The organism is Ferrovibrio sp. GW821-FHT12E11, from assembly GCF_058806975.1.
Genome location: NZ_JBXAQG010000001.1, coordinates 1,114,108 through 1,334,025, shown reverse-complemented (window position 1 = coordinate 1,334,025; position 219,918 = coordinate 1,114,108). Strand labels below are relative to the sequence as shown.

General features: G+C 65.2%; 215 protein-coding genes, 1 tRNA gene and 1 other RNA gene (2 of these 217 cut by a window edge). 117 read left to right on the top strand and 100 right to left on the bottom strand.

Going from position 1 to position 219,918, the window contains the following annotated elements:
* Both AC1ROT_RS06600 and AC1ROT_RS06595 read left to right on the top strand, forming a co-directional pair.
* Positions 1 to 518: the 3' portion of a dienelactone hydrolase family protein gene (locus tag AC1ROT_RS06600; protein ID WP_492997892.1), read on the top strand. The gene continues 472 nt to the left of window position 1, outside the view; 518 of the gene's 990 nt are visible here — the last part of the coding sequence; the start codon falls outside the window, past its left edge; it ends in the stop codon at positions 516 to 518.
* 192 nt (positions 519 to 710) lie between these two features.
* A complete protein-coding gene (locus AC1ROT_RS06595; protein ID WP_492997890.1) occupies positions 711 to 1,574 on the top strand; it encodes a flagellin in 864 nt (287 codons plus the stop codon).
* A 139-nt stretch (positions 1,575 to 1,713) separates the two neighbouring features.
* Here the strand turns inward: AC1ROT_RS06595 and AC1ROT_RS06590 are convergent, their stop codons facing one another.
* Positions 1,714 to 2,139: a hypothetical protein gene (locus AC1ROT_RS06590; RefSeq protein WP_492997888.1), complete on the bottom strand. Its 426-nt coding sequence runs from the start codon at positions 2,137 to 2,139 to the stop codon at positions 1,714 to 1,716.
* A gap of 145 nt (positions 2,140 to 2,284) precedes the next feature.
* Between AC1ROT_RS06590 and AC1ROT_RS06585 the strand changes: the two genes are divergently transcribed.
* From AC1ROT_RS06585 to AC1ROT_RS06555, 7 genes are all read left to right on the top strand, one after another.
* A complete protein-coding gene (locus AC1ROT_RS06585; RefSeq protein ID WP_492997886.1) occupies positions 2,285 to 2,797 on the top strand; it encodes a hypothetical protein in 513 nt (170 codons plus the stop codon).
* Between the two features lie 431 nt (positions 2,798 to 3,228).
* Positions 3,229 to 3,786, top strand: coding sequence for a F0F1 ATP synthase subunit delta (locus AC1ROT_RS06580; RefSeq protein WP_492997884.1), 558 nt, complete (start codon positions 3,229 to 3,231; stop codon positions 3,784 to 3,786).
* On the top strand, positions 3,786 to 5,315 hold the full coding sequence (gene atpA, locus AC1ROT_RS06575; protein WP_492969464.1) for a F0F1 ATP synthase subunit alpha: 1,530 nt from the start codon (positions 3,786 to 3,788) through the stop codon (positions 5,313 to 5,315). Before AC1ROT_RS06580 ends, atpA begins: the two co-directional genes overlap by 1 nt.
* 24 nt (positions 5,316 to 5,339) lie before the next feature.
* The gene (locus tag AC1ROT_RS06570; protein WP_492969465.1) at positions 5,340 to 6,227 is read left to right on the top strand and encodes a F0F1 ATP synthase subunit gamma; all 888 of its coding nucleotides are present in this window, start codon (positions 5,340 to 5,342) and stop codon (positions 6,225 to 6,227) included.
* A gap of 45 nt (positions 6,228 to 6,272) precedes the next feature.
* On the top strand, positions 6,273 to 7,697 hold the full coding sequence (gene atpD / locus AC1ROT_RS06565) for a F0F1 ATP synthase subunit beta (protein ID WP_492969466.1): 1,425 nt from the start codon (positions 6,273 to 6,275) through the stop codon (positions 7,695 to 7,697).
* 27 nt (positions 7,698 to 7,724) lie between these two features.
* The gene (locus tag AC1ROT_RS06560) at positions 7,725 to 8,126 is read left to right on the top strand and encodes a F0F1 ATP synthase subunit epsilon (protein WP_492969467.1); all 402 of its coding nucleotides are present in this window, start codon (positions 7,725 to 7,727) and stop codon (positions 8,124 to 8,126) included.
* Between the two features lie 249 nt (positions 8,127 to 8,375).
* Positions 8,376 to 8,612 (top strand): hypothetical protein, encoded by a 237-nt coding sequence (locus AC1ROT_RS06555; RefSeq protein WP_492997882.1) that lies wholly within the window; start codon positions 8,376 to 8,378, stop codon positions 8,610 to 8,612.
* Positions 8,613 to 8,684: 72 nt separating this feature from the next.
* Here the strand turns inward: AC1ROT_RS06555 and bluB are convergent, their stop codons facing one another.
* From bluB to thiC, 3 genes are all read right to left on the bottom strand, one after another.
* The gene (gene bluB / locus AC1ROT_RS06550) at positions 8,685 to 9,329 is read right to left on the bottom strand and encodes a 5,6-dimethylbenzimidazole synthase (RefSeq protein ID WP_492997880.1); all 645 of its coding nucleotides are present in this window, start codon (positions 9,327 to 9,329) and stop codon (positions 8,685 to 8,687) included.
* Positions 9,330 to 9,336: 7 nt separating this feature from the next.
* The gene (locus AC1ROT_RS06545) at positions 9,337 to 10,362 is read right to left on the bottom strand and encodes a TIM44-like domain-containing protein (RefSeq protein WP_492997878.1); all 1,026 of its coding nucleotides are present in this window, start codon (positions 10,360 to 10,362) and stop codon (positions 9,337 to 9,339) included.
* A 102-nt stretch (positions 10,363 to 10,464) separates the two neighbouring features.
* The gene (gene thiC / locus AC1ROT_RS06540; RefSeq protein ID WP_492997876.1) at positions 10,465 to 12,273 is read right to left on the bottom strand and encodes a phosphomethylpyrimidine synthase ThiC; all 1,809 of its coding nucleotides are present in this window, start codon (positions 12,271 to 12,273) and stop codon (positions 10,465 to 10,467) included.
* Positions 12,274 to 12,710: 437 nt separating this feature from the next.
* On the opposite strand from thiC, the gene AC1ROT_RS06535 reads away from it, so the two are divergent.
* From AC1ROT_RS06535 to AC1ROT_RS06505, 7 genes are all read left to right on the top strand, one after another.
* On the top strand, positions 12,711 to 14,312 hold the full coding sequence (locus tag AC1ROT_RS06535; protein WP_492969471.1) for a sensor histidine kinase: 1,602 nt from the start codon (positions 12,711 to 12,713) through the stop codon (positions 14,310 to 14,312).
* A 54-nt stretch (positions 14,313 to 14,366) separates the two neighbouring features.
* The gene (locus AC1ROT_RS06530) at positions 14,367 to 14,825 is read left to right on the top strand and encodes an ArsR/SmtB family transcription factor (protein ID WP_492997874.1); all 459 of its coding nucleotides are present in this window, start codon (positions 14,367 to 14,369) and stop codon (positions 14,823 to 14,825) included.
* Positions 14,822 to 15,175, top strand: coding sequence for an SRPBCC family protein (locus tag AC1ROT_RS06525; protein WP_493001132.1), 354 nt, complete (start codon positions 14,822 to 14,824; stop codon positions 15,173 to 15,175). The genes AC1ROT_RS06530 and AC1ROT_RS06525 overlap by 4 nt, the downstream gene beginning before the upstream one ends.
* 11 nt (positions 15,176 to 15,186) lie before the next feature.
* On the top strand, positions 15,187 to 15,588 hold the full coding sequence (locus tag AC1ROT_RS06520; protein WP_492997873.1) for a GFA family protein: 402 nt from the start codon (positions 15,187 to 15,189) through the stop codon (positions 15,586 to 15,588).
* Between the two features lie 14 nt (positions 15,589 to 15,602).
* Positions 15,603 to 16,337, top strand: a complete 735-nt coding sequence (locus tag AC1ROT_RS06515; RefSeq protein WP_492997871.1) for a DUF899 domain-containing protein — start codon at positions 15,603 to 15,605, stop codon at positions 16,335 to 16,337.
* Positions 16,338 to 16,448: 111 nt separating this feature from the next.
* Positions 16,449 to 17,993 carry an MFS transporter gene (locus AC1ROT_RS06510; RefSeq protein ID WP_492970754.1) on the top strand — a complete coding sequence of 515 codons (1,545 nt, stop codon included), beginning with the start codon at positions 16,449 to 16,451 and terminating at the stop codon, positions 17,991 to 17,993.
* Positions 17,994 to 18,003: 10 nt separating this feature from the next.
* Positions 18,004 to 18,645: a glutathione S-transferase family protein gene (locus AC1ROT_RS06505; RefSeq protein ID WP_492997869.1), complete on the top strand. Its 642-nt coding sequence runs from the start codon at positions 18,004 to 18,006 to the stop codon at positions 18,643 to 18,645.
* Here AC1ROT_RS06505 and radC read toward each other — a convergent pair.
* From radC to sfsA, 3 genes are all read right to left on the bottom strand, one after another.
* Positions 18,642 to 19,340 carry a RadC family protein gene (gene radC, locus AC1ROT_RS06500; protein WP_492997868.1) on the bottom strand — a complete coding sequence of 233 codons (699 nt, stop codon included), beginning with the start codon at positions 19,338 to 19,340 and terminating at the stop codon, positions 18,642 to 18,644. The genes AC1ROT_RS06505 and radC overlap by 4 nt on opposite strands.
* A 10-nt stretch (positions 19,341 to 19,350) precedes the next feature.
* A complete protein-coding gene (gene map, locus AC1ROT_RS06495) occupies positions 19,351 to 20,157 on the bottom strand; it encodes a type I methionyl aminopeptidase (RefSeq protein ID WP_493001131.1) in 807 nt (268 codons plus the stop codon).
* 68 nt (positions 20,158 to 20,225) lie between these two features.
* Entirely contained in the window at positions 20,226 to 20,918 is a 693-nt protein-coding gene (sfsA, locus tag AC1ROT_RS06490; RefSeq protein ID WP_492997867.1) for a DNA/RNA nuclease SfsA, read from the bottom strand.
* Positions 20,919 to 20,974: 56 nt separating this feature from the next.
* On the opposite strand from sfsA, the gene AC1ROT_RS06485 reads away from it, so the two are divergent.
* From AC1ROT_RS06485 to AC1ROT_RS06465, 5 genes are all read left to right on the top strand, one after another.
* On the top strand, positions 20,975 to 21,748 hold the full coding sequence (locus AC1ROT_RS06485; protein WP_492969478.1) for a competence/damage-inducible protein A: 774 nt from the start codon (positions 20,975 to 20,977) through the stop codon (positions 21,746 to 21,748).
* On the top strand, positions 21,748 to 22,128 hold the full coding sequence (locus AC1ROT_RS06480) for a Rap1a/Tai family immunity protein (RefSeq protein ID WP_492997866.1): 381 nt from the start codon (positions 21,748 to 21,750) through the stop codon (positions 22,126 to 22,128). Before AC1ROT_RS06485 ends, AC1ROT_RS06480 begins: the two co-directional genes overlap by 1 nt.
* A 120-nt stretch (positions 22,129 to 22,248) precedes the next feature.
* Entirely contained in the window at positions 22,249 to 22,608 is a 360-nt protein-coding gene (locus tag AC1ROT_RS06475; RefSeq protein ID WP_492969480.1) for a hypothetical protein, read from the top strand.
* A 10-nt stretch (positions 22,609 to 22,618) separates the two neighbouring features.
* On the top strand, positions 22,619 to 22,966 hold the full coding sequence (locus tag AC1ROT_RS06470) for a hypothetical protein (protein ID WP_492969481.1): 348 nt from the start codon (positions 22,619 to 22,621) through the stop codon (positions 22,964 to 22,966).
* Positions 22,963 to 23,307: a hypothetical protein gene (locus tag AC1ROT_RS06465; protein WP_492997864.1), complete on the top strand. Its 345-nt coding sequence runs from the start codon at positions 22,963 to 22,965 to the stop codon at positions 23,305 to 23,307. The genes AC1ROT_RS06470 and AC1ROT_RS06465 overlap by 4 nt, the downstream gene beginning before the upstream one ends.
* Here AC1ROT_RS06465 and AC1ROT_RS06460 read toward each other — a convergent pair.
* Genes AC1ROT_RS06460 through AC1ROT_RS06435 form a run of 6 tightly spaced genes read right to left on the bottom strand, consistent with a single transcriptional unit; the run spans position 23,288 to position 27,963 of the window.
* Positions 23,288 to 24,286 carry an ABC transporter ATP-binding protein gene (locus tag AC1ROT_RS06460; RefSeq protein ID WP_492997862.1) on the bottom strand — a complete coding sequence of 333 codons (999 nt, stop codon included), beginning with the start codon at positions 24,284 to 24,286 and terminating at the stop codon, positions 23,288 to 23,290. The two genes, AC1ROT_RS06465 and AC1ROT_RS06460, sit on opposite strands and share 20 nt — an antisense overlap.
* On the bottom strand, positions 24,283 to 25,293 hold the full coding sequence (locus AC1ROT_RS06455) for an ABC transporter ATP-binding protein (protein ID WP_492997860.1): 1,011 nt from the start codon (positions 25,291 to 25,293) through the stop codon (positions 24,283 to 24,285). The genes AC1ROT_RS06460 and AC1ROT_RS06455 overlap by 4 nt, the downstream gene beginning before the upstream one ends.
* Before the next feature lie 5 nt (positions 25,294 to 25,298).
* On the bottom strand, positions 25,299 to 26,135 hold the full coding sequence (locus AC1ROT_RS06450; protein WP_492969485.1) for an ABC transporter permease: 837 nt from the start codon (positions 26,133 to 26,135) through the stop codon (positions 25,299 to 25,301).
* A complete protein-coding gene (locus tag AC1ROT_RS06445) occupies positions 26,128 to 27,078 on the bottom strand; it encodes an ABC transporter permease (RefSeq protein WP_492997858.1) in 951 nt (316 codons plus the stop codon). Before AC1ROT_RS06445 ends, AC1ROT_RS06450 begins: the two co-directional genes overlap by 8 nt.
* A 22-nt stretch (positions 27,079 to 27,100) precedes the next feature.
* Positions 27,101 to 27,760, bottom strand: coding sequence for a class I SAM-dependent methyltransferase (locus AC1ROT_RS06440; RefSeq protein ID WP_492997857.1), 660 nt, complete (start codon positions 27,758 to 27,760; stop codon positions 27,101 to 27,103).
* Complete coding sequence (locus tag AC1ROT_RS06435) at positions 27,760 to 27,963, bottom strand: DUF1289 domain-containing protein (RefSeq protein ID WP_492969488.1); 204 nt, start codon at positions 27,961 to 27,963, stop codon at positions 27,760 to 27,762. Before AC1ROT_RS06435 ends, AC1ROT_RS06440 begins: the two co-directional genes overlap by 1 nt.
* Positions 27,964 to 28,097: 134 nt before the next feature.
* Between AC1ROT_RS06435 and AC1ROT_RS06430 the strand changes: the two genes are divergently transcribed.
* Genes AC1ROT_RS06430 through AC1ROT_RS06415 form a run of 4 tightly spaced genes read left to right on the top strand, consistent with a single transcriptional unit; the run spans position 28,098 to position 32,682 of the window.
* A complete protein-coding gene (locus AC1ROT_RS06430) occupies positions 28,098 to 28,838 on the top strand; it encodes an ABC transporter ATP-binding protein (protein ID WP_492969489.1) in 741 nt (246 codons plus the stop codon).
* A gap of 14 nt (positions 28,839 to 28,852) precedes the next feature.
* On the top strand, positions 28,853 to 29,587 hold the full coding sequence (locus AC1ROT_RS06425) for an ABC transporter permease subunit (RefSeq protein ID WP_492969490.1): 735 nt from the start codon (positions 28,853 to 28,855) through the stop codon (positions 29,585 to 29,587).
* A gap of 3 nt (positions 29,588 to 29,590) precedes the next feature.
* Positions 29,591 to 31,513, top strand: a complete 1,923-nt coding sequence (locus AC1ROT_RS06420; RefSeq protein WP_492997855.1) for a GldG family protein — start codon at positions 29,591 to 29,593, stop codon at positions 31,511 to 31,513.
* Positions 31,514 to 31,530: 17 nt separating this feature from the next.
* On the top strand, positions 31,531 to 32,682 hold the full coding sequence (locus AC1ROT_RS06415) for a DUF4340 domain-containing protein (protein WP_492997853.1): 1,152 nt from the start codon (positions 31,531 to 31,533) through the stop codon (positions 32,680 to 32,682).
* Positions 32,683 to 32,700: 18 nt separating this feature from the next.
* Here the strand turns inward: AC1ROT_RS06415 and AC1ROT_RS06410 are convergent, their stop codons facing one another.
* The 16 genes from AC1ROT_RS06410 to AC1ROT_RS06335 form a co-directional block, all read right to left on the bottom strand.
* Positions 32,701 to 33,498 (bottom strand): NUDIX hydrolase, encoded by a 798-nt coding sequence (locus AC1ROT_RS06410; RefSeq protein WP_492997851.1) that lies wholly within the window; start codon positions 33,496 to 33,498, stop codon positions 32,701 to 32,703.
* Positions 33,499 to 33,527: 29 nt separating this feature from the next.
* Complete coding sequence (locus AC1ROT_RS06405) at positions 33,528 to 33,953, bottom strand: GNAT family N-acetyltransferase (protein ID WP_492969494.1); 426 nt, start codon at positions 33,951 to 33,953, stop codon at positions 33,528 to 33,530.
* 68 nt (positions 33,954 to 34,021) lie between these two features.
* Positions 34,022 to 34,798 (bottom strand): DUF1223 domain-containing protein, encoded by a 777-nt coding sequence (locus tag AC1ROT_RS06400; RefSeq protein ID WP_492969495.1) that lies wholly within the window; start codon positions 34,796 to 34,798, stop codon positions 34,022 to 34,024.
* 36 nt (positions 34,799 to 34,834) lie between these two features.
* On the bottom strand, positions 34,835 to 38,314 hold the full coding sequence (gene addA / locus AC1ROT_RS06395; RefSeq protein ID WP_492997850.1) for a double-strand break repair helicase AddA: 3,480 nt from the start codon (positions 38,312 to 38,314) through the stop codon (positions 34,835 to 34,837).
* The gene (gene addB, locus AC1ROT_RS06390) at positions 38,311 to 41,289 is read right to left on the bottom strand and encodes a double-strand break repair protein AddB (protein ID WP_492997848.1); all 2,979 of its coding nucleotides are present in this window, start codon (positions 41,287 to 41,289) and stop codon (positions 38,311 to 38,313) included. The genes addA and addB overlap by 4 nt, the downstream gene beginning before the upstream one ends.
* Positions 41,286 to 41,996 carry a nucleotidyltransferase family protein gene (locus AC1ROT_RS06385; RefSeq protein ID WP_492997846.1) on the bottom strand — a complete coding sequence of 237 codons (711 nt, stop codon included), beginning with the start codon at positions 41,994 to 41,996 and terminating at the stop codon, positions 41,286 to 41,288. The genes addB and AC1ROT_RS06385 overlap by 4 nt, the downstream gene beginning before the upstream one ends.
* A complete protein-coding gene (locus tag AC1ROT_RS06380; RefSeq protein WP_492997844.1) occupies positions 41,996 to 42,988 on the bottom strand; it encodes an aminoglycoside phosphotransferase family protein in 993 nt (330 codons plus the stop codon). Before AC1ROT_RS06380 ends, AC1ROT_RS06385 begins: the two co-directional genes overlap by 1 nt.
* Positions 42,981 to 43,463 carry a tRNA (adenosine(37)-N6)-threonylcarbamoyltransferase complex ATPase subunit type 1 TsaE gene (tsaE, locus tag AC1ROT_RS06375; RefSeq protein ID WP_492997841.1) on the bottom strand — a complete coding sequence of 161 codons (483 nt, stop codon included), beginning with the start codon at positions 43,461 to 43,463 and terminating at the stop codon, positions 42,981 to 42,983. Before tsaE ends, AC1ROT_RS06380 begins: the two co-directional genes overlap by 8 nt.
* 12 nt (positions 43,464 to 43,475) lie before the next feature.
* Positions 43,476 to 45,569, bottom strand: a complete 2,094-nt coding sequence (locus tag AC1ROT_RS06370; protein ID WP_492997839.1) for a PAS domain-containing sensor histidine kinase — start codon at positions 45,567 to 45,569, stop codon at positions 43,476 to 43,478.
* A gap of 110 nt (positions 45,570 to 45,679) precedes the next feature.
* Positions 45,680 to 47,074 carry an adenosylhomocysteinase gene (gene ahcY, locus AC1ROT_RS06365; protein WP_492969503.1) on the bottom strand — a complete coding sequence of 465 codons (1,395 nt, stop codon included), beginning with the start codon at positions 47,072 to 47,074 and terminating at the stop codon, positions 45,680 to 45,682.
* A 117-nt stretch (positions 47,075 to 47,191) separates the two neighbouring features.
* Positions 47,192 to 47,488, bottom strand: a complete 297-nt coding sequence (locus AC1ROT_RS06360) for an HPr family phosphocarrier protein (RefSeq protein ID WP_492969504.1) — start codon at positions 47,486 to 47,488, stop codon at positions 47,192 to 47,194.
* Positions 47,488 to 47,895 (bottom strand): PTS sugar transporter subunit IIA, encoded by a 408-nt coding sequence (locus AC1ROT_RS06355; RefSeq protein ID WP_492969505.1) that lies wholly within the window; start codon positions 47,893 to 47,895, stop codon positions 47,488 to 47,490. Before AC1ROT_RS06355 ends, AC1ROT_RS06360 begins: the two co-directional genes overlap by 1 nt.
* Positions 47,896 to 47,963: 68 nt before the next feature.
* Positions 47,964 to 48,869, bottom strand: a complete 906-nt coding sequence (rapZ, locus tag AC1ROT_RS06350; protein ID WP_492997838.1) for an RNase adapter RapZ — start codon at positions 48,867 to 48,869, stop codon at positions 47,964 to 47,966.
* Between the two features lie 5 nt (positions 48,870 to 48,874).
* On the bottom strand, positions 48,875 to 49,369 hold the full coding sequence (locus AC1ROT_RS06345; protein ID WP_492997836.1) for an HPr kinase/phosphorylase: 495 nt from the start codon (positions 49,367 to 49,369) through the stop codon (positions 48,875 to 48,877).
* 82 nt (positions 49,370 to 49,451) lie between these two features.
* Positions 49,452 to 51,047 carry a stimulus-sensing domain-containing protein gene (locus tag AC1ROT_RS06340; RefSeq protein WP_492997834.1) on the bottom strand — a complete coding sequence of 532 codons (1,596 nt, stop codon included), beginning with the start codon at positions 51,045 to 51,047 and terminating at the stop codon, positions 49,452 to 49,454.
* A 39-nt stretch (positions 51,048 to 51,086) separates the two neighbouring features.
* Positions 51,087 to 51,794 (bottom strand): response regulator transcription factor, encoded by a 708-nt coding sequence (locus tag AC1ROT_RS06335; RefSeq protein ID WP_492969509.1) that lies wholly within the window; start codon positions 51,792 to 51,794, stop codon positions 51,087 to 51,089.
* Between the two features lie 109 nt (positions 51,795 to 51,903).
* Here AC1ROT_RS06335 and AC1ROT_RS06330 point away from each other — a divergent pair, with 109 nt between their 5' ends.
* A complete protein-coding gene (locus AC1ROT_RS06330) occupies positions 51,904 to 52,320 on the top strand; it encodes a DUF2306 domain-containing protein (RefSeq protein ID WP_492997832.1) in 417 nt (138 codons plus the stop codon).
* Here the strand turns inward: AC1ROT_RS06330 and AC1ROT_RS06325 are convergent.
* The 3 genes from AC1ROT_RS06325 to AC1ROT_RS06315 all read right to left on the bottom strand — a co-directional run bounded on the left by AC1ROT_RS06325 (position 52,300) and on the right by AC1ROT_RS06315 (position 55,739).
* The gene (locus AC1ROT_RS06325; RefSeq protein ID WP_492969511.1) at positions 52,300 to 53,112 is read right to left on the bottom strand and encodes an ABC transporter permease; all 813 of its coding nucleotides are present in this window, start codon (positions 53,110 to 53,112) and stop codon (positions 52,300 to 52,302) included. The genes AC1ROT_RS06330 and AC1ROT_RS06325 overlap by 21 nt on opposite strands.
* A complete protein-coding gene (locus AC1ROT_RS06320) occupies positions 53,109 to 53,879 on the bottom strand; it encodes an ABC transporter ATP-binding protein (RefSeq protein WP_492969512.1) in 771 nt (256 codons plus the stop codon). The genes AC1ROT_RS06325 and AC1ROT_RS06320 overlap by 4 nt, the downstream gene beginning before the upstream one ends.
* Positions 53,880 to 53,975: 96 nt before the next feature.
* Positions 53,976 to 55,739: an adenylate/guanylate cyclase domain-containing protein gene (locus tag AC1ROT_RS06315; RefSeq protein ID WP_492997830.1), complete on the bottom strand. Its 1,764-nt coding sequence runs from the start codon at positions 55,737 to 55,739 to the stop codon at positions 53,976 to 53,978.
* A 158-nt stretch (positions 55,740 to 55,897) separates the two neighbouring features.
* Here AC1ROT_RS06315 and AC1ROT_RS06310 point away from each other — a divergent pair, with 158 nt between their 5' ends.
* From AC1ROT_RS06310 to AC1ROT_RS06295, 4 genes are all read left to right on the top strand, one after another.
* Entirely contained in the window at positions 55,898 to 56,830 is a 933-nt protein-coding gene (locus AC1ROT_RS06310; RefSeq protein ID WP_492997827.1) for a mechanosensitive ion channel family protein, read from the top strand.
* 24 nt (positions 56,831 to 56,854) lie between these two features.
* Positions 56,855 to 57,871, top strand: a complete 1,017-nt coding sequence (locus AC1ROT_RS06305) for a patatin-like phospholipase family protein (RefSeq protein ID WP_492997825.1) — start codon at positions 56,855 to 56,857, stop codon at positions 57,869 to 57,871.
* 101 nt (positions 57,872 to 57,972) lie between these two features.
* A tRNA-Phe gene (locus AC1ROT_RS06300) sits at positions 57,973 to 58,048 on the top strand.
* A gap of 79 nt (positions 58,049 to 58,127) precedes the next feature.
* Entirely contained in the window at positions 58,128 to 60,503 is a 2,376-nt protein-coding gene (locus AC1ROT_RS06295; protein WP_492997823.1) for a mechanosensitive ion channel domain-containing protein, read from the top strand.
* Here the strand turns inward: AC1ROT_RS06295 and AC1ROT_RS06290 are convergent.
* Positions 60,487 to 61,071, bottom strand: coding sequence for an NAD(P)H-dependent oxidoreductase (locus AC1ROT_RS06290; RefSeq protein WP_492997820.1), 585 nt, complete (start codon positions 61,069 to 61,071; stop codon positions 60,487 to 60,489). The genes AC1ROT_RS06295 and AC1ROT_RS06290 overlap by 17 nt on opposite strands.
* 156 nt (positions 61,072 to 61,227) lie before the next feature.
* Here AC1ROT_RS06290 and AC1ROT_RS06285 point away from each other — a divergent pair, with 156 nt between their 5' ends.
* Positions 61,228 to 62,607 carry an esterase-like activity of phytase family protein gene (locus AC1ROT_RS06285; protein WP_492997819.1) on the top strand — a complete coding sequence of 460 codons (1,380 nt, stop codon included), beginning with the start codon at positions 61,228 to 61,230 and terminating at the stop codon, positions 62,605 to 62,607.
* A gap of 40 nt (positions 62,608 to 62,647) precedes the next feature.
* On the opposite strand, the gene AC1ROT_RS06280 is transcribed toward AC1ROT_RS06285, so the two are convergent.
* The 3 genes from AC1ROT_RS06280 to AC1ROT_RS06270 are packed head-to-tail and all read right to left on the bottom strand — an operon-like array spanning position 62,648 to position 65,307.
* The gene (locus tag AC1ROT_RS06280; protein WP_492997818.1) at positions 62,648 to 63,085 is read right to left on the bottom strand and encodes a hypothetical protein; all 438 of its coding nucleotides are present in this window, start codon (positions 63,083 to 63,085) and stop codon (positions 62,648 to 62,650) included.
* A 48-nt stretch (positions 63,086 to 63,133) separates the two neighbouring features.
* The gene (locus AC1ROT_RS06275; protein WP_492997817.1) at positions 63,134 to 64,498 is read right to left on the bottom strand and encodes a cytochrome P450; all 1,365 of its coding nucleotides are present in this window, start codon (positions 64,496 to 64,498) and stop codon (positions 63,134 to 63,136) included.
* Positions 64,495 to 65,307: a 2-oxo acid dehydrogenase subunit E2 gene (locus AC1ROT_RS06270; RefSeq protein WP_492997815.1), complete on the bottom strand. Its 813-nt coding sequence runs from the start codon at positions 65,305 to 65,307 to the stop codon at positions 64,495 to 64,497. The genes AC1ROT_RS06275 and AC1ROT_RS06270 overlap by 4 nt, the downstream gene beginning before the upstream one ends.
* 258 nt (positions 65,308 to 65,565) lie before the next feature.
* On the opposite strand from AC1ROT_RS06270, the gene dapC reads away from it, so the two are divergent.
* The 4 genes from dapC (at position 65,566) to AC1ROT_RS06250 (ending at position 72,905) form a co-directional block, all read left to right on the top strand.
* A complete protein-coding gene (gene dapC / locus AC1ROT_RS06265; RefSeq protein ID WP_492997813.1) occupies positions 65,566 to 66,786 on the top strand; it encodes a succinyldiaminopimelate transaminase in 1,221 nt (406 codons plus the stop codon).
* Between the two features lie 70 nt (positions 66,787 to 66,856).
* A complete protein-coding gene (locus tag AC1ROT_RS06260; protein ID WP_492997810.1) occupies positions 66,857 to 69,355 on the top strand; it encodes a DNA translocase FtsK in 2,499 nt (832 codons plus the stop codon).
* A 129-nt stretch (positions 69,356 to 69,484) separates the two neighbouring features.
* A complete protein-coding gene (locus tag AC1ROT_RS06255; protein WP_492997807.1) occupies positions 69,485 to 70,696 on the top strand; it encodes a DUF3142 domain-containing protein in 1,212 nt (403 codons plus the stop codon).
* Between the two features lie 10 nt (positions 70,697 to 70,706).
* Positions 70,707 to 72,905, top strand: a complete 2,199-nt coding sequence (locus AC1ROT_RS06250) for a hypothetical protein (RefSeq protein WP_492997805.1) — start codon at positions 70,707 to 70,709, stop codon at positions 72,903 to 72,905.
* Here AC1ROT_RS06250 and AC1ROT_RS06245 read toward each other — a convergent pair.
* Positions 72,902 to 73,489, bottom strand: a complete 588-nt coding sequence (locus AC1ROT_RS06245) for a TetR/AcrR family transcriptional regulator (RefSeq protein ID WP_492997804.1) — start codon at positions 73,487 to 73,489, stop codon at positions 72,902 to 72,904. The two genes, AC1ROT_RS06250 and AC1ROT_RS06245, sit on opposite strands and share 4 nt — an antisense overlap.
* A gap of 92 nt (positions 73,490 to 73,581) precedes the next feature.
* Between AC1ROT_RS06245 and AC1ROT_RS06240 the strand changes: the two genes are divergently transcribed.
* The 4 genes from AC1ROT_RS06240 to fghA all read left to right on the top strand — a co-directional run bounded on the left by AC1ROT_RS06240 (position 73,582) and on the right by fghA (position 78,005).
* Complete coding sequence (locus AC1ROT_RS06240) at positions 73,582 to 74,781, top strand: thiolase family protein (protein WP_492997802.1); 1,200 nt, start codon at positions 73,582 to 73,584, stop codon at positions 74,779 to 74,781.
* Positions 74,778 to 75,968: a multidrug effflux MFS transporter gene (locus AC1ROT_RS06235; RefSeq protein ID WP_492997801.1), complete on the top strand. Its 1,191-nt coding sequence runs from the start codon at positions 74,778 to 74,780 to the stop codon at positions 75,966 to 75,968. Before AC1ROT_RS06240 ends, AC1ROT_RS06235 begins: the two co-directional genes overlap by 4 nt.
* An 82-nt stretch (positions 75,969 to 76,050) precedes the next feature.
* Entirely contained in the window at positions 76,051 to 77,163 is a 1,113-nt protein-coding gene (locus AC1ROT_RS06230; RefSeq protein ID WP_492997799.1) for an S-(hydroxymethyl)glutathione dehydrogenase/class III alcohol dehydrogenase, read from the top strand.
* Complete coding sequence (fghA, locus tag AC1ROT_RS06225; RefSeq protein ID WP_492997797.1) at positions 77,163 to 78,005, top strand: S-formylglutathione hydrolase; 843 nt, start codon at positions 77,163 to 77,165, stop codon at positions 78,003 to 78,005. The genes AC1ROT_RS06230 and fghA overlap by 1 nt, the downstream gene beginning before the upstream one ends.
* Here the strand turns inward: fghA and AC1ROT_RS06220 are convergent.
* From AC1ROT_RS06220 to AC1ROT_RS06210, 3 genes are all read right to left on the bottom strand, one after another.
* Positions 78,002 to 78,955, bottom strand: coding sequence for an alpha/beta hydrolase (locus AC1ROT_RS06220; protein WP_492997796.1), 954 nt, complete (start codon positions 78,953 to 78,955; stop codon positions 78,002 to 78,004). The two genes, fghA and AC1ROT_RS06220, sit on opposite strands and share 4 nt — an antisense overlap.
* 64 nt (positions 78,956 to 79,019) lie before the next feature.
* The gene (locus tag AC1ROT_RS06215) at positions 79,020 to 79,571 is read right to left on the bottom strand and encodes a chlorite dismutase family protein (protein WP_492997795.1); all 552 of its coding nucleotides are present in this window, start codon (positions 79,569 to 79,571) and stop codon (positions 79,020 to 79,022) included.
* A 42-nt stretch (positions 79,572 to 79,613) separates the two neighbouring features.
* The gene (locus AC1ROT_RS06210; protein ID WP_492969534.1) at positions 79,614 to 79,937 is read right to left on the bottom strand and encodes a YbjQ family protein; all 324 of its coding nucleotides are present in this window, start codon (positions 79,935 to 79,937) and stop codon (positions 79,614 to 79,616) included.
* 83 nt (positions 79,938 to 80,020) lie between these two features.
* On the opposite strand from AC1ROT_RS06210, the gene AC1ROT_RS06205 reads away from it, so the two are divergent.
* The 8 genes from AC1ROT_RS06205 to AC1ROT_RS06170 all read left to right on the top strand — a co-directional run bounded on the left by AC1ROT_RS06205 (position 80,021) and on the right by AC1ROT_RS06170 (position 89,976).
* Complete coding sequence (locus AC1ROT_RS06205) at positions 80,021 to 80,686, top strand: LolA family protein (RefSeq protein WP_492969535.1); 666 nt, start codon at positions 80,021 to 80,023, stop codon at positions 80,684 to 80,686.
* A 257-nt stretch (positions 80,687 to 80,943) separates the two neighbouring features.
* Entirely contained in the window at positions 80,944 to 82,113 is a 1,170-nt protein-coding gene (gene sucC, locus AC1ROT_RS06200) for an ADP-forming succinate--CoA ligase subunit beta (RefSeq protein ID WP_492969536.1), read from the top strand.
* Between the two features lies 1 nt (position 82,114).
* On the top strand, positions 82,115 to 82,993 hold the full coding sequence (sucD, locus tag AC1ROT_RS06195) for a succinate--CoA ligase subunit alpha (RefSeq protein WP_492969537.1): 879 nt from the start codon (positions 82,115 to 82,117) through the stop codon (positions 82,991 to 82,993).
* A gap of 49 nt (positions 82,994 to 83,042) precedes the next feature.
* Positions 83,043 to 85,925: a 2-oxoglutarate dehydrogenase E1 component gene (locus AC1ROT_RS06190; protein ID WP_492969538.1), complete on the top strand. Its 2,883-nt coding sequence runs from the start codon at positions 83,043 to 83,045 to the stop codon at positions 85,923 to 85,925.
* Positions 85,926 to 85,981: 56 nt separating this feature from the next.
* The gene (gene odhB / locus AC1ROT_RS06185; protein ID WP_492969539.1) at positions 85,982 to 87,208 is read left to right on the top strand and encodes a 2-oxoglutarate dehydrogenase complex dihydrolipoyllysine-residue succinyltransferase; all 1,227 of its coding nucleotides are present in this window, start codon (positions 85,982 to 85,984) and stop codon (positions 87,206 to 87,208) included.
* A gap of 18 nt (positions 87,209 to 87,226) precedes the next feature.
* Positions 87,227 to 87,541, top strand: coding sequence for an antibiotic biosynthesis monooxygenase (locus AC1ROT_RS06180; protein WP_492969540.1), 315 nt, complete (start codon positions 87,227 to 87,229; stop codon positions 87,539 to 87,541).
* Positions 87,542 to 87,576: 35 nt separating this feature from the next.
* A complete protein-coding gene (gene lpdA, locus AC1ROT_RS06175) occupies positions 87,577 to 88,980 on the top strand; it encodes a dihydrolipoyl dehydrogenase (protein ID WP_492997794.1) in 1,404 nt (467 codons plus the stop codon).
* Positions 88,981 to 89,091: 111 nt separating this feature from the next.
* Positions 89,092 to 89,976: a DMT family transporter gene (locus tag AC1ROT_RS06170; protein ID WP_492969542.1), complete on the top strand. Its 885-nt coding sequence runs from the start codon at positions 89,092 to 89,094 to the stop codon at positions 89,974 to 89,976.
* Positions 89,977 to 89,982: 6 nt separating this feature from the next.
* Here the strand turns inward: AC1ROT_RS06170 and AC1ROT_RS06165 are convergent, their stop codons facing one another.
* A complete protein-coding gene (locus tag AC1ROT_RS06165; RefSeq protein WP_492997793.1) occupies positions 89,983 to 91,371 on the bottom strand; it encodes an alpha/beta fold hydrolase in 1,389 nt (462 codons plus the stop codon).
* A gap of 188 nt (positions 91,372 to 91,559) precedes the next feature.
* On the opposite strand from AC1ROT_RS06165, the gene AC1ROT_RS06160 reads away from it, so the two are divergent.
* From AC1ROT_RS06160 to AC1ROT_RS06150, 3 genes are all read left to right on the top strand, one after another.
* On the top strand, positions 91,560 to 92,771 hold the full coding sequence (locus AC1ROT_RS06160) for an MFS transporter (protein ID WP_492997792.1): 1,212 nt from the start codon (positions 91,560 to 91,562) through the stop codon (positions 92,769 to 92,771).
* 98 nt (positions 92,772 to 92,869) lie between these two features.
* The gene (locus AC1ROT_RS06155; RefSeq protein WP_492969545.1) at positions 92,870 to 93,148 is read left to right on the top strand and encodes a hypothetical protein; all 279 of its coding nucleotides are present in this window, start codon (positions 92,870 to 92,872) and stop codon (positions 93,146 to 93,148) included.
* A gap of 20 nt (positions 93,149 to 93,168) precedes the next feature.
* Positions 93,169 to 94,446 carry a M20 family metallopeptidase gene (locus AC1ROT_RS06150; protein WP_492969546.1) on the top strand — a complete coding sequence of 426 codons (1,278 nt, stop codon included), beginning with the start codon at positions 93,169 to 93,171 and terminating at the stop codon, positions 94,444 to 94,446.
* Here the strand turns inward: AC1ROT_RS06150 and AC1ROT_RS06145 are convergent.
* The 6 genes from AC1ROT_RS06145 to fsa form a co-directional block, all read right to left on the bottom strand.
* On the bottom strand, positions 94,443 to 95,201 hold the full coding sequence (locus AC1ROT_RS06145; RefSeq protein ID WP_492969547.1) for an HvfC/BufC family peptide modification chaperone: 759 nt from the start codon (positions 95,199 to 95,201) through the stop codon (positions 94,443 to 94,445). The two genes, AC1ROT_RS06150 and AC1ROT_RS06145, sit on opposite strands and share 4 nt — an antisense overlap.
* On the bottom strand, positions 95,185 to 96,126 hold the full coding sequence (gene bufB, locus AC1ROT_RS06140) for an MNIO family bufferin maturase (protein WP_492969548.1): 942 nt from the start codon (positions 96,124 to 96,126) through the stop codon (positions 95,185 to 95,187). The genes AC1ROT_RS06145 and bufB overlap by 17 nt, the downstream gene beginning before the upstream one ends.
* Before the next feature lie 148 nt (positions 96,127 to 96,274).
* Positions 96,275 to 97,054, bottom strand: coding sequence for a DUF3750 domain-containing protein (locus AC1ROT_RS06135; protein WP_492969549.1), 780 nt, complete (start codon positions 97,052 to 97,054; stop codon positions 96,275 to 96,277).
* Between the two features lie 102 nt (positions 97,055 to 97,156).
* Positions 97,157 to 98,134, bottom strand: a complete 978-nt coding sequence (locus AC1ROT_RS06130) for a tyrosine recombinase XerC (protein WP_492997791.1) — start codon at positions 98,132 to 98,134, stop codon at positions 97,157 to 97,159.
* Positions 98,110 to 98,829 (bottom strand): DUF484 family protein, encoded by a 720-nt coding sequence (locus tag AC1ROT_RS06125; protein WP_492997790.1) that lies wholly within the window; start codon positions 98,827 to 98,829, stop codon positions 98,110 to 98,112. Before AC1ROT_RS06125 ends, AC1ROT_RS06130 begins: the two co-directional genes overlap by 25 nt.
* 16 nt (positions 98,830 to 98,845) lie before the next feature.
* Entirely contained in the window at positions 98,846 to 99,511 is a 666-nt protein-coding gene (gene fsa, locus AC1ROT_RS06120) for a fructose-6-phosphate aldolase (protein ID WP_492997789.1), read from the bottom strand.
* A gap of 108 nt (positions 99,512 to 99,619) precedes the next feature.
* Between fsa and AC1ROT_RS06115 the strand changes: the two genes are divergently transcribed.
* Positions 99,620 to 101,797, top strand: coding sequence for a primosomal protein N' (locus tag AC1ROT_RS06115; protein ID WP_492997788.1), 2,178 nt, complete (start codon positions 99,620 to 99,622; stop codon positions 101,795 to 101,797).
* Between the two features lie 74 nt (positions 101,798 to 101,871).
* Positions 101,872 to 102,273 (top strand): hypothetical protein, encoded by a 402-nt coding sequence (locus AC1ROT_RS06110; protein ID WP_492997787.1) that lies wholly within the window; start codon positions 101,872 to 101,874, stop codon positions 102,271 to 102,273.
* A gap of 7 nt (positions 102,274 to 102,280) precedes the next feature.
* On the opposite strand, the gene AC1ROT_RS06105 is transcribed toward AC1ROT_RS06110, so the two are convergent.
* From AC1ROT_RS06105 to AC1ROT_RS06065, 9 genes are read right to left on the bottom strand one after another with little or no spacing between them, the layout of a single operon-like run.
* A complete protein-coding gene (locus AC1ROT_RS06105; RefSeq protein WP_492997786.1) occupies positions 102,281 to 103,210 on the bottom strand; it encodes a 2-hydroxyacid dehydrogenase in 930 nt (309 codons plus the stop codon).
* Position 103,211: 1 nt separating this feature from the next.
* Positions 103,212 to 104,840, bottom strand: coding sequence for an ABC transporter ATP-binding protein (locus AC1ROT_RS06100; protein ID WP_492997784.1), 1,629 nt, complete (start codon positions 104,838 to 104,840; stop codon positions 103,212 to 103,214).
* Positions 104,837 to 105,865 carry an ABC transporter permease gene (locus AC1ROT_RS06095; protein ID WP_492969557.1) on the bottom strand — a complete coding sequence of 343 codons (1,029 nt, stop codon included), beginning with the start codon at positions 105,863 to 105,865 and terminating at the stop codon, positions 104,837 to 104,839. The genes AC1ROT_RS06100 and AC1ROT_RS06095 overlap by 4 nt, the downstream gene beginning before the upstream one ends.
* Before the next feature lie 10 nt (positions 105,866 to 105,875).
* Positions 105,876 to 106,985 carry a microcin C ABC transporter permease YejB gene (locus tag AC1ROT_RS06090; protein ID WP_492997783.1) on the bottom strand — a complete coding sequence of 370 codons (1,110 nt, stop codon included), beginning with the start codon at positions 106,983 to 106,985 and terminating at the stop codon, positions 105,876 to 105,878.
* 15 nt (positions 106,986 to 107,000) lie between these two features.
* Positions 107,001 to 108,818 carry an extracellular solute-binding protein gene (locus AC1ROT_RS06085; protein WP_492969560.1) on the bottom strand — a complete coding sequence of 606 codons (1,818 nt, stop codon included), beginning with the start codon at positions 108,816 to 108,818 and terminating at the stop codon, positions 107,001 to 107,003.
* Positions 108,815 to 109,420, bottom strand: a complete 606-nt coding sequence (locus AC1ROT_RS06080) for a GNAT family N-acetyltransferase (protein WP_492997781.1) — start codon at positions 109,418 to 109,420, stop codon at positions 108,815 to 108,817. The genes AC1ROT_RS06085 and AC1ROT_RS06080 overlap by 4 nt, the downstream gene beginning before the upstream one ends.
* A 17-nt stretch (positions 109,421 to 109,437) precedes the next feature.
* Positions 109,438 to 111,261 carry an extracellular solute-binding protein gene (locus AC1ROT_RS06075; RefSeq protein WP_492997780.1) on the bottom strand — a complete coding sequence of 608 codons (1,824 nt, stop codon included), beginning with the start codon at positions 111,259 to 111,261 and terminating at the stop codon, positions 109,438 to 109,440.
* Between the two features lie 21 nt (positions 111,262 to 111,282).
* A complete protein-coding gene (gene hisN / locus AC1ROT_RS06070; protein ID WP_492997778.1) occupies positions 111,283 to 112,080 on the bottom strand; it encodes a histidinol-phosphatase in 798 nt (265 codons plus the stop codon).
* 41 nt (positions 112,081 to 112,121) lie between these two features.
* Positions 112,122 to 112,661, bottom strand: coding sequence for a c-type cytochrome (locus AC1ROT_RS06065; RefSeq protein WP_492969564.1), 540 nt, complete (start codon positions 112,659 to 112,661; stop codon positions 112,122 to 112,124).
* 200 nt (positions 112,662 to 112,861) lie between these two features.
* Here AC1ROT_RS06065 and AC1ROT_RS06060 point away from each other — a divergent pair, with 200 nt between their 5' ends.
* From AC1ROT_RS06060 to AC1ROT_RS06040, 5 genes are all read left to right on the top strand, one after another.
* Positions 112,862 to 113,626, top strand: coding sequence for a 3-deoxy-manno-octulosonate cytidylyltransferase (locus AC1ROT_RS06060; RefSeq protein ID WP_492997777.1), 765 nt, complete (start codon positions 112,862 to 112,864; stop codon positions 113,624 to 113,626).
* A gap of 31 nt (positions 113,627 to 113,657) precedes the next feature.
* The gene (locus AC1ROT_RS06055; RefSeq protein ID WP_492969566.1) at positions 113,658 to 114,530 is read left to right on the top strand and encodes a prephenate dehydratase; all 873 of its coding nucleotides are present in this window, start codon (positions 113,658 to 113,660) and stop codon (positions 114,528 to 114,530) included.
* A gap of 70 nt (positions 114,531 to 114,600) precedes the next feature.
* Positions 114,601 to 115,203 (top strand): LysE family translocator, encoded by a 603-nt coding sequence (locus AC1ROT_RS06050; RefSeq protein ID WP_492997776.1) that lies wholly within the window; start codon positions 114,601 to 114,603, stop codon positions 115,201 to 115,203.
* Between the two features lie 125 nt (positions 115,204 to 115,328).
* Positions 115,329 to 116,672, top strand: a complete 1,344-nt coding sequence (locus tag AC1ROT_RS06045; RefSeq protein WP_492997775.1) for a flavin monoamine oxidase family protein — start codon at positions 115,329 to 115,331, stop codon at positions 116,670 to 116,672.
* A 97-nt stretch (positions 116,673 to 116,769) separates the two neighbouring features.
* Positions 116,770 to 117,708, top strand: coding sequence for an aldo/keto reductase (locus tag AC1ROT_RS06040; RefSeq protein WP_492997774.1), 939 nt, complete (start codon positions 116,770 to 116,772; stop codon positions 117,706 to 117,708).
* 72 nt (positions 117,709 to 117,780) lie between these two features.
* Here the strand turns inward: AC1ROT_RS06040 and AC1ROT_RS06035 are convergent, their stop codons facing one another.
* Genes AC1ROT_RS06035 through AC1ROT_RS06025 form a run of 3 tightly spaced genes read right to left on the bottom strand, consistent with a single transcriptional unit; the run spans position 117,781 to position 120,499 of the window.
* Positions 117,781 to 118,737, bottom strand: a complete 957-nt coding sequence (locus AC1ROT_RS06035) for a Bug family tripartite tricarboxylate transporter substrate binding protein (protein ID WP_492997773.1) — start codon at positions 118,735 to 118,737, stop codon at positions 117,781 to 117,783.
* A gap of 26 nt (positions 118,738 to 118,763) precedes the next feature.
* Positions 118,764 to 119,120: an AtuA-related protein gene (locus AC1ROT_RS06030; protein ID WP_492997772.1), complete on the bottom strand. Its 357-nt coding sequence runs from the start codon at positions 119,118 to 119,120 to the stop codon at positions 118,764 to 118,766.
* Positions 119,117 to 120,499, bottom strand: coding sequence for an acyclic terpene utilization AtuA family protein (locus AC1ROT_RS06025; RefSeq protein ID WP_492997771.1), 1,383 nt, complete (start codon positions 120,497 to 120,499; stop codon positions 119,117 to 119,119). The genes AC1ROT_RS06030 and AC1ROT_RS06025 overlap by 4 nt, the downstream gene beginning before the upstream one ends.
* A 93-nt stretch (positions 120,500 to 120,592) precedes the next feature.
* On the opposite strand from AC1ROT_RS06025, the gene AC1ROT_RS06020 reads away from it, so the two are divergent.
* The gene (locus AC1ROT_RS06020; RefSeq protein WP_492997769.1) at positions 120,593 to 121,501 is read left to right on the top strand and encodes a LysR family transcriptional regulator; all 909 of its coding nucleotides are present in this window, start codon (positions 120,593 to 120,595) and stop codon (positions 121,499 to 121,501) included.
* A gap of 15 nt (positions 121,502 to 121,516) precedes the next feature.
* Here the strand turns inward: AC1ROT_RS06020 and AC1ROT_RS06015 are convergent, their stop codons facing one another.
* Positions 121,517 to 121,732, bottom strand: a complete 216-nt coding sequence (locus AC1ROT_RS06015; RefSeq protein ID WP_492969570.1) for a YdcH family protein — start codon at positions 121,730 to 121,732, stop codon at positions 121,517 to 121,519.
* Positions 121,733 to 121,785: 53 nt separating this feature from the next.
* Here AC1ROT_RS06015 and AC1ROT_RS06010 point away from each other — a divergent pair, with 53 nt between their 5' ends.
* Positions 121,786 to 122,355 (top strand): TIGR02444 family protein, encoded by a 570-nt coding sequence (locus AC1ROT_RS06010; protein ID WP_492997767.1) that lies wholly within the window; start codon positions 121,786 to 121,788, stop codon positions 122,353 to 122,355.
* On the opposite strand, the gene AC1ROT_RS06005 is transcribed toward AC1ROT_RS06010, so the two are convergent.
* Entirely contained in the window at positions 122,352 to 122,936 is a 585-nt protein-coding gene (locus tag AC1ROT_RS06005) for a UbiX family flavin prenyltransferase (protein WP_492970756.1), read from the bottom strand. The genes AC1ROT_RS06010 and AC1ROT_RS06005 overlap by 4 nt on opposite strands.
* Positions 122,937 to 123,228: 292 nt before the next feature.
* Here AC1ROT_RS06005 and AC1ROT_RS06000 point away from each other — a divergent pair, with 292 nt between their 5' ends.
* Positions 123,229 to 123,393: a YdcH family protein gene (locus tag AC1ROT_RS06000; protein ID WP_492969572.1), complete on the top strand. Its 165-nt coding sequence runs from the start codon at positions 123,229 to 123,231 to the stop codon at positions 123,391 to 123,393.
* 21 nt (positions 123,394 to 123,414) lie between these two features.
* Here AC1ROT_RS06000 and AC1ROT_RS05995 read toward each other — a convergent pair whose 3' ends face one another.
* The gene (locus AC1ROT_RS05995; protein WP_492997765.1) at positions 123,415 to 125,055 is read right to left on the bottom strand and encodes an acyl-CoA synthetase; all 1,641 of its coding nucleotides are present in this window, start codon (positions 125,053 to 125,055) and stop codon (positions 123,415 to 123,417) included.
* A gap of 109 nt (positions 125,056 to 125,164) precedes the next feature.
* Positions 125,165 to 125,920, bottom strand: coding sequence for a sulfite exporter TauE/SafE family protein (locus AC1ROT_RS05990; protein WP_492997763.1), 756 nt, complete (start codon positions 125,918 to 125,920; stop codon positions 125,165 to 125,167).
* Positions 125,921 to 126,075: 155 nt separating this feature from the next.
* Between AC1ROT_RS05990 and AC1ROT_RS05985 the strand changes: the two genes are divergently transcribed.
* The 6 genes from AC1ROT_RS05985 (at position 126,076) to AC1ROT_RS05960 (ending at position 129,235) form a co-directional block, all read left to right on the top strand.
* Complete coding sequence (locus AC1ROT_RS05985) at positions 126,076 to 126,663, top strand: hypothetical protein (RefSeq protein ID WP_492997761.1); 588 nt, start codon at positions 126,076 to 126,078, stop codon at positions 126,661 to 126,663.
* 11 nt (positions 126,664 to 126,674) lie between these two features.
* Positions 126,675 to 127,010: a cell division protein ZapA gene (locus AC1ROT_RS05980; protein WP_492969576.1), complete on the top strand. Its 336-nt coding sequence runs from the start codon at positions 126,675 to 126,677 to the stop codon at positions 127,008 to 127,010.
* 13 nt (positions 127,011 to 127,023) lie between these two features.
* A non-coding RNA gene (gene ssrS / locus AC1ROT_RS05975) (6S RNA) lies at positions 127,024 to 127,181 on the top strand.
* A 33-nt stretch (positions 127,182 to 127,214) separates the two neighbouring features.
* Positions 127,215 to 127,820, top strand: a complete 606-nt coding sequence (locus AC1ROT_RS05970; protein ID WP_492997759.1) for a 5-formyltetrahydrofolate cyclo-ligase — start codon at positions 127,215 to 127,217, stop codon at positions 127,818 to 127,820.
* A 7-nt stretch (positions 127,821 to 127,827) separates the two neighbouring features.
* On the top strand, positions 127,828 to 128,637 hold the full coding sequence (locus AC1ROT_RS05965) for a TIGR00282 family metallophosphoesterase (protein ID WP_492969578.1): 810 nt from the start codon (positions 127,828 to 127,830) through the stop codon (positions 128,635 to 128,637).
* Positions 128,638 to 128,641: 4 nt separating this feature from the next.
* On the top strand, positions 128,642 to 129,235 hold the full coding sequence (locus tag AC1ROT_RS05960; protein WP_492997757.1) for a uracil-DNA glycosylase family protein: 594 nt from the start codon (positions 128,642 to 128,644) through the stop codon (positions 129,233 to 129,235).
* Here AC1ROT_RS05960 and AC1ROT_RS05955 read toward each other — a convergent pair.
* The 3 genes from AC1ROT_RS05955 to AC1ROT_RS05945 form a co-directional block, all read right to left on the bottom strand.
* Positions 129,229 to 129,705 (bottom strand): PAS domain-containing protein, encoded by a 477-nt coding sequence (locus AC1ROT_RS05955; protein WP_492997755.1) that lies wholly within the window; start codon positions 129,703 to 129,705, stop codon positions 129,229 to 129,231. The genes AC1ROT_RS05960 and AC1ROT_RS05955 overlap by 7 nt on opposite strands.
* Positions 129,706 to 130,188, bottom strand: coding sequence for a PAS domain-containing protein (locus tag AC1ROT_RS05950; protein WP_492997753.1), 483 nt, complete (start codon positions 130,186 to 130,188; stop codon positions 129,706 to 129,708).
* A 113-nt stretch (positions 130,189 to 130,301) separates the two neighbouring features.
* Positions 130,302 to 130,847, bottom strand: coding sequence for a PAS domain-containing protein (locus AC1ROT_RS05945; protein WP_492969582.1), 546 nt, complete (start codon positions 130,845 to 130,847; stop codon positions 130,302 to 130,304).
* 273 nt (positions 130,848 to 131,120) lie between these two features.
* Here AC1ROT_RS05945 and AC1ROT_RS05940 point away from each other — a divergent pair, with 273 nt between their 5' ends.
* The 15 genes from AC1ROT_RS05940 to ftsH all read left to right on the top strand — a co-directional run bounded on the left by AC1ROT_RS05940 (position 131,121) and on the right by ftsH (position 144,712).
* Positions 131,121 to 131,870 carry a YebC/PmpR family DNA-binding transcriptional regulator gene (locus AC1ROT_RS05940; protein WP_492969583.1) on the top strand — a complete coding sequence of 250 codons (750 nt, stop codon included), beginning with the start codon at positions 131,121 to 131,123 and terminating at the stop codon, positions 131,868 to 131,870.
* Between the two features lie 30 nt (positions 131,871 to 131,900).
* The gene (gene ruvC / locus AC1ROT_RS05935; protein WP_492969584.1) at positions 131,901 to 132,410 is read left to right on the top strand and encodes a crossover junction endodeoxyribonuclease RuvC; all 510 of its coding nucleotides are present in this window, start codon (positions 131,901 to 131,903) and stop codon (positions 132,408 to 132,410) included.
* A complete protein-coding gene (ruvA, locus tag AC1ROT_RS05930) occupies positions 132,407 to 133,027 on the top strand; it encodes a Holliday junction branch migration protein RuvA (RefSeq protein ID WP_492997751.1) in 621 nt (206 codons plus the stop codon). Before ruvC ends, ruvA begins: the two co-directional genes overlap by 4 nt.
* Positions 133,024 to 134,073, top strand: coding sequence for a Holliday junction branch migration DNA helicase RuvB (gene ruvB / locus AC1ROT_RS05925; RefSeq protein ID WP_492969586.1), 1,050 nt, complete (start codon positions 133,024 to 133,026; stop codon positions 134,071 to 134,073). The genes ruvA and ruvB overlap by 4 nt, the downstream gene beginning before the upstream one ends.
* Positions 134,066 to 134,509, top strand: coding sequence for a YbgC/FadM family acyl-CoA thioesterase (locus AC1ROT_RS05920; protein WP_492997749.1), 444 nt, complete (start codon positions 134,066 to 134,068; stop codon positions 134,507 to 134,509). Before ruvB ends, AC1ROT_RS05920 begins: the two co-directional genes overlap by 8 nt.
* 32 nt (positions 134,510 to 134,541) lie before the next feature.
* On the top strand, positions 134,542 to 135,276 hold the full coding sequence (gene tolQ / locus AC1ROT_RS05915; RefSeq protein ID WP_492969588.1) for a protein TolQ: 735 nt from the start codon (positions 134,542 to 134,544) through the stop codon (positions 135,274 to 135,276).
* Between the two features lie 7 nt (positions 135,277 to 135,283).
* Positions 135,284 to 135,727 carry a protein TolR gene (gene tolR / locus AC1ROT_RS05910; RefSeq protein WP_492969589.1) on the top strand — a complete coding sequence of 148 codons (444 nt, stop codon included), beginning with the start codon at positions 135,284 to 135,286 and terminating at the stop codon, positions 135,725 to 135,727.
* Between the two features lie 26 nt (positions 135,728 to 135,753).
* On the top strand, positions 135,754 to 136,119 hold the full coding sequence (locus tag AC1ROT_RS05905) for an ExbD/TolR family protein (RefSeq protein WP_492997747.1): 366 nt from the start codon (positions 135,754 to 135,756) through the stop codon (positions 136,117 to 136,119).
* A 13-nt stretch (positions 136,120 to 136,132) separates the two neighbouring features.
* A complete protein-coding gene (locus AC1ROT_RS05900) occupies positions 136,133 to 137,092 on the top strand; it encodes a TonB C-terminal domain-containing protein (RefSeq protein ID WP_492997745.1) in 960 nt (319 codons plus the stop codon).
* 19 nt (positions 137,093 to 137,111) lie between these two features.
* Positions 137,112 to 138,461, top strand: a complete 1,350-nt coding sequence (gene tolB / locus AC1ROT_RS05895) for a Tol-Pal system beta propeller repeat protein TolB (protein WP_492997743.1) — start codon at positions 137,112 to 137,114, stop codon at positions 138,459 to 138,461.
* A 388-nt stretch (positions 138,462 to 138,849) separates the two neighbouring features.
* Complete coding sequence (gene pal / locus AC1ROT_RS05890) at positions 138,850 to 139,359, top strand: peptidoglycan-associated lipoprotein Pal (protein ID WP_492997741.1); 510 nt, start codon at positions 138,850 to 138,852, stop codon at positions 139,357 to 139,359.
* Between the two features lie 180 nt (positions 139,360 to 139,539).
* The gene (pal, locus tag AC1ROT_RS05885) at positions 139,540 to 140,091 is read left to right on the top strand and encodes a peptidoglycan-associated lipoprotein Pal (RefSeq protein ID WP_492997739.1); all 552 of its coding nucleotides are present in this window, start codon (positions 139,540 to 139,542) and stop codon (positions 140,089 to 140,091) included.
* Between the two features lie 170 nt (positions 140,092 to 140,261).
* Complete coding sequence (ybgF, locus tag AC1ROT_RS05880) at positions 140,262 to 141,320, top strand: tol-pal system protein YbgF (protein ID WP_492997737.1); 1,059 nt, start codon at positions 140,262 to 140,264, stop codon at positions 141,318 to 141,320.
* A gap of 10 nt (positions 141,321 to 141,330) precedes the next feature.
* A complete protein-coding gene (tilS, locus tag AC1ROT_RS05875) occupies positions 141,331 to 142,638 on the top strand; it encodes a tRNA lysidine(34) synthetase TilS (protein ID WP_492997735.1) in 1,308 nt (435 codons plus the stop codon).
* Positions 142,639 to 142,783: 145 nt separating this feature from the next.
* A complete protein-coding gene (gene ftsH, locus AC1ROT_RS05870) occupies positions 142,784 to 144,712 on the top strand; it encodes an ATP-dependent zinc metalloprotease FtsH (RefSeq protein ID WP_492969596.1) in 1,929 nt (642 codons plus the stop codon).
* Between the two features lie 287 nt (positions 144,713 to 144,999).
* On the opposite strand, the gene AC1ROT_RS05865 is transcribed toward ftsH, so the two are convergent.
* From AC1ROT_RS05865 to AC1ROT_RS05850, 4 genes are all read right to left on the bottom strand, one after another.
* Positions 145,000 to 145,707, bottom strand: coding sequence for a type 1 glutamine amidotransferase (locus tag AC1ROT_RS05865; protein WP_493001130.1), 708 nt, complete (start codon positions 145,705 to 145,707; stop codon positions 145,000 to 145,002).
* 49 nt (positions 145,708 to 145,756) lie between these two features.
* Positions 145,757 to 147,670, bottom strand: a complete 1,914-nt coding sequence (locus tag AC1ROT_RS05860) for a UvrD-helicase domain-containing protein (protein WP_492997734.1) — start codon at positions 147,668 to 147,670, stop codon at positions 145,757 to 145,759.
* A 132-nt stretch (positions 147,671 to 147,802) separates the two neighbouring features.
* On the bottom strand, positions 147,803 to 148,438 hold the full coding sequence (locus AC1ROT_RS05855; RefSeq protein WP_492997733.1) for a LysE family translocator: 636 nt from the start codon (positions 148,436 to 148,438) through the stop codon (positions 147,803 to 147,805).
* 141 nt (positions 148,439 to 148,579) lie between these two features.
* A complete protein-coding gene (locus AC1ROT_RS05850) occupies positions 148,580 to 149,131 on the bottom strand; it encodes a PAS domain-containing protein (RefSeq protein ID WP_492969600.1) in 552 nt (183 codons plus the stop codon).
* A gap of 323 nt (positions 149,132 to 149,454) precedes the next feature.
* On the opposite strand from AC1ROT_RS05850, the gene folP reads away from it, so the two are divergent.
* From folP to thiD, 3 genes are all read left to right on the top strand, one after another.
* Positions 149,455 to 150,297, top strand: a complete 843-nt coding sequence (gene folP / locus AC1ROT_RS05845) for a dihydropteroate synthase (protein ID WP_492997731.1) — start codon at positions 149,455 to 149,457, stop codon at positions 150,295 to 150,297.
* 106 nt (positions 150,298 to 150,403) lie between these two features.
* Positions 150,404 to 151,747: a phosphoglucosamine mutase gene (gene glmM / locus AC1ROT_RS05840; RefSeq protein ID WP_492969602.1), complete on the top strand. Its 1,344-nt coding sequence runs from the start codon at positions 150,404 to 150,406 to the stop codon at positions 151,745 to 151,747.
* Positions 151,744 to 152,571, top strand: coding sequence for a bifunctional hydroxymethylpyrimidine kinase/phosphomethylpyrimidine kinase (thiD, locus tag AC1ROT_RS05835; RefSeq protein ID WP_492997729.1), 828 nt, complete (start codon positions 151,744 to 151,746; stop codon positions 152,569 to 152,571). The genes glmM and thiD overlap by 4 nt, the downstream gene beginning before the upstream one ends.
* Here the strand turns inward: thiD and AC1ROT_RS05830 are convergent.
* The gene (locus tag AC1ROT_RS05830; RefSeq protein ID WP_492997728.1) at positions 152,568 to 154,010 is read right to left on the bottom strand and encodes an L-lactate permease; all 1,443 of its coding nucleotides are present in this window, start codon (positions 154,008 to 154,010) and stop codon (positions 152,568 to 152,570) included. The two genes, thiD and AC1ROT_RS05830, sit on opposite strands and share 4 nt — an antisense overlap.
* A 12-nt stretch (positions 154,011 to 154,022) precedes the next feature.
* Entirely contained in the window at positions 154,023 to 155,471 is a 1,449-nt protein-coding gene (locus tag AC1ROT_RS05825; protein WP_492997726.1) for an aminotransferase-like domain-containing protein, read from the bottom strand.
* A gap of 106 nt (positions 155,472 to 155,577) precedes the next feature.
* Between AC1ROT_RS05825 and AC1ROT_RS05820 the strand changes: the two genes are divergently transcribed.
* From AC1ROT_RS05820 to AC1ROT_RS05785, 8 genes are all read left to right on the top strand, one after another.
* Positions 155,578 to 155,844 carry a DUF1127 domain-containing protein gene (locus AC1ROT_RS05820; RefSeq protein WP_492969606.1) on the top strand — a complete coding sequence of 89 codons (267 nt, stop codon included), beginning with the start codon at positions 155,578 to 155,580 and terminating at the stop codon, positions 155,842 to 155,844.
* Positions 155,845 to 155,933: 89 nt separating this feature from the next.
* On the top strand, positions 155,934 to 156,545 hold the full coding sequence (locus tag AC1ROT_RS05815) for a LysE family translocator (protein ID WP_492969607.1): 612 nt from the start codon (positions 155,934 to 155,936) through the stop codon (positions 156,543 to 156,545).
* Positions 156,546 to 156,556: 11 nt separating this feature from the next.
* Complete coding sequence (locus AC1ROT_RS05810) at positions 156,557 to 157,348, top strand: PhzF family phenazine biosynthesis protein (RefSeq protein ID WP_492997724.1); 792 nt, start codon at positions 156,557 to 156,559, stop codon at positions 157,346 to 157,348.
* A 123-nt stretch (positions 157,349 to 157,471) separates the two neighbouring features.
* Positions 157,472 to 157,954: a GNAT family N-acetyltransferase gene (locus tag AC1ROT_RS05805; protein WP_492997722.1), complete on the top strand. Its 483-nt coding sequence runs from the start codon at positions 157,472 to 157,474 to the stop codon at positions 157,952 to 157,954.
* A gap of 55 nt (positions 157,955 to 158,009) precedes the next feature.
* On the top strand, positions 158,010 to 158,876 hold the full coding sequence (locus AC1ROT_RS05800) for a crotonase/enoyl-CoA hydratase family protein (protein WP_492969610.1): 867 nt from the start codon (positions 158,010 to 158,012) through the stop codon (positions 158,874 to 158,876).
* On the top strand, positions 158,866 to 159,513 hold the full coding sequence (locus AC1ROT_RS05795) for a TetR/AcrR family transcriptional regulator (protein ID WP_492997720.1): 648 nt from the start codon (positions 158,866 to 158,868) through the stop codon (positions 159,511 to 159,513). The genes AC1ROT_RS05800 and AC1ROT_RS05795 overlap by 11 nt, the downstream gene beginning before the upstream one ends.
* 57 nt (positions 159,514 to 159,570) lie before the next feature.
* Positions 159,571 to 160,935, top strand: coding sequence for an acyl-CoA thioesterase (locus tag AC1ROT_RS05790; RefSeq protein ID WP_492997718.1), 1,365 nt, complete (start codon positions 159,571 to 159,573; stop codon positions 160,933 to 160,935).
* An 18-nt stretch (positions 160,936 to 160,953) separates the two neighbouring features.
* Positions 160,954 to 161,892: an AEC family transporter gene (locus AC1ROT_RS05785; RefSeq protein WP_492969613.1), complete on the top strand. Its 939-nt coding sequence runs from the start codon at positions 160,954 to 160,956 to the stop codon at positions 161,890 to 161,892.
* Here the strand turns inward: AC1ROT_RS05785 and kynA are convergent.
* Entirely contained in the window at positions 161,889 to 162,707 is an 819-nt protein-coding gene (gene kynA / locus AC1ROT_RS05780; protein WP_492997716.1) for a tryptophan 2,3-dioxygenase, read from the bottom strand. The genes AC1ROT_RS05785 and kynA overlap by 4 nt on opposite strands.
* 66 nt (positions 162,708 to 162,773) lie before the next feature.
* Here kynA and AC1ROT_RS05775 point away from each other — a divergent pair, with 66 nt between their 5' ends.
* A complete protein-coding gene (locus tag AC1ROT_RS05775) occupies positions 162,774 to 163,922 on the top strand; it encodes an aminotransferase class V-fold PLP-dependent enzyme (RefSeq protein ID WP_492997714.1) in 1,149 nt (382 codons plus the stop codon).
* Here the strand turns inward: AC1ROT_RS05775 and AC1ROT_RS05770 are convergent.
* Positions 163,910 to 164,692: a class II aldolase/adducin family protein gene (locus tag AC1ROT_RS05770; protein WP_492997713.1), complete on the bottom strand. Its 783-nt coding sequence runs from the start codon at positions 164,690 to 164,692 to the stop codon at positions 163,910 to 163,912. The genes AC1ROT_RS05775 and AC1ROT_RS05770 overlap by 13 nt on opposite strands.
* A 219-nt stretch (positions 164,693 to 164,911) precedes the next feature.
* On the opposite strand from AC1ROT_RS05770, the gene AC1ROT_RS05765 reads away from it, so the two are divergent.
* The 3 genes from AC1ROT_RS05765 (at position 164,912) to AC1ROT_RS05755 (ending at position 168,210) form a co-directional block, all read left to right on the top strand.
* Positions 164,912 to 166,072 carry a TRAP transporter substrate-binding protein gene (locus AC1ROT_RS05765; protein WP_492969617.1) on the top strand — a complete coding sequence of 387 codons (1,161 nt, stop codon included), beginning with the start codon at positions 164,912 to 164,914 and terminating at the stop codon, positions 166,070 to 166,072.
* A gap of 117 nt (positions 166,073 to 166,189) precedes the next feature.
* Positions 166,190 to 166,780, top strand: a complete 591-nt coding sequence (locus AC1ROT_RS05760) for a TRAP transporter small permease subunit (protein WP_492997712.1) — start codon at positions 166,190 to 166,192, stop codon at positions 166,778 to 166,780.
* Positions 166,780 to 168,210, top strand: a complete 1,431-nt coding sequence (locus AC1ROT_RS05755; RefSeq protein WP_492969619.1) for a TRAP transporter large permease — start codon at positions 166,780 to 166,782, stop codon at positions 168,208 to 168,210. Before AC1ROT_RS05760 ends, AC1ROT_RS05755 begins: the two co-directional genes overlap by 1 nt.
* 68 nt (positions 168,211 to 168,278) lie before the next feature.
* On the opposite strand, the gene AC1ROT_RS05750 is transcribed toward AC1ROT_RS05755, so the two are convergent.
* The 7 genes from AC1ROT_RS05750 to AC1ROT_RS05720 form a co-directional block, all read right to left on the bottom strand.
* Entirely contained in the window at positions 168,279 to 170,408 is a 2,130-nt protein-coding gene (locus AC1ROT_RS05750; protein ID WP_492997710.1) for a 3-hydroxyacyl-CoA dehydrogenase NAD-binding domain-containing protein, read from the bottom strand.
* A gap of 26 nt (positions 170,409 to 170,434) precedes the next feature.
* Complete coding sequence (locus tag AC1ROT_RS05745; RefSeq protein ID WP_492969621.1) at positions 170,435 to 171,643, bottom strand: acetyl-CoA C-acetyltransferase; 1,209 nt, start codon at positions 171,641 to 171,643, stop codon at positions 170,435 to 170,437.
* 41 nt (positions 171,644 to 171,684) lie between these two features.
* The gene (locus tag AC1ROT_RS05740; RefSeq protein WP_492997708.1) at positions 171,685 to 172,833 is read right to left on the bottom strand and encodes an acyl-CoA dehydrogenase family protein; all 1,149 of its coding nucleotides are present in this window, start codon (positions 172,831 to 172,833) and stop codon (positions 171,685 to 171,687) included.
* 54 nt (positions 172,834 to 172,887) lie between these two features.
* A complete protein-coding gene (locus AC1ROT_RS05735; protein ID WP_492997706.1) occupies positions 172,888 to 174,681 on the bottom strand; it encodes an acyl-CoA dehydrogenase C-terminal domain-containing protein in 1,794 nt (597 codons plus the stop codon).
* 23 nt (positions 174,682 to 174,704) lie between these two features.
* Positions 174,705 to 177,023, bottom strand: coding sequence for a 3-hydroxyacyl-CoA dehydrogenase/enoyl-CoA hydratase family protein (locus tag AC1ROT_RS05730; RefSeq protein WP_492997703.1), 2,319 nt, complete (start codon positions 177,021 to 177,023; stop codon positions 174,705 to 174,707).
* Between the two features lie 22 nt (positions 177,024 to 177,045).
* A complete protein-coding gene (locus AC1ROT_RS05725; RefSeq protein ID WP_492970757.1) occupies positions 177,046 to 178,182 on the bottom strand; it encodes a thiolase family protein in 1,137 nt (378 codons plus the stop codon).
* 96 nt (positions 178,183 to 178,278) lie between these two features.
* Positions 178,279 to 178,731: a MerR family transcriptional regulator gene (locus AC1ROT_RS05720; RefSeq protein WP_492969625.1), complete on the bottom strand. Its 453-nt coding sequence runs from the start codon at positions 178,729 to 178,731 to the stop codon at positions 178,279 to 178,281.
* Between the two features lie 164 nt (positions 178,732 to 178,895).
* Here AC1ROT_RS05720 and AC1ROT_RS05715 point away from each other — a divergent pair, with 164 nt between their 5' ends.
* The 6 genes from AC1ROT_RS05715 to AC1ROT_RS05690 all read left to right on the top strand — a co-directional run bounded on the left by AC1ROT_RS05715 (position 178,896) and on the right by AC1ROT_RS05690 (position 186,039).
* Complete coding sequence (locus AC1ROT_RS05715; protein WP_492997702.1) at positions 178,896 to 179,261, top strand: Mpo1-like protein; 366 nt, start codon at positions 178,896 to 178,898, stop codon at positions 179,259 to 179,261.
* A 102-nt stretch (positions 179,262 to 179,363) separates the two neighbouring features.
* Positions 179,364 to 180,287, top strand: a complete 924-nt coding sequence (locus tag AC1ROT_RS05710) for a sulfite exporter TauE/SafE family protein (protein ID WP_492969627.1) — start codon at positions 179,364 to 179,366, stop codon at positions 180,285 to 180,287.
* Positions 180,284 to 181,057 (top strand): TIGR02186 family protein, encoded by a 774-nt coding sequence (locus AC1ROT_RS05705; RefSeq protein WP_492969628.1) that lies wholly within the window; start codon positions 180,284 to 180,286, stop codon positions 181,055 to 181,057. Before AC1ROT_RS05710 ends, AC1ROT_RS05705 begins: the two co-directional genes overlap by 4 nt.
* 82 nt (positions 181,058 to 181,139) lie before the next feature.
* Entirely contained in the window at positions 181,140 to 182,300 is a 1,161-nt protein-coding gene (locus tag AC1ROT_RS05700) for an acyl-CoA dehydrogenase family protein (RefSeq protein WP_492997701.1), read from the top strand.
* Positions 182,301 to 182,304: 4 nt separating this feature from the next.
* Positions 182,305 to 183,567 carry an MFS transporter gene (locus AC1ROT_RS05695; protein ID WP_492969630.1) on the top strand — a complete coding sequence of 421 codons (1,263 nt, stop codon included), beginning with the start codon at positions 182,305 to 182,307 and terminating at the stop codon, positions 183,565 to 183,567.
* Between the two features lie 138 nt (positions 183,568 to 183,705).
* Positions 183,706 to 186,039 carry a xanthine dehydrogenase family protein molybdopterin-binding subunit gene (locus AC1ROT_RS05690; RefSeq protein WP_492997699.1) on the top strand — a complete coding sequence of 778 codons (2,334 nt, stop codon included), beginning with the start codon at positions 183,706 to 183,708 and terminating at the stop codon, positions 186,037 to 186,039.
* 68 nt (positions 186,040 to 186,107) lie between these two features.
* Here AC1ROT_RS05690 and AC1ROT_RS05685 read toward each other — a convergent pair whose 3' ends face one another.
* Together AC1ROT_RS05685 and AC1ROT_RS05680 are read right to left on the bottom strand one after the other, a co-directional pair.
* Entirely contained in the window at positions 186,108 to 186,557 is a 450-nt protein-coding gene (locus AC1ROT_RS05685) for a response regulator (RefSeq protein ID WP_492969632.1), read from the bottom strand.
* A gap of 24 nt (positions 186,558 to 186,581) precedes the next feature.
* Positions 186,582 to 188,057 (bottom strand): sensor histidine kinase, encoded by a 1,476-nt coding sequence (locus AC1ROT_RS05680; RefSeq protein ID WP_492997697.1) that lies wholly within the window; start codon positions 188,055 to 188,057, stop codon positions 186,582 to 186,584.
* A gap of 192 nt (positions 188,058 to 188,249) precedes the next feature.
* Between AC1ROT_RS05680 and AC1ROT_RS05675 the strand changes: the two genes are divergently transcribed.
* The 4 genes from AC1ROT_RS05675 to AC1ROT_RS05660 all read left to right on the top strand — a co-directional run bounded on the left by AC1ROT_RS05675 (position 188,250) and on the right by AC1ROT_RS05660 (position 192,604).
* Positions 188,250 to 188,681: an NUDIX hydrolase gene (locus AC1ROT_RS05675; protein ID WP_492969634.1), complete on the top strand. Its 432-nt coding sequence runs from the start codon at positions 188,250 to 188,252 to the stop codon at positions 188,679 to 188,681.
* Positions 188,682 to 188,759: 78 nt separating this feature from the next.
* Positions 188,760 to 189,869, top strand: coding sequence for a hypothetical protein (locus tag AC1ROT_RS05670; RefSeq protein ID WP_492969635.1), 1,110 nt, complete (start codon positions 188,760 to 188,762; stop codon positions 189,867 to 189,869).
* Positions 189,866 to 191,281, top strand: coding sequence for a hypothetical protein (locus tag AC1ROT_RS05665; RefSeq protein ID WP_492997695.1), 1,416 nt, complete (start codon positions 189,866 to 189,868; stop codon positions 191,279 to 191,281). The genes AC1ROT_RS05670 and AC1ROT_RS05665 overlap by 4 nt, the downstream gene beginning before the upstream one ends.
* A 42-nt stretch (positions 191,282 to 191,323) precedes the next feature.
* Positions 191,324 to 192,604 (top strand): pentapeptide repeat-containing protein, encoded by a 1,281-nt coding sequence (locus AC1ROT_RS05660; RefSeq protein WP_492997693.1) that lies wholly within the window; start codon positions 191,324 to 191,326, stop codon positions 192,602 to 192,604.
* On the opposite strand, the gene pgi is transcribed toward AC1ROT_RS05660, so the two are convergent.
* The 4 genes from pgi to AC1ROT_RS05640 form a co-directional block, all read right to left on the bottom strand.
* Complete coding sequence (gene pgi / locus AC1ROT_RS05655) at positions 192,605 to 194,257, bottom strand: glucose-6-phosphate isomerase (protein WP_493001128.1); 1,653 nt, start codon at positions 194,255 to 194,257, stop codon at positions 192,605 to 192,607. It abuts the gene before it with no gap.
* Between the two features lie 32 nt (positions 194,258 to 194,289).
* The gene (locus tag AC1ROT_RS05650) at positions 194,290 to 195,927 is read right to left on the bottom strand and encodes an alpha-D-glucose phosphate-specific phosphoglucomutase (RefSeq protein WP_492997692.1); all 1,638 of its coding nucleotides are present in this window, start codon (positions 195,925 to 195,927) and stop codon (positions 194,290 to 194,292) included.
* A 14-nt stretch (positions 195,928 to 195,941) separates the two neighbouring features.
* The gene (gene glpX, locus AC1ROT_RS05645; protein ID WP_492997690.1) at positions 195,942 to 196,904 is read right to left on the bottom strand and encodes a class II fructose-bisphosphatase; all 963 of its coding nucleotides are present in this window, start codon (positions 196,902 to 196,904) and stop codon (positions 195,942 to 195,944) included.
* 129 nt (positions 196,905 to 197,033) lie between these two features.
* Positions 197,034 to 197,876, bottom strand: a complete 843-nt coding sequence (locus AC1ROT_RS05640; protein ID WP_492969640.1) for a DUF1194 domain-containing protein — start codon at positions 197,874 to 197,876, stop codon at positions 197,034 to 197,036.
* 91 nt (positions 197,877 to 197,967) lie between these two features.
* On the opposite strand from AC1ROT_RS05640, the gene AC1ROT_RS05635 reads away from it, so the two are divergent.
* The 5 genes from AC1ROT_RS05635 (at position 197,968) to AC1ROT_RS05615 (ending at position 203,470) form a co-directional block, all read left to right on the top strand.
* Entirely contained in the window at positions 197,968 to 199,224 is a 1,257-nt protein-coding gene (locus tag AC1ROT_RS05635; protein WP_492997688.1) for a UbiH/UbiF/VisC/COQ6 family ubiquinone biosynthesis hydroxylase, read from the top strand.
* Positions 199,225 to 199,306: 82 nt separating this feature from the next.
* On the top strand, positions 199,307 to 200,221 hold the full coding sequence (locus tag AC1ROT_RS05630) for a LysR substrate-binding domain-containing protein (protein ID WP_492997687.1): 915 nt from the start codon (positions 199,307 to 199,309) through the stop codon (positions 200,219 to 200,221).
* A 167-nt stretch (positions 200,222 to 200,388) separates the two neighbouring features.
* Positions 200,389 to 201,315 carry a Bug family tripartite tricarboxylate transporter substrate binding protein gene (locus AC1ROT_RS05625; RefSeq protein ID WP_492997685.1) on the top strand — a complete coding sequence of 309 codons (927 nt, stop codon included), beginning with the start codon at positions 200,389 to 200,391 and terminating at the stop codon, positions 201,313 to 201,315.
* Between the two features lie 8 nt (positions 201,316 to 201,323).
* Positions 201,324 to 202,484: an acetylornithine deacetylase gene (gene argE, locus AC1ROT_RS05620; protein WP_492997683.1), complete on the top strand. Its 1,161-nt coding sequence runs from the start codon at positions 201,324 to 201,326 to the stop codon at positions 202,482 to 202,484.
* Between the two features lie 20 nt (positions 202,485 to 202,504).
* On the top strand, positions 202,505 to 203,470 hold the full coding sequence (locus AC1ROT_RS05615) for a TAXI family TRAP transporter solute-binding subunit (protein WP_492997681.1): 966 nt from the start codon (positions 202,505 to 202,507) through the stop codon (positions 203,468 to 203,470).
* A gap of 12 nt (positions 203,471 to 203,482) precedes the next feature.
* Here AC1ROT_RS05615 and AC1ROT_RS05610 read toward each other — a convergent pair whose 3' ends face one another.
* From AC1ROT_RS05610 to AC1ROT_RS05595, 4 genes are read right to left on the bottom strand one after another with little or no spacing between them, the layout of a single operon-like run.
* Positions 203,483 to 203,878 carry a gamma-butyrobetaine hydroxylase family protein gene (locus tag AC1ROT_RS05610; RefSeq protein ID WP_492997680.1) on the bottom strand — a complete coding sequence of 132 codons (396 nt, stop codon included), beginning with the start codon at positions 203,876 to 203,878 and terminating at the stop codon, positions 203,483 to 203,485.
* 7 nt (positions 203,879 to 203,885) lie between these two features.
* A complete protein-coding gene (locus AC1ROT_RS05605; RefSeq protein ID WP_492969648.1) occupies positions 203,886 to 204,137 on the bottom strand; it encodes a Trm112 family protein in 252 nt (83 codons plus the stop codon).
* Between the two features lie 13 nt (positions 204,138 to 204,150).
* The gene (locus AC1ROT_RS05600) at positions 204,151 to 204,849 is read right to left on the bottom strand and encodes an LON peptidase substrate-binding domain-containing protein (protein WP_492969649.1); all 699 of its coding nucleotides are present in this window, start codon (positions 204,847 to 204,849) and stop codon (positions 204,151 to 204,153) included.
* Positions 204,850 to 204,856: 7 nt separating this feature from the next.
* Positions 204,857 to 205,828 carry a tetratricopeptide repeat protein gene (locus AC1ROT_RS05595; protein ID WP_492969650.1) on the bottom strand — a complete coding sequence of 324 codons (972 nt, stop codon included), beginning with the start codon at positions 205,826 to 205,828 and terminating at the stop codon, positions 204,857 to 204,859.
* Positions 205,829 to 206,058: 230 nt separating this feature from the next.
* Here AC1ROT_RS05595 and amt point away from each other — a divergent pair, with 230 nt between their 5' ends.
* On the top strand, positions 206,059 to 208,200 hold the full coding sequence (gene amt, locus AC1ROT_RS05590) for an ammonium transporter (protein WP_492997679.1): 2,142 nt from the start codon (positions 206,059 to 206,061) through the stop codon (positions 208,198 to 208,200).
* Positions 208,201 to 208,261: 61 nt separating this feature from the next.
* Here amt and AC1ROT_RS05585 read toward each other — a convergent pair whose 3' ends face one another.
* Entirely contained in the window at positions 208,262 to 209,209 is a 948-nt protein-coding gene (locus tag AC1ROT_RS05585) for a LysR family transcriptional regulator (protein WP_492997678.1), read from the bottom strand.
* Positions 209,210 to 209,283: 74 nt separating this feature from the next.
* Here AC1ROT_RS05585 and AC1ROT_RS05580 point away from each other — a divergent pair, with 74 nt between their 5' ends.
* Together AC1ROT_RS05580 and AC1ROT_RS05575 are read left to right on the top strand one after the other, a co-directional pair.
* Positions 209,284 to 209,865: a carboxymuconolactone decarboxylase family protein gene (locus tag AC1ROT_RS05580; protein ID WP_492997676.1), complete on the top strand. Its 582-nt coding sequence runs from the start codon at positions 209,284 to 209,286 to the stop codon at positions 209,863 to 209,865.
* Positions 209,866 to 209,875: 10 nt separating this feature from the next.
* Positions 209,876 to 210,277, top strand: a complete 402-nt coding sequence (locus AC1ROT_RS05575; protein WP_492997675.1) for a nuclear transport factor 2 family protein — start codon at positions 209,876 to 209,878, stop codon at positions 210,275 to 210,277.
* Here the strand turns inward: AC1ROT_RS05575 and AC1ROT_RS05570 are convergent.
* From AC1ROT_RS05570 to AC1ROT_RS05545, 6 genes are all read right to left on the bottom strand, one after another.
* Positions 210,265 to 210,756, bottom strand: coding sequence for a hypothetical protein (locus tag AC1ROT_RS05570; protein ID WP_492997674.1), 492 nt, complete (start codon positions 210,754 to 210,756; stop codon positions 210,265 to 210,267). The two genes, AC1ROT_RS05575 and AC1ROT_RS05570, sit on opposite strands and share 13 nt — an antisense overlap.
* 97 nt (positions 210,757 to 210,853) lie before the next feature.
* Complete coding sequence (locus AC1ROT_RS05565) at positions 210,854 to 211,462, bottom strand: DUF3291 domain-containing protein (protein WP_492997672.1); 609 nt, start codon at positions 211,460 to 211,462, stop codon at positions 210,854 to 210,856.
* A gap of 23 nt (positions 211,463 to 211,485) precedes the next feature.
* Positions 211,486 to 212,505, bottom strand: coding sequence for a zinc-dependent alcohol dehydrogenase family protein (locus tag AC1ROT_RS05560; RefSeq protein ID WP_492997671.1), 1,020 nt, complete (start codon positions 212,503 to 212,505; stop codon positions 211,486 to 211,488).
* A gap of 21 nt (positions 212,506 to 212,526) precedes the next feature.
* Entirely contained in the window at positions 212,527 to 213,090 is a 564-nt protein-coding gene (locus AC1ROT_RS05555; RefSeq protein WP_492997669.1) for a hypothetical protein, read from the bottom strand.
* Between the two features lie 3 nt (positions 213,091 to 213,093).
* Positions 213,094 to 213,882: a 2-keto-4-pentenoate hydratase gene (locus AC1ROT_RS05550; protein ID WP_492997667.1), complete on the bottom strand. Its 789-nt coding sequence runs from the start codon at positions 213,880 to 213,882 to the stop codon at positions 213,094 to 213,096.
* A gap of 13 nt (positions 213,883 to 213,895) precedes the next feature.
* The gene (locus tag AC1ROT_RS05545; protein WP_492997665.1) at positions 213,896 to 214,984 is read right to left on the bottom strand and encodes a malate/lactate/ureidoglycolate dehydrogenase; all 1,089 of its coding nucleotides are present in this window, start codon (positions 214,982 to 214,984) and stop codon (positions 213,896 to 213,898) included.
* Between the two features lie 105 nt (positions 214,985 to 215,089).
* Between AC1ROT_RS05545 and AC1ROT_RS05540 the strand changes: the two genes are divergently transcribed.
* Positions 215,090 to 215,500, top strand: coding sequence for a hypothetical protein (locus AC1ROT_RS05540; RefSeq protein ID WP_492997663.1), 411 nt, complete (start codon positions 215,090 to 215,092; stop codon positions 215,498 to 215,500).
* Between the two features lie 52 nt (positions 215,501 to 215,552).
* Here the strand turns inward: AC1ROT_RS05540 and polA are convergent, their stop codons facing one another.
* Both polA and AC1ROT_RS05530 read right to left on the bottom strand, forming a co-directional pair.
* On the bottom strand, positions 215,553 to 218,414 hold the full coding sequence (gene polA / locus AC1ROT_RS05535) for a DNA polymerase I (protein WP_492997661.1): 2,862 nt from the start codon (positions 218,412 to 218,414) through the stop codon (positions 215,553 to 215,555).
* Between the two features lie 6 nt (positions 218,415 to 218,420).
* Positions 218,421 to 218,615 carry a zinc-finger domain-containing protein gene (locus tag AC1ROT_RS05530; RefSeq protein ID WP_492969663.1) on the bottom strand — a complete coding sequence of 65 codons (195 nt, stop codon included), beginning with the start codon at positions 218,613 to 218,615 and terminating at the stop codon, positions 218,421 to 218,423.
* 107 nt (positions 218,616 to 218,722) lie between these two features.
* Between AC1ROT_RS05530 and AC1ROT_RS05525 the strand changes: the two genes are divergently transcribed.
* Positions 218,723 to 219,685, top strand: a complete 963-nt coding sequence (locus AC1ROT_RS05525) for an ABC transporter ATP-binding protein (protein ID WP_492997659.1) — start codon at positions 218,723 to 218,725, stop codon at positions 219,683 to 219,685.
* 115 nt (positions 219,686 to 219,800) lie between these two features.
* Positions 219,801 to 219,918: the 5' portion of a hypothetical protein gene (locus tag AC1ROT_RS05520; protein WP_492969665.1), read on the top strand. 770 nt of this gene lie beyond the right edge of the window; the window shows 118 of its 888 coding nt (coding positions 1-118); the start codon lies at positions 219,801 to 219,803; the stop codon falls past the right edge of the window.

The window sequence follows — 219,918 nt, the reverse complement described above, 5'->3', positions numbered from 1 at the left end:
CGCTGGTGCAGAAATGGGCGCATGAGATCGTCGACCGCAATGTCACGCGGCTCTATGGCCGGCCGTTCCGGGTGCAGCCGCTCGAGGCGGTCGTCGGGCTCTACGGCTATTGCGGCATCCGCAACGTGACGCGCGATGCTTACGTCGCGTCGCCCTTCCTGTTCGTCACCGGCGCCGAGGATGACGAGACGCCGAGCCGCTACTGCGAGCGCTACGTGCCGTGGATGAACGGGCGCGGCGGCCGTGCCGACATCGTCGTGCTGCCCGGCGTCGGCCACAGTTTCGACGCGCCCTACCGGCGCATGCGCAACACCACCGGGCCGCATTATGCGAAATGCGACCTGCTGGTCGAGGCCGACCGCGTCACCGAACTGAACAGCGGCGCCAGCATGCCGGGCCAGGATACGCGGGCGCTGATGGCGCGCTGCGTCAGCACCGGCTACCACAGCGGCTATCACGGCGACCGCTTCATTGCCGTGCCGCACTGGAGCGGCTTCTTCCGCCAGCATCTGCTGTGAGTGTGGTTAACAAAACCGCGCCGTATTAACCTTAACAGCGCGGCGGTTTCGCGCCGTCTGCTGAAGATTCAGATTGCGGGCGGCATAACCCTCAGGTACAAAAATTGTCATACGCCGCGAGAAACGCGGTGTCGCAGGCTCCGGCCTGTCGTGAACCTGCATACGAAGGGCCCGCAGAAGGGGGCGCCGACGATGGGCAATACGGTTAACACAAACGCGGGTGCATTAACTGCACTTTCGGCGCTGCGCGGCGGCAATATCGCGCTCGACGTTACCTCCAAGCGGGTGATGACGGGTCTGCGCGTCGCCGATGCCAGCGACGATGCCGCCATTTTCGCCGCCGCCCAGGATACCCGCAGCAAGATCAAGGCCTATGCCTCGGTGCAGTCCTCGCTGTCGTCGGGCTTCGCGCTCGGCGAAGTGACGATGGCGGCGATCGAAAGCATCTACAAGGTGGTGGGCTCGATCCGCGCCAAGATCGCCAATCTGGCGGATGGTTCGCTGGCGCCGGCGCAGCAGGATGTCTACCGCAACGACGTGGCCAAGCTGATCGAGCAGATCAACACCTATATCGGCCAGGCCACCTACAACTCGAAGAACATCCTGCGCGGCGACGGCGTGGCCGCGCCGATCACCTTCGTCGCCGATGTGTCGGGCTCGCTGCTCAGCTATTCCACCACGCATGCGCTCGACGACGATGTGGAAGAACTGCTCGGTCCCTCGGTGGTGACGGTATCGGCCACCGATGTGACCGAAGCGCTGAGCGGCCTGCCGCCCGATACCGCGACAGCGCTGACCAGCCTGCGCGCGTTTGAGAACCGCCTGCTCGATGTCACCCAGACGGTCTCGGCGCAGAAGCGCGCCATCGACCAGCAGCGCAGCTTTGTCTACAACCTGTCGGAAGCGATGACCGGCGCGCTCGGCGCCCTGGTCGAAAGCGATCTGGCGGCGGAGAGCGTGAACCTGCAGTCGCGCCAGGCGGCCAAGCAGCTCAATCTCGAAGCCCTTGCCATCGCCAACCAGCAGCCCAGCGTGCTGCTGCGTCTGCTGGGGTAAGGGCGCTCCATCACCTCCCATCGTCATGCCACGCTGGCGTGGCATCCACGACTTTCTTTTTTGGCGCGTCTGGCAAGGACGTGGATGCCACCGCTGACGCGTTGGCATGACGGTGCGGGCGGGGGACGGCCGCGCGCCCTCAGCTCGCCACGTAGATCAGCAGCACGCTGCTGCCGAAGCCGAGCAGGATGCAGGCGACGGCATACAGCGCATACCAGCTGCGCCGCGGCGGCAGCAACCGCGTGGTCAGGCTGAACAGGATCACGGCGGCCACCAGCACCGTGCCGGGCAGCGCTTTCGCCGGGCGCACCAGATAGCGGCCGTACTGCTCCAGCAGGCCGGGCGAGAGCTGTTCGCCCAGGCCCAGCAGCAGCGTGGCGATCAGCGGCAGCAGCGCCAGCAGGCCGGCGGCGCGCGCCGTCCAGATCTTCCATGGGTCGCGCGGATCGGCCACGCGATGCCGGCGCGTGGCGACCAGGCCGATCCCGGCGAGCAGGATCAGCGCCAGACCGCCGATCAGGCTCGGCCGGCCGATATAGACCAGGATGGGCCACAGCTCATTCATCCTCTTCGCTCCCGGAACAGCAAACGCCTCACCGGCCTTTCGGCTCCGACCGTGATTTAGGTTTATAATCACATTATATACTATAAATGTTCTTATTTTCGTGCTATGGTCAGGCCTGATCCTCCTCCCCGGAAAGGCACAGGCCATGGAGCACGATGATAATACATTGAAAACCCTGGACGATTACCGCAGCCGACCGCGCCGCCGGGTGAACTGGCGGTTGGCCGCCGAGCTGCTGGCGCGCGGCCTGACCCTGGAGGCGGCGGCCAAACGGCTGGGCTGCGGCGTCGCGGTGCTCCGGCGCAACCTGCGTCGCTCGCCGGAATTCCGCCGTCGCATCGAGCAGGCGGCCGAACAGCGCCGCCTGCGCATCCAGCTCCGTTTCATGGCGCTCGGTGAGGAAGCGGCCGAGCTGTTGCGGCCGGCCGAGAAGCAGGATGCCCGCCTGCTGCAATGGCTCGGCACGCAGGCCGGACTGGCGGGGCAGCCCGGCGCTGTCCAGGATGGCGATTTCGCCGTTCGCTGGGCGCTGGCGCTCGGCGTCACCACCCGCCAGCGCCTGAAGAAGGCGGCGGAAGACGTGGCGATGGCCGAAGATGCGGCCGCCGTGCAGGCGCTGCTGGACGAAGTGCGGGCGGCGCGGCAGGAGCGGGGATGAGCCAAAGCGGTGGGCTCAGGATGGCGCAGGATGGCTGGAGATGGTCTGGAATGGCGTGGCGCTGGCCGGATTTGGCAAAGTTTGGTCCGGTTTGGCGCGAGATGGCGCGACATGGCAGGATTGCCGGCTGTGGCCGCCTGTTTCCGACGTGTTTTTCGTGCGCAGATCGCCCATCCGGCGAGCATTCGGGCGGCCTGCGACGCACTGCGACAAAAGGCTTGTATGCTGCGGCGGGCCGGGCTGTTGCGCCCCCCATACCCGTATGCTAGTTAAACGCGGCTTTCGCGCCGGGGGGGCCGTAAAAAAGCTATAGCCACCCCGAAAATTCCTTAAGTCGTGCAAAGTCTTAAGCGGTGCGTCGTGCGGCAGGTCGGTCTCCCCCGGCCGAGTCCGGACGGCAGCGCCGGTCCATGTAAGAAGAAGGGTCGTTCGTGGCTGAAACTACGCTCGTCTCCGGCATTGCCGGCCGCTATGCGACTGCGCTGTTCGAACTGGCGCGCGACGCCGGTCAGCTCGATGCCGTCGCCAAGGATCTCGCCTCGCTGTCCACCATGCTGGCCGAGTCGACCGATCTGGTCCGTCTGGTCCGTTCGCCGGTGTTCAGCCGCGACGAGCAGGCCAAGGCCATCGCCGCCGTCGCCGCCAAGGCCGGTTTCAGCGAGCTGGTCGGCCGCTTCCTCGGTGTGCTGGCGGGCAACCGCCGCCTGTTCGTGGTCGCCGATATCATCGCCTCTTTCCGCACGCTGCTCAGCCATCATCGCGGCGAAGCCATTGCCGATGTCGTCTCGGCGGTGCCGCTGAATGATGCGCAGCTCGCGCAGATCAAGTCTTCGTTGTCGTCCACTGCTGCCGGCAATGTCGTGATCAACGCCAAGGTCGATCCCTCGCTGATCGGCGGCCTGATCGTCAAATTCGGTTCGCGCATGATTGATGCGTCGATCCAGACCAAGCTCAACAATCTCAAGACCGCCATGAAAGGTGTTGCGTGATGGATATCCGCGCCGCAGAGATTTCTGAAATCCTGAAGAGCCAGATCAAGAATTTCGGTGCCGAAGCCGAAGTCTCCGAAGTCGGTCAGGTTCTTTCCATCGGTGACGGCATCGCCCGCGTCCATGGCCTCGACAAGGTGCAGGCCGGTGAAATGGTCGAGTTCCCCGGTGGCGTGAAGGGCATGGCGCTGAATCTCGAAACCGACAATGTCGGCGTCGTGATCTTCGGCGACGACCGCGGCATCAAGGAAGGCGACACCGTCAAGCGCACCGGCGCCATCGTGGACGTTCCCGTCGGCAAGGGCCTGCTCGGCCGCGTCGTCGACGCGCTGGGCAACCCGATCGACGGCAAGGGTCCGCTGGTCGACGTCAAGCGCGCCCGCGTGGAAGTGAAGGCCCCAGGCATCATCCCGCGCAAGGGCGTGCATGAGCCGATGCAGACTGGCCTCAAGGCGCTCGATGCGCTGGTGCCGGTCGGCCGCGGCCAGCGCGAGCTGATCATCGGCGATCGCCAGACCGGCAAGACCGCCGTGGCCATCGACGCCATCCTGAACCAGAAGGCCACCAACGCCGGCGCCGCCGACGACAAGAAGATGTACTGCATCTATGTCGCCGTCGGTCAGAAGCGTTCGACGGTCGCCCAGGTGGTGAAGACGCTCGAAGAAGCCGGCGCCATGGAATATTCCATCGTCGTCGCCTCCACCGCGTCGGAGCCGGCCCCGCTGCAGTTTCTGGCGCCCTACACCGGCTGCGCCATGGGCGAGTTCTTCCGCGACAACGGCATGCATGCCGTGATCGTGTATGACGATCTGTCCAAGCAGGCCGTCGCCTACCGCCAGATGTCGCTGCTGCTGCGTCGCCCGCCGGGCCGCGAAGCCTATCCGGGCGACGTGTTCTACGTGCATTCGCGCCTGCTGGAACGCGCCGCCAAGATGTCGGACAAGAACGGCGCCGGCTCGCTCACCGCGCTGCCGGTCATCGAGACCCAGGCCGGCGACGTCTCGGCCTACATCCCGACCAACGTCATCTCGATCACCGACGGCCAGATCTTCCTGGAAACCGAACTCTTCTATCGCGGCATCCGTCCGGCCATCAACGTCGGCCTCTCGGTCAGCCGCGTCGGTTCGGCCGCGCAGATCAAGGCGATGAAGCAGGTTGCCGGCTCGATCAAGCTGGAACTCGCGCAGTATCGTGAAATGGCCGCCTTCGCCCAGTTCGGCTCGGATCTCGATCCGGCGACCCAGCGCCTGCTTAATCGCGGCGCCCGCCTGACCGAACTGCTGAAGCAGGCCCAGTACCAGCCGCTGCCGGTCGAAGAGCAGGTCGTCTCGATCTATTCGGGCGTGAAGGGCTATCTCGACAAGATTGCGGTCGGCGATGTCGGCCGCTTCGAGCAGGCTCTGCTGAGCACCGTCAAGTCCAAGCATGCGGACCTGCTGAAGGGCATCCGCGAGGCGCAGGCCCTGACGCCGGACCTGGAAGCCAAGCTGAAGGCCGTGCTCGAAGAGCTGGCCAAGACCTTCGCCTGAGCCGCAAACCAAGGGTAGCGCATAATGCCTAGCCTCAAGTCACTGCGCGTTCGGATCAACTCGGTCAAATCGACCCAGAAGATCACGAAGGCCATGAAGATGGTGGCAGCCAGCAAGCTGCGCCGCGCCCAGGAGGCCGCCGAAGCCGCGCGTCCTTATGCTGAGCGCATGGCGCAGATCATGGCGTCGCTGTCGGCCGCCCAGACGGGGTCCGATACCGCACCGAAGCTGATGATCGGCACCGGCAAGGATCAGGTGCATCTCCTGATCGTCGCCACCGCCGAACGCGGCCTGTGCGGTGCGTTCAACTCCTCCATCGTCAAGCTCGCCCGCCGCAAGATCGAAGAGCTGGTCGGCCAGGGCAAGACGGTGAAGATCCTCTGCGTCGGCAAGAAGGGCCGCGACCAGCTGCGTCGCGACCATGCCTCCAAGATTGCCGATACGGTCGATCTGTCGAAGTCGAAGAAGATCGGTTTCACCGACGCCCAGGACATCGCCGATCGTGTGCTGGCGATGTTCGAGGCCGGCGAATTCGACGTCGCCCATGTCTTCTACAACAACTTCAAGTCGGTGATCAGCCAGATCCCGACCGTGCAGCAGCTCATTCCGGCCATGGTTGCCGGCAATGCGGCCGCCACCGGTCCGGACCTGCATGGCGCCATCTACGAGTTCGAGCCGGACGAGGAAACCATTCTCGATCAGCTGCTGCCGCGGAACCTGTCGATGCAGGTTTACCGGGCGCTGCTCGAGAACGCGGCCTCCGAACAGGGCGCCCGCATGTCCGCGATGGACAACGCGACGCGCAATGCCGGCGAGATGATCAAGAAACTGACCACCGTCTACAACCGGTCGCGTCAGGCCCAGATCACCAAAGAGCTTATTGAAATCATCTCCGGCGCCGAGGCGGTCTAAGACCGCGCGCTGGGAGTACGGAAAAGAAGAGAGCGGAGCAGCATCATGGCTACGAACAAGACGGGTCGCATTACCCAGGTCATCGGCGCGGTTGTCGACGTGCAGTTCGACGGTTACCTGCCGGCGATCCTGAACGCCCTGCATTGCACCAACCAGGGCAACCATCTGGTGCTCGAAGTGGCGCAGCATCTGGGCGAACAGACCGTCCGCACCATCGCGATGGACTCGACCGACGGTCTGGTCCGCGGCATGGAAGTCACCGACACCGGCAGCCCGATCTCGGTGCCGGTCGGTCAGGAGACGCTCGGCCGCATCATCAACGTGATCGGCCAGCCGATCGACGAGCGCGGCCCGATCAACGCCAAGCATGCCGCCCCGATCCATGCGCCGGCCCCGGCCTATATCGACCAGTCGACCGAACAGAAGGTGCTGGTCACTGGCATCAAGGTCGTCGACCTGCTCGCGCCCTACTCGAAGGGCGGCAAGATCGGCCTGTTCGGCGGCGCCGGCGTCGGCAAGACCGTGCTGATCATGGAGCTGATCAACAACATCGCGAAGACCCATGGCGGCTACTCGGTGTTCGCCGGTGTCGGCGAGCGTACCCGCGAAGGCAACGATCTCTATCACGAGATGATGGAGTCGGGCGTTATCAAGACCGACGGCCCGGGCTCGAAGGTCGCCCTGGTGTACGGCCAGATGAACGAGCCGCCGGGCGCCCGCGCCCGCGTCGCGCTGACCGGCCTGACGCTCGCGGAATACTTCCGCGACCAGGAAGGCCAGGACGTGCTGTTCTTCGTCGACAACATCTTCCGCTTCACCCAGGCGGGTTCGGAAATGTCGGCGCTGCTCGGCCGTATTCCGTCGGCGGTGGGTTACCAGCCGACGCTGGCCACCGACATGGGCGGTCTGCAGGAGCGCATCACCTCGACCCATAAGGGCTCGATCACCTCGGTGCAGGCGATTTACGTGCCCGCCGACGATTTGACCGATCCGGCGCCGGCCACCTCGTTTGCCCACTTGGACGCCACCACCGTGCTGTCGCGCCAGATTGCCGAACTCGGCATCTATCCGGCCGTCGATCCGCTCGACTCGACCTCGCGCATTCTCGATCCGCGCATCGTCGGCGAAGAGCATTACGACATCGCCCGCCGCGTGCAGTCGATCCTGCAGAGCTACAAGTCGCTGCAGGACATCATCGCCATCCTGGGCATGGACGAACTGTCGGAAGAAGACAAGCTGACCGTCGCCCGCGCCCGCAAGATCCAGCGCTTCCTGTCGCAGCCCTTCGACGTGGCCCAGGTGTTCACCGGCTCGCCGGGCGTGCAGGTGCCGCTGGCCGAGACGATCCGCGGCTTCAAGGAAATCGTCGAAGGCAAGCACGACCATCTGCCGGAGTCGGCCTTCTACATGGTCGGCACCATCGACGAGGCGATTGCCAAGGCGAAGAAGCTGGCGGCCGAAGCGGCCTGATTTAGGCTCGCGTAAAGGAGCAAGACCATGGCGGAGACCGTCAGGTTCGAACTGGTATCGCCCGAGAAGCTGCTTCTCGCGCTCGATGCCGAGATGGTGGTGGTGCCCGGTGAGGCCGGCGACTTCGGCGTTCTGCCGGGTCACAGCCCGCTGATCTCCACCATCCGCAACGGCATCATCGAGGTGACGGTGAACGGCAGCGTCGCCGAGCGCATCTTCGTCGCTGGCGGTTTTGCCGAGGTGGCGAATGACAAGCTGACCGTGCTGGCCGAAGAGGCCGTGCCGGTGTCGAAGCTGGATCGTGCGAAGGTCGAGGCGGCGCTGAAAGATGCCCGCGAGGACTTCGAGGACGCCAAGGACGACCACGCCAAGGCCCGCGCCAATGCCCGCGTCGAGAAATACACCGCCATGCTGGAAGCGGCGGCGTAACAGCACCGATCGTCACCCCGGCCTTGAGCCGGGGTCCCATTTCAGGGGCCGCCTCAAAAACGGCCCTTGATTTTCGGCTTCTGTGTTCTATCTATGTTCTTATCCTGATATTGGCCATCGTGAATATGTCGACCGCCGCAAACGGGACCCCGGGTCAAGCCCGGGGTGACGGCTTGATCAATTGCGTACCTGTCCCATGTCATCCTTGCCGCCCTGCGTGGGCGCGTACACACATACAAGGAGAAAGCCATGGAATACGAATCGACGTATCGTCTCGTCTCGTTATCTGATCCTACGATTGTAGGCCGCACTGCGGCCACTCCTGATCTGGCAATGCTTGCGCCCGGGGACGTCGCGAATTATCGAAGCGGACGTCTTGGTCTTGAGTTGACTGATTGGGTGGAAGAGTACGGAAAACCGAAAATTAGGCGCACCATCCTGATCAGGGCCGAAGCCGAACCTGGTGAATGGGTGTTCGATACTTAAAATATTCTCTAGTGGGGCGGTTTTTGTTGCCGCCCCACTAGCACATGTATGTAGGCCGCATTTTCCAGCAGTTCACCGCTTGATGATCTGCTCATCCACGCTGCGCCGATGCTCCCAGCCGGCGCGCTCCAGCTCGGGCGTCGCGGCCTCGTCCTCGGGCCAGCCGACGCAAAGATACGCCACCAGCTTCCATTCCGGTTCGACCTCGAGATCGCGGGTGAGCGCCTCGGGCTCGAAGATCGAGACCCAGCCGGCGCCGAGCCCCACGGCGCGCGCTGCCAGCCAGAAGCCGTAGACCGCCATCACGGCCGAGTAATCCAGCATCTCCGGCATGGTGCGGCGGCCGAGGCCATGGCCCTGCGCCGTGGCCTCGTCGGCAAAGACCGCCAGATGCACTGGCGCTTCTTTCAGGCCGGCGAGCTTCAGCCCGGCATAGAGCCTGGCTTTCTCGCCGCTGTAATCCGACAGCGCCTCTTTATTCGCCCGTTCAAAGTTGGCGATCACCTTCTGCCGGCGCTCAGGGTCTTCCACCAGCACGAAACGCCAGGGCTGGCTGTTGCCGACGCTGGGCGCCAGCGCCGCCGTCTCCAGAAGTTGGGCAACCAACGCCATCGGGACCGGATCGGTACGGAAGCGGCGCACGTCGCGCCGCCACACCATCAGCTCGGTCAGCTTTTTGCGAAAAGCTTCATCGAAGACGGGCGGTGACGCGGGCACGGGTTGGTTAGTGGCCAGGCTGCTGGATGGCGCTGAGCAGCCAGCGGCCGTCCGGCGTATCGCTGGCGCGCAGGAAGGTCCAGACCTCGGTGCTGCTGCCACGCTCGGTCTTGCTGCCCTCGGCCACGCTGCCGTCGGTGCGCAGCGTGTAGTCGAGCGCGCTCCAGCGCATCGCCACCGTGGCATAGTCGAAGCCGTCCTCGCTCCAGCTCTCGGCCAGGTCGCCCTGTTCGAGCGTCACCGCCTCGACATGGTTGGCGAGGCCTTTGCTGGCCAGCAGCGACAGTTCGCGGCTGAAATAGCCGACCATTTCCGGCGTGGCAAATTTACGCAGCGCGTCCAGGTCGGCCTGGCTCCAGGCGGCCTGGATATCGGTCAGCGCCTGCTGGAAGGCTTCGAAGTCGCGTTCGCCGATCTGCAGGCCGGCGCCCATGTTCGAGCTGCCGGTCGGGGCGATATCGTCGGTGCGCGCCGTGCTGGTCGCGGGCGGAATATCCGAGACGCGGAAGTCGTTCGGCGCGCCGCCACCGCCGGCCATCTGGGTGGCAAGCTGCGGCTGCGGCTGTTGGCCGCGCATGCTGCGGAAGATGCGCAGGCCGAGCCAGACCAGGCCGCCGATCAGCGCGACCTGCAGCAGCAGGCCGAAGATGCCGGCAAAGCCCATACCGGCGCCGCCGAAGAGGCCGCCGCCGAACAGCATGCCGACGAGGCCGGCGCCGACCAGGCCGCCCATCATGCCGGCCATGAAGGGATTGCGCTGGAAAAAGCCGGGCTGCTGCGCCGGAGCGCCCGGCGCGGGCGTCGCCTGCTGGGCCGGACGGGGGGCGGCCTGGGTCGGCGGCGTGGCGCTGCGCTCGACCGGGGCGGCCTGCGGCGCGGTGGGGGTGGCGGGGGCCGACTGCGTGGTGCGGCTGCCGCGGCTGCCGGCGCTGGTGCTGCCGCCGGCCTTGGCGGCGGCCAGAGCCGGCGCCAGAGCGATAACGAGACTGGCGGCCAGCGCGGTCGCCTGCATGATTTTGCGAATATGTGACATCTGCCTACCCCTGTTTTGCCCGCTCTGCCGACGGGCTCCCTCCATGTAAGCAGCGTCAGCCGGCCGCGCAAGACGCCGGCTGACGCTTTGGCCGCAAAAGCGCTATTCCGCGCTGCGGTAAATCTCGCCGCCTTCTTTTCTGAAGCGCTCCGCCATCTCGGCCATGCCCGTCCGGGCGACGTCATTCTGCATCCGGGCGGCGTCGCGCACCTCCTGGCTGATTTTCATCGAGCAGAATTTCGGTCCGCACATCGAGCAGAAATGCGCCGTCTTATGCGCGTCCTTGGGCAGGGTCTGGTCATGGAACTGCGCTGCCGTTTCCGGATCGAGGCCCAGGTTGAACTGGTCCTCCCAGCGGAATTCGAAACGCGCCCGGCTCAAGGCATCGTCGCGCCTAGCGGCGCCCGGATGGCCCTTGGCGAGGTCTGCCGCATGCGCCGCGATCTTGTATGTCACCACGCCGACCTTCACATCGTTGCGGTCGGGCAGGCCGAGATGCTCCTTCGGCGTCACGTAGCAGAGCATGGCGCAGCCATACCAGCCGATCATGGCGGCGCCGATGCCGCTGGTGATGTGGTCGTAGCCCGGCGCTATGTCTGTCGTGAGAGGCCCGAGCGTATAGAACGGCGCCTCGCCGCAGGTTTTCAGCTGCTTGTCCATGTTGGCCTTGATCTTGTGCATGGCGACATGGCCCGGCCCCTCGATCATCACCTGCACGCCCTTGGCCCAGGCGATCTTGGTCAGCTCGCCGAGTGTTTCGAGTTCGGCAAACTGCGCGGCATCGTTGGCATCGGCGGTCGAGCCCGGCCGCAGGCCGTCGCCCAGCGAGAAGCTGATGTCATAGGCCCGCATGATGTCGCAGATCTCGGCAAAATGCGTGTAGAGGAAATTCTCCCGATGATGCGCCAGGCACCATTTCGCCATGATCGAGCCGCCGCGCGAAACGATGCCGGTCACGCGCTGCGCGGTCAGCGGGATGTAGCTCAGCCGCACGCCGGCATGGATGGTGAAGTAATCGACGCCCTGTTCGGCCTGCTCGATCAGGGTGTCGCGATAGATTTCCCAGGTCAGGTCCTCGGCGCGGCCGTTCACCTTCTCCAGCGCCTGGTAGATCGGCACGGTACCGATGGGCACGGGCGAATTGCGGATGATCCAGTCGCGGATATTGTGGATATTGCGCCCGGTCGAAAGGTCCATCACCGTATCGGCGCCCCAGCGGATCGCCCAGACCATCTTGTCGACCTCATCGGCCACCGAGGAGGTGACGGCCGAGTTGCCGATATTGGCGTTGATCTTCACCAGGAAATTGCGGCCGATGATCATCGGCTCGAGTTCCGGATGGTTGATGTTGCAGGGGATGATGGCGCGGCCGCGGGCGATCTCGTCGCGCACGAAGGCGGGTGTGACCAAGTCGGGGATTTCGGCACCGAAATCCTCGCCGTCGCGTTTCGTCAGCTCTTTGCGGGCTTCGTTCTCGCGGATGGCGACGTATTCCATCTCGGGCGTGATGATGCCGCGCCGAGCATACTCATACTGCGTCACCGCAACGCCGCCTTTCGCCCGCAGCGGGCGCGGATGCAGCGGGAAGGCGGGTACCGAACTGGCGCCGCCATTGTCGGCCGGCTGCACCAGCCGGCCGTCGTAAGCCTCGACATCGCCGCGCGCCATGATCGAAGCGCTGCGCCAGCGCGGCAGGCCTTTGTTGATGTCGATCTCGGCGTCGGGGTCCGTGTAAGGCCCCGAGGTGTCGTAAACCGGCAGCGGCAGCTCACCGGCCGATGGATGCGTGGCGATCTCGCGATGCGGCACGCGGATAGCGGGATGCAGGCTGCCCGGCTGGTACCGCTTCACCGAAGCGGGCAGGGGTCCTGTGGTGATCTTGAAGTTGGGGGCGGTGGTAAGCGTGTCCATAAGGATCTCCGTTGCAACAGGCGACAGGAGATCCGGGGTGTGGTGGATGTTCGCGGAATGCGGCGCAGGAAGATTCAGGCTGTGCCGTACGACCGTTCCCTCCGCCGGCATGACCCGGATCAGGTTCTCAAACCCGCCGGATTCAGCGGCGGGTTTCAGGGTCACGGCGTTGCAGAGGATGAACCACTGCCGGCCGACTCTCAGCGCCCTAGCGGCGCCCCCCTCGGTAAGGCCGATGGTGGCGCAGATGTCGGGCGCGGTCAACATGCGCAACCTGCAACTGTATGCGGATCGTATTACGCGATTTACAGACGGGATTTTTCCGCGCCATGCTGCAGTCGGATTTGGGGAAGGAAACGAGTATGCGCTGGCTCCAGGACTTTCTGGAAACTGACGGGTTTCTGCCGCATGGCATGTGTTTGATCTGGAAGCCGGAGGTGTTCTGGCTCCATCTCGTGTCGGATACCACCATCGCGCTCAGTTACTTCGCCATCCCCGCTGCCCTGCTCTATGTCGCCGTACAGCGCGCCGATCTGGTGCCGCGCTGGCTGCTGGCGCTGTTCATGGCCTTCATCGTGCTCTGCGGCCTGACGCATCTGCTGGGCGTGTGGGTGCTGTGGAATCCCGATTATGGCGTCGAGGGGCTGGTCAAGGCGGCGACGGCGATGGTGTCGCTGGCGACGGCGGCATCGCTGGTGCCGGCGGCGCGCTGGGCCGGCACAATGCCGAGCGCCGGACAGTGGATCGAGACCAATCGTCACCTGAACAGCGAGATCGCCGACCGGCGCGCCGCCGAGGACCAGGTGCGCGCGCTCAATGCGGATCTGGAAAACCGCATCCGCCTGCGTACGGCCGAGCTGGAAGCGGCCAATGCCCGCCTGCAGCATGAAGTGGACGAGCGCCGCGCCGCCGAGCAGCGTTTCCGCAACGTGGCCGAGCTGAGCGTCGACTGGGTCTGGGAGACCGATGCCGATCTCGTCTACACCTATATGTCGGATCGTGTCGAACAGGTGACCGGTTCCAGGGTCGCCGACTATATCGGCCATTCGCGCATCGCGATGTTCGGCGACGTTTCGGCCGACCCGTTCCTGCAGCAGCATATCGAGGACTGCAAGGCGCACCGGCCATTCTCCGATGTGGTGCAGTGGATCCACCGGCCGCGCGGGCTGGTCTGCATCAGCGTCAGCGGCCGGCCGCATTTCGATAGCGAGGGGAACTTCATCGGCTATACCGGCGTCGGCCGTGACGTGACCCAGGAGCAGCTGCAGCGTCGCCGTCTGGAAGACATGAATGTGGCGCTGTCGGAAGCGCGCGACCAGGCGCTGCGGGCCTCGAAAAGCAAATCCTCCTTCCTCGCCCATATGAGCCATGAGCTGCGCACGCCGATGAATGCCATCCTCGGCTTTGCCGAGGTGATGAAGGAGCAGGTGATCGGGCCGATGGAAGAGCGTTACCGGGCTTACGCCGGCCATATCCATGACAGCGCCCAGCATCTGCTCAGCCTCATCAACGATGTGCTCGATCTCTCCAAGATCGAGGCCGGGGCCTATGAGCTGCAGGAAACCAGCGTCGATCTGCCGGCCCTGGGCGCGCGCGCCCTGCGCCAGGTGGATGGCGCCGCGCAGGATCGCGGCGTGCTGCTGGCCATGGATATGCCGCGCGACCTGCCAGCGGTGTGGGCCGACCAGCGGGCGATTTTCCAGATCACGCTCAACCTGCTGACCAATGCGGTCAAGTTCACGCCACGCGATGGCCGCGTTACGCTGTTTGCCCGGCGCGAGGATGGCGGCGGCCTGGCCTTCGGCGTACGCGATACCGGCATCGGCATGAATGAGACTGAGATCGGCAAGGCGCTGCAGCGTTTCGGCCAGGTCGACAATGTGATGACCAAGCAGCATCAGGGCTCCGGCCTCGGCCTGCCGCTGGTGCAGGAACTCACCCTGCTGCATGGCGGCGCGGTGAGCCTGCAGTCTTCTCCCGGTGCCGGCACCGTGGTCACGGTGCGCTTCGGTGCCGACCGCATGGAACAGCCCGACTGAGCGTTCAGAATATAGGGGTTGACTTTGCGGTCTCTCGGCCCAATACTAAACCACATGGTTAAGTATTCAGATGCCGCTCTCGACCGCACCTTTGCAGCCCTTGCCGACCCCACCAGGCGGGCGCTGCTGGCGCAGCTCGAGGGTCAGGACAGCCTTTCGATCAGCGATCTGGCGCGGCCGTTTCCGGTGTCGCTGCCGGCGATCATGAAGCATCTCGACGTTCTGTCGGATGCCGGCCTGATCTCCCGCAGCAAAACCGGCCGCACCGTCACCTGCCGGCTGAATGCCCAACCGATGGAGCAGGCCATGGACTGGTTGCACCGTTACCAGCGCTTCTGGACCGCCTCGCTCGATCGTCTTGCCGCCTTTGTCGAGGAACAGTCATGTCCGCCCAAGCTCTCCCTGGTGCCCCCGTCTCCCGCGATGCCGTCCGCCCCAGCCTCACGCTCAAGCGCCGGCTCAAAGCCCGGCCGGAAAAAGTCTGGCGCGCCTGGACGGACCCCACGCAAATAGTCGCGTGGTTCGGGCCGGGGAACTGCGAATACCTGGCCAATGAAATCGACCTGCGGGTCGGCGGCCGTTTCCGCGTCGCCTTCCGCAGCGATATCGACGGCAAGCCGCATGAGCGCCATGAGGTCGGCGGCACCTACCGCGAGATCGTGGAAAACCAGCGGCTGGTGTTCAGCTGGAACTGGATCAGCACGCCCGAACGCGTGTCGCAGGTGACGGTGACGCTGAAAGCCGATGGCGACGGCACGCTGCTGACGCTGCATCACGAGCAGCTCTGGGACGAGGCCTCGAAGACCGGCCATACCCGAGGCTGGACCGCATCGATGAACAAGCTGGAAGCCCTGTTTTATTGAAGGAAGCCGTCATGAAGCGCGTTTACAAGGGCAGCTGCCATTGCAGCGCCGTACGGTTCGAGGCTGACCTCGACCTCGATCAGCCGACCAGCAAATGCAACTGCTCGGTCTGCACCAAGGCGCGGTTCTGGAAATCCGTCGTGCCGGAAGACGCCCTGCGGATTCTGCAGGGCGCGGACGGGCTGACCGAATACCGCTTCGGCAGCGGCAATATCCGTCACCTGTTCTGCAGCCATTGCGGCATCAAGCCGTTCGGCCGCGGCGAGGTGGAGGGCTTCGGCCGCTTCGTCGCCGTCAACGTCGCTTGCCTGGATGATGCCAGCGATGCCGAACTGGCTGCGGCGCCCGTGATTGTCGAGGACGGGCGCAACAACGACTGGACCAAACCGCCGGCGGAAAGCCGCTATCTGTGATGGAGGACTAGCCCATGACCGATCACCGGATCGTATCCCCCGAAGACTGGATCGCTGCTCGCCGTGCCCATCTGGCGCGCGAGAAGGAGATCACCCATGCGATGGACCGGCTGTATGAAGAACGCCGGGCGCTGCCCTGGGTGAAGGTCGACAAGACCTATATGTTCGACACCCTGCAGGGACCGAAGTCGCTCGGCGACCTGTTCGGCCGCAACAGCCAGCTCATCGTCTACCACTTCATGTTCGGGCCGGACTGGGAGCAGGGCTGCATGGGCTGTTCCTTCCTGGCCGATCATATCGATGGCGCCAACCAGCATCTGAAGCATCATGATGTCTCGGTGGTGGCGGTGTCGCGCGGGCCGCTGGCCAAGCTGCAGGCCTATCGCAAGCGCATGGGCTGGCAGTTCGACTGGGTGTCGTCGCAGGGCAGCGATTTCAATTTCGACTACCATGTCTCCTTCACCCCGGAGGAGCTGGCCGGCGACAGCCTGTCCTACAATTTCGAGATGATCCCGAGAGAGCAGGGGCATGACGAATTGCCGGGCACCAGCGTGTTTTTCCGCGATGACAACGGCGACATCTTCCACACCTATTCGTCCTATGCCCGCGGCGGCGACATTCTGATCGGGGCCCATCATTTCCTCGACCTGACGCCGAAGGGCCGCAACGAAAACAGCACCATGGGCTGGATGCGCCGCCACGACGAATACGAAGACGCGCCGAAAGCCGCGTCCTGCTGCAACGACTGAGCCTGGGCTGCCGGATACCTGACGCTTATTGTCAGGTATCCGGCAGTATCATGGACGATCCGATAACCGTCTCGCAGAAAGAGTGCGACCATGACTGCTGCTGATCCGGCAATGGCAACATTGCCCCCGGATGCCGACGCGCCGCCGCCGAAAGCCGGCCGCCGCGAATGGATCGGACTGGCGGTGCTGGCACTGCCCTGCCTGCTCTATTCCATGGACCTGACGGTGCTGAATCTCGCCGTGCCGCAGCTCAGTGCTGACCTGCAGCCCAGCAGTATTCAATTGCTGTGGATCGTCGATATCTACGGCTTCATGGTCGCCGGCTCGCTGGTCACCATGGGCACGCTGGGCGATCGCATCGGCCGCCGCCGCGTGCTGCTGATCGGCGCGGTGGCCTTCGGCATCACCTCCGTCTTCGCCGCCTTTGTCACCAGTGCCGAGATGCTGATCCTGGCGCGCGCCCTGCTGGGCATTGCGGCGGCGACGCTGGCGCCCAGCACGCTGTCCCTGATCCGCAACATGTTCCTCGATCCGCATGAACGCACAGTGGCCATCGGCATCTGGATCGCCAGCTTCTCAGCCGGCGGTGCGCTCGGCCCGGTGATCGGCGGCGTGCTGCTGACCTATTTCTGGTGGGGCTCGGTCTTCCTGGTGGCCCTGCCGGTGATGGCGCTGCTGCTGATCCTGGGCCCGATCCTGCTGCCGGAATACAAGGACCCCAAGGCCGGCCGGCTGGATATCCTCAGCGCCGCACTGTCACTGGCCGCCGTGCTGCCGATGATCTACGGCATCAAGCGCCTGGCCGAATACGGGCCGAACTGGGCTTCTGCTGCGATCATTCTGCTTGGCCTGGCGCTGGGCACGATCTTCGTGCGCCGGCAGATGCGGCTGTCCGATCCGCTGATCGACATGCAGCTGTTCCGCTCGCCGGCCTTCAGCACCTCGCTGGCCATCAACATCATCGGCGTCTTCGTCGCCTTCGGCATGTTCCTCTTCCTGGCGCAGTATTTCCAGCTGGTGCTGGAGATGAGCCCGCTGGAAGCCGGCCTGTGGATGGCGCCGATGGGCGCCACCTTCATCGTCGGGTCGATGATCGCGCCGATCATCATCCGCCGCCTGCGGCCGGGCTATGTGCTGGCGCTCGGCCTCGCTTTTGCCGCCATCGGCTATGTCATGCTGGGGCGCGCCGAAGCGCCGGGCGGCTTTGTCATGCTGATTGCCGGGTCGATCGTGTTCTGCCTCGGCCTGTCGCAGGTCTTCACGCTGACCACCGATCTGATCGTCAGCACCGCGCCACCCGAACGCGCCGGCGCGGCGGCGGCTTTGGCCGAGACCAGTTCGGAATTCGGCGGCGCGCTTGGCATCGCGATTCTCGGCACGCTGGCGACGGCGGCCTATCGCAGCAGCATGACCAAGGTCATTCCGGCCGATCTGCCGGCGGCGACGGCAGAGGCGGCGCGCAGCACGCTCGGCGGCGCGATGACCGCGGCGGCGCAGCTGCCGGTCGCCACCGGGGAAGCATTGCTGGATGCGGCGCGCCTGGCGTTTTCGCAAGGGTTCTTCCTCAGCGTCTTCACCTGCGCGGTGATCGCCGCCATCGGCGCGGTGATGGCCGCCGTGGTGCTGCGCCGGGTGCAGATCGGCGGCGCACATTGAGAGTCTGCGCATGACCATCGTCATTACCGCCTTTGAGCGATCGCCCGATGGCGGCAAGGGGCTGGCGCGCGATACGCGCGTGCGCTGGGCGCTTGAAGAAGCCGGGCAGCCTTACGCGGTGCGGCTTGTCTCGTTTCAGGCGATGAAGGAGTCGGCGCATCTGGCGCTGCATCCCTTCGGCCAGATCCCGACCTATGAAGACGGCGATCTCGCCCTGTTCGAGACCGGCGCGATCGTCTTCCACATCGCCGAACGCCATGCGGGCCTGCTGCCGGACGATGCCGCTGCACGGGCGCGGGCGATCACATGGATGTTTGCCGCGCTCAACACGGTGGAGCCGCCGATCCTGGACCTCGCAACTGCAAAGATCGTGGAGGGCGGCAAGCCCTGGGCCAAAGAGCGCCTGCCGCTGGTCCAGGATCGCGTGCGCGAGCGGCTGACGCAGCTTTCCGCCTGTCTGGGCGATGCCGACTGGCTTGATGGCGGATTCAGTGCCGGCGACCTGCTGATGGTGTCGGTGCTGCTCCGGTTGAAGCCTTCGGGCCTTCTGGACGAATACCCGAATCTCGCGGCCTATGTCGCGCGCGGTGAAGCGCGGCCGGCCTACAGGCGGGCGTTCGATGCCCAGGCAGCAATCAACGCGCGACCTTAACCCATCAGGCCCTTCTCGCGCAGCGAGACATGGCCCTTGCGGCCGATGATCAGGTGGTCATGCACGCTGATCCCCAGCGCATCGGCGGCCTTCATCACCTCGCGCGTCATCTCGACATCGGCGCGTGATGGTGTGGGATCGCCGGAGGGATGGTTGTGCACCAGGATCAGGGCGGCGGCGTTCAGTTCCAGCGCACGTTTGATGACTTCGCGCGGATAGACCGGCGTATGATCCACGGTGCCGCGCTGCTGCTGCTCGTCGGCGATCACCTGGTTTTTCCGGTCGAGATACAGCACGCGGAACTGCTCGATGCCCTCGTGCTGCAGCACGGCGCGGCAGTAATCCAGCAGCGCCTGCCAGTTTGACACCGCCGGCCGCTGCATCGCATCGGCCTTCAGCAGGCGCAGGCCGGCCTCGCGGGTGACCTTCAGCGCGGCAATCGCCGCTTCGCCGCAGCCCGGCACTTTCGAGAGGCGCTCGGGCGGCGCGGCGAGCGCTGCCGCCAGCGAACCGAATTCAGCAATCAGCGCTTTCGCCAGCGGCTTGACGTCGCCGTTGCGGAACACGCCAAACAGGATCAGTTCGAGGATTTCATAATCCGGTATGCCGGCGCCGCCGCTTTCGAGGAAGCGGGCCCGCAATCTGCTGCGATGGCCGTGGAAGTGGGGTTTTTCTGGATCGCCCGCTTCTGCCACTCAGGTCCGTTTATACGTATGGCGGCTTGTGCCAGCCCTTGGGTGACTGGGTGAAGATCTCGTAGCCGGTCTCGGTGACGCCGATCGAATGTTCGAACTGCGCCGAGAGCGAGCGGTCCTTGGTCACCGCGGTCCAGCCATCCGACAGCAGCTTCACCTGCCACTTGCCGGCATTGATCATCGGCTCGACGGTGAAGAACATGCCGGCCTTCAGCGGTACGCCGGTGCCGGGCTCGCCGTAATGCAGGATGTTCGGCGGTTCGTGGAAAATGCGCCCCAGGCCATGGCCGCAGAAATCGCGCACCACCGAGAAGCGTTCTTTTTCGGCGAAGCGCTGGATCGCATAGCCGATATCGCCGGTGGTGGCGCCGGGCTTCACCACTTCGATGCCGCGCATCATGGCTTCATAGGTGATCTCGCAGAGCCGCTTGCCCTTCACGCCGACATCGCCGAGCAGGAACATGCGGCTGGTATCGCCATGCCAGCCATCGAGGATGACGGTGACGTCGATATTCAGGATGTCGCCGTCTTCCATCACCTTGTCGCCCGGGATGCCGTGACAGACGACATGGTTGACCGAGGTGCAGATCGATTTCGGGAAGCCGCGATAGCCCAGCGGCGCCGGCACGGCGCCATGCTGCAGGATATAGTCGTGGCAGAGTGTGTTGAGCTGGTCCGTGGTAATGCCGGGGACCACATGGGGGGTGATGAAATCCAGGGTCTCGGCGGCCAGGCGCCCGGCCTTGCGCATGCCCTCAAAGTCGGCGGCGCTGTGCAGGCGGATGGCGCCGGGACGGAAATCCTCGTCCTCGTCCATGTCGTCAGCGATGCGGGCCTGGCTCTGGTTCACAGCGAAAATCCAGTTATCTGTTGCATTTCAGTGCGTTACGGGTCTATCGGCAGCCGGTCTGTCATCACGATCCCGGCCTCGGTAACGCGACAGGCATAACATAGCGCCTCGACCCCGGCATTCCTAGCCTCGATGAAGGCGGCGGCATAGCCCGGATCGCAGTCGGCGGCGATGCGGAAATGGCGGCAATCCCCGCGCTGGACCACGAACAGCATGACGGCGCGATGGCCGGCCGCCACCATGGCTGTCAGCTCGCGCAGATGTTTGGCGCCACGCTCCGTCACGCAATCGGGAAATTCCGCCAGCGGCGGGTGGCGGCTCAGATGCACATTCTTGATTTCCAGATAGCAGTCGGGTTTTCCGGGTGTCGTCAGCAGGAAATCGACCCGGCTGTTGGCGCCGTATTTCACCTCGGGCCGGTGCAGGGCATAGCCGGCCAGTTCTGGAATCCGATCCTGCTGCAGCGCTTCGGCCACCAGCCGGTTGGGCAGGCCGGTATCGATGCCCACCAGGGTGCCATCGGCCTCGGCGATCACCCAGCCCCAGTTCAGCTTGCCCTTGCCGGGCTTGAGCCAGGCGCGGCTGCCCGGCTTGTCCAGCCCCAGCATGGCACCGGGATTGGGGCAGTGCACGGTTTCCTCATGGCCGTCGGCAAAGCGCATGTCGGCGAGGAAACGCTTGTAGCGGCGCAGCAGGATGGCGGGGGTGAGGGGCGTGGGAAAGTCCATATCCCGGCTATAGCGATGGCTGGCCTGCCCGTCCAGCGCGTGCTATGTCCTGCGACATGACGGAAACGCCCGAGATCGCGCCCAAGATTGTGACCGCCGCCATGCTGGTGATCGGCAACGAGATCCTCTCGGGCCGCACCCGCGACGCCAACATGCATCACCTGGCCGGCAGGCTGACCGAACTGGGCATCCGCCTGCGCGAGGCGCGCGTGGTGCCCGATATCGAAGCGACGATCATCGCCGCCGTGCGCGAGCTGAGCAGCGCCTATGACTATGTCTTCACCTCAGGCGGCATCGGCCCGACCCATGACGACATCACCGCCGACTGCATCGCCAAGGCCTTCAATGTCGGCATCGACGTGCATCCGGAAGCGCGCCGCCGGCTGGAAGCGCATTACGAGGCCGGCATGCTGAACGCCGCGCGCCTGCGCATGGCGCGCATCCCCGACACCGCCACGCTGATCGACAATCCGGTCTCCGCCGCGCCGGGATTCCGCATCGGCAATGTCATGGTGATGGCCGGCGTGCCGATGATTTTCCAGGCCATGGTGGCCAGTGTCGCCCCGTCGCTGACCGGTGGCGACAGGCTGCTGTCGCGCACTGTGCTGGCCTTCGTGCCCGAGGGTGCCGTGGCGGAAGACCTTGGTGCCCTGCAGAAGCAATATGCCGATGTCGACATGGGCTCCTACCCGGCCTTCCGCGCCGGCAAGGCCTCGACCGCCATTGTGCTGCGCTGCACCGACAAAAACCGTCTGGATCAGGCCGCCGATGCCATGTATGCCATCTTCCGCCGCATGGGCGGCGAGCCTTTCGAGAACGAGATCGTCTGATGCGTGCGCTGCTGTTCGTCTTTGCCCTTCTGCTGACCGGCCCCGCCCTGGCGCAGGCCCAGGCGCCGATGTCGTCCAACCTGACGCCGCCGCCGCGCTTTCTGGCCAAGGACCTGGTCGCGCTTTGCGAAGGCCCGGAAAACAGCGCCCGGCTGGCCGGCTGCCTGCGCTACCTGCAGGGCGCCGTCGCCATGTATGAGGTGGCGGTGGGCGAGGCCAAGGACTTGAGTCTGTTCTGCGCGCCGCGCGAGGCGCCGGCGACCCTGCTGCGTCAGCAGTATGTGGAATGGGCCAAGGATAATGGCGATCTGCTGGGCCAGGATGCGATCCAGGCGGTCAAGCTGGCGCTGGTCGATGCCTTTCCCTGCCAGGGTGACTGAAGCTGGGTGACTGACGCATCTACACATCAAGGTGATCGGGTGGCCCTGATTCTGCCGCATTCCTGATCGAGCCTGACAGGCTATAATCCCTTGCCCCCGCAGAACCGGACGGACACCGTCATGGGCAAAACACTGAGCTCGTCTTTCGCTCTCGCCGCGCTGGCGGCCCTGCTGGCCGGCTGCGGCCCGCCGATGGCCTGGCAGAAGCCCGGCGTCACCATGGCGGATGCGCAGACGGACAGCCGCGAATGCAATGCCTTGGCGCGCAACCAGGCCTTCCGCGAGGGGTTCTTCGGGCCGTCCTACGGCTATCCGGGCTATCCCGGCTATTACGCCTTCGGCGGCTATCCCTATGGCCCCTACAGCTATCGCGGCAGCCCCTATCGCGACCCTTACATGTGGCGCGGCCAGCGCGAGAGCGAACTGCAGGATTTCTGTCTGCGTGCCCGTGGCTACAGCCTGCAACCGGTTCCGCAATAGCGAGGATGCCATGATCCGTCCTGTCTTCGTTGTCAGCCTTGTAATCCTGCTGGCGGCCTGCGCGCCCACCACCGAATGGTCGCGGGCCAATACCACGACCGCACAGCTGAAAACCGACGAGAAAGACTGCAATGCCATCGCGGACTATCAGGCGATGGATGAGAGCAGCAAGTCGAAGCCGATCTATCCGCCCTACAAGGACACCCAGTTCACCCTCGACGGCGGCGGCGGTGACGATGGCGGCGGCGGTCCCACCACCTCCTACAGCCGCCGCGGCGCGCGGATGTATGAGCTGAGCGAATACTGCATGCAGCAGCGCGGCTATGCGCTGGTGCCGATCCAGAAACCGGCGCGATGACGCGCGGCTTCACCCTCGCCGCGATGCTGCTGCTGACGGCCTGCGCCACCACGCCGACCGAATGGGTGCGCACCGATACCGGCGTGGCGCAGCGCGACCGCGATTACAGGGAATGCCGCGACATCGCCTGGAAACAGGCGCTGGATGAAAGTTCGTCCTCGCGGCCGCTCTATCCGCCGTGGACCGGCACCGGCTTCGATACGCGGCCGCCATTCTCGCCGGGCTTCCGCCAGGAGTCGCCGTCCTATTTCGCCCGCGGGCCGCGTGAGGCCGAATTCACCGATTACTGCATGCGCCAGCGTGGCTACAGCCTGCAGGCGCTCACGCCACCGCCGCGCTGAGCAACATCTCCGCCTTGTGGCAGGCGATGCTGCGGCCATCTGCCAGCGGACGCAACGCCGGCCGCACGGCGCGGCAGTGATCGTCGGCATGGCTGCAGCGCGCTGCCAGTGCACAGCCGGGCGGCAGCTGCGTCTGGTTCGGTGGCTGGCCCTGCAGCAGGCTGCGCCGGCGCGCCTGGCCCTTCGGCGGCGGCACCGGACGCGGCAGGGCGGCGAGCAGCGCTTGGGTATAGGGATGCGCTGGCCGGCTGAACACGGTGGCCGTTTCGCCCTGTTCGACGATGCGGCCGGCATACATCACCGCCACATGGCTGCACAGATGGTCGATCACCGCCAGGTTATGGCTGATGAACAGATAGGTGATGCCATGGCGCTGCTGCAGCTCGGCCATCAGGTTCAGCACCTGGGCCTGCACGGAAACGTCCAGCGCCGAGACCGCTTCGTCGGCAACGATCAGTTTGGGCTGGGTGATCAGGGCGCGGGCGATGGCGATACGCTGGCGCTGGCCGCCGGAGAATTCATGGGGATATTTCGCCATGTCGCCTTCGCGCAGGCCGACGGTGGCCAGCGTATCGGCGATGCGGGCGCGGCGCGCGGCGCGGCTTAAGCGTTCCAGCACGTCCAGCGGTTCAGCGACGATGCGCTCGACGCTCAGCCGCGGATCGAGCGAACCATAGGGATCCTGGAATACCATCTGGAAATCGCGGCGGGCGGCGCGCAAGTCGGTTACCGACAGCCGATGCAGGTCGCGGCCGGCAAAGCGCACGCTGCCAGCATCAGGGGCTTCCAGCGCCATCACCAGCCGGGCGAGCGTGGACTTGCCGCAACCGCTTTCGCCCACCACGCCCAGGCTTTCGCCGGCCTTGATCTGCAGCGACACGCCGTTCACCGCATGCACCTTCTGCACAGGCGCAAAGGGCGTGCTGCGGCCGAGCGGATAGGCCTTCTGCACCTCTGAAATCTCGACCAGCGCCGTCATGGCTGCACGGCCCTCAGGCCGGTGAGCGCATCGGTGCGCCAGCATTCGGCGCGGTGACTGACACCGACGCTGACATCGGGCGGGAATTCGGCGCGGCAGCGCGGCTCGACCAGATCGCAGCGGTCGGCAAAGGCGCAGGCGGCCGGCAGGTCGGCCAGATCGGGCACGATGCCGGCGATGGTGGGCAGCGGCGGCCGCGGATGCGCGGCGCTGCTGTCGCCGATCTGCGGCATGGCGGCGAACAGCCCGCGTGCGTAAGGATGCGCCAGCCGGGCGAAGACCTCGTGCACCGGGCCGCTTTCCACCGCGCGGCCGGCATACATCACCAGCACGCGGTCGGCGGTCTCGGCGATCACGCCCAGATCGTGGCTGATCAGCACCAGGCCCATGCCGCTGTCATCGACCAGGCGGCGGATCAGGTCGAGAATCTGGCCCTGGATGGTGACGTCGAGTGCCGTGGTCGGTTCATCGGCAATCAGGATATCGGGGTCGCAGGCCAGCGCCATTGCGATCATCACGCGCTGACGCTGGCCGCCGGAGAGCTGATGCGGATAGGCGCTGATGCGGTCGCGCGGGTTGGGCAGGCCGACGCGATCCAGCAGCTCCACGGCGCGTTCATGGGCCTGGCGTCGGCTCAGGCGCAGATGCTGCTGCAGCGGCTCGGCGATCTGGTCGCCGATGCGGTGCAGCGGATTGAGCGAGGTCATCGGCTCCTGGAAGATCATCGCCAGCCGGTTGCCACGCAGGGTGCAGAGCGCAGCTTCATCCTGCTGCAGCAGGTCGTTGCCGCCATAGAGCGCGCGGCCGCCGGTGACGGCGGCATCGGGCAGCAGGCCCATCAGCGCCAGGGCCGTCATCGACTTGCCGCAGCCGCTTTCACCGACGATGCCCAGCACCTCGCCCTTGTGCAGGTCGAAGCTGATGCCGCGCACGGCGGCGGCCGGACCGCGGCCGGTCTGCAGGGTGACGCGCAGGTCCTGGACGGAGAGCAACGGAGCATCGGTCATCGTCTTCACCGCTGCCGCGACAGGCGCGGATCGGTCAGGTCGCGCAGACCGTCGCCGAGCAGGTTGAGGCCGAGCACCGCGATGGCAATGGCGCAGCCGGGAAAAACCGCCAGGAAGGGCGCGCGAAACACCATGCCCTGGGCTTCGTTGAGCATGCGGCCCCAGGAGGGCGTTGGCGGCTGGGTGCCGAGGCCGAGATAGGAGAGGGCGGCTTCGGCCAGGATGGCGAGCGCGAACTGGATGGTGGCCTGCACCACGATGACGCTGAGGATGTTGGGCAGCACATGCTCGACGGTGATGCGGAACGTGCCCTTGCCGGCGCTGCGCGCGGCCAGGATGAAGTCGCGGGCCCAGATCGCATTGGCCGAGCCGCGCACCACGCGGGCGAAGACCGGAATGTTGAAAATGGCGATCGCCACCACCGAGTTCATCGTGCTGGGACCGAAGATGGCGGCCAGCATGATGGCCGACAGGATGGCCGGGAAGGCGAAGGTGAAATCGGCAAAGCGCATGACCAGTTCTTCCAGCCAGCCGCGTTTGGCTGCCGCCAGCAGGCCGAGCGCGCTGCCCAGCACCAGGCCGATGCTGACGGCCACGGTGCCAACCATCAGCGAGTTCTGTGCGCCAGCGAGGATCAGCGACAGCACGTCGCGGCCGAAGGGATCGGTGCCGAGCCAGTATTCGGCCGAGGGCGCTGCCATGCGGCGGCGGATGTTGATCGCGGTGGGCGAATGAGGCGTCCAGACCAGTGACAGCAGCGCCATGCCCAGCACAAGGGCGCTCAGCAGGCCGCCAATCACGAAGCTGCGATGCCGCAGGGCGCGTTTGAGGAAGTCAGACATCGCGCGCCTTCAGCCGCGGATCGATCACGGCATAGAGAATGTCGACGATGAAATTCACCATCACCACGGTGAAGGCCAGCAGGATTACGGCGGCTTTCACCACTTCGATGTCGCGGTTGCTGATCGCCTGGAAGATCAGGCGGCCGAGACCGGGGAGGGCGAAGACCTGTTCGACGACAATGGTGCCGGTCAGCAGGTTGCCGAACTGCAGGCCGATCACGGTGACGACCGGGATCAGCGCATTGCGCAGCACATGGCGCCAGAGTGCGGCGCGCCGGCTCAGGCCCTTGGCACGCGCGGTGCGCACGAAATCCTCGCGCAGCACTTCCAGCACCGAGGAGCGCGTGATGCGCGCCAGGATCGCCGCCTGCACCACGGCGAGCGAGATGCTGGGCAGGATCAGGCTTTTTGCTGCGGCCAGCACGCCGCCGCCCCAGCCGGGAAAACCGCCGGCGGAGACCCAGCCGAGATTGACGGCGAAGAGCAGGATCAGCAGCAGGCCGAACCAGAAATTCGGGATCGAAATGCCGAGCTGGCTGATGCCCATGATGACCACATCGCCGGGCCGGTTATGCTGGGCGGCGGCATAGACGCCGAGGCCCAGCGCCAGCAGGATGGTCATCAGCATGGCGCCCAGCGCCAGCGGATAGGTCAGCGCCAGCCGTTCGGCGATCAGCGGCCAGACCGGCGTCTTGTAGGCGTAGGACATGCCGAAGTCGCCGACCGCCAGATGCGCCAGCCAGTCGATGTAGCGGTCGAACACCGGCCGGTTCAGACCATACTGCTCGCGGAACACCTGCAGCTGTTCGTCGGTGGCATCGATGCCGAGCACCAGCAGGGCTGGATCGCCGGGCAAGATTTCCAGCACCAGGAACACGATCACCGAAGTCGCCGCGAGCGTGGCGAGCAGGGTGAGGAAGCGTTTGAGCAGGAAGGCTGGCATAGTGGGGCGATGCGCGCCTGGGTCAGAGTTTCAGCGCCAGCGTGACGCCGTCGCCCAGCGGCAGCATGCTGTGCCGGATGCGCGGATCTTTCGCGAGCTTTTCGTTGAAGGCGCGCAGCGCTTGCGTATCCGTCGAGGTATCGGCGGGATCGGCAACGGCGCCGCCCCACAGCACATTGTCATAGGCCGCCATGCCGCCGGGCCGCAGCAGGGTGAGCACGCGTTCGTGATAGGCGGCATAGCCGGCCTTGTCGGCATCGACGAAGGCAAAATCATACGTGCCGGCCGCGCCATCGGCGATCAGGGCATCAAGCGTCTGCACGGCCGGTGCGATCTTCAGGACGATCTTGTGGGCAACGCCGGCCTCCTGCCAGTAGCGCCGGGCCACCGCGGTCCAGTCCGCGCTGATGTCGCAGGCGGTGATATGGCCGTCCTCGGGCAGGGCCAGCGCCACGGCCAGGGAGGAATAGCCGGTGAAGACACCGACCTCGAGGCAGCGTTTCGCACCGGTCGCCTGTATCAGCAGCTGGAAGAAGGCGCCCTGGTCGGCGCCGATCTGCATGCCACCATGGGGGATCCCGGCGGTTTCCTGCCGCAGCCGGGCCAGGGCGGGATGTTCCGTCGGCGAGACCGACAGCAGGTAGTCGTAGAGCCTGGCGTCCAGGCCAACGCTGCGGGGCATCAGGAGGCCTCCTTGCGGGCGGCCATATACGCCGCGTGCCGGGGCGGCAGCCGGTCCAGCAGGGCGCGGCGGCCGGGGGTGTCCAGGGTCGGCCAGGCGCCGATCTCGGCGCCGGTCCGCCAGCAGCCGATGCACCAGCCGGTTTTCCGGTCGATCTGGCAGACATTGATGCAGGGCGAGGGGATGTCCGCCCGATCCGTCATGGCCGGGTCTGTCATGGCGCGTCAAACCAGCGCATTTTCCCGCAGGGGACTTGAACCATGGGCGTGGACACTCTTATCTAGCGGGCGCCGTGCGGCCAGGGCCGCCGCGGACAGGCAGGGGACGTTCTAAGACGATGATCGACATAAAGAATCTGGTCAAGCAATTCGGGCCTTTCACGGCGGTCGACAATGTCAGTCTGACGGTTGCCAAGGGCGAGGTGCTGGGCTTCCTGGGCCCCAACGGCGCCGGCAAGTCGACCACGATGAAAATGCTCTGCGGGTTCCTGACGCCCACCTCGGGCAGCATCGCCGTCTGCGGCCATGACGTCGAGACCGATCCGCTGGCGGCCAAGCAGGTGATCGGCTATCTGCCGGAAGGCGCGCCGACCTATGCCGACATGACGGCGCGCGGCTTCCTCGATTTCATCGCCGATGTGCGCGGCATGAGCGGCACCGACCGCCAGTGGCGCCTCGACAAGGTGGTTGACCAGGTCAACATCAAGGATGTGCTGGACCAGCCGATCGACACGCTGTCCAAGGGCTACAAGCGCCGCGTCGGCCTGGCCCAGGCGATCCTGCACGATCCGCCGGTGCTGGTGCTGGACGAACCGACCGACGGCCTCGACCCGAACCAGAAGCATGAAGTGCGCGGCCTGATCCAGGCCATGGCGCGCGACAAGGCCATCATCATCTCGACCCATATCCTCGAAGAGGTGGAAGCGGTGTGCAGCCGCGCCATCATCATCGCCCGCGGCCGTATCGTCGCCGAGGGCCGCCCGGAAGGGACGGCCGGCTGGCGTATCGGCGATGTGCTGGCCGCGCCGGGCAAGCTGGACGCCGCCTTCCGCACCATCACGCAAGCGCGCGCCGCCTGATCAGGACCAGACCCATGAAACCGATGCTTGCCGTTCTGCGCCGCGAATTCAGCGGCTATTTCTCCACCCCGGTGGCCTATGTCTTCATCGTGGTGTTCCTGTTCACCGCGGGAATCTTCACCTTCTATCTCGGCCAGTTCTTCGAACGCGGCCAGGCCGACCTGAAGGCCTTCTTCCTGTTCCATCCCTGGCTCTATCTCTTCTTCCTGCCAGCCATCGCCATGCGGCTGTGGGCGGAAGAGCGCAAGAGCGGCACCATCGAGCTGCTGCTCACTCTACCAATCCCGTTGTGGGCTGCCGTACTGGGCAAGTTCCTCGCCGCCTGGGCCTTCGCCGGCATCGCACTGCTGCTGACCTTCCCGCTCTGGCTTACCGTCAACTGGCTGGGCTCACCCGATAACGGCGTCATCCTCGCCGGCTATATCGGCAGCCTGCTGATGGCCGGTGCCTATCTGGCGATCGGCAGCTGCCTCTCGGCGGTGACCAAGAACCAGGTGATCGCCTTCGTGGTCAGCGTGCTGGTCTGCTTCATCTTCACCGTCTCGGGCGCACCGATGGTGCTGAGCTTCTTCCAGGGCTGGGCGCCGGCGCTGATCGTCGACACCATCGCCTCCTTCAGTTTCCTGGCGCATTTCAACGCCATCACCGATGGCGTGATCGATCTGCGCGATCTGGTGTTCTTCCTTTCGCTGATCGCGGTCTGGCTCTATGCCACGGCCGTCGTTGTCGACCTCAAGAAGGCGGGTTGAGTCATGAAGTCCGGCAGCAAAGCCCTTCTCACCGGCACCGGCCTGATCGCCGCTTTTGCCGTCTTCCTTGGCCTGAATGTCGTGGTCAACCAGGGTCTGCGCAACACCCGCATCGACCTGACCGAAGCCCGGCTCTACACGCTGTCCGACGGCACCCGCAATGTGCTGAAGGCGATCCCCGAGCCGATCACCCTGCGCTATTTCTTCTCCGACAAGCTGGCCGGCAATGCGCCGCAGCTGAAGCAGTACGGCACCCGCGTGCGCGAACTGCTGGAACGCTATGCCTCGCTGTCGGGCGGCAAGATCCGTCTGGAAGTGATCGATCCCGAGCCCTTCTCGGAAGCCGAGGACCGCGCGGTGCAGGCCGGCCTGCAGGGCGCGCAGCTGCCCGGCGGCTCGCTGTATTTCGGCCTAGTCGGCAGCAATGCGCTGGACCAACAGCAGGTGGTGCCCTTCTTCCAGGCAGAGAAGGAGCAGTTCCTCGAATATGATCTGACCAAGCTGGTCTTCGCGCTGAGCAACCCGACCAAGCCGACCATCGGCATTCTCGGCGCCATGCCGCTGGAATACGGCCCGGGCGGCATCATGGCGGCCATGCGCGGCCAGGCGCAGCCCTATCTGATCCTCGAGCAGATCAAGCAGTTCTTCCAGGTGAAGATGCTCGATCCCTCCAAGCCGGAGGAGATCGACGACAAGCTGGGCGCGCTGGTGCTGGCGCATCCGAAGGACCTGAGTCCGCAGGCGCAGTATGCCGTCGACCAGTATGTGCTGAAGGGCGGCCGCCTGATCGTCTTCGCCGATCCTTACTCCGAAACCATGGCGGCGCAGCCGAATCCGATGACCGGCCAGCCGACGCCGGGCGGCGACCAGTCCTCGCTGCTGCCCGAGCTGTTCAAGGCCTGGGGCATCGAAGTGCAGGCCGGCAAGTTCGTTGCCGATCTGAGCCTCGCCCAGCGCGTGCAGACCGGTCGTCCGGGTGCGGCGGCCGTGGTCGATTACGTGCCGTGGCTGGCGATCCCGCCGGAGAATCTCAGCCATGCCGATGTGGTGACGGCTGATCTGACGCAGATCAATGCCGCCTCGATGGGCGCGATCCGCAAGCTGGATGGCGCCACCACCACGGTGACGCCGCTGATCACCTCGTCGAACCAGACCATGCTGATGGATATCGCCGATCTGCAGGGCGATCCCAATCCGCAGATCCTGGCCGAGAAGTTCAAGGCCGGCGGCGAGACCTATGTGCTGGCGGCCCGCATCAGCGGCAACGCCAAGACGGCTTTCCCCAATGGCGCGCCGGCGGCTGAGAAGAAGGACGGCGCGGCGGCGGCTGCCCCTGCCGCGGCACTGACCGAGAGCGTCAAACCGATCAATGTGCTGTTGGTGGCCGATGCCGATCTGCTGGATGATCGCTTCTGGGTGCGCACGCAGCAGATGATGGGCCAGAGCATGTATGTGCCGATCGCCGCCAATGCCGATTTCCTGGTCAATGCGATCGAGAATATGTCGGGCTCGGGCGACCTGATCGGCCTGCGCAGCCGCGGCAAGTCGCAGCGGCCGTTCGAGCTGATCGACGGCATGCGCCGCCAGGCCGACCAGCAGTTCTTGGCCCGCCAGCGTGTGCTGGAGCAGAAGCTGGAAACCACGCAGAAGCAGCTGGCCGACCTGCAGTCCAAGGCGCAGGAGCAGTCCAACGCCCTGCTCAGCGCCGAACAGGAAGCCGCGATCACCACCTTCCGCGACCAGCTGCTGGAAACCCGGCGCGAGCTGCGCGGCGTGCAGCGCGAGCTGAACCGCGATATCGAAAGCGTGCAGCTGCTGGTGAAGTTCATCAATATCGGTCTGATGCCGCTGCTGGCCGCGCTGGTCGCGGTCGGCCTTGCCATCGTCTGGCGCCGTCGCCGGATCCGTCGCGCGCTTGAAGGCTGAGAGTCGGGAGTCACGCCATGCAGATGCGCAATAAAACCTGGGCAATTCTGGTCGCTGCGGCCGTTGTGATCGGCGCGGCCGGCTGGTGGGTGACCACGTCACGCGACCAGGCCTCGCAGGCCGATTTCACGCCACGACCGCTGTTCCCCGGCCTGACCGCCAAGGTCAACGATGTGGCCTCGCTGGAGATCGCGACGACGAAGGCGCTGTTCCGCATCGAACGCGGCGCGACGGCTGACCAGTGGACCATGCCGAGCCGCAGCGGTTATCCGGTGCGCGCCGATCTGGTGCGCAAGAATGTACTGGGCATCGCCGGGCTGGAAACGGTGGAGCCGCGCACCGACAAGCCCGAGCATTACAGCCGCCTGCAGGTTTCCGAGCCCGACAAATATCAGCCGGTGGACGAGGCGGCGAAATCCGATCCCGGTCCGATCCTGGTGCGGCTGGTGGATGCCGATGCCAAATCGATTGCCGCGGTGATCGTGGGCAAGGCGCGCAGCTTCGGCAGCGGCGGCAAGCCGGGCCAGATGCATGTGCGCAAACCCGAAGACGCCCGCGCCTGGCTGGCCCAGGGCTATCTGGAGCTGCCCGCCGAACCGGCCCAGTGGCTGGCGAAGGATATGATCAAGCTGGATCGCAGCCGTGTCGCCTCTGCCACCGTGACGCATCCCGACGGCGAAGTACTGAAGGTGCTGCGTGGCCCGGAAAAGACCGATGGCTCGGGCGTCGATTTCGTGCTGCAGGGCGTGCCCAGGGGCATGAAGGCGGCGTCGGCCTATGACATCAACGCGGTGCCGGGCGCGCTGGCCTATCCGAATTTCGAGGATGTGGACAAGGCGGCCGAGCATGATTTCGCCAAGGCCACGGTGACCGAGATCGTCACGCTGGATGGCATCAAGGCGACGATCCGTGTGATCCCGGCCGAGCAGGACAAGAAGTTCTGGATGACCATCGCCGTCGCCTACAACGCCGCATTGGCGAAACCTGATGCCGCGAACAAGGATCTGCTGAAGCCCGATGAGGCCGAGAAGCAGGCCAACGAGGCCACCCGCCGCCTCGACGGCTGGGCCTATCTGGTCCCCGACTTCACGGCGCGCGACTTCACGCGCCGCCTGAAGGACCTGATCGAGAAGGATGAGCCGGAAAAGAAGGACGAGAAGAAGGGCTGAACCTTCTTCTGTCCGGGCTTACATCCCGACGCGGCTGAGCGGAATTTCGGTGACGCCATAGCCGGCTTCGGCCGGGATGCGCAGATGCGGTTCGCTGAAGCTCACCTTGTCCAGCACCGGCATCACGTCGACGATGGCATCGCCGGCTGCGGCTTTCAGGGCGCTGTCCACATCATTTGAACGCGCCAGCTTGACCAGCTGCATGCGGGTGGCAAACACGATGGTGCGTGTCTTGGCTTCCCAGGCATCCAGCGCGGCCTGCGCGCCCAGCCATTCGGATTCGACGGACTCGCTGCCGTCATGGACACCGATCTGGTCTTCCGGCGTGCGGGCCAGGAAGAACCAGGTGTCGAACCGCTTGGGCATCACCTCGGGGGTGATCCAGTGGGCGAACGGCACCAGGCTGTCCAGTGCGTAATCGAGCCCTTCGGCTTCGGCCATGTCGCGCAGCGTCTTGTCGCCGCGGTTCAGCGGTTCGCGCCAGGGCCCGAGCTTTTCCACGGCCTCGGCTGACAGCAGTCTGCCGTCGCCCTTTTTGCGCGCCAGCAGCAGACCGGATTCCTCAAAGGCTTCGCGGATCGCGCCGAAGGCGAAGGCGGTGAGCTGCGGATCGAAGGCGCCGGGCCGGGCATGGCGGCCCATCAGCACCGGATCGCTGTCGCCGGCGGCCAGCTTGCCGCCGGGAAACACCATGGCGCCGGAGGCGAAGTCGATCGCATGGTTGCGCTTGACCATGAAGACTTCCAGTCCGGCCTCGCCATCGCGGATCATCAGCACGGTGCTGGAGGGCAGCAGGGCCGGTTTCTGTTCACTCATCGCGTCTTCCCTTTGTGTTTTTTTATTCTTCAGACCGCACGCCGCAGGTAGATCTTGTTACCCCCATGCGGATCGGGCGTGAAGCCGCGGTGGCGCAGCCAGTCGATGCCGGCGCGGTCCTGCACCGGGCGCTGCACCTCCACCGCGGTCAGGCCGAGGCTGCGGGCATGCTGGGCGGCGCAGTCGAGCATCCAGCCCCCCAGGCCCTGGCCACGTGCTTCCTCGGCCACCGCCAGGCGGTTGACCAGCAGGCTGGCATGCATCGGCAGCAGAACAGTGAAGCCATCGACGGCGGTGCGCCATTCGGCCAGGAACAGGCTTTCATCGCGCTGCAGGGCGGCGAGGTCGAGCGTGGCGGCATCGCTGAAGGCGCCGCGGGAGATTTCGTTGAGGCGCGGCAGGTCGTTGCGGTCGGCCAGTCGCAGGCGATGTTCGATCCGGCTGTTTGCGGTCATGGCGAAAGCTTCCGCCGCGCCGGCTGCAGTGTCAACGATTGCGGCTGTGACCGATGGGTTGCGTGCCGCTATTGCGGCGCTTTCAGGTCGACGGCGCCGATGATCGGGCCGACACCGTGGCTGTTGACGGCCTGCAGCAGCACCACGGCGCCCTGCCGGCTCCAGTCGATATCGGTGAGCGCCGGCACTTCATAAGACGCCGCCTTGCCCTGCCAGCGGCCGAGTTCGGCCCAGACCCGCGCGACATTCAGGTAATTCAGCGTGCGGCCGTGATTCTCGCCGCGTTCGATGGCGACGTCATGCTGGAAGTCGTAGCGGCAGAGCAGCAGCTTGGCCTCGCCGGCCCAGCCTTTTTCCGCCAGCGCCTTGTCGATATCGGGTACGCGCACCTGCCACTGGCCGGCCTTGTGCTCGGCCTTCATGGTCACATGCTGCTGCTTGCGCGCCTTGGAGATCGCATAGGCCACAGCATCGCGGTCGGAACCGACCACGGCGAACTGGCCGTCCACCACCACCTGCGGCGTATAGACTTCGCGCTTACCGCTGTTGCGGGCGTAATCCTGCTGGCGCACGCCATGACCCTTGCGGCTGAGCGTATCTTTCCAGCCGAGATAGTCCCAGTAATCGACATGCAGCGACAGCGGCAGCACGCCGGGCTCCTGGCGCCAGTCCTTCATCAGCGCATCGGCCGGCGGACAGGAGTTGCAGCCCTGGCTGGTGAACAGCTCTAGCACCACCAGTTGCGGCGCGGCCTGATTCTGCGCGCGCGACGGCATTGCTGCGGCCAGGGCGACAAGGCCCGGCAGCAAAAACAATCCACAGCGGCGAAAAGTGGTCAGCATCATCGCGTCAACCTAGGCACAGCCCTACCCTACGACCAGTCACGTTGCAGTGAAAGCCGCAAGCCGCTGATCCAGCAGCAAAGCCGGCAGCGGCATGAGCCGCGGGGCATGGGTCCAGAGCAGGGCGGCCTCGACCGGACGGTCGGGGAAAATCCGGGTCAGCAGGGCGCGGTACAGCGCCATCTGGTCCAGATAGGCGGGGTCGACATCCTCGGCCCGCAGCGGCGGCGGGCGATTGGTCTTGTAATCCACCACCAGCACGGCCGCGTCTGTCACCAGAAGACGGTCGACCTGGCCCGCCACCAGCCGGTTGCCGATCCGCCCGGCCAGCGGCGCCTCGGCCCGGGCGCCGGCGGCAAAGACCCCGGCGAAATCCGGGTCGCGCAGCACCGCCAGCACTTCGTTGCCGATCTCGTTCTGCTGGGCCGGCGCCAGGCCATGGACAGGATGGGCGAGGAAGCGCAAGGCGGCTTCGGAACGGTCGGCCTCGGGCAGCTCGGGCAGGATCTGCAGCAGACGATGGATCAGGCGGCCGCGCGCCAGACCGGCCAGGCGGTCGGCGGCCATGGGACTGAGCGGCGGCGGATCGGCCTTGCTGGGCCGCGAGGGACTGAGCGGTTTCGGCGGCGTCGGATCGGGTGGTGCGGGCTGATGCAGCCAGGCCGGCGGCGGCATGGCCGGCACGATCGGCGCCTCGGCCTCGGCTGTGCCGCGGCTTAACGGGAAGCTCTCGAACCGCAGGGCCGTATCGCCCCAGGGCAGTTCTATGCCCTCCTGCGGCTGCAGGGCCGCAAAGCCATTGGCGACCAGATCGTACCAGCTGCCTGGCGCCGGGCCTTTTTCGGCCGTGCGGCTGTTCAGGTAACCGCAGATATAAAGCCGGTCGCGGGCGCGGGTCAGCGCCACGTAGAGCAGGCGGCGGTATTCCGCCAGCTGCTCGCCCTGGCGTGCGGTGCGCAGGCCGGTCGTCAAGGCCACATCGTTGTCCTTGCGCATCGGCCAGTAGAGCTGCGGCACGGCGCGTGCGAGTGCCGGGCCGGGCGCATGCATCGGCGGCTGCGGCGCTTCGCCCCAGAGCAGGCCTTCGTCGCCCTGCGCCTGCGGCAGGTCGCAGGTGTCGGGCAGGATCACCACCGGCGCTTCCAGGCCCTTTGCCCCATGCACGGTCAGCACGCGCACTTCGTCGCGGCCCTGGTCGAGGTCGCGCTTCACCTCGCCGGCATGGCGCGGGAACCAGCTGACAAAACCCTGCAGGCTGGGGGCTTCCTCGCGTTCATAGGCCAGCGTGGCGGCGAGGAATTCATCGATCGGTTCGTTGGCCTGCGGGCCCAGCCGCGCGATCAGGCGCCACCGGCCGCCGCCAGCACCCAGCAGCTCGGCATAGAGCGTGAATGGCGGCGTCAGATCGGCCTTGCCCAGCAGCGCCTGCAGTTCCTGCAGGGCCGCCAGCCAATGCGGCTGTTCGGCGGCGCGGGCCTGCAGGGCATGCCACAGGCGCGGCTGCGCACGGTTCCAGCACAGCGCGAACAGATCGTCCTCGCTGAAATTGAACAGCGGGCCTTTCAGCACGGCGGCGAGCGTCAGATCGTCATCGGGCAGCAGACAGAAACGGCCGAGCGCCAGCAGGTCGAGCACGGCGATCTGTTCGGCCAGCTTCATGCGGTCGGCGCCGGCCACCGGCACATTGGCGGCTTTCAGCGCCTGCACCATCGCCTCGAAGAACACGTTGCGCCGCCGCACCAGGATCATCACATCGCCGGCGCGCAAACGGCGGCCCTGGTTGGGCAGGTCTTCGTGATCCATCCAGTGGCGGATCGTTGCGGCGATCTGTTCGGCCAGGCGCACGCGCGGATCCTTCTGGCCGACGTAATCCAGCGGCGCATCCCAGGGTTCGCTCTCGGCTTTCGGATCGGGTTTGAGCGGCGGCCAGAGTTCGATGCGGCCGGCGGCCTCGCGCCGGCTGGCCTTGTGATTCAGCAGCACGCCATCCTGCACCACGCCGGGCTGGGCGGCCTCCGGCGCGAAGACGGCATCCACCAGCTGCAGGATCGCCGGCGCCGAGCGGAACGACATTTCCAGCGGCACCGGATGCAGCTGTTCGCCCACGGCCTCGGCACGGCGACGGAAATCCTGCCGCATGTCGAGGAAGGCCTGTGGTCGCGCGCCCTGGAAGCTGTAGATCGACTGCTTGACATCGCCGACGGCGAAGACGGTGCGCCGCAGGCCGTCGCGCGCGCCGCTGCCGCTGAAGAATTCCTCGGCCAGGGCGGCGATCACCGACCATTGGTCAGGACTGGTATCCTGCGCTTCGTCGACCAGGATATGGTCGATGCCCTGGTCGAGCTTGAACATCACCCAGGGCACCTGGCTCGGCTCGACCAGCAGGTCGCGGCTTTTCAGGATCAGGTCGTCATAGTCCAGCAGGCTGCGGGCGGTCTTCAGCGCCGTATAGGCCGTCAGCACGCGCTCGCCCAGCCGCAGCAGCATGGCGGTGGCCTCGGCGATGGTGAGAGCATTCAGGGTTTGCTGCAGCTCGATCAGGCGTGTCTGTTCCTCGCCCAGGATGTCGCCGCAATCGGCGGCGACAGCGATGGCGGCCTTGCTGGCCATGCTGGCGCGCGGCTTGCCTTCGGCAGTGAAGAATCCGGCCAGCCAGTCGCTTTCGAAGGTTGCGGCCGGCATGCTGGCGGCCAGCCAGTCGCCGAGCGGCAGGCCGATCTTCTGGTCGGTCTTGCCGCCGTTGCACAGGGCGCCGACGGCACGCCGCAGTGCCGGCCCATCCATGGCGTCGATATAAGCGGCAATCGTGCTGTCGCGGGTCGCATCGGGCGGCAGGTCGAGCATGGCATGGAGCGCGCCAATGGCCGCTGCCGCGCCACCATGGGCGTCGAGCAGCAGGGCGAGACCGCGTCGGCGGCCGAGCAGGGCTTTCAGCAGGGCGGCGAAACGCGTGTCATCGACACTGGCAGCGAAGAAATCGATCACCGGCTTGAACCCGGTATCGCGCAGGCCGTCGCCCAGCACCCGCGCCTGGGCGGCGGCAAACAGGTCGGCGGTCACGCCTTCATCGGCCACGGCAAAACCCGGCGGCACATTGGCTTCGACCGGAAAACGCTTCAGCAGGGCTTCGCAGAAGGCATGCACGGTCTGGAGTCTGAGGCCACCGGGTGCCTCCAGTGTGCGGGCAAACAATCGCCGTGCCGCGCCCGTGTCGCTGTCGGTGACCGCGCGGCCGAGCAGCTTGAAGAGCTGCTCTTTGAGCGCCGCATCAGGCAGCGTTGTCCATTTGCCCAGCCGTTTGGTCAGGCGCAGCTGCATTTCCGCCGCGGCCGCCTTGGTGAAGGTGAGGCAGAGAATGCCGCTCGGCCGCGTGTCGTTCAGCAGCAGGCGTGTGACCCGGTCGACCAGCACGGTGGTCTTGCCGGCGCCGGCATTGGCGGCCACCCAGGTCGACAGTGAGGGATCGGCGGCGGTGCGCTGTCCCATCTCATGGGCCAGTTTTTCATTATCGGGGGTCATGACTCGTCCCCCATGCCCTCGGCGCGTTCGGCGACGCGGGCAAGATGATCGTAGTCGCCGGCATAGTCGACGAATTGCGGGCGTGGCCGCGACAGATATGGCATCTCGGCATCATCGAAGCGCGCCACCCAGGCGGCCAGTCGTGCGAGGGCTTCCTGCGCCAGTTCATTTGCCGGTGGAATTTTCGTGCGGCTGGTGCTTTCGATGCGACGCGCCTCGCCCGGCTCCGCGCCGCCGCCGCTCAAGCGGATATAAACCAGTTCGGCGATGGTGCCGGGGGCAAGGCCGGCAAAGCCGCCGGCCGCAGCAATCGCTGCTTCCAGCGCCAGTTGCGGCGACAGGCCTGTATGCACCTGTTTGGCCGAGGGTGGGCGGCCGGTCTTGTAGTCCAGCACGGCCAGACTGCCATCGCTGCTGTTGCGGTCGATACGGTCGGCCTTGGCCTGCAAGGTGAAGAGCCCGGCCGGGGCGGCGATTTCCAGCGCGCCTTCCTGTTCCAGCAAAGCCGGGTGGCAGCCGGTGGCGCGGCGTGCGCGTTCCCAGGTCAGGAACCACTGCATGGCGCGCTCGAAACGCGGCCACCACAAAGCCGCGATCTCCGGCCGCAGCAGCCATGGGCCGAACTGCTGCCGGCCCAGCGCCTGCAATTCCGCCAACGCCGCTGTTTCATCCGGCAAGGCGTCCGGATATGTCTTCAGGAATGTCTCCAGCACGCTGTGGATCACCTCGCCGCGCAGACGGGCATCCGGCGGCTGGTCCGGCGGGTCGAGGCTGCGCAGTTTCAGAATGTGCTTGGCATAGAGCGCGTAAGGGTCGCGGATCCAGGTCTCGATGGCGGTGACATAGAGCGCGCGCGGCCGCGCCGCCACCGGCGGCGATGGACGCGGCGGGGCGCTGCGGATCAGGGCAGCCGGCGTATCGATCTGCTCGGCCCAGTGCAGATATTGCGACGCGTCAGTCGCGGACCAGCGCGCATCGCCCTCCAGCAGCGCATCCAGCCGCAGCAGCCAGCGCGCCGGCACCGTGGGCGTGCCGTCGACCTTTGCGGCGCGGGTCAAGATCACGTCATGGCCGCAGGCGGCCTGCATGAAATCATGGGCGGTCTGTCCCAGGCGGAATTCCGGCGGACTAAGGCCGAGTTTTTCCCGCATCGGCCGGCTCAGCCAGGGATCCTCTCTGGCCTGTGGCGGCCAGGTGCCTTCGTTGAGGCCGCCGAGGATGATGCGGTCGGCATGCTGCAGCCGGGCTTCCAGCAGGCCCCAGATGAACAGGCGCGAATGCGCGCCGCGTTTCGGCCGCACCACCTGGCCTTCCAGAAGGGCATCCAGCAGGCGCGGCCAGGCGGCCGGGTCGAGGCTGCCGAACTGTCCGGCGGCCTGCAGCAGATCGACCACCAGGCCATGCAGGGTCTCGCCGCTGTCATGCTGCCACAGCGATGGCGCGTCGTCGTCTTCGGCGGCGGTCAGCGCCTCGGCCGCCGCGATCTGGGCACGCAGCAGCTCGTCCAGGGCGACATCGGTTTGCTGCTGCAGCGCCTGCAAAGGCTGCAGGATGGCCGAGAGGCGGCCGAGCACCGGCAGCAGGTCGCGATCCTTTTCGCTTTGCAGGTCGGCAAACAATCCGGGCAGGCCGGTCTGCGGCCGGGTCCGGCGCAGCACGGCGCGTTCCAGCCGCCGCGTCCAACGCAGCAGGTCGAGGCGCTGCAGGCCGAGCCGACAGAAGGGATGCTTCAGCAGCGCCAGCAGCGGCACCGGCGCGCAATCCTCCGCCACCGCCTGGGCCAACAGGCGCAGGAACACGGCCGGTGGCGTCTGGTCCAGCGGCGTGCCGGCGGAATCGTCGATGGCGATGCCATAGCGCGCCAGTTCGGCGGCGACGCGGCGCGCCAGCATGCGGTCGGGTGTGATCAGCGCCGCGGTGCGGCCCGGCTGTTCCAGCGTCTCGCGCATCAGCAGCGCAATCGCCAGCGCTTCTTCGCGCGGTCCCGGTGCAGCGATGCGCTGCAGGCCCTGCAGCGCGCTATCGGGCAGCGCCGCGCCCATGCCGCCCCAGCGATGGGTTTCGCCCGGCGGCAGCAGAGCGGCCGAGAATAGCGCGGCGCGCGCGGTGGCCGTTGCGTCGCGATCCGCGCCGGGCCAGTCCTGCACGGTGCCACGGAGCACGCCCAGTACATCCAGCAGACGCGCCAGGGCATGCTGCGGATGGGTCGGTTCGGTGTGGGCCGCGGTCCAGGCGGCATCGTCCAGCCGTTGATCGAGTCCGGGCAGTACCACGCAGCCCTGCGGCAGCCGGGCGATCAGCTGCAGCAGCCGCGCGGTGGCGGGAATGGTGCCGGTGGAGCCGGCGGCGATCACCGGCCCGGTCGGCGGATGCTGCTGCCAGTGCTCGACCCAGCGCTGGGTGAGGCGCTGGCGGTGTTCCGCCGCATCCAGCCGGCCCTGCTCGGCCTTGATTGCCGGCCAGGCGGTGCGGATCACCTGCAGGAAATCCAGCGTCTGCTGCCAGTGGATGCTGAGTTCCGCCGGGACCAGATCGGGCAGGCGGTCGAGGCCGACTTCCTCGGTGGCCGCAGAGTCGAGCAGATGGCCCAGCTCACGCGCCAGCCGCAGCGCCGTGGCCGGATCGCCGCCGGCCAGCTCCGATGCGCGCACCAGGCGCGCCAGCAGCAGGCTGCGGTCCAGCGCGGTGAAGGGCAGGGCTTCGCTGGCGCTGTCACTGTCATGCAGGTCGAGTTCGTCTTCGTCGATATCGCCGAGCGGGCGGATCACCGGCAGCAGCAGCGCCGCGCCGTCGCTCTGGCGCAGGAAGGCTTCGCCCAGCGCCCGGCAGGCGCGCCGGGTGGGCAGCAGGACGGTGACGCCGGAAAGCTGCAGCGGATCGCGGCCATAGCGCTGCAGGATGCCGGCGGCCAGCGCATCGAGAAAGGCGCGGCCCGGCGCAATCGTGAAGACGGCGGGGTCGGCCGCGCGTGTCATGCCAGCAATGCCTCGGCCTGCGCGAGGCCGTCATGGGTGCCGACATCCATCCAGTCGCCGCGATGCACCAGGCCATGCAGGCGGCCGGCGGCAATGGCGCGGTCGTAGAGGGTATTCAGCGAGAAGGCGTCCGGCGGCGCGTTGTGAAAGAGCGCAGGCTGCAGGATCTGCACGCCGGTATAGACATATGGCGCTGCTGGCTGCGCACCGCGCCGGATCAGCCGGTCATCGGCCGCCAGATCGAAATCGCCCGGCCCGCCATGACCGGTGGCGCGTTCGCGTGGTTGCAGCAGCAGCAGGCCGTCCATGCGCGCCGGATCGAAGGCCGTGGCCAGACGGTTCAATGAGGTCTCGCCGTTATCGCGCCAGATCAGATCGGCATTCACCGCATAGAAGGGCGCATCGCCCAGCAGGGGCAGCGCTTTGGCGATGCCACCGCCGGTTTCCAGCAGCCGGTCGCTTTCGTCGGAAATGGTGATGGCGATGTCGTGGCGCGTCGCCAGATGGTCGCGGATTTTATCGCCGAGCCAGTGGATGTTGACGATGGCTTTTTGCACGCCGGCTTCGACCAGACGATCAAGGCAGCGATCCAATAGCGTGCGGCCGGCGACATGGACCAGCGGCTTGGGCGTATGGTCGGTGATCGGCCGCAACCGCGTGCCTAGCCCGGCGGCCAGCACCATTGCCGTTCCGGGCGCGCGGTCCATCACAGGCCCGGCAGCGGCTGGCGCCGCAGCGCCTGCGGCACCATGGCATCGAACCAGCCGCGCAGATCGGCCAGCGCCGGATGCGCCAGATCGCGTTCCACCAGGCCCCACATGCGGGGCATGAAAGCCTGATACTGAGGCTTGCCGTCGCGTTTCCACAGGCGGGTGAAGATGCCGAGGATGCGGGTGTTGCGCTGGGCGCCGAGGATGGCATAGGCGCGGCGGAATTGCGCATCGTTCACGCCACTGCCGGCGATGTAACGCTGCAGCATCGCTTCAGCCAGATCGGGATCGACATCGCGGCGTGCGTCTTCCAGCAGCGAGACCAGGTCATAGGCCGGGTGCCCCGCGACCGCATCCTGGAAATCCAGCAGACCAAGACGGGTCGCGCCCTCGCGCTGCGGCAGCCACAGCAGGTTCTCGGCATGGAAGTCGCGCAGCACCAGCACGCGCGGTTCGGTATCCACTTCGGGCGCCAGGATGCTCCACAGGAAGCGGAAGGCCTGGCGCTGGGATTGCGGCGTCTCGCGCCCGGTCAGCGCCGGCAGATACCAGTCGAGGAACAGTTCCACTTCATCGATCAGGCGCTGTTCGTCGTAAGGCGCGATGCCGGCGGGCGCCGGATGACGATGCAGGTCGAGCAGGAAATCGATGGTCGCTTCATACAGCGGGGTTTCATCCTGCCCGTCACGGATCAGGCGGGCGAAGAGATCGTCGCCCAGATCTTCCAGCAGCAGGAAACCGTGCTGCGCGTCTTCCGCCAGGATGCGCGGCGCGCTGTAGCCAAGGGTTTCGAGATGCCGGGCGATGCGTACAAACGGCCGGATGTCTTCCTGTGGCGGCGGCGCATCCATCAGGACGGCCGAAGTCGCGCCGCGCTGCAGGCGGTCGTATTTGCGAAACGAAGCGTCGCCGGCCAGTCTGCTGCGCGCTGCGTCGCCCCAGCCGGCTTTGGCAATGAAGGCCGTGGACAGCAACAGGCGGTCAGTCATGCGCGGACACCGTAAAATCAGTCAGACGTGCGGCCCAGGCGGCATCGCCTAGCAGGTCGGCCTGGCGCGGACCATCGGCGCCGGCCGTAGGGGTCAGGCGGATGGTCAGGGCGGAAGCCGGGGCCTGATTGCCCATGCGGTCGGGCCATTCGATCAGCGTGATCCCATCGCGCAGGGCATCGTCGAGGCCGAGTTCGTCCAGCTCGCGGATATCGCTGACGCGATAAAGATCGAAATGCCACAGCGTGCCAGCATCGGTATCGTAGGTCAGCACCAGATTGAAGCTGGGGCTGGGCACTTCGGTGCCGGGACCGCTCAGATGCCGGATCAGGGCGCGGGCGAAGCTGGTCTTGCCGGCGCCCAGCGGGCCATCCAGCAGCAGGGCATCGCCAGCCTTAAGCCGCGGCGCCAGCGCCAGCGCCAAAGCGGCGGTGGCCGCCTCGTCGGGCAGCGAAAGACGGCGAATCAGCGGCATGATGGGTTGAGTCTACTGACGGGCCGTCAGGGCCGCAATCGCGTCTGCCGGCAGGCTGTCGCCCTCATGGCGCGGCAGCAGGATTTCCACGGCCTGCGTGCCATCCTGCTCGCCGGTGAGCCGCAGCTGTGCGCCATGCAGGTCGAACAGGCCGCGGGCGACGATCAGTGACAGGTCGGCATTGGCGCGCCGGCGGTCGGGCGCATCGACCAGATCGGCAAACAGCTGGCGCGGCTGCACCGGGCTTAAGCCCCCGCTGTGGCATTCGATACGCAGGTTGACATGACCGGCGCGGCTGCTGCCCAGCTGCAGCGCCACATGGCCGCCCTGCGGTGTGCCGTCCAGGGCGGCAGCCATCACGCTGTCGAGCGCCTGGCGCAGGCGCTGCTCGTCGCCGCTGATTACGGCACCGCCGGTATTTCCGTCGGGCAGATCGAGGCGGATGGTGCGGCGGTCGGCCAGTTCACGCCAGGCTGTCACTTCGTCGCGCCACAGGGTTTCCAGCGCCAGGGGTTCTGGATCCAGCGCCATCTGGCCGACCTCGATGGTGGCGATGGCGATGATATCGTCGAGCAGGCGCAGCAGGTCGCGCGAGGTCTTCATGATATCGGCGCAGTATTCTTCCTGCCGGGCATTCATCGGCCCGAGGATGCCCTGGGCCAGCACCTCGGTCATGCTGATCAGCGTACCGAGCGGCGAGCGCAGGTCATGGGTGATGTTGCTGATGAAGGCCGCATTCATGCGGTCGGTGCGTTCCAGCGCCTCGTTGCGCTCGCGCAGGGCGCGTTCGATACGGATGCTGGCGCTGACATCGAGATAGGTATAGAGCACCGCGCCATCGGGCAGCGGCACCGAGGCATAGTCGATCACGGTGCCGTCGCCGCGCTCCAGCCGGCCGCGGGTGGCCTTGCGGCTGGCGAAGCTGTCGATCAGGCGCTCGCGCAGCTGCACCCAGTCAGGCCCGCGCTGCATCAGTGGGCGGGCGGCTTCCAGCACTTCGGTGATATGCGGCTGGCGGTTCAGCACATCGGGGTCGATCTGCCAGAGCTGCGCGAAGGCGCGATTGTAAAGCGAGATGCGGCCATCCGAGCCATAGACGACCACGGCTTCGTAGAGATGGTCCAGGGTGGCGCGCTGCACCGCGATCATGGTGTTGGTGGCGCGCTCCAGGGTGAGCTGCCGCGTCACGTCGTCATAGGCAAAGAGCAGGCCGCCCGAGGGATAGGCACTGATCACCAGCCGCAAGGTCGAACCATCGGGCAAATGGATCAGCTCTTCCTGCCGCTCGATCACGGTGGTGAAGAGCCCGATCTGGCTGCGCTTGTAAGTCTGCCAGTCGATCTGTTCCGGCAGCCGGCGTTCGGCCCGCAACTGTTCCAGCACTTCGCCGAATCCTGGGCGGGTTTCCAGCCAGGCTTCATCGAGCTGCCACAGGCGCGCATAGGCGCGGTTCCAGATCAGCAGCTTGCGGTCCGGGCCATAGATCGCGGTGGCGGTGGAGATGGTGCGCAGCACTTCCATATGGGCTTCCATATGGCGGCGCAGCTGGCCGCGCGCGTCGGCCTCGGGCGTGATGTCCTGGCCGAAGCCGAGCGTGCCGTCGCCGGCCGGCAGTTCGAAGATGCGATAGTTGCGGCGGTCGCCTTCGGCAACGAACCGGCGTTCCTGCGAGCGCAGTGTCGCCGCCTCGCGGGCGGCCAGCGCCAGGTCGCGCGGCTGGTCGAGATCGTGGGCGGAGGCCAGTTCCAGGCCGCGTTCGATGGCGTCTTTCGCGGTCGTTTCCGCCATCAGGGCATAGCGCGCATTGACCCAGAGCAGGCGGCCTTCGCCATCGCGGCGCCAGATCGGGAAGGGCGCGGCATCCAGCAGGGTGCTTGCCTGCTGTTCGGCCTGACGCAAGGAGTCGTTTTCGGCGAGCAGGGCATCGAGGCGCTGCTGCAGGGCCTGTGCTGCCTTGCGCTCGCCGTCGCGGGCAATGCCGGTGGCGACCGCTTCGGCTTCTGCGATCTGCAGCCGATCGGTCAGGCCGCGCAGGCGCCATGTCTGCCAGCCGGCGAAACCGGCTGCGGCCGCGGCAAGAACCGCTACCCAGACCGTCTCGTTCACGCTTGCATCTCCACAGCCCCAGACATACCGGCCACTATAGACAAGGCGTCAGAAACAACAAAGGCCGGGGAATGCCCCGGCCTTTGCGTCTGTCAGGCTGGTGGCCTGCATTAATAGCGATAATGATCCGGCTTGAACGGGCCCTTGTCGGCGATGCCGAGATACTTGGCCTGCACCGGGGTCAGCTTGGTCAGCTTGGCGCCGACCTTCTCCAGATGCAGGCTGGCGACCTTCTCGTCCAGATGCTTGGGCAGGGTGTAGACCTGCTTGTCGTACTTGCCCGGATTGGTCCAGAGCTCCATCTGCGCCAGCACCTGGTTGGTGAAGGAGGCGCTCATCACGAAGCTGGGATGGCCGGTGGCGTTGCCCAGGTTCACGAGACGGCCTTCCGACAGCACGATGATGCGCTTCTTGTCGGGGAACTCGACCTCGTCCACCTGCGGCTTCACATTGTGCCACTTCATGTTCTTTAGCGCACCGATCTGAATCTCAGAGTCGAAGTGGCCGATGTTGCACACGATCGCGCGATGCTTCATCGCGCGCATATGGTCGATGGTGATGACATCCAGGTTGCCCGTCGCGGTGACGAAGATGTCGCCCTTGGGGGCAGCGTCTTCCATGGTCACGACTTCGTAGCCTTCCATCGCCGCCTGCAGCGCGCAGATCGGATCGATTTCGGTGACCATGACGCGGCAGCCGGCGTTACGCAGCGAGGCGGCCGAACCCTTGCCCACGTCGCCGTAGCCAGCGATGACGGCGATCTTGCCGGCCATCATGACGTCGGTGCCGCGGCGGATACCGTCGACCAGGCTCTCACGGCAGCCATACAGGTTGTCGAACTTCGACTTGGTGACGCTGTCGTTGACGTTGATCGCCGGGAAGAGCAGGCGGCCTTCCTTGGCCATCACATAGAGGCGATGCACGCCAGTGGTGGTTTCCTCGGTCACGCCCTTGATGGCGGTGCCCATTTTGGAATACCAGCCGGGCGAGGACTTCAGCTTCTTGGCGATCGCGGCATAGAGGACGGTCTCTTCCTCGTTGGTCGGCTTGGAAATGACCGAGGCATCCTTCTCGGCCTGCATGCCCAGATGGATCAGCAGGGTGGCGTCGCCGCCGTCGTCCAGGATCATGTTAGGTGCGCCGCCATCGGCCCATTCGAAGATCTTGTGGGTGTAGTCCCAGTATTCTTCCAGCGACTCGCCCTTCACGGCGAAGACCGGGATGCCGGCCTTGGCGATGGCGGCGGCGGCATGGTCCTGGGTCGAATAGATGTTGCACGACGCCCAGCGGATGTCGGCGCCGAGCGCCTGCAGGGTTTCGATCAGCACGGCGGTCTGGATTGTCATGTGCAGCGAGCCGGCGATGCGCGCGCCCTTGAGCGGCTGAGACTTGCCGAATTCGGCGCGGGTGGCCATCAGACCGGGCATTTCGGTCTCGGCCATATCCAGTTCCTTGCGGCCCCAGTCGGCCAGGCCGATGTCTTTAACGATGTAATCCGCGCTCATTTCAGCTGCTCCAGTTGGCGAGATTTCCAAAACTGGGCGCCGGTATAGCAGGGGGCGGCCGGGTCTGTCCAGCCTTACATAAAGAAATCTTTATATAGGAATATGACCGTCTACAGCCTATTCAGGCTCCCCGAACTTGCCCTCCACCAGGGCAACCAGCGCCTCTAGGGCGGCCTGAGCCTCGGCGCCGGTGGCGGCGATATCGATGCTGCTGCCCTGGGTGCCGGCCAGCATCATCAGGCCCATAATGGATTCTCCGTTGACCGTCTGGCCGTCTTTCGAGACCTGGATGCGGGCCTGGGGAAAGCGGGCAACCACCTGGACGAACTTGGCCGCCGCGCGGGCATGCAGGCCGCGCTGGTTCGGGATCGTCACATTGCGCGTCAGGGCGCCGCTGGCCGTCGGGGCATTCATCAGGCGGATTCTCCCGCCAGCAGCTTGGACGCTACGTTGATGTATTTGCGGCCGGCTTCCTGGCCGGCGCTGACCGCCGTGGCCAGATCGGCCTTGGCGCGCACACTGGCCAGCTTGATCAGCATGGGCAGGTTCACGCCGGCGATCACTTCCACCTTGGCTTGGTCCATGATCGAGATGGCGAGGTTCGAGGGCGTACCGCCGAACATGTCGGTCAGCACGATCACGCCGCGCCCGGTTTCGACGGCCGCGACGGCGGCGAGGATATCGGCGCGGCGCTGCTCCATGTCGTCATCGGGTCCGATGCAGACGGCGCGCATGCTTTTCTGCGGGCCGACCACATGCTCGGTGGCGTGGATGAATTCCTCGGCCAGGCGGCCGTGGGTAACGACGACAATACCGATCATGGGACGCTATCGATCTTGTGACGGGGCATGGGGCTGGGGATCCTTTAACGGCTGCGTCAGGCCAAGGTTCAGGCCGGGGCCAGATCGCGGTCGCGGTGGCGGATATCGACACGTTGTCCGGCATCGCGCAAGTGTTTGCCCAGGGCCTCGGCAACCGCTACGGAACGGTGGCGTCCGCCTGTACAACCGATGGCGATGGTCAGATAGCGCTTGCCCTCTTCGGCATAGCGCGGCAGCAGTGCGCCGATCATGCCGGTGAGCCGGGAAAAGAAATCGTCATAGCCGGGATCGGCCGCGACATAGGCGGCCACCGCAGGCTCGGTGCCAGTCTGCGGTCGTAAGATTTCGTCATAATGCGGATTGCGCAGGAAGCGCACATCGAACACCAGATCCGCCTCGCGCGGCAGGCCAAGTTTGTAGGAAAACGAGGTCACCATGATACTGAGGCCGGGCAGGGCGTCCAGCGCGAATTGCGCGGCCATAACCTGCCGGAATTCGGGTAATGCCAGGGCGGAGGTATCCAGCGTGACATCCGCTTCGCTCTGCAGCGGCAGCATCAGGCGGCGCTCGGTGGCGATGCCGTCGGCGACCGGCCGGTCGGCGGCCATCGGATGACGCCGCCGCGTGGCGGTGAAGCGCTTGAGCAGGATGTCGTCGTTGCAGTCGAAATACAGCAGCTGCACGGCCAGGTCGGCGCGCTGCTTCAGTTCGCCGATCACGGTAATCAACGCATCGGTCTGGAATCCGCGGGTGCGGCTGTCAATGCCGACGGCGATGGCGCGGCGCGGCTGGTCGGATGCCGGCTCATCCTCGGGCGAGGCGAGGCGGCGCAGCAGCGAGATGGGCAGGTTGTCGACAGCTTCGTAGCCGAGATCCTCCAGCACCTTCAGAGCGGTGGTCTTGCCGGCGCCGGACAGGCCGGTGACGACGACGACGCGGATCGGCTCGGCTTTGGCAGGGTCCGCGGCGGGCATGACCATCAGGCCTGCTGCCGGAACGCAACGACAGTCTCGGCGTCGAAGGCTTCGGCCGGCGTGAACAGCCTGCCGGTGGCGGCACGGGCCAATGCCCATTTCACCTTTGCCGCCGCACTGGCCTCGAAGGCATGCAGCGCGAGGCGGGGCAGTGCGACATCGCACAGCGTTTCGTAAGTTTCGTCCGGCAACCGTGGCACATCGGCGGCGGCCACCAGATCGATCACCAGCGCCAGCGGCGTCGGATCGGCGGCCATCACAGGCACCGGGCCCAGGCCACGGATTTCCAGCAGGCCGCGGATAGCGGCAGGCGCTGCCGCGATCACGCGCGCACCCTGGCGGCGCAAAGCCGTGCGGTCGTCGGCTACCAGCATGGCGCCGGCCACGCCATAGGCTTCGATTAGTCGGAGTGCGAGGTCGGATTTGCCGGCGCCCGAGGGGCCGCGCAGCAGCACCGCCTCGCCGTCAATCGCCACACAGGTTGCGTGGACAGTCAGCATGGGCGGGCAGCCTGCCGCCCGCTCCGTGCACTGTCAATACATGCTTCTGTGGATATCCGTCGGCTTGGTTAATACCCGCCGTTCAAAGCGGCAGACGGACCACAAAGCGGGCACCGGTCGGCCCGTCGTCACGGTTCTCGGCATGAATCTGACCACCGAGCGACTGCACGATCTGACGGGCAATCGAGAGGCCGAGGCCCGAATGCAGGCCGAAAGCCTCGGCGGACGGGCGTTCGGTGTAAAAGCGCTCGAAGATCGATTCCCGGTTTTCCTCCGGAATGCCGGGGCCATGATCGGTGACGCTGAACACGATGTGGCGCGGTTCCCGGCGCACGATGACCGTGATGATGCCCGCGGGCGGGCTGAAGGAAATCGCGTTGTCGAGCAGGTTGCGCGCCACCTGGCCGAGGCGGTCCTCGAAGCCCGGCGCCAGATAGGGGCCGGGTTCGATCAGCTTCAGTTCGATATGCGGGCCGCCATCGCCCAGTCGGGTGGCGTAGGGCTCGATCACCGACTGCAGCATGGCGGCGATATCGATCGGTTGCGCTTCGGTGCGCGCCAGTTCGGAATCCAGGCGCGAAGCGCCGGAGATATCGGTAATCAGCCGATCCATGCGGCGCACGTCATCCTGCATCACCGTCAGCAACCGCGCGCGCAGTTCCGGCTTGTCGGTGCGCATGAAGGTTTCCATGGCGCTGCGCAGCGAGGTCAGCGGGTTCTTGATTTCATGCGAGACATCGGCGGCGAATTTCTCGATGGCGTCCAGACGCTGGGACAGTGCCGCCGTCATGGCGCGCAGCACGCTCGAAAGATCGCCGATCTCGTCCTGCCGGCCGGAGAAATCGGGTAGCGACAGATGGGCGATACGGCCCTTGGCGTCGCGGATGCGGCCTGCCGCCTCGGCCAGACGATGCACCGGCCGCACGATGGCGCCGGCGAGGTAGAGCGAGGCCAGCACGGTGAAGCCCAGCACGGCGGCAAAGACCTTGAGCACGCCGAGCCGCTCCTCGCGCACGCGGGCATCCAGCTCGGCGCTGTCGATATTCAGCAGCAGGGCCCCCACCACCTTGCGCAGGCCCTGCACCGGCACGGCGACCGACAGCATGATGCGGCCGTCGGGCAGGTCGCGCAGCTGCTCGCCGCTTTCGCCGTTCAGGGCGCGGCTGGCTTCCGGATAATCGTTGGCATGGGTGAAGGGCAGCTCGACATAGCTCGGCAGCTGCAGGGTGGTCATGAACAGGGCGTTGATGTTGTCGTAGAGGCCGATCAGCGCCTGTTCCCAGGGCGTGTCGATATTGGGCGGCGCCAGTTGGCGGGTCACCACGCCGCGCCCGGCGGCCAGCAGCAGGCGGCTGTCGGCAATCATCTCGCCCTCGGCATCGAACAGCCGGGCGCGGGCGCTGGATTGCGTGGCAAGGCGCCGCATCAGCTGGCGCGCCAGCTCCGGCTCCAGCGTCGGCGTGAATTCGGTGGGCGAAATGGCGGATTCGCCCAGGGCGCCGGCGATCAGATTGGCTTCATAACGCAGCGCATTGATGCGGGTGTCGATCAGGCTCAGGCGGAACTGGTCGAGATAGAAAAAGGCCAGCACCAGCGCCAGCGGCGCCGCCAGGTTGATCAGCAGGATGCGGCGGGTCAGCGGCGACATCACCCGCCGTCGCGTGCGCTGTTCGCTCACCGCCGCATCTCCGTGACTGTCCTTCTTTCAGGCGGCTGCTTACGCCGCCGGTTCCTTGAAGCGGTAGCCGACGCCATACAGCGTCTCGATCGAGTCGAAGTCGTCGTCGATGCTCTTGAACTTCTTGCGCAGCCGCTTGATGTGGCTGTCGATGGTGCGATCGTCGACATAGACATTGTCGTCGTAAGCGGCATCCATCAGCTGATCGCGGTTCTTCACATGACCGGGGCGCTGGGCCAGCGCTTCCAGCAGCAGGAATTCCGTCACCGTCAGCGTGACATCCTCGCCTTTCCAGGTGCAGCGGTGGCGGGCCGGATCCAGCTCCAGCGCGCCGCGCACGATCATCTTGTCGGCCGAAGTCTGCTCGGCGCCCGGACGATTGGCCTCGGCGCGGCGCAGCACCGCCTTGATCCGTTCGATCAGCAGGCGCTGGCTGAACGGCTTGGTGATGTAATCGTCGGCGCCCATCTTCAGGCCCAGCACCTCGTCGATCTCCTCGTCCTTGGAGGTGAGGAAGATCACCGGCACCTGGCTGACGCGGCGCAGCCGGCTCAGCGTTTCCATGCCGTCGAGCCGTGGCATCTTGATGTCGAGGATGACGAGATCGGGCACCTGCTGGGTCAGGTGGCGCAGGGCCTCGGCGCCGTCATTGTAGGTGCGGACCTTGTAGCCTTCCGCTTCCAGCGCGATCGAGACCGAGGTGAGGATGTTGCGGTCGTCATCGACCAGGGCAATGGTGGCGCTCACGGCAAATCCTTAAGTATCACGGGGCTAAATCCCGGAAAACCGGTGATCCAAGTCACATCTATATAGCAAGCCGCTGGTGGTTTTGCAGGGGCCGCAGCAGGCTGGCGGCATGAATTTCGCCCCGCTTCTAACGGCCGGCCCGGCCGTTCATATCCATCTGGCGGCCACATTTCTGGCGCTGCTGCTGGGAATCGCCATGCTGGTGCGCCGCAAGGGCACTGGCGCACACCGGCTGCTCGGCTGGCTCTGGGTTGGCCTGATGCTGACGGCAGCGGTCAGTTCCTTCTGGATCACGGGCATCACCGGCACTTTCAGCCCGATTCATGCGCTCAGCGTGCTGGTGTTGGTTTTGGTGCCCCTGGCCATCCTGGCGATCCGACGCGGCAAGGTCGCCCGGCACCGCATGGCGATGATCGGCCTGTTTTTCGGCGCCCTGGTGATTCCGGGCCTGTTTACCCTGCTGCCGGCGCGGCTTCTGGGGCGACTGTTGACCGATGGCGTGGCTTTATTCGCCTTGGCCCAGTAACAGCCCGCGGCGGCGCGCCGCCTCGAACAGGCTCAGAAAGACCGCAAAGCCGAGGGCCAGATACAGGGCGTTCAGCGCGAAGGCGCCGATCAACAGATCCTGCCGCAGCACGCCGTCCACCAGCAGCGCCCGCATACCTTCGAACACATAGGCGGGCGGCATCGACCAGGCCACCGCCTGCAGCCAGCCCGGCAGCACGCTGACCGGGTAATACACCGCCGCTACCGGCAGGATCAGGAACATGGCGCCCCAGGCGGCGCTTTCAGCGCCCAGGCCATGGCGCATGATGAGGCCGCAGACGGCGATGCCGATGGCCCAGCCAAACATGGTGAGGCTGAAGAAGAAGCCGGCCAAGCCCAGACCCATGCTGTAGACCGAGAAGTCGAAGAACAGCCAGGCCATCAGGCTGACCGGGATCATGCCGACCAGGGTGCGCAGCAGGCCCATCACCAGGATCGAGGCGGCGAATTCGCTCGGCCGCAGCGGGCTGACGAACAGGTTGCCCAGATTGCGCGACCACATCTCTTCCAGGAAGGAGATCGCCACGCCGAGCTGCACGCGGAACATCGAGTCCCACAGCATCATGCCGGCGAGGAAGACGCCGAAGGCCTGGGCGATATACGAGGTCTTGCTGGCGAGGAACTGGGTGAGGAATCCCCACATGATCATCTGCACGGCGGGCCAGTAGATCAGCTCGACAATGCGGGTCCAAGAGCCCGACAGCAGATACCAGTGCCGGCGCAGCATAGCGTGCATGCGCTGCAGGCTGCAGCTCAGCGAGTCCGTCATCATGCCGGCACCTTCTGTTCGGCGGCCTTGCCCTGGCCGCGGGCGATATCGAGGAACACTTCCTCCAGATTGCTGCGGCCGTAGCGCGCGATCAGTTCCGGCGCGGTGCCGCGGTCGACGATGCGGCCCTGCTTCATCATCAGCACCTGGTCGCACAGCCGCTCGACTTCGCCCATGTTATGCGAGGCCAGCAGGATGGTGGTGCCGCGCTCCTGGCGGTATTTTTCCAGCAGGCTGCGCACCCAGTCGGCGGTATCGGGGTCCAGCGAGGCGGTGGGTTCGTCGAGCAGCAGCAGGTCGGGGTGATTGATCAGCGCCTTGGCCAGGGCCACGCGGGTCTTCTGGCCGGCCGAGAGCGCGCCAGCCGGGCGATCCAGCAGGGCGGCGAAATCGAGTTCCTGCGCCAGTTCGGCGATGCGCGCGGGCGCCTGCTTCACGGCATAGAGGCCGGCGAAAACCATCAGGTTCTGCCGCACGGTCAGGCGATGCGGCAGGTCCACATAGGGCGAGGAAAAATTCAGCCGCGGCAGGATGCGGTGGCGCTCGCGCAGCATGTCGGTGCCCAGGATGGCGATGCTGCCGGCCGAAGGCTTCAGCAGGCCGAGCAGCATGGCAATCGTGGTGGTCTTGCCGGCGCCGTTGCCGCCCAGCAGGGCCGTGACACTGCCCGGCTTCACGGTGAAGTCGATGCCGTCAACGGCACGCACCAGCGATTCTGCCTGACCATAGGTCTTGGCCAGGCCGGCCACGGCAATCGCGGAATCAGTCATGATACAGGCTCTGGCGGCTGACGGAGGGGCGAGGCAAAACTGATAGGCAGATGCGGCAGGATTGTCCAGCCCGACCTGGGCCGGGCCCGGCGGCCGTCACTTGCTAGTCATGGTCCAGATGCCGTCCCAGTTTGCCGGGGCTTCTTTTTCCAGGATCGCGACGCGGCTGAGGAAGGCATCCGCCAGACGGTCGCCGCCGGCGCTGGTCCGGCCCTGCTCCAGATGCTGGCGCGCAACGGCCCAGTCGCCCCGGCGATAGGCGGTCAGGCCTTCGGCAAAGGCGGCATCGCGGGCATGCTGTGCCGCATCGGCGTGACCATAGACCTCGAAGACGCGTTCCGGTTCGGTCTTGCCGACCACGCGCATCATGTCGATCTCACGCATGGCAAACTGGTCGCCCACCATGTTGCGGGTCTGCGTGTTGACCATGATGCGGGTGCCATAGGCCTTGTTGGCGGCTTCCAGGCGCGAGGCAAGGTTCACGCTGTCGCCCAGCACGGAATAGCTTTGCGAGAATTCCGAGCCGATCGAACCGACCAGCATCTCGCCGGTGGCGATGCCGATGCGGATGTCGATCGCCGGCAGGTTGCCGCGCACGCCGATCAGGTCGGGCAGTTCGGCATTGAAGCGCTCGAGCTGCTTCACCATGTCCAGCGCAGCCTCGCAGGCCAGCAGGGCCTGGCGGTCGCTGGCCACGAAGGGAGGGCCCCAATAGGCCATGATGGCATCGCCGATATATTTATCGATGACGCCGTTATGCTCGCGCACCGGCTGGGACATCAGGGTCAGGTAGCGGTTCACCACCGCCAGCAGCGCGGCAGGCGATAGGCGCTCGCTCAGCGCCGTGAAGCCCTGCATGTCGCAGAACAGCACGGTCATGATCCGTCGCTCGCCCTCGCTATGGGCGAGATCGGGGCGATCCAGCAGGCCCTCGACAATACGCGGATCCATGTATTTGCCGAAGGTGTCGCGGATGCGCTCCTTCTTACGCAGCTCTTCCACCATCACATTGAAGCTGGCGGTGAGCTGGCCGATCTCGTCGCGGGAGGAGACCGGCAGGTCGACATCCAGGGAGCCGCCTTCGATCCGCTGGGCGCCCAGCAGCAGCGCCTTCACCGGCCGGACCAGACTGCGGGTGATGAAGCCGGCGGCGACCAGGCCAAGCGCGCAGGCCAGGATGGTGACAAGCATGTTGGCCAGCATGAGGTTTTCCTGGAACTGGCGCACACTTGTGGCGGCGCCTTCCAGAATCAGCCGCATGTCGTTGCGGTAGCGCTCCAGCCGCTCGTTCACATCCGTGCTGCGCTCTTCGATGGGATCCAGTGCGCCATAGACCTTCTGCCAGTCTTCAGCGGCGAGGCCGTCCAGCACCGGGGCCAGTACGCGTTCTTCCTTGCCGAATATCTCCAGAATCATTTCGATCTGGGCATCCACCCGCGCAATCGCCTGATCGTTGTGGAAATAGGAATCCCATGCCAGCAGGGCGGCCAGATGCTGTCGTGTCGCGCCCAGCTCGGCCCTGACCCCTTCGATCGATCTGAAGATATCGGCGCGGTAGGTTTCGTTGTGGTCGTTGGACGTCATGTCGCCCGAACGGACATGCACGATCAGGCGTCGCAGGGCGAGGTCCTCTTCCACCGAACGGATATGGGCGCGAGCCAGGGTGGCATAGGCCGGCATGTAATGCTTTTCGATCAGGCCCAGTTCGTCGCTGACGATTCGCGCCATCTGGCTGGCGATCACGGCCACCAGCACCATGACGGCCAGCAGGCTGGCCGCGACGGCGAAGATCTTTGCGCCGACGGACCGCAGGAGGCTGACCTTGAAAGGGAGCGCAGCAATGGCGGAGAAGAAGGTCATGAAAGTCCCGGTCGGATCGTCAGGGTCGGCAGCATGACATAGCGGGGGCGGTCCGGGAAGGGATCCTGGATGCCTGCCGCCACCTGTCTGTCATATCAAAACATCGGCTGTGCAAAAGCGCTGGCCCATGGCGCGGCAAACCGTGTAACGTCCGGCCCATGTCGCGCGAAACAAGACGCTTTCTCTGGTCTCTCTGCATTTCGATCGGGCTGGTCTACACGGTTCTCGAACCGCGCCATGTGCCGTTCCTGTGGACCTGGCTGATCTCGCCGCATCTGCCGATCTGGCTCGACAAGCCGCTGGCCGTGCTGGCCTGGTTCAGCCTGGCCTGGACGGTTGCCACCGGATTCGAGCTGTTCCTGTGGCGGCGCATGTATGGCCAGAGCCTGTCGGGCGTGCCACGCCAGCGCAAGCTGCTGACCGACCTGTTCAACGTGATGCTGTATGTCATTGCCGCCGGCTTCATCGTCGTCGAGGTCTTCGACCAGGCGCCGACCGGCCTGTTTGCCACCTCGGGCGTGGTCGCCATCATCATCGGCTTCGCCCTGCAGCAGCTGCTGACCGATATCTTCGCCGGCGTCGCCCTCAATCTGGAGCGCCCGTTCAAGGCCGGCGACTGGATCACCATGGACGGCACCCAGGGTATGGTGCTGATGACCAATTGGCGCGCCACCCATCTGCGCACCCGCACGATGGATCTGATGGTGGTGCCCAATGCGGTGATCGGCCGCGCCAAGCTGATCAATCACAGCCGGCCGCAGGCGCGGCATCTCGATTTCGTCGAGGTAATTTTGCAATACGGTTTCGACGAAGCCGCCCTGCAGCGCCTGCTGAAGGACGCGGCGCTTACCGTGGACGGCGTGCTGGCCGACCCGGCGCCGATCATCGCGCTGCATGAACTGCGGCCGGTCGTTACGGTCTGGCGCATCTACTTCTTTGCCGACGATTTCGCCCGGGTCGTGATCATGAAGGCCGAACTGCTGCATGCCGCCTATGCGGTTTTGCGCAAGGACGCGCTGTCCGCCTATCTGCCGCGCAACGAAACCATTCTGCATCTGGATGCGCCGGCGCCGGCGCTGCAAAACAACTGATCATGGCGTTTGGGGGATGACACGATGAAAAAGAAAAGCCTGAAGCTGGCCCTGCAGGGCGGCGGCGCCCATGGCGCGTTCACCTGGGGCGTGCTCGACCGGTTGCTGGAAGATGACCGTATCGAGATCGAGGCGCTGGTCGGCACCTCGGCGGGCGCCATGAATGCCGCTGTGGCGGCCTATGGCCTGGGCGCCGGCGGTCCGGCGAAAGCCAAAGAGTTGCTGGAGAAATTCTGGCGCCTGTCGTCCGAGGCCGGCAAGAAGGGCCCGCTGCAGCCCAGCCCGATCGACAAGATGTTCAGCATCGGCAACATGGACTTCTCGCCGATGTACCATTTCTTCAATTCACTGTCGCAGATGATGTCGCCCTACCAGCTCAATCCGGCGAACGTCAATCCGCTGCGCGATCTCATCGCCGAAGTGGTGGATTTCGAGGCGCTGCGCGCCAACAAGACAGCCGCCAAGCTGTTCATCTGCGCCACCAATGTGAAGAACGGCCGCATCCGCGTGTTCAACCGCGATGAAGTGACGCCCGATGCCGTGATGGCCTCGGCCTGTCTGCCCTTCCTGTTCCAGGCCGTGGAAGTGGACGGCAATTTCTACTGGGATGGCGGCTATTGCGGCAATCCGCCGATCTTTCCGCTGATCTATGAAAAAGGCACCAACGATATCCTGATCGTGCAGATCAATCCGGTGAATATCCCGGAAGTGCCGAACACGGCGGCCGCCATTCTCGACCGCATCAACACGCTGAGCTGGAATTCCAGCCTGATGCGCGAGATGCGCGCGATCCAGTTCGTGACCAACCTGCTGGACAGCAACGAGCTCAACCGCGAAAAGTACCCCCGCGTCTTCATGCACAGCATCGACGCCGAGGAGCTGCTGGCCAAGTTCAGCGTCTCCAGCAAGCTCAACCCGGACTGGGATTTCCTGTGCTATCTGCGCGGCATCGGCCGCGAGAAGGCGGATGCCTTCCTGGCCGAGCATTTCGACGATATCGGCAAGGCGTCGACCACCGATATCGTGGCCAAATTCATGTAAAACCCGCCGGTTGGCGGCGCCCCGGTCCGGGGCTGGACAGGGGTGGGGATTTTGTCTATAACCGCGCGCCGTTACGGGCTTTTGGCCGTAACGGCTTGTGTGCCCAGGTAGCTCAGTTGGTAGAGCAGAGGACTGAAAATCCTCGTGTCGGCGGTTCAACTCCGTCCCTGGGCACCATTTTCTCCCCTTATCGTTAATCTGTTTGCTGCCATGCCCGACATGGCCATGCCATATTTGCGACCACACTGCTGACGCCATGACCCGCTCCCTTATCGCCATCCTGCTCACCGCCATCATTCTGCTGGCCCCGCCGGCCATGGCGCAGACCGTTGCCCCTGCTGCGCCCCCTGCCGGTCTGTCCGCTGCGGAACTGAACAGTCTGGCCGATCAGCTGGAAGACGAGGGCGCGCGGCGCAAGCTGGTCGAAACCCTGCGCGCACTGTCGACAGCGCAGACGGCGCCGGCCGAGACCAGGCCGGCCGCAAAACCGGCCACGGCGCCGGCTCCTGCCCCGGCTGCGACACCGGCCAAGCCGGCCGCTGCCGCGGAACCGGAAGATCCCGGCGCCGTCATTGTCGATTCCGTGGTCGACCAGATGCGCCGCGCCGGCAGCAGCTTCGCGGCACTAGGGGCCCTGTTCTCCGATCTGCCAGCATTAAAGAAATGGTTCAGTCTGCAGATCGAGCATCCCGGCCGTCGCGCCCTGTGGATCGATGTGCTGCTGAAACTGGGCGCCGTGCTGGTGGTGGCGATGGCGGCGCAGGCCGTGGCCTTCCTGGCGATCCGCCGGCCGCTGGCCACACTGGAATTGCGCAAGCCCGGCCCGCTCTGGCTCGGCCTGGTCTTCGTGCTGCTGCGTGCGCTGGTGGCGTTGCTGCCCACGGCGGTTTTCGCCGGCACGGCCTATGGCATGCTGGCGGTGCTGGCGCCCAATGCGCTGACCCGCGACATTGCCCAGATCATCGTTCTGGCCTTCGTCGCCTGGCGCGCCATCGAGATCGCCGGCCAGATGCTGCTGGCGCCCGAAGTGCCGCATCATCCATCGCCTCTGGCGCGTCTGCTGCGGATCGATGGCGAGAATGCCGCGTATATCCAGGTCTGGCTGCGGCGCCTGAGCGCTATCGCCCTGTTCGGCTATGCCGCTGTGCGGATCGCCGTGCGTGTGCGTATCCCCGCTGACGGCATCGATGTCATCGCCACTGTGATCGGCTTTGTCTTCACCCTGATGCTGACCATCCTGGTGCTGCAGAACCGTACGGCCGTGGCGCAACGCATCCGCGGCCAGGCAGCGGCAGAGGAAGACACGGCACGCGGCAATGCGCTGCGGCTGCTGCGCCATCGCGCCGGCGATATCTGGCATGTGCTGGCGCTGCTCTATATCGGCGCCACCTTCGCGGTCTGGGCCTTCGATGTCAGCGGCGGCTTCCAGCTGATCCTGCGCGGCACGCTGCTCACCGTAGCCGTGCTGATTGTCGTGCGCGTACTGCTGTTTGCCGCCGAACATGGCTTCGGGCGACTGTTCGCAGTCAAGCCCGAGGTGCAGCATCGTTTCCCTGGTCTGGAGCGGCGCGCCAACCGTTACCTGCCTGTCCTGCTGGGCGGCCTGCGCCTGCTGCTCTATATCATTGCTGTCTTTGCCATCCTGCAGGCTTGGGGCCTCGACTCGCTGGGCTGGCTAGGCAGCGCCACGGGGCGCAACCTGGTGGCCCGCGTCACCACCATCCTGCTGGTCGTGGTGATCACCGTGCTGCTGTGGGAAGCGACCTCGGCCGCGATCGAATACTATCTCACCCGGCCTGGCGTCGATGGCCAGCCGACCATGCGCTCCAGCCGCGTGCGCACCCTGTTGCCGCTGCTGCGCCGCTTCGTCTCCATCGTGCTCGGCCTGATCGCGGCTTTGATCGTGCTGTCGGAACTCGGCATCAACATCGCGCCGCTGTTGGCCGGTGCCGGCGTGATCGGCCTCGCCATCGGCTTTGGCGCCCAGACCCTGGTGAAGGACATTATCACCGGCATCTTCATCCTGGCCGAGGAAACCATCTCGGTGGGCGATGTGGTCGATCTGGATGGCAATGCCGGCGTGGTCGAGGATATCTCGATCCGCACCATCCGGCTGCGCGACATGGACGGCACCGTGCATGTGATCCCGTTCAGCGCCGTCAACAAGGTCAAGAACATGACGCGCGGATTCGCCCATGCGGTGATCGACGCCAATGTCGCCTACCAGGAAGACGTCGATACGGTGATCACCACCCTGCAGGAGCTGGCCGAGAGCATGCGCGGCGAGCCGGAATGGCAGACCAAGATCATCGAGCCGCTGGAGGTGATCGGCGTCGAACAGATCGCCGCCGCCGGTGTCATCATCCGCGTGCGCTTCAAGACGCTGCCGGGCGCGCAATGGGGCGTGAAGCGCGAATTCTTCCGCCGGATGAAGGCGCGGTTCGACGAACGCGGCATCGTCATCCCGCTCGCCCAGACGGTGTTCATCGAGCGTGACCGCCCCGATGAGGATGAGACGGAGGATGGCAAGCCGAAGGCGAAAAAGCGTCCGGTGGAGATGCGGGATCCGCCCGAAGGCAGTACTGAAGCCGACCTGCCGGCCGGCAGCCCGCCGCCTAAAGCCGCGCCATAAGCCGGGCGATCCTGTCGAGGTGACGCTGTAGCTTTTCCGGCGTCGCCACATTCATGTGGTAATAGGCATGATAGCCGATCGGGGTTTTCCCGCCGGTCAGCGCGCGTAAGTAACGCGTGATCACCTTGCGCGGCGGATCACCCATGAAAAACGCCATCCAGCGTGGCCGGCCATAGGTGGTAACGGCGGCAATCGTTTTCAGATGCGTCAGGCCCGGCTTCACATCGGCCGGATCGCTGATGTCGAAGGCGACACCCGGCATCAGCACGCGGTCGAACCAGCCTTTCAGGATCGCCGGCAGGCCGAAGCACCAGACCGGAAAGCACAGCACCAGCGCCTCGGCCGCCAGCAGGCGGTCGACATAGGCCTGCACCGGTGCACGGTTGACCGCCGTGTTGTGGTAGTTCAGCCGTTCCTCCCGGCCCAGCACCGGATTGAACCCTTCGGCATAGAGATCGCAGTCGTCCACTGTATGCCCGGCGGCGCGCAGGGTCTCGACCACCCGGGCATGCAGGGCGGCGTGGAAACTGGTTTCCACCGGATGGGCATAAAGCACCAGAACGCGCATGGCCTGTCCTCGACGAATGGTTCAAAGCTTCGATTCGACACTCAAGGATCATGCCAGATTCCGGATGTCGTCACGGCGCTGTCATCGCTTCGGCATCGGTATGTCATGGAATCGCATTACGGAGTCTGTCCTGCACTCATCAACAGGGGGACCGGTATGAAACCGACCACGTTTGCACTGCTCACTGCCACCGCGCTGCTGACCGCTACGAGCGCCATGGCCCAGGATAAGGCCTTCCGCGCCACGGTCGCCGGCCATGTTTTCCTGCCGGCCCAGACCTTTGTCGATGCCCCGGCCGATGCGCCGGCCTCGCTGAAGACCTCGGGAAAATTCACCGGCGCCGCCCGTAATGACAAGCTGAACAGTGTGGAAGGCATCTCGGCGCTGTCGGACAAGGCGGCACCGCGCAAGATCGGCATCAGTCTGCCGTTCAAGGGCCAGCCGGTGCAGGGTTTCTCCGGCGTGAAGTCGCTGGGCAATGGCGAATTCCTGGTCGTCACCGATAACGGCTTCGGCAACAAGGCCAATTCGCCCGACGCCATGCTGATGTTCCATCGCCTGAAAATCGATTTCGCCACCGGCACCGTGCAGCGCCAGGAAACCCTGTTCCTGCATGACCCGGACAAGAAGGTGCCCTTCCTGATCGTCAACGAAGGCACGACCAAGCGTTACCTCACTGGCGCCGATTTCGATCTGGAATCGATGCAGATTGCCGGTGACACGCTGTGGTTCGGCGACGAGTTCGGTCCCTACCTGATCGCCACCGACCGCAAGGGCAAGGTGAAGCAGATCGTCGAGACCAAGGTGAACGGCAAGCCGGTGCGTTCGCCCGACCATTATGCCGTGCGCACGCCGGGCGCGCCGGGTGCCGTGGCATTCGAATCGCGCCGCAGCAAGGGCTTCGAGGGCATGGCTGCGTCGAAGGACGGCAAGTTCCTCTACCCGCTGCTGGAGGGCGCGCTGTGGGATGCCGCCGCCAACGGCACCGAAAAGGGTGCCGACGGCAAGGAATACCTGCGCATTCTGGAATTCGATCTGGTTAAAAACGACTGGACCGGTCGCAGCTGGAAATACCGTCTCGAAGTCAATGGCAACAGCATCGGCGACTTCAACATGATCGATGCCAGCAGCGGCATGATCATCGAACGCGATGATACCGAAGGCGGTGCGGCGCAGGCATGCAAGGGCGAGATGAAGCCGGATTGCTTCAACGTGCCGGCCAAGTTCAAGCGTGTCTACAAGGTCGACTTCAGCCAGGCCGATCTCGATGGTTATGTGAAGAAGGTCGGTTATATCGACCTGATGGACATGGCTGATCCGAACCGCAAGGCCAAGCAGGGCGGCGAGACGGGCGAGGGCGGTCCGCGCCTCACCTTCCCCTTCTTCACCATCGAGAATGTCGATGTGGTCGACGGCACGCATATCATCGTCGGCAACGACAACAACCTGCCGTATTCCTCCGGTCGCGCGCTCGGCAAGAGCGATGACAACGAGTTCGTGCTGCTGGAGGTGAGGGACTTCCTGGCGGCCAAGTAAGACGAATGCTGGCGGCTGGAGCAATCCAGCCGCCGTTCGTTTACTGGCCGAGTTTCTCCGGATTGCCGGCTGCCCAGTCGAGGCCGAAATCACAGGTCGCCGAGCCTTCATCGCAGATAACGCCGACGCCCTCGGCACGGTACAGCGACCGGCAGACTTCGCGCTTCAGCACGACGCTTTCCTCACAGACCATATCGCGTTCGATCCGCCAGTTCGTCTTGCTCTGCTGGCCGCGGATTCTGACGAAGCGCGTTCCGTCAGGTAGATAGAGCAAGGGCACGCGAACGCCATTGGCGGGCACCACATGATAGAGCGTGTTGTTGGTGAGCAGAGTGGCGAGTTGCGCTCCGTTCAGTGGTGCAATGGCCTTTGCTTCAAGCTCCTGGCGCTGCGGCACCTTTAATGCCTGTGCCTCGGTTGTACCGGGTGCTGCCGCGAGAGAGATAGCCACCGCCAGTGCGATACGCATAATCGTCATGATTTCCCCTGTTGTTTGTATTTGTCAGCCTGATGCTGACATGCGGATTTAACGGGGCTCCAGCTGCAGGCTGATTTCCCGGTCGGGTGCCAGCGTGATGCGGGCCTGCATGCCCACCGGCGTGGGATCGGCCAGGCTCAGGCGATAGCGCTGTACGATCATGGCCAGCATGATGGTCATTTCTGCCAGCGCGAAATGATTGCCGATGCAGGTATGCTTGCCGACGATGAACGGCATGTAGGCCTGTTTCGGCCAGGCATCGTCGAGGAAGCGCTGCGGCCGGAACGCGTCCGGATCGCCCCAGAGCGCCGGATCGCGATGCATGCCGAAAATCGACAGCAGCAGCAGGCTGCCGCGCGGGATCGTCCGGCCACGGAAGTCGTCATCCTCCATTGCCTGCCGCGAGATATGGTAGACCGACGGATAGAGCCGCATCGTCTCATTGATCGTCGCGGTGGTCAGCGGCAGGCGCTTCATGCTGTCCAGGTCCGGCGCCTCGCCGCCCAGCACCAGGCTCAGCTCGTCATGGATCTGCTCGACCAGCGCCGGTCGGCTGGCCAGCGCATAGAGCATCCAGGCCAGCGCCGTGGCGGTGGTCTCGAAACCGGCGATGAAGAGCGTCTTGGCTTCGTCGCGCAGGGCTGCATCGTCCAGCGCCACGCTGCCGTCCGGCTCGCGGGCGGCCCGCATGGTCTGCAGGATGTCGTGCTTCACCGGGCAGCCATGGCGACCGGCGATATGGCCGTTCACATAGTCGTCCAGGATGGCGCGCGTCTCGTGCAGGCGGCGGTTGCCCCTGGTCGGGGCCCAGAGCGGGGGCGCGAACCATGAGGTGTTGCGCTTGCGCAGCAGCTGCAGGCTGTCGCGCACGGCGGCGCCGAAGCGTTCGGAATTGTCGCGGCCGACATCGGTGGAGAGCAGGGCGTGGCCGATCACGTTCAGCGACAGATGCTGGGTCTCGGCGATCGCCTGCACCGGCCGTCCGGCGCGGCGTTCGGTCTCCCAGCGGTCCAGCATGGCCTGTGTCGCTTCCTTTGCTGCCGGCGCCATGCGCTGCAGGCCGTCGGGGCGGAAGGCCGGCAGGATCTGGCGACGGCGCTTCAGCCAGAAGGGGCCATCGGTCGACAGCAGGCCCTGGCCGTTGATCACCTGGCTGTTGCGATACTGGAAGCTGCGTTCGTATTTCTCGTGCCGCGTCACCAGCACCTGGCGGATATAGTCGGCATCGGTCACCGCCAGGAAGCGTTTGTGCAGGATGCGGAACCAGGCGATCCCGCCATGGCCGGCGCCCACCTGGGCCGGCAGGAGATGCGCGGTGGCGGCGAACTGCGCCGCATGGCCGAACAGCCAGTGGCCCTGCGCCTGCGGGAAGCGGTCAAGCGGCGGAGACGGGGCGGTGGCGGTCATGCTCATGGGGCGGTCTCCGTGGCGGCAAGCAGGCGGCGGGTCTCGGTGACGAAGCCCTCGTCCAGTCCTGCAGCATTCTGCAGCAGGCCCGACAGTGTGGCGGCGAACCGTGACAGCGGTAATCCATCGACGATGGCGTGGTCGGCGCCGGCCGACAGGCAGAGCAGCTTGCGGCCGTCGCGCTCCAGCACGCTGCCGATGGCCAGCGTGTAGGTGAAGATGTTGGGCGGCAATGCCCAGAAGGCGTTGGTGACGCCGGGGCTTTGCAGGTTGGTCAGGCCGATGGTGCCATGGAACTGCTTCAGCAGGCGCGGATCGCGGCGGATGCGCCAGGCCAGCAGGTCGCGCACGAAGCCCGGCATGCGGGCGATGCGCCGGCGCAGCTTCACCAGGTCATGCAGCGCGAGATCGGCATCGGTGGCCCGGCGCAGTTCCAGGTTCAGTTCGGCCAGCGAGCGGGTCTGCGCGGCGCGGAAGGTGTAGCCCACTGCCATCTGCATGCCGTTGGGCATGCGCCGGTCGATGGCGGTCGAGACGTCGATGTCGTCAAACCGGATCAGCGATTTGCCATGCCGGAAGGTGTGCATGATCGGATGCTTCTTTGCCGCCTGCGTCAGGCAGTAGGCGACGAAGGCATGGAAGGACACGGCGATGCGCAGTTCGCGGCGGTATTGCGCGATCAGCGCCATGGCGCCGGTCACATCCACTTCGCCGAAGCCGTAGACGGTGTAAGGGCGATGCAGGTTCAGCGTGCCGATCACGGCATTGCGGACCACCGGCCATGGGCGCGACTGGAAGCTGGCATCCTGCTGCATAACTCTTGCCGCTGCGGGTCGCCTGAAGCAACCCGCGATGCTGCGGCTCCCCCGTCTGTTTGGAATCCCCTGGCCGCATCGGCGATGCGCCCACGGAGTCTCTATCAATACCAGGGGTTATCCGCCACTTTTTTGTTCGCTTGCTGGTGGCGGGATCGGCTTGCCGCCGGAGTCGCCGCCCCGTAGATTGCAGCATCCTGTTGTACCGGCCCGATTCGTGGATTGTCGCGTCTCCGGCCCCGTCCCGCGAATGTCGCCATGCTGAATCCCGGCCTCGAGCTTCTGACAGACTATCCGTTCACCCGCCTGCGTGCCCTGCTCGATCATGAGCCGCTGCCGCCGGGCGTCACACCGATCAATCTGTCGATCGGCGAGCCGCAGCATGCACTGCCGGGTTTCGTGGTTGAGACCCTGACGCGCGATCTCTCCAGCCTCAGCCGCTATCCCACCGCCAACGGTTCGCCCGAGCTGCGCGCCGCCTGCGCCAGCTGGCTCAATCGCCGCTATCACCTGCCCGAGGGTCTGATCGACCCGGAAAAGCAGATCGTGGCGCTGAACGGCACCCGCGAGGGCCTGTTCATGGTGGCCCAGGTGGTGATCCCGCAGAAGAAGGGCCCGAAAGGCGAAAAGCCGCTGGTGCTGATGCCCAACCCCTTCTACCAGACCTATGTGGGTGCGGCGGCGGCCTGCGGCGCCGAGCCCTATTTCGTCGCTGCGACGGCCGAGAACGGCTTCATGCCCGATTTCTCAAGCCTGCCGCGCGAGGTGCTGCAGCGTACGGCGCTGGTCTATCTCTGCTCGCCGGCCAATCCTCAGGGGACGGTGGCCAGCCTGGAGTACATGGCGCGGCTGATCGAACTGGCGCGCGAGCATGATTTCGTCATCGCCTTCGATGAATGCTATGCCGAGATCTATTGCGACGCGCCGCCACCGGGCGGTCTGGAAGCCGCGATGAAGCTGTCGGGCGGCAAGGCGACGAAAGACGCGCTGAAGAATGTCGTGGTTTTCCATTCGCTGTCCAAGCGTTCCAGCGCCCCGGGCCTGCGCTCGGGCTTCTGCGCCGGCGATCTCGAGATTCTCCAGGCCTTCATCAAGCTGCGCAATTACGGTTGCGCCGGCCTGATGATGCCGGTGGTCGAGGCCTCCACCGCGCTGTGGAACGACGAGGCCCATGTCGAGGCCAACCGGGCGCTCTACCGCCAGAAATTCGACATGGCGCAGAATGTGCTGGGCAACCGGTTCGGCTTTTTCCGCCCGGCTGGCGGCTTCTACCTCTGGCTGGATGTCGGCGATCCGGAGGCGGCGGCCCTGAAGCTGTGGCGCGAGGCCGGGATTCGCACCCTGCCGGGCAATTATCTGACTCGCCCGGAAAATGACGGCGAAAAGGCCGGAAAACCGTATCTGCGCATTGCCCTGGTGGCCGATCTGGAGAGCACCCGCACGGCGCTTCAACGAATCAGTAACGTTCTGGGGGCTTAACTACCCAGGCTAGGGCGAATCGGCTCGGCCTGGCTCCGTTTGTGTTGCCGAATATAGTTAAGAGGATGGCATGGCCGCCAGGTCCAAGAAGAAACGCTCGTTTTTCCCCGAGGGCTTCGACGACTTCCTGCTGCTGCGGGCCCGGGAGGGCGGCGGCATCCTGATTCTCGGTATCGGCTTCCTGCTGGCGCTGGCGCTGGCCACCTTCGATCCGGCCGATCCGAATTTCAATCACGCCACGCCGATGGCGCCGCGGAACTGGCTTGGCCTGCCCGGCGCCTATATCTCCGACGTGCTGCTGCAGACGCTGGGTCTTTCGGCCTGGCTGTTCGTGCTGCTGCTGGCCAGTTGGGGCTTCCGCGTCGTCTCCCATCGCGGCCTGCCGCGCTGGTGGCTGAACGTCGCCCTGGTGCCGCTCACCCTGATCCTGTTCGCTTGCTTTGCCGCCGCCCTGCCGGTGCCCGCCATGTGGGCCATGCGCGCCGGCCTCGGCGGCGTGGTCGGTGACTACATCCTGTATCACCAGCTGGTGCCGTTCGGCGTCATGCTCGGTCTGCCGATCTCGGCGGTGCTGCCGGCCGTCGTCTGCTTCGGCTTTGCCGTGCTCTGCTTCTATTTCGCTTCCGGCCTGTCCACCAGCGAATGGCGCAGCATGGGCGCCGGCCTCGGCTTCGGCGCCGCGGCCACCACTGGCCTGGCGGCGCAGGGCATCTATCATGGCGGCAAGGCGGCCATGCGCGGCGGCCAGGCCGCCCATGGCTTCTTCGGTCGCCTGAAGGAATTCTTCGCCGGCAGCCGTGACGATGACGACGACAAGCCGGTGGTGCGCAAGGCCGAACCGAGCTTCGGCAAGGCCAAGAAGACCCGGGCTGCCGACGACGACTATATCGATCCGGACGATCTCGATGAGGACGAGGATGAGGGCGACCTGCCGCGCCTGCCGGTGGCGAAGAAGGCCGACGAGGGCCGCGTCACCCGCCGCATCGAAAAGCCGAAGAGCGGCAGTCGTGCCGCCCGCGAGGCCCAGACCACGCTCAATCTCGGCGATGCCGGCGATTTCGAACTGCCGGAACTGTCACTGCTCAAGCCGGCGCCGGCCGACTCTGCGCGCGAAAAGATCAACGAAGATGCGCTGGAACAGAATGCGCGCATGCTGGAATCGGTGCTGAACGAATTCGGCGTGCAGGGCGAGATCACCAAGGTTCGTCCTGGTCCGGTCGTCACTCTCTATGAGCTCGAACCCGCACCGGGCACCAAGTCCAGCCGCGTCATCGGGCTTTCCGATGATATCGCGCGTTCGATGAGTGCGCTGTCGGCCCGTGTCGCGGTCATCCCCGGCCGCAATGCCATCGGCATCGAACTGCCCAATGCCAAGCGCGAGACGGTTTACCTGCGCGAACTGTTGTCCTCGGCCGAATTCGAGGCGCCGTCGACCAAGCTCGGCCTGGCGCTGGGCAAGGATATCGGCGGTTCGGCCATCATCGCCGACCTGACCAAGATGCCGCATCTGCTCGTCGCCGGCACCACCGGCTCGGGCAAGTCGGTGGCGATCAACACCATGATCCTGTCGCTGCTCTACAAGCTGACGCCGGACCAGTGCCGCTTCATCATGGTCGACCCCAAGATGCTGGAACTCTCCGTCTATGACGGTATCCCGCATCTGCTCGCGCCAGTCGTGACCGAGCCCGGCAAGGCCGTGGTCGCGCTGAAATGGACCGTGCGTGAGATGGAGGACCGCTATCGCAAGATGTCGGAACTCGGCGTGCGGAATATCGCCAGCTATAACGAGCGCCTGGCCCAGGCCAAGGCGAAAGACGAGAAGCTCGGCCGCACTGTGCAGACCGGCTTCGATGAAGGCGGCAAGCCGATCTACGAGGAACGCCCGGTCGATCTCAATCCGCTGCCCTTCATCGTCGTGATCGTCGACGAGCTGGCTGACCTGATGCTGGTCGCCGGCAAGGATATCGAGGCCGCCATCCAGCGTCTGGCGCAGATGGCGCGCGCCGCCGGCATTCACCTGATCATGGCCACCCAGCGTCCCTCGGTCGACGTCATCACCGGCACGATCAAGGCGAACTTCCCGACCCGCATCTCCTTCCAGGTGACCTCGAAGATCGACAGCCGCACCATCCTGGGCGAGCAGGGCGCCGAGCAGCTGCTGGGCATGGGCGACATGCTGTTCATGCCGGGCGCCGGCCGCATCAGCCGCGTGCACGGTCCCTTCGTCTCGGACGAAGAGGTCGAGCGTGTGGTCAAGATGCTGAAGGACCAGGCCGAGCCGGTCTATGTCGAGGCGGTCACCGCCGATCTCGATGGCGGCAAATATGGCGCCCCGGGCGGCGGCGGCGAGGGCGGCGGCAGCGAGGAAGACAATTTGTATGACCAGGCCGTGGCCCTGGTCTGCCGCGAGCGCAAGGCCAGCACCTCCTTCATCCAGCGCCATCTGCAGATCGGCTATAATCGTGCCGCCCGCATCATGGAACGCATGGAAAAGGAAGGCGTGGTCGGCACCGCCAACCATGTCGGCAAGCGCGAAGTGCTGGCCCGCAACATCGAGGCGGCCGAGTAGGCTGCCGGGTGCATATTCAAGTATGAAGAAGTCCGGCTGCCACGCCGGACTTTTTTATGCCGCAATCCCACGGCATTATTCACTTGGGTGAATCGCGTGGGCGCGGTTCGGTCGGCAGGATGTGGCAGAATGAAACGCGGGGGGCAGGTTGGCATCTGGTCCAGGGGACTGGCGGCGATGCTTGTCCTCATGCTGTCCTGGCCGCTGCGGGCAGAACCTGCCCTCCCCAATGACGCCTATATCTGGCAGCGCAAATGGACGGCCTCCCTGGCCGACGCGCTGCAAACCTCCACCCCCCTGATCCGGCAATGGCGCGTCCTGGCGATGGATATCGATCGCTATGGCTGGCCGTCGATGACGGCTCCCGATCTGGCGCTGCTGGCGGCTTCCGGCCGGCCGGTCATGATGGTGGCCCGCATCGACGGGCAAAGGATGGATGGCGATATCCGCATCCTTCACAGGGATCTGCCGAACCTGGCGGCGGCATGGCGCCATGCGGGCGTAAACCTGCGCGGTGTGGAGATCGATCATGATGCCGGCACGGCGCGGCTGCCGGCTTATGCCGATGTCCTGGCCGAGCTGCGGGGCGTGCTGCCGCCTGATCTGGTCCTGTCGATCACCGCTTTGCCGACCTGGCTTGGCTCGCCGCTGCTGGAACAGCTGCTGAAAAGCGCCGACGAAAGCGTGCTGCAGGTGCATGCCGTGCTCGATCCCATGCGCGGCCTGTTCGATCCGGCGCAGGCAAAGGCCTGGATCGAGGCTTTCGCCCGGCGCACGCCGCGGCCCTGGAGCCTGGCCCTGCCGGCTTACGGCACGCGCATCTCCTGGAATAACGATGGTCGCATGATCGCCATCGAAAGCGAACGACCCGTCCCGGTCGATGGCGCCGCGAGCCGTGAACTGGTGGTGATGCCGCAGGTGCTTGCCGGTTTCCTGCGCGATCTGGGCGAACGCCCGCCGGCGCGGCTGACCGCGATTGCCTGGTTCCGTCTGCCAACGGCGGAGGATGCCCGGGCCTGGAGCCTGCCGGCCTGGCATGCGGTGCTGCGGCAGGATGCTCTGCGCAGCGCCTTGACCGCCGCGCCGCGCCCGACGGAGACGCCGGGGCTGTTCGATATCGTGCTGACCAATGCCGGCAACATTGATGACCGCCTGCCGCTGCAGGTCTATCTGCCGTCTGGCTGTGCCGCGGATGGCATCAACGGCTATGCGATCGGGCGCGATGGCGGCGGCGCCATGCTGATCCGCCGCCAGGATGGGCTGCTGCGGGTCGGGCGCGAAAGACGGATCGGGTGGCTGCGCTGCGAGGGCGGTGCACCGGTGGTAAAACTTGAACGATAGGCTGAGGACTATGATGCAGAAGCACAGGGCCATCTTTTGGGCCGCGGGTTTTGCCCTGGCGGGGACCGGTATCGCCGTGGCCTGCGGGCCGAATTTTCCCTGGCAGCTGCTGGATAACCGTGCCGAAACGCTGGAGGCGGTCCCGGCCAACAGTTTCAGCTGGGAAGTCGGGCAACTGGTGCCATTATCCGGTCCGCGGTTCAGGACCAGTTATGTCGCGCGCGAAACAGCCGAGGTTGACGGCATGGCCTCGCATCATGTCGCCCTGGTCAAGACCATGCGCATGGTGGCCGATGGCGATGCCGCCTTTGCGGTCGGTGGCGGCTTGCCGCCGGCGGTCCGGCTCTACACGGCCGGCGCGGTGGATTATCTACGCGCCACCGGCGATGGCCGCATGCTGGCGGCCGAGCGCGTGGTGATGTTGGAGCGGGCCGCCGGTCGCTTTGCCGCTGTGCTGCAACAGCCCGACGCCGCGAGCCGGGCCACCTGGGCCGCTTATATGCTCGGCAAGTCGCGAGCCGCCATTGCGCACCTGGTGCCGCCTGCCGATGCCTGCGATGTAACGTCTGCGGCAGAATCGTTCCAGCAGGTCCGCTCGCTGGCCCGCCAGGGCAGTCCCGATCCGCTCGGCCTGGCGCTGGCCAGCTATGGCGAAGAGGCGCGGTTGCATCTCGATATGACCGATGCGCCGCAATCCTGCGAGGCCGGTCGCAACGGACAGGCTTTGCTGCGGGCGGTGATGCTCTACGCCGATCAGGCCAATCAGGAAAGCAACAGCAGCGGCAATGATTCGCTGCGGATCGTTTTGCGCCGGATTCTTGATGATGACGCTCTGCTGCGCAGCGCCGCGGCGCAGCCGCTGCTGCAGCGCATGTTGGTGGCCCATCTCCTGTATGGTGAACGCTACGCTGTCGATATCGACGATGGACCGCTGCTGCGCGGACGGAGCGGCGGCAGCGCTGCGGTGGAGCGTCTGCTCGCGGTGCTGGACGCGCAGGGGCTGCCGGCCGTGGCCGGCATCGACCGCCTGGCCGTCCTTGCTTATGACCTTGGCCGGTTCGATCTGGCGGGCCGGCTGGCGGATCGGGCTGCCGGACCGCTGGCTGGCTGGGTGAAGGCCAAGCTCGCCCTGCGCGCCGGCGATCGCGACGGCGCGGCGGCGCAGTATGCGGTCGCGGTCCGTGCGGTGACGCCGGGCGGCGCCGATCTCGAACCCGGTCTGCGGTTCCGTCTGCGTGGCGAGCAGGGCACGCTGGCCCTGGCACGCGGCGACTATGTGCAGGCGCTGGAGCATCTGTATGGGGCGGCACCGGTCTACTGGTCGGATCTCGCCTATGTCGCCGAGCGGGTTGTGTCTTCGGATGAACTGAAACGCTTCATCGATGCGGCCGTGCCGGAAAGCGGCGATCAGGGCCCGAAGGATCAATGGGGTCGTATTCCGCCCAAGCCGGATATGGAATTGCGTCAGCTGCTGGCGCGTCGTCTGGTGCGTGAAGGCCGAATTGCCGAGGCCATTCCCTATTTTCCTGTTCGCTGGCAGCCCCACTGGTCGGGGCGGCCGATGCCGGTCCGGCAGCAGGCCTCGGATTATGCGGCGGCCCTGCGGACCGCCGACAAGGCCTGGACCAGGATCGGTCGCGCAGAAGGATTGTATGCTGCGGCCCGGCTGGCCCGGTACAGCGGCATGGAGATCATGGGCTACGAGCAGGCGCCCGACTTCTTCATCTTCAATGGTGCCTATGATGTCGGCTCCGGGCAGACGGATGTGCAGGTGGGTCCGTTCGTGACGCGAGGCGAGGTCGAGCGCTTCGAGGCCAGCACGCCGGTCTCCGACCAGCGCTTTCACTATCGCTATCTGGCAGTGAGCCAGGCCATTGCGGCGGCCGACCAGCTGCCGCCGCGGTCGCAGGCCTTCGCCGCCGTACTGTGCCATGCCTCCGTCTGGCTGCAGAGCGTCGGCGCCATCGAACAATCCGATGCGATATACCGGCGCTATCTGCGTGAAGGTGCCTATGTATCCTGGGGGGCGCAGTTCGGTCTGGATTGCCCGGCGCCGGATTTCGCCGGCGCGCATAAACGGCAATGGGACTATTATGTGCTGCCGGTCAAACGTTGGCTCAAGGCGAATCTGGCTGTTGTCATCGCCGGTATCGTGCTGGTGGCTGTAGGCGGTGCGGTCGCGATACGACGCCGGCGGCGCACCGCTTAATTGCCGATCGCCGCGGCCAGTGCCGCCTGGCGCGCATTCTTCAGGGCACGTTGCGACTGTGCCGGATCGTGTTTCAGCGCGCGCGCCAGCAGCAGGCCACCGACCAGCACGGCCAGCACGGCATGGGCACGATCTTCCGCCTGGCGTTTTGTCGGCGCCTCGATCACGCCGCTGAAGAGGGCCAGCAGTTTCGCGATGCCGTCCTCGTACGCTGCCTGCACAACGCCGCCGGCGCGCTGAGCTTCCATGCCGACCGACGCCATGACGCAGCCATGCTCCGGCCGGTCGCGATGCGCTTCGGTCAGATAGGTTTCCACCACGGCTTCCAGCGCCTGGCCTTCTGGCGCCTTGGCGGCGATGGCCAGCAGGCGGGCGCGCATGGCCGCCAGGGCCTCGGTCACGGCAGCGGCGGCAAGGTCGTCTTTCGAGGCGAAATGCCGGTAGAAGCCGCCATGGGTGAGGCCGGCTTCAGCCATCACCTCGGCCAGGCCGGTTTCGGCGAGTCCTTTGCCGCGGATCATGCGGCCGGCCGTTTTGACGATCTGGCGGCGGGTTTCCGCCTTTTCCTCGGCCGAGCGACGCATGGAGACCTTTCCGCGCTGCAAAAAAGCGCTTGACGGATAGATGATAGCAATCATCTAAATAGGACGGCAAGAGAAATTACGGAGAGCCGCCCATGTCGCCCACCCTGTCCGCCCATGATCCCATCGTCATCGCATCCGCCATCCGCACGCCGCTGGGGCGTTTCGGCGGCGCGCTCGCTTCAGTGGCGGCCAACGAACTTGGCGCCGTGGCCATCAAGGCGGCCTTGGAACGTGCCGGGGTGAAGGGCGATGAGATCGACGAGGTGCTGATGGGCTGCGTGCTGCCGGCGGGCCAGGGCCAGGCACCGGCACGGCAGGCGGCACGCAAGGCCGGGCTGCCCGATCACGTTGGCGCCGTCACCATCAACAAGGTCTGCGGGTCGGGGATGCGCGCCACCATGCTGGCCCATGACATGCTGCGCGCCGGTTCGGCCGATATCATGGTGGCCGGCGGCATGGAGAGTATGTCGGGTGCACCGTATCTGCTGCCGCAGATGCGGTTCGGCCATAAGGCCGGCCATACCAAGGTGCTGGATCACATGGCGCTGGATGGCCTGGAAGACGCCTATGAGCGCGACCGCGCCATGGGCACCTTTGGCGAGGATTGTGCCGCGAAATACGGCTTCACCCGTGCCGAGCAGGATGCCTATGCCATTGAGACGCTGACCCGCGCTCGCAAGGCCGTGGAAAGCGGCTGGTTCGATGCCGAGATCGTCAGCGTCACGCCGACGGTGAAGGGCGCCGAAACCGTCAGCCGCGACGAGAATCCGCTGAAAGTCAGCCCCGAGAAGATTCCGACCCTGAAGGCCGCCTTCAAGGCCAACGGCACCATTACGCCGGCCAGTTCCAGCGCCAATGCCGATGGCGCGGCCGCCATGGTGCTGACCCGTGCCTCGCTGGCACAGGAGCGTGGCCTGCCGGTGGTGGCGCGGATCGTGGGCCATGCCGTGCATGCCCAGGATCCGGCCTGGTTCACCACCGCGCCGATCCCGGCGATCCGCAAGCTGCTGGGCAGGATCGACTGGAGCGTCAACGACGTCGACCTGTTCGAGATCAACGAGGCTTTCGCGGCCGTGCCGATGGCGGCGATGCGCGAGCTGAATATCGGCCACGACCGCGTCAACGTGCTGGGCGGCGCCTGCGCGCTCGGCCATCCGATCGGCGCCACCGGTGCGCGGATCATCGTGACTTTGCTCAATGCGCTGGAACGCTCGGGCGGCAAGCGTGGCGTCGCCTCGCTCTGCATCGGCGGCGGCGAAGCCACGGCGATTGCCATCGAGCGCGCTGCATGAAGCCCGTCCTGTCCTATGTGCCGCTGATCGTGCTGCTGACGGCGCTGGCCGCTATCGGCATGCTGTCGACCAATATCTATCTGCCGGCCCTGCCAGTGATCGGCCAGGCGTTGCAGGCCGATGCCGATACGGTACGTCTGACGCTGACGGTCTATCTTGCGGTCTTTGCGGTCTGCCAGCTGGTTGCCGGACCGTTGTCGGATCGCTACGGCCGCCGGCCGGTTCTGGTGGTGGGCCTGGCGCTGTTCTTCGCCGCGACGCTGCTTTGCGCCACGGCAACGGATATCGAGACGCTGATCGTCGGGCGCGCGTTGCAGGCGGTTGGCGCCTGCGCGGCCTCGGTGGTCGGCCGTGCCATGGCGCGCGATCTGTTCGATGGTGCCGCTCTGGGCAAGGCGCTCGGTCTCATCATGACCGGTGTGGCGGTCGCACCCGGTTTCGGCCCTCTGCTCGGTGGCCTGATGCAGGAAGCGTTCAACTGGCGCGCGCCGTTCTATGCGGTGGCCGGTTTCGGCATCGTCATCCTGCTGCTGGTGCTGCGCCTCCTGGGCGAGACCCGGCCGGCAACCACCCATCGCCCGGGCCTGGGCGGCGCTTTCGCGGCCTATGGCAGCCTGCTGACCAGTCCGCTGTTCCTGCAGCCGGCCCTTGCCACCACCTGTGCGTTGGGCGCGTTGTTCGCCTTCTTCGCCGGTGCGCCGGGCCTGTTCATCGCCGCCTATGGCCAGAGCCCGACCGGTTTCGGCCTGATCTCCAGTTTCACGGTGTTTGCTGTCTTTGCCGGCGGCTACAGCGCGCCGAAGCTGATGCGTCGTTTCGGTGCGGCAGCGGCCGGTCGCATCGGTTTCCTGGTGCTCAGCGCCGGGGCTGCGCTGATGCTGGCACAGGTCAGCATCCTGCCGGGCCTGTGGCCGGCCATCGGCGCCACGCTGGTCTTCCTCTATGGCATCGGCATCGTCAATCCGATCACCGTGTCAGCCGCCCTGCAGCCGTTTCCGCAGCGCGCCGGTGCAGCCTCTGCCCTGATCGGCGCCCTGCAGATGGCTGGCGCCACCCTCGGCGCGGCGCTGGTCAACCTGCTGCCGCTGCCGGGCGTGCAGCCGATGCCGATGGCCATGCTGGTGATGGCGCTGCTCGGTCTGGTCAGCATGCTGCCGCGGCCGCAGCCGGTGGTCACGCCGGCGTAACCTGAACGATCGTGGCCTGAGGGTTCCCTTCAGGCCTGCCGGGCCTCTATTCTCCTGCGGATCATATCGCAGGAGAATCGCCATGGACGTGCGCGCCGCTGTCGCTTTCGAGGCCAAGAAGCCGCTCAGCATCGAGACCGTGAAGCTGGACGGCCCGCGCGCCGGCGAAGTGCTGGTCGAGATCAAGGCCACCGGCGTCTGCCATACCGATGCCTATACGCTGTCGGGCCTCGATAGCGAGGGCAAGTTTCCCTGCATCCTCGGCCATGAAGGTGCCGGTGTGGTGGTCGATATCGGTCCCGGCGTCACCAGCGTGAAGAAGGGCGATCACGTCATTCCGCTCTACACGCCGGAGTGCCGCCAGTGCGACTACTGTCTGAGCCGCAAGACCAATCTCTGCCAGTCGATCCGCATCACCCAGGGCGCCGGCCAGATGCCCGACGGCACCAGCCGTTTCAAATGCCGCGGCGAAACCGTGTGGCATTACATGGGTACCTCCACCTTCGCCAACTACACGGTGCTGCCCGAGATCGCGGTGGCCAAGATCCGGCCGGACGCGCCGTTCGAGAAGGTCTGCTATATCGGCTGCGGCGTCACCACCGGCATCGGTGCTGTGGTCTACACCGCCAAAGTGCAGGCCGGCGCCAATGTGGTGGTCTTCGGCCTGGGCGGCATTGGGTTGAATGTGATCCAGGGCGCCCGCATGGTTGGCGCCGACCGCATCATCGGCGTCGATATCAATCCGGCGCGCAAGGCGATGGCCGAGAAATTCGGCATGACGCATTTCGTCAACCCGAAGGACATGAAGGACGATGAGTTGGTGCCGCATCTGGTCGAGCTGACCAAGGGCGGTGCCGATTTCAGCTTCGAATGCATCGGCAACACCAAGACGATGCGCCAGGCGCTGGAATGCTGCCACAAGGGCTGGGGCGAATCTGTCATCATCGGTGTGGCGCCCTCGGGCGCGGAAATCTCGACGCGGCCGTTCCAGCTGGTGACGGGTCGCGTCTGGAAGGGCTCGGCCTTCGGCGGCGCGCGCGGGCGCAGCGATGTGCCGCAGATCGTCGACTGGTACATGGACGGCAAAATCAATATCGACGACCTGATTACGCATGTGATGCCGCTGGACAAGATCAACGATGCCTTCGATCTGATGCATGAAGGCAAGTCGATCCGCTCGGTGGTCACGTTTTAATGGAACGCATTAAAAACTGGGCCTGCTTCGGCGGTCAGCAACAGGTTTGGCGCCATCGTTCGGCCGTGCTGGGCTGCGACATGGAATTCGCCGTCTACCTGCCGGCCCAGGCCGCCGACAAGGGCGCGAAGCTGCCGGTGCTCTACTATCTGTCGGGTCTGACCTGCACCTGGGAGAATATGGTGGCCAAGGCCGGCGCCCAGCGCTATGCCGCCGAGCATGGCCTGATCCTGATCGCGCCAGACACCAGTCCGCGCGGCGTGGCCATTCCTGGCGAGGATGACGCTTACGATTTCGGCTCCGGCGCCGGCTTCTATGTCGATGCTTTGCTGTCGCCGTGGTCGCGGCATTACCGCATGTATTCCTACGTCACCGAGGAATTGCCGGCACTGGTGGCGCAGCATTTCCCGGTGGAGGCGGCGCGCAGCGGCATCTTCGGTCATTCGATGGGCGGCCATGGCGCGCTGGTCTGCGCCTTTCGCAATCCGCAGCGCTATAAATCCGTCTCGGCCTTCGCGCCGATTGTCGCGCCATCGCAGGTACCCTGGGGCGAGAAGGCCTTCGCCGGGTATCTGGGCGCCGACCGTTCCACGTGGAACGCCTGGGATGCCACGCAGCTGGCCGCCACCACCGACTGGCACAAACCGGTGCTGATCGACCAGGGCACGGCGGATGAATTCCTGGAGCCGCAGCTCAAGCCACAGCTGCTGGCCAATGCCTGTGCGGCTGTGGGCATGCCGCTGACACTCCGGCTGCAGGCCGGCTACGACCACAGCTATTATTTCATAGCCAGCTTCATCGGCGACCACATCGCCCATCACGCAGCCCAACTCAAACGCTAGTCGGCGGCGTCGGTCTTCACCGGACCATAGGCATCGGCGGGCGCATGGCTGTCGATGAAATGCAGCAGCATGCTGTGCACCCCGGCATCGCTCATCAGGCGGCGATGGCCCAGCCCGTCAACAATGCGGAACTGCGCGGCCGTCCAGGCCGCAGCATTCTCCTGGCTGTGCTGCAGTGGCACCACGCGGTCATCGCGGCTGTGCAGGATCAGGCCTGGCATCACCAGGCTGCGCAGCTTGGGCGGCAGGTAAAGTGAGTCCATACTGCGGCCGACCAGCCGCTCGATGGCTGTGAAGACGCGCGCGGTTTGTGCTTCATCCAGTTTCAGCATGGTCATCAGCGCGGCAGCGAACAGGCGCGGATGGTTGGGCGGCGCCAGCAGGGCCAGGCGCTGCGTCTTCAGCCCCAGTTCGGCAGCAGCAAGCACTGTGGCGGTGCCGCCCATGGAATGCGCGATGGTGGTGTGGATCGGCGCGGCACCGATGGCTTCGGCCTCGCGCCCCACAGCGGCAACCGCGGCGGCCAGCACCGGGATCGAGGTCACCCCGGCAGTGCCGACCGCACTGCGGCCATGGCCCGGCAGATCGAGGGCCAGCACGCGAAAGCCGCGTGTCACCAGCTTGTCGATCAGCGGTGCCCAGCTGACATGATCGTCATCCCAGCCATGCACCAGCAGGATGGTGGGATCGCCGGCCCGGCCGAAGCTCCAGGCAGCGACCGGCCCGAAGGGACTTTCAGCGCCAAAGGGTGTTTCACGTGAAACATACCGGGAACGATCGGGTCGGGGTTTCTGCCAGGGCCGCAGGAACAGCCGTGCGGCCCGTTCGGCGGCCCATGTGGGCGCCAGGGCGAACCCGGCCTGAATTAGGCTGCGCTGGCCTATAAAGGCTAGTAATACACGAATGTTCGTGCTTTTATTGACGTTGGCCGCGGACTTGGCTTTGGACATGATTGGACCTGTGCGGTGGGGAGGGTCTGCCGCAGAATATAGAACGGTCGTGCTATTTCAAGTTCTATTTCTCGGTCCGGTCTAGCCGAATTTCTACTTCCCGGTCGACGTATTCCCATTCTGGAGTAGCGCGCAGCGCTGCCAGCAGACCGTCGAAGGCCGCGGTATCGGCGGGCGCGAACTCGAACCAGGTGAGGAAGTCGAAGGGCTCTCCCAGATCGCGGGCATGGAACAGTTTACGCGCGACGGCGGGCAGATAGGTCATGCCGATGGCGATATGGCGCGATTGCTCATCGATGATCGCCCGCCGCTCGTCCTGGGCCAGCAGCCACCAGGCCGCGGTCTTGCGGATCGGGATCAGCGCGGCGCAGCGCGCCTCGGGACGGCCCAGTCCCGGCTGTATGGCGGTCAGGGCCTTGCGCTCGGCCTCGCTTGTGTAGCGCAGATTGCTGGCCACGCCGCGCAGCTGCCAGAGGGAATCTTCCGCCTCCAGCAACCCGTCATACAGCGACAAGCATGACGCCATCGGCAGGCCGTCGCCGGCCAGTGTGGTGATGGACAGAATCTTCCACGGCCCCGTCGGCCCGCCGACGAAGCTGGTAAAGCGCGATTCCATTTTTGGATTCCCCCGGTGCAACCGGGGCGCTGAGACCCGGCGTCAGCCCAGTTTTACCGCAGTTCCACTGGCGGCGACCATCAACATTTGGCGATCACTGCCGCCGATCTGCTGGTAATCCAGGTCCATGCCGATCACGGCATCGGCGCCCAGTGCCTGGGCTTCCTCCGTCAGGCTTTCCAGCGCCAGCGCCTTGGCCTTGCGCAGTTCCTTTTCGTAAGAGCCCGACCGGCCGCCCAGGATGTCGGTGATGCCGGCGAAAAAGTCGCGGAAGACATTGGTGCCCATCACCGCTTCGCCGGCGACGATGCCGAGATAGCTGGCGACCTTGCGGCCCTCGACGCTGTCGGTGGTGGTGAGGATCATGGCTGGCGCTCCGTGGTTGTCCGACCGGCAGCTTAGGCAGGATGCCTTGATTTCGCCATCTGCCGGGGCTACCCCTCATAGCCATGACTGATCGCCGCCGCTTCCTACTCGCCATGGCCATCGCCGCAACCGCGGCGCAGGTCCCCTTTGCCGCCGCCTATGCCGCCGCTCCGGCGGGCAGCGCCAAGCTGACGCCCCAGGACCGCACCGATCTCGACCGCATTTCCGAATATTTCAACCGCGTGCGGACCATGCAGGGCCGTTTCCTGCAGGTCGCCCCCGATGGCGGCGCGGCCGAGGGCAAGATCTACATGAGCCGCCCGGGCCGCTTCCGCTTCGAATTCGACCCGCCGGTGCCGATGCTGATCGTGTCGGACGGCGCCTATATCATCATGGAAGACCGCGAGCTGAAATCGGTGGAGCGCATTCCGCTGGGTGCGACCCCGCTGGATCTGCTGCTGCGCGACAAGGTGGTGTTCGACGACAGCGTCGGCATTTCCAAGGTGGAACGCGGAGCCGCCATCCTGCGGGTGACGCTGTTTGCGCCGGACCGGCCCAAGGAAGGCTCGCTCACCGTGGTCTTCGGCGACAAGCCGCTGGAATTTGCCGGCTGGACCGTCACTGATGCCCAGGGCAAGGTCACCTCGATCACGCTCAACCAGATCGACTTCAACCCGCAGATCAATCCCCGCCTGTACACCTACGGTGACCGGCCGGCGGTGGAGCGCGCCCTGCAGCAGCGCCGCTGAGCGGCCGGCAACACCATACCGTGGTACCATCGGGTAACTGCCCGGCCCCGTAGAATGGCGGGCGGGTATACCATCTGGTTATGGGGCAGGGTCACGGTGTCATAAGCCGCTGCAATCCCGTGAACTTTCGTCGAAAAACCTGCGATTTGACCGGCACGGCGGTTGCGGCCCTTCCGAAGGCTGCTATAACCTCGGCCCCTGAAGGGCACTCACAGAAACCCGGGTTTTGCCCGGGGTCAGAAAACCCGAAGGTCAGCATGAATATCCATGAATACCAGGCGAAAAGCCTGCTCGCGAAATACGGCGTCGCCGTCCCGCGTGGCGGAGTCGCGTTCACCGCCGATGAGGCGCTCACCGTTGCCAAGCAGCTTGGCGGTCCGGTCTGGGTGGTGAAGGCCCAGATCCATGCCGGCGGCCGTGGCAAGGGCGGCGGCGTCAAGGTGGTAAAGTCGCTCGACGATGTCGCCGCGCAGTCCAAGAGCATTCTCGGCATGACCCTGGTCACGCACCAGACCGGTCCCGAGGGCAAGCTGGTCAAACGCCTCTATATCGAGGAAGGCTGTGACATCAAGCGTGAGCTTTACTTGAGCTTCCTGGTCGACCGCGCCACCTCGCGCATCACCGTGATGGCCTCGACCGAGGGCGGCATGGAGATCGAAGAGGTCGCCGCCTCGCATCCCGAGAAAATCCTCAAAGTCGCCATCGACCCGGCCAGCGGCCTGCAGCCGCATCATGCGCGCCAGATTGCCTTCGGCCTCGGCCTCGAAGGCAAGCAGGTGCAGTCGGCGGTGAAGTTCATGCAGGCGATGTACGAGGCCTTCGTGGCGCTCGACGCCTCTATCGTTGAAATCAACCCGCTGGTCGTCACCGGCGCCGGCGAGATGATCGCGCTGGATGCCAAGATGAACTTCGACGACAACGCGCTGTACCGCCACAAGGATGTGGAAGACATGCGCGATCCGGACGAGGAAGACGCGTCCGAACTCGAAGCCGCCAAGTGGTCGCTGAACTACGTCAAGCTCGATGGCGAGATTGGCTGCATGGTCAACGGCGCCGGCCTGGCCATGGCCACCATGGACATCATCAAGCTGTACGGCTCCGAGCCGGCCAACTTCCTCGATGTCGGCGGCGGCGCCACCAAGGAACGCGTCACGGCTGCCTTCAAGATCATCCTTGGCGACAAGAGCGTGAAGGGCATCCTGGTCAATATCTTTGGCGGCATCATGCGTTGCGACGTCATCGCCGAGGGCGTGGTCGCCGCGGCCCGCGAGGTCAAGCTCGCCGTGCCGCTGGTGGTGCGCCTGGAAGGCACCAACGTCGATCTGGGCAAGAAGATCATGGCTGAGAGCGGCCTGCCGATCATCTCTGCCGACAATCTCGCCGACGCCGCCGAAAAGGTGGTGAAGGCCGTGAAGGGAGCCAAGTAACATGGCTGTTCTCGTCAACAAGGACACCAAGGTCATCTGCCAGGGCATCACTGGCAGCCAGGGTACCTTCCACAGCGAACAGGCGATTGCCTACGGCACCAAGATGGTCGGCGGCGTCACCCCGGGTAAGGGCGGCACGCAGCATATCGGCCTGCCGGTGTTCAACACCGTCGCCGACGCCGTCGAAAAGACCGGCGCCAATGCCTCGGTGATCTATGTCCCGCCGCCGTTCGCGGCCGACTCGATCCTGGAAGCCATCGACGCGGAAATTCCGCTGGTGGTCTGCATCACCGAAGGCATCCCGGTGCTCGACATGGTCAAGGTCAAGCGCGCCCTCACCGGCTCGAAGACCCGCCTGATCGGCCCGAACTGCCCGGGCGTCATCACGCCCGGCGAATGCAAGATCGGCATCATGCCCGGCCATATCCATCGCCGCGGCAAGGTCGGCATCGTGTCGCGCTCCGGCACGCTGACCTATGAAGCCGTCGCGCAGACGACCGCCGCGGGTCTGGGTCAGACCACCTGCATCGGCATCGGCGGCGATCCGGTCAACGGCACCAACTTCATCGACGCGCTGGACCTGTTCCTCGGCGACGACGAGACCCAGTACATCATCATGATCGGCGAAATCGGCGGCAGTGCCGAGGAAGAAGCCGCCGAATTCCTGATGAAGTCGAAGGTGAAGAAGCCGACGGTCGGCTTCATCGCCGGTCGTACCGCGCCTCCGGGCCGCCGCATGGGTCATGCCGGCGCCATCATCTCGGGCGGCAAGGGCGATGCGAATACCAAGCTGGAGGCCATGCGTTCGGCCGGCATCCGAGTTTCGGAAAGCCCGGCAGCGCTCGGCACCACCCTGGTCGATTTCTTGAACGGCAAGTAAACGGGAACATAGAGGGCGGCGCCGGCCAACAAGCGGCGCCACGACATCGATGACGGCGCAGCTTGAACGCACGCAATTTCTCTACGGTGGCAACAGCACCTTCGTGGAGGAGCTGTACGCCAAGTACGTAGCCAACCCCGACAGCGTCGACGCCTCGTGGAAGCAATTCTTCGAGGCGCTCGGCGATGACTTCGCCAGGCCGAGCGACGCCCTGAGCCGGGCCTCCTGGGCGCCGGCCAATGCGCTGATCCAGCTAGACGATGAAGGTCTGCTGGGCGCGCAGGGCAAGGCGGCGAAGGCGGCCGACCGCGCGGTCAAGGGCGGCGCTTCGCCGGCCGATGCCCGCAATGCGGCGCTGGACACCATCCGCGCTGCCATGCTGATCCGCAACTACCGCATCCGCGGCCATCTGATGGCCAACCTGGACCCGCTGGGTATCCAGGCGCCGGGCGCGCATCCGGAGCTGGAACCGGAATCCTACGGCTTTACCGAAGCCGACATGGACCGGCCGATCTTCATCGACAACATGCTGGGGCTGGAAAGCTCCACGCTGCGTGAAATCCTACAGATCCTGCGCCGCACCTACTGCGCCAGCATCGGCGTGGAGTTCATGCACATCTACCATCCGGAGCAGAAGGCCTGGATCCAGGAGCGCATCGAAGGCCGCGACAAGGAAGTGCAGTTTACGCCCGAGGGCAAGAAGGCGATCCTGAAGAAGCTGGTGGAAGGCGAGATTTTCGAGCGCTTCTGCCATATGAAGTTCACCGGCACCAAGCGTTTCGGCCTGGAAGGCGGCGAAGCGCTGATCCCGGCGATGGAAGCCATCATCAAGCGTGGCGGCCAGCTCGGCCTGCAGGATATCGAGCTGGGCATGCCGCATCGCGGCCGCCTCAACCTGCTCGCCAACGTGATGGCCAAGCCCTATCGCGCCATCTTCACCGAATTCAAGGGCATGGCCTACCACCCGGACGATTTCCAGGGCTCGGGCGATGTGAAGTACCATCTCGGCGTGTCGTCGGACCGCGAGTTCGACGGCAACAAGGTGCATCTGTCGATGGCGGCCAATCCGTCGCATCTCGAGATCGTCAATCCGGTCTGCCTCGGCAAGTCGCGCGCCAAGCAGACCCAGATGGGCGATATCGAACGCGGCCAGGTGATGACCGTGCTGCTGCATGGCGACGCGGCCTTTGCCGGCCAGGGCGTGGTGGCGGAATGCTTTGCGCTGTCTGAGCTGCGCGGCTATCGCACCGGCGGCACCATCCACATCATCGTCAACAACCAGATTGGCTTCACCACCAATCCGTCCTACTCGCGCTCCTCGCCTTATCCCTCGGATGGCGCCAAGGTGGTGCAGGCGCCGATCTTCCATGTGAATGGCGATGATCCGGAAGCCGTGACCCATGTGGCCAAGATCGCCGTGGAGTTCCGCCAGAAGTTCAAGAAGGACGTGGTCGTCGACCTGTTCTGCTATCGCCGTCACGGCCATAATGAGACGGACGATCCGTCCTTCACCCAGCCGATCATGTACCGCACGATCGCGACGCACCCGACCACGCGTCAGATCTATGCCAAGCGCTTGGTCGACGAAGGCACGCTGACTGAGGCCGAAGCCGAGGCGATGGTGACCGACTTCCAGAACCAGCTGGAAGAGGAACTGGAAGCGTCCAAGTCGTTCAAGCCGAACAAGGCCGACTGGCTGGAAGGCAAGTGGGCCGGTCTGGAGATCGCCTCGGGCGATGAGCGCCGCGGCACCACGGCGGTCGAGATCGAGACCCTGAAGAAGGTCGGTCTGGCCATCACGACGGTGCCGGACGGCTTCAACATCCACAAGACCCTGGCGCGCAACACCGCCAACCGCCGTGCCGCGATCGAGGCGGGCGAGGGTATCGACTGGGCGACCGGCGAAGCACTGGCTTTCGGCTCGCTGCAGGTGGAAGGCTATGGCGTGCGCCTGTCGGGCCAGGATTGTGGCCGCGGCACCTTCAGTCAGCGTCACAGCGTCTGGCATGACCAGCAGAGCGAAGAGCGCTATGTGCCGCTCAACCACATCGCCGAGGGTCAGGCCAATTACGAAGTGATCGACAGCCTGCTCTCCGAGGTGGCTGTCCTCGGCTATGAATACGGCTACAGCCTGGCCGAGCCGAACACGCTGGTCATGTGGGAAGGCCAGTTCGGCGATTTCGCCAATGGCGCCCAGGTGGTGTTCGACCAGTTCATCTCCTCGGGCGAAGCCAAGTGGATGCGCATGTCGGGTCTCGCCGTGCTGCTGCCCCATGGCTATGAAGGCCAGGGTCCCGAGCACAGCTCGGCCCGCCTGGAGCGCTATCTGCAGCTCTGCGCCGAGGACAACATGCAGGTGGCGAACTGCACCACGCCGGCCAACTACTTCCACGTCCTGCGCCGGCAGGTGCACCGCAAGTTCCGCAAGCCGCTGATCCTGATGACGCCGAAGTCGCTGCTGCGTCACAAGCTGGCGGTCTCGAAGCTGGAAGAGATGGGTCCCGGCTCGTCCTTCCATCGCGTGCTATGGGACGACGCACAGCCGGCCGACGACGCCAAGGTCAAGCGCGTGATCCTGTGCTCGGGCAAGGTCTATTACGACCTGTTCGAGGAACGTCAGAAGCGCGAGATGAAGGACACCGTGATCCTGCGCCTGGAACAGCTGTACCCGTTCCCGCACAAGGCGCTGATCAAGGAGCTTGGCCGTTACAAGAATGCCAAGACCGTCGTCTGGTGCCAGGAAGAGCCGAAGAACATGGGCGCCTGGGCCTTCGTCGAGCCGTATATCGAAACCACGCTCACCGAGCTGGGGCTGAAGTCGAAGCGTCCGGTCTATGCCGGCCGCGTCGAAGCCGCTTCGCCCGCCACCGGCCTGATGAGCAAGCACAACCAGCAGCAGGCCAAGCTGGTGGATGACGCCTTAACCGCATAATTGCTGAAGACGCACGGGAAACCGAGGGGCGTTTTTTAGGACAAGGGAAGTACATCATGGCAGTTGAAATCCGCGTTCCGCAGCTGGCGGAATCGATCTCCGAGGCGACCATCGGCAAGTGGTCGGTCAAGGCTGGCGATGCGGTCGCCCGCGACCAGCTCCTGGTCGAACTCGAGACCGACAAGGTGACCGTCGAGGTGAATGCGCCGGAAGCCGGCACCCTGGGCGAAATCCTCGCCGCCGAAGGCGCCACCGTGCAGGTCGGCGATCTCTTGGCCACGCTCACCGCTGGCGCCGGCGCTGCGAAGCCCGCCGCCAAGCCCGCTGCGGCTCCGGCCGCGGCCCCCGCTCCGGCGCCGGCTGCCAAGCCCGCCGCCGCTCCGGCTGCTGCGGCACCCGCCGCCGGCCAGGCACTGCCGGCCGCTGCCAAGCTGGCCGCCGAAAAGAACGTCAATGTCTCGGGCGTCACCGGCTCGGGCCGGGATGGCCGCGTCACCAAGGGCGACGTGATGGATATTATTGCCGGCGGCGCTGCGGCTCCGGCCGCGCGCCCGTCGGTGCCGGCCGGCCCGCGTGCCAATGGCGAGCGCGAAGAACGCCAGCGCATGTCCAAGCTGCGCCAGGTGATCGCCCGTCGCCTCAAGGAAGCCCAGAATACCGCCGCGCTCCTCACCACCTTCAACGAGGTGGACATGTCGGCGCTGATGGCTGCCCGCAAGCTCTATGTCGACAACTTCGAGAAGAAGCACGGCGTGCGGCTGGGCTTCATGTCCTTCTTCGTCAAGGCCTGCGTCCAGGCGCTGAAGGAATTCCCGGCGGTGAACGCCGAGATCGAGGGCGACGAGATCGTCTTCAAGAACTACTACAACATCGGCTGCGCCGTTTCGACGCCGACCGGCCTCGTCGTCCCCGTCATCCGTGACGCCGACCAGCTGTCGTTTGCCGGCATCGAGAAGACCATCTCCGACCTGGGCAAGCGCGCCCGCGACGGCAAGCTCGGCATCGACGAGCTGCAGGGCGGCAGCTTCAGCATCACCAATGGCGGCGTGTTCGGCTCGCTGATGTCGACCCCGATCATCAATCCGCCGCAGTCGGCCATTCTGGGCATGCACAAGATCCAGGATCGTCCGATGGCTGTGAACGGCCAGGTCGTGATCCGTCCGATGATGTATGTGGCGCTGACCTACGATCACCGCATCGTCGACGGCCGCGAGGCGGTCAGCTTCCTGGTGCGGGTCAAGGAATCGCTCGAAGATCCGCAGCGTCTCCTCTACGAGATGTAAGAGCCAATGGCCGGGGCGATGATCGTCCGCGTCTGGAGCACGGCCTATGCGCCGGGACGGATCGGGGAGTTCATCGCCTTTGCCGACCAGCGTCTGCAGCCATTCTTCCGCGACCAGAATGGCTGCCTCGCCTGCTTCTTCACCCATGACGAACAGGAATGGCGCACGATCACCTTCTGGCGCGATGCGGCGGCGGTGGAGGCGGTGAAGGACTCTGCCATCTACGCCGCCATCCTGGCCGATCTGGTCGCCAGCGGCCTGCTGATTGGCAGCCAGCAGGTCAAGAAGCTGAATTTCGCCGGCGGCGGCCTATATGGCCCGTTACCGCTTTGAAGACTGGGCCACGTTAAGTTTCCGGAGAACCATCCATGAGTGAACAGGCTTTCGACGTTGTCATCATCGGCGCCGGTCCCGGCGGCTACACCATGGCGATCCGCTGCGCCCAGCTCGGCATGAATACCGCCGTGGTGGAGAAGGATGCCGGCCTGGGCGGCACCTGCACGAATGTCGGTTGTATCCCGTCCAAGGCGCTGCTGCATTCCTCCGAGCTGTATCACACGGCTGCTCACGGCTTCACCCAGCATGGCATCAAGGTCGGCAAGATCGATATCGATCTGCCGGCGATGATGGCGCAGAAGCAGAGCGTGGTGACGGCCTCGAACAAGGGTATCGAATTCCTGTTCAAGAAGAACAAGATCACCTGGTTGAAGGGCACCGGCAAGCTGCTGGGCGGCGGCAAGGTGGAAGTGACCGGCGAGAGCAAGGGCACCTATGCGGCCAAGCATATCGTCATTGCAACCGGTTCCGAAGTCACGCCGCTGAAGGGCATCGAGATCGACGAGAAGCAGGTGGTGTCGTCCACCGGCGCGCTCAAACTGCCGGCCGTGCCGAAGAGCCTGGTGGTGATCGGCGGCGGTGTGATCGGGCTGGAACTTGGCTCGGTCTGGCTGCGCCTTGGCGCCGGGGTGACGGTTGTTGAATTCCTCGATCGCATTCTGCCGACCAATGACGGCGAAGTGTCGAAGCAGATGCAGCGCATCCTGGCCAAGCAGGGCATGAAGTTCAAACTCGGCACCAAGGTGACCGCCGCCAAGCCGGGCAAGGCCGGTGTGGCGCTGACCATGGAGCCGGCAGCCGGCGGCGACAAGGAAGAAGTCACCGCCGATGTGGTGCTGGTTTCGATCGGCCGTCGTCCCTATACCACCGGCCTCGGCCTCGAGGCTGCCGGCGTGCAGCTGGACGAGCGCGGCCGCGTGAAGACCGACGGTCATTTCCAGACCACTGCCAAGGGTATCTATGCCATCGGCGACGCCATCATCGGCCCCATGCTGGCGCATAAGGCGGATGAGGAGGGCATGGTGCTTGCCGAGATGCTGGCCGGCCAGAAGCCGCATATCAACTACGACGCCATTCCAGGCGTGGTCTACACCTGGCCGGAAGTGGCCAGTGTCGGCAAGACCGAGGAAGAACTGAAGGCCGCGGGCATCGCCTACAAGACCGGCAAGTTCCCCTTCACGGCCAATGCGCGCGCCCGCGCCATGACCATGACCGACGGTTTCGTGAAAATCCTGGAAGACGAGAAGACCAAGAAGGTGGTCGGCGCCCATATCATCGGCGCCGATGCCGGTCATCTGATCCAGGAACTGGTGATGGCGATCGAGTTCGGCGCTTCGGCCGAGGATATCTACCGCACCGTCCATGCTCATCCGGCGCTGACCGAGGCGGTCAAGGAAGCGGCCCTGGCCGTCGATGGCCATACGATCACGATCTGATCGGCCCGCTCTGTTTGATGCGAAAGGGCGGCTATCCAGCCGCCCTTTCTGTTTTTAGTTGTCACCCTCGGATCAAGCCCGCGCATGACAATGTGAGGTGAGTCCACGTCCATGACCGCCCCTCCCGAATCGAAAGCCGTTGCCGCGCTGTGGGTGCTGGGTGCGGCCTTTGCCTTCTCGCTGCTCTATGCCTCCGGTAAGCTGACCGGCGGTCTCGTGCCGGCGATCCAGATCGTTTTCATCCGCTACCTCAGCGGCTTCGCCACCGTCAGCGGTATTGCCGCCGTGCAGCGCGTGCCGCTCAACCGTCTGCTGGCGCGCGGCCGGCGCCATCTGCATGTGCTGCGGGCGTTGTGCGGTGTCAGCGGCGGCGGCTGCAGCATCTATGGCGCCACTCATATGCCGCTGGCGGATGCCTCGGCGCTGGCGCTGCTGCAGGGTGTTTTTACCATGGGGCTTGCTGTGCTGCTGCTGGGCGAACGCATCACCGTGCGGCAGGCCTTCGCCGCTCTGCTTTGCGTGGCCGGCGCCCTGGTGATCGTGCGCGGCAACACGGCCGGGTTCAGCCTCGACAGCCTGGCGGAAACCGGTGTCGCCCCACTGGCGATGATCGCCGGTGCGTTTCTCACGGCCTGCGAGGTGATCCTGATCAAGGTGCTGTCGCGCCAGGAGAGCATGCTGTCGATGCTGCTGCATGTGAACGGCATTGCCACGCTGCTGCTGGGTGCCGCCATGCTGGTACTCTGGGTGCCGGCGGCGCCACTGACGCTGGCCGCTCTCTGCCTGATCGGCCCGATGGCGATCTTCGGCCAGATGTGCAACGTGCGCGCCTACCGCCTCGCCGATGCGGCCTGGCTGGCGCCATTCACCTATGCCTCGGTGGTGTTCGCCGCGCTGATCGGCTGGGTCGTGTTCGGCACGCTGCCCGGCCTGGTCACCTGGGCCGGTGCTGGGCTGATCGTTGCTGGCGGCCTGCTGCTGCTGCGCCGGAGTTGAATCCGTCTAGTAATGCAATTCCGCGATCACCGCGCGGTCGTCGCTGGCATCCCAGGACTGCACCACGATGGTTTCGGTGGTGTTGAAGCGGCAGACCACGCTGCGTTGCGGCGTGCCGCGCGGCAGAGTCAGGGTCGAGGTCGCATTCACCGGGATGCCCGGCGGAATGCCGGCGCCTGGCTGGCCGTCGAAGGTGACGATGTCGCCGCGGCCCTGGCCGAAATAGCCGCGCGGACGGCTGATGGTGATGATCGAGCCGGCCTGGCGGTCGCGGTCGGCCAGCACGGCGGTGCGCAGGTGGATCTGCGACGACGAGCGCGGAAAGGGCGAGCGGTAGATATGCGTCTTGGTCTGGCCCGCCACGCTGAGCACGAATTCATAAGTCGCCGTCGGGCTGGCCGTGAAAGGCCCCCAGTAGCCGTCGACGCCAGTGACTTTGGCATGCACCTGGCGTAGCCGCGCGCCGGTCTGCACATTGGTCTCGTAAATCTCGACCTGCGCGCCTTCGACCGGCAGGTTGGTCGGCACGCCGCGCACCATGCCGTTGACCTTGCCGTTCAGCACCGGTGCGGCTTCCGGTTTGATCGCGGTGGTGGCCGGGGCCGTGCCGATGATGAATTCCCAGGTCGCGGCGAAGGCCTTCTCATGGAAGGCGACCTCGCGATGGTCGAGGCCCGGCAGCACAACATTCTTCGCGCCGGCCAGCGCCGGGCCATCGGCGGTGATGCCGGTCGCCGTCCCGGGCATGCCCAGCGCCGCGCCATCGGGCTGGGCAAATTTGTCCAGTCCATCGCTGCGCGTGGTCATCCAGGCGACGCCCGGCACGATCTCCGAGCCGGCATTGAGCTGGCGCAGGAAATTGCTGCTGCCGTTGAACTCGCTGCCGACCAGCTGGGTGGTCGAGGCGATCACGCCATGATTCGGCGTGCCGCAGAGCACGGCATGGCTGACATAGGCGGCGCCCGGGCCATTCTTCAGGTAGTTGCGGATAGCATTGCCACCGCGCGAGGACCCGACCAGCGCCACGCGGCCGGCCTTGGTTTCGTCCAGCGCCTGGGCGATGGCGGCCGAGAGCTGTTCGAACTGGTCGCGGCTGGAGGACCGGCCGGCCTGGTATTCGTCATCGTTGGTGCGCGACAGCGGATAGGGGAAATCGATGGCGAACAGCCGGCTGGCGGGGAAGCCGTTGCTTTCCCAGCGCCAGAAAGTGGTGTGCCACAATGCCGCCGTGTCACCATTGCCGTGGACGAAGATCACCGGCGTGGCGCTATCGTATTTTGCCGCCGTGACGGCGGCCTCCTGGGAGCGCGGGGCGCAGGCCAGCAGCGGCGTGAAACCAAGAGCGGCGGTACCGGCCAGCATGGCGCGGCGGGTCGGGCGGTGGAGCTGGGACATGGATGCTTCCTGGTTCTTATGGGCCAGTTTCATGGCGGAGAAATACGGACGGTCGAACCGGTCTTTTATGACCTGGAATTGTGACGATACTCTGGCGCTTCCGGGCAGATCGTTGAATACTACGTGAGGTATGGCAAGCCCTGTTTTGCCATCAGTCCTTTGTTGATCCGCCCATTGCCGCCGGTTCCATGTCCTCCCGCGCCCTGATTGTCCTGCTCGCCGGCCTGGAAGTGCTGGCCATCCTGCCGATTGCCAGTTTCCCGGCCCTGATGCCGGACTTCATCGCGGCCTGGGGCCTGACCAACACCGAGGCCGGCTGGATCGCCGGCGTCTACTATCTCGGCTATATGCTGGTGGTGACCTGGGCGGTGATGCTGACCGATCGCATCGATGCGCGCCTGGTCTTCGCCGTCGGCGCCGCTGTCACTGGCCTCAGCACCATCGCTTTCGCCCTGCTGGCCGACGGATTCTGGTCCGGCTTCATCCTGCGCGCCATCGGCGGCGCCGGGCAGGCGGCGATCTACATGCCCGGTTTGCGTGCGCTGACCGACCGCCTGAAGGGCGGCGAGCAGAGTCGCGCTGTCACATTCTACACCGCCAGCTATTCGATTGCCGTCGCCATGAGCTTCACCGTCACCGGTCTGCTCAGCGAGTGGTTCGGCTGGCGCTGGAGCTTCGGTCTGGTCGGCATCTCCTGCCTGGCTTCGGGTCTGCTGGCCTGGCGTATCCTGACACCGCAGATACCGGAAGGCGCCACGGCGGCCAGCGGCTTCCAGCTCAAACCCGTGCTGAGCAACCGCGATGCCATGGGCTATATCATCGGTTATGCCGCCCATGGCTTCGAGCTGACCGCCATGCGTGCCTGGCTCACAGCCTTCCTGGTTTTTGTGCTGGCGCGTGAACCGGCGGTGGCCGCCGTGCTGCCCAGCGCCACGGTGCTGGCCGCCATCGTCACCCTGATCGGCCTGCCGGCCAGCCTGCTGGGCAACGAGATGGCGCTGAAATTCGGTCGTCGCCGGGCGCTGATCGCCATCATGACCATTTCCGGAATGTTCGGCATCGGCTTCGGCTTCAGTGCCGTGCTGCCGGTCTGGCTGGTGCTGCTCTACTGCGCCCTCTATTTCATCTTCATCTGCGGCGATTCCGGTGCACTCACCTCAGGGATGATGGCCGCGGCCGAGCCGGCCCATCGCGGCTCCACCATGGCGCTGCATTCGGCGCTGGGCTTCGGCGTCTCGGTGCTGGGACCGCTGTTCGTCGGCTTCGCGCTGGATGCCGCGCAGTATCTGGGCGGCGGCAGCCAGTCGGTGCTGAGCTGGGGATTAGGGCTGGCGATTATGGGGCTGGGTGCCCTCATCGGCCCGCTGGCCCTGCTGCGCACCCGCCGGACGGCAGTCTGAACGCGTACCAATAGCCTGAATTGGTTCGCTTTCCCGGCTCGCGTTGACCGTTCGTGAGCGATCCGGTCTAATCCTTGGCCATGTGCGAACGTTGCGAGATGTTGCCGCCCGGCGTCGAACTGCTGCATGACACGCAGCAGGACCAGATCGCGGCCAAGCGGCGCTACAAACGCCAGCAGCGTATTCTCGACCTGCTGGCGCTGATGGAAAATCCCGACGCCTTGCCGCCGCGCGAGGCCATGCGTATCGGCCAGGAAATCCTCGCCCTGCTGGCCGAGGTCGACGACGATCCGCATATGACCGCCACCCATACTGCTGCTGGCGGCCTGCCGCGCCTGCGTCGTGGTGCCCGCCCGAATTTCAAAGCCTTCTCCTGACGTCAAGAAAGATCGCTCCTATGCATGCTCCGGTGCCGCGCGTCCTCGCTTCCAACAAGAAAGCCGTCTTCGACAGGATCGAGGCCATGCTGCCCGAGCTGGAGCAGATCTATCTCGACCTGCATCGCAACCCTGAACTCTCGATGCAGGAAGTGCGCACCGCCGGTGTCGCGGCGGCCTGGATGAAGAAATACGGCTTCGAGGTGCATGAGCAGATCGGCAAGACCGGTGTGGTGGCGCTGCTGAAGAATGGCGACGGTCCGGTGATCCTGCTGCGCGCCGACATGGACGGGCTTCCCGTGAAGGAGAAGACCGGCCTCGACTATGCCAGCACCCAGACCGGCACGGATCGTTTCGGCCAGCATGTGTCGATCATGCATGCCTGCGGCCATGACATGCATGTCACCTGGCTGATGGCGGTGGGGCGTCTGCTGTCGGAAGCGCGCGACAGCTGGAAGGGCACCGTGATGGCGGTGTTCCAGCCGGCCGAGGAAATCGGCGCCGGCGCCCGCGCCATGCTGAATGACGGCATGGTCAAGAAATTCCCCAAGCCGACGGTGTCGCTGGGCCAGCATGTGGTGCCGATGCCGGCCGGCAGTATCGGCTACAAGCCGGGCGTCGCCATGTCGGCGGCCGATAGCTGGGAAGTGAAGATTTACGGCCGTGGCGCCCATGGCTCCAAGCCGCAGAACAGCATCGATCCCGTGGTGATGGCGGCGGCCACCGTGATGCGTCTGCAGACCGTGGTGTCGCGCGAGGTGGCGATGGCTGATAGTGCCGTCGTAACTGTAGGCACAATGCAAAGCGGCCTGAACGAGAATGTGATCCCCGACGAGGCGTTGCTGCGGCTGAACATCCGCACCTTCAAGGAAAGCGTGCGTACCCGCGTGCTGGCCTCGGTGAAGCGCATCATCGAGGCGGAAGCAGCGGCCTCGGGCGCGCCGAAGCCGCCGTCGATTTCCGAGATCAGCCAGTTTCCGCTCACGGTGAATGACGAAGCCGCCACCATGCGCACGGTCGAAGGCATGCAGGCCTGGTTCGGGGCCGAGCGCGTGGTACAGGTGGAGCCGGCCTCGGGCAGCGAGGATTTCGGCCTGTTCGGCACGGCCTGGAATGTCCCGTCGGTCTTCTGGGTGATCGGCGGCACCGACCCTGAGCTGTTCGCCAAGGCGACGGCCGGCGACGATCCCAGCCTGCTGCCGGTCAACCACTCGCCCTTCTTCGCGCCGGTGATCCATCCGACCCTGCGCACCGGCATCGAGGCGATGCTGGCGACGGCCTATACCTGGCTCGACTAGGCGGCCGGCCGCGCGAAAACCCCGCCATCCAGCATCCAGCTGAAGCTGGCGGGGAAATCGAAATCGGGTTCGTTCGAGGCGGCCAGCGCGGCTGCGCCCAGCGACGCGCCATTGGCCAGTTCGGCCAGCAGGCGGTCCTCGCCGTGATTCAGCTTGTGCCACACCACCTCGATGCCGCGGCGCCAGACCAGCAGGCGTTCGCTGCTGCCGGCCATGCGAATGCGGTCGACCACGGGTGAGTCCGGCTGGTGCACCTGCCAGATCTGGCTGACCGGGAAGGGCGTCGACAGCCGCTGGGCCGACGGATGCAGCGGCAGTGGCAACTGCGCGGTCAGCTCGGCTTCGGGCAGGTCTTCCGGATGCAGGATGTCGGTATCTTCCGCATGTTCAGCAAGATTGAGCGCCCATTCGAAGGCGGCGATATCCGGCAGGTAATGGTGGCCGCCCAGATCGGGCAGGGCCGCCAGGAAGGTGGGGAAGCTGCTGCCATAGAGCCGCAGGATCGGCGAACGCGGCGGGTCGAAGATCAGAAAAGCGCGTGCGGTCTGGGCGAAGAAGGCCTCGCCGACCAGAGCGCGGGTGACCGGAAAGATCGTCGCCAGGGTTTCCAGCAGGCCGGCACGGAAGCGGTCGGCATAAATCTGCAGCCGACCTTCCGCCGGAATCGCATCGCCGATCACCTTCTCGGCCACCGCATGCAGTGAACCGGTCAGGGCGTCGGCGAATTCGCGCTGGCGTTCAAGCAGCGCGCTCATCGCTGCCTTCCGTCATGACTGTATCGCCCGGCAGGTCGCTGGGGCGCAGCGCCGCTGCACGCTGGCGCGCCGCATGCTCGGCCTCCGAGATCAGATGCGCCAGCGGCGGCAGGTTGTTGTCCCATTCCAGCAGGGTGGCGGCATGGGGGAACCGCTGTACGGCATTGGCATAGAGGCGCCAGACCGGCTCGGCCACCAGGGCGGCATGGTCGTCGATCAGCATGGGTCGGCCATCGGCGTTGCATTCGCTGTGGCCGGCCAGGCGGATTTCATGCACCGCCGGCGCCGGCAGGCTGTCGAGATAGGCTTCGGCCACGGCCAGGGCGGATTCGCGGCCAACGTGATTGGCGCTGGACACATACAGATTGTTGACGTCGCACAGGATGCCGCAGCCGGTTTCGCTGCTCAGCCGGCTGAGGAATTCCGCCTCGGCGATCTGGCTTTCGCGGAAGCGCAGATAGGTCGCCGGATTGGCCATCAGCAGCGGGCGTTTTAGCCGCGTCTGCACGATATCGACATTGCGGCAGCAGCTCTCAAGGCTGTCCGCTGTATAGGGCAGGGGTAACAGATCATTATAGTACCGCCCCTCGACGCCGACCCAGGCGAGATGCTCCGACACCAGGGCGGGATCGAGCCACTCGACCAGCCGCACCAGGCGTTCCAGATGTTCGGCATCGGGCAATTCGCTGCCGCCCAGGCCCAGGCCGGTGCCCTGGATCGCCACCGGCCAGTGCTGGCGGATCTGTTCCAGGTAATGCCGTGCCGCGCCGCCGCCCATATAGGTCTCGGCATGGATTTCCAGCCAGCCGATCGTGGCGGGGCGTGTCTGCAGCAGGTCGATGTGATGCGGCGGGCGCAGGCCGATGCCGATCTGCTCGGGCGACAGCACCGCGGGCCCGGCCGGGGCGGGGTCGGGTCTGTTCACAGCAATAGGTGCCTGCTCCGTCATGCGGATGCGCAAAATCCCAGTTTCACGGACGGCGCGCGCGGCCTGCCAAGCCCCCCGCGCCCGTTCCGCATACTGTAGCATCCTGTGGACAGAATTACCCGCCGCGATATGGCGGGGATTCAGATCAACTTGGGGTTTCTTCCTGCCGCTGGGCCGCGGGCAGGCCCAGCCGGCCGAGGCCCGGCAGCTTGATCGCCGGGCGCAGCAGATCGACGCCGATGGTGAAGCCGAGCAGGTTCAGCTCCAGGCCCTCGCGGGCCGCTGCCGTCACGCCGGCCAGGCCGAACAGTGACAGCTGCCAGCCGGTGCCGCTCGGCGCCGGCGCGATCAGCCGGGTCGCACCGATCCAGTCCTTGCCCACGGCGGTGGGTGGCAGTTGCAGGCCCAGTTCCGGCACCTCGCGGGCGAGGTAAGCCACGAAGCTGTTGGAATTCGGCCCCGGCCACATCACGTAGTCGTCGCGCCAGGGATAGCGTTCGGCGGCCGAGATCAGCAGCGGGATGGCGGCGGCGGCTTCCGGGCCGCGCAGGTCGTGCAGCAGTTCGGGCGCGTTGCCGGCCCAGTAGCCGTCGGGCGTGCGCTGGCTGATCCGCACCGGCGAACCGCCCCAGCCGACCACCTCATAGCGGGTATAGCCCGGTGCCCCGGCGGGTTTGACCACCACCCAGGTATGGACGGCCAGTGCGCCGCGCCAGCCCCAGACCCGGGCGGCGTAAACCTGCACCACGGCGTCCTGCATGGACACCGGATCGGGTGCCAGGCCGGCGGAATCCCAGCGCGTCTGCGACCAGTGCTTGCGCTCGGCCGTTGCAATCGATGCTCCGCTGGCCAGCAATGGCACGGCGATCAGGCCGGTGAGAGCCAGCAGGGTGTAGCGGATGAGGGAACGGATTTTGAGGGTCATGTCTGCCTGCACGCCGGGAGCTTGCTTAGAGAGCATAGGATGTCGGCCGATTAAGGCAAAGCTGCGACGCGCCGGTGTGACGGCGATCAACGGAATTGTGTATCAGGCCCGGGCGCGCGGATGGGCCGTTGCATAAACCCTGAGCAGGGCCTCGGCATCCACCTCGGTATAGCGCTGGGTGGTGGCCAGAGAGGCATGGCCCAGCAGCTCCTGGATGGTGCGCAGGTCGCCGCCGGCCGCCAGCAGATGCGTGGCAAACGAATGCCGCAGGGCATGCGGTGTGGCGGTTTCCGGCAGGTTCAGGGCGCGGCGTGCATTGCGCATGGCCTTCTGGATGATGGCCGGATCGACGCGCTTGCCGCGCATGCCATAGAACAGCGGCGTGCCGACGCTGACCGGATACGGGCAGAGCTTCACGTAAGCGGCGATAGCCGCGCGCACGACCGGCAGGATCGGCACCAGCCGCTGCTTGTTGCCCTTGCCGGTGACGGTCAGGCTGTCGCCCTTCGGAATCTCGTCGCCATTGAGGCCAAGCGCCTCGCCCAGACGCAGGCCGGCACCCCAGAGCAGGGTGAGGATCGCCGCATCGCGCGCCTGCAGCCAGGGTGCGGTATCGGCCTCGTCGGCTGTATCGATCACCTGCTGCGCCGACGCCACGCTCAGGGGCTTGGGCACGCTATGCGGTCGCTTGGGCGTGCGGATCAGGTTGGCGGCGGCATTCTCGATCACGCCATCGCGCTGCAGGCGCCGGAAGAAGCTGCGCACAGCGCTTAAATTCCGCGCCAGCGACGTGGCCTCGACGCCATCGTTGCGGCGCCGGCTGAGATAGGCGCGGAAATCGGCCTGGCGCAAACCGCGCAGGTCGTCCATTGCGGCGGCCTCGCCCAGATGGTCGCTCAGGAAAGCCAGAAAACCGGAAAGATCCTGGCCATAGGCGCGCAGCGTATGCTTCGAGAAGCGTTTTTCCTTGGCGAGCCAGCGATACCAGGCTTCCGCCGCCGCCTTCACATCATCGGCGGCGAGGAAGAACGGCAGGCGTTCTTCTGGAGACTCGTTCAGGGCTGCGGCAGATCGAGCCACGAGCGCACCGAACGGCCGAGCACGCCGGCAAGGAATTGCAGCAGCTCAGTGCCCTGGTTGGGCTGGAACTTGTCGCCCTCGCGCGATCCCAGCGCCAGCATGGCCTGCGGCGCGGTGGGGCCGAAATCGAGCCGCGCCAGCGCATCCGATTGCACCAGCGTGGCGGCCGGCCCGTAGAGCCAGTCGGCGGCATCGCATTTGTCGCGCGCGATCGCCGGCATGGCGCCAAGCAGCGTCTCGATGGCGCCGCTGGGCAGCACGACCACGCCGCCGGTAGCGATCTCCTTCATCTTCTCCGGATCGCCTTCGACACAGAGGCTGATGACATCCACCTCCAGCAGGTCGACCCAGTCCTGGGTCGCCATATGGATCATGTGCTCGAAGCTGCCGGCCTCCAGCAGCATCAGCACGGCGGCATGCACGCGCTGGGTGGCCGACAGATTCTGCCGGCTGGCATCCAGCAGTTCGTTGCCGACATGCGACACGCGATGCAGTTCGCCCTGCAGGCGCTGCACCATAAAACGCTGCAGGTCGACCACGTTGTCGCCGCTCTGCGGGCGCGCCGGTGGCAGCAGGATGTCGCAGAGGTCCGGGTGGCGGATCAGCAGATCGGGATGCTGCCGCAGCCAGGCAATCACTTCGGCCTCGGTCAGGCCGGCAAGGGCGGCAAGGGGTGCGGTGGTGCTCTCGGCCATGGTCAGCCTGCGCTCCTCACTTGGCGTCCAGGATGGACTGGCCGGTCTTCTTCCAGTCGGCCAGGAAGGTCTCCAGGCCCTTGTCGGTCAATGGGTGTTTGACCAGGCTTCTGAGCACGTTTGGCGGCAGGGTGGCGACATCGGCGCCCAGCTTGGCCGCTTCGATCAGATGGATCGGATGGCGGATCGAGGCGACCAGCACCTCGGTCTTGAAATCGGGATAGCTGTTGTAGATCTGCACGATGTCGGCGATCAGCTGCATGCCGTCCTGGCCGATATCGTCCAGCCGGCCGACGAAAGGCGAAATAAAGGTGGCGCCGGCCTTGGCGGCGAGGATCGCCTGGGCCGGCGAGAAGCAGAGCGTGACATTGACCATGATGCCGTCATCCGACAGCACCTTGCAGGTCTTCAGGCCGTCCATGGTCAGCGGCACTTTCACCGCCACATTGGTGGCCAGCGCGGCCAGCTTACGGCCCTCGGCCAGCATGGTGGCATGATCGGTGGCAGTCACCTCGGCCGAAACCGGGCCCTTCACGATCTTGCAGATTTCCTTGATGGTGCCGACGAAGTCCTTACCCGTCTTGGCCACCAGCGACGGGTTGGTGGTCACGCCGTCCAGCAGGCCGGTATCGTTCAGCTCGGCAATCTCGGCGATGTCGGCGGTATCGACGAAAAACTTCATGTCCTAAACTCCATGGGCAACCGGTACGGCCCGAATCGGCCGCGATGCTACAATCCGTTTGGTTAACAATACCCGACCCGCCACGGCCCTTCCACCGGAACAACCCGCTTGACACCAGCCGACCAGATCCGCGTTTTGCTGCCCTTGCCGCTGGCCGAGCCCTTCACCTACCGGGCGGGCGAGGCCGGACCGCTGCAACCTGGCGACATCGTGGAAGTTCCCATCGGCAGCCGCGTGTCGCTCGGCGTGGTCTGGGATGGCACGCCCGACCCGCTGCCGGAGAAGGCGAAGCTGAAATCGGTGCTGCGGCATTGCGACGCGCCCGGCATCGCTCTGCCGCTGCGCCGGCTGGTCGACTGGGTGGCGGCCTATACACTCAACCCCACCGGCGCAGTGCTGAAGATGTGCCTGCCTGAGCCGCGCGCCCTGATCGAGGCGCCGCCGGTGCGCCAGGTGCTGCGACCCGGCACCGTGCCCCCCGATCTGCGCAGCAGTGCCCAGAGAGATCGTGTCCTGCAGATCGCATCCGAACGCCCCGGCCTGGGCGTCACCGAACTGGCCGAGGCCGCTGCCGTCTCGCCGGCGGTGGTGCGCAAGCTGCTCGAACTGGGCGCGCTGCAGGCTGACAGCGTGCCGGCCTTCCGCGCACCCCCGGTGCCGGAATGGCAGAAGCCCGGCCGGCCGCTCAATCCGCTGCAGGCCGAGGCGGCGGCCGGCCTGCGCGCCGCCGTTGCGGCCCGGGATTTCTCCGTCACTTTGCTGGAAGGCGTCACCGGTGCCGGCAAGACCGAAGTCTATTACGAAGCGATCGCTGAAGCGCTGAAGGACGGTCGTCAGGCGTTGGTGCTGCTGCCGGAAATCGCGCTGACGCAGCAGTCGCTCGATCGCTTCGAGCAGCGCTTCAATGCGCCGGCCTGGGCCTGGCATTCCGAGATGACCGAAGCGCGTCGCGCCGCCACTTTGCGCGCCATCAGCCGCGGCGAAGCCCGCGTGGTGATCGGCGCGCGCTCGGCGCTGTTCCTTCCTTACGCCGATCTGGCGCTGGTCGTGGTCGACGAGGAGCATGACGCCTCCTACAAGCAGGAAGAGGGCGTGATCTACAATGCCCGCGACATGGCGGTGGTGCGCGCCAAGCTGGAGGGCGCCGCCTGTATCCTCGCTTCGGCCACGCCATCGCTGGAAAGCCTGCATAACGTGGCGCGCCGCCGCTATGCCCATGCGGTGCTGCCTGAACGCCATGGCACCGCGGCGCTGCCGCGCATCGACGTGGTGGATCTGCGCAAAGAACGCCTGCCGGCCCAGCGCTTCATCAGCGCGCCGCTGCGCCATGCTATCGAGGAAACCATCGGCAGCGGCGAACAGGCCATGCTGTTCCTCAATCGCCGCGGCTATGCGCCGCTGACGCTCTGCGGCGCCTGCGGTCATCGTCTGGCCTGTCCGAACTGTTCGGCCTGGCTGGTCGAGCACAAGCGCCACGGCCGCCTGCAATGCCATCATTGCGGCCACCAGGAACGCCTGCCGCAGCACTGTCCGCAATGTAATGCCGAGGACAAGTTCAAGGCCTGCGGCCCCGGCGTCGAGCGCCTGGTGGAAGAGGCGGCCAGCCTGTTTCCCGATGCCCGCATCGCCATGATGGCATCCGATACCGCCAATACGCCGACGCAGATTTCCGAAGTGCTGACGCGCATGGAAAACCGCGAGATCGATATCCTGATCGGCACGCAGATCGTGGCGAAGGGCCATCACTTCCCGCTGCTGACGCTGGTCGGTGTGATCGATGCCGATCTCGGCCTGTCCGGCGGCGATCCGCGTGCTGCCGAACGCACGCATCAGTTGCTGACCCAGGTGGCCGGCCGCGCCGGCCGCGCTGCCCATCCCGGCCGGGTGCTGTTGCAGAGCTTCCTGCCCGAGCATCCGGTGATCGATGCCCTGGCCCGCCATGACGGCGCCGGCTTCCTCGCCGCCGAGATGGCCGAGCGCCAGCGCGCAGGCATGCCGCCCTTCGGCCGCCTTGCGGCGCTGATCGTCAGCGGCACCGACCATGCTGAAGTGGAGCAGGCGGCCCGGGCGCTGGCGCGGGCGGCGCCGCGCGGCGCGGGTCTGCTGGTGCTGGGTCCGGCGCCGGCGCCGCTGCATTACCTGCGCGGCCGGTTCCGCGAGCGCCTGCTGCTCAAGGCGGCGCGGGATATCGACGTGCCGGCGGTGCTGCGGGAGTGGGTAGCAAAAGTAAAACTACCCTCAGGTGTAAAGCGCGCCATCGACGTCGATCCATATAGCTTTCTGTAACTGTTGGGTCTTTAAACTGCCGGCAAGGCCGCATCCGCCAGGGATGACGGCTGCACGACCCGAGGGGAGATTTCATGCGGTTCCATCGTCCACTGGCCATGTTCGTTCTGGCGCTTGCGACCCTGTCGCTGGCCGGCTGCTTCGAGGCCAAGGAAACCGCGCCCGACCAGCGCCATATGGCGCTCAGCAACTTTGTGCAGTTCATCCAGAAGACTGGTGGCCTGAAAAGCCTGAACACCTTCTTCAAGCGCCGCCCGGAGATCAATTCCGAGGAAAGCCTTGGTGTGATCTATGACGGCGCCCGCACCCAGGGCGAGGTGATGCGCTTCAAGGACAAGCAGCTGGCCAAGGAAATGCTGCCGGCGCTCAAGGCCGTCCGCCAGCGCCTCGGCGAGTCGGAAAACTGTGTCCTGCGCGGCTATTTCATCGCCTGCGGCGAAGAGAAATTCGTCGATATTTTCAAGAAATGGGAATAAGCGCGGCCTAATAGCCGCGTTTGTAATCCACCACGCGCAGCAGCGGCTGGCCCGTCTGCAGGCGCTGGATATTGTCGACGATCTGCGGTGCCACATGGGCCGGGATGCTGTCGGCGGCGTTATGCGGCGTCACCGTCACTTTTGGATGGGTCCAGAAGGGATGCTTCTCGCCCAGCGGTTCTTCGTCGAAGACATCCAGCGTGGCGCCTGACAGCCATTCGCTGTCCAGCGCATGCAGCAGGTCAGCCTCCACCACATGGCCGCCGCGCCCGGCATTGATGATATAGGCGCCGCGCGGCAGCAGGGAGAGCGAACGGCGGCTGATGATGCCGCGCGTCTGCGGCGTCAGCGGCAGCAGGCAGATCAGCACGTTGCAGAGCCGCAGGAAGCTGTCGAGATGCTCGTCGCCATGGAAGCTGGTGACGCCGTCGATGGCTTTCAGGCCGCGGCTCCAGCTCACCATCTGGAAACCGAAGGGCAGCAGCTTCTGCGCCGCCGCCATGCCCAGCGTGCCCATGCCCATGATGCCGATCACCCGTTCGGCGGCATCCACCGGCGGCAGCCATTTCCAGGTCTTGTTGCGCTGGTTCAGCGCCATGGCTTCGACCTGGCGATGGAAGCGCAGCACATGCAGCAGGATATATTCCGTCATCGCCACGGTCAGGCGGTCGTCCACCACGCGGGCCAGCGGCACCTGGCGCGGCAGCGTCGCATCGGCCAGGATGGCATCGACGCCGGCACCGAAGGCGTGGATCAGCTTCAGGTTCGGAAAGCTTTTCAGCAGGCCGGGCGGCGGCTTGGCCACCACGGCGGCCTCGATCTCATTCGGATTGCCGGTATTGGGATGCAGGCGGATATCCAGCGTCGGATCGACAGCATGCATCGCGGCCGCCCATTCGGCCGGGTCATGGGCCCTGGTGTAGATCAGGACGGCCATATCAGCTGCGCACCGCCGTCTCGTGATGCACGGCGATCTCGAAGGCGGCGGCGATCAGCGCCTTGGTATAGTCGGTCTGCGGCGCCTCGAAGATCTGCTTGGCGGTATTTTCCTCCACCACCCTGCCGTCCTTCATCACCATGACGCGGTCGGCCAGCGCGCGGACCACACGCAGGTCGTGGCTGATGAACAGATAGGCGAGGCCGTGCTTTTCCTGAAGATCGCGCAGCAGGTCGACGATCTGCGCCTGCACGCTCATGTCGAGCGCCGAGGTCGGCTCGTCCAGCACGACGAATTTCGGCTTCAGCACCATGGCGCGGGCAATGGCGATGCGCTGGCGCTGGCCGCCGGAGAATTCATGCGGATAACGGTCCATGGTGGCAGGATCGAGGCCGACTTCGGTCAGCGCCGCGGCCACCATGGCGCGGCGCTCGGCGTCGGAAGCGCCAATACCATGCACCTGCAGGCCTTCGGCGATGATGTGGAACACCGAGAGCCGCGGCGACAGTGAGTCGAACGGGTCCTGGAACACGATCTGCATCTGCCGGCGCAAGGCACGCATCTCGCTCCAGCTTTTGCCCTGCAGCGTCTCGCCCTGGAAGCGGATTTCGCCCCGGCTTTTCTGCAGCCGCAGCAGCGCATAGGCCAGCGTCGACTTGCCCGAGCCGCTTTCGCCGACCACGCCTAGCGTTTCGCCGGCGCGGACCTGCAGGCTGATGCCATCCACGGCCTTGATATGGCCGACGGTGCGGCGGAGCAGGCCAGCGGTAATCGGGAACCAGACCTTCAGGTCTTTCGTCTCGGCCACGACCGGCGCATCCAGCGCGGCGACCACGGCAATGCCGCGCGGCTCGGCCGCCAGCAGCTTTTTCGTATAGGCGTGGCTCGGCTGGCCGAAGACCTGCGCCACCGGGCCGGCCTCGACGATCAGCCCGTCGGTCATCACGCAGACGCGGTCGGCCACATTGCGCACGATATTGAGGTCGTGGGTGATGAGCAGCAGCGCCATGCCGAGCTTGACCTGCAGCTCTTTCAGCAGCTTCAGGATCTGCGCCTGGATTGTGACGTCCAGCGCCGTGGTCGGTTCGTCGGCGATCAGGATGTCGGGTTCGTTGGCCAGGGCCATGGCGATCATCACGCGCTGCCGCTGACCGCCCGACAACTGGTGCGGATAGGCGCCGAGCCGCTTTTCGGCATCTGGCAGGCCGACCAGGCGCAATAGTTCCAGCGTGCGGGCGCGGGCCTGGGCGGTGCTCAGGCCCTTGTGCAGGGTCAGCACCTCGTTGACCTGGCGCTCGATGGTGTGCACCGGGTTGAGCGAGGTCATCGGCTCCTGGAACACCATGGCGATGCGGTTGCCGCGGATGCGGCGCAGCACCGGCTCCGGCGCACGGACCAGGTCCTCGCCCTTGAAACGGATGTTGCCCGCCGGATGGCTGGCCAGCGGATAGGGCAGCAGTTGCAGGACCGACAGGGCCGTCACTGACTTGCCCGAACCGCTCTCGCCCACCAGCGCGAGAGTCTCGCCGCGACGCAGGTCGAAACTCACGCCGCGCACGGCGTCGACGGCACGGGTACCCTCGCCGAAGCGGACCTGCAGGTTCTCAATCTGGAGCAAAAGCTCGCTCATCGGAAAATCTTCCGCGGATCGAAGGCGTCGCGCACCGCTTCGCCGATGAAGATGAGCAGGCTGAGCATCACCGCCAGGGTCATGAAGGCGGTGATGCCGAGCCAGGGCGCCTGGATATTGGTCTTGCCCTGGGCCAGCAGTTCACCCAGCGAGGGCGAGCCAGGCGGCAGGCCGAAGCCGAGGAAGTCGAGCGCGGTCAGGGTGGTGATCGAGCCGTTCAGGATGAAGGGCAGCATGGTCAGCGTCGCCACCATGGCATTGGGCAGCAGATGGCGGAACATGATGCCGGCATCGGAGACGCCGAGCGCGCGAGCGGCGCGCACATAGCCGAAGTTGCGGGCGCGCAGGAATTCCGCGCGCACCACGCCGACCAGCGCCATCCATGAGAACAGCAGCATGATGCCGAGCAGCCACCAGAAGTTCGGCTGCACGATCGAGGCCAGGATAATCAGCAGGTAAAGTGTGGGCAGGCCCGACCAGATTTCGATGAAGCGCTGGAACAGCAGATCGGTCTTGCCGCCGAAATACCCCTGGACCGCGCCGGCGGTCACGCCGATCACCGAACTGAGGACGGTCAGCACCAGGCCGAACAGCACGCTGATGCGGAAGCCGTAGATCAGGCGGGCCAGCACGTCGCGGCCCTGATCGTCGGTGCCGAGCAGGTTTTCTTTCGACGGCGGCGCCGGGGCCGGGCGGCCGAGATCGTAATTGATGGTGCGGTAGCTGTAGCGGATCGGCGGCCACAGCATCCAGCCGTCCTTCTCCTTGACCAGGTCTTGCACGAAGGCGTCGCGGTATTTCGCCTCGGTCTCGAAATCGCCGCCGAAGGTGGTTTCGGGATAGGCCTTGAAGGCCGGGAAATAGAATTGCCCGTCATAGCGCAGCAGGAAGGGCGAATCGTTGGCGATCAGCTCGGCGCCGAGGCTGAGCACGAACAGGAACAGGAAGATCCACAGCGACCAGAAACCGCGCTTGTTGGCGCGGAAGTTGCGCAGGCGCCGGGCGGTCAGCGGCGAGAGCGTCATGCCGGCGCCCTCATGCCTGCCGGCTTTCGAAATCGATGCGCGGGTCGACCAGCATGTACATCAGGTCGGAAATCAGTCCGACCACCAGGCCGAGCAGGGTGAAGATGAACAGGGAGCCGAACATGATCGGATAGTCGCGCTTCAGCGCCGCCTCGAAGCCGAGCAGCCCCAGACCATCCAGCGAGAAAATCACCTCGATCAGCAGGGAGGAGGTGAACAGGATGCCGATGAAGGCGGCGGGGAAGCCGGCGATGACGATCAGCATGGCGTTGCGGAAGACATGGCCATACAGCACGCGGTTCTGGGTCAGGCCCTTGGCGCGTGCGGTCAGCACATAGAGCTTGTTGATCTCTTCCATGAAGGAATTCTTGGTCAGCATGGTCAGGCTGGCGAAGCCGCCGATCACCATGGCCAGCACCGGCAGCACCAGATGCCAGAAGTAGTCCAGCACCTTGCCCAGCAGGCTGAGCTGCGCCCAGTTGTCCGAGGTCAGGCCGCGCAGGGGGAACCATTGCAGGAAGCTGCCGCCGGCAAACAGCACCACCAGCAGCACGGCGAACAGGAAGCCCGGGATGGCCTCGCCGATCACGATGGCGGCCGAGGTCCAGATATCAAAGCGGCTGCCGTCGCGCATGGCCTTGGCGATGCCGAGTGGGATCGAGATCAGGTAGACCAGCAGCGAGGTCCATAATCCGAGCGAGATCGAGACCGGCAGCTTTTCGATAATCAGCTCGATCACCGGCCGGTCCTTGAAATAGCTCTTGCCGAAATCGAGCCGCAGATACTGCCCCAGCATCAGCAGGAAGCGCTCATGGGCCGGCTTGTCGAAGCCGAACTGCTTCTCGATGCGCTTGATGAATTCCGGGTCCAGGCCCTGGGCGCCGCGATAGCGGCTGCTGGTGTCGCCGGCCTGGGCGAAGGCGCCAGCGCCCGGTCCGGCTTCGCCGCCGGTGGCGCCCGAGACCCGGGCGGTGACATCAGCGGCCGTGCCGGTGACCTGGGCGATCACCTGCTCGACCGGGCCGCCGGGCGCGAACTGCACCACGACAAAGTTGATCAGGATGATGCCGAACAGGGTCGGTACGATCAGCAGCAGGCGGCGGAGGATATAAGCGAGCATGTCGGGCCTAGTGTGTCATCTCTGGCGCGCCAGGTTCAATGCCTTGTCTTTCACCGGATCGATCCACCAGGTCTCGATCAGGCCGACATCATAGGCCGGTTTGCGGGCCGGGCGGGCAAACCGGTCCCAGTAGCCCAGCTTTACCGTGCCGCTGTACCAGTTCGGCACCACATACCAGCCCCACATCAGCACCCGGTCCAGCGCCCTGGTGGCGGCGCGCATTTCGTCGCGGCTGCGGGCGGAAACGATATGCTCGACCAAGTCGTCGACCACCGGGTCGTCGATGCCGGAATAGTTGAAGCTGCCCACCGTGGCGGCCGAGCGCGAGGTCCAGAAGTTGCGCTGTTCGACGCCGGGTGTCAGCGGCTGGGCAAAGCGGCGGCCGATCACGTCGAAATCGAACTTGCGCATGCGGTTCTCGAAGCCCGAGACATCGACGACGCGGATCGACACGGTGATGCCGATCATTTCCAGGTTGCGGGCGAAAGGATTGATCAGGCGCTGGAAGCTCGGCTCGTAGAGCAGGAATTCCAGTTCGAAGGGTTTGCCCCTGGCATCCACCAGCTTGCCGGCCTCGACGCGCCAGCCCGCTTCCTTCAACAGTTCCTGGGCCCGCTTCAGGTTGGCGCGGTTGCGGCCCGAACCATCGCTGACCGGCGGCTGGAATTCTTTTGAGAATACCTCCGGCTGCACGCGGTCGCGGAACGGTTCCAGCAGTTTCAGCTCGGCGGCCGATGGCAGGCCGGTAGCGGCCAGGTCGGAATTCTCGAACATCGAGCGTGTGCGCTTGTACAGGCTGTAGAACAGCGTCTTGTTGGCCCATTCGTAATCGTAGGCCAGATTGATCGCTTCGCGCACGCGGGCATCTTTCAGATGCGGCTTGCGGCTGTTGAGGAACCAGGCCTGCACGCCGGACGGCGTCTCGTCTCGCAGCACCTCGCGCTTGATGCGGCCCTGGTCGAAGGCCGGCTTGCCTTGATACTGCGTGGCCCAGGCGCGGGCGATGATCTCTTCGCGGAAGTCGTATTCGCCGGCGAAAAACGCTTCCAGCGCGATATCGCGGTCGCGGTAGTAATCCTCGCGCACGATGTCGAAATTGTAGCGGCCGCGGTTGACGCCCAGGTCTTTCGCCCACCAGTCCTTCACCCGTTCGAACACCAACGTGCGGCCGGCATCGATGCGACCAATACGATAGGGGCCGGAACCGGTGATCGGCGTTATGGTCGGCGCGGCGAAATCGCGACCCTGGAACCAGGCCTTGGGCAGGATCGGCAACTGCGCCACGATCAGCGGCAGGTCGCGGCGGCTTTCGGTATCCTTGAAGCGGAACAGCACCCGGCGCGGGCCTTCCGCCGTCACGCTTTCCACATCGCGGAGCGTCAGCTGATACAGCGGGTGCCCATCGCGCTGGGCATTCTCCATGGTGAAGACTACGTCTTCAGCCGTGATCGGTCTGCCGTCATGCCAGCGCGCCTGAGGATGGATGGTGAAGGCGGCCCAGCTGCGGTCGGGCGCCAGTTCGGCGCTTTCGGCCAGGTCGCCATAAATCGCGTCGGGCTCGTCGACGGCCCGGGTCATCAGGCCCTGGAAGGTGAGGCCCAGATTCTGCGCCAGTACGCCCTTCAGGATCAGCGGATGCAGGTTGTCGAAGCCGTTGAGCTGCCAGCTGCGCAGCTCGCCGCCCTTGGGCGCATCGGGATTGACGTAGTCGTAATGCCGGAAGCCGGCCGGGTATTTCAGTTCGCCAAAGGCCGAGAGGCCATGGCGCGGCTGCGCGGAAATCGCGCCGCTCAGCAGCAGTAAAGCCAGACCGAGGAGCGGCGCCGCCCTCACGCAGGCTGGCCCTCGGCGAGTTTCAGGCGATGGCGCAGATGGGTTTTCACGGCCGGCCACTCATTCGGCAGGATGCTGAACACCACGGTGTCGCGCATCGTGCCGTTGCCAGCGATCTGGTGATTGCGCAGGATGCCGTCCTGCTTCGCGCCCAGCTTGGCGATGGCCTCGCGGCTCTGCTGGTTGAAGAAATGCGTGCGGAACTCGACCGCGATGCAATCCAGTGTCTCAAACGCATAAGTCAGCAGCAGCAATTTGCATCGCGTGTTGAGCGCACTGCGCTGCACGCTCTTGCGATACCAGGTCGAGCCGATCTCGACGCGGCGGTTGGCGGCATCCACATTCATGTAGGTGGTCATGCCCACCGGCTTGCCCTGCGTCTTGTCGATCACGGTGAATGGCAGCATCGAGCCTTTCTCGGCCAGGCCCAGTCGGCGGTCGATCTCCGCGGTCATCTTGTCCGGCGTCGGGATCAGCGTGTACCACAGGGTCCACAGCTCGCCGTCCTGCACCGCCTCGACCAGCGCATCGTGATGCTCATGGCTCAGCGGCACCAGGGCAACGGCGCTGTCTTCCAGCGTAACGGGCTTCAGCCAGGTCATCGGGATTCGCGTCTTTCTTACTGGGAGCGATTGGCAGGCAGTTTGGCGGCCTTGGCGGGATCGATCCACCAGGCCATGAAGTCAACGCCGTTCTTGGGGTATTTTTCGGGCTTGCCGAACTTGTCCCAGTAGGCGATGCGGGAGGCGTTGTAGCCAAGCGTCGGTGCGATATACCAGTTCCAGGTGAGCGCGCGGTCAAGCGCGCGCACGGTGGGGATCAGGGCTGCGCGCGACGGCGCCGCGGCCACGGCATCGATCAGCGCATCGATGGCGGGGTTCTTGATGCCGGCGATGTTGCGGCCGCCGGGATTGTCGGCGGCGGCGCTGGAAAAGAAGCTGCGCTGCTCGTTGCCGGGCGAATTCGACTGCGCCCAGCCGGAATAGACAATGTCGAAATCGAAGCTGCGCGTGCGGTTCACATACTGCGCGCTGTCGACCGTACGCATGGTGAGCGTGATGCCCAGACGCTGCAGGCTCTGCACCCAGGGACCGCCCATGCGTTCATAGGTGGCATCCTGCAGCAGCAGTTCCAGCACCAGCGGCTCGCCCTTCGGGTTGACCAGCTTGCCGTTCTTGATCTCCCAGCCGGCAGCTTTCAGCAGTTGCGTGGCCTCGCGCAGGTTCTTGCGGTCCTGACCGCTGCCATCGGAGGCCGGAGCGCGCCATGCCGGGCCGAAGACTTCCTTGGGCAGCTTGTCGCGCAGTGGCTCCAGCAGCTTCAGCTCGTCCGCCGAAGGCTCGCCGCGGGCAGCGAATTCGGAATTATCGAAATAGCTGCTTGGATGATAATAGGCCCCGTAGGCCATATTCTTGTTGTACCACTCGAAGTCCCAGGCCAGTGCCAGCGCCTGGCGCACGCGGGCATCCTGCAGCTTCTCGCGGCGCAGGTTGAACACGAAGCCGCCGATGCCGCCCGGCCGCTCATGTTTCACTTCTTCCTTCTTCACCAGGCCCTGGCTGATGGCCGGGAAGTCGTAGAAGACCGCCCATTCGCGCGCGCTGTTCTCGCTGCGGAAATCATACTGGCCCGACTTGAAGGCCTCGCGCGCCACGGTCTGGTCGCGATAGACGTCGTAACGGATGCGGTCGAAATTGTAGCGGCCCTTGTTGATGGCCAGGTCCTTGCCCCACCAGTCGGCGCGGCGCGCATAGGTGATGGTGCGGTTGGGCTCGACGCTGTCGATGCGGTAGGGGCCGGAGCCTTCCCATTTGTCCAGCGTCACCTTGTCGAAGCCGCGCTTTTCCCACTGCGCCTTCTGCAGCACCGGCAGTTGGCCCATGATCTGCGGCAGCTCGCGGTTCTTCGGGCCGGAGAAATGGAATTTCACCTTGCGCGGGCCCAGCACCTCGGGCTTCTGCACATTGCTGTAGTAATACTGGTACATCGGTTCGCCATTGGCCTTGATCTGGTCGAAGCTCCAGGCCACATCCTCGGCGCTGATCGGCTTGCCATCGGGCCATTTCGCCTCGGCGCGCAGGTTGAAGACGATCCAGCTCAGGTCGTCGGGGACGTCCACCGTCTCGGCGATCAGGCCGTATTCCGACAGGTCGTCGTCGGGTGGCGTGGTCATCAGGGTTTCATAGACCATGCCGAGGCCGGGGGCCTCGTCGCCTTTCGGGATGAAGGGGTTGAGGCTGTCGAAGCCGCCAGGCGTGGACAGCTTCAGTTCGCCGCCCTTGGGGGCTGCGGCATTCACGTAATCGAGCTGGGTGAAGCCGGCCGGGTATTTCGGCGCATCGCCGAGCGTGAGCGCATGGCTGGTCTTGACGGCGGGAGTCTGGGCGAAAGACGGGGCTGCGAGCGAGAGAGCGAGAAGGGCAGGCAGCAGCAGGTTTCGCATCAGGTCACTCCCACGATGTTGTCACGTCCCCGACAGATACTGCATGGCGGCCTGGTGCAGCGCCGGGTTGGCGGCGGCCAGGACGCGGGCCGGGCTGACAGTATCCAGCGGCCGGCCCTCCCAGTCGGTGATCACGCCGCCAGCCCCGGTCACTACCGGGATCAGGGCGGCATAATCATAGGGCTGCACGCGGCTTTCCACCACGATATCGACGAAGCCCGAGGCGATCAGGCCGTACACAATACAGTCACCGGACAGGCGGTTGAGCCAGCAGGCCCGGCGCAGCCGCTCGAAGGCGTCGTGTTCGGCCGCGTTGAACAGGCCCACCGAGGTGGTGGCCACGGCGGCCTTGCCGATATCGGTGCCCGGATTGGCCCGCACCGGCTTGCCGTTGAAGGTGGTGAGGCCCTGCAGGCTACCGGTCCAGCGGTCGCCGGTGATCGGCTGGTCGATCACGCCCAGCACCGGGCGATTCTCGTAGGTCAGCGCAATCAGCGTGCCGAAGATCGGCAGGCCGGTAACGAAACTCTTGGTGCCGTCGATGGGATCCAGGATCCACTGCCAGGGCGCGTCCGGCCGGGCATGGCCATATTCCTCGCCATAGATGCCATGGTCGGGATAGGCCTGCTCGATGGCCTGGCGCATCGCCGCTTCGGCGGCGCGGTCGGCCACTGTCACCGGTGAATTGTCGCCCTTGGCTTCCACGTCCAGGCGCTGGCGGTAATGCGGCCGGATGGCGGCGCCGGCCAGATCGGCGAGCTGGCCACCAAAGCGCACCAGCTCGTCGGCGCGCATGAAAAAGGCCGGGATGTCAGACATGGCGACGCTCCCGGCCTTGTTCGATGGTCAATGGAAATGCCTTACGGCAGCGGCTTCGGGCTATCCGACAGGCTGCGCAGATAGGCGATCAGATCGGCGCGCTCCTTCGGGCTCTTGGCGCCGGCGAAGGCCATCTTGGTGCCGGGCGCATAGGCCTTGGGGTTCTTCAGGAAGGTGTAGAGGTTGTCGTAGGTCCAGGCGCCCTCGGTCTTCTTCAGGCCGTCGGAATAGGCGAAGCCGGCCATATGGCCCTTCGGGGCCTGCACGATGTCGAACAGGTTCGGGCCGACCTTGGCCGGGCCACCCTTGTCGACGCCATGGCAGGCGGCGCATTTGCCAAAGGCCTTCTTGCCGTTGTCGACGCTGGCGGCTGCCAGCAGGCCGGCGACCGGCGGATCGGCTTCTTGCGCGGCGGCGGGCGCGCCGCCGGCCGGGGCTTCTTCCGGCACGTCGATCTTGTAGGCGGCTTCAGCCAGTTTCTTCGGATGGACGACCATGTTGCCGACCTGGTGCACGCCCATGATGATCAGCAGGCAGAACAGCACCGCACCGGCAATCTTGTTAATCTCAAAACTATCCATCGGAAGGCTCCTGGGGACCGCGGAGGGACGGCTCTGGCCAAGTGGCCGAAACCGCCCGAAAATCGCCGGGAGATTAGCGGCTTCCCCGACCCGTTCGCAACCCGTATATATCCGCAGGTCTGGGGCCGGCGGCCACTGCGGCTGCGGCGAAGTGCCGCACCGGCCCTGTCCGATCTCGCTGCTTTTTCAAGGCTTAAGAAATGACCGCGGCCCCAGAGAGTCACCTGCCGAAAAACCCCATCGTGCTGATCCCGTCGCGGCTCGCCTCCACCCGGCTGCCCGACAAGCCGCTGGCCGATATCCATGGCCTGCCGATGATCGTGCATTGCCTGCGCCGGGCCCAGGAAGCCGGCTTTGCCCGTGTCGCCGTGGCCTGCGGCGACGCCGCCATCGCCGAGGCGATCCGGGCCCATGGCGGCGAAGCCGTGATGACCGATCCGAACCACCCGTCCGGCTCCGACCGCATCTTCGAGGCGCTGACCCTGCTCGATCCGGACCGTCGCCATGACGCCATCGTCAATTTCCAGGGCGACCTGCCGGCCATCGACCCCGGCGTCATTGCCAAGGTGCTGACGCCGCTGTCCGATGCCGCCATCGACATCGCCACGCTCGCCACGCCGATCGTGGAGAAGCACGAGATCGACGACCCCAATGTGGTGAAGGCCGTGCTCAGTCTGGCACCGGGACAGACGGTCGGACGTGCGCTTTATTTCAGCCGCCGTCCGGTGCCGTCGGGCGAGGGCCCGCTGTGGCACCATATCGGCATCTACGCCTATCGCCGCGCGGCGCTGGAGCGCTTCGTGTCGCTGCAGCCCTCGCCGCTGGAGCAGCGCGAAAAGCTGGAGCAGCTGCGCGCGCTGGAAAACGGCATGAGCATCGCGGCAGCCGTCGTTGACACGCTTCCGCTCGGTGTCGATACTCCGGCCGATCTCGCGCGTATCCGCGCGGTCATGCAGCCGAAATAACCCCGTTAATCCTGCAGAAATCGAGTCCCTCATGTCGCCTGTCGCCACCATCGCCACGGAAGCCACCGATCCCGCCAAGGTCGTGGCCTTTCAGGGTGCGCCGGGCGCCTATTCGCATCTGGCCTGCCGCGAGGCGCTGCCCGATCTGGTGCCGCTGCCCTGCCCGAGTTTCGAGGATGCCTTTGCGGCCGTGCGCGAGGGTAAGGCGGCCTGCGGCCTGATCCCGATCGAGAATTCCACTGCCGGCCGCGTGGCCGACATTCACCAGCTGCTGCCCGAGGGCGGCCTGTTCATCACGGCGGAACATTTCCTGCGGGTGCGGCACCAGCTGCTGGCGCCCAAGGCCGCCTCGCTCAAGAGCGTGAAGCGCGTCTACAGCCATGTGCAGGGCCTGTCGCAGTGCCGCAAGGTCATCAAGGAACTCGGCCTGGAAGCGATCGTCGCCAGCGACACGGCCGGTTCGGCCAAGGATGTGGCGGCGCGCAACAGCGCGGAGGAAGCGGCCATCGCCTCCACCATCGCGGGAGAGCTGTATGGCCTGCAGGTGCTGCGTCCCGATATCGAGGATAACAGCACCAACACCACGCGCTTCATTAAGCTGGAGCGCCAGCGCCGCGATCCCGATCCGCAGGCGAAGGGCAGCCTGACCGCCATCATGTTCCGGGTGCGCAGCGTGCCGGCGGCGCTCTACAAGGCACTGGGTGGTTTCGCCACCAACGGCGTCAACGTGGTGAAGCTGGAAAGCTACCTGTCCGACGGGTTCAAGGTGGCGGAATTCTACGCCGAGATCGAGGGCCACCCGGCCCAGCGCAGCGTCGATCTGGCGCTGCAGGAACTGGCTTATTTCAGCTCCTCGCTGAATGTCATCGGCGTCTTCACCGCGCATCCCTTCCGCACGGCCTGAATCTTCCACCTGACCGCCGGGCTGCACAAATCTTCCAGACCCGTGCGGCCGGCCGTGCTGAACTGGCGGCATGAACCATGAGCAGGTTGCCGCGTTTTTTCTGTTTTCCCTGATCGCCGCGATCACGCCGGGCCCCAGCAACGTGCTGCTGACCGCCACCGGCATGCAGGTCGGGCTGCTGCGCGGCCTACCCTGCCTGTTCGGCATCGGTGCCGGCATGGGATCGATGATATTCCTGGCGGCCTACGGTTTCGGCGCGCTGGTGCTGCAGCATCCGCAGGTGATGCAGGCGGTGCGCTGGCTCGGTGCGGCCTTCCTGCTCTGGCTCGCCTGGAAGATCGCCACCGCCCCGGTCGGCGAGAGCGGCGGTGCCGCGCCGCCGCGCCCGACCGGCTTCCTGGGCGCGGCCTTGCTGCAATGGGTCAATCCGAAAGCCTGGCTGGTCTCGGCCGGCGCGGTCGCCACCTATCTGCCGGGCGAGGCCGAGTCCGCGCTGCTGCGCGCGACGATCTTCACGCTGGTCTTTGTCAGCGCGGCGCTGCCCAGCAGTCTCGTCTGGCTCGCCTTCGGCGCGGCGGCGCAGCGGCTGCTGCGCGATCCGCGCCGCCAGCGCGGTTTCAATATCGCGATGGGTCTGGCGCTGGCAGCGTCGGTGGCGATGATCTTGCGCTGAACGCACCAGTGGAGATTTCATGCGTGGCCCTCGTCTCGCGGAACGCGCGACAGCCCTGACGATTTTGTGCGAATCAACCTGCAAAAAATCATCCTGACAGCCAAGCTTCGCGGCATAATGGCGGCATGACGAAGCTGACGCGACGGCAGGCATTGCTCACCGGCACGGCCGCGGCCCTGCTGCCGCGGGCGCTGTCGGCCACGGCGCTGCCGACCGAGGCCGATGTGGTGATCGTCGGCGCCGGCCTCGCAGGATTGAGCGCGGCGCGTGCCCTGCAGGAGCGGCAGCGCACGGCCGTGGTGCTGGAGGCGCGCGAGCGTATCGGCGGCCGCATCTGGACCGAGCCGCTGGCATCCGGCATCCGGGTCGATCTCGGCGCGCATCTGCTGCGGTCGGCCGATATCAATCCGCTGGTGGCGGAACTGCGGCGCCGCGACATCCGCCTGCAGGCCGATGACGGCGACTACTGGCTGTTCGATGGCGGCCGCGACGCCGACGAGCATGACTACGATATCCTCGGCTTTGCCTATGACCGGCTGGACGATGCGCTGCTCGATGCCCGCACGCTGCGCAGCGATGTCACCCTGGCCAGCCGGGTCAAGGTCGATGGCAAATGGGCTGACACGGCGCGGGCGCTCGCCGGCCCGCTGCATATCGGCATCGAATACAGCGCGGTGGCGGCGCTGGACGCGCCGCGGCTGGCCGGCACCGGGAATGACGCTTGGTTCAACAGCGGCTTCGGGCCCTGGCTGACGCAATATGCCGAGGGCCTGCCGGTTTTCCTCAACCGCCCCGTCGTGCGGATCGACTGGAGCGGCGATCATGTGGTGGTCGCCACCGCCGAGGGCCAGGTGCGAGCCGAGGCCTGCATCGTCACCGTGCCGGTGGGCCTGCTGAATGCGCGCGAGAGCATCGTCTTCCAGCCCGGCCTGCCCCAGGGCCAGCGCGATGCGCTCGGCCGCCTGTCCATGGGTCTGCTCGATCGCATTGCCCTGCAGTATGAAGCCGGCAGCTTCGAGGCGCCGGCCAACACCCAGGCGCTGCCGCGCATCAGCGGCACCCGCGGCATGAGTTTCCGCATCAACGCGCAGGGCCTGCCGCTGGCGGTGGCCACCGTCGGCGGCGACTATGCGCGCGAGCTGGAGGCCCAGGGCGATGCGGCGATGATTGCCGCGGCGCGGCTGCAGCTGAAAGCCATGTTCGGCGAGGCGCTGGACCGCCGTTTCGTCAAAGGCGTGGCGTCAGGCTGGGGCAGGGATCCGTGGAGTCGCGGCGCCATCGCCTGCACGCGGCCTGGCTTCGCCACCGCGCGCCGCAATGCCGGCCGCGCGCTCACCAGCGCCACCGGCCGCGCCCGTGTGCTGTTTGCCGGCGAGGCCTTTGCGTCGGTCGACTGGACCGGCTCGGCCACCGGCGCCTGGCTTTCGGGCCGCCAGGCGGCGGCGGAAGCACTGCGGCTGTTCGGGTAAATTGGTCCGCCCGATTGGTGCGGCTTGCCTGACAATACTGGGCGGGTCGATACTGCCCCGGATTTTTCCTCGCCCCTTCAGCAAGTGAGTCTCGCCCGTGAAATTCCGCAATCTCGGCCGCTCCGGCCTCCTGGTTTCCGAAGTCGGTCTCGGCTGCAACAATTTCGAGATGCGTCTCGATCTCGAAGCCTCGCGCAAGGTGATTCACAAGGCGCTCGATCTCGGCATCACGCTGTTCGACACCGCCGATGTCTACGGCAACAAGGGCGGCTCCGAGACGCAGATGGGCAAGATCCTCGGCGCTCGCCGCAAGGACATCGTGCTGGCGACCAAATTCGCCATGCCGATGGACGATGTGGGCGTCAAGGTCGGTGCCTCGCGGCGCTATATCATGCGTGCGGTGGAAGACAGCCTGACCCGCCTGCAGACCGACTACATCGATCTCTACCAGCAGCACCAGCCCGATCCGCGCACGCCGATCGAAGAGACGCTGCGGGCGCTGGATGACCTGATCCGCCAGGGCAAGGTGCGCTATATCGGCAACTCGAATTTCGCCTCCTGGCAGTTGGCCGATGCCGACTGGACGGCAAAGCAGCTGGGGCTGAACCGCTTCGTCTCGGCGCAGGACGAGCTCAGCTTGGTCTTCCGCAAGGCGGAAGCCGAGCAGCTGCCGGCCTGCGAGCGCTTCGGGCTGGGCTTCCTGCCGTTCTTCCCGCTCGCCAGCGGGCTTCTCACCGGCAAGCACAAGGCCGGTGCGGCCGCCGAAGGCTCGCGCCTGGCCAATACCCAGCGCCTAGCTGATCGCTACATGACGCCGGCCAATGTCGCCACGGTGGAACGCCTGCGCGGCTGGTGCGACAAGCGCGGCATCGGCCTGACCGATCTGGCCTTTGCCTGGCTGCTGGCCAGGCCGCAGGTCTCCAGTGTGATCGCCGGCGCCACCAAGCCGGAACAGCTTGAGCAGAATGTGAAGGCAGGCGAGACGAAACTTTCGGCGGAGGACCTGGCCGAGGTGAAGGCGCTGCTCGACGCGTAAGCTGCGATCTCGCTCCAAGAAAAAGGGCGGGTCCTTGTGACCCGCCCTTTATTTTTCGCCGATGCGCAGAGCTTACTCCGGTTCGATGCCGGCGGCTTTCACCGCCTTGGCCCATTTGTCGGTCTCGCTGGCGACGAACTCGGCCAGTTCCTTGCGCGTGCTGGATTTCGGCTCGATGCCGGCGGCCATCAGACGGTCCTGGATTTCCTTGTCTTTTACGGCAGCCGACATCACCGACTGCAGTCGGTCGACGATCGGCGCCGGCGTCTTGGCCGGCGTCCAGGCGGCGAACCAGGCGGTGATCTCATAGCCGGGCACGCCCTGGCTGGCGATGGTCTTCAGCCCCGGTGCGACCGGTGAAGGACCGGCGGTGGAGACGCCGAGCGCCTTTACCTTGCCGGCCGAGGCCTGCGGCAGCGTGGTCGAGACATCGGCGATCATCAACTGCACCTGGCCGCCCAGCAGGTCGGTCACGGCCTGCGGATTGCTCTTGTAGGGCACATGCACGATGTCGATGCCGGCCATGGTCTTCAGCATTTCGACACTGATGCGCGAGGAGCTGGAGCCGGCGCCGAAGCTCAGCTTGCCCGGATTGGCCTTTGCATAGGCGATCAGCTCCTGCACGCTGTTGGCTGGCACGGACGGATTCACCACCAGCGCCATCGGGATGGTGCCCAGCATGGTGACGGTCTCGAAATCCTTCACGGCATCGTAGGGCAGTTTCTTCAGCATGCTCTGGTTGGCGGCATGCGTGGTGTTGGTCGAGATCAGCAGCGTGTAGCCGTCGGGTGCCGCGGTGGCGACCTTCTGCGCCGCTATCACGCCGTTGCCGCCGGCGATATTCTCCACCACCACCGACTGTTTGAGGTCGCGGGCGATGCGTTCGCCCACCACGCGGGCCACTGTATCGGTGGCGCTGCCGGCGGCAAACGGCACGATGAATTTGATCGGGCGGTTGGGGTAATCGCTTTGCGCATAAGCCGCAGGCGTGAGTGCCAGCAGCAGGCCGAGAGTTGTCAGGATACGCATTGGGTTCCTCCGTGGTTTCTATGCTGTTATGGAATGAGCGTGAGCAGCTTGGCCGGCACCGTGACGGGCAGGGTCAGCAGGCGGAAGGACAGTGTCTTGCCGTGGCCGTCGAGGCCGAGGCTGGCATTGACGCCGCCGTCGAGCGCGTGATCGAGCACGAAATTGAAGGCGTCGAGGTTGGGCAGGTCGTAGCGCCGCACGCTGGTCACCTTGCGGCTGGCGAAGAGGTCTGCCACGCGGTCGGGCGTCACCTGCTCGGCGAGCGTCTCGAAGAAATCCCGGTGGTAGCAGATCAGTGCGATATTCAGTCGATTGCCCTTGTCTCCTGAGCGGGCATGGGCCAGCCGATGTAGCGGGATGGAGGCGGGAATGAACGCGGTCACAGCAGCACCGCCTGTTCCGTCACGATGTCGCGCTCGATCAGGCAGCTCGCGCTGGCCAACTGCGGCACCAGATGGCGGCGCACGCCGCCGCCGCCGGCCGGGCCGGCGACATACAGTGCTTCCACCTCGTCCAGCAAATGACGAACGCGCCCCTCGTCCAGGTCGCGGGCGGCGAAGCGCACGCGCAGGTCTTCGCCGCCGTTATCCTGCGCGCCGGCAAGATCGGCGCCGGCGCTGTCGCCGAAACTGGAGACAAGGCCGATAATGTCGGCGCGGATGGCAAGGCCCGGCTGCGCCAGTTTTAGCTGAGCTTGGGCCATGCGCTGGCGGATGATCTCGACGGCCAGCCGGGCGCGGGCGGCGGCGTTCGGCCCGGCATAGGAAATCTCGGCTTCGCCGAGCCAGCCATTCTCGAAGCAGACAGTGGCTTTCAGTCTGTCCGGCCGGGTATGACCGCGCGCGCCGCTGACCGCCACGCGATCCATACCCTGCTGTTCGACCTGCACCTGCGTCAGATCCAGCACCACGTCCGGCGTCAGATAGGCGGCCGGATCGTGGATCTCGTAGAGCATCTGCTCCTTCACGGTGCGCAGGTCGACCACGCCGCCGGTGCCGGCCGGCTTGGTGATCACCGCGCTGCCGTCGGCGCGTACTTCCGCGATGGGATAGCCGATATCGATAAAATCGCCGGCGTCCTTAAAGCCCGGATCGGCGAAATAGCCGCCACTGACCTGCGGGCCGCATTCCAGCAGATGGCCCACCAGCGTGCCGGCTGCCAGCCGGTCCCAGTCCTGCCAGTCCCAGCGAAACGCATGCACCAGCGGGCCCAGTACTAAAGCCGGATCGGCGACGCGGCCGGTCACCACGATCTCGGCGCCCTGGTTCAGTGCATCCGCAATGGCGCGGGCGCCGAGATAGGCGTTGGCGGCAACGATCTTGGCCCGGTCTTTCAGCAGCGTGCCGTCGATCTCGCGCGCGGAAAGCTCATGCGCCGTCAGGCTGGCGGTCAGGTCGTCGCCGCTGATCACCGCGATCTTCGCGGTTGGCAGTCCGGCCGCGCGGATCATCGCGGCGATCTTTGCAGCGGCCGCCGGCGGATTGGCGGCGCCGAAATTGCTGACGATGCGGATTCTGTGCTGCAGGCAGAAGGCCAGCACGGGCGCGAGCAGCGGCTCCAGCGCCGGACTGTAACCCTGCTCGGCCGAGACGCGCTGTCGGGTAAGCTGCGCCAGCGCCAGGGTGCGTTCGGCCAGCGTCTCGAAAATCAGGAAGGCGGGTTTGCCAGACTTGGCCAGCGCTTCGACCACGGGCAGGGCCGCGCCGGCGCGATCGCCCGCAAAGCCGGCGCCGGCGCCTATATGAACAGTGTCTGGGAGCATTGCCCTGACAGCCTCTGGTCGTTTCCTCTGGCCGGCAGTCTGGCTCTCAAGATATATAACGTCCAATATATAAGAAATATGGACTTATAATTCATGTCTATAAATCTCACCCTGCGCCAGCTCGAGATTTTTGCCGCCACCGCGCGTGCCGGCAGTTTCAGTGTCGCGGCGGAACAGTTGCGCATCTCGCAGCCGGCCTTGAGCGTGGCCATCCGCAAGATCGAGGCCGAACTGCAGTTGCGGCTGTTCGAGCGCACCACCCGCAGTGTGGCGCTGACCGCCGATGGCCGCCATCTCGCCGCCGTGGCGGAAGACCTGCTGCGCGATGTGAAGGTCGCCTTGCAGGGCGTGGCGGCGCGCGGCAGCGGGCTTCATGGCCGCTTGGCCATTGCCGTGTTGCCCTCCATCGCCACCTCGATCCTGCCCGCCGCATTAAAGGCGCTGCAGATGAAATATCCCGGCATCGACGTGGCTGTGCATGACGTGATGCATGAACGCGCGGTGAAGCTGGTGGCCGACGGCATCGCCGATTTCGCCGTCACCACGCGGATCGCCGAGTCCGATGCCTTGAGCTATGCCGAAGTCGGCGCCGACCGCATCCATCTGGTCTGCCGCGACGATCATGCGCTGGCCAAGGGGAAAGGCCCGCTGCCCTGGAGTGCGCTGAAAAGCTATCCTTACGTGGCGATGGCGGGCAGCACCTCGGTGCGTCGGCTGGCCGATGCCGTGCTGCTGCAGGCCGATTTCGCATTGCAGCCCCGCTACGAGGTCGAACAGGTGGCGTCCTGCATCGCGCTGGTGGCGGCCGGCCTGGGCGTCACGGCGCTGCCGGCGCTCACCTTCACCATGTTTTCCAGAGAGCGGCTGGCGATGCGGCCGCTGATCGGCCCGGCCTTGAGCCGTCAGCTCGGGTTTCTGCAGTTGAAAGGCCGACAGCTCTCGGCGCCGGCGCAAGCGCTCGCCGCCGAATTCACGACGGCGTTTTCCCGCGTCAGGCGATGATATCGGGCCGAGCCGTCAGGCAATAATATCTGGAATAAGCTGGTTCTCGATCCGGGTGATCTGATCCTTCAGCGCCAGCTTGCGCTTTTTCATGCGCTGGATCTGGATCAGGTTCAGGCTCGGCTGCTCGGCCAGCGCCGAGATGGCATCGTCGAGGTCACGATGCTCCGCCCGCAGGTCGGACACCTTGCGCTGCAATTCCTCGGTATCGATCGGACCGGGAAAATTCATGCCGTCACTCAAAGCCTACCAACGAACCACGAAAGCCCGGTACCATAGCACGGATGACGGAACACGACACCGGGGCAAAAGCCCTTTCAGACAATGGGGTTAAGGAGGCGGGCAAGGTTCCCGGTTTCTGGACCTTCTCGCTCGCCCTCTATGGCCGGCCGGGCGTGGCGACGGCCTGCCTCGCGCTGCAGGACCGCCATGGCGCCGATGTGAATCTGCTGCTGCTCGGCTTCTGGCGCACGGCGCGTGGCCTGGCGGCCTGGGACGGTGTCGAACTGGCCCATGCGCAATCGGCTGTCGCTCCGGTCAATGCCGTGCTGCAGCCCTTCCGCGAGGCCCGCCGCGCCCTGAAAACCCTGGTCGCCGACGAGCCGGCGGCCGGACGGCTCTATGACGAGGCACGGGCGCTGGAGCTGAAGCTGGAGCAGGTGGCGCAAGCCTGGCTCGCCGCCGTCAGCCGCATCAGTCCGGCGTTGCGCCGGCCGCTGCCGCTGTCGCGCGCGGATGAAGTGACAACGGCCGCCGCGCATCTCTCGGCCTATCTGCAGGTGATCGCGCCGGATAACCCTGACGCGTTGCAGCTGGCCGCCGATCTGCTGGGTGCGGCGCTCAAAGAGGATTAAACGGCGGGCCGCCCGCTCCAGCGTTTGACCAGACCGCTGTCCAGCCCGAAAAGATCGAGCACGCGGCCGACCGTATGGTCGACCAGATCGTCCAGCGTCTTCGGCATGGCATAGAAGGCCGGCATCGGCGGCGCCACGATGGCGCCCATCTCGGTCACCGCCGTCATGTTGCGCAGATGGCCCAGATGCAGCGGCGTCTCGCGCGGCACCAGCACCAGGCGGCGGCGTTCCTTCAGCGCCACATCGGCGGCCCGGCTCAGCAGGGTCGAAGTGACGCCGGTGGCGATTTCGGCCAGCGACTTCATCGAGCAGGGCACGATGGCCATGCCCAGCGTCTGGAACGAGCCCGAGGAAATCGCCGCGCCGATATCGCCGATGGCATAGACGGTATGCGCCAGCGCCTTCACATCCTTGATGCTGCGGTCGGTCTCGTAGGCGATCGTCATCTCGGCCGCGCGACTTAAGACCAGATGCGACTCGATGCCGCCGGCCTGCAGCGCCTCCAGCAGGCGGATGCCGTAGATCACGCCCGAGGCGCCGCTGATTCCGACCACGAGGCGACGCTGGGCCGGCTTCCGGATGATTGCAGGCGCAATTTTACCAGGACGGGTCGCGGCTTGGCTGCGCTTCCTGATGTCGCTCGTAACGCGTGGCGTTTTGCCGGTTGCACGCTTGGGTGCAGATTTGTCCGGGGTTTTCCGTGTGCGGCGCATACAAAAATTCGCTTCTGTGAGAATTTACCAATTTGGGGCTGACAAAGCGGAAGGCGAGTGCTTAGCTACTTCTCAGGCGCGGACCGCAGCGGTCGTGCCGTCGCCGGGCGACCGCAGCAAAGTCGGTTGACGCGCTCCGAACCGAAAGGAGGAGCCCGCGATGAACAATTTGGCGCATCTCGACACTCTCATCGAAAAACATCATGGCCTGCAAGCGGCGATCGATGATGAGATTCACCGCCCGATGCCCGATCAAGCCCGCCTCACTCAGCTCAAACGCGAAAAGCTCAAGCTGAAAGAAGAAATCACCCGATATACGCAGTAGTCGCCGCGCCGGACCAGCGCTTCATTTAAGAGCCCTGGCCTTCTCGCGCAGTTCGAACTTCTGAATCTTGCCGGTCGAGGTTTTCGGTAATTCGCCGAACACCACGGTCTTTGGCACCTTGAATCGTGCCAGGCGCTCCTTGCAGAAGGCGATGATGCTGTCCGCGCCGGTCTGGTCGGCCGGCGTGGCGGCGTCCTTGCGCAAGGTGACAAACGCGCAGGGTGTCTCGCCCCAATGCTCGTCGGGACGCGCGACCACCGCGGCCTCGACGATATCGGGATGCATGTAGAGCACGCCTTCCACTTCGATGGTGGAGATATTCTCGCCGCCCGAAATGATGATGTCCTTCGAGCGGTCCTTGATCTGCATGTAGCCGCCGGGATGCAGCACGCCGAGGTCGCCGGAATGGAACCAGCCGCCGGCGAAGGCTTCCTGTGTCGCCTTCGGGTTCTTCAGGTAGCCCTTCATCACGATATTGCCGCGGAACATGATCTCGCCCATGGTCTGGCCGTCTTCCGGCACGCGCTGCAGGGTCTGCGGATCGAGCACGGTGACGTCTTCTTCCACATGATAGCGCACGCCCTGGCGGGCTTTCACGGCCGCTTTCTCGGGCAGCGGCAGTGCATCCCATTCGTCATGCCAGTCGCAGACCACCGCCGGGCCGTAGACCTCGGTCAGGCCATACACATGCGTCACGTCGAAGCCCATCTTTTCCATCGCCGCCAGCACCGCGGCCGGCGGGGCGGCACCCGCCGTCATGCATTTGACGCCGGGCTGGAGCTTGGCGCGCACGTCATCGGGCGCGTTGATCAGCATGGTCAGCACGGTGGGCGCACCGCAGAAATGCGTCACGCCGTGATGGAGGAAGCTGTCGAAGACCAGCGCCGGGTCCACCTTGCGCAGGCAGACATGCACGCCGGCCAGCATGGTGATGGTCCAGGGGAAACACCAGCCGTCGCAATGGAACATCGGCAGCGTCCAGAGGTAGCGCGGATGCTTGGGCAGGTTCCAGGTGACGGCATTGCCCACGGTATTGAGGTAGGCGCCGCGATGATGCGTCACCACGCCCTTCGGGTTGCCGGTCGTGCCCGAGGTGTAGCCCAGCGAGATGGCATCCCATTCGTCCACCACACCGCGCCAGTCCCAGTCCGCATCGCCGGTCTGCAGGAAGGCTTCGTATTCCATTTCGCCGAACAGCTCGCCGGTGCTGCAGAGATGATCATCGATATCGATCACGACAGGTTTGTTCTTCGACTGCGCCACGGCGGCCTTCACGGTGGCGCTGTATTCGCGGTCGGTGAACAGGATCTTGGCTTCGCCATGCTCCAGGATGAAGGCGATGGCGGCGGGATCGAGGCGCGTGTTGATCGCATTGATCACCGCGCCGGTGGCGGGAATGCCGAAATGCGCTTCCAGATGCGCCGGCGTATTCGGCGCAATGATCGCCACCGTGTCGCCGCGTGTGATGCCGCGCTTCTCCAGCGCCGAGGCCAGGCGGCGGCAGCGCTCATACAGCTCGATATAGGTATAGCGCAGCTTGCCGTGGATGACCGCCAGCCGGTCGGGGAAGACATCGGCGGTGCGGCGCAGGAAGCTCAGCGGCGACAGCGCTTCGTAATTGGCCGGGTTCTTGTCGAGGTCGCGATCGTAAATCGTGGGCATCTGGCGGTTTCCCCTGCAGGCGGGCCAAGCTAGAGCAAACCCAGCACCCGCGGCAACAGCCGGAAATCGCCTCGATACATGAGGAATCTTTGTGTCTTAACGGTCTGGCCTAGAGGAAATGCAGGCCCAGGCCGTCATGCAGCAGCTTCAGGCCGCACAGGAACACCAGCACATAGGCGATGCGGAAGAAAATGACGTCGCTCATCTTGTGGTGCAGCCAGATGCCGAGATAGACGCCGCCGACCGCCACCGGCACCAGGACCAGTCCGGTGCCGAGGTTGCTGAGGGTGAACTGTCCCAGGAACCAGTAGGGGATCAGTTTCACGTAGTTGACCACGGCGAAGAAGACGACGGTGGTGCCGACAAAGACGGTTTTGTCCAGGCGCTGTGGCAGCATGTAGACATACAGCGGCGGGCCGCCGGCATGGGCGATGAAGCTGGTGAAGCCGGAACAGGCACTCCAGAACAGGCCCTTCGGCCAACTTGGCCGCGCGGCATCGACCGGCGCCCGTTTGAGCCATTTCTGCAGGGTGAAGATGATGGCGATGATGCCGATGATGACCTCGACGCCCTCGTTGCTGATATAGCCGGCGGTGAAGGTGCCAATGGCGATGCCTGCCAATGCGCCCGGCAGGATGATTTTCATGTTCGCCTTGTCCCAAGTGCCGCGATAACCCCACAGGCCGGCGAGGTCCATGGCGCAGAGCACCGGAAGCATGATGGCGGCGGCCTGCAGCGGCGGCAGCACAATGGCCAGCAGCGGCATGGCGACCAGGCTGGAGCCGGGGCCGAAGCCGCCCTTGCTGAGGCCCACGATCAGCACGGCCGGGAAGGCCACCGCGTAGAACCAGGGGTCGGCAATCATGGGAAAATCGGGCATGGCGGCGGGGTCTGGCTGAGCGGAATTGCGGCGGAAAGGTGGCGGGCGGTTCGGTTGCCCCGTTGAGTTGCGCGGGAGCGATGCGAAGTTTATCCTCCATATCAAGTTTACCGGCCAAGACCAACGGACAGAAGCAAAGCATGCAAACCGGTGTCGCCGCCGCAGTCGCCGCCATGGAACAGGCGGTTCGCCGCCTGGATGCCGCCCTGGCGCAACGCGGCGCGGCGTTCCGCAGCCTGGCCGAGCAGCATGGTCAGGTGGCCATCGAGCTGAAGACCCTGCGCGAGGAGCTGCAGCAGGCCCGCGACGAGGCCGCCAGCCTGCGCGAACGCGCCGCCCTGGTGGATGCCCTGCGCGCCGAACTGGCGCAGATGCAGAGCGATGAGGCTGCGGTGTCGGCCCGGCCGGCGGCGGATAGCGGCATCCTGCGTCAGGCGCTGGCCGACCGCGACAGTGAGATTGCCGCGCTGAAAGGCGAAGTCGATGACCTGCGCACCAAACTGGCCTCCGCCGTGGATGCCAAGGCGGCGCTGCAGGCGATGGTGACGGCGCCGCGGCCTGTGGCCGACCATGCCAATGGCAGCGAAGCGGCGGCGCTGAAAGCCGAACTGGCTGTAGCGCGGGCCGCGCAGGCCGAGATGCAGGCCTTCCAGTCCGGCATGGCGGCGCGGCTGGAGGCGACGATGGCGCGGCTGCGTCAGGCACTGGATGCCGATGCGAAGGTTTAAGGAGGCTTGCGATGGCTGAGATCAATGTCACCGTCAACAACCGCCTCTATCCCATCGGCTGCGACGATGGCGAAGAAGAGCAGGTGCGCCGGCTGTCCGGCCTGGTCGATGGCCGCGTGCGCGAACTGGCGGCCCTGGTAGGTCAGGTTGGCGAGGCGCGGCTGTTGCTGATGACGGCGCTGACCCTGGCCGACGACCTGGAACAGGCCCAGCGCGACGTGGCGGCGATGCGGCAGGAGGTTAATGCCCTCTCGGAAGAGCAGAAAACCGCTGCCGGCGGCGCTGATGCGCTGCTTGGGCTGGCAAAACGGCTGGAAGACATTGCCGCAAGGCTGGAGACCACCTAAATAAGGCCTTGGACGGGTTCTGCCCGGTGCGTTGGCGTCCATAACCCTGGGGCCAATGCTCATCTCTAGGGAGCTGTCCCTGGCCGGAGCCCTGGTTCCGATCACACGGCGCCCACCTGGTACGCCAGGCCACAGAGGTTAGTTCATGCTAACGGCCATGGTGGGCCCGTCCACTTTCTCCAGGCTTTTACGCGACAGGTCAGGTTGAGCCCGCAAACCGATCCCGCGCTCGACCAACGCAAGGCGAGCCTCCGCATCAAACTGAAAGCCCGGCGCGCCGAAGCCTTTGCCGCCAACGGCACTGCCATTGCCGCGCTGGCGGCAGACCGGTTCCGCGCCGCCATTCCGGTGCAGCCGGGCCAGGTGGTGGCGGGCTACTGGCCGATGGGCGACGAACTCGATCCGCTGCCGCTGCTGCTCAGCCTGCAGCGCCAGGGCGCGCAGATCGTGCTGCCGGCGGTGCAGAAGGGCACGCGGCTGCTGCAGTTCCGGCTCTGCGAGGATTTGGCCAGTCCGCCGCCGGGCGGCGCCTATGGCATTCCGGCGCCGCAGGAAGGCGCGGCGACGCCGCCGCCCGATATCCTGCTGGTGCCGCTGATCGGTTTCGATACGGCCGGCCGCCGCCTCGGCATGGGCGGCGGCTATTACGATACGACCCTGCAGGCCCTGCGTGCGGCTGTGGATAAGAAGATTGTGGCCGTGGGCTATGCCTTCGCGGTACAGCAGGTGGCAGAGTTGCCCCACGGGGGCCATGACGAATTGCTGGACTGGGCGGTGACCGAACGCGGGTCGCTCAGGTTCGAGAGATAGGACGACGATGAAACTTCTGTATTGCGGCGATATTGTCGGCCGGTCCGGGCGTGATGCCGTGGTGGCGCGAATTCCGGAACTGCGTAAAAGTCTCGGCCTCGATTTCGTGCTGGTCAATGGCGAGAATGCCGCGGCCGGTTTTGGCATCACCGCGAAAATCTGCGAAGACTTCTATGCCGCCGGCGTCGATGTGATCGTGCTGGGCAACCATGCTTGGGACCAGCGCGAGACGCTCAGCTATATCAACACCGACCCGAAGCTGCTGCGGCCCCTGAATTACCCGAAAGGCACGCCTGGCAAGGGCGCGGCCGTGTACACGCTGCAGAACGGCAAGAAGGTTCTGGTGATCCAGGTGATGGGCCGCATCTTCATGGACCCGCTGGACGATCCCTTTGCCGCGGTCGATGGCGAGTTGCAGAAATATCGCCTGGGCGGCGGCGTCGATGCGGTGATCGTCGATATCCATGGCGAGGCGACGTCGGAGAAGATGGCGATGGGCCATTTCTGCGACGGCCGCGCCTCGCTGGTCTGCGGCACCCACAGCCATATCCCCACCGCCGATGCGCAGATCCTGCCCGGCGGCACGGCCTACCAGACCGATGCCGGCATGTGCGGCGACTACAATTCGGTGATCGGTATGGAGAAGACCGAACCGGTGAACCGCTTCGTCAAGCGTGTATCGGGCGGCCGCTTCGAGCCGGCCAATGGCGAGGCCACGCTCTGCGCCGTCTATGTCGAAACCGACGATCGCACCGGCCTTGCCACCCGCATTGCGCCGCTGCGTCTGGGCGGGCGGTTGCAGCAGACGACGCCGTGATGGCATGGGCGGCCGTTTCGACGCGCTGCTGACCGAGGTTCGCGGCTGCACGCTCTGCGCCGCCCATCTGCCGCTCGGGCCGCGCCCTGTGGTGCGGATGAAGCGTTCGGCAAAACTTCTGATCGTCGGCCAGGCGCCGGGCACGAAAGTGCATGAAACTGGCCTGCCGTGGAACGACCGCAGCGGCGACGTCCTGCGCGGCTGGCTCGGGATGGACCGCGACAGCTTTTACGACATGACGCAGATCGCGGTGATGCCGATGGGCTTCTGCTATCCCGGGCGCGATCCGAAGGGCGGTGACAACCCGCCGCGTCCCGAATGCGCGCCGCGCTGGCATGACCGGCTGCTCGCGCATCTGCCGGCTCTGAAACTCACCTTGCTGGTCGGACAGTATGCCCAGGCGCATTACCTGGGGACGGGGCGGGCAAAGACGATGACCGATACGGTGCGCCATTTCCGCGCCTATCTGCCCGACGGGTTCTTCCCGTTGCCGCATCCGAGCTGGCGCAATATCGGCTGGCAGAAACGCCAGCCGTGGTTTGCCGAAGAGGTCGTGCCGGCACTGCGCATCGCCGTGCAGGCGGCGCTGGCTCAGTAAAGCGGCTGGCGCATCACGAAGTCGACCACGCAGAACAGCCGGTCGACCTGCGCGCCGTCGCTGGACAGCGGCATCACCATATCGACCACCGACAGAAAATCCTTGTGCGGGCCGACATAGGGCACGCGGTTGACGCGCGGTTCGCGCGCGGCCGTCACCGTGGCCAGACTGTCCCACAGGCGGCTGCCAGGCTGCTGGTGCGGCAGGTCGCTCATGCACTGGCCGGTATAGCGGGCATTCATCATGCCATCGACATGGGTGCCGAGCAGGCGGTAGCGGAAATCCAGCGGCCAGCCGGGTTTGGTGTCGCGCAGCACATCCATCAGGATCAGATGCGGCAGCAGCCGCACCATCTCCAGCGGATCGATATCGGCGCGCGCGGGCATCAGCCGGCCGCGGCGCTTGCTGTCCCAGTAAGCATACGCCTCTTGCAGCAGCGGAGTCGCTTCACTCAGGTCCGGTGCCGGCATCTATGCTGTCTTCGGAATGAAATCGACAATCGACATCAGCATATGCACTTCGGCGCCATCATTCGATAGGGGCAGGATCAGGTCGACCAGCGAGAGGAAATCCTTGTGCGGGCCGACATAGGGCACGCGGTTCATCTGCGGCTGCCGGCTGTCCACCGTGCGGGCGAAGTTGCGCCATAGCTGGCTGTCGGGTTGCTGGTGCGGCATGTCGCTCAGATGCACGCCGGTGTAGCGCCGCGACATGTGGGTCTCCACGGCGGTGCCGAGCAGGCGGTAACGGAAATCCAGGGGCCAGCCGGGCCTGGCGTCGCGCAGCACATCCATCAGCACCACATTTGACAGGAAGGGCACCATCTCGATCGGGTCGATATCGGCGCGCGCGGGCATCAGCCGCCCGCGGCGCTTGGCGTCCCAGTATTCATAACCGCGCAGCAGGGCTGGCGTGGCGTGGCGCGCGGCCATGGTGTCGCGCAGGTCGGACAAAGGCGGCAATCCCTCCGGGTGTCAGCCCCAGTCTTCCAGTTATTCCTGCGTTTCAAAAGCAGTTTTCGCTCAACCCCCGGACGAGGATGCGGGACCGGACGGCTAACGGAGCGTTAGCCCAGCTGGGTGAACGGGTGGGTGCCGTCGTGCAGCCGCACCGCCGGAAACAGGTCGACGCAGATCAGCAGATGGTCGACCTGCTCGCCATCGTCGGCCAGCGGCATGACGATATGGAAGATGCTGCTGATGTCGCGGCTGCGCCCCACATAGGGCAGCACGCCCTTGACCGGGGCGCGGCAGTCCACGGCGGCGGTCAGGTGGTCCCAGACCAGGCTCGGCGGCCGCTGATGGGCCACCTCGCTCAGGCGTACACCGATGTAATCGACATTGCTGAGCGCCTGCATGCGGCTGCCCATCTCGACATAGCGGAAGTCATGCGGCTCGCGCTCGACGGCGACCAGGATGGTCTGCGCCCGCAGCGGCTCCAGGGCCGGATCGGCCATCATGACGCCGCGCGACGGCATTTCGGTCGGGCCGCGCGCCGCCAGCCACAGGCCATGCGCCAGGGTCAGCAGCGCCGACTGCGGATAGCCGGGCAGGCCATGGGAGCCCGACTTGGTCGGGCCCGGTACTGCCACCAGTTGCGTGAAATTCGTCATGCCCCTGTTAAGGCCTTGTTTCATATTTATTATTTTAGTCAGACGTCAGCCGAACACCGGCTTATGCCGGAGCAAACACTAGCGGTCCCGTTGATTCGGCGCAATCCGACTATCGCCCATGGCCGCCATAGCGGGTGCGGCGGCGCGGAACTGCGGCTTGCTTTTGCACGGGCGGCGCTTTATCCGGCGCTGCATCGTCTGCCGATGACGCGTGAAATATGGTAAACATGCCCGATTCGGTCGCTTTTTCACGATTTAGCCGCAGGTTCCGTCATGGCTGGCCATTCCCAGTTTAAAAACATCATGCATCGCAAGGGCGCGCAGGATGCCAAGCGCGCCAAGATTTTCACCAAGCTGATCCGCGAACTGACCACCGCGGCCCGCTCGGGCCAGCCCGATCCGGCCGCCAATCCGCGGCTGCGCGCCGCCATCCAGGCCGCCCGCGTCGCCAACATGTCGAAGGACACGCTGGAGCGCGCCATCAAGCGCGGCGCCGGCGGCGATGCCGCCGACAATTACGAAGAGGTGCGCTACGAGGGCTACGGCCCCGGCGGCGTCGCCGTCATCGTCGAGGCGCTGACCGACAACCGCAACCGCACCGCCGGTGAAGTCCGCGCCGCGTTTTCCAAGAACGGCGGGGCGCTCGGCGAGACCAATTCGGTCGCCTTCATGTTCGATCGCGTCGGCGAGATCGTCTTCCCGGCATCTGCCGCTTCGGCCGAGGCGCTGTTCGAGGGTGCGCTGGAAGCCGGCGCCGAGGATGTGCAGTCCGACGAGGAAGGCCACAGCGTCACCTGCGCCCAGGATGACTTCGCCGCCGTGCGCGAGGCGCTGGAGAAGAAGTTCGGCGATCCGAAATCGGCCAAGCTGGTGTGGAAGCCCAAGACCACCACGCCGGTCGAGGGCGAGAAGGCCGAGACCCTGTTCAAGATGATCGACGTGCTGGAAGACAGCGACGACGTGCAGACGGTCTATGCCAATTTCGAGATGTCGGACGACGAGCTGAAGAAGCTGGCCGGCTAGGCGCGAAGAAGGAGCGGCTTGAGTTCATCCATGCGCATCATCGGTCTCGATCCGGGCCTGCGTGCCACCGGCTGGGGCGTCATCCTCGCCGAGGGCAACCGGTTGAGCCATGTGGCGCATGGCACCATCCGCACCAACCCCGATGACGAGTTGGCCTATCGCCTGCGCACCGTGCATGACGCGCTGGCCGAGCTGCTGGCCGAATGGCAGCCGCAGGCCGCCGCCGTCGAAGAGACCTTCGTGAACAAGAATCCGTCCTCGACGCTGAAATTGGGCCAGGTGCGCGGCGTGGTGCTGCTGGCGCCGGCCCTGCTCGGGCTGCCGGTCGGCGAATACGCGCCCACCGTCATCAAGAAGGCCGTGGTCGGCACCGGGGCTGCCGACAAGGACCAGGTGCATGCCATGGTCAAGCGCCTGCTGCCCGGCTGCAATGTCACCGGCGCCGATGCCGCCGATGCGCTGGCCGTGGCGATCTGTCATTCGCATCATGCCGCCACCGCGCGGGTGATCCGCACGGCTGAATTGCGAGCGGCGCGATGATCGCCAAGCTCTCAGGCCTGCTCGACTCTGTGTCGGAAACCGCCTGCATCCTCGATGTCGGCGGCGTCGGCTACCAGGTCTACTGCTCAGGCAGAACACTGCGGTCGCTGCCGCGGCCGGGCGAGGCGGTGCGTCTGCATATCGAGACCCATGTGCGCGAAGACCATATCCATCTGTTCGGCTTCCTCTCCGAGGCCGAGCGCGGTTGGTTCAATTTGCTTCAAACCGTGCAGGGCGTCGGCGCCAAGGTGGCGCTTGGCATCCAGTCGACGCTGGCGCCGGATGAACTCTTCCGCGCGATTGCTGCGGCCGACAAGACCACGCTGAACCGCTGCGACGGTGTCGGGCCGAAGCTCGCCCTGCGCCTGATCACCGAGCTGAAGGACAAGGTCGGCGGCATCGCGCTCGGGCCGGTGGCGCTGGCGGCGCCGGGCGAGATTGCGGCTGCGGAAGAAAAGACCGGCGGCCCGGTCGCCGATGCGCTCTCGGCCCTGGTCAATCTGGGCTACAAGCGCGCCGATGCCTTCGGTGCCGTTACGACTGCGGCGCGTGCGCTTGGCGATAAAGCGAATGTGCAACAGCTCATTCCGGCCGCCCTCAAGGAGCTGGCGCGATGAGCGAAGCACCCAGGATTGTGGCTGGCGCGAAAGCCGAGGGCGACGAGTTCGAGCGTCATCTGCGCCCGCAGGTGCTGGGCGACTTCATCGGCCAGGCGCGGGCGCGTGAGAACTTGAGCATCTTCATCCATGCCGCCAAGGAACGCGGCGAGGCGCTCGATCACGTCCTGTTGCACGGCCCGCCGGGCTTAGGGAAAACCACGATGGCGCAGATCGTGGCACGCGAACTCGGCGCCGGCTTCAAGGCCACGTCCGGGCCTGTCATCGCCAAGGCCGGCGATCTCGCCGCCCTGCTGACCAACCTGGAAGCGCGCGACGTGCTGTTCATCGACGAGATCCATCGCCTCAATCCGGCAGTGGAGGAAATCCTCTATCCCGCGATGGAAGATTTCCAGCTTGACCTGATCATCGGCGAGGGGCCGTCGGCGCGCAGCGTGCGCATCGATCTGCCGCCGTTTACGCTGGTCGGCGCCACCACGCGGTCGGGCCTGCTCACCACGCCCTTGCGCGAACGTTTCGGCATTCCGCTGCGGCTCAATTTCTACGAAGTGGAAGAGCTGGAACTGATCGTGCGGCGCGGCGCCCGCATTCTGGATCTCGAACTTGACGCCTCAGGCGCCAGAGAAATCGCCCGCCGCGCCCGCGGCACCCCGCGCGTCGCCGGGCGGCTGCTGCGCCGGGTGCGCGATTTCGCCGTCTATGCCAAGGCCAAGATCGTCGATGCCGCCACCGCCGATGCCGCCCTGTTGCGGCTGGAGGTCGATGCCCGCGGCCTGGATGCCATGGACCGCCGCTACCTCACGGTGATCGCCCGCGACTTCCAGGGCGGCCCGGTCGGCGTCGAGACCATTGCCGCAGCGTTGTCCGAACCGCGCGACGCGCTGGAAGACATCATCGAGCCCTATCTGATCCAGCAGGGCTTCCTGCAGCGCACGCCGCGCGGCCGCCTGCTGACGGCTGCCGCCTTCACCCATCTGGGCCTCAGCCTGCCGGCCAGCCTGGCCACCGCCGGGCAGCTGGATCTGCTGGGGGACGACGATGTCTGACCCCCAGCTCCATCGTTATCCGGTCCGGGTCCAGTGGGAAGACACCGATGCCGCCGGCATCGTCTATTACGCCAATTACCTGCGCTTCATCGAGCGCGGCCGCTCCGACCTGCTGCTGCAGAAGGGCATCAGCCAGCGGGAAGCCCTCGCCGGGCCAAATGGAGATAAGACGGCCGGCGTCGCCTTCGCCGTCCGGGCCTGCCAGATCGACTACCTGAAGCCGGCCCGGCTGCACGAAGAATTGACCGTCACCACCGAAATCACCGACCTGCGCGGCGCCAGCCTGACCGCCCGCCAGGATGTCTGGCGCGGCGCGGAATTGCTGGTCCGGGCGGAGGTTAAGCTGGCCTGTATCGATTCGGCCGGCCGGCCCCGGCGCGTTCCGCCCGCCATTGCGGCGGTTTTCGCCACACTTTCACCAAATTTGTCGCATTGATCTGCTAACTCTTAACCAAAGGATTCGTAACCATGGACAGGACCGTCGCCGCCGCGCAGCTCGGAGGCTCCTCTGCCGCCGCCGATCTCTCGCTCTGGGCGCTCTTCCTCCAGGCCGACTGGATCGTCAAGGCCGTCATGCTGATGCTGATCCTGGCCTCCTTCTGGTCCTGGGCGATCATCTTCGACAAGCTGATCAAGATTCGCCGCACCGTGATCGACACCGACAAGTTCGAGAACGACTTCTGGTCGGGCGGTTCGCTCGACGCCCTCTATGACCGTCTGTCGATGGCCGGCCCGCAGCATCCGATGGCGGTGCTCTTCGTCGCCGCCATGCGCGAATGGCGCCGCTCCACCGAGCGCGGCCTGGTGCGCGGCAAGCAGGGGCTCGGCTCGCTGCAGGTCCGCATCAACCAGGTGATGCGTGTTTCCATCGACCGCGAGATGGAGCGCCTGGAACGCTACCTCGGTTTCCTCGCCTCGGTCGGTTCGGTCTCGCCCTTCGTCGGCCTGTTCGGCACCGTCTGGGGCATCATGAACTCCTTCCACGCCATCGCCTCCAGCAAGAACACCTCGCTGGCCGTGGTGGCGCCGGGCATCGCCGAGGCGCTGTTTGCCACGGCTCTGGGGCTTCTGGCGGCCATTCCGGCGGTCATGGCCTATAACAAATTCTCCAACGATCTCGGCCGGCTCAATGTGCGGCTCGAAGGCTTTGCCGGCGAGTTCTCGGCGCTGATGTCGCGCCAGCTCGACGAAGAGGCCGCCTGATATGGGAATGTCAACCGGAGGCGGCTCGACCCGCGGCGGCCGGCGCCGGCGCGCACCGATGTCGGAGATCAACGTGACGCCGCTGGTCGACGTCATGCTGGTGCTGCTGATCGTCTTCATGGTGGCCGCCCCGCTGCTCACCGTCGGCGTGCAGGTCGACCTGCCCAAGACCCAGGCGGCGGCGATCCAGGGCCAGGACGAACCCTTGAGCATCACCATCGATGCCAAGGGCGGTATTTACCTTCAGGAAAGCCAGATCGAGTTAGACCAGCTGGTGCCGCGCCTGCAGGCGATCGCCGGCAATGCGCCGGACCGCCGCATCTTCGTGCGCGGCGACCAGGCGATCAATTACGGCAAGGTGCTGGAAGTGATGGGGGTCATCAACACCGGCGGTTTCACCAAGGTGGCGCTGGTCGGCAATCCGCCGAACGCGGCACCGGCGCGGCGCTGACGAATCAGTAGAGGGTTGGGTTAAGGGTGCAACGCAAGTCCTACATAGTCTCGGTAAGCCTGCCCGCCGTTATCATGGCGCTTGGTGGGGTTGATCCGATGCCTGTGGCGTCGAAGGTGGAGCCGGCTTTTGTGTTGGCTCAGTCCGCACCGCGCACTAATCGGGTTATTGATATTGGTGTTGATGGCGAGGGGCGCATCTATCGTGAGGACAGCATCATTAGTCTCGATCAGTTGAGATCGAATCTGGAGATGATCGATAAGGCTGAAAGCCCCACCGTTTTCGTAAAACCGCATGGAGCGGCGGATTTCAGCAAGATGCTTGAAGTTATGAGCGTAATCCGAGAATCCGGCTTCACCAATGTCTCGTTGGTGGCGGGCCAAAGGCAGTAAGGGTCGTAACAGGGTGCAACGCAAGTCCTACATATTCTCGGCCAGTCTGCATGGCGGCATCGTTGCCTTTGCCGTGTTCGGGCTGCCGCATCTGTTCGACACGCCGCGCGAGCCCGAGCCGATGGTGGTGCTGGCCGAATTCGCGCCCATCGCCGAGAAGACCAACGTCCCCAAGGTCCAGCCCAAGATCGTCGAGACCAAGGCGCCGCCGAAGGAAGAGCCGCTGCCTGAGGCCAAGCCCGAGCCCAAGCCGGAACCGCCCAAGCCGGCGCCGCAGGCGGTGACCCCGCCGCCGCCGCCACCGCCGCCGACACCCGAGCCGCCCAAGCAGGTGGAAGCGCCCAAGCCGGCGCCGATCCCCGAGCCGGTGCCGAGCCCGAAGCCGCTGCCAAAGCCTGAAAAGGTGGTGGAGGCGCCCGAGCCGCCGAAGGTGGCCGAGAAGCCGAAGCCGGAAGCCAAGCCGGCGCCGCCCAAGCCGCCGCAGAAGACCGAAGAGAAGAGCAAGGCGCCGGACATGTCCGACATCGCCGCGCTGGTCAACAAGATGAAGACGGCGCCGCCGCAGCCCAATCCGGCGCCGCAGACGGCCGCCAAAAGCCCGCCGCCGGCCGCGTCGCCGCGCATGGAAGGCCCGAGCAATCCGAACCTGCCAGTCTCGATGAGCGAGAAGGATTTCATCCGCAAGCAGGTCGAGGACAAATGGCAGTTCGATCTGGGTGCCAAAGATGCATCCACACTGATCGTGCGCATCAAGTTCAGCCTCAATGCTGACGGCAGCCTGCGTACGCAACCTGAGATCGTCGATTCCGCCCGCATGTATATGCCGGGCCAGGAATCCTATCGCTCGGCGGCGGAGTCGGCGCGCCGAGCCGTGCTCAAGGCCGCGCCCTTCCAGTTGCCGCCTGGCGACAAGGACAAGTGGAGTCAGGATATCATCCTGAATTTCGATCCAAGAATGATGTTGGGCGGTTGAACCGATGATGGAGACATTTATGAAGCGGATGCCGATTACGTCGATGGCCGGCGTGCTGGTACTGATAACAGCGCTGCTCATCGCACCCATGGCCTATGCTGCCGTCGAGATCGACATCAATCGCCCCAACATCAAGCCGATCCCGATCGCGATTTCCGATCTCGATGGCGACAACCCGCAGGCGCTGAAGCTCGGCGTCGATGTCGCCCGCGTCATCCGCGCCGATCTGGAACGCTCGGGCCTGTTCAAGCCGGCCGATCCGCGCGCCCATATCCAGTCGCCCGCCCAGATGCGGGTGCAGCCGCGCTTCGGCGACTGGCGCGTCATCAATGTCGATGCGTTGGTCAACGGCCGCATCGAAGTACAACCCGATGGCCGCCTGCGCGGCGAATTCCGCCTTTGGGACGTTGCCGCTGAAAACCAGATGACCGGCCTGGCGCTGTTCACCACGCCCGACAACTGGCGCCGCCTGGCGCATCTGATCGCCGATGCGATCTACAAGCGCGTCACCGGCGAGGACGGCTATTTCGACACCCGCATCGTCTATGTCGCCGAGAGCGGCCCGCCGGATCGCCGCGTCAAGCGGCTGGCCATCATGGACCAGGATGGCGAGAATCATCGCTTCCTCACCGATGGCCGTTTCCTGGTGCTGACGCCGCGCTTCAGCCCGAGCCAGCAGGAAATCACCTATCTCAGCTACTTCAACGACAAGCCGCGCGTGTATCTGTTCAACATCGATACCGGGCAGCAGGAGCTGGTTGGCGATTTCCCCGGCATGACCTTCGCGCCGCGCTTCTCGCCCGATGGTAACCGCGTGATCATGTCGCTGGCGGCGGATGGCAATTCCGACGTCTACATGATGGATCTGCGCACGCGGCAGCGTTCGCGCCTCACCGCCGATCCCGCCATCGATACTTCGCCGTCGTTTGCGCCCGACGGTCGCCGCATCGTGTTCAACTCCGATCGCGGCGGCACCAAGCAGATCTACACGATGAATGTGGATGGCTCGGACCAGAAGCGCATCAGCTTCAACCAGGGCCGCTACTCCACGCCGGTCTGGTCGCCGCGCGGCGATCTGATCGCCTTCACCAAGGAGTATCAGGGCCAGTTCTCCATCGGCGTCATGCGTCCCGATGGCAGCGGCGAGCGCATTCTCTCGTCGAACAGCGTGGTGCAGGAAGCGCCGACCTGGGCGCCGAACGGCCGCGTGCTGATGTTCTATCGCGAGACGCCCTGGAATTCGCAGGGCCGCGGCCAGCGCGTGCGTCTGGTCTCGATTGACCTGACCGGCTTCAACGAACGGGAGATTCCTACCCCGATCGATGCTTCCGACCCGGCCTGGTCACCACTTTCGCCTCTGGTGCGGTAATCGTTCCGCCTACGGTGATATCCACAGGGGCCCAAAATCGCTCCGACCTGTGGATAACTAGGACTTATCCCGACCCCTGTGGCAGAAATGCCGCAGGGGTCGGTTTAGTAAATACAAGCCCTTACACCTATTGATTCAGGAAAAACCGGTAGATATAGTCCACCGTGACGTAATGGCTTGAACCAAGGTTCAGCGGCGTAAGCGAACCTAGTCCGTTAGGACTGGGTGCCTCGCGAATGTTCGCTAAATTCTTTGGTTTGTCAGACGGTTCGTCCTGAGAGCGACAAAACTCGACCCCCGGGATGGAACGCAAGTTTTGGTCTCAAGTTTTGTCTTGTAGTTCTCAGGTTCTGACTCACTCATCGAAACCCTTGGAGGGATAATAAAAATGCGCCTCAACACCTTCGGCTCCAAGTTCCTGGCCGTGGCTGCCGTTGGCCTGCTTCTCGCCGCCTGCGAATCCGCCCCGACCCCGACTGCCACCACCAGTGGCGCCGGCGGCACTCAGACCGCCACCGCGCCGGCCACCAGCATCGCGCCGGGCTCCGTGCAGGATTTCCAGGTCAATGTCGGCGACCGCGTCTTCTTCGACTATGACAAGTTCGAAGTGAAGCCGGCCGGCAAGGCCACGCTCGACAAGCAGGCTGCCTGGCTGAAGCGCTATGGTCAGTGGAAGGTCGTCGTGGAAGGCCATGCTGACGAACGCGGCACCCGCGAATACAACCTGGCGCTCGGCGATCGCCGCGCCAACGCCGTGAAGACCTACCTGGTCAACCAGGGCATCCCGGCGAACCGCGTCACCATCATCTCCTACGGTAAGGAGCGTCCGGTGGCCCTCGGTTCGAACGAGGCCGCCTGGGCCCAGAACCGTCGCGGCGTGACGGTGCTGTCGAACTAATTCAGCCGCGGGCCGTTTAACCACGGCCTGCACTGAGGGTTCTTTGGAACACCCGCCTGTCGGAAGACAGGCGGGTGTTTCTTTTTGCGTGCCGCAGTTTCGCCGCAAATCCCGCGTTTTTCCGCCGCAAAGAGGCGGCCTTCTGCGGCAGGCAGTGCAAACGAGAAGGGGAGTGCCTTTATGAAGACGAATCAGTGGGTCATCCGGTCGGCTCTGGTCGCCGTTCTGGCCCTGGGGCTGGCGGCTTGTGAGTCCGCCCCGCAATCCAGCAACACCATGTCCGGCAGCGGCCGTGCCACCGATCCGTCGATGAGCGGCACCGGCGGTCGCGGCATCACAAGCAGCGAGCTGGGCGGCGCGCCGGGCAGCCTGGCCGAAGCCCAGCGCATGTTCGCCACCGAAGTGGGCGACCGCGTGCTGTTCGATTACGATTCCTTCGCGCTGAAGGCCGACGGCCCGGCGATCCTCGACAAGCAGGCCGCCTTCCTCAAGCGCTTCGGCCAGTATCGCATCGTCGTCGAAGGCCATGCCGACGAACGCGGTACGCGCGAATACAATCTGGCCCTGGCCGAGCGCCGCGCCACCACGGTGCGCAACTACCTCGCCAACCAGGGCATCGCCGCTGCCCGTCTCTCGGTGATCTCCTACGGCAAGGAACGGCCGACCGCCGTCACCTCCAACGAGGCCGCCTGGGCGCAGAACCGCCGCGCCGTCACGGTGCTGGCCCAGTAAGACCGCGCGGGATTCGCGGATCACGCCTCACCCGCCGGTCAAACCGGCGGGTGAAATCTGCATCGCCGTTGCGATCCGCCATGCTTTTGACGTAAACCCCGGTAAAATCGATAAACTCGGTTTTCCGCCCCGATTCGGGATCGCCCGGGTCGGCCACCGTGGGGTTCGCCATGTCTGCGTCATCGCTCATCCGCTCCGTCACCCTTCTGCTCCTGCTCGGCACCGCCGCGTTGCCGGCTGCCGCCCAGGACGCACAGACGATCCAGCGCCTCAATCGCCTGGAAGGCGATCTGCAGACCCTGCAGCGCCAGGTCTATCGCGGCACCCCGCCGGGCGTATCGGGCGGTGGCAGCAGCGGCGGCCTGACCGAGGGCGGCGACGGCGCCTCGGCGGCCAATCGCCTGAATGCCCGCATCGACGATCTGGAAAACCAGATCCGCCAGCTCACCGGCCGCTTCGAGGAGGTGGAATTCACCGCCAGCCAGGCCAACCGCCGCATGGACAAGCTGACCGAGGATGTCGACTTCCGCCTCAACCAGCTCGAACGCGGCGGCAGCGCGCCGAGCGGCCAGCAGACTGGCAGCGTCGAGCAGGTGAAGCCGACGCCGGCCCAGCAGGGCGTGCCGGCCGCCGGGACGCCCGTGGTGCGCGGCTCGACCTCGTCGACGCCGGGCCAGGCGCCCACCAAGGAAGGCATCCTCGGTGCCATGCCCGCCGATGCCCAGGGCCGTCCGCTGCCCGGCAATGCTGGCACCGCCGCCGCGCCGCAGGCCGCACAACAGACTGCCAGGGCCCCCGCACCGCCGCCGCCGTCCGGCAAGGGCAAGCTGCCCAACGGCACGCCGCAGGAGCGCTACAACTACGCCTACAAGCTGCTGGTGCAGAGCGACTATGCCGATGCCGAGGCCGCCTTCCGCGAATTCCTCGGCGCCCATCCGCAGGATGCCCTGGCCGGCAATGCGCAATACTGGCTCGGCGAGACCTATTACGTGCGCGGCCAGTACGAGCCGGCCAGCCAGGCCTTCCTGCAGGGCTATTCGGGCTACAAGGGCAATTCCAAGGGCAAGGCGCCCGACAGCCTGCTGAAACTCGGCATGTCGCTCGCAGCATTGAAGAAGAACCCGGAAGCCTGTGCGGCGCTCGGCCAGCTCAACAAGGATTTCCCCGACGCGCTGCCCCATGTGAAGGACGCCGCCCAGCGCGAGCGCTCCAAGATCGGGTGTAAGTAAAGCCACCCCGATGACCGCAGCGCTCACGGCCGCTGATTTCGGCCGGCTGCTGCGGCCGCTGCTGCCGAAAGACGCGACAGCCATCGCCGTCGCCGTGTCGGGCGGCGCCGACAGTCTGGCGCTGGCTTTGCTCACGGCGGACTGGGCCAGAGCGAAGAATATCGCCGTCACGGCCTTCATCGTCGATCACGGCCTGCGCAAAGAGTCTGCCGCCGAGGCCAAGCAGGTCGCCGGCTGGCTGAAAGCCGCCGGCATCGCGGTCGCCATCCTGAAATGGACCGGGCCCAAGCCCGCCGCCAACCGTCAGGCTGCCGCCCGCGCCGCGCGCTACGACCTGCTGCTGCAGGCCTGCGCCAAAAACAACATCCGCCATCTGCTGGTCGCCCAGCATCGCGACGACCAGGCCGAGACGGTGCTGCTGCGCGCCTTGCGCGGCTCCGGCGTCGACGGGCTCGCGGCGATGGCGCCGGCGCGCCCCTTGAGCGACAGCCTCACCCTGCTGCGGCCGCTGCTCGATATCCCGAAGGCGCGGCTGGTCGCCACGCTGCAGAAGCGCAAACAGCCCTGGATCGAAGACCCCAGCAACGCCAGTCCGGCTTACCTGCGCGTGCGCCTGCGCCGGGCGCTGGATGTCCTGAGCGACAACGATGCGGGGCAACGCGCCGAACTGGTGGCGCATCTGGCGCAGACCGCGCGCAACTTCGCCCGCACCCGGCAGATGCTGGACGAGGCAGCCTATGACCTGTTGCATCGCCTGGTGCAGCTCGATGCCGCCGGCTTCGCCTGGCTCGATCCCGCACCCCTGCGCAGCGCGCCCGACGAGATCGCGCTGCGCAGCCTCAGTCGTCTGCTCGGCGCCATCGGCGGCGATCCGCTGCCGCCACGGCTCGACCGGCTGGAACGGCTGCTGGCCGCCCTGCGCGCGAAGACCGTCGCGCCGCAGACCCTGCATCGCTGCCAGATCCGTCCGCTGAAGGGCAGGGCGGCCTTGCTGGTCTGCCGCGAGGCGCGCCATCTGCCGGATACCATGCTCCTCAAGGCCGGCGCCGATCTGCTGTGGGATGGCCGTTTCCGCATCCATGGCGGCCGCCGCAGCGCCGGCCTGGTGCTCGCGCCGCTTGGCCGTACCCGCCCGGACGGCATCGCTGCGGCGGTTCTGGCCGCCGTGCCGCCCGCCGTCTGGCCCGCCCTGCCGGCTTTGTGGCAGCGCAACCGGCTGCTGGCGGTGCCGGCTTTGGGCTGGGGGAAGCTGCCGGCCGGTGTCACAATCGCCTTCCGCCCGGTCCTGGCGGCGCCGGCGGTTGTGACACAGGCCTGAAATCCCGGCGAAAATCGCTCCCGTAACCGCTTGTTTAGCCCTGCCGCGGTCATATCTATGGTCTGGGCCGGCGAAAATCGGCTAAAGTTTTTGGGCCCCGGAGAACAGCCTCCGCCCGGCGCTTTTGTTAGAGGATATCGCTTCTGTGAACATGTTCGGTCGTAACCTGGCTTTGTGGGTCATCATCGGTCTTCTGGTGGTGGCGCTGTTCAACCTGTTCCAGGGCCCGAGCGTGCGCGGCGGCAGCCAGGCGCTCGCCTATTCCGATTTCCTCAACGATGTCGCCAACGGCCAGGTCACCGATGTGACCATCCAGGGCGGCAACACCGTCACCGGCCATTTCCGCGACGGCCGCCTGTTTTCCACCTACACGCCCAACGACCCGACCCTAGTCTCCAAGCTGACCGAGCGCGGCGTGCGCGTGACGGCCGCGCCGCCCGAAGAGGGCAACACGCTGGTCAATATCCTGATCTCCTGGTTCCCCATGCTGCTGCTGATCGGCGTGTGGATCTTCTTCATGCGCCAGATGCAGTCCGGCGGCGGCAAGGCCATGGGCTTCGGCAAGTCCAAGGCGCGCCTGCTGACCGAGCGCCATGGCCGCGTCACCTTCGAGGACGTTGCCGGCATCGAGGAAGCCAAGAGCGAACTCGAAGAGATCGTCGACTTCCTGCGCGACCCGCAGAAATTCCAGCGCCTGGGCGGCAAGATCCCCAAGGGCTGCCTGCTCGTCGGCCCGCCCGGCACCGGCAAGACCCTGCTGGCCCGCGCCATTGCGGGTGAAGCCAACGTGCCCTTCTTCACCATCTCGGGTTCCGACTTCGTCGAGATGTTCGTCGGCGTCGGCGCCAGCCGCGTGCGCGACATGTTCGAGCAGGCCAAGAAGAACGCGCCCTGCATCATCTTCATCGACGAAATCGACGCCGTCGGCCGCCATCGTGGCGCCGGTCTCGGCGGCGGCAACGACGAACGCGAGCAGACGCTGAACCAGCTGCTGGTCGAGATGGACGGCTTCGAGGCCACCGAGGGCGTGATCCTGATCGCCGCCACCAACCGCCCCGACGTGCTCGATCCCGCCCTGCTGCGTCCGGGCCGTTTCGACCGCCAGATCGTGGTCCCCAATCCCGATATCATCGGCCGCGAGCACATCCTGCGCGTCCATATGCGGAAAGTCCCGCTGGGCCCGGATGTCGAGCCCAAGATCATTGCCCGCGGCACGCCTGGATTTTCGGGTGCCGATCTCGCCAACCTGGTGAACGAAGCCGCGCTGCTGGCGGCGCGTCGCAACAAGCGCGTCGTCACCATGGCCGATTTCGAGCATGCCAAGGACAAGGTGATGATGGGCGCCGAGCGCCGCTCGATGGTGATGGGCGAAGAGGAAAAGCGCCTCACCGCCTTCCACGAGGCCGGCCACGCGCTGGTCGGCCTGCATGTGCCCAAGCATGATCCGCTGCACAAGGTGACCATCATCCCGCGCGGCCGTGCGCTGGGCGTCACCATGTCGCTGCCCGAGAAAGACCGCCTGTCGATGTCGCAGCTCGAACTGGAATCGCGCCTGGCGATGATGTTCGGCGGTCGCATGGCCGAGGAGCTGGTCTTCGGCAAGGAAAACATCACCACCGGCGCGTCGAACGACATCCAGCAGGCCACCGGCCTCGCCCGCCGCATGGTCACCGAATGGGGCATGAGCGACAAGCTCGGCCGCCTGCGCTACTCCGACAACGAGGAAGAGGTCTTCCTCGGCCATTCGGTGACGCAACGGAAGAATGTCTCGGACGCCACCGCGCGCCTGATCGATGAGGAAATCCGCACCATCATCGACACCGCCGAAGGCACCGCGCGCCGTATCCTGACCGACTATCGCGCCGATCTCGACAAGATCGCGCTGGCGCTGCTCGAATACGAGACGCTGTCGGGCGACGAGGTCCGCGCGCTGCTGCGTGGCGAGCCGATCGTGCGCACCGACGACCGCACGCCGACGCCGGGCAGCGACAGCGGCCCGCGCTCGGCGGTGCCGACGTCGAGCCGTGGCGGCAGCAAGCCCGGTTTCGAGCCGGAGCCGCAGCCGGGGGCGTAAGCAGCCCGGCGCCTGATACTTTTAAGCTGTCGTGCCCGGACTTGATCCGGGCATCCACGAAAACGCCCGGTCGCAAGCCGGGCGTTTTTCTTTGTCCTGATCTGCGCTCTTTCCACCCCACAGGCCGTCACCCTCGGGCTTGTCCCGAGGGCCCATCCCAGCCATCCGCGCATCGGACCGTACAAATGGACCCTCGGAATAAATCCGAGGGTGACGATCTCTGGGAGCGTGCGCGTTTATATAAACCGTCACCCCGGGCCTGACCCGGGGTCCAGTTTTTTGTGCCGTTACTTCGCCGCCTCCGCCGCCGGCGCGGCCATCGCCCTGGCGAGGAACTCCGCAATCCAGCGCATGCCGGTATCGTCCGTCGTCGCCGGCGCCTGGGCCATGCCGGGCTGCGCGGTCTGCTGCGCCATGCAGTCGATCAGGTCGGTGAGGTACGCCTGGCTGAATTCGGGATGGAACTGCACGGATAAAATCGGCGCATCGGTGTAGCGCAACGCCGCAAAGGCGCAGGCCGCGCTGCTGGCCACCACCTCCGAACCCGGCGGCTGCACGACGATCTGGTCCTGATGAAAGGCTGGCATCGCCACAGTCCGGCTCTCGCCGCCGAGCGTGGTGCTGTACTGCTCCATGCCGATACGAAAGCCGATAGGGGCTTTCTCCACCCGGCCGCCCAGGGCCTCGGCGATGATCTGGTGGCCGAAACACACGCCCGCCATCGGCCGTTTCAGCCTGGCCGCCGCGCGGATGAAATTTTTGAGCGGTTCGATCCACGGCAGGTCGTCATAGACGCCGTGGCGCGAGCCGGGGATCAGCCAGGCCTCGCAGTCCGTCGGCGCGCCCAGAGCCTCGCCGTTCACCACCGAGATGGTCTCGAAGCGGGCGGCGGGCAGCAGGGGCCCGAGCTGTGCCGCGAACATCGCGGGATAGCTGGTGTACTGCGCTTGCAGCGGCGCGGGCACCGGCCCGCATTCAAGGATGCCAATCTTCATCGTCACGCCGGAATGGTTGCACTTCTCATTAAGGGTACTTCTTCAGTAATTATCCGGCCACTGCGCGCGGGGCTGCTGGTCCTAGTTCATTTATAAAACGACTGGCATGCAAATAGGCGACTCCTCGGCGCGAACCCGCAGGAGCAATATTAGCGCCCATTGCCTCTGCCATACCCATTCTTTGAGAATAGGTAATGATAAGGCTGCCGGGCTTTCCTTGTGCTGGAGTCGACTTGACTCTAGTTATTCCAACATAGAAAAGCCTGCGCTGCTCTTCAATCTCGGAAACCTGTTGGGCCGCCGGAAGGTCATGAGCGGGCTGCCTTGGCAATAATCCGTCAACGCATCCAGCGATTATAGTGACGGGCGAGCTAAGTCCTTTGCTCTTGTGCAAACTCATAATCCTTACGTCTTCAATCTCGGCTGGAATTTCGGGCTTTGTAATCGAAGTGGTGAGCTCCCTTAAGAATTCAACTCTATCTTCGCTTCCGATGATATTAATAATTTCTAGGGAAAGTGTCCGAATATCATTAATTTCCTCATCTCCTTCCGGAAAAAGGAAATCGATAACTCCATTCATGTTGGCATCCCTAAAAAGATTCTCTAGATGATTCAATTCTTCCTTTAACTCTGAAAATCTCTCCACGAGTTGCGCCGAGTACGGCAACCGTATTAAGCCAATTTCGATGTCCTGCAGAACGCCCCAAGGGGTTGCGCCATTTTGTTCGCAGTAGGCGCGCAAGCGCTTATAACTATTTGATCGCCAAGTGTCGCTGCCTAGCCCGAGTAGCCATCGCAAAGCCACCCGATCTTCTCTATTGATAAAAAGCTTCAATAGAGAGAATCTACGTTGAGCGGTCTCACTGTCTAATTCTGCCTCCGCATAATATGACCTTACTGGTATTCCGCGTAGCAAGAGGCCGTTGTAGATAGGCGTGCCGATTACGCCTCTTTGCGCTAGGACGAGTATGTCGCCGGGCGGCGTCCCATTCGCGACAAGATTTTGAATTAGTCCAGTAACTCCTAAAACTTCAGCATCTAGGTCTTGGTACTGGATGATGCGTACGTCGCCTGGTCCATTGGCTGCTATAGGAAGTAGCGGCCGTTGTATGAGGCGGTTATTGTGGGAGATAAGGCTGTTTGCCATGGCGACGACGGTCGTTGGACACCGGCGGCAATCTGCTAGATTGAGGTCGGCGGCTCCTCCATTTTCTACAATCCAATCACGGATACCCTCTGGGTGGGCGTGCTTAAAGCTATATATGGATTGATCATCGTCACCGACGATTAGGACTTCTGCTTGATCGGATAAGAGCGCAATAACCGCCTGTTCTGCTTTGTTGAGGTCTTGGTATTCATCTACAAGTATGTGAGCATATTCACTGCGCTCTTCAGCAGCTGGATTGCTAGCTAGATACTGATGCAATTGAGGTATTACTTCTCCAATCAACATGCATCCATGGAATCGGAGCCAGTAAACCAGATCATTAGAAAAGGCGCGGTCAGCATCGTTCTGAGCGAAGCCAGGTAGATCTTGTTGTAGTCGCGCCCATGCAGATTCGTATGCTTTGATTTTTTTCTGAACCTGCCGGGCGCCGCCGTGAGTTGCGGCCAAGTCGGCTTTTAGCGGCTTTACCTCGAAATCATTTAGCGGGCGCGGTGTCCTGCCCGTGGTATCTAAGACATGATTTCTCATTAGAAAACGGAGTGCTAGGCTGTGAAGAGTTGTTCCGACTAACTCTTCGCATCCAGGTACATCCATACTTACAAGTTCGCGATGTAAGTCTTCAGCTGCAACTCGAGTAAAGGTGACTGGCAAAATTTGATTTGGCGCGACGCCCGTTTCTAATAAGCGAGCGACGCGCCGCTTCATTGCGAATGATTTTCCGGTTCCCGGACCCGCTACAACACGGATACGGGGATTGGCAGATGCAGCGATTTCATAAGCGACCGTCCCGGCCACGAGGCCGTCATTCCATGCCATAGCTATGCCTCCCTCAATTCCCCATGAGTAGATTACTCAAGGAGAATGGGGGGTGGTTAATATTTTAGTGTCGAGCTTGATGTCGGCCTAAAATCGTATGCGGTGGCGTGGTCACCGCTCCGTCAGCGCCAGCTTCGCCCCCAGCGCCACGAAGGCCGCCGCAAAACTCCGCCGCAGCCACAGCAGCACGCGCGGCCGGCCGATCACATGGTCGCGCACGGCGGCGGCAAATAACCCATACAGCGCGAAGACAACAAAGGTCATCGCCATGAACACGCCGCTCAATTCCAGCATGCGCGCCAGCACCGCCGGGTCATCAGGGCTGACGAACTGCGGCAGGAAGGCGACGAAAAAGATCGACAGCTTCGGATTGAGGATGTTGATCAGGATCGCCTGCCAGATGATGCGGAGCGCCGGCTGGCCCCGGTCACCGGTGCTGCTGCCGCCAGCATCGTCCGCGCTCAGGCGCAGCGTGCCGCGGTCGCGCCACATCTGCACCGCCATCCACAGCAGATAGGCGACGCCGGCATATTTCACCAGGTCGAAGGCCAGCGCGCTGGCATGCAGCAATGCGGCCAGGCCGGTGATCGCCGCCAGCATATGCGGCACGATCCCGAGCGTGCAGCCAAAGGCCGCCACCACGCTGGCGCGGCCGCCACGCGAGAGGCCGGCGGCCACGGTGTAGATCATGCCGGTGCCCGGCGTGGCGACGATCACAAGCGCGATCAGCAGGAATTCGATGGTCATGGTGTCTCCGGCGCAGTCCGGCGCTCTGGTGCGCAGGCCTCAGCTTGCCTGCGGCGTCGGGAAACTTGCAAGGGGAAGACTTGCAGGAGGGCAGATTGGTGGGAGGAGCGTGCGGCCGGTGCCGCTGTCAGCGGCCAGGGGTCAGCGATCAGCGGTATACTGGAAATACGACAGCACGTGGTCGATGGCCGCGCCATCACCGGCCAGCGGACAATGGCAGTATTCCAGGGCCACCATCTTGACCGCATGGTTGAGCAGCGGCCGGCCCTGGTACAGCACGCTGTGGCCGCATTCCAGCACGGTCTGGCGGCGCTGCAGGGCGCTGTCGCTGCCGGGGATATCGGCCACGATCTCGTCGATATAGCGGCGCAGCATCGGCACCGGACAGGCGGTCAGCACATTTTCGCCAGCCACCCTGGTCAGGAAGCGCGGGGCAGCGCCGGTGCCAGTGCCGCTGCGCTCCACCTGCACCAGCACGATGCCGGGCAGCAATGCTGGAATCCGCAGCGGATCGAAGGCGCTCCGCCCCGGCAGCCGGTCGGCAGGGTGGATTTCGATCATATACTCGAGAAACCTGGCCAGCGCGCGCGACTGGGCCAGCGGCAGGAAGCCGTGCAGGGCCTGCAGGTTGGCCTCGGCCAGATCGGCCGGCGCGGCGGAGGCGGCCGGCGAAGGGGTGGGCGGGACGGTCATCGCGTGCTTATCCGCCCACGGCGCGACGCCAGCAAGGTTAATTCTTCATTCGTCCGGCCGGGCGGGGGGGGCGGGGATAAGGATCGCCAGGGTAAGGCCGGCCGACGGCTTGCTTTTTCGATGAGAACATGATAAGAACAAATGATCCGGCTGTCCGGCCAGATTTCGCCGATAGGTGGTAAAACCGGTTAACGCGAAGCCGAACGAAGCCAGACGAAGGCCAGGGAAGCCAAACGAAGCCCGGGCGAAGGCAAACGAAGCGAAACGAACGCAAACGAAGCCGAACGAAGCCGAACGAACAGGCGCGATTCCGGAATGACCCCGTGACAGCACATGCACCGATATGCGGCCTCGACTGGTCGCGGCCTTATGTCATGGGCATCGTCAATGTCACCGATGACAGTTTCTCGGGCGACGGCCTGAAGGCCGATGCCGCTGCCGCCATCGCGCAGGCCCGGGCCCAGGTCGCCGCCGGTGCCGACCTGATGGATCTTGGTGCGGAATCGACGCGGCCGGGCGCCGCCACCGTCACGCCCGACCAAGAAATCGCGCGCCTGCTGCCGGTGCTGGCCGGATTGCAGGATCTCGGCGTGCCGGTTTCGGTCGACACCCGCAACGCCGCCACCATGCAGGCGGTCTCGGCCGCGGGAGCGGCCATTCTCAACGATATTTCGGCGCTGGAAGGGCCGGGCAGCCTGGCGGTTGCCGCGCAAAGCGGCCTGCCGGTGGTGCTGATGCATATGCAGGGCGAGCCCGGCAGCATGCAGCAGGCGCCGCGCTATGCCGATGTGGTGGCCGAGGTGCTGGCCTATCTCGGCCATCGCATCGAAGCCTGCATCGCTGCCGGCATTGCGCGGCAGCGCATCATCCTCGATCCCGGCATCGGTTTCGGCAAAACCGTCGAACACAATCTGCTGCTGCTGCGCCATCTGCATCGGTTCCACGATCTTGGCTGTCCGCTGCTGGTCGGCGTGTCGCGCAAGAGCTTCATCGGGGCGGTGGCCGGCGCGGCCGATCCGGCAAAACGCCTGCCCGGGTCGCTGGCGGCGGCGCTGTCCGCCGTGGCGCAGACCCGCCCGGGGCAGGGCCTGATCCTGCGCGTGCATGACGTGGCCGAAACCGTGCAGGCGCTGAAGCTCTGGCGCGCAATCGCCGGCGATATGTAACAAGGCGTTACAGGCCGGGCTGCGGATTCGCTGCGTAAACGCTGCCGTTTTTGAATGGTCTGTGGCATAGTCCGCCGCAGCAAATTCGTAACGGGACCCGAGTCGCATGACCCGCAAATTCTTCGGCACCGACGGCATCCGCGGCCTGGCCAATACCGAGCCGATGACGGCCGCCACCGCGCTGAAAGTCGGCATGGCCGCCGGCGCGTTCTTCACCCGCGGCGATCATCGCCATCGCGTGCTGATCGGCAAGGATACGCGGCTCTCGGGTTACATGCTCGAACCGGCGCTGGTCGCCGGCTTCACCGCTGTCGGCATGGACGTCTTCCAGGTCGGCCCGATGCCGACGCCCGCCGTGGCGATGCTGACGCGGGCGCTGCGCTGCGATCTCGGCGTGATGATTTCTGCCTCGCACAATCCTTTCCACGATAACGGCATCAAATTGTTCGGTCCCGATGGCTACAAGCTGTCGGATGGCGCCGAGGCCGAGATCGAGGCGATGATCCTCGGCGATGCCGATCCGGCGCTGGCCGATGCGTCCAAGCTCGGCCGCGCCCGCCGCCTCGACGATGCCGGTGGCCGTTACGTGGAATTCGCCAAGGCGACGCTGCCCAAGGGCCGCACGCTCGCCGGCCTCAAAGTCGTGATCGACTGCGCCAACGGCGCCGCCTACAAGGTGGCGCCCGCCGTGCTGTGGGAACTCGAGGCCGAGGTGATCCCGGTCGGCGTCAAACCCGACGGCTTCAACATCAACCGCGACTGCGGCTCCACCCATCCGCGCGCCCTGCAGGAAGCCGTGGTCGCCCATGGCGCCCATGTCGGCGTGGCGCTGGATGGCGATGCCGACCGTCTGGTGATGGTGGACGAGCGCGGCCAGGTGATCGACGGCGACCAGCTGATGGCGGTGATCGCCGAAAGCTGGCTGCGCCAGGGCCGGCTGGAAAAAGGCGGCCTGGTCGCCACCGTGATGTCCAATCTGGGCCTGGAGCGGTTCGTCAACAGCATCGGCGTCGAGCTGATCCGCACCAAGGTCGGCGACCGCTATGTGCTCGAGGCCATGCGCGGCGAGGGCTACAATCTCGGCGGCGAACAGTCGGGCCATATCATCCTGTCGGATTTCGCCACCACCGGCGACGGCATCGTCGCCGCCCTGCAGGTTCTGGCGGCGCTCTGTGAATCCGGCAAGCCGGCCAGCGAATTCTGCCGCCGCTTCACGCCCTATCCGCAGCTGCTGCGCAATGTGCGCCATGCCGGCGGTGCACCGCTGGAGCAGGCGACAGTAAAGTCGGCCATCGATGCCGGCGAGAAGCGTCTGGGCAAGAGCGGGCGTCTGGTCATTCGCGCCAGCGGCACCGAACCGCTGATCCGCGTGATGGCCGAAGGCGAGGACGAGACGCTGGTGCAGACCGTGGTCGACGATATCGTCACCGCGCTGGAACAGGCGGCATGAACGTCGCGCCTCCGGCAGCGAAAAAAGGCCGCGTCCTCATCATCGCCGGATCTGATTCCGGTGGCGGCGCCGGCATCCAGGCCGATATCAAGGCGGTGACGGCGCTGGGCGGCTATGCTGCCACCGCGATCACGGCGCTGACCGCCCAGGATACCCGCACGGTCCATGATATCTTCGATGTGCCGGCCGCGTTCATCGCATTACAGCTGAAGGTCGTGCTGCAGGATATCGGCGCCGATGCGATCAAGACCGGCATGCTGCATCGCGCCGATATCATCGAAGCCGTGGTCGATGCGCTCGAACGCTATGCCCCGGATATTCCGCTGGTCGTCGATCCGGTGATGGTGGCCAAGGGCGGCGCCTCGCTGCTGCAGCCGTCGGCGGCCGATGCGCTGCGCACCAAGCTGATTCCGCGCGCCACCCTGATCACGCCGAACCTGCCCGAGGCCGCCGTGCTGTCGGGCCTGACCGTCGAGGCCGAGTCCGACATGGCGGCGGCGGCGGAAGCGCTGCTGCGGCTCGGACCCCAGGCCGTGCTACTGAAGGGCGGGCATCTCGACGGCGACCGGCTGGTCGATCTGCTGCAGGAAGGCGCGCGGGTCACGGCGTTTACCGATACGCGGCTGCAGACCACCTCCACCCATGGCACCGGTTGCACGCTGGCCTCGGCGATTGCCACCGGGCTGGCCTTCGGCCTGTCTCTGAAGGATGCCGTCACCGAAGCGCGCGCCTATGTGCGTCGCGCCATCGAGACCGCGCCGGGCTTCGGCCATGGCCACGGCCCGCTCAACCACGCGCATACCATCACGCGGATAAAAGTTTAAAGCAGCAGCGTCAGCAGCACGGCCACGATCAGCAGCAGCGGCGCCAGCGCGATCACCACGCGATAGGTCTGGCGTTCGGCGCCGGCGATGCCGGCAAAGGCGCAGGCCATGGCGATCTTGCCCGGGAAGAAGGGCGTGAACAGGCTGCCGGTCACGTTCTGCAGGGCACTGACCCAGACGACATTCGCACCGGCCGAGCCGGCCAGTGCCGCCTGCAGCGGCAGCATCAGGCTGTTCGATGCCGTGTTGCTGCCGGTGAGTCCGCCGGCGATGGCGGCAAACAGCGGCGTCGCCAGCAGGGCCTGTTCGCCGGCCACAGATTGCCAGGCGGTCGCCAGTTCTGCGGGAATGCCGCTAGCGGCCATCAGCCGCGCCATCACCAGGAAGATCAGCGTGGTGCCCATGGCGATGCGGCCGGCCTTCCAGCTCTGCGCCATGATGACGGGCCACTGCTGCGGCTTCAGCATGACCGCGCCATAGACCAGGGCCGTCAGCAGCAGCATCACGCCGGCCTGGTAGAGCCAGGGGAAGGCCGGCATGTCGGCAAAGGGCTGCGCCACGCCGTGGCTCTGCAGCAGATGCGACAGCGGCGCGATCAGCCGGGTCGACAGCAGCACGGTGAGCAGCAGCAGATAGGGCGCGGCGATGCGCAGCATGCGCTGCGGCGTCGGCCGGTTCGGATCCAGCGCATAGCCCAGCGCCAGCAACGGCGCGGTGGCGATCAGGCCCGCGGTATCCACCGAGGCATAGCGGTTGCCGAGCCACAGCAGGCCGAGCAGCGCCACGGTCCAGGCCAGATCCAGCGCCATGTTTTTCGCCGTAAGGCCGAGCTGCAGGCGCTGCGACCACCACCAGAACCAGCCGAGCAGCACGACCAGGAAGCCCGGCATCAGGCTGGCGCTGTAGAGCCCGAAGGTCTGCAGCGGCAGATGGCCCAATGCGGCCCCGATCAGCGTGCCGATGCCAAGCCCGCCCCAGGGCACCAGCAGCTGGCTCAGCACGCCCATGGCGATGGCGGGCAGCGGCGCGACGCCCAGGCGCAGCAGGCCGTGGATGGCCAGTGCATAGCCGACGCCGAAACCGATGGCGGTCTCGATCAGGCCACTGGCGATGAAGCAGAGGAAATAGGCCTGGCGATGCCGCGAGACGGCGACCTTCGGCGTCGTGGTCTCTGCCGCTGGCGGTGCGGCGGCCAGGATCACGTGATGCACGGTGAGGCCGGCGAAGGTGACGGCAATCGCATGCCAGGCCAGCCAGGCGCCTTTCAGGCTTTCCAGCGCGAAGAAGGGCAGCAGCGGCTGCTGTCCGTGCAGCGCCACGATGGCAGCGGGCAGGGTGGCGATCAGGCCGGCGAGACTCGCCTTGATCAGCGAGACGCGGCCGGTCGCCACCAGCCCGATCACGATGGCGATCGGCGCCAGATACAGCAGGATGGTCACAGGAACTCCGGACTAGACGATGGCCTGGCGGGCCTCCGGGCCACGCTCGATCAGGCTGCGCAGGCGGCGCAGGCCTTCGGCAATATCGCGCCGGTCGGGCGAGGGCGCCAGCGAGATGCGCACCCAGGGCGCCGGATTGGGCCGGGTATCGAGCAGGAACGACGTGCAGCTGGCGATCCGTACGCCCTGACCCAGCGCCTGGTTGGTGAAGGCATTGGGTTTCCACGGCGCGGGCAGTTCCAGATAGCAATGCAGGCTGGCCGGATTGCTGCGCAGCGTCAGGCCCTCGAAAGCCTCAACCGCCATGGCGTTGCGGATCGCGGCTTCCTCGCGCAGGCGTTCGACCAGGGCGGCGGCGGTGCCGTCCTCGATCCATTGCCGCACGATCTCCTGGTTCATGCGCGGATTGTTGACCGCGATGGCATGCAGGGCATCGGTGAACCGCTCGATCAGCGCCGGCGGCGCGGCGATCCAGCCCACGCGCAGGCCGGGCGCCATGCATTTCGAGGCACTGGTGATGTAGATGGTGCGTTCCGGCGCCAGCGACGCCACCGGCAGCGGCCGTTCGCGCACCAGGAAGCCGTAGACATCGTCCTCGATGATGGTGAGGTCGTATTTGCGCGCGACGGCGACGATGGCAGCGCGGCGTTCGGCGCCCATCATCACGGTGGTCGGATTATGGATGGTGGGCTGGATCAGGACCAAGCGACTGCCGGTGCGGCGTGCGGCCTCGGCCAGCGCCTCGGGGATCATGCCCTCGTCATCCATCGCCACGCCTTCCATGCGGATCGGGCGCTGCTGGGCGTTCTCGTGTACGCCGCCATAGGTCAGCGCTTCCACCAGCATGATCTCGTTCGGCATGGTCATCGCGGTGATGACGATGGCCAGCGCCTGCTGGGCACCGGCGGTGGCGATCACCTGTTCCGGCGCGACCACCAGCCCGGTGCGGGCGATCCACTGGGCGGCGGCGATGCGATGGGCCGGATCGCCCAGCGTGCGGCTGTAGCCGAGCAGGTTCTGCAGGCCGCGCTTGGCCGACAGCTTCTGCAGCGACCGCCGCAGCAGGTCTTCGTAATCGGGCAGGGAGGGTTCGTTGCGCGATAGTTCGATCACGCCCGGCGTGCCGAGACGGGCGATCTCCATCTGCTCGGGCGCGATGATCTCGCTGCTGCCCAGCATGGGGCCGGTCATCGGCGACGGGCTGTTGGTCATGCTGTCGATCGGCTTCACGAAAGTGCCGCGTCCGACTTCGCCTGAGAGCAGGCCCTTCTGCTCGGCCAGCATATAGCCGCGACTGACGGTGCCGACGGTGACGCCGAGCTTCCAGGCGAGGTTGCGCTGGGGCGGCAGCTTGGCGCCGACCGGCAGTTCGCCGGTCTGGACCGCAGCTTCGATGGCCGAGGCCAGCGCCTGGTAGCGCGGGCCGGGGAACTGTTCGAGATTGGGGATCCACATTGTCATGGTGACAATACTGCCATTGACTCAATGAGTGAGTCAATCAATTATCGCAATCACCCGGATTGACCGGGTTCAATCATTAGAATTGATACAAACAATGGAGCGTGTCATGACAAATTGGACCAGTACAATCGACCGGCCTTCCGAAATTGGCCCGGTCGAACGCGCGGGCAGCACGATCGGCCGGGTTATCGACCGCACTGTGACTGTCAGCGCCCAGGGCGCGACGTCGGTGGTGCTGATGCTGCTCGACTGGCAGCGCCAGGCCCGTGAACGGTCCGACCTGGAAGCCCTGCCGCCTGAGATTCTGAAAGATGTCGGGCTGACCCGTGCCGATGTGCATGCGGAAACCCGCAAACCGGTGTGGCTTCGATAACAAGTCCCGGTTCTACGCTTAAGCCCCCCGGCTGCCGGCGTCGCGCGGCATAGTTGCCCGCCGCGACGCCGGCTTTTCCCAGGCCATCCATGTCCGCTGTTCCGCCTGATTCCGTGTTCCTGCTGGCCCCGCTGGCGATCTTCGCCGCGGTCACCTCGATCACGCCGGGCCCGAACAACATCCTGCTCACCGCGTCGGGCGCCAATTTCGGTTTCCGCCGCAGCGTGCCGCATATGCTGGGCATCAGCATCGGCTTTCTCTCTCTCATTATCGTTTCCGGTCTTGGTGTCGGCGCGCTGGTTGCTGCCACGCCCTGGCTGCATGGCGCGCTGAAAATCGTCGGCGCCGCTTATCTGGTCTGGCTGGCCTGGCAACTGGCCCGTGCCGGCGCTGCCGACACGATGAGCCAAGCGCGTCCCATGCGGTTCCACGAGGCGGCACTGTTCCAGTATGTCAATCCGAAGGCCTGGATGATGGCGGTGGGTGCGATCGCCGCCTTCACCACGCCGGGCGGCGACTATGGCATCGAGCTGGCGCTGATCGCGGCGATCTTCACCCTTATCAATCTGCCCTGTGTTTCGCTGTGGGCGCTGTTCGGCGTCGGCATCGGCCGCTTCCTCACCGATGCGCGCGCCCGGCTGGTGTTCAATCTGCTGATGGCGGGCCTGACCCTGCTCTCCGCCCTGCTGCTGTTCGTGTAAGGAAGCTTGCGATGAAACTGCCGATCTATCAGGTCGATGCCTTCGCCGATGCGGTGTTCAAGGGTAATCCGGCCGCGGTGATGCCGCTGGAAAGCTGGCTGCCCGACGATGTGATGCAGAACATCGCCGCCGAGAACAATGTGGCCGAGACCGCTTTCTTCGTGCCTGAGAATGACGGCTTCCGCCTGCGCTGGTTCACACCGGAAGTGGAGGTGGATCTTTGCGGCCATGCGACTCTGGCCAGTGCCTGGGTACTGTTCAACCGGCTGCAGTCGTCGCGCCGGCATGTCGATTTCTATACCAAAAGCGGCACGCTCACCGTGACCCAGGACGATGCTAGCCGTCGTTTGTCGCTGGATTTCCCGATCCGTCCGGCCCAGCCGGTGACGCCCGGTCCTGGTGTGGTGGAAGCCATGGGTGTGACGCCCGTCGAAGTGCTGGCGGCGCGCGACTATCTGCTGGTCTATGACGACGCGGCGAAAGTCCGTGCCATGAAGCCCGACATGATGGCACTGATGAAGATCGACAAATTCGCCGTCATCGTCACCGCACCCGGCGACAAACCCGGCATCGACTGCGTCTCGCGCTTCTTCGCACCGGCGAAGGGCATCCCGGAAGATCCGGTCACCGGTTCGGCCCATTGCAGCATCGTGCCTTATTGGGCCGCGAAGCTGGGGAAGATAGAAATCACGGCCTATCAAGCTTCGGCGCGCGGCGGCACGCTGCATTGCCGGCTGGAGGGTGAGCGCCTGCATATGGCCGGCACGGCCAAGCCCTTCCTGGAAGGTACGGTTACGCTTTGAGGCCAGCGAACAAGGTTCAGTTTCGGCGGTTGCCCCGATAATCGCCGGAAACCGGTGCAAGCCGGTCGGGCGCGGTGCTGTCCCCTGTTGAGCACCGCGCCCTTTTTCCTGTCTGATAGGCCTATGACCGACTCGCCAGACGCCACCATCTCTCCCGCTGCCGGCCCGGCCGATACGGCCGCGGTGCGCCGGCTGTTCACCGCCTATGCCGAGTCGCTGGATTTCAGCCTCTGCTTCCAGGGCTTCGACGAAGAACTGGCGGGGCTGCCGGGCAAATATGCGCCGGCAGAAAAAGGCGCCCTGCTGCTCGGTCGTCTCGGCGCCGATGCCGTGGGTGTCGTCGGCCTGCGCGACCTGGGCGACGGGATCGCCGAGATGAAACGGCTCTATATCGCACCGGAAGGCCGCGGCCAGAATCTGGGCCGGCGCCTGGCCGATGCCGTGATTGCCGAGGCCCGGCGTCTGGGCTACCGGGCGATCCGGCTGGATACCTTCCCCTCGATGGTGGCGGCCAATCGCATCTACGACACCTTGGGTTTTGGCGATATTCCGGCCTATTACGACAATCCCTTGCCCGGTGCGCGGTATCGTGAGCTGAAATTATGAACATTGTTCATTTTTATGAATAGTGATATGGTTTTCTCCAGAAACGGAGGAAACCATGAGCCAGGAACCCGCCAAAAAAGAGCCCATCGTCCTGTATGAGCGCGACGGCCGCGTCGCCCGCATCACGCTCAATCGTCCCGAACACCTGAACGCCATCCATGAGGACACGCCGGATGCGCTGCGCGCCGCCGTGGAGCGCGCCAACCAGGATGACGATGTGCATGTGATCCTGCTGACCGGCGCCGGGCGCGCCTTCTGCGCCGGCTACGACCTCAAGGAATACGCCGAGAAGCCCCGCCCGGTGAAAGGCAGCCAGGACATGCCCTGGGATCCGCTGGTGGATTACCAGTGGATGCGGCATTCGACCGACTGCTTCATGAGCCTGTGGCGCTCGCTGAAACCGGTGGTGGCCAAGGTGCGCGGCTTCGCCGTGGCAGGCGGCAGCGACATCGCGCTGTGCTGCGATCTGGTGGTGATGGCCGAGGATGCGAAGATCGGCTATCCGCCGGCGCGCATCTGGGGCTGCCCGACCACGGCCATGTGGGTCTATCGCCTGGGCGCCGAGAAGGCCAAGCGCATGCTGCTGACCGGCGATCTCATCGATGGTCGCACGGCCAAGGACTACGGCCTGGTGATCGACACGGTGCCCGAGGCCGCGCTGGACGATCATGTGGAAGCGCTGGTGGCGCGCATGGCCAGCGTGCCGAAGAACCAGCTGATGATGCAGAAAATGATGATCAACCAAGCTTATGACAATATGGGCTTGAATTCGACGCAGACGCTGGCGACGCTGTTCGATGGCATCACGCGGCATTCGCCTGAGGGCGTCGCTTTCAAGGCGCGCTGCGAGCAGATCGGTTTCAAGGCCGCCGTGAAGGAACGCGATGGCGGCGATCCGCTGGCCTGGAAAAATGCCCGCTGAAACCGCCGCGATAAGCGAGAAGAAGAAAAGCGGGCGGCGCGATGCCGTCCGCGCCTTCAAGCGCGATGCCATCCTGACGGCGGCGCGTGTGCTGTTTGCCCGCGACGGGCTGGATGGCACGACGCTGCGCGCCATCGCCGCCGAGGCCGGGGTCGCCGTCGGCACGGTGTATCTGCATTATCCCAGCAAGGAGGCGCTTTATGCCGACCTGCTGGCGGGATCGCTGGCCGACCTGCACAAACATCTGCGCGAAGCGGTGGCGAAGGCCGCCGCCGATGAGCAGCTGATGGCCGGGGCGCTGGCGTTCTATGACTTCTACCGCCGACGTCCCGATGACCTCTATCTCGGCCTCTACCTGGGTCAGGGCTTCCGTCCCACCAGTCTGACGCCGGAGCTGGACCGCCTGCTCAACGGGCGGATGATCCAGGGCTATACCGTGCTGGGCGATGCCATGCAGCGTCTGAGCAAGCTGGATCCGGAAGCGGTGCGGGCGGAAACCGTATCGCTGGTGGCGGCCGTCGGCGGCGCCCTGATGCTGGAAACCACCGGGCGACTGAAGGTGCTGGGCGATACCGGCGAAGCCGTGGTGCGCCGCCATGTGGATCACCTGATCGGGCGGTTGCGCGCCGGGCCCTGAGCGGCGAACATAGAGGCCCGCCCTGCGTTCTTCCGGTTCCATTTCAGAGAGTCTGCCGTGAGCAATTTCCGCGAAACCTTCCGCGGTTCTGTCGCCGCCTGGGAATGCGACCAGTACGGTCATATGAACGTGCAGTTCTATACCGCCCGCATCAGCGATGCGGCGGCCAGCGTGATGCTGGCGGCCGGTTTCGGCCAGGAGGCCTTCAAGGTCCACAAGCTGGGCATTGCCGCCGTCAATGCCGAGACCCGGTTCGTCAACGAGCTGCATGCGGGCGACCTGATCCGCATGGAAAGCGGCGTGACCCTGGCCGAGGGCAAGAAGATCAAGTTCCACCATCGCGTCTACAATGTGGAGACCGGTGCGCTCTGCATGCAGGCCGATGTGCTGGCGCTCTGCTTCGATCTGGTGCAGCGCAAGTCCGTCGCCTTGCCGGCCGACCTGCAGGCGGGCTTCAAGCGCGTGCTGGTCGACGCCAATGCCGCGCCGGTGCAGGAAGCGCTGCCGCCGGTGGAAGACGGCTTCGTGCCGACCGGACGCTCGCCGGTGCAGCCCTGGGAATGCGACCGCATGGGGCATCTGAACGTGCAGTTCTATCTCTCGCGGTTTGCCGAAGCCGAGAAACAGCTCCTGATGTCGCTGGGTTATGGCCCGACGCGACGTCAGGCCGACAAGGTGGCGGCGCGCCCGCTGCGGCATCGCATCCAGTTCAAGCGCGAGAATCACGAAGGCGCGGTGCTGCGCCTGCGGACCGGCATCCGCCGCGTAGCCGCCGATCGCCTGCATCTTTGTCATGAACTCTACGAGGCCGAGACCAACACGCTGTCGGCCACCTGTGAGGCCCTGCTGATTCTTGACCGTCTGGATGGCGGCGGTCCGCTGGCGCTGCCCGCCGATGTGCGGCAGGCGGCGGAAAACCTGAGCGCGCAGTTGCAGGCGCCACCCGCGCCGGAGCCACCGAGTGGGCCGCCGGTGCCGGACCTGCCGGTGCAGGGCATGCAGGAAACCTGTCGCGGGTCGGTGGATCGCTGGGAGGCCGAAGAAACCGGCCGCATGGCGACGCGCTTCTATATGGCGCAGTTCTCGCAGGCGGCCGGCAACATGCTGGCCGGCGGCGAGATGACGGCGGACAGCATGCGCGGGCAGGGTCTGGGTTCGGCGGCGCTGGATTACACCATCGACTATTTCCGCCCTCTCAATATTGGCGACGCCTATCTGGTGCGCACCGGTATCCTGGAGCTGCGCGAGAAGACCTGGCGGTTCTGCCATTTCCTGCTCGACAGCAACACGCAGCAGCCGCTGGCGCGCGCCGAGATCGTCGCGGTGCTGTTCGACCTCAAGGCCCGCAAGTCCATCGCGATGCCGGACAATGTGCGGCAGGCCTTCGCCAAGCGGCTGGTGACGCCGCAACCGGCGGAATAGGCCGGAGGAGAGGGCGCGATGGGAACCCTGCTGAATGTCTCGCTGCCCTTCTTCGGCCTGATCTTCGTCGGCTATGCCGCCGGCTATACCCGCATCATCACCGCGCAGGCCTATCTCGGCCTGAACGCCTTCGTGATCTGGTTCGCGCTGCCGGCGATGCTGTTCATCAAGATGGCGCAGGCACCGGTCTTCACGGCCTTCGATCCGAAATTCGTCGCCGCCTATACCGGCGGCGGCCTGATCGCCTGGGCCTTCACCGTGGGTTTGAGCCGTCTGCTGTTCCCGATCAGCTGGGGCGAGCGCGCCGTGCAGGGCATGGGCGCATCCTTCGGTAATGTCGGCTTCATGGGACTGCCGATCCTGGTGACGCTGTTCGGCGATGCCGCCGTGCTGCCGGCCGTACTGATTATCGTGTTCGACCACATCATCCTGATCCCGCTGACCACGGCGATCATCGAAGGCTCCAACGGCGGCCAGGCCTCGCTGGGCGCGATCTTCCGCCGCGTCGCCATCGGCATGGCGCGCAACCCGCTGATCATCTCCACCTTCGCCGGCCTGTTCTGGGGGCTGACCGGGCTGTCGCTGTTCGGCCCGCTGGAGACCTTGCTCAACCTGCTGGCCAATGCATCGGCGCCCTGCGCGCTGTTCGCGCTCGGTCTGACGCTGGTCGGCCGGCCGATCTCGGAAGGGTTGGAACAGATCTCGCTCACCGCCATCGGCAAGCTGGCGGTGCATCCGATCATGGTCTGGATGCTGGCGGCCTTCGTGCTGAAGCTCGACCCGTTCCTCACGGCGGTGGCGGTGATCCAGGCCTCGATGCCGACGGCGGCGAATGTTTATATCCTCGCCACCCAGCAGAATACCTATGTGCAGCGGGCGTCATCCACGATCCTGGTGACGACGGTGATCGCCACCGTCACCGTCTCGGCCTTCATGGTGCTGTTCACGGCCTACTAGAGCTTGGTCCTGACCGACCAGAGTTCGGGGAAGAAGCTGCGTTCCAGGGCCTGTCTCAGGTAAGCCACACCGGCGCTGCCGCCTGTTCCCTGGCGCATGCCGATGATGCGTTCCACCGTCTTCATGTGGCGGAAGCGCCATTGCTGGAAGCTGTCTTCCACATCCACCAGTTCCTCGGCCAGTTCGTAGAGATCGAAATGGGTCTCGGACTCGCGATAGATCGTGCCCCAGATGGCCTCGACGCGCTCGTCGGCTTGGTGCGGCTTCGTCACGTCGCGCTGCAGGATGTCATCGGGGACGGCGAGGCCGCGCCGGGCCAGCAGCCGCAGGGCCTCGTCATAGAGGCTCGGTGCCTCGAAGGCGGCCAGCAGCGGGCCATGGATGTCGGGGCGGTGCTGATGCGGCTTCAGCATCAGGGCATTCTTGGCGCCGAGCTTGAATTCGATCTGGCGGTACTGCCAGGACTGGAAGCCGGACGACGAGCCCAGCGCCGGTCGGAAGCGCAGATAGTCGGCCGGAGTCATGGTGGCCAGCACGTCCCAGGCCTGGATCAGCTGGACCTGGATGCGTGAGACGCGCGACAGGCATTTGAAGCTGGGGCCGAGATCGTCGCTGCGGATGCAGGCCATGGCCCGGTCCAGCTCGGCATTCAGCAGTTTCATCCACAATTCCTGGACCTGGTGGATGGTGATGAACAACAGCTCGTCGGGCTCACCCGAGAGCGGCTGCTGTGCCGCCAGCAGGGTATCCAGCCGCAGGTAGTCGCCATAGCTCATGCGGTCGGAGAAGTCGGTCTGGATGCCGTCCGTCGTCATGGTTCTTGCTCCCGGAAACGTTTTAAACCTAAAATATTTCCTGACAGACGGGAAGATGGAAAGCGCATGGCCCTGCTCGACCTGAAACGGCATTTCACGCATTTCCTCGGGGCCGATGCAGCCCGGCTGCATTTTGCCGCCCACAGCCATCATCCCTGGCCCGATGTCAGCCGCACGGCCCAGCTCTTGGCCTGGGATCAGGCGGCAGAACTGATCGACGACAAATGGGAGACCGTGCTGGGGCCGGTGCTGCAGGGCGTGCAGGGCCATATCGCGCGGCAACTGAGCCTGCCCGATCCGGCCAGTCTGGTCTTTGCGCCCAACACCCATGAGCTGGTGAAGCGGCTGCTGTCCTGTTTCCCGGCCAACCGCGCCATCCGCATCCTCACCAGCGATGGCGAATTCCATTCCTTCAGCCGGCAGATCGCCCGCATGGAGGAAGAGGGGCTGGCGCGGGTGCAGCGGGTCGCCACCGAACCCTTCGAGAGCTTCGCCGAGCGCTTTGCCGAAGCGGCGCTGATCGGCCATGACCTGATCTATGTCAGCCAGGTGTTTTTCAATTCCGGTTTCGCGCTGGAGGATTTCGACCGGCTGGTCGCCGCGGCCGGCGAAGCCATGCTGGTGGTGGACGGCTATCACGGTTTCATGGCGCGGCCGACCGACTGGTCGGCCCATGCCGCGCGGCTCTTCTATCTGGCCGGCGGCTACAAATACGCCATGGCGGGCGAGGGCGCCTGTTTCATGCATTGCCCGCCCGGCTGGGGTGCGCGGCCGCGCGATACCGGCTGGTATGCCGCTTTCGGGGCGCTGAGCAGCAGCGATGGCGGCGTGGGCTATGCCGCCGATGGCTGGCGCTTCATGGGCGCCACCTTCGATCCCTCGGGGCTGTACCGCTTCCGCGCGGTGCAGGACTGGCTGCAGGCCGAGGGCATCACCGTGGCCATGATCCATGACCATGTGCGCGAACTGCAGCACCGCTTCATCGCCGGCCTGCCGAAGGGACCGCTGACCGCGCAGCAACTGCTGCTGCCGGTACAGCTGCCGCACGGCAATTTCCTCACCTTCGATCTCGATGACGCCGAGGCCGTGCAGCAGCGGCTGTCAAAGGCCGGCGTGATCACCGATCATCGCGGCCGCCGCCTGCGCATCGGTTTCGGCCTGTATCACAGTGCCGCCGATATCGATGCGCTGCTGCTGCGGCTTCAGGACTTGTAAGACGGGTCCTTGGCATCCAGCAGCCGCAGCAGGCCGGCCCAGGCCAGGCCGCTGACATCGATCTTCATGCCCTGGACCTGCTGTTTCACCAGCGACTGCACGCCGGGCTGCGGCGGATGCAGCCTGGCGCCGCCGCTCATGGCGCGCACCTGGGCCTGACAGGCGCGTTCCAGCAGGTGGATGTTGAGGAAGGCCTGCGCCACGGTTTTGCCGCAGGCCAGCGTGCCGTGGTTGCGCAGGATCATCAGGTTGTTCTGACCCAGATCGGCGACCAGCCGCTCGCGTTCATCGAGGTTGAGCGCGATGCCTTCAAACTCGTGGTAGCTCAGTGTGCTCAGTGCCACCATGGCGGTCTGGCTCAACGGCAGCAGACCATCGGCCATGGCCGAAACCGCGATACCGTCGCCGGTATGCAGGTGCAGCACGCAGCCGACATCGTGACGGGCGGCATGCACGGCGGAATGGATGGTGAAGCCGGCCGGATTGATGATGTAGGCGGTGGGCGAGACGATATTGCCGTCCAGATCCACCTTCACCAGCGACGAGGCCGTGATCTCGTGGAACATCCAGCCATAGGGGTTGATCAGAAAGTGTTCATTCGGCCCCGGCACCCGGGCGGAAATATGGGTGAAAATCAGGTCGTCCCAGCCGTAATGCGCCACCAGGCGATAGGCGGCAGCAAGGTCGGTGCGGGTCTGCCATTCTTCCGGCGACACCTGTGTGCGGACATCGGCAACCGGCTGAAGGGCTGCGGCAGCGGGCGGGGTCATTTGTGTTCCTCCGGTTCTTTTTATTGGACTTTAGTCTGATCCATCGGCGGCAAACGGTCAAATCGGCTGACGTCTGTCCAATGGTGCAGTGCAGGGCATAACACGCACATAAAATTTTCTTGCTCCGAGCAACGTATACGACCAATGATGGCGACGCTCGATTTACATTCCGAATCAAAACACAGCCGGAAACCGGCGAAACATCCTTGGGAGGATACGATGACCGAGCGTAAAGATACCCCCATTGCGTCCAAAAACTCGGGCGCGTCCAAGAAGCCCGGCCGTCGCCAGTTCCTGCGTGGCGCCGGTCTGGCTGGCGCCGCCGCCGTTGCCACCGTGGCAATGCCGAGCGTATCGCGGGCCCAGACGGTGACGCTGAAATACCAGTCGACCTGGCCGACCAAGGACATCTTCCACGAGATGGCCTCCGACTTCGCCACCCGCGTCAACGATCTTTCGGGCGGTCGCCTGAAGCTGGACGTGCTGGCCGCCGGTTCGGTGGTGCCCGCCTTCGGCATGCAGGATGCCGTGCATAGCGGCGTGCTGGATGCCGGCCACGGCGTGTCGGCCTACTGGTATGGCAAGCACAAGGCCTTTTCGCTGTTCGGCACCGTGCCGCCCTATGGCTGGGATGCCAACGGCGTGATGGCCTGGATGAACTACGGCGGTGGCTACAAGCTCTATAACGAGCTGATGCATGACATCCTGAAGCTGAATCTCGTCGGCTTCATGTCGGGTCCGATGCCGGCGCAGCCGCTCGGCTGGTTCAAGAAGGAAATCAAGACCGCCGACGACCTGAAGGGTATGAAATACCGCACGGTTGGTCTTTCGGCCGATCTGTTCAAGGAAATGGGCGCGGCCGTCACCATCGTGGCCGGCGGTGAAATCGTGCCGGCGATGGATCGCGGCCTGCTGGACGGTGCCGAGTTCAACAACCCGTCGTCAGACCGCGTGCTGGGCTTCCCGGACGTTTCGAAGGTCTACATGCTGCAGAGCTATCACCAGGCTGCAGAAATGTTCGAAATCCTGTTCAACAAGACCAAGTACGACAGCCTGCCGGCTGAGCAGAAGCAGATCCTGAAATATGCTGCCGAGGCTTCTTCCGCCGATATGTCGTGGAAGGCGCTCGACCGCTATTCGAAGGACCTGGCCGAGATGCAGACCAAGGACAAGGTGCGCGTCTTCCGCACGCCGCGCGTGGTACAGGATGCGCAGCTCAAGGCCTGGGATGTCGTGCTGAAGGCGCAGAACGAGGAATCCTTCTTCGCCAAGGTCAGCAAGTCGCAGATCGATTGGGTGCGCCGTACGGTGCGCTACGAACTGCTGAACAACCCGAGCAAGGAAGTGGCTTACAACCATTTCTTCAATCGCAAGGGCTGATACGAAGCACGTCGAGTATTTGCGGGAACCGCCGGGCGACCGGCGGTTCCCGTCGTTTAAGTGGGACATGCATAAACGCCGCATAAAACAGGCGGAATACGCGGAACAGGGACGCGCATGGATAACAAGCTGGTTTTCTGGATCGACACCATCAACACCTGGCTGGGCAAAGCATTCGGCTGGTGCATCCTGCTGCTGACGGCGGCGACGAGTTACGAGGTCTTCGCCCGCTATGTGCTGGGCGCGCCCACGGAATGGGCTTTCGATGCGGCCTACATCCTTTATGGCACGCTGTTCATGATGGCCGGCGCCTATACGCTGGCCCGCAACAGCCATGTGCGCGGCGACTGGATCTATCGCAACTGGAAGCCGAGCACCCAGGCCAAATCGGACCTGATCCTCTATTTCCTGTTCTTCTTTCCCGGCATAATCACGCTGTTCTACATCGGCTGGGACTATGCCGCCTATTCATGGTCGGTGAAGGAGCGCAGCCTGTTCACGCCGGCCGGCCCGATCATCTATCCCTTCAAGACCATTATTCCGATTGCCGGCGTGATGCTGATCGCCCAGGGCGTCGCAGAGGTGCTGCGCTGCATCTATTGCATCAAAAATGGAAACTGGCCGCCCCGCCTGGGCGATGTTGAGGAGCTGGAACAGGTGTTGCAGAAGCAGTATGGCACTGAAGGTGCCAACGGGGAGAAGGTGTGATGACGGATCCCCAGGTCGGCATCCTGATGCTGGTGGTGTTCCTGTTCGCCATCGGCTTCGGCTTCCCCATCGCCTTCACCCTCATGGCCATCGGCGTCGGCTTCGGCTACTACGCCATGGGCAGCCATATCTTCGAACTCTTCGTGCAGCGCACCTTCAGCGTCATGGCCAATGACGTTCTGATATCCGTGCCGCTATTCCTGTTCATGGGCTACATCGTCGAACGCGCGAACATCCTGGACCGATTATTCTTGAGTATCGAGCTGGCAGCGAAAAACCTGCCAGGCTCGCTGGCGGTGGCGACATTGCTGACCTGCGCGCTGTTTGCCACGGCCACCGGCATCGTCGGCGCCGTGGTGACGCTGATGAGCCTGCTGGCCCTGCCGGCCATGCTGCGTGCGGGCTATGACCCCAAGCTGGCGGCCGGCGTGGTCTGCGCCGGTGGCTGTCTGGGCATTCTGATCCCACCCAGCGTGTTGCTGATCCTGTACGGCGCCACGGCGGGTGTGTCGGTGGTCAAGCTCTATGCCGGCGCCTTCCTGCCGGGCCTGATGCTGGCCGGCCTGTATATGGCCTATGTGATCGGTCGTGCGGTGATCAATCCCTCGCTGGCGCCCAAGCCGCCGAAGGAAATCCTCGATGTGCCGCTCAGCAAGGTGATCTGGGCTCTGGCAACGTCTTTCCTGCCGCTGGCCCTGCTGATCGTCACTGTGCTGGGCGCCATCCTGTTCGGCCTCGCGACGCCGACCGAAGCGGCCGCCGTGGGTGCCGCGGGCGCCATCGTGCTGGCGATCAGCTACAACAGCTTCAGCTTCGCCAAACTGACGGAATCGGTCTACCTGACCGCCCGGTCGGCGGCGATGGTGTGCTGGCTGTTCGTCGGTTCGGCCACCTTCTCGGCGGTGTTTGCCTATCTGAATGGCCATGAAGTGGTGCGCGCGCTGATCGACTATCTCGATCTGTCAGGCACGCAGTTCATGATCCTGGCCCAGTTCATCATCTTCCTGCTGGGCTGGCCGCTGGAATGGACCGAGATCATCATTATCTTCGTGCCAATCTTCCTGCCGCTGCTGCAGCATTACGGTGTCGATCCGCTGTTCTTCGGCATCCTGGTGGCACTGAACCTGCAGACCTCCTTCCTCACCCCACCGGTGGCGATGGCGGCCTTCTACTGCAAGGGCGTGGCACCGAAGAGTCTGTCAATCGACGACATCTTCAAGGGCATCTATCCCTTCGTCTTCATCGTCTTGCTGGCGATGGTGCTGATGTACATCTTCCCGGAGATCGCACTCTGGCTGCCGGACCAGCTCTATGGCAGCGGTGCCGATACCGGGAGCATCCAGCCGGGTGGCGAAACCGGCAGCACGACACTGTTCGAGCCGGATGCGCCGGTCGACAACGAGGGCGAGGTTGCCGCGCCGGCTGACTGACCATCACCTGCGACAGACAAAAAAAGGGCCGGAGATATCCGGCCCTTTTCATGTGGCTGTGTTGCAGATCAGGCGGCGTAGAAGCTCTTGCCGCCAGCTGCCATGTCACGCAGCAGCTTGGGCGGCGTGAAGCGGGCGCCATGCTTCTGCGCTAGCTGGTCGCATTCGGCGACAAACGGCTGCACGCCGACGGTATCGATATTGCTGATCGTACCGCCACGGAAGGGCGGGAAGCCCCAGCCCATGATCGAGCCGACATCGGCATCACGGATGTCGATGATGACGTTTTCCTCGACGCAGCGGGCGGTCTCGACCGACTGGATATAGACCATGCGCTTGATCACATCGGCCAGCGCCGGCTGCTCGGCCTTGACCGGGAACTGCTCGGCGAGGCCGGACCACAGCTTCTTCTTGCCGTCGGCCGGATACTCGTAAAAGCCCTTGCCGGCCTTCTTGCCCAGGCGGCTGAGCTTTTCCACCATCAGCGTCAGCACCGGGGCCGAGCCATCGGGCTTGTAAGCCGCGCCGAGGTCCTTCTGCGTCTGGGCGCGGACGCGATGCATCAGCTCCAACGACACTTCGTCGGCCAGGGCCAGCGGACCGACCGGCATGCCGGCGGCCTTGCCGGCATTCTCGATCAGGGCCGGGGCGACACCCTCGGCCAGCAGGGTCAGGCCTTCGTTCACGTAGGTGGCGAAGACGCGGCTGGTGTAGAAGCCGCGGCTGTCATTGACGACAATCGGCGTCTTGCGGATCTTCTTCACGAAGTCCATGGCGCGGGCCAGCGTTTCGTCCGAAGTCTGCTTGCCGCGGATGATTTCCACCAGCGGCATCTTGTCGACCGGCGAGAAGAAATGCAGGCCGATGAAATTGGCCGGCCGGCTGCTGGCTTCGGCCAGGCCGCTGATCGGCAGCGTCGAGGTGTTGGAGGCGAAGATGGCGGTCGGTGCGATCTGTGCCTCGGCCTTCTTGGTCACGTCGGCCTTAATAGCGCGGTCCTCGAACACGGCCTCGATCACCATGTCGCAGCCCTTGAGGTCGTCGTAAGACGTCGTGGCCGTGATCAGGCCGAGCTGCTTCTCCTTGTCGGCCTCGCTGGCTTTTTTGGCTTTCACGCGCTTATCCAGAAGCCCGGCGGTATAGGCCTTGCCCTTGTCGGCCGACTCCTGCGTGCTGTCCAGCAGCACGACTTGGAGGCCGGCCGAGGAGGCGGAATAAGCAATCCCCGCACCCATCATGCCGGCACCGAGGATACCGATCTTGGTATAGGCCTGCGTCGGCACGTTCTTCGGGCGATTGGCCAGCTTGTTGGCGTCGCCAATCGAGAAGAACAGCGAGCGGATCATGTTGCGCGCTTCCTTCGACTGCGTGCAGGCGACGAAATAGCGGCTTTCGATCTTCAGGCCGGTATCGATATCGACCAGCATGCCCTCATAGACGCAGGACATGATGTATTGCGCATTGGGATAGTTGCCGAGCGTCTTGGCGCGCAGCATGGCATTGCCGGCGGTGAAGATCTGCGCACCCTTGGGCGTGTTGGCGGCTTCCGGCACGCGGAAGCCCTTCTGATCCCAGGGCTTCACATGACCGGTCTGGCCCTCGGCCAGGATCCAGGCCTTGGCACGGGCGAGCAGTTCTGCGGGCGCGACGACCTCGTCGACCATGCCGAGCGCCAGGGCGGCCTTGGGATCGACCTTCTTGCCTTCCAGCATCATGGGGAGCGCCTTGGACACGCCGATCAGGCGCGGCAGGCGCTGGGTACCGCCGGCACCCGGCAGCAGCCCGATGGTGGCTTCCGGCAGGCCGATCAGCGCTTTCGGATTATCGGCGGCGATGCGGCGATGGCAGGACAGGCATATCTCGTAGCCGCCGCCCAGCGCCGTGCCGTTCATGGCGGCGACGAAGGGCTTGCCGGCCTTTTCGATGTCGCGGAACAGCTTCTGCAGGCCGAAGCTGTTCTGCAGCGCCTGGGCCGCATCCTTGCTTTCCTTCAGCAGGTTGGTCAGGTCGGCGCCGGCGACAAAGTCGTTCTTCGCCGAGGTGACGATCACACCCTTCACGGCCTTGTCGCCAATCGCCTTGTAGACCGCCTCGCGGAAGGCGGCGAGGCTGTCGCCGTTCATCACATTCATCGGCCGGTCGGCCATGTTCCAGGTAATGGAGGCGACGCCGTCGCCGTCAACGCTATAGTCGATCATGTTTCTGCCCTGATCCTGTATGGCGCTTAGACGCGCTCGATGATGGTGGCGGTGCCCATGCCGGCGCCGACGCAGAGCGTGACCAGCGCCGTGCTCTTGCCGGTACGCTCCAGTTCGTCGACCATAGTGCCCAGGATCATTGCGCCGGTAGCACCCAGCGGATGACCCAGCGCGATGGCGCCGCCATTCACGTTGATCTTGTCATGCGGAATGTTGAGCGCCTGCATGAAGCGCAGCACTACCGAGGCGAAGGCTTCATTCAGTTCGTAGAGGTCGATGTCAGACGGCTTCATGCCGGCCAGCCGCAGGGCCTTCTCGGCAGCAAACGAAGGTCCGGTCAGCATGATGGTCGGCTCCGAGCCGATGGAGGCGAAGCTGCGGATGCGGGCGCGCGGCTTCAGGCCCGAGGCCTTGCCGGCTTCCTTGTTGCCGATCAGCACGGCGGCGGCGCCGTCGACGATGCCGGATGAATTGCCGGCATGATGCACATGCTCGATGCGCTCGACCTCGGGGTAGCGCTGGGTGGCGACGGAATCGAAGCCGAACTGCTCGCCCATCACGGCGAAGGACGGATCGAGCGAAGCCAGGGTCTGCATGGTGGTTTCGGGGCGCAGATGCTCGTCGCGGTCGAGAATCGTCAGGCCGTTGATGTCCTTGACCGGAATGATCGACTTCTTGAAGCGGCCTTCGTCCCAGGAACGCTTGGCGCGCTTCTGGCTTTCAACCGCGTAAGAATCGACATCGTCGCGGCTGAAGCCGTATTTGGTGGCGATCAGGTCGGCCGAGATGCCTTGCGGCACGAAATAGGTCGAGATCGCCACGGCCGGATCGGTGGCCCAGGCACCGCCATCGGAGCCCATCGGCACGCGGCTCATGCTTTCGACGCCGCCGCCGATCGCCATCTGCGACTGGCCGGACATGACCTGTGCGGCCGCCATGTTGCAGGCTTCCAGACCGGAGGCGCAGAAGCGGTTGATCTGCACGCCGGCGGTGGTCTCGGCATAACCGGACTGGATCACGGCGACGCGGGCGATATCGGCGCCCTGTTCGCCCACCGGCATGACGCAGCCCAGCACCACGTCGTCCACGAGCGAGGTGTCGAGTTCGTTGCGGTCGCGCACGGCTTCCAGGGCCGTGGTGGCGAGGCGCATCGGGGTGACTTCATGCAGGGCGCCGCTGGCGCGGCCCTTGCCGCGCGGCGTGCGCACGGCGTCATAGATGAAGGCTTCGGTCATGGTTTCTCTCCCTGGGCTTGTTATTCCGCCGGATTCCCGGATTACAAAGTACGGCTGATCAGTTCCTTCATGATTTCGTTGGTGCCGCCATAGATGCGCTGCACGCGGGCATCGGCATAGGCGCGGGTGATCGGATATTCCCACATGAAGCCGTAGCCGCCGAACAGCTGCAGGCAGCGGTCGAGCAGCTTGCACTGCAGGTCGCTGCACCAGTATTTCGCCATCGCCGCGGTAGCCGGGTCCAGCTTGTGCTGGGCGACCAGTTCGATGCATTTGTCGACAAAGACGCGGGCGATCTGGGTTTCGGTCTTCAGCTCGGCCAGCTCGAACTTGGTGTTCTGGAAATCGATGACCGACTTGCCGAAAGCCTTACGCTCGCGGGTGTAGTCGATGGTCCATTTCAAGGCGCCCTCGCAGCCGGCCACCGCCATGATGGCGATCTGCAGCCGCTCCCAGGCCAGTTCCTGCATCAGGTAGAAGAAGCCCTGGCCTTCGCCGCCCAGCATGTTTTCCGGCGGTACGCGCACATCGGAGAAAAACAGCTCCGAGGTGTCCTGGGCCTTCATGCCCAGCTTTTCCAGGTTGCGCCCCTTGGTGAAGCCCTCGCGGCCGGTCTCGACCAGGAACAGCGTGGTGCCCTTGGCGCCTTCCTTCGGGTTGGTCTTGGTCACGACAATCACCAGGTCGGCATTCTGGCCGTTGGTGATGAAGGTCTTCTGGCCATTGATAACGTATTCGTTGCCGTCCTTGATAGCTGTGGTCTTCACCGCCTGCAGATCGCTGCCGCCGCTAGGCTCGGTCATGGCGATGGCGCCGATCACTTCGCCGGTGGCCATCTTGGGCAGCCACTTCTTCTTCTGCTCTTCCGAGCCATAGGCGAGGATATAGGGCGCGACGATGTCGGAATGCAGCGAGAAGCCGGGACCGGTGCAGCCGGTATAGGCCTGCTCTTCCATCAGAATGGCGGAATAGAGCCGGTCGACGCCCGAGCCGCCGTATTCCTCCGGCATGGTGGCGCAGAGGAAGCCGTTCTCGCCGGCCTTGCGCCAGATCTCTTTCGGCACCACGCCGTCTTCTTCCCATTTGGCGTGATTGGGGACGACTTCGCGCTCAAAGAACTTGCGCGCCGCCTCGCGGAACATCTGATGATCTTCCGTATAGATGCTCCGCGGGATGCCGTATTCGGTCATTCTCTTTATTTCCTCCGGCTAGACTTGGGCCATGCACTGCACGGCTAGTCCTGTTTAGAAATTGGCGGCCTTCAGCATCATGGTGCTTTCCGAGCCGGCCTGGATCTTGGCCAGCTGCGCCGCCGTGTCGGGCAGCATGCGTTCCATGAAGAAGCGGGCGGTGATCAGCTTGGTCTCGTAGAAATCCTTGTCCTCGGCGCCTTCGGCCAGTTTCTGCTTGGCCACCTGGGCCATGCGGGCCCACATGAAGCCGAGCGTGACCAGAGCGAAGAGGTTGAGGTAATCCCAGGAAGCGGCGCCGGCTTCGTCGGGATTCTTCAGGCCGCGCTCGCTGACCACGGCGGTGGCGGTCTGCAGACGGGCGAAAGCCTTGGCCAGCGGCATGACGAAATCCTTGCCGATGGCCGGGTTCATCATGTTCTCTTCGATGAAGCTTGAGACGGGGTGGAAGAAGCGGCGGGCGAGGCGGCCGATACCGGTCGGCAGCTTGCGGCCGACCAGGTCGAGCGCCTGGATGCCATTGGCGCCTTCATAGATCATGGCAATGCGGGCATCGCGCACGAACTGCTCCATGCCCCATTCGGCGATATAGCCGTGGCCGCCATAGACCTGCTGGGCCATGGTGGCGCACTGGTAGCCGTAATCGGTCATGTAGGCCTTCACCATCGGCGTCAGGAAGGCGACCAGATCGTCGGCCTCCTGGCGGCGCTCCTCATCGGGATGCTTGGCGGCGATGTCCAGCTCGATGCCGGTCCACAGCGCCAGCGCGCGGCTGCCCTCGACGAAAGCCTTGATGGTCAGCAGCATGCGCCGGATGTCCGGATGCACGATGATCGGATCGGCCGGCTTTTCCGGATTCTTGGTGCCGGTGATCGAGCGACCCTGGAGCCGGTCATTGGCATAGGTGAGCGCGTTCTGGTAGGCGACCTCGGCCTGGGAGAGGCCCTGTACGCCGACACCGAGGCGGGCGGCATTCATCATCACGAACATCGCCTGCATGCCCTTGTGCATCTTGCCGACCAGCCAGCCCTTGGCGTTGTCGTAGTTCAGCACGCAGGTGGAGTTGCCGTGGATGCCCATCTTGTGCTCGATCGAGCCACAGCTGACGCCGTTGCGGGCACCCAGCGAGCCATCGGCATTCACGAGGAACTTCGGCACCACGAAGAGGCTGACGCCCTTGATGCCTTCCGGGCCGCCCGGAATCTTGGCCAGCACCAGATGGATGATGTTTTCGGCCATGTCATGTTCGCCGGCCGAGATGAAGATCTTGGTGCCGGTGATCAGGTAGCTGCCGTCCGCCTGCGGCTCGGCCTTGGTGCGCATCAGGCCCAGATCGGTGCCGCAATGGGGCTCGGTCAGGTTCATGGTGCCGGTCCATTTGCCGGACGCCATGTTGGGCAGATACATGTCCTTCTGCTCTTCCGAGCCGTGCCGCAGCAGCGCCTCGTAGGCGCCATGGGTCAGGCCGGGATACATGGCAAAGGCCATGTTGGCCGAGGACTGGATTTCCGCCATGGCGATGCCCAGCACATGGGGCAGGCCCTGGCCGCCGTATTTTTCCTCGGCGGTCAGCGCGCCCCAGCCGGCCTCGCAATACTTCTCATAGGCGGCCTTGAAGCCGGTCGGCGTGGTGACCACGCCGTTGTCCCATTTGCAGCCTTCCAGATCGCCAACGCGGTTCAGCGGCGCAGTGACCTCGCTCATGAACTTGCCGCCTTCTTCCAGCACGGCATCGATCACATCGCGGCTGGCATCGGTGAAGCCCAGCAGGTTGCTCATCTTTTCCATCTGCAGCACATCGTGCAGCACGAACTGGAAGTCCTTGATCGGGGCGGTATAGCTCGGCATGGCCTGTCTCCCTCAATCCCTGCTTAATTGCGCAGGGGCTTGCCCTTGGTGAGCATATGTTCGATGCGGTCCAGCGTGGCGTTGGTCTTGATCAGCGCCATGAAGTTCTCGCGTTCCAGCTCCAGCAGTTTCTTCTCGGTCACCACTTCGGTGATGTCGGTGTTGCCGCCCGAGACCACATTGGCCAGCGCGCCGGAGACAACGACATCATGCTTGGTGGCCTTGCCCTGCTGGGCGAAGCCTTCGACGGCCAGGCTCATCGCCGCCTTGGCCGTGGGGCCCGGCAGGCTGATCTCCACCGGCACCGGCGGCTTGTAGTCTTCCGCCAGCTTCAGCGCCTTGGCCTTGGCATCGGCCAGCAGGCGACGGCGGTTCATGGTGATGCCGTCGCTGTCGCGCAGGATCAGCATGTCGCGGGCTTCCATCGCCGAGGTCGCAACCTTGGCGGTCGAGATCGCCTCGAACACCTGGGCCAGCGCCGGCATCGGACCGCCGGGGCGACGCTTGTTGGTGATGGCGCGGGTGATCAGCTCCTTGCAGCCGCCCCAGCCCGGGATGACGCCGACGCCGACTTCCACCAGACCCATATAGCTTTCGGCATGGGCCTGAATGGCGGATGAATGCAGCGTGATCTCGCAGCCGCCGCCCAGCGCCATGCCGGCGACCGCCGACACGACCGGGAAGGGCGCGTATTTCAGCTTCATATAGGCGTCCTGGCCTTCGCTGATGCCCTGCTCGATGGCCGGCCACATGGCGATGTTGGCCTGGAACAAGGCAATGCCGACATTGGCGCCGACCGAGAAGTTGTCGGCGTCATGGCCGATGATCAGGGCCTTGAAGCCCTTCTTGTCGATCTTACCGGCTTCCTTGACCATGGCGATGATGTCGGCATCCACCGCATTCATCTTGGTGTGGAATTCCAGGCAGGCGACGCCGTCGCCCACATCCCACAGGCTGGCACCCTTGTTCGATGAAATCGGCTGCTTGCCGCGCTTCTTGTCGGCCAGCATCCAGGCATCGGGCGCCACCACGATCTCGGCATAGTCGCCCGACGGCATCAGGCGATAGGCCTTGTCGCCCTCTTCCTTGTAGAAGGGGCGGCCGGCGGCAATTTCCACCATCTTCGGCACCGGCATGCCAGATGCTTTCAGCTTGTCGGCAAACCACTGGGTGCCGAGCTGGTCGATCTGCTGGTAGGGGCCGTATTTCCAGGCATAGCCGGTCTTCATCGCGGTATCGACGGCGGCGATGTCGTCAACGATCTCCGGGACCAGGTCGGCGGCATAGGACAGCACGCGGCTCAGCACGCCCCAGGCATACTGGCCGCCCTTGTCGGGGTGTTCGACCAGGGCGCGCAGGCCCTTGCGGGCGACTTTCGCGGATTCGAGATTGGCGCGGATGCTAGGCCGGAATTCGCCGGTCTTGAGATCCAGCGCTTCCTTGCCGCGGGCGCGGTAGAAGCCGCCCTTGCCCTTGCGGCCGGTATAGCCGTCCTTGATCAGCTTCTGCATCAGGGCGTTCAGCGGATGATCCGCCTTGTAGAACTGATGCAGCGGATCGGTCTTGGGCAGGGTCTTCAGCATCGAACCGACCACATAGGGACCGAGATCGATGCCGGTGAGGTCGGCCAGACCGAAGATGCCGGTCTTGGGCACGCCCATCGGCTTGCCGACGATGCTGTCGGCTTCCTCGACGGTGAGGCCGAGGTCATAGGCCAGCGCGGTGGCGACCGTCGACCAGTAGATGCCGATACGGTTGGCGATGAAGCCGGGACGATCCTGGCAGTCGACCACTTCCTTACCGAGCTTGACGTCGCCGAACTGGCGCAGCGATTCCACCACGTCGGTCTTGGTCTTCGGACCCTTCACCAGTTCGAACAGCCGCATGTAGCGCGGCGGGTTGAAGAAGTGGGTGACGGCGAAATCGGCGGCGAAGCTTTCCGGCAGGCCTTCGGTCAGCAGGTCGAGCGGGATCGTCGAGGTATTCGAAGTGACGATCGAACCCTTCTTGCGCTTCTGCTCAAGCTGGGCGTAGAGCTTCCGCTTCAGCTCGACATTCTCGATGATCGCCTCGCAGATCCAATCCACGTCGGCCAGCTTGTCGAGGTCGTCTTCCAGATTGCCCGGGGTGACCAGCTTGGCCACGCGCGGATGCATGAACGGCGCTGGCTTGGTCTTCAGCATCTTCTCGATGGCGCCCTTGGCCAGCGCGCTGCGGTCATTGGCACCCTGCGGCACGATATCCAGCAGGATGACGGGGATGCCGGCATTGGCGACATGGGCGGCAATGCCGGACCCCATCACACCGGCGCCGATCACCGCGACTTTCTTGATCTCGGTCATGATCTGACTGCTCCGGTGCGACTTAGACGGCTTCCAGAACGGTGGCGATGCCCTGACCGCCGCCGATGCACTGGGTGGCCAGCGCGAACTGCTTGCCTTCACGCTTCAGCAGCGACGCGGCCTTGCCGGTGATGCGTGCACCGGTGGCGCCCATCGGATGACCTAAGGCGATGGCGCCGCCGTCCAGATTGACCTTCTTCATGTCGTATTTGGCTTCGGCGACGCAGGCGAGCGCCTGGGCGCCGAAGGCTTCGTTCAGTTCGATGATGTCGATATCGCCGAGCTTCAGCCCGGCGCGCTCCAGCGCCTTCTTGGTGGCCGGCACCGGACCGATGCCCATCATCTCCGGCGCACAGCCGGCGACAGCCACCGACTTGATGCGGGCCAGGACCTTGAGGCCATGGGCTTTGGCGAAATCTTCCGAGCAGACCAGCGTGGCGGACGCGCCATCGGTCAGCGGTGACGAGGTGCCGGCAGTGACGGTGCCCTTCTCATCAAAAGCCGGATTGAGGCCGGCGAGGCCTTCCGCCGTGGTCTCCGGGCGGATGCAGCCGTCGAGTTCGACGCGGTTGTTGCCGTCGACGATGGCGACGATCTCGTCCTTCAGCTTGCCGGCCTTCTGGGCTGCCAGCGCCTTGGCATGGCTTTCGACAGCCATCTGTTCCTGGGCCTTGCGGTCGATGCCGTATTTCTTGGCCAGATTTTCCGCGGTGATGCCCATGGAGACATAGGCCTGCGGATATTCCTTCAGCAGGGTCGGGTTGGGCAGGGTGTTGAAGCCACCCATCGGCACGCGGGTCATGCTTTCGACGCCGGCGCAGATGAAGGCCTCGCCGGCGTTCATCTGGATGGCGCCGGCAGCCTGATGGATGCTCTGCATGGACGAACCGCAGAAGCGGTTCACCGTGGTGCCGGCCGCATCCTGCGGGATGCCGGCCAGGAAGCTGATCAGGCGGGCGACGTTCAGGCCCTGCTCGCCCTCAGGGAAGGCGCAGCCGACAATCACGTCCTCGATGGCTTTGGGGTCGACGCCGGTGCGCTCGATCAGGGCCTTGATCACCTGCGCGGTCAGGTCGTCGGGGCGAACCTTGGCCAGCGCGCCCTTGCGGGCCAGCGTGAAGGGCGAGCGGGCGTAGCCGGCAATCACCACGTTGCGCATCATGACGGAGTCTCCTTCGAGAACGGACAGACGTTTATCTGGTTATAAAAAGGCGGACGGGAAGAGACGGTGGCGCCGGAATGCGGCGCCACCCGCTTATTCGGCGACGGCAGCCAGGTCCTGCATGCGGCCATGCACGAAATCCTTGAAGGTGACGGCGGCCGGGCGGTCGCGGTTCAGCTTCAGGAAATCGTCCAGAATGCGGACATCCTGCTTCAGCTGCGTGATGGCGTCGTCGATATCCTTGCGCTGGAGTTCCAAGGCGGACAGGCGGTCGCGCGAACGCTTCAGCGTCAGGGTCAGTTGTTCGACGCGGCCATCGCCCAGGTCGTAGAGGTCGATCATCTCGCGGATTTCGGCCAGGCTGAAGCCCAGGCGCTTGCCGCGCAGGATCAGCAGCAGGCGGGCGCGGTCGCGCTTCGCATAGACCCGCATCATGCCCTGGCGGGACGGATGCAGCAGCCCCTTGTCCTCATAGAAGCGGATGGCGCGCGCAGTGACTTTGAATTCGTGCGCCAGATCGGTGATCGTGTAGGTTATATCCGACACGGCAGGCCCTCCCTAAAGGCTCAAATTTTGATCGGGTCGAGTCTTAGTTTACGCTTACGTCAACGTCAACTCGAATCTCGTTCGTAGGCAAATGTTGAATTAATTACCGGAAATCCGGCAAATATGGCAAAAGCCATAGGCTGGCAATTATGGAGGAAACAACAATGTCCGACAATCGGATATCTACCTATGCGGAGTTCTGGCCCTTCTATCTGCGGGAGCATGCCAAGCCGGTCACCCGGGCCTGGCACTACTTCGGCACCACCCTGGCGCTGGCCAGCCTTGCCGCCCTGATCCTGACAGGCCAGTGGTACTGGCTGGTGGGCGCCCTGCTGATCGGCTACGGCCCGGCCTGGATCGGGCATTTCTTCGTTGAGAAGAATAAACCGGCCAGTTTCAAATACCCGCTCTGGTCCTTCATTTCGGACTTCCGCATGTATTTCACCTTCCTGTCCGGCGGTATCGGCCGCGAGCTGGAGCGGGCCGGCGTGTCCGTGGCGGGGCCGGCAACGGCCTCTACGGCAAAATAACAGACGCAACAAAATCGCAACGATAACCGTGCCACTTTGCTAAAAGGCTTCTAAGCTGGCCTGCCAAGCCGGTCGCGCGTTCGTCAGGGTCTTTCGACAATTATGCAGATCTACCTCCCCATCGCCGAGCTTTCGGTCAGCATCTGGCTGCTGCTCGGGCTCGGCGGGGCGGTGGGTTATCTCTCTGGCCTGTTCGGCGTCGGCGGCGGCTTCCTGCTCACGCCCATGCTGATCTTCATCGGCGTGCCGCCGCCAGTCGCGGTGGCCACCTCGGCCAACCAGGTGGTGGCGGCCAGCGTTTCGGCGGTCTACGCCCACTGGCGCAAGGACAATGTCGATTTCAAGATGGGCGGCGTGCTGCTGGTCGGCGGCCTCATCGGATCCAGTTTCGGCGCCTATCTCTTCACCGTGCTCAAGCGCCTCGGCCAGCTCGATGCGGTGATCGCGCTGTCTTACGTCATCATCCTCGGCACCATCGGCAGCATGATGCTGACCGAAAGCATTCGGGCGCTACGAGCCAAGCCGAGCAGCAAGCCGCCGGTGCGACGCAAGCGGCTGAACGATCATCCACTGATCCGCGCGCTGCCGTTCAAGATGCGGTTCCGCAAGTCGCAGCTCTATATCAGCATGCTGCTGCCACTGGTGCTCGGCGTCTTGGTCGGCATTCTGGCGGCCATCATGGGCGTGGGCGCCGGCTTCCTGCTGGTGCCGGCGATGATCTACTTGCTCGGCATGCCCACCGCCATCGTTGTTGGCACCTCGCTGTTCCAGATCATCTTCGTCACCGCCAATGTGACCATGCTGCATGCCATCACCACCCAAACGGTGGATGTGACGCTGGCGCTGCTTTTGCTGGTGGGCTCGGTGATCGGGGCGCAATACGGCGTGCGCCATGGGGCGCGCCTGCGTGGCGAACAGATCCGCGGCCTGCTGGCCGCCCTGGTGCTGGCCGTCGCCATTGCGCTGGCCATCGAACTGATCCTGCCGCCCGATGACCAGTTCTTCCTTGAGGCGGGGCCACGATGACGCGGCTGCTGCTGGTCCTGCTGCTGCTGTTCGGCGCCGGAAAAGCCCTGGCGCAGGCGACGCCGAACGCACCGCGCGGCCCGGCGCCGGCCGATGCGCCGCTGATTACCGACCTGTCATCGCATCTGATCGCCATCACCTCCAGCTTCACCGGCACGGAACTGCTGCTGTTCGGCGCCATCGATGAACCCGGCGAGGTGATTGTGGTGGTGCGCGGCCCCACCGCCACCTCGGTGGTGCGGCGCAAGCGGCCGACGCTCGGCCTGTGGCTGACACGGCGCTCGGAGAGCTTTGACAACGTGCCGTCCTATTATGCGGTGGCGACCAGCAAGCCGCTGGACCAGATCGCGCCGCGCAGCCTGTTGCAGCGCCTGCAGATCGGCACCGGCAATCTGCGCTTCCGCTATCTCGGCCTGCGTCGCGGCGAAACCATCGGCGATTACGAGAAATCCATCGTGCGTCTGAAAATCCGCGACGGGCTCTATCGCGAGAATATCGGCGCCATCGATTTCCTGGGCCCAAAGCTGTTCCGCACCGAAATCAGCTTTCCCTCCACCGTGCCGGTCGGCACCTACCAGACCGAAGTCTATCTGGTGCGCGACGAACGCATCGTTGCCGCGCAGTCGACGCCGCTGTTCATCGACAAGCAGGGCATCGAGCAGGAGGTCTATGATTTCTCGCGCACCGAGCCGGCGGTCTACGGCCTGGTCGCCGTGCTGCTGGCAGTGTTTTCCGGCTGGCTCGCGGCGATTGCGTTCCGGCGCGGGTGAGGGCGAAGTTTTTTCCTGTCCGTCTTGCGCCTGTGCCTGATTGTGCCAAGCTGGCGCCAGACCTTTTGGCAGAGTGACGACGATGGATACGGATACCCTTGAACAGACCCGGCAGGGTCTGCGCCGCTTCGTTCGCGAGCGGCTGGTTCCCCTCGAACAGCAGGTGGCCGAGGAAGACAGGGTGCCGGACGATATCCGCCGGGCCTTTGCCGATATGGGCCTGTTCGGTCTTTCCATCCCGGAAGAATACGGCGGCCTCGGCCTCAACCTGGCCGAAGAGGTCGATCTGGTCTTCGAGCTGGGTTGGACCTCGCCGGCCTTCCGCAGCCTGTTCGGCACCAATGTCGGCATCGGCAGCCAGGGCATCCTGATCGACGGCACACCGGAGCAGAAGGCAACCTGGCTGCCGAAGCTGGCGAGCGGGGCAGTGATCTCGTCCTTTGCGCTCACCGAACCCGATGCCGGCTCCGATGCGGCCAGCGTGAAGACCCGTGCCGAGAAACAAGGCGATCATTACATCATCAATGGCACCAAGCGCTTCATCACCAATGCACCCCATGCCGGCATCTTCACCCTGATGGCGCGCACCGATCCCGCGAACAAGCGCGCCGGCGGCGTCACCGCCTTCATCGTCGAGGCCAATACGCCAGGCATCACGATCGGAAAACCCGACAAGAAGATGGGCCAGCGCGGCTCGCATACCGCCGACGTGATCTTCGACAATGCGAAAGTGCCGGCGGTGAATATCATCGGCGGCCGCGAAGGCCAGGGCTTCAAGACGGCGATGAAGGTGCTGGATCGCGGCCGGCTGCATATCTCCGCCATGTGTGTCGGTGCCGCCGAACGCCTGATCCATGAATCGCTGAGCTATGCGCGCGAGCGCAGGCAGTTCGGCCAAGCGATTGCCGAGTTCCAGCTGATCCAGGCCATGCTGGCCGACAGCAAGACCGAGGCCTATGCGGCGCGCTGCATGGTGCGCGACGCGGCCAAGCGCTATGCCGCCGGCGAGAATGTGTCGATGGAGGCCAGCAGCTGCAAGCTGTTCGCCTCAGAGATGGTTGGTCGCGTGGCGGATCGCGCCGTGCAGATTCATGGCGGCGCCGGTTATATCCAGGACTATGCGGTCGAGCGCTTCTACCGCGATGTGCGGCTGTTCCGGCTATATGAAGGCACCAGCCAGATCCAGCAGCTGGTGATCGCCCGGCAAATGCTGCGCCAGGCCGAAGCCGGCATGGAGTCCTGATCGCATGCCGGAGGACGGAACAGGACGCGCATCGGCGGCCCGCACGGCTTTCCTTCTGGTCGGCATCTGCTTTGTGCTGAATGTGCTGTCACGCGGCAGCGGCGAGGCCTTTACCACCTTCCTGCTGGCGCTGACGGTGGAGTTCCAGGCCAACCGCGCCGATGTGGCCGCGATCTATTCGCTGCAGATGCTGCTGGCCGGTATCTGCGCGCCGCTGGCCGGCTACTGCTTCGACCGCTTCGGCCCGTTGCGGCTCTATGCCGGCGGCCTGATCCTGCTGGCGGCCGGCCTGCTGCTTGCCTCCTTTGCCGGATCGCTATGGCAGCTCTACCTGTTCATCGGCCTCGGTCTCGGCAGCGGTGCGGCCTGCCTGGGCAACGCGCCGCATTCGGCGCTGCTGGCGCGCTGGTTCGAAAATGTGAAACTCTCGCGCGCCATGAGCGTGGTCTATGCCGGTCTGGGCATCGGTTCGCTGCTGCTGGTGCCGCTGGCCCAGTTCGTGATCGAGACCTGGGGCTGGCGCAATGCCTATCGTATGCTGGCCGCGATTGCGGTGCTGGTATCGCCCATCCTGCTGCTGGTGTCCTGGCCCACGGCCCAGGTTGGCCGCATCCGTCCGCCGCCGCCGGTCAATCGTGATGGTACGGATGTGGTGGAAAAGATCGTCGCCATCGAATGGACCATCGGCACAGCGATGCGCAACCCGGCCTTCTGGGGTTTGGCCTCAGTCTTCTTCTTTACCTCGGCGGGTATGTTCTCGGTGATGGTGCAGGCGGTCGTCTATCTGGTCGAACTGGGTTACGCGCCGCTGAAAGCCGCCTCGATCTACGGCCTGATCGGCGTGCTGACGCCGGTCGGCATTCTCGGCTTCGCCTGGATGGATGGGCGCATCGGCCGCCACACCTCGGCGGCACTGTCCTATGCCTTCAGTCTGGCAGGGCTGGGCGCGCTCTGGCTGCTGAAGCTGTGGCCCGCCGATATCGTGCTGTGGGCGTTTGTCCTGCTGGTCGGTCTGTCGTTCGGCGCCCGCGGCCCGATGGTGGGCGCCACGGCGGCGCGGATTTTCCACGGTCCCCGCTTCGGCATGATTTTCGGCACCATCCTGGTGGGCGGCGGTCTTGGCGTCGCCTTCGGCACGCTCTGCGGCGCGACGCTGCACGATCTGACCGGCGGCTACACCGCGGTCTTCCTGTTCTCGGGCGCCTGCGTGATCATGGGTGCGCTGCCCTTCTGGACCTATCGTTCGCTGCGCGCCTACGGGCCATAAGGCACCGGGAAGTGCCTGGGGACCGGATTGCATCCGTGCAATCCGACGGGTTGAAAGGGCAGGCGGAATGCCTATCATTTGTCCCCAAAATGCCCCCCGTGGCGCCGGCAAGGCGCCTGCCCTGAAAGGATTGCCCGCATGACCAAGTTCGGCCAGAGCCAGCCGGTTCGCCGTGTCGAGGACCAGCGCTTCATCACCGGCAAGGGCCGCTATGCCGATGACATCAGCCTGGCTGGTCAGGCCTATGGTGTCTTCCTGCGTTCGCCGCACGCCCATGCGAAAATCCTCAAGATCGACACCACCACCGCAAAGGACGCCCCTGGCGTGCTGGCGGTCTACACGGTGGCCGATCTCAAGGCCGCCAATATCGGCGACCTGCCTTGCACCATCCCGCTCAAGAACCGCGATGGCAGCAACCGCGCCGACCCGCCGCGTCCGGCGCTGGCCGACGGCACGGTGCGCCATGTGGGCGATCCGGTCGCCTTCGTCGTCGCCGAGACGGTGGCGCAGGCGCGCGATGCCGCCGAACTGATCGAGGTGGATTACGACAGCCTGCCGGCAGCGGCCGATCTGGCCACCGCCATGGATGCCGGCCAGCCGCAGATCTGGCCGCAGGCGCCGAACAACCGCGTCTTCGACTGGGAAGTGGGCGACAAGGCGAAGGTGGATGGCATCTTCGCCGGTGCCGCCAAGACCGTGAAGCTGACGCTGGAAAACAACCGCATCGTCGTCGCCTCGATGGAAGCACGCGTGTCGCTCGCCGCCTTCGACAAGCAGACCGGCCGGTTCTCCCTGCATGTGCCGACCCAGGGCGTCTGGGTCCAGAAAAAGCTGCTGGCCAAGATCTTCGGCCTGCCGGACGAGAAATTCGCCGTCTTCACCGATGACGTCGGCGGCGGTTTCGGCATGAAGATCTTCATCTATCCGGAACAGGTGCTCACCCTGTTTGCCGCCCGCGCGCTCGGCCGTCCGGTCAAATGGACTTCAGAACGCAGCGAGGCCTTCCTCACCGATACGCATGGCCGCGCCAACCTGACCCATGCCGAGATGGCGCTGGACAAGGATCACAACTTCCTGGCGCTGCGGATTCACAACATCGCCGATATGGGTGCTTACCTGTCGACCTATGCGCCGATGATTCCCACCATGGCCGGCACCAAGGTGTTGTCCTCGGTCTATCGTTTCCAGGCGGTGCACAGCCGTGTCGAGGGCGTGTTCACCAATACCGTGCCGGTGGATGCCTATCGCGGCGCCGGCCGCCCGGAATCGAACTACATCATGGAGCGCCTGATCGATGTCGCCGCGCGCGAGCTGGGCATCGACCGCGCCGAGCTGCGCCGCAAGAACTACATTCCGCCGACCGCCTTCCCCTGGACCAGCGCCATGGGCCTGGTCTACGACTCCGGCGAGTTCGAGAACACCGCCGATACTGCGCTGAAGGCCATCGACTGGGCCGGCTTCGAGGCGCGGCGTACCGCAGCGAAGAAGAACGGCAAACGCCGCGGCATTGGCATGGCCTATTACCTGGAAGCCACCGGCGGCGCGCCGACCGAACGGGCGGAAATCCGCTTTGCCGAAGACGGCTATGTCGATGTCTATGTCGGTACGCAGTCGACGGGCCAGGGCCATGAAACCGCTTATACCGAGATCGTCGCCGATCAGCTTGGCGTGGACTTCGACAAGATCCGCATCAAGCAGGGCGACAGCGACATGATCCCCACCGGTGGCGGCACCGGCGGTGCGCGCTCGCTCTATTCGCAGGGTGGCGCCATCCTGAAGACCAAGGATGCGATCGTCGAGAAGGGCAAGGCGGTGGCTGCCGACATGCTGGAAACCGCGGCCGGCGATATCGAATTCGCCGCTGGCCGCTTCAGCGTTGCCGGCACCGACCGCGCCGTCGGCATCATGGATGTCGCGGAGGAGGCGCGGAAGCGCTCAGGGGTTGCCTACGGCCAGGCTGCCGGGCTCGACACGGCCGTCGATCATCAGATTCAGGCGATCACCTTCCCCAATGGCTGCCATGCCTGCGAGGTGGAGATCGACGAGGCCACCGGCACAGCCGAAGTGGTGCGCTATGTGGTGGCCGACGATATGGGCAAGGTCATCAACCCCACCATCGTGAAAGGCCAGATTCATGGCGGTGTGGTGCAGGGCGTGGGCCAGGCACTGTATGAGCGGACCGTCTATGACGCAGACGGCCAGTTGCTGACCGGCAGCTTCACCGACTATTGCATGCCGCGCGCCGACAATTTCCCCGAGATCGACGTGATCCTGTGCGAAGTGCCGTGCAAGACCAATCCGCTGGGCGTCAAGGGCGCAGGCGAGGCGGGTGCGGTGGGCTCGGCGCCGGCCACGATCAGTGCCGTGGTCGATGCGCTGGCCGATCTGGGCGTCAAGCATGTCGATATGCCGGCGACCGCAGAGAAGCTGTGGCAGATCCTGCATGGAGATGTGAGCCAGGCTGCCGAATAAAAGGCCACAACCCAGCAAACGAAAACGGCGACCATCGGTCGCCGTTTTTTTGCGTCTGTCGGCAGCGATCAGTGCTTGCCGTTCTCGGGCACCTGCATCACGGTCAGGAACAGACCGAGCTGTCGGATCGCCTGGGCGAAATTCTCGTAGTTGACCGGCTTGGTGATATAGACGTTGCAGCCCAGCTCGTAGCAGCGCTGGATTTCGGTCTTGTCGTCGGTCGTGGTCAGCACCACCACCGGCGACAGGCTGACGCCGGGACTGGCCTTGACCGCCTTCAGGATATCGGTGCCCTGCATGTCAGGCAGGTTGAGATCGAGCAGGATCAGCAGCGCATGGCCCGTATGCTCGCTGCCGCTGCCGTCGCGTCCGAGCAGGAATTCCAGCGCCGGCGCGCCAGCACTGAAGGGCACGATCTCGTTGTTGACGCCGGCACGGCGGATATTCTTTTCGATCAACCGCGCATGACCTTCGTCATCCTCGATCATCACGATGGTTACGGGCTTATTCTCAGGCATCGGAACGCTTTCTGCACATCAGTTCTAGGGTGTCCATTTTTTCGGTAAAAATACCGTAAAGGTCGTGCCCTTGTTCAGGGCGCTGTCGACCTTGATGGCGCCGCCGATGCGGCGCACCAGCGTACGCACATGCGCCAGGCCGATCCCTTCGCCGGGACGATCCTGGGTGCCCGCACGTCGGAATAACTCGAAGATGCGCTCATGGTCCTTGGGGTCGATGCCGCGGCCGTTATCGGCCACCTGAATGACGGCGAAATTGCCACGCTCGCTGGCGGAGATATCGATCAGGCCGGGAATATCGGTGCGCAGGTATTTGATCGCATTGTCCAGCAGGTTGGAGAAGATCTGCTCCAGCGCCAGGCGGTCGCTGGTGAGGACAGGCAAGGCGCCGATCTCGATGGTCGCGTTGGCTTCCTGGGTGCGGTGGGCGATGTCGGCCGCCAGCGCTTTCAACAGGGCGCCCAGATCGATCGGTTGTGCGGTGAATTCACGCCGGCCGGCGCGCGACAGTTGCAGGATCGCATTGATCAGGCGATCCATCTTGGCGATCGAGGTCTTGATGAAGCCAAGTGCTTCCGCGAAATCCTTGCGCTGTTCCTCGCGTTTGGCAGGCGGCTCATCCGGTTTGTGTTCGGCGAAGATGTCGTCCTGCAGGGTCTCCAACTCGCTGGTGAAGCCCATGATGTTGACCAGCGGTGAGCGCAGATCGTGACTGACAATGAAAGCGAAGCGCTGGATCTCGTCGTTCGCCTCGCGCAGATCGGCGGTGCGTTCGGCGACGCGTTCCTCCAGCTGCAGGTTGGTGTTGGCGAGTTCGGCATTGGCCTGCGCCAGTTCCGCATGGGCCTGTGCCAGCTGCCCGCTGCGCTTGCGGATCAGAGAAATCGAGGCCAGGGCCAGGATGGCGATGATCAGGCCGCCGACGAAATTGACGATGAACAGCAGCAGGTTGGTGCGGTCGGAATAGTCGCGCCGCTCTTCCAGCAACCTGCGTTCGTCGTTCAGCATGGCGAAAATCTGCGCCAGGACCTTGTTCATCAGATCGAGGCCCTGCCCGGAACGAGTGATCGCAATCGCTTCCTCGCCGCGGCCGGCCTGCACCAGCCCGATGGTCTGCTCCAGTTCGGACAGCTTTTCCTTCAGCAGCGGCTGGATCGCGGCGAATTTTTGCTGTTGTGACGGGTTGTCGGCGATCAGCTTCTCCAGGTCGCTGTGGATTTCGCGCAGGCGGCGCAGGCCGATTTCGTAATCCGCCAGATAACTGCTGTCGCGCGTCAGCAGATAACCGCGCTGGCCGCTTTCCGCCCGCCGGATTGCGCCCTGATAGGTGACGATGGCGGCGTTGACCTCCAGCGTATGGGCGACCTCTTCCGAGGCAGCATCCGACTCGCGCGCCAGCCACAGCGAGGTCAGGCTCATGGTGACCAGCACGATGAAGCCAGCGACCAGCAGCCCCAGCTGGATCGGAATGCGCAGGCGCAATGGACGGATTTCAATCATGAAATGGCGATAATCACAGATAAACCATTGATGATATTGTACTTATAGCGAAAATCAGTGCCCGGCGCAAAGCTCCTTCCGGTTCCGGCTGCGGCATAACGATCCGCCAGCCTGTTCGAGCCGTCCCCCAAGATATTTCCCCGGCGTTTTTTGCTACGGTCCGGTCCATCTCGGACGATGGAGCATCAGGTCATGTCGCGTGAATACCCCCTGCAGCCGCTGGTCGGGCTGGGTGCCATCGTCTGGAAAGAGGGGCGGGTCCTGATGGTGCAGCGTGGCAAGCCGCCGCGGGCCGGCATCTGGAGCCTGCCAGGGGGCGCCCAGGACCTGGGCGAGACGGTGGCCGCCGGTATCCGGCGCGAGATCGCCGAGGAAACCGGGGTCGAGATCGAATTGCTCGGCTTGGTCGAGGTCATCGATTCGATCCAGCGGGATGCAGCCGGCCAAGTTCTGTATCACTACACCATCGTCGATTACGTCGCCCGCTGGACAGGCGGCGAGGCCGTGGCGGGCGACGATGCCGCTGCGGTGGCCTGGGTCGATCCGGCCGATCTGCACCGGATGGATCTCTGGGACGAAACCATCCGGGTCATTGAAAAATCGCGCGCCTGGCTCGCGGTCTGAGCCCAGATCGTTTGCGCCGCCCGCGCCTTGTGATTAAGTAGGCGTGAGAGTTTTGCTATTCTACCGTCAGGCGTGGGGATGAATTTTCCAAAAGGTGCCGGGCACCAGTTTCAGCCCACCAAGTTCGAGGAGCGCGGCACGGCGGTGGCTTTTACCACACCGGCCCTGAGCCAGGCGCGTGTGCGCATGGACAGCCGCGACCAGCTGGAACTGACGGTTTCCGCCTTTTCCGGCGTGAAGGGCAACTACGTCATCCGCTGGAAGGACGTGCCCGACATCTTCTCGCTGACCATGCATGACCGGGCGTTGCAGGAGGCGATCTTCGCGGGCAATTCCTGTCTGCCGCCGAATGTGCGACGCGCCACCCTGGAGACCGCCAAAACCGGGCTTGCCGGTCCGGAGGCGCAGCGCGCCGCCGAGGAGGCGATTGCCGACGATGACAACGAGGTGCTGCTGACGCGCTTCTATCTGTTCAAGCAGGCGCTGGAACGGCTGTCCGGCGGACAGATGAATCTGCATGTCTCCGACTTTGCATCCGCCGGCGGCCGCGAGCGTATCAAGAGCGGCCTGGGCGATATCGCCAAACGGCTCGGCACCAATGCCAACGAGCTTTATGCCCGCCTGGAGCAATGGGGTGGCATGGTGGCGCCGCTGGGCATGCCGGGCACGACCAAGGACTGCCGGGTGCGGCGTCTGGTCAAGGGCATCGGCGATCTGTCGGACCAGCTGAACCAGTGGGCCGCCACCGACAAGTCGGAAGCCGCCGATCTGGCCCGCGGCATCGCCAAGGTGGCGGCGTTTACCGAGGATTTTGCCGCGGATCTGGCCGAGGCGGCGATCCGTCCGGTCGACTATGCCGAACGCGTATTGGCCAACTGGGACAAGGCGACCGCCAGCCTGCAGAAGGATATCGAGCGGCTGTATTGGACGGTGGATGGCTGGGAGTTCATCCTGCTGCTGTGGAAGGACGCGGAGGGTCAGGATCGCGACCATCAGCGTTCGGCGGTAACGGAAATTTATCGAGTTCTGCCCATCATCCCTGAGAAAGAAGCGTTGAACCGGCCGAACGCGCAGGCAATGCAGGAGAACACGCGCATGCAGGTGCGTGCCCTTGAAGGGTGGAATTCGGGCTCGCTCGACATCGAGATGGTGCGCCGCGTCGAGCATGTGAAACGGAGACGGATATGACCGATCTGGCCTCCGAACTGCGCGATATCGAGCGCAAGCTTTTCGAGATCCCCGACGAAAAGGTGGCGCAGCTTACCCTGCTGATCGAGCGCTCGCGCGCCGTCATCCTGTCGGCGGCCATGGCCGATGCCGCCCTTGGCACCCTGCGTCCGCGCCTGGCGAAGACCCGGCCGCCGCGGCATCTCACGCTGCAGCGTATTTTCTGCCATCCCTTCGAGGATCTGCTGGTGTTGCCCGAGGATGGCGACAAGCAGTTCGGCCGCATCTCTCGTACATCGCTGGCGCCCTGCTGGGACTTCGTCCTGCAATGCCTCGACCAGGCCGCGGTGAAGCAGCTTGAAGCCAGTGTGCGGACCGAGACGCCGCCGGCTCTGGGCGCCGTCGAGGACCCGCGTATCCCCAGACTGGGCGAAACGCTGTGGGGCATTGCCGCGCGCCGCCTGCGCGAAGAGGTTTCACGCAGCCAGGCCGAGCCCGCCTATCGCGCTGAACTGGTCACGAAGCTGGGCGGCGAAACCGTTCTGCTCGATCTGATCGACATGCTGGGCATGCTGGAGATCGCCGCCTTCCTGGAGACGTTACGCGAAGAGCTGTCGCCCAAACCGGTCGGCAGATTCCTCGACAGCCAGGTCGAAGTGATCAAGGAAACCTACACAGCCCTGTGCAACTTCGGTGCGGGCCAGCCCGGCTACATGATCGCCTTCGTGTTGGCGCGCATGAGCGACCCGTTCCAGGCCCTGCCGGTCTTTGGCGAGATGGGCGACCTGCCGACCGGGATCCCCGATCTCAAGCCCGGCCAGTATGCCCGCCGGATGATTGCCGGCGACAGCAAGCGCTTCTTCAAGTCGATCGGACGCAGCGACAGCAGCAAGATGGAAGCCGGCAATATTGCCGGCATGGTGGACGATTTCGTCCGTATGATCGGCCGGCTCAAATCCGACGGCATGGCGGACGGCCCGCAGCCCGAGATGGATGCGGCCGGCGTGAAGCTGCGCGATATGGTGAAGACCGGCGTGCTGGCCGGCGCCGATGCCAAGGTTCTGGACGCCCTGGCAACGCCCGCGACCATCGAGCCGGGCCAGGAAGCGGCCGTAAAGCAGGCTATCTTCGATGCCAAGGTGGAGGCCGAGAATCGCGTCTATGCCATTCAGAAAGTGGCGCGCGTTGCCGGAGAGATTGGCGCCGACAAGGATGTGAGCGGCACGCTGAAGCAGCTTGGCGGTCAGATCGAGCAGGGTGGCAGTACACTGATCAACGACATCAAGGCCGGTAAGCTCAATGCATTGGGCAAGGAAGCTGTGAAACAGCAACTTTATGGTGCAGTGCGCATGCTCGAACTGGTCAGCGGTGGTCCCGCGGCGACCAAGCTGATGAAGGATGGCCTTGCTGCCATTGAAAAGATGCCCACCTGATCCCATTTTTCTTCTACGGGCTGATGCCCGGCGGAGGAGATGATGGACAGCAGTCCGAAGGCTCTGGCGGCTGATACGGCACCGCCCAAATCCGGCACGGTCCGCAAAAAGCCGACCCAGGCCGAGATCGCCAAAATTGTCAAACTGCATCAGGATTATCGCAACGGCGTGTTCGGCGGCCGGCGCGCCATCCTGTCCTTCCACGATCTGGAAGGCATGATGTTTGCCGGTGCCGACCTGAGCGATGCGGATTTCACCGGCGCGGCGCTGTATGGCGCCAGCCTGGGCGGCTGCAACCTCGATCGTGCGGTGCTGTTCGGCGCCGATCTGCGCAATGCCAATCTCACCGGTGCCAGCCTGGTGCGCGCCGATTTGCGCGGCGCCATTCTCCAGGGCGCCAATCTGACCCATGCCAACCTGTTCGATGCCGACCTGCGCGATGGCGTGATCGCCGAGCGCGACGAAGTCACCCGCGATATCCGCGCCATGGAACACAAGCATGGCGCCGTCGAGATGCAGGGGGCCGCCATGAAGGGCGCCAATCTGACCAGGGCACGCATGAGCGGCGCCGTGGCGCATCACACCGATTTCACCGATGCCATCATGGTTGGCTGCAATCTCGTGCGCGCCAATCTCGCCCATGCCAACCTGACCAATGCAGACTTGTCCGGCGCCGATCTGTCCGGCGCGCGGCTCACCGGGGCAACGCTTACCAATGCGGTGCTGACCGATGCCAAGCTGCAGCAGGCCGATCTCTCGGGTGCCAAGACCGACGGCATGCTGGGCGACAAGCCGGCTGGCAAGGCGCTGGATGAGTTGGGCATGAGCCCGGAAGAGGCATTGCGCCTGCATGCGCTCTGGGTGACGTCCGGCGGTGCGCAGGGTCAGCTGGTCGATTTCAGCGATTTCGACCTGCGCAAGATCGGCAGCCTCTACAAGGCGCAGCTCACCGGCCTGATGGCGATGAAGGCGGTATTCTTCGGTCTCAATCTGGAAGGCGCAGCCATGCAGGGTGCGCGGCTGGCCGGCGCCGATCTGCGCAACTGCCGCCTGGCGGGAGCCGATTTGCGCGGCGCCAACCTGAAGGGGGCCAAGCTCGGCCATGCCGATCTGCGCAAGGCCGATCTGGGACCGCTGGTGGTGGCGGCGACGCGCAGTTTCCCCACCCATCTGGACGGCGCCAATCTGCGCCATGCCGATCTGCGCGGCGCCATCCTGAAGGCGGCCGTGCTGGTGGATGCCGATCTGCAGGAGGCCGATCTGGCCGGCGCCGCACTCGATGGCGCCGACCTGACAAACGCGGCCGGCTATAAGCCCGACTGATCAGCCGCGCGGCGTGCTGCGAGCCAGGGCGATCAACCCGCCGGTGGCGGAATCATGCGGGTGCAGCACCGAGGCATCGCTGAGCTCTTCCAGGATCGGCTTGGCCAGCTGCTTGCCCAGCTCGACGCCCCACTGGTCGAAGGAATTCACGCCCCAGATGGTGCCCTGCACGAAAATCTTGTGCTCGTAGAGCGCGATCAGCATGCCGAGATGATAGGGATCCATCTGCGGCAGCAGGATGGTCGTGCTCGGCCGGTTGCCGGCGAAGACTTTATGCGGCGCCGTTGCAGCCACGGCCGCATCCTCGGCGCCGGCGGCGCGCAGTTCGGCTTCGGCCTCCTCGCGGGTCTTGCCGCGCATCAGGGCTTCGGCCTGGGCGAAGACATTGGCCAGCAGGATGTCGTGATGGCGGCCGATCGGGTAGCGGCTTTTCAGCGGCGCGATGAAGTCGCAGGCAATCGTCTGCGGTCCCTGATGCAGCAGCTGGTAGAAGGCATGCTGGCCATTGGTGCCGGGCTCGCCGAACACGATAGGTCCGGTATCGTAACCCAGCGGACGGCCCCAGCGGTCGACGCTCTTGCCGTTGCTCTCCATATCGGCCTGCTGCAGATAGGGGGCCAGCTTGGACAGGCCCTGGTCATAGGGCAGCACGGCCAGCGCGGTCGAGCGCAGGAAGTTGACATTCCACACGCCGGCCAGCGCCATCAGCACCGGCAGGTTCTCGTTCAGCGGCGTGGTGGCGAAATGGTGGTCCATCGCATGGGCGCCATCCAGCATCTGGCGGAACTTGTCCATGCCGATGCCGAGCGCGATGGGGAAACCGATGGCCGACCATAGCGAATAGCGGCCGCCGACCCAGTCCCAGAACTGCAGCACCTGCTCCGGCCGGATGCCGAACTTGCCCGGCACTGTGGTATTGGCCGACAGGCCCATGAAATGCCGCGGCCAGTCGATAATGCCGGGGCCGAGTTTTTCCTGCAGCCAGGCCCGCGCCGTTTCGGCATTGGCCATGGTTTCCTGGGTGGTGAAGGTCTTGGACGCCACGATGAACAGCGTGGTCTCGGCTTCGCATTTCTCCAGCGTGCGGGCGATATCGGCGCCATCCACATTGCTGACGAAATGGATGTCGATGCCGGGCAGGCGGTCGGGGCTAAGCGCTTCCAGCGCCATGCGGGGGCCGAGATCGGAACCGCCGATGCCCATGGCGACCACGCTGCGGAACGGCTTCTCGGTGGTGCCGCGCCAGGTGCCGTCGCGGATCGCATCGATGATCTCGCCCATGCGCACCAGTTCGCCCTGCACCAGGGCGACGATATCGGTGCCATCGACGGTCAGGCTGCCGGTGGCCGGCAGGCGCAGCGCGGTATGCAGCGCCGCGCGATTCTCGGTGGTATTGATCGGTTCGCCGCGCAGCATGCGGTCGCGCCAGCCTTCCACATTGGCCGTGCGGGCGAGATCGAGCAGCAGCTCCAGCGTCTCGGCTTCGATGCGCTGGCGCGACAGGTCCAGCAGCAGGTCGCCGCAGCGAAACGACAGGCTGTTGAAGCGTTCGGGATCGGCAGCGAACAGGTCGCGCAGATGCCGGTTGCGTGCAGCCAGGGCATGGGCAGCCAGGGCGCGCCAGGCAGGTGTCTGGTCGATCGGCGGCGGCAACGACATCATCCCTCCGACGGTTTGTTCAAACCTTACGTGATCACATCCGGCCCGGTCCGGCCACTGCTGGCGCAGAGTCCGGTCTGGCGTTCGGCAAAGGCGATCAGCGGCTGCAAACGAGTCTGCACGTCATCGCCCTGCCGGGCCGGTTCGGCCTCGAACAGCTCGAAGTACAAACGAACGGTGGCGCCTTCGGTGCCGGTGCCCGAAAGCCGGGCGATCAGGCGGGCCTGCTCGCCGCAGATCACCCGCAGGCCCTGGCCTTTGCTGACCGAGGCATCGATCGGGTCGGTATAGGCGAAATCGTCGGTGGCGGTGACGGTCATGCCGCCGATAGCGGTGCCGGCCAGATCGGGCAGGGCGGCGCGCAGACGGTCCAGCGCCCGGCTGGCCACCGTGGCATCCACGGCCTCGTAATCGTGCCGGCTGTAATAATGCCTGCCAAAGCGCTTCCAGTGCGCCTGCAGCAGCGACAGCACGGTCTCGCCGGGCCGGGCCGCCAGCAGGTTGAGCCAGAACAGCACGGCCCACAGGCCGTCCTTCTCGCGCACATGGCTCGAACTGGTGCCGTAGCTTTCCTCGCCGCAGAGCGTGATGCGGCCGCTGTCCATCAGGTTGCCAAAGAATTTCCAGCCGGTCGGCGTCTCGAAGCTTTCGATTCCGAGCGCGGCCGCCACGGAATCGCTGGCGCGGCTGGTCGGCATCGAGCGTGCGACGCCGCTGATGCCTTTGGTATAGCCGGGCACCAGCGTGGCATTGGCGGCCAGTACGGCCAGGCTGTCGCTGGGCGAGACGGCGATGCCCTTGCCCAGGATCATGTTGCGGTCGCCGTCGCCGTCCGAGGCGGCGGCAAAATCCAGCGTGCCATCCAGCACCGCGGCCTTGTACAGCTCCGGCGCATAGACGGGGTTGGGGTCGGGATGGCCGCCGCCGAAGTCTTCCTTCGGTTCGGCATTGATCACGCTGGCCGCCGAGGCGCCAAGCATCTGGATGAACAGCCGCTTGGCATAAGGCCCGGTGACGGCATGCATGGCATCGAAGCGGAAGCGGAATCCCGGCACGGCGATCAGCCGGCGGATGGCGTCGAAATCGAACAGGGTCTGCAGCAGCGCGGCATAGTCGGCGACTGGGTCGAAGACGCTGACCGTCATGCTGCCGAGTTTGCTCTCCCCGATACGGTCGAGATTCGGCGCGTCGACTTCCAGGGTGCGGTACCGGTCGATGCTGCGGGTGCGCTGGTAGATCGCCTCGGTCACGGCTTCGGGTGCCGGGCCGCCATTGGCGATATTGAACTTGATGCCGAAATCGCCGTCCGGGCCGCCGGGATTGTGACTGGCCGAGAGCACCAGGCCACCCTGGGCCTGGCGGGCGCGGATCACCGCGCTGGCCGCCGGTGTCGACAGGATACCGCCCTGGCCGACCAGCACGCGGGCGACGCCATTGGCGGCAGCCATGCGCAGGATGATGCGGATCGCTTCACGGTTGAAGAAACGGCCGTCGCCGCCCAGCACCAGCGTGCCGCCCTGCAGGCCGGCCTGGGTGTCGAACACCGCCTGTACGAAGGCTTCCAGATAGCCGGGCTGCCGGAAGACAGACACCTTCTTGCGCAGGCCCGATGTGCCGGGCTTCTGCCCGTCGAAGGGCTTGATCGCAACCTCGCGCGGACTCATGGCGGGACTCTGTTTCAGGCTACGGGAAAGCGGCTGGAGATGTCGTAGCGCGCGCCGGTCTTCGCCATCAGGATCACGCTGTGGGTATAGGCCGTGCCGCCCTGGATGCTGACGCCGCGGCAGACGGGCCCGGAGTTAATACCGGTGGCGACGAAGACGGCGTCGTCGCTCTTCACCAGTTCGGTGCCGGACAGCCACTTGCCGCTGTCGAGGCCGAACGCCTTCACCTTCTGGGCTTCCTCGTCGCCCTGCGGATCGACACGGCCGAAGAATTCGCCACCCATGGCGCGCACGAAGATCGCGGTGATGATGCCTTCGGGCGAACCGCCGGTGCCGAACAGGGCGTCGACGTTGCTGCCCTTCTGCACCGCCATGAAGGCGCCGGCGACATCGCCGTTTTCCTGCAGCACGGTGCGGGCGCCGGCGTCGTGAATCTCTTTGATCATGGCGTGATGGCGCTTGCGGTTCAGCACGAAGATGCGCAGCTCCGATACGGGCTTGTTCAGTGCGGCGGCCAGCGCCTCCAGCTTCTTCTTCACCGGCCAGGTCGGATCGACCTTGCCCTTGGCCGGCGCGGGCAGCACCAGCTTGTCCATGTAGAAGCTCGGGCCGAGATCGAACATGGCACCGCGCGGCGCCAACGCCATCACCGCCATCGAATTGTCGGTGCCGTTGGCCATGTTGGTGGTGCCTTCGATCGGATCGACGGCGATCTCGATTTCCGGTTCACCGGCACCGATGCGCTCGCCGCGATACAGCAGCGGTGCGTTATCTTTCTCGCCTTCGCCGATCATCACGATGGCGTTGATGTTGATGCTGCCCAGCGCTTTGCGCATGGCCTCCACCGCGGCACCGTCGCCATCTTCCTTCTTGCTGCGGCCGACCCAGTCATGGGCGGCAATCGCCGCCGCTTCGGTCACAAGGCGCAGGGCGAACGGAAAGTCGGCGCGGTCGAACGGACCGGGACGGGTGGTCATGGGAATACTCCGAGGCAGCAGAAAATCAGGTATGGCCGGGATGGTTTTCAGTCCGGTCGGTTATTCCTCGGAAATACGGCAAAAACCGGGCGAGGCCAAGGCATTGGCCGGTGATTTCGGCGGGATTTCCTACTGATCCATCCGCCGGCGCCAGAAGTCCTGGCTTTGCCGTTCGCCGATATCGCAGCCTTTCGGGTAGCGATAGGCACCCTGGGCCTTCTGCAGCAGCACCGGCGGGCCAGCCCGCTGCCAGGCCGGCGGCACCATGGGGGCCGAGGCGATTTCCAGGATCAGCTTGCGCCGCACGGCTTCGCCAAAGCTCTGGAAATTCTCCGCCGTCACCACGAACGAGCCGGGGCCGCCGATCACGCAGCCTTCGTAATAGCGGTCGAGGTCTTCGAGCGCGGGGAAGCCCCAGGGGCTCGGGCGGTTGTTGTTGATCGGCAGGCCATTGATGACGATGCCGGCCGCCAGCGCCTTGTCGCGGGCGATATCGACCGGGCCGCCATCGTTGTTGGGGCCGTCGCCGGAGACGTCGAGCACCTGGCGCACGCCCTTGTAGGGGCCGCTGCCGAAGCGCGGGATGGCATAGGCGATGGCGCCGGTGATGCTGGTGCGGCGCGCCGTGCGGGTCGGCTGTTCCATGAGCTTGCGCGATGCGGCCTCGGCGCTGGCCTGATCGGAGATCAGCATCCAGTCCATCACTTCGGTCTGCATGTAGGAATCGGACCAGTCGAAATAATACAGCGCGATCTTGCCATGGATGCCGCCGCGGATCGCCTTGATCACCTGGGGATCGATCAGCGCCTTGGCATAACCTTCGCGCTGCATGCGGGCTTCCTCGGCATCGATGCTGCCCGAGATATCGATAGCCAGCATCAATTCCAGATCGACGGGAATCTTCTCGGCGGCCAGGACCGGGAAGCCCGTCAGCCAGGCCAGCACCAGAGCGGTCAGCGGCTTGAACTGCATGGAGGCAGGCTAGTACGCCCGATTGTCGCAGTCCAAAGAAAATACGGGGTGCGGTCTGGACAAGTACGGTCCGGCTGCGGATGGTACCGCCATGATCGCCCCGATGACCTCCACCACAGACCTGTTCGATGCTGCCGTGATCGGCGGCGGCCTGAACGGCCTGACCCAGGCCATCGCCTTGGCCCGCCACGGTCTTTCGGTGGCGGTGATCGATCGCGAGGACCCCGCCAGGGCGCTCGCCGCCGGCTTCGACGGGCGGGTTTCGGCCATCGCGCTGGCCTCCCAGCGCATGCTGGACGCCATCGGCCTGTGGCAGCATGTGCCGGCCACCCAGCCGATGTGGGATATCCGGGTCTCCGACGGCGACTCGCTGCTGTTCCTGCACTACGACCATCGCGATCTCGGCGACCGGCCCTTTGGCTATCTGGTCGAGAACCGTCTGTTGCGCGTCGCCCAGCAGGCCGCCATCCAGGCCCAGCCGAAGGTCGAGCTGATTGCCCCGATGACGCTGCGGCGGATCGCGTATGGCCAGTCCGGCGCCGGGGCGCCGGCCGAGCTGGAACTCGACAACGGCCGCCGCCTGCATGCCCGTCTGGTGGTCGGCGCCGATGGCAAGCAGTCAGCCATCCGCAAGGCTGCCGGCATTGCCACGCTGGACTGGTCTTACGATCAGACCGGTATCGTCTGTACCGTGCAGCATGAGCTGCCGCATGAAGGCGTGGCGCAGGAACGCTTCCTGCCGGCCGGGCCCTTCGCCATCCTGCCTATGACCGACAGCGAAGACGGCCGGCACCGGTCCTCCCTGGTCTGGACCGAACCCACGGCCCGCGCCGCCGCCATCATGGCGCTGGACGATGCCGCCTTTGCCGCCGAGATGCGCCAGCGTTTCGGCGGCGGCTATGGCATCTGCGACGTTACCGGCCCGCGCTGGTCCTATCCGCTCAGCTTCCTGCTGGCGCAGCGCTACACCGATCACCGCCTGGCGCTGATCGGCGATGCGGCCCATGGCATCCATCCGATTGCCGGCCAGGGGCTGAATCTGGGTCTGCGTGACATTGCCGCGCTGACCGAAGCCCTGGTGGAGGCGAAACGCCTCGGCCTCGATATCGGTCGTTCGGATGTGCTCGACCGCTACGAACGCTGGCGCCGGGTCGACAATGTGGTTCTGGGCGCCGTCACCGACGGTCTGACCCGGCTGTTCTCCAATGACATCGCGCCGTTGCGCCTGGCCCGCGATCTGGGCCTGGGGCTGGTCGACCGCATAGTCCCGCTGAAAAAGCTGTTCATGCGGCATGCCATGGGAGATCTGGGCCAGCTGCCCCGCCTGCTGAAGGGCGAGCCGATCTGACTTCGGATGCCGCTGTTGGCATCGCCTTGACAAGTCCCGCCGCCCCCCGGCTTGTTAGAAGCTGGCGCCCGGGGGACAGCACATGGCCGCACCGCTCAATCTGCGTGAGTTCATGGCCTTCCGGGCTGTGATGATGGCCGGCACAACTACGGGTGCGGCCAAGGCGCTGAATCTGTCGCAGCCTTCGGTCAGCCGCCTGATCAACGAACTGGAGGCGCGCCTGCGCCTTGTGCTGTTCCGGCGCGAGCGTAGTCGTCTGGTGCCGACCGACGAGGCGCTCGCCCTGTTGGATGAAGTGGAGCGGGCCTTCGATGGGCTGCAGCAGCTGTCCGATTTCACCGGCCGCATGGGCCAGTCGGAAACCCGACCGATCCGACTGGTGATTTCCCCCAGCCTGTCGGCGAAATTCACCCCGACCGCCATTGCCGTCTTTGCCCGGCAGTATCCGGCGCTGCGCATCGTCATCGACATGCGGACGACAGAATATGCCGCCGAACTGATCGCCGGTGATCAGGCCGATCTGGCCGTATCCCTGCTGCCGGTCGGTCATCCCGGCGTCGATGTGGTGCCGCTGGTGGATGTGCCGACGGTCTGCGTGCTGCCCAGACGGCACAGGCTGGCCCGGCGCAAGACCATCGGCCCCGCCGATCTTAAGGACGAGCCGCTGATCACCATTGCCCGCAAATATCCGGCGCGTATTCGGCTCGACAAGGTGTTTGAAGCCAGCGGTATTGTTCCGAATATCCGCATCGAGACCGGCACCTCGGCGGCTGCCTGCGGCTGCAGTGCAGCCGGGCTCGGGGTGGCATTGATCAACGCTTTCATGGCGAGCGAATATGAATCGCCCGATCTGGTGCTGCGGCGTTTCGAACCAACCGTGCCGAACAGTTTCGGCATCCTCAAGGCGCATCGGCCGCCGACCAAGGCGCTCGCCGCTTTCGTCGCCGCACTTAGAACGGTCGCACTCAGCCAAGTCGGGCGTCACCGTCTCGGTTGAACATCTATTCGCTCTGCAAATACCCCTATAGCAAGTCGCGATTGGACGCCGTTCGGCGCCTTCGGCATCGTTTCCGCATCTGGTGGATGCAACCGATACAGGAGAGGCGATAAAAAATGTTCAAGTCCGGAATGACGCTTGCGGCTGTTCTGACAGCTATGCTTTCAGTGACCCTGACAGACACCGCCCGGGCCCAGGCCTATCCGTCGCGTCCGGTCAAGATCGTGGTGCCGTTTGCTGCCGGGGGCTCGACCGACGTCGTGGCGCGCCTGGTGGCACAGGGCATGACCAAGACCATCGGCCAGCAAGTGATCGTTGAGAATCGCACCGGTGGCGGTGGTATCATCGGGTCCGATGCGGTGGCTAAGACTGAGCCGGACGGCTACACGATCCTTGCGGCCACCGTATCCACGCATGCCATCAATCCAGCGCTGTATGCCAAGCTGCCCTTCGATGTGAAGCAGGATTTCGCGCCGGTCACCCATTTGGTCAATGTGCCGAATGTACTGGTGGCGCATCCCTCGGTCCCGTCGGGCATGGCGGATTTCAAAACCTGGGTAACGGCCAATGCGGCCAAGACCAGCTACGCCTCGCCTGGCAATGGCAGCATCGGCCATCTGCAGGGCCACTGGTTTGCCAGCCTGCTCAAGGTCGATATCGCGCATGTACCCTATCGCGGTGCCGGGCCGGCGATGCAGGATCTGCTCGGCGGCCAGGTGCAGCTGATGATCGATAACGTGCCCACCGCGCTGGGCCATATCCGTTCCGGCGCCGTGAAGGCGCTGCTCGTATCCAGCGAGCAGCGCATCCCGCAGTTGCCCGATGTGCCCTCGGCCCCGGAAGCTGGACTGCCGGATTTCATCGGCTACAGCTGGGTCGCGTTGCTGGTGCCGGCAAAAACGCCGGCCGTGGTCGTAGCAAGGATCAACCAGGCCGCTATGGAAGCGCTGGCCGATCCGATCCTGAAAGAGCGCCTGTCCGAACTCAGCGCCACCGTGGTTGCAGGCGGGCCGGAGGCGACGGCAAAGCTGCTCGCCACCGAGCAGGCCAAATGGGCACCGGTTGTGAAAGCCACCGGTGCCACAGCGAACTGACGCGCCCTATGTCTTTGTACACAACACTGGATATCCTGTCGCGACTGGTGGCCTTTGACACCACCAGCGCGAAATCCAACCTGCCGCTGATCGCCTGGATCGGGGATTACCTGCAGGCGCTTGGGTTTCGTATCGAGCAGGTTTCCAATGACGATGGCACCAAGGCGAATCTGATCGCTTCGATCGGTCCGGAGGGCCCGCCCGGCTATATCCTGTCGGGCCACACTGATACCGTGCCGGTCGATGACCAGGCTTGGTCCTCCGATCCGTTCCGGCTGCGCCGTGAAGCCGGCCGGCTCTACGGGCGCGGCACCACGGACATGAAGGGCTTTCTTGCCGTCTGCCTGTCCAGGGCGCAGGTGATGAGCACCAGCCGGCTCGGCCGACCCCTGCATCTTGCTTTCTCTTATGACGAGGAAGTCGGCTGTGTCGGCGTGCGGCCGCTGCTTGCGCGGCTGACAGAATCGGGGCGGTCCTTTGCCGGCTGTTTCGTCGGCGAACCGACCGGCATGGATGTGGTGATCGGTCACAAGGGCAAAAGCAATACCCGGGTCACGGTGACCGGGCAGGGCGGGCATTCTTCTCTGGCGCCCTGCAGCGTCAATGCGGTCGAATATGCCGCAGCCTTTGCCGGGGCGGTGCAGGCGCTGGGCCGGCACCTCCAGGCATCGGGGCGGCGCGATGAACTGTTCGACATTCCTCATTCCACCGCCCATGTCGGCGTGCTGCGCGGCGGTACGGCGCTGAATATGGTGCCGGCGACGGCGGAGTTGCTGTTCGAACTACGCACTGTGCCCGGCGACGATGCCGCAGATCTGCTGGCCGGCTTGCATGCCTTTGCCGCCACCGAACTGGAGCCGGCAATGCAGGCGATCCATGCCCCGGCCGGTTTCCGGTTTGATACCTATGCGCAGTCGCCGGCCCTGGATAATGCGGCCGATACCGCGATTGTCTCGCTGACCAAGGCTTTGGCCGGGCGCAACGATCATCGTAAGGTGGCCTTCATGACCGAGGCTGGCCTGTTCCAGACGCAGGCCGGTATCCCCACCGTCGTGATCGGCCCTGGCACGATTGCCCAGGCGCATATCGCTGATGAATGGATTGCCGAACGCGAACTGATGCAGTGTGAAAGTTTTATCGACCGCCTGATCCAGCACTGTCGGTCATAACTCAAACGGGGGATTGCAAGATGCGGATATCCAGCATGATGGGGCGGCTCGCGCTGATCGCGGTTGCCGGACTGCTCACCATGGCGACGCCTGCCTGGGCGCAGGCACCGGCGCTCAAGCTGCTGAGCGGGGCGAAGGGCGGCACCTTCTTCGAATACGGCGAGGCGGCTGCGAAATTCATCACCGCCGAGACCGGTCTGGTCGTGGGCGTCGAGCCGAGCGGCGGCAGCTACGAGAATATCCGCGCCCTGCATGAGGCAAAGGCCGATCTTGGCCTGGTGGCGATGGGGCCCGGCTTCGAGGCCTGGAACAACAGCGCCGCCTGGACCAAGGGCGAAACCATGCGCGGCCTGCGCGCGCTGTTCCCGATGTATGAGACGCCGTTCCATATGGGGCTACGCCCGGATGCCGGTGTCAGCGGCATCACTGGCCTCGACGGCAGGCGCGTCGGTGTCGGGCCGGAAAACGGCCCCGGTGCGGCGATGTTCCGCGACATGGCGGCAGAGCTGAAGCTCAAGCCCGAGATCGTGTTCGGCGCGCCGCAGATGCTGGCCGACGAGCTGATGGCGGGGCGTCTCGATGGCTTCTTCTTCGGCGCCGGCGTGCCGGTGCCGGCCTTCCAGCAGATGGCTGATCGCGACCGGCTGCGTTTGCTGCCGCTGGATGGCCAGGCCGCCATCGCGCTGCGCAAACACTATCCGTATCTGGTCGACAGCGCCATTCCGGCCGGCTCCTACAAGGGCCAGCCGCAGCCGGTGGCGGCGGTTTCCGTGTGGAATTTTGTCGCGGCGCGCGAAGGGCTGTCAGACGATGTCGCCTACCGCATCGTCAAGGCGGTGATGGGTGATCCGGCGAAGGCGACCAGAATCCATGTGACGGCGACCGGCACCACGGCGGCGAACGTGAAGGCCAATACCTTCATGCCCTTCCACTCGGGCGCGGTGCGGTATTTCAGGGAAGCGGGGATTGCGCTGGCCGTACCGTAAGCGTCGCCGGCTTCAGCGCGTGCGGGGTTCGCGGCTGAGGCCGCGGGCCTCCAGGCGGCTGAGATAGTCCTGCCACAGGACATCCTGGTCATGGCCGCGGTCGTAGAACCATTCCCAGCTGTAGATGCCGCTGTCGTGCAGGTCGTCGAATTTCAGCCGCACGGCATAGGTGCCCACCGGCTCGATGCCGATGATGCCGACATGGGAACGACCGGGCACCAGGGTCTTCTGGCCGGCGCCATGGCCCTGCACTTCGGCCGAGGGGCTTTCGATCCGCAGGAATTCCGACGTGAAGCTGAAGCTCTTGCCGTCCTCGAACACCACCTCCAGCCGCTTCTCGGCCGAGACATAGCGCAGGTCGGTGCAGGCCGGCCGTCCGGCCTTCTGGTAGATGCCGTATTCGGTCATCGGAAATTTACGGGGTGTCGTCGATCTGACGGGCTTCGTCCACCAGCATGATCGGAATGCCGTCGCGGATCGGGAAGGCGAGGCCGGCCTTCTCGCTGACCAGTTCGCCGCGCGCGCGGTCATAGGTCAGCGGCCCCTTGGTCACCGGGCAGACCAGCAGCTCCAGCAGTTTCGGATCGACCGGCGCATTGCTGTGTGCCGGCGGCAGCGGCTGTTGCGGAACGGCCAGGGGATTGGGCGGGGTGAAGCCTTCGGTCATGATCTCTGATCCTTCAGTTCGGCTTGCGGCCGCGCGGCAGCGTGGTTTTGTCGAGCAGCGCCAGTTCCAGCAGGCCGACCAGCAGGGCGGCGCGGGCCTTGAAATCCCGGGCTTCCAGCAGGGCCTGTTTCTCGCCAGCGCTGAAGGGGCAGATCATGCCCAGCGAATGCACCAGCAGGTCGTCGTTCACCGCGCCGATGGCGTCCCAGTCGGCCGGCAGGTTGTGATGGGCGCAATAGCCGCGCAACGCATTGAGCAGGCGGCTGCGGTCGCACAGGCCGTCCACCTGCGGCGTCAGGTCATCGGCATAGGGCGTGTAATCCGCTTCCACCTGGCGATAGGGCGTATCGGCTTCCAGTTCGCGGGCGATCTGGAAGCGGCACAGGCCGCGCAGGGTCAGCAGCATGCGGCCGTCGTCGGTCTCGGTGGCGGAGACGATCTGGCCCAGGCAGCCGACCGGCTGCACATCGGCCGCATTCGACGGCGACTGGCCGCTGCGGCCGGCATATTCGCTCGGCTGCACCATGCCGATCTGCTTGGCGCCATCCAGCGCCGCCCGCGTCATCGCCAGATAGCGCGGCTCGAAGATATTGAGCGGCAGCAGGCCGCGCGGCAGCAGCAGCACGCCGCTGAGCGGGAAGATCGGAATCGTCGGGCTCAGGTCGCCGATGCCGGCGGGCGTGTCCTGCTCGAAGGGCGAGGGTTCCCGCATGGCGCGATCAGGAGAACAGGATCGACGACAGCTTGCGGCGGGCTTCCACCACCAGCGGATCCATCGGCCCGAGCGCCTCGAACATGGTCACCAGCTGCTTGCGCGCGGCTTCCTCGTTCCATTTGCGGTCGCGCTTGACGATATCGAGCAACTGGTCGAGCGCTTCGCCCTGGCGGTTGTCGCCCACCAGCGCCAGCGCATAGTCGTAGCGCGCCTGGTGGTCGTTCGGATTGGCGGCTACGGCGTCTTCCAGCGGCTTCAGGTTGCCGGCCGCCTTGGCGCCGTCTTCCAGCAGCTGCAGCGCCGAGCGCGCGGCGGCGATCTCGGCATGTTCGGCGATCGCCGGCGGCACGTTGGCCAGGATTTCCTTGGCTTCCTCCACCTCGCCCATGCCGATCAGCGCGCGGGCCAGACCGCCGAGCGCTGCGGGATTCTCCGGCTCGGTGCCCAGCGCGGTGGAGAAGGCGGTGGCTGCATCTTCAAAGGCCTGCTCGCCCAGGGCGGTTTTGCCGGCTTCGATCGCTTCGGCAGCCGTGTCCTCGATGGCGCCGGCGCCCGGCAGGCTTTCGACGAATTTCTTGAGCTGGCTTTCCGGCAGCGCGCCGACGAAGCCGTCGACCGGCTGGCCGCCGGAGAAGGCATAGACCGCCGGGATCGACTGGATGCGCAGCTGCTGGGCCAGCGGCTGATTCTTCGGATCGTCGACATTGATCTTGACCAGCTTCAGCTTGCCGTTCGCCGCCTTGACCAGCTTTTCCAGCGCCGGGGTCAGCTGCTTGCAGGGGCCGCACCACGGCGCCCAGAAGTCGACCAGCACCGGGGTCTTCATCGAGGCTTCCACCACATCCTGCATGAAGGTGGTGATATCGGCATCCTTGATCGCGTCGGCAGCCACAGCGGGTGCGCCGGCAGCGGCGGGGTCGGTGACAAAGCCGGTCAGGCCGGGCGTAGCGGCGGCGGGCTTGGGCGAAAGGTCCATGGCGGTCTTCACAATCGAAAAGGGTTGGCGACGAAAACAGGGTGTCGGCTGGGATCAGAGATAATGGCGTGGGGGGCAAAAGCCAACAGCCCCCGGTGCAAATGCCGACAAGGCTGGCGAAAATATAGGCATCAGCGGGCCGGTGCCAGACGGCTATTGCAGCCAGGAATCGCCTTTTCCCGCTGGTATGTCTCTTGCTTTGCTTTCCAAACCCGTATGACGCCCGCCGCATGACCGCTGACCGCATCGATATCGTCTGGATCCTGGTTGCCACCTGCATGATCTTCACCATGCAGGCCGGCTTCTGCTGCCTGGAGAGCGGCTTCGTCCGCGCCAAGAACAGCATCAACGTGGCGTTGAAAAACCTAGCGGATTTCTGCATCGCCGGCCTGCTGTTCTGGGCCTTCGGCTTCGCCTTGGCCTTCGGGGCGGGCGCGACCGGCTGGGTCGGCGCCAGCCACTGGCTGTTCGATGGCCGCGGCGAGATCACCATGGGCGCCTTTTTCCTGTTCCAGCTGATGTTCTGCGGCACCTCGGCCACCATCGTCTCGGGCGCGGTGGCCGAACGGGTCAGCTTTGCCAGCTACATGCTGATCACCATCGTGATCTCCGGCCTGATCTATCCGGTCTATGCCCACTGGGCCTGGAACACCGGGCAGTTCGGCGGCAGCGCCGGCTGGCTGGCGGCGCTCGGCTTTATCGATTTCGCCGGCTCCAGCGTGGTGCATTCGATCGGCGGCTGGGTCTCGCTCGCCGCCGTCCTGATCATTGGCCCGCGCGCGGGGCGTTTCAGCAGCGGCCAGACCGCCATGCGCGGCCATGATCTGGTGATGTCGACGCTGGGCACCATGCTGCTGTGGTTCGGCTGGTTTGGCTTCAACGGCGGCTCGACGCTCGCGCTCAACGAAACCGTGCCCTCCATCCTGGTCAACACCACGCTGGGCGGCTGCGCCGGCGCGGTGGCCACCCTGATCCTGTCGCAGCTGGTGCATGGCAAGATCCGCGTCGAGGATTTCCTCAACGGCACGCTGGCCGGCCTGGTGGCGATCACCGCCAACTGCCACAACACGTCGGGCCTCGGCGCCGTCATCATCGGTGCCATCGGCGGCGCCGTGGCGCTGGGCGCGGCCGAAGCGATGGAGCGGCTGAAGATCGACGATGCGGTCGGCGCCGTGCCGGTGCATCTGTGCGCCGGCGTCTGGGGCACGCTGGCGGTGGCGCTGTTCGGCGATCCGGCCGGCTGGCCCGCCAATGCGAACGGGATGGAGTATGACCGCCTGACCCAGTTCGGCGTCCAGGCGCTGGGCTGCGCGGCCGCCGCCGTCTACGGCTTCGGTATCACCTATGCGATCCTGCGCCTGATCAACCTGGTGCTGCCGCTGCGCGTGACCCTGGATGCCGAGACCGTCGGCCTCAACCAGGCCGAACACGGCGCCGGCTCGGCCATGCTCGACCTGGTCAACGACATGGAGCGCCAGCGCGGCCAGGGCCGCTTCGACCAGCCGGTGCGCGTGGCGGTCGGTTCCGAGGTCGAGCCGATCGCCCTGCAGTACAATCGCGTCATCGCCCGCGTGAATCGCGATGCCGAGGCCCTGCGCCGCGCCATCGACGACCTGACCCGCGCCAAGATCGCCGCCGAGGAAGCCAATCACGCCAAGAGCGCCTTCCTCGCCAATATGAGTCACGAGCTGCGCACGCCGCTCAATGCCGTGATCGGTTTTTCCGAAATCCTCACCAACCAGCTGTTCGGCACGCTCGGTGATCCGCGCTACAAGGAATACGCCAACGATATTCTGGCCAGCGGCCGTCACCTGCTCAGCCTGGTCAACGACCTGCTCGATCACACCCGCATCGAGGCTGGCCGCGTCGAGCTGACCGAGGCCGAGCTGGATGTGCAGGAGCAGTGCGAGATGGCCCTGCGCATGATCCGCGAACGTGCCGCCGCGGCCGATGTGGCGCTGCAGGCCGATCTTGGCGCCGGGTTGCCCTATCTGCAGGCCGACGAGCGCGCGCTGCGCCAGGTGCTGCTCAACCTGCTGGGCAACGCGGTGAAATTCACCCCCGCCGGCGGCAGCGTCACGCTCAGCGCCCGTCTGGAAGGCGACGGCCGCCTGGCGATCGTCATCAGCGATACCGGCATCGGCATGAAGCGCGAGGATGTGCCCAAGGCCTTCGAGCCCTTCGTGCAGCTGCACCACCATATGAACAAGGCCTATGGCGGCACCGGCCTGGGATTGCCGCTGGTGCAGGCGATGATCCGACTGCATGGCGGCTCGGTCACCATCGACAGCCGCGAGAACGAAGGCACGGTCGTCACCGTGCGTTTCCCGCGCAGCCGCGTGCGGCTACTGCCCGCTGTCGTGGCCGGCTAGGCGGCTCTTATCAGTCCGTCATGGCACGCAAGCGTGCCATGACGATTTGAATATGGGACTGTTACGCCGCTTTCCGCTTCTGCCTGTCGATATCGCGGCCGACCGCGATCAGATGCTGGCGCAGCCAGATCGAACCGGGGTCGTTCTGGTTGCGCGTCGGCCAGAACACATATTCGGTATCGCCTTCGGGCGCGACCGGCGGCGGCACGGCCATGATGCCGAGCTGATCGCTTAGACTGGCGATCATGCGGCTGGGGACGAAGGCGACCAGGTCGCTGCGCGCCACCACATGCAGGGCCTGCAGATAGCTTGGCACGGTGAGCGCCAGCGAGCGGGTGAAGCCGGCATTGGCCTGCAGCCAGGTGTCGATCAGGTCCTCGCGCAGGCCGCGGCCGATCACGCCGACATGGCGGGCCGCCAGGAAGACGTCCTGCCGCTTCAGCTTTGCGGCCAGCGGATGGCCGCGCCGCACCGCCAGCACATCGGAATCGCCGAAGACGCGATGATGATGGAAGCCGGGGAAGGCGTCGGCATGGCAGTTCACCACGAAATCGACGCTGCGGGCGAAATCAGGCCCGAGATAGGAAATCCCGCGCCACGGCACGACGTCGAGCCGGATGCCGGGTGCTGCGCCCGCCACGCGCATCACGAGCGGCGGCAGGATCAGGTTGGACAGATGGTCGGGCACCATCAGGGTGAAGCGCCGGCTGCTGCGGGCGGGATCGAAGCCGTCGGCCACGAACAGTCCGCGCACCTGCTCCAGCGTTTCGCGCAGGGGCGTGCGCAGGCCCTGCGCCCGCGGGGTCAGCTCCATGCCGGTGCCAACCCGCACCAGCAGGGGATCGTTCAGGATTTCACGCAGGCGCCGCAGCGCATGGCTCATCGCCGGTTGCGACAGGCCGACGCGCAGGGCGGCGCGGCCGACATGGGCATCGGTGACCAGCGCATCCAGCGCCACCAGCAGGTTGAGGTCGAGGCTCTGCAAATTCATCGCACGAATATAGATCATACAATCTATCGATTGGAAGAATGATTCCATCAGGGCCATGCTGCGTGGGCCAACCGCTATCGGAGATCTCGTCCATGATGACCGCGCATCAGCCTTCGCCCCGCATCGACCCGGCCCCGCCGCCCTATGCGCCGGATATCCAGGCCGTGTTCGACCGTCTGCCGGCCGGCTGGCAGCCGCCCTTTGCGCTGTTCACCACGCTCGCCCGCGACGGCAACCTGTTGCACCGTTTCATCCGCGGCGCACCGATCTATTTCGCCGGCAGCAACCTCACGGTCCATCAGCGCGAGGTGCTGCTGCTGCGCGTCACGGCGAATTGCCGCTGCGAATACGAATGGGGCCTGCGCATCCATTTCTTTCAGGCCGAGGCGGGCCTGAGTGACGACCAGGCCTATGCCAGCGTCTTCGGCAATGCCGAGGATGCCTGCTGGACTGCGGAGGACGCGCTGCTGGTCCGGCTCGCCGATGCCCTGCATGCCAGCGCCGATATCCCCGAGGGCCTCTGGGGCGTGGTCAGCCGCAGCTTCACGCCGGAAGCGGTGCTGGAACTGCTGCTGCTCGCCGGCTACTACCGCACGGTGGCCTGTCTAGCCAATGGCCTGCGTCTGCCGCCCGAACCGATGGGCCGTCGCTTTCCCATTGCCATCGCGGCTTGAGGCGAAGGTCATGGATGCCGCAACCAACAAGCGTCTGCTGCAGGAGGCCTTTGCCGAAACCGCCAAGGGCAACGGCCGGCTGTTCGTCGGGCTGATGGCCGATGACGTGACCTGGACGATTGCCGGCGGCACTGACTGGCCGCGCCGTTACGACGGCAAGGCCGCGGTGCTGGGCGATCTGCTGGCCCGCGTCGGCGCGCAGTTCGATGGGCCCAACCGCTGCGTGGCCGACAGCTTCATCGCCGAGGGCGACCGCGTGGTGGTGGAGGCGCACGGTCTGAACCGCACGCGCCACGGCGCCTACGAAAACCGCTACTGTTTCGTGATCGTCTTCCGCGCTGGCCGCATCGCGGCGATCACCGAATACATGGACACCGCGCTGGCCGAGCGGATGCTGCCTTATGCCGGATAGCCGCTCAGGCCGGGCCGGACCTTGCGCACCGCCAGGATGCCGAGCACGACGAACAGCGCCAGCGTCAGGCTTTCGGTGATCAGGAAGGGCGGCTCCGACTGTGTCGGCGCCACGGCCTTGAGCGATGGCACCTTGGCAAAGACCTGGGCGATGGCCACGAAGACCAGCAGGAACAGGCTGGCCACCGCGCCGCCGGCATAGATCGCGCCCCAGAGGCCGCGCATCCCGAAGCGATAGCGCGCCGGCAGGGTCACGGCCAGCACCAGCAGCGCCACGATGGCGGTGCCATGCGAAGGCAGGAAGACGGTGAAGGGGAACAGGAAGCCGGTAGCGCTGGTCAGCAGCGCGGTGGCCAGGAAGCTGGTGGTCAGGCCGGCGCTGTCGCGGCCGCGCAGCAGGTCGGCCACCACGGCAATGCCGGTGACGATGGCGGCGACGCTGATCAGCGTATGGCCGATGGTGAGCAGGGTGAGATACATGACGGGCCTCGGGGCGGGAGGAAGAGGGGCAGGAGAATAAGGGGCTGGCTGACGGCATCATGCGCCGGCCGGAGCGGCCACGATACTATACTGAGGTTTAGGCCGGATGACGGTTCGCCCCGGCCCCATTCACTTCCGTCCGATGCACGTCTGCCCGATTCACTTCGGCTTGGCGCCGCACCAGATCGCGGTCGATCACGGCCGGCCGGCCCGCGGCATCGAAGGGCGCCTGCCAGTGGAAGGCCTGCGCCGAGGCGCCGTGATCGTGCAGATGCTCCAGCCGTGCCACGGCCTCCCGCCAGTCGGGCCGATGGTCCGGCGCTACCCACCACAGCACATAGGGCGGCCAGGCGGGTTTGAGCGGCGGCAGGGCCGGCTTCAGGAACCAGTCGCGGCCATGGGCCAGCGCCTCGGCATGGAGGCCGTGATAGGTGTAAGCCATCGGTGATTCCAGGTCGGCCCACAGCGACAGCGTCGACGGCGAATGGGCATCGGCATGCTGGGTGTAGAAGCGTGGATAGGCATGCGGCCCCCAGCTCGCCGGTCCCGGATCGCCGTCATAACCGGATCGCGCGATGAAGCCGGCGGCGCGTTCGGCGGCGGCCAGGTTGGCGTCGTTGCGCGCATGGAATCCGTCATTGGCCGGATCAGCCGAGGGGCGGGTGAAAATACCGAAGGTATAGAGGGCGATACGGGCTGGCAGCATGCGACGGAAATTAGCCCGTCATGTCAGCTGACGTCGATCACAATCTTCCCGAAGTGGCTGCCGCTGCCCATGTGGTTGAAAGCCGCGCGCACGCCGGCTTCGGAGAATTCAAAACTCTCGTCCAGCACCGGCCGCGTCTCGGCCAGCGCCATGGCGCGCAGCATGGCATCCAGGCCTTCCTTGCTGCCCACGGTCACGCCCTGCAGCCGCACCTGCTGCATCACCACCAGCGGCAGCAGCAGATCGTTGCTGCTGGCGCCCGACAGCACGCCGATCATGGCGATGAAGCCGCCGGGCCGGATGGCGCGGATCGACTGCATGAGCGTGCCGGCGCCGCCCAGTTCGACGATATGGTCCAGCCCGGCGCCATCGGTGAGCGCACGGGCGCTGCGGCCCCATTGCGGATCGGTCTTGTAATTGATCAGATGGTCGGCGCCCATGTCGCGGGCCTTTTCCAGCTTGGCGTCGCTGGATGAGGTGACGATCACTTCGGCGCCGCAGAGCTTGGCGAATTGCAGCGCAAACAGCGCCACGCCGCCGGTGCCCTGGATCAGCACGCGGTCGCCGGGCTGCACCTTGCCGAGCGTGACGATGGCGCTCCAGGCGGTCAGCGCCGCACAGGGCAGCGCTGCGGCTTCCTCAAACGACAGATGTTCGGGGATATGCGCCAGCGCCCGGGCCGGGAACAGCCGCTGCTCGCAGAGCCAGCCATCCAGCGGTCCGCCCATGGAGACCGAGAATTTTTCCACGCTGGGTTCGCCGCTCAGCCAGGCCGGAAAGAAATGGCCCAGCACACGGTCGCCGGGCTTGAACGCCGTGACGCCGGGGCCGACACCGATCACCTCGCCGGCGCCATCCGACACCGGAATCAGCGGCAGCTTCTGTTTCGGATTGTACTGGCCCAGCGCCATCAGCCAGTCGCGGAAATTCAGCGACACGGCTTTCACCCGCACCAGCACCTCGCCGGCATGGGGCACCGGATCGGGCCGCTCCGCCATGCGCAGACTGTCGACCGAGAAGCCCTGCAGTTCGATGGCGCGCATGGATCGTCTCCGCTGTTCGGTTCAGGGCTTCGGGTTGGCCGGCCGCGATCTGGTCATGTCGATCATCATGAACAGCGATTTCGGTTCGCAGCTATGGCCATCGGGCCGGCAGGCGATGCCCCAGCGGCTGCGGCCGCCGGCATCGTCGCTGTCATCCAGGAAATAGAGTCGCAGGGTCCGTTTCGATACCGATGTGAGGTCCAGCCGGTAACTGCGCTTCGGCTCCGGATCGGCCGGAAAGGTCTCGCGATAGGCGCGGATCGCCGATGCGGCCTCGCCTGCGCTGACCGGGGTGAGCGTGATTGCCGTGAAATACGCGCGGTTGCCGATGGGCTCGGGATTGCTGTTCACCATCTGCGCCGGCAGGAACACCGGTTGGAAGCCGCCGGGCTGCGTCCAGGCCCAGCCCTGGCGCGCGGCGATCACATGGCCATAGGGCGTGCAGACGATCTGGCCCCATTGGTCCAGCGGCGCCGGCAGGCTGGTGACGGCATCTGCCGGCGTGCCCTGGCAGTCATCAGCATGAGCCGCGACAGCCGGCAGAAGCAGTGACGCAACCAGGCTGACGACGGCGAGGCGCAGCATGATCTACCCCGCGAAACTGACGGCGCAGCGGCCGAGACCCTCGGCCGTCACCTCGAACTGGTCGCCGGGCGCGGCCGGCAGCATGGCGAAAAACGTTCCGGTCATGATGACGTCGCCGGCCTTCAGTGGCATCTCGTCCTGCACCAGGCGGCCGGCCAGCCAGGCCAGCGCATGCAGCGGATTGCCATAGACCAACTCGCCGGTGCCCTTGGCTGCGGCTTCGCCGTTCTTGGTCATGCTCATGGTCATGCGGCGCAGGTCGAGGCCGTCGAGCCTCCGCGCCGGATTGCCCAGCACGAAGGCGCCGCCATTGGCATTGTCGGCGATCAGGTCCAGCGGCTTGGCATCCAGATTGGCGATGCGGCCGCCGACCACCTCGATGGCCGGCACGCAATAGGCCACGGCGCGGTAGATATCGGCCAGCGTCGGCTGCTCCATGGTCAGGTCGCGGTCCAGCACGATGGCCACTTCGCCCTCGACGCGCGGCTGCATCACGCGGCCCGGGGCCACCTCGTCGCCGTCGCCCATCAGCATGTCGGCATAGAGGATGCCATAGGCCGGCTCCTTCAGGTTCATCGCCTTCTGCGCGGCTTTCGCGCTCAGCGCCACCTTGCGGCCGATCATGCGCCGGCCCTGTTTCACCCAGTGATCGCGGTTCAGCGCCTGCACGGCATAGGCCGAGGCGAGATCGCCCTCGGGGAAGAGGTCGCGCACCGGCGCGCAGGGCTGGCCGGTTTCGCCGGCCTGGCGCAGCCGCAGGGCGGCGGTCTGGATCGGATCGTCCTTGGCCATCAGCTCAGGCTCCTTACGTCAGACCGGCAGCAGCATTGGTTTCAGAGGCGGCGACCTGCACGGATTCACCGGCGGCGATGATCTCGTTCCAGGTGGTGGTATCCACCGGAATGCCCTCGGCATTGCGTTTCGCCTTGGATTTGCGCTCGGGCTCGCCGGCGACCATTACGCCCTTGCCGTCAGGGCCGGGCGGGGATTTCTTCACCCAGTCGACAAAGGCGGCAGTCTCCGTCTTCCAGGTTTCGGCGCCGCCCAGCTTGGCTGGATCGATAATGATCGACAGCATGTTGTTGGTGATGGTGTTTTTCGCCCAGCTGCCGTCATGCATGGTGATGCCGCCGGTCAGCGCGCCGGCCAGCAGTTCGGCGATCACGGCAAGGCCGTAGCCCTTGTGGCCGCCGAAGGCGAGGATGGCGCCGATGGGGGCATTGAACATCGTGGTCGGGTCGGTGGTCGGCGCGCCCTGTGAATCGATCAGCGTGCCGGGGGCGATCTGCTCGCCCTTGTTCATGGCAACGCGCACCTTGCCCATGGCGATCATGCTGGTGGCCATGTCGAGCACGATCGGTTCGCCGCCCGGTTCGGTGGCGGGCAGGGCGCAGCAATAGGGATTGGTGGCGAAACGCGCATCCGATCCGCCAAACGGCGCGACCAGCGCCGGGCGGCCGACCACATTCACATAATGCGTCGAGACCATGCCGGCGGCGGCGCATTGCTCGCCCCAGTGGCCGATGCGGCCGATATGATGGCTGTTGCGCAAGCTCACGATGCAGGCGCCGAGGTCGCGGGCGCGGCGGATGCCCAGCTCCATGGCCTCATGGCCGATCACCTGGCCATAGCCCCAGTCGCCATCGAGGTTGAGGATGGCGCCGGCGTCGCTCAGCAGCGTCACCGATTGATTGACCTTGAGGCGCTTTTCCACCACGGCGAGGATGTATTGCGGCAGCATGCCGACGCCGTGGCTGTCATGGCCGGTCAGGTTGGCCAGCACCAGGTTGTCGGCGACCAGGGCGGCCTCGCGCGCATTGCTGCCACCGGCCAGGCAGATATGGCGCACGGCGGCGCGCAGCTTCTCTGGTTTGACAATGACGGTACCAGCCATGGTCTCGGGTCCTCCTGATTGCCGTCCGGTTTAACGCAACGGCGGCAGCGGAACAACGGGCATGCGGTATTTGACCGGGGCGGCGGCTTCCGGCAAAGTGATCTTATGCACAAGATTCTGCCGCTCGCCGCTCTGCTGCCCCTTCTTGCCGCCTGCGCTTCGCCGCTGGAGGAAAAGGCCGAACGCGCCCGCAGCGCGATGATCGGGTTCAGCGATGCCCAGCTGATGGCCTGCGCCGGCGAGCCGACCGCCCGCAACCGCGAAAATGATGCCGATCTGTGGAGCTATTTCCGCGAGACCAGCCGTTCGGCCGAAGCGCGTTCCGACCTGGTCGGCTACACGCCGACCGGCCGCGGCGATGCGGCCTACGATTACTTCCGCTATTGCGAGGCGACCTTTGTGCTGCAGCGCGGCCGGGTCAGTGCCATCGAATTCCGCGGCCGCACTGCGACAGGCCGCGAGATCATGGAGCCCTGCGGCGCCATCGTCGACCGCTGCGTGCCAGATAAGAAATAAGCCATCGCACTCACTGTCGTCATTCCCGCTTTCGCGGGGACGACGAAAAAAGCTAATGCGCCTCTTCCCAGTTCAGGCCGATGCCGGCTTCCACGGTCAGCGGCACCGACAGGCTGGCGGCATTCTGCATCACCCGCTTGGCCACCGCGATCAGCGCCTCGACTTCCGCGTCCTGCGCCTCGAATACCAGTTCGTCATGCACCTGCAGCAGCATGCGGGCCTTGAGCCCCTCGGCGGCCAGCGCGGCAGGCAGCTTCGCCATGGCGCGCTTGATGATATCGGCGGCCGAGCCCTGGATCGGCGCGTTGATGGCGGCGCGTTCGAGGAAATTGCGCTCGGCCGGATTCTTCGAATTGATATTGGGAAAATGCACGCGCCGGCCATACAAGGTCGTGACGAAGCCGTGTTCCTTCACCTGCTTCTTGGTGCTGTCCATATAGGCGCGGATGCCGGGATAGCGCTGGAAATAGGCTTCGATATAGCTCTGCGCCTCGCGCTGCGGGATGCCCAGCTGCGCCGCCAGGCCGAAGGCGCTCATGCCATAGATGATGCCGAAGTTGATGGCCTTGGCGGCGCGGCGCACCATCGGGTCCATGCCTTCCACCGGCGTGTTGAACACCTGGCTGGCGGTCAGCGCATGAATGTCGATGCCGTCGCGGAAGGCATCCTTCAGCGTGTTGATATCGGCGATATGGGCGAGGATGCGCAGCTCGATCTGCGAATAGTCGGCCGAGACCAGCTTGTGGCCGGCTTCGGCGACGAAGGCCTTGCGGATCTTGCGGCCTTCCTCGGTGCGCACCGGAATATTCTGCAGGTTGGGATCAGACGACGCGAAGCGCCCCGTATTGGTGGCCGAGAGTGCGAATGAGGTGTGCACGCGGCCGGTCTTGGGGTTGATCTGCGCCACCAGCGCATCAGCATAGGTGCTTTTCAGCTTGGCGAGCTGGCGCCAGTCGACCACCACGCGCGGCAGTTCATGGCCCTCGGCGGCGAGTTCTTCCAGGATATCGGCGCCGGTCGAATAGGCGCCGGTCTTGCCCTTCTTGCCGCCGGGCAGCTTCATCTTGTCGAACAGGATCTCGCCGAGCTGCTTGGGCGAGCCGATGTTGAAGCTCTCTTCCGCCAGCTCATGGGCTTTCTTCTCGAACGCCTCCATGCGCTGGGCGAAGTCGGCCGAGAGGCGATTGAGTTCGGCCGGATCGACCTTGATGCCGGCCACTTCCATGGCGCAGACGACCGCGGGCAGCGGCCGTTCGATGGTCTCGTAGAGCGCGGTCTGCTTCTCGGCCAGCAGGCGCGGCTTCAGCACATGATAGAGCCGCAGCGTCACATCGGCGTCTTCGGCGGCATAGTCGCGCGCCTTGTCCAGCGCCACTTCGGCAAACGAGATGCGCGCCTTGCCGGTGCCGGTCACTTCGTCATAGCTGATCGGTGTATGGTTCAGATGGCGCTGCGACAGCTCGTCCATGCCATGGCCGTGTTTGCCGGCATCCAGCGCATAGGAGATCAGCATGGTGTCGTCGTAGGACACGATGCCGATACCGTATTTGTCGAGTACCGCCATGTCGTATTTGATGTTCTGGCCGATTTTCAGCACGCTCGGATCGGCGAGCAAAGGCTTGAGCGCCTCCAGCGCCTCGGTCACGCCAAGCTGTTTGATCGCGCCCGCGCCGGAGAAATCCAGCCCGCCGCCGCCCGGCGCGACATGACCGACCGGGATATAGCAGGCCGCGCCCGGCGCCACCGCTAGGCTGATGCCGACCAGGCTGGCCTTGGTGGGCGAGAGATCGGTGGTCTCGGTGTCGAAGGCGATGATCCCGGATTCAAAACCGCGCGCGATCCAGGTCTGCAGCGCGCCCAGATCCTGCACCAGCTCGTAATGGTCGCGGCTGACGGGCGGCGTCTCCGGTCCGCCTTCGCCGGCATAAGCGATCGGCGTCGTCGATTTATGCGCGGATGCCACCGGTGCGCTGTACATGGTCTCCGGCCGTGCCGTGACTCCGGGCGCGCCGCCGCTCATATCCACGCCGCGCGACTTCAGCCGGTTCTCGATGCGGCTGGTCAGCGTGCGGAATTCCATCTCGTTGAGGAAGGCCGAGAGCTTGGGCCATTCCACCGGCCCGAGCTTGAGATCGTCCAGCCCCAGCTCCAGCGGCACGTCGTCCTTCAGCTTCACCAGCTGATACGAGATGCGCGCCTTGTCGGCGTTGTTGAGCAGCGTCTCGCGGCGTTTGGGCTGCTTGATCTCAGCCGCACGCGCCAGCAGTGTTTCCAGGTCGCCATAGATGTTGATCAGTTCGGCGGCGGTCTTGATGCCGATGCCGGGCACGCCGGGCACGTTGTCGGTGCTGTCGCCGGCCAGCGCCTGCACGTCGATCACCTTGTCGGGCGAAACGCCGAACTTCTCCATCACCTCGGCCGGACCGATGCTGCGATCCTTCATCGGATCCATCATGCCGACGCCGTCGCGTACAAGCTGCATCAGGTCCTTGTCGGACGACACGACGCAGACCTCCATGCCGGCTTCGTTGGCGATGCGGGCATAGGTCGCGATGATGTCGTCGGCCTCGAAGCCGTCTTTTTCGATGCTCGGCAGGCCGAAGGCGCGGGTGGCCTCGCGGATCGGGGCGAATTGCGGGATCAGGTCTTCCGGCGTCTCGCTGCGGTTGGCCTTGTATTCGGGATAGATCTCGCTGCGGAAGGTTTCGCGGCCGGCATCGAAGATCACCGCCATATGGCTGACGGCCTCGTCATGCTCGGCCTTGTCGCGCAAGGACGAGAGCATGTTGCAGAAGCCCGACACGGCGCCGATCGGCAGGCCGTCGGATTTGCGCGTCAGCGGCGGCAGCGCGTGATAGGCACGGAAGATGTAGCCGGAGCCGTCGACGAGATAGAGGCGGTGCTTGGAGGCCATGCCGGCTTAATGGCCGTGCCCGTGGCCGGCGCCCTCTTTGAGCAGATACTGCCGGCCGCAATAGGGGCAGTCGATCTCGTGCTTGTCGCCCATGTTCAGGTAGACGCGCGGATGGCCCAGCGCACCGCCGCCGCCATCGCAGGCGACAACCGGGCTTTCAACGGTGATCGTCTCGGGAGCAGATGATTTGGCGGCCTGCATGGTCTTCTCCGGGGTCGGTTCGGGCCCCGGTCCTTTGACCTTGGGGGCACGGAATGATACCTAGCCCAGTGCCGTCCGCCACGCCAGCCTTTCAGGCCATAAACGCCATGTCAGAAGCCCCGTCGACCGACTCCATTCCGGACCGGAATGCCGCCATTTCCGTGCGCAATCTGGTCAAGGTCTATGGCAAGGGCGCCAAGGCCAAGCAGGCTTTGCACGGCGTGTCGCTGGATATTCCGCGCGGCAGCTTTTTCGGTCTGCTCGGCCCGAACGGGGCCGGCAAATCCACGCTGATCAATATCCTGGCCGGCCTGGTCAGCAAGACCGGCGGCCAGGCCATGGTCTGGGGCCACGATATCGACCGCGAGACGCGCCTGGCGCGCGCCGCCATCGGCGTGGTGCCGCAGGAACTCAACCTCGATCCGTTTTTCACGCCGGAAGAGGCGCTGGAATTCCAGGCCGGCCTCTATGGCGTGCCCAGGGCCGAACGCCGCACGGCCGAAATCCTCGCCGCCATGGGGCTGAGTGACAAGGCGAAAGCCTATGCGCGCACGCTGTCGGGCGGCATGCGCCGTCGCCTGCTGGTGGCCAAGGCGCTGGTGCATGCGCCGCCGGTGCTGGTGCTGGATGAGCCTACCGCCGGCGTCGATATCGAACTGCGCCAGCAGCTCTGGGCCTATATCCGCCGGCTGAATGCGTCCGGCGTCACCGTGGTGCTGACCACGCATTACCTGGAAGAGGCCGAGGCACTTTGCGATCATATCGCCATCGTCAACCACGGCCGCATCGTGGCGCATGACGCGACGCCGAAGCTGCTGGCGCGGCTCGACCGCAAGGATGTGATCCTCACTCTGGCGGCCGATCTGCAGACAGCGCCGGCAAGCCTGGCGGAGCTAGGGGCGGAACTGCTCGGGCCGCGACGGCTGCGGCTGCACTACCGCCCGAGCCAGACGCCCTTCCCGCAGGTGCTGGCGCAGTTGCAGGCGGCCGGACTGGAGATCGTCGATCTCTCGACCCAGGAAGCCGACCTGGAAGACCTGTTCCTGGAGCTGACGCGCAAGGCGGCCTGAGGCCGCAATCCGGCAGGACACGGGGCCGGAAACGGCGAAAAACAGTTGCCGTCCATGGTTCCGCTCTGGCATCAATTCCGCAACTGGAATTGAATCTGCGAGACGGTTGAACCCCGTGATTATCCTCGTCGAAAACGGACAGACCTTCATCCCGCCGACCGGCCGCAAGGTTGCCATCGTCACCCTCGTCATCGGCGACCGTTATGTCGATATCTGGCAACGGCTGTGCAGCG

What these genes read in the sequence shown, in the direction of transcription:
- AC1ROT_RS06585 (WP_492997886.1), top strand. Translation starts at nt 2,285, where the DNA reads ATGGAGCACGATGATAATACATTGAAAACCCTGGACGATTACCGCAGC.
- sucC (WP_492969536.1), top strand. Translation starts at nt 80,944, where the DNA reads ATGAATATCCATGAATACCAGGCGAAAAGCCTGCTCGCGAAATACGGC.
- AC1ROT_RS06405 (WP_492969494.1), bottom strand. Translation starts at nt 33,953, where the DNA reads ATGACCGCAAACAGCCGGATCGAACATCGCCTGCGACTGGCCGACCGC.
- AC1ROT_RS05575 (WP_492997675.1), top strand. Translation starts at nt 209,876, where the DNA reads ATGGATGCCGCAACCAACAAGCGTCTGCTGCAGGAGGCCTTTGCCGAA.
- AC1ROT_RS05610 (WP_492997680.1), bottom strand. Translation starts at nt 203,878, where the DNA reads ATGACCGAATACGGCATCTACCAGAAGGCCGGACGGCCGGCCTGCACC.
- AC1ROT_RS06345 (WP_492997836.1), bottom strand. Translation starts at nt 49,369, where the DNA reads ATGCTGACTGTCCACGCAACCTGTGTGGCGATTGACGGCGAGGCGGTG.
- AC1ROT_RS05995 (WP_492997765.1), bottom strand. Translation starts at nt 125,055, where the DNA reads ATGCCCACGATTTACGATCGCGACCTCGACAAGAACCCGGCCAATTAC.
- AC1ROT_RS06275 (WP_492997817.1), bottom strand. Translation starts at nt 64,498, where the DNA reads ATGAGCATGACCGCCACCGCCCCGTCTCCGCCGCTTGACCGCTTCCCG.
- AC1ROT_RS06135 (WP_492969549.1), bottom strand. Translation starts at nt 97,054, where the DNA reads ATGACCCTCAAAATCCGTTCCCTCATCCGCTACACCCTGCTGGCTCTC.
- AC1ROT_RS06400 (WP_492969495.1), bottom strand. Translation starts at nt 34,798, where the DNA reads ATGATGCTGACCACTTTTCGCCGCTGTGGATTGTTTTTGCTGCCGGGC.
- polA (WP_492997661.1), bottom strand. Translation starts at nt 218,414, where the DNA reads ATGGCCTCCAAGCACCGCCTCTATCTCGTCGACGGCTCCGGCTACATC.
- AC1ROT_RS06230 (WP_492997799.1), top strand. Translation starts at nt 76,051, where the DNA reads ATGGACGTGCGCGCCGCTGTCGCTTTCGAGGCCAAGAAGCCGCTCAGC.
- AC1ROT_RS06080 (WP_492997781.1), bottom strand. Translation starts at nt 109,420, where the DNA reads ATGACCTGGCTGAAGCCCGTTACGCTGGAAGACAGCGCCGTTGCCCTG.
- AC1ROT_RS06470 (WP_492969481.1), top strand. Translation starts at nt 22,619, where the DNA reads ATGATCCGTCCTGTCTTCGTTGTCAGCCTTGTAATCCTGCTGGCGGCC.
- AC1ROT_RS05570 (WP_492997674.1), bottom strand. Translation starts at nt 210,756, where the DNA reads ATGTATCTCACCCTGCTCACCATCGGCCATACGCTGATCAGCGTCGCC.
- AC1ROT_RS05660 (WP_492997693.1), top strand. Translation starts at nt 191,324, where the DNA reads ATGGACAGCAGTCCGAAGGCTCTGGCGGCTGATACGGCACCGCCCAAA.
- AC1ROT_RS05555 (WP_492997669.1), bottom strand. Translation starts at nt 213,090, where the DNA reads ATGCTGCGCCTCGCCGTCGTCAGCCTGGTTGCGTCACTGCTTCTGCCG.
- tilS (WP_492997735.1), top strand. Translation starts at nt 141,331, where the DNA reads ATGACCGCAGCGCTCACGGCCGCTGATTTCGGCCGGCTGCTGCGGCCG.
- map (WP_493001131.1), bottom strand. Translation starts at nt 20,157, where the DNA reads ATGGACGAGGACGAGGATTTCCGTCCCGGCGCCATCCGCCTGCACAGC.
- AC1ROT_RS06050 (WP_492997776.1), top strand. Translation starts at nt 114,601, where the DNA reads ATGAACCATGAGCAGGTTGCCGCGTTTTTTCTGTTTTCCCTGATCGCC.
- AC1ROT_RS06330 (WP_492997832.1), top strand. Translation starts at nt 51,904, where the DNA reads ATGAATTTCGCCCCGCTTCTAACGGCCGGCCCGGCCGTTCATATCCAT.
- AC1ROT_RS06570 (WP_492969465.1), top strand. Translation starts at nt 5,340, where the DNA reads ATGCCTAGCCTCAAGTCACTGCGCGTTCGGATCAACTCGGTCAAATCG.
- AC1ROT_RS06065 (WP_492969564.1), bottom strand. Translation starts at nt 112,661, where the DNA reads ATGGATAGTTTTGAGATTAACAAGATTGCCGGTGCGGTGCTGTTCTGC.
- AC1ROT_RS05640 (WP_492969640.1), bottom strand. Translation starts at nt 197,876, where the DNA reads ATGCAGTTCAAGCCGCTGACCGCTCTGGTGCTGGCCTGGCTGACGGGC.
- AC1ROT_RS05750 (WP_492997710.1), bottom strand. Translation starts at nt 170,408, where the DNA reads ATGATCGACTATAGCGTTGACGGCGACGGCGTCGCCTCCATTACCTGG.
- AC1ROT_RS05540 (WP_492997663.1), top strand. Translation starts at nt 215,090, where the DNA reads ATGCACAAGATTCTGCCGCTCGCCGCTCTGCTGCCCCTTCTTGCCGCC.
- AC1ROT_RS06485 (WP_492969478.1), top strand. Translation starts at nt 20,975, where the DNA reads ATGACGGAAACGCCCGAGATCGCGCCCAAGATTGTGACCGCCGCCATG.
- AC1ROT_RS06590 (WP_492997888.1), bottom strand. Translation starts at nt 2,139, where the DNA reads ATGAATGAGCTGTGGCCCATCCTGGTCTATATCGGCCGGCCGAGCCTG.
- AC1ROT_RS05770 (WP_492997713.1), bottom strand. Translation starts at nt 164,692, where the DNA reads ATGACCCCGCCCGCTGCCGCAGCCCTTCAGCCGGTTGCCGATGTCCGC.
- lpdA (WP_492997794.1), top strand. Translation starts at nt 87,577, where the DNA reads ATGAGTGAACAGGCTTTCGACGTTGTCATCATCGGCGCCGGTCCCGGC.
- AC1ROT_RS06060 (WP_492997777.1), top strand. Translation starts at nt 112,862, where the DNA reads ATGACCGCGGCCCCAGAGAGTCACCTGCCGAAAAACCCCATCGTGCTG.
- AC1ROT_RS05615 (WP_492997681.1), top strand. Translation starts at nt 202,505, where the DNA reads ATGCGGATATCCAGCATGATGGGGCGGCTCGCGCTGATCGCGGTTGCC.
- AC1ROT_RS05990 (WP_492997763.1), bottom strand. Translation starts at nt 125,920, where the DNA reads ATGATTGCCGACCCCTGGTTCTACGCGGTGGCCTTCCCGGCCGTGCTG.
- AC1ROT_RS06445 (WP_492997858.1), bottom strand. Translation starts at nt 27,078, where the DNA reads ATGCCAGCCTTCCTGCTCAAACGCTTCCTCACCCTGCTCGCCACGCTC.
- AC1ROT_RS05695 (WP_492969630.1), top strand. Translation starts at nt 182,305, where the DNA reads ATGCCGGAGGACGGAACAGGACGCGCATCGGCGGCCCGCACGGCTTTC.
- tsaE (WP_492997841.1), bottom strand. Translation starts at nt 43,463, where the DNA reads ATGCCGCTGATTCGCCGTCTTTCGCTGCCCGACGAGGCGGCCACCGCC.
- AC1ROT_RS05600 (WP_492969649.1), bottom strand. Translation starts at nt 204,849, where the DNA reads ATGCGGGAACCCTCGCCCTTCGAGCAGGACACGCCCGCCGGCATCGGC.
- hisN (WP_492997778.1), bottom strand. Translation starts at nt 112,080, where the DNA reads ATGTCTGACATCCCGGCCTTTTTCATGCGCGCCGACGAGCTGGTGCGC.
- AC1ROT_RS06215 (WP_492997795.1), bottom strand. Translation starts at nt 79,571, where the DNA reads ATGGAATCGCGCTTTACCAGCTTCGTCGGCGGGCCGACGGGGCCGTGG.
- AC1ROT_RS05630 (WP_492997687.1), top strand. Translation starts at nt 199,307, where the DNA reads ATGGCCGCACCGCTCAATCTGCGTGAGTTCATGGCCTTCCGGGCTGTG.
- AC1ROT_RS05580 (WP_492997676.1), top strand. Translation starts at nt 209,284, where the DNA reads ATGATGACCGCGCATCAGCCTTCGCCCCGCATCGACCCGGCCCCGCCG.
- ahcY (WP_492969503.1), bottom strand. Translation starts at nt 47,074, where the DNA reads ATGAGCGCGGATTACATCGTTAAAGACATCGGCCTGGCCGACTGGGGC.
- AC1ROT_RS06255 (WP_492997807.1), top strand. Translation starts at nt 69,485, where the DNA reads ATGAAACGCGGGGGGCAGGTTGGCATCTGGTCCAGGGGACTGGCGGCG.
- AC1ROT_RS06520 (WP_492997873.1), top strand. Translation starts at nt 15,187, where the DNA reads ATGAAGCGCGTTTACAAGGGCAGCTGCCATTGCAGCGCCGTACGGTTC.
- AC1ROT_RS06245 (WP_492997804.1), bottom strand. Translation starts at nt 73,489, where the DNA reads ATGCGTCGCTCGGCCGAGGAAAAGGCGGAAACCCGCCGCCAGATCGTC.
- AC1ROT_RS05560 (WP_492997671.1), bottom strand. Translation starts at nt 212,505, where the DNA reads ATGCGCGCCATCGAACTGCAGGGCTTCTCGGTCGACAGTCTGCGCATG.
- argE (WP_492997683.1), top strand. Translation starts at nt 201,324, where the DNA reads ATGTCTTTGTACACAACACTGGATATCCTGTCGCGACTGGTGGCCTTT.
- AC1ROT_RS06305 (WP_492997825.1), top strand. Translation starts at nt 56,855, where the DNA reads ATGAAAAAGAAAAGCCTGAAGCTGGCCCTGCAGGGCGGCGGCGCCCAT.
- AC1ROT_RS05855 (WP_492997733.1), bottom strand. Translation starts at nt 148,438, where the DNA reads ATGACCATCGAATTCCTGCTGATCGCGCTTGTGATCGTCGCCACGCCG.
- AC1ROT_RS06250 (WP_492997805.1), top strand. Translation starts at nt 70,707, where the DNA reads ATGATGCAGAAGCACAGGGCCATCTTTTGGGCCGCGGGTTTTGCCCTG.
- AC1ROT_RS05865 (WP_493001130.1), bottom strand. Translation starts at nt 145,707, where the DNA reads ATGAAGATTGGCATCCTTGAATGCGGGCCGGTGCCCGCGCCGCTGCAA.
- AC1ROT_RS05795 (WP_492997720.1), top strand. Translation starts at nt 158,866, where the DNA reads ATGCCCGCTGAAACCGCCGCGATAAGCGAGAAGAAGAAAAGCGGGCGG.
- AC1ROT_RS05755 (WP_492969619.1), top strand. Translation starts at nt 166,780, where the DNA reads ATGACGGATCCCCAGGTCGGCATCCTGATGCTGGTGGTGTTCCTGTTC.
- AC1ROT_RS06150 (WP_492969546.1), top strand. Translation starts at nt 93,169, where the DNA reads ATGCATGCTCCGGTGCCGCGCGTCCTCGCTTCCAACAAGAAAGCCGTC.
- AC1ROT_RS06270 (WP_492997815.1), bottom strand. Translation starts at nt 65,307, where the DNA reads ATGCAGCAGGATGCCAGCTTCCAGTCGCGCCCATGGCCGGTGGTCCGC.
- AC1ROT_RS06515 (WP_492997871.1), top strand. Translation starts at nt 15,603, where the DNA reads ATGACCGATCACCGGATCGTATCCCCCGAAGACTGGATCGCTGCTCGC.
- AC1ROT_RS05805 (WP_492997722.1), top strand. Translation starts at nt 157,472, where the DNA reads ATGACCGACTCGCCAGACGCCACCATCTCTCCCGCTGCCGGCCCGGCC.
- AC1ROT_RS05730 (WP_492997703.1), bottom strand. Translation starts at nt 177,023, where the DNA reads ATGACCGAGATCAAGAAAGTCGCGGTGATCGGCGCCGGTGTGATGGGG.
- AC1ROT_RS06475 (WP_492969480.1), top strand. Translation starts at nt 22,249, where the DNA reads ATGGGCAAAACACTGAGCTCGTCTTTCGCTCTCGCCGCGCTGGCGGCC.
- AC1ROT_RS06095 (WP_492969557.1), bottom strand. Translation starts at nt 105,865, where the DNA reads ATGACGCTCTCGCCGCTGACCGCCCGGCGCCTGCGCAACTTCCGCGCC.
- AC1ROT_RS05775 (WP_492997714.1), top strand. Translation starts at nt 162,774, where the DNA reads ATGGCCCTGCTCGACCTGAAACGGCATTTCACGCATTTCCTCGGGGCC.
- AC1ROT_RS06015 (WP_492969570.1), bottom strand. Translation starts at nt 121,732, where the DNA reads ATGAATTTTCCCGGTCCGATCGATACCGAGGAATTGCAGCGCAAGGTG.
- tolB (WP_492997743.1), top strand. Translation starts at nt 137,112, where the DNA reads ATGAAGCGGATGCCGATTACGTCGATGGCCGGCGTGCTGGTACTGATA.
- AC1ROT_RS06035 (WP_492997773.1), bottom strand. Translation starts at nt 118,737, where the DNA reads ATGCGTATCCTGACAACTCTCGGCCTGCTGCTGGCACTCACGCCTGCG.
- AC1ROT_RS05785 (WP_492969613.1), top strand. Translation starts at nt 160,954, where the DNA reads ATGGGAACCCTGCTGAATGTCTCGCTGCCCTTCTTCGGCCTGATCTTC.
- AC1ROT_RS06325 (WP_492969511.1), bottom strand. Translation starts at nt 53,112, where the DNA reads ATGATGACGGACTCGCTGAGCTGCAGCCTGCAGCGCATGCACGCTATG.
- atpD (WP_492969466.1), top strand. Translation starts at nt 6,273, where the DNA reads ATGGCTACGAACAAGACGGGTCGCATTACCCAGGTCATCGGCGCGGTT.
- ruvC (WP_492969584.1), top strand. Translation starts at nt 131,901, where the DNA reads ATGCGCATCATCGGTCTCGATCCGGGCCTGCGTGCCACCGGCTGGGGC.
- AC1ROT_RS05605 (WP_492969648.1), bottom strand. Translation starts at nt 204,137, where the DNA reads ATGACCGAAGGCTTCACCCCGCCCAATCCCCTGGCCGTTCCGCAACAG.
- AC1ROT_RS06285 (WP_492997819.1), top strand. Translation starts at nt 61,228, where the DNA reads ATGAAACCGACCACGTTTGCACTGCTCACTGCCACCGCGCTGCTGACC.
- AC1ROT_RS05585 (WP_492997678.1), bottom strand. Translation starts at nt 209,209, where the DNA reads ATGATCTATATTCGTGCGATGAATTTGCAGAGCCTCGACCTCAACCTG.
- tolR (WP_492969589.1), top strand. Translation starts at nt 135,284, where the DNA reads ATGTCAACCGGAGGCGGCTCGACCCGCGGCGGCCGGCGCCGGCGCGCA.
- AC1ROT_RS06220 (WP_492997796.1), bottom strand. Translation starts at nt 78,955, where the DNA reads ATGTCCAAAGCCAAGTCCGCGGCCAACGTCAATAAAAGCACGAACATT.
- AC1ROT_RS06510 (WP_492970754.1), top strand. Translation starts at nt 16,449, where the DNA reads ATGGCAACATTGCCCCCGGATGCCGACGCGCCGCCGCCGAAAGCCGGC.
- AC1ROT_RS06545 (WP_492997878.1), bottom strand. Translation starts at nt 10,362, where the DNA reads ATGTCACATATTCGCAAAATCATGCAGGCGACCGCGCTGGCCGCCAGT.
- AC1ROT_RS06310 (WP_492997827.1), top strand. Translation starts at nt 55,898, where the DNA reads ATGTCGCGCGAAACAAGACGCTTTCTCTGGTCTCTCTGCATTTCGATC.
- AC1ROT_RS05740 (WP_492997708.1), bottom strand. Translation starts at nt 172,833, where the DNA reads ATGACCGAATACGGCATCCCGCGGAGCATCTATACGGAAGATCATCAG.
- AC1ROT_RS06450 (WP_492969485.1), bottom strand. Translation starts at nt 26,135, where the DNA reads ATGTCTGACTTCCTCAAACGCGCCCTGCGGCATCGCAGCTTCGTGATT.
- AC1ROT_RS06260 (WP_492997810.1), top strand. Translation starts at nt 66,857, where the DNA reads ATGGCCGCCAGGTCCAAGAAGAAACGCTCGTTTTTCCCCGAGGGCTTC.
- AC1ROT_RS05700 (WP_492997701.1), top strand. Translation starts at nt 181,140, where the DNA reads ATGGATACGGATACCCTTGAACAGACCCGGCAGGGTCTGCGCCGCTTC.
- AC1ROT_RS06165 (WP_492997793.1), bottom strand. Translation starts at nt 91,371, where the DNA reads ATGTCCCAGCTCCACCGCCCGACCCGCCGCGCCATGCTGGCCGGTACC.
- ruvA (WP_492997751.1), top strand. Translation starts at nt 132,407, where the DNA reads ATGATCGCCAAGCTCTCAGGCCTGCTCGACTCTGTGTCGGAAACCGCC.
- AC1ROT_RS05920 (WP_492997749.1), top strand. Translation starts at nt 134,066, where the DNA reads ATGTCTGACCCCCAGCTCCATCGTTATCCGGTCCGGGTCCAGTGGGAA.
- AC1ROT_RS06460 (WP_492997862.1), bottom strand. Translation starts at nt 24,286, where the DNA reads ATGACGGCGCTGGTCGAGATTTCAGAGGTGCAGAAGGCCTATCCGCTC.
- AC1ROT_RS05670 (WP_492969635.1), top strand. Translation starts at nt 188,760, where the DNA reads ATGAATTTTCCAAAAGGTGCCGGGCACCAGTTTCAGCCCACCAAGTTC.
- AC1ROT_RS06355 (WP_492969505.1), bottom strand. Translation starts at nt 47,895, where the DNA reads ATGATCGGTATTGTCGTCGTTACCCACGGCCGCCTGGCCGAGGAATTC.
- AC1ROT_RS05765 (WP_492969617.1), top strand. Translation starts at nt 164,912, where the DNA reads ATGACCGAGCGTAAAGATACCCCCATTGCGTCCAAAAACTCGGGCGCG.
- AC1ROT_RS06430 (WP_492969489.1), top strand. Translation starts at nt 28,098, where the DNA reads ATGATCGACATAAAGAATCTGGTCAAGCAATTCGGGCCTTTCACGGCG.
- AC1ROT_RS06160 (WP_492997792.1), top strand. Translation starts at nt 91,560, where the DNA reads ATGTCCTCCCGCGCCCTGATTGTCCTGCTCGCCGGCCTGGAAGTGCTG.
- AC1ROT_RS06555 (WP_492997882.1), top strand. Translation starts at nt 8,376, where the DNA reads ATGGAATACGAATCGACGTATCGTCTCGTCTCGTTATCTGATCCTACG.
- AC1ROT_RS06025 (WP_492997771.1), bottom strand. Translation starts at nt 120,499, where the DNA reads ATGCTCCCAGACACTGTTCATATAGGCGCCGGCGCCGGCTTTGCGGGC.
- glmM (WP_492969602.1), top strand. Translation starts at nt 150,404, where the DNA reads ATGACCCGCAAATTCTTCGGCACCGACGGCATCCGCGGCCTGGCCAAT.
- AC1ROT_RS06170 (WP_492969542.1), top strand. Translation starts at nt 89,092, where the DNA reads ATGACCGCCCCTCCCGAATCGAAAGCCGTTGCCGCGCTGTGGGTGCTG.
- AC1ROT_RS06205 (WP_492969535.1), top strand. Translation starts at nt 80,021, where the DNA reads ATGACTGATCGCCGCCGCTTCCTACTCGCCATGGCCATCGCCGCAACC.
- AC1ROT_RS05550 (WP_492997667.1), bottom strand. Translation starts at nt 213,882, where the DNA reads ATGGCCAAGGACGATCCGATCCAGACCGCCGCCCTGCGGCTGCGCCAG.
- AC1ROT_RS06465 (WP_492997864.1), top strand. Translation starts at nt 22,963, where the DNA reads ATGACGCGCGGCTTCACCCTCGCCGCGATGCTGCTGCTGACGGCCTGC.
- AC1ROT_RS05565 (WP_492997672.1), bottom strand. Translation starts at nt 211,462, where the DNA reads ATGCTGCCAGCCCGTATCGCCCTCTATACCTTCGGTATTTTCACCCGC.
- AC1ROT_RS06100 (WP_492997784.1), bottom strand. Translation starts at nt 104,840, where the DNA reads ATGAGCGAGCTTTTGCTCCAGATTGAGAACCTGCAGGTCCGCTTCGGC.
- pal (WP_492997739.1), top strand. Translation starts at nt 139,540, where the DNA reads ATGAAGACGAATCAGTGGGTCATCCGGTCGGCTCTGGTCGCCGTTCTG.
- AC1ROT_RS06210 (WP_492969534.1), bottom strand. Translation starts at nt 79,937, where the DNA reads ATGATCCTCACCACCACCGACAGCGTCGAGGGCCGCAAGGTCGCCAGC.
- AC1ROT_RS06420 (WP_492997855.1), top strand. Translation starts at nt 29,591, where the DNA reads ATGAAGTCCGGCAGCAAAGCCCTTCTCACCGGCACCGGCCTGATCGCC.
- kynA (WP_492997716.1), bottom strand. Translation starts at nt 162,707, where the DNA reads ATGACGACGGACGGCATCCAGACCGACTTCTCCGACCGCATGAGCTAT.
- AC1ROT_RS06180 (WP_492969540.1), top strand. Translation starts at nt 87,227, where the DNA reads ATGATCGTCCGCGTCTGGAGCACGGCCTATGCGCCGGGACGGATCGGG.
- AC1ROT_RS05715 (WP_492997702.1), top strand. Translation starts at nt 178,896, where the DNA reads ATGTCCGACAATCGGATATCTACCTATGCGGAGTTCTGGCCCTTCTAT.
- AC1ROT_RS06235 (WP_492997801.1), top strand. Translation starts at nt 74,778, where the DNA reads ATGAAGCCCGTCCTGTCCTATGTGCCGCTGATCGTGCTGCTGACGGCG.
- AC1ROT_RS05735 (WP_492997706.1), bottom strand. Translation starts at nt 174,681, where the DNA reads ATGCCGAGCTATACCGCCCCGATCAAGGACTTCCAGTTCGTGCTGCAC.
- AC1ROT_RS05980 (WP_492969576.1), top strand. Translation starts at nt 126,675, where the DNA reads ATGGCTGAGATCAATGTCACCGTCAACAACCGCCTCTATCCCATCGGC.
- AC1ROT_RS06010 (WP_492997767.1), top strand. Translation starts at nt 121,786, where the DNA reads ATGACGGAACACGACACCGGGGCAAAAGCCCTTTCAGACAATGGGGTT.
- AC1ROT_RS06425 (WP_492969490.1), top strand. Translation starts at nt 28,853, where the DNA reads ATGAAACCGATGCTTGCCGTTCTGCGCCGCGAATTCAGCGGCTATTTC.
- AC1ROT_RS05725 (WP_492970757.1), bottom strand. Translation starts at nt 178,182, where the DNA reads ATGCGCAACGTGGTGATTGCCGGCTACGCCCGCTCGCCCTTCACGCTG.
- addB (WP_492997848.1), bottom strand. Translation starts at nt 41,289, where the DNA reads ATGACACGCGCGGCCGACCCCGCCGTCTTCACGATTGCGCCGGGCCGC.
- AC1ROT_RS05960 (WP_492997757.1), top strand. Translation starts at nt 128,642, where the DNA reads ATGGGCGGCCGTTTCGACGCGCTGCTGACCGAGGTTCGCGGCTGCACG.
- AC1ROT_RS06105 (WP_492997786.1), bottom strand. Translation starts at nt 103,210, where the DNA reads ATGGCCGTCCTGATCTACACCAGGGCCCATGACCCGGCCGAATGGGCG.
- AC1ROT_RS06315 (WP_492997830.1), bottom strand. Translation starts at nt 55,739, where the DNA reads ATGACCTTCTTCTCCGCCATTGCTGCGCTCCCTTTCAAGGTCAGCCTC.
- AC1ROT_RS06385 (WP_492997846.1), bottom strand. Translation starts at nt 41,996, where the DNA reads ATGGACCGCGCGCCCGGAACGGCAATGGTGCTGGCCGCCGGGCTAGGC.
- AC1ROT_RS06190 (WP_492969538.1), top strand. Translation starts at nt 83,043, where the DNA reads ATGACGGCGCAGCTTGAACGCACGCAATTTCTCTACGGTGGCAACAGC.
- dapC (WP_492997813.1), top strand. Translation starts at nt 65,566, where the DNA reads ATGCTGAATCCCGGCCTCGAGCTTCTGACAGACTATCCGTTCACCCGC.
- sucD (WP_492969537.1), top strand. Translation starts at nt 82,115, where the DNA reads ATGGCTGTTCTCGTCAACAAGGACACCAAGGTCATCTGCCAGGGCATC.
- AC1ROT_RS06530 (WP_492997874.1), top strand. Translation starts at nt 14,367, where the DNA reads ATGGTTAAGTATTCAGATGCCGCTCTCGACCGCACCTTTGCAGCCCTT.
- AC1ROT_RS06155 (WP_492969545.1), top strand. Translation starts at nt 92,870, where the DNA reads ATGTTGCCGCCCGGCGTCGAACTGCTGCATGACACGCAGCAGGACCAG.
- AC1ROT_RS05685 (WP_492969632.1), bottom strand. Translation starts at nt 186,557, where the DNA reads ATGCCTGAGAATAAGCCCGTAACCATCGTGATGATCGAGGATGACGAA.
- AC1ROT_RS05710 (WP_492969627.1), top strand. Translation starts at nt 179,364, where the DNA reads ATGCAGATCTACCTCCCCATCGCCGAGCTTTCGGTCAGCATCTGGCTG.
- AC1ROT_RS06480 (WP_492997866.1), top strand. Translation starts at nt 21,748, where the DNA reads ATGCGTGCGCTGCTGTTCGTCTTTGCCCTTCTGCTGACCGGCCCCGCC.
- fghA (WP_492997797.1), top strand. Translation starts at nt 77,163, where the DNA reads ATGGAACGCATTAAAAACTGGGCCTGCTTCGGCGGTCAGCAACAGGTT.
- AC1ROT_RS06415 (WP_492997853.1), top strand. Translation starts at nt 31,531, where the DNA reads ATGCAGATGCGCAATAAAACCTGGGCAATTCTGGTCGCTGCGGCCGTT.
- AC1ROT_RS06090 (WP_492997783.1), bottom strand. Translation starts at nt 106,985, where the DNA reads ATGCTCGCTTATATCCTCCGCCGCCTGCTGCTGATCGTACCGACCCTG.
- AC1ROT_RS05525 (WP_492997659.1), top strand. Translation starts at nt 218,723, where the DNA reads ATGTCAGAAGCCCCGTCGACCGACTCCATTCCGGACCGGAATGCCGCC.
- AC1ROT_RS05675 (WP_492969634.1), top strand. Translation starts at nt 188,250, where the DNA reads ATGTCGCGTGAATACCCCCTGCAGCCGCTGGTCGGGCTGGGTGCCATC.
- AC1ROT_RS06505 (WP_492997869.1), top strand. Translation starts at nt 18,004, where the DNA reads ATGACCATCGTCATTACCGCCTTTGAGCGATCGCCCGATGGCGGCAAG.
- AC1ROT_RS06240 (WP_492997802.1), top strand. Translation starts at nt 73,582, where the DNA reads ATGTCGCCCACCCTGTCCGCCCATGATCCCATCGTCATCGCATCCGCC.
- AC1ROT_RS06295 (WP_492997823.1), top strand. Translation starts at nt 58,128, where the DNA reads ATGACCCGCTCCCTTATCGCCATCCTGCTCACCGCCATCATTCTGCTG.
- AC1ROT_RS06380 (WP_492997844.1), bottom strand. Translation starts at nt 42,988, where the DNA reads ATGACTGACCGCCTGTTGCTGTCCACGGCCTTCATTGCCAAAGCCGGC.
- AC1ROT_RS06125 (WP_492997790.1), bottom strand. Translation starts at nt 98,829, where the DNA reads ATGGCCGAGAGCACCACCGCACCCCTTGCCGCCCTTGCCGGCCTGACC.
- AC1ROT_RS05595 (WP_492969650.1), bottom strand. Translation starts at nt 205,828, where the DNA reads ATGGACCTTTCGCCCAAGCCCGCCGCCGCTACGCCCGGCCTGACCGGC.
- AC1ROT_RS05650 (WP_492997692.1), bottom strand. Translation starts at nt 195,927, where the DNA reads ATGAGTCCGCGCGAGGTTGCGATCAAGCCCTTCGACGGGCAGAAGCCC.
- AC1ROT_RS06290 (WP_492997820.1), bottom strand. Translation starts at nt 61,071, where the DNA reads ATGCGCGTTCTGGTGCTTTATGCCCATCCGGTGGAAACCAGTTTCCAC.
- AC1ROT_RS05800 (WP_492969610.1), top strand. Translation starts at nt 158,010, where the DNA reads ATGAGCCAGGAACCCGCCAAAAAAGAGCCCATCGTCCTGTATGAGCGC.
- AC1ROT_RS05825 (WP_492997726.1), bottom strand. Translation starts at nt 155,471, where the DNA reads ATGACAATGTGGATCCCCAATCTCGAACAGTTCCCCGGCCCGCGCTAC.
- rapZ (WP_492997838.1), bottom strand. Translation starts at nt 48,869, where the DNA reads ATGCCCGCCGCGGACCCTGCCAAAGCCGAGCCGATCCGCGTCGTCGTC.
- thiD (WP_492997729.1), top strand. Translation starts at nt 151,744, where the DNA reads ATGAACGTCGCGCCTCCGGCAGCGAAAAAAGGCCGCGTCCTCATCATC.
- addA (WP_492997850.1), bottom strand. Translation starts at nt 38,314, where the DNA reads ATGACCCCCGATAATGAAAAACTGGCCCATGAGATGGGACAGCGCACC.
- AC1ROT_RS06455 (WP_492997860.1), bottom strand. Translation starts at nt 25,293, where the DNA reads ATGACCGATGCTCCGTTGCTCTCCGTCCAGGACCTGCGCGTCACCCTG.
- odhB (WP_492969539.1), top strand. Translation starts at nt 85,982, where the DNA reads ATGGCAGTTGAAATCCGCGTTCCGCAGCTGGCGGAATCGATCTCCGAG.
- AC1ROT_RS05745 (WP_492969621.1), bottom strand. Translation starts at nt 171,643, where the DNA reads ATGACCGAAGCCTTCATCTATGACGCCGTGCGCACGCCGCGCGGCAAG.
- pal (WP_492997741.1), top strand. Translation starts at nt 138,850, where the DNA reads ATGCGCCTCAACACCTTCGGCTCCAAGTTCCTGGCCGTGGCTGCCGTT.
- AC1ROT_RS05945 (WP_492969582.1), bottom strand. Translation starts at nt 130,847, where the DNA reads ATGACGAATTTCACGCAACTGGTGGCAGTACCGGGCCCGACCAAGTCG.
- AC1ROT_RS05760 (WP_492997712.1), top strand. Translation starts at nt 166,190, where the DNA reads ATGGATAACAAGCTGGTTTTCTGGATCGACACCATCAACACCTGGCTG.
- AC1ROT_RS06145 (WP_492969547.1), bottom strand. Translation starts at nt 95,201, where the DNA reads ATGAGCGCGCTGCTTGAACGCCAGCGCGAATTCGCCGACGCCCTGACC.
- AC1ROT_RS05850 (WP_492969600.1), bottom strand. Translation starts at nt 149,131, where the DNA reads ATGACCGTCCCGCCCACCCCTTCGCCGGCCGCCTCCGCCGCGCCGGCC.
- thiC (WP_492997876.1), bottom strand. Translation starts at nt 12,273, where the DNA reads ATGGACACGCTTACCACCGCCCCCAACTTCAAGATCACCACAGGACCC.
- AC1ROT_RS06360 (WP_492969504.1), bottom strand. Translation starts at nt 47,488, where the DNA reads ATGAATGCCCCGACGGCCAGCGGCGCCCTGACGCGCAATGTGACGATC.
- fsa (WP_492997789.1), bottom strand. Translation starts at nt 99,511, where the DNA reads ATGAAGTTTTTCGTCGATACCGCCGACATCGCCGAGATTGCCGAGCTG.
- AC1ROT_RS05705 (WP_492969628.1), top strand. Translation starts at nt 180,284, where the DNA reads ATGACGCGGCTGCTGCTGGTCCTGCTGCTGCTGTTCGGCGCCGGAAAA.
- amt (WP_492997679.1), top strand. Translation starts at nt 206,059, where the DNA reads ATGACCGCTGACCGCATCGATATCGTCTGGATCCTGGTTGCCACCTGC.
- tolQ (WP_492969588.1), top strand. Translation starts at nt 134,542, where the DNA reads ATGGACAGGACCGTCGCCGCCGCGCAGCTCGGAGGCTCCTCTGCCGCC.
- AC1ROT_RS06435 (WP_492969488.1), bottom strand. Translation starts at nt 27,963, where the DNA reads ATGACGGATCGGGCGGACATCCCCTCGCCCTGCATCAATGTCTGCCAG.
- ybgF (WP_492997737.1), top strand. Translation starts at nt 140,262, where the DNA reads ATGTCTGCGTCATCGCTCATCCGCTCCGTCACCCTTCTGCTCCTGCTC.
- glpX (WP_492997690.1), bottom strand. Translation starts at nt 196,904, where the DNA reads ATGACCACCCGTCCCGGTCCGTTCGACCGCGCCGACTTTCCGTTCGCC.
- AC1ROT_RS05635 (WP_492997688.1), top strand. Translation starts at nt 197,968, where the DNA reads ATGATCGCCCCGATGACCTCCACCACAGACCTGTTCGATGCTGCCGTG.
- AC1ROT_RS05940 (WP_492969583.1), top strand. Translation starts at nt 131,121, where the DNA reads ATGGCTGGCCATTCCCAGTTTAAAAACATCATGCATCGCAAGGGCGCG.
- AC1ROT_RS05985 (WP_492997761.1), top strand. Translation starts at nt 126,076, where the DNA reads ATGCAAACCGGTGTCGCCGCCGCAGTCGCCGCCATGGAACAGGCGGTT.
- ruvB (WP_492969586.1), top strand. Translation starts at nt 133,024, where the DNA reads ATGAGCGAAGCACCCAGGATTGTGGCTGGCGCGAAAGCCGAGGGCGAC.
- AC1ROT_RS06560 (WP_492969467.1), top strand. Translation starts at nt 7,725, where the DNA reads ATGGCGGAGACCGTCAGGTTCGAACTGGTATCGCCCGAGAAGCTGCTT.
- AC1ROT_RS05690 (WP_492997699.1), top strand. Translation starts at nt 183,706, where the DNA reads ATGACCAAGTTCGGCCAGAGCCAGCCGGTTCGCCGTGTCGAGGACCAG.
- AC1ROT_RS06410 (WP_492997851.1), bottom strand. Translation starts at nt 33,498, where the DNA reads ATGAGTGAACAGAAACCGGCCCTGCTGCCCTCCAGCACCGTGCTGATG.
- AC1ROT_RS06075 (WP_492997780.1), bottom strand. Translation starts at nt 111,261, where the DNA reads ATGCGAAACCTGCTGCTGCCTGCCCTTCTCGCTCTCTCGCTCGCAGCC.
- AC1ROT_RS05545 (WP_492997665.1), bottom strand. Translation starts at nt 214,984, where the DNA reads ATGGCTGGTACCGTCATTGTCAAACCAGAGAAGCTGCGCGCCGCCGTG.
- atpA (WP_492969464.1), top strand. Translation starts at nt 3,786, where the DNA reads ATGGATATCCGCGCCGCAGAGATTTCTGAAATCCTGAAGAGCCAGATC.
- AC1ROT_RS05965 (WP_492969578.1), top strand. Translation starts at nt 127,828, where the DNA reads ATGAAACTTCTGTATTGCGGCGATATTGTCGGCCGGTCCGGGCGTGAT.
- AC1ROT_RS06055 (WP_492969566.1), top strand. Translation starts at nt 113,658, where the DNA reads ATGTCGCCTGTCGCCACCATCGCCACGGAAGCCACCGATCCCGCCAAG.
- AC1ROT_RS06000 (WP_492969572.1), top strand. Translation starts at nt 123,229, where the DNA reads ATGAACAATTTGGCGCATCTCGACACTCTCATCGAAAAACATCATGGC.
- AC1ROT_RS06110 (WP_492997787.1), top strand. Translation starts at nt 101,872, where the DNA reads ATGCGGTTCCATCGTCCACTGGCCATGTTCGTTCTGGCGCTTGCGACC.
- AC1ROT_RS05665 (WP_492997695.1), top strand. Translation starts at nt 189,866, where the DNA reads ATGACCGATCTGGCCTCCGAACTGCGCGATATCGAGCGCAAGCTTTTC.
- AC1ROT_RS06595 (WP_492997890.1), top strand. Translation starts at nt 711, where the DNA reads ATGGGCAATACGGTTAACACAAACGCGGGTGCATTAACTGCACTTTCG.
- AC1ROT_RS06320 (WP_492969512.1), bottom strand. Translation starts at nt 53,879, where the DNA reads ATGACTGATTCCGCGATTGCCGTGGCCGGCCTGGCCAAGACCTATGGT.
- AC1ROT_RS05820 (WP_492969606.1), top strand. Translation starts at nt 155,578, where the DNA reads ATGACAAATTGGACCAGTACAATCGACCGGCCTTCCGAAATTGGCCCG.
- AC1ROT_RS05815 (WP_492969607.1), top strand. Translation starts at nt 155,934, where the DNA reads ATGTCCGCTGTTCCGCCTGATTCCGTGTTCCTGCTGGCCCCGCTGGCG.
- AC1ROT_RS05810 (WP_492997724.1), top strand. Translation starts at nt 156,557, where the DNA reads ATGAAACTGCCGATCTATCAGGTCGATGCCTTCGCCGATGCGGTGTTC.
- AC1ROT_RS05680 (WP_492997697.1), bottom strand. Translation starts at nt 188,057, where the DNA reads ATGATTGAAATCCGTCCATTGCGCCTGCGCATTCCGATCCAGCTGGGG.
- sfsA (WP_492997867.1), bottom strand. Translation starts at nt 20,918, where the DNA reads ATGGACTTTCCCACGCCCCTCACCCCCGCCATCCTGCTGCGCCGCTAC.
- AC1ROT_RS05530 (WP_492969663.1), bottom strand. Translation starts at nt 218,615, where the DNA reads ATGCAGGCCGCCAAATCATCTGCTCCCGAGACGATCACCGTTGAAAGC.
- AC1ROT_RS05955 (WP_492997755.1), bottom strand. Translation starts at nt 129,705, where the DNA reads ATGCCGGCACCGGACCTGAGTGAAGCGACTCCGCTGCTGCAAGAGGCG.
- AC1ROT_RS06440 (WP_492997857.1), bottom strand. Translation starts at nt 27,760, where the DNA reads ATGCCCCGCAGCGTTGGCCTGGACGCCAGGCTCTACGACTACCTGCTG.
- AC1ROT_RS06020 (WP_492997769.1), top strand. Translation starts at nt 120,593, where the DNA reads ATGTCTATAAATCTCACCCTGCGCCAGCTCGAGATTTTTGCCGCCACC.
- AC1ROT_RS06045 (WP_492997775.1), top strand. Translation starts at nt 115,329, where the DNA reads ATGACGAAGCTGACGCGACGGCAGGCATTGCTCACCGGCACGGCCGCG.
- AC1ROT_RS06280 (WP_492997818.1), bottom strand. Translation starts at nt 63,085, where the DNA reads ATGACGATTATGCGTATCGCACTGGCGGTGGCTATCTCTCTCGCGGCA.